This is a genomic window from Catellatospora bangladeshensis (assembly GCF_016862575.1).
GTDB lineage: Bacteria > Actinomycetota > Actinomycetes > Mycobacteriales > Micromonosporaceae > Catellatospora > Catellatospora bangladeshensis.
The window spans coordinates 113,180-284,405 of sequence record NZ_BONF01000016.1 but is presented as its reverse complement, the minus strand read 5'-3'; the positions used below and the strand labels follow the sequence as shown (position 1 = coordinate 284,405).

At 73.3% G+C, this 171,226-nt stretch carries 168 protein-coding genes (1 of these 168 only partly in view); 73 read left to right on the top strand and 95 right to left on the bottom strand.

Annotated elements, in window-relative coordinates; translation table 11 throughout:
• Positions 1-43 precede the first annotated feature (43 nt).
• Complete coding sequence (locus tag Cba03nite_RS16295) at positions 44-3,196, top strand: DEAD/DEAH box helicase (RefSeq protein ID WP_203746584.1); 3,153 nt, start codon at positions 44-46, stop codon at positions 3,194-3,196.
• Positions 3,197-3,206: 10 nt separating this feature from the next.
• Positions 3,207-4,226, top strand: coding sequence for an SWIM zinc finger family protein (locus Cba03nite_RS16290; protein WP_203746582.1), 1,020 nt, complete (start codon positions 3,207-3,209; stop codon positions 4,224-4,226).
• 240 nt (positions 4,227-4,466) lie between these two features.
• Here the strand turns inward: Cba03nite_RS16290 and Cba03nite_RS16285 are convergent, their stop codons facing one another.
• The 13 genes from Cba03nite_RS16285 to uraD are packed head-to-tail and all read right to left on the bottom strand — an operon-like array spanning position 4,467 to position 17,807.
• Positions 4,467-5,606, bottom strand: coding sequence for an XdhC family protein (locus tag Cba03nite_RS16285; RefSeq protein ID WP_203746580.1), 1,140 nt, complete (start codon positions 5,604-5,606; stop codon positions 4,467-4,469).
• Positions 5,599-6,150: a nucleotidyltransferase family protein gene (locus Cba03nite_RS16280; protein ID WP_203746578.1), complete on the bottom strand. Its 552-nt coding sequence runs from the start codon at positions 6,148-6,150 to the stop codon at positions 5,599-5,601. The genes Cba03nite_RS16285 and Cba03nite_RS16280 overlap by 8 nt, the downstream gene beginning before the upstream one ends.
• 3 nt (positions 6,151-6,153) lie before the next feature.
• Positions 6,154-7,140, bottom strand: a complete 987-nt coding sequence (gene alc / locus Cba03nite_RS16275) for an allantoicase (protein ID WP_239125778.1) — start codon at positions 7,138-7,140, stop codon at positions 6,154-6,156.
• A 25-nt stretch (positions 7,141-7,165) separates the two neighbouring features.
• Complete coding sequence (gene allB / locus Cba03nite_RS16270; RefSeq protein WP_203746574.1) at positions 7,166-8,464, bottom strand: allantoinase AllB; 1,299 nt, start codon at positions 8,462-8,464, stop codon at positions 7,166-7,168.
• The gene (locus tag Cba03nite_RS16265) at positions 8,461-9,690 is read right to left on the bottom strand and encodes a DUF6986 family protein (protein ID WP_239125777.1); all 1,230 of its coding nucleotides are present in this window, start codon (positions 9,688-9,690) and stop codon (positions 8,461-8,463) included. Before Cba03nite_RS16265 ends, allB begins: the two co-directional genes overlap by 4 nt.
• Positions 9,690-11,207: a malate synthase A gene (aceB, locus tag Cba03nite_RS16260; protein ID WP_203746573.1), complete on the bottom strand. Its 1,518-nt coding sequence runs from the start codon at positions 11,205-11,207 to the stop codon at positions 9,690-9,692. Before aceB ends, Cba03nite_RS16265 begins: the two co-directional genes overlap by 1 nt.
• Positions 11,208-13,463: a xanthine dehydrogenase subunit D gene (gene pucD / locus Cba03nite_RS16255; protein ID WP_203746571.1), complete on the bottom strand. Its 2,256-nt coding sequence runs from the start codon at positions 13,461-13,463 to the stop codon at positions 11,208-11,210.
• On the bottom strand, positions 13,460-14,812 hold the full coding sequence (locus Cba03nite_RS16250) for an 8-oxoguanine deaminase (RefSeq protein ID WP_203746569.1): 1,353 nt from the start codon (positions 14,810-14,812) through the stop codon (positions 13,460-13,462). The genes pucD and Cba03nite_RS16250 overlap by 4 nt, the downstream gene beginning before the upstream one ends.
• Complete coding sequence (locus Cba03nite_RS16245; protein ID WP_203746567.1) at positions 14,809-15,282, bottom strand: (2Fe-2S)-binding protein; 474 nt, start codon at positions 15,280-15,282, stop codon at positions 14,809-14,811. The genes Cba03nite_RS16250 and Cba03nite_RS16245 overlap by 4 nt, the downstream gene beginning before the upstream one ends.
• Positions 15,273-16,124, bottom strand: a complete 852-nt coding sequence (locus tag Cba03nite_RS16240; protein WP_203746565.1) for an FAD binding domain-containing protein — start codon at positions 16,122-16,124, stop codon at positions 15,273-15,275. Before Cba03nite_RS16240 ends, Cba03nite_RS16245 begins: the two co-directional genes overlap by 10 nt.
• Positions 16,124-16,987: a factor-independent urate hydroxylase gene (gene pucL / locus Cba03nite_RS16235; RefSeq protein WP_203746563.1), complete on the bottom strand. Its 864-nt coding sequence runs from the start codon at positions 16,985-16,987 to the stop codon at positions 16,124-16,126. Before pucL ends, Cba03nite_RS16240 begins: the two co-directional genes overlap by 1 nt.
• Entirely contained in the window at positions 16,987-17,313 is a 327-nt protein-coding gene (gene uraH / locus Cba03nite_RS16230) for a hydroxyisourate hydrolase (RefSeq protein ID WP_203746561.1), read from the bottom strand. The genes pucL and uraH overlap by 1 nt, the downstream gene beginning before the upstream one ends.
• Positions 17,310-17,807: a 2-oxo-4-hydroxy-4-carboxy-5-ureidoimidazoline decarboxylase gene (uraD, locus tag Cba03nite_RS16225; protein WP_203746560.1), complete on the bottom strand. Its 498-nt coding sequence runs from the start codon at positions 17,805-17,807 to the stop codon at positions 17,310-17,312. The genes uraH and uraD overlap by 4 nt, the downstream gene beginning before the upstream one ends.
• A gap of 105 nt (positions 17,808-17,912) precedes the next feature.
• On the opposite strand from uraD, the gene Cba03nite_RS16220 reads away from it, so the two are divergent.
• Complete coding sequence (locus Cba03nite_RS16220; protein ID WP_203746558.1) at positions 17,913-19,481, top strand: PucR family transcriptional regulator; 1,569 nt, start codon at positions 17,913-17,915, stop codon at positions 19,479-19,481.
• 107 nt (positions 19,482-19,588) lie between these two features.
• Here Cba03nite_RS16220 and Cba03nite_RS16215 read toward each other — a convergent pair whose 3' ends face one another.
• The 4 genes from Cba03nite_RS16215 to Cba03nite_RS16200 form a co-directional block, all read right to left on the bottom strand.
• Positions 19,589-20,281 (bottom strand): MSMEG_4193 family putative phosphomutase, encoded by a 693-nt coding sequence (locus Cba03nite_RS16215; RefSeq protein WP_203746640.1) that lies wholly within the window; start codon positions 20,279-20,281, stop codon positions 19,589-19,591.
• Position 20,282: 1 nt separating this feature from the next.
• Positions 20,283-21,113 (bottom strand): undecaprenyl-diphosphate phosphatase, encoded by an 831-nt coding sequence (locus tag Cba03nite_RS16210; protein WP_203746639.1) that lies wholly within the window; start codon positions 21,111-21,113, stop codon positions 20,283-20,285.
• Positions 21,114-21,119: 6 nt separating this feature from the next.
• Positions 21,120-22,172: an LLM class F420-dependent oxidoreductase gene (locus Cba03nite_RS16205; RefSeq protein ID WP_203746556.1), complete on the bottom strand. Its 1,053-nt coding sequence runs from the start codon at positions 22,170-22,172 to the stop codon at positions 21,120-21,122.
• Positions 22,173-22,382: 210 nt separating this feature from the next.
• Positions 22,383-23,459 carry an acyltransferase family protein gene (locus Cba03nite_RS16200; RefSeq protein WP_203746555.1) on the bottom strand — a complete coding sequence of 359 codons (1,077 nt, stop codon included), beginning with the start codon at positions 23,457-23,459 and terminating at the stop codon, positions 22,383-22,385.
• Between the two features lie 164 nt (positions 23,460-23,623).
• Between Cba03nite_RS16200 and Cba03nite_RS16195 the strand changes: the two genes are divergently transcribed.
• From Cba03nite_RS16195 to Cba03nite_RS16185, 3 genes are all read left to right on the top strand, one after another.
• Positions 23,624-24,592 carry an aldo/keto reductase gene (locus Cba03nite_RS16195; RefSeq protein WP_203746554.1) on the top strand — a complete coding sequence of 323 codons (969 nt, stop codon included), beginning with the start codon at positions 23,624-23,626 and terminating at the stop codon, positions 24,590-24,592.
• A gap of 118 nt (positions 24,593-24,710) precedes the next feature.
• Positions 24,711-24,902 (top strand): DUF5703 family protein, encoded by a 192-nt coding sequence (locus Cba03nite_RS16190; RefSeq protein WP_203746553.1) that lies wholly within the window; start codon positions 24,711-24,713, stop codon positions 24,900-24,902.
• A gap of 136 nt (positions 24,903-25,038) precedes the next feature.
• Positions 25,039-25,773 carry a hypothetical protein gene (locus tag Cba03nite_RS16185; RefSeq protein ID WP_203746552.1) on the top strand — a complete coding sequence of 245 codons (735 nt, stop codon included), beginning with the start codon at positions 25,039-25,041 and terminating at the stop codon, positions 25,771-25,773.
• Between the two features lie 63 nt (positions 25,774-25,836).
• On the opposite strand, the gene Cba03nite_RS16180 is transcribed toward Cba03nite_RS16185, so the two are convergent.
• Both Cba03nite_RS16180 and Cba03nite_RS16175 read right to left on the bottom strand, forming a co-directional pair.
• Entirely contained in the window at positions 25,837-26,487 is a 651-nt protein-coding gene (locus Cba03nite_RS16180) for a hypothetical protein (RefSeq protein ID WP_203746551.1), read from the bottom strand.
• 60 nt (positions 26,488-26,547) lie between these two features.
• A complete protein-coding gene (locus Cba03nite_RS16175; protein WP_203746550.1) occupies positions 26,548-27,855 on the bottom strand; it encodes a M20/M25/M40 family metallo-hydrolase in 1,308 nt (435 codons plus the stop codon).
• Positions 27,856-27,967: 112 nt separating this feature from the next.
• Here Cba03nite_RS16175 and Cba03nite_RS16170 point away from each other — a divergent pair, with 112 nt between their 5' ends.
• From Cba03nite_RS16170 to Cba03nite_RS16150, 5 genes are all read left to right on the top strand, one after another.
• Positions 27,968-28,633, top strand: a complete 666-nt coding sequence (locus Cba03nite_RS16170; protein ID WP_239125776.1) for a DUF3159 domain-containing protein — start codon at positions 27,968-27,970, stop codon at positions 28,631-28,633.
• 422 nt (positions 28,634-29,055) lie between these two features.
• Positions 29,056-29,214 (top strand): hypothetical protein, encoded by a 159-nt coding sequence (locus Cba03nite_RS16165; RefSeq protein ID WP_203746549.1) that lies wholly within the window; start codon positions 29,056-29,058, stop codon positions 29,212-29,214.
• 106 nt (positions 29,215-29,320) lie between these two features.
• Positions 29,321-29,944, top strand: a complete 624-nt coding sequence (locus tag Cba03nite_RS16160) for a hypothetical protein (RefSeq protein WP_203746548.1) — start codon at positions 29,321-29,323, stop codon at positions 29,942-29,944.
• A 64-nt stretch (positions 29,945-30,008) separates the two neighbouring features.
• Complete coding sequence (locus Cba03nite_RS16155; protein ID WP_203746546.1) at positions 30,009-30,245, top strand: hypothetical protein; 237 nt, start codon at positions 30,009-30,011, stop codon at positions 30,243-30,245.
• Positions 30,242-31,369 (top strand): MFS transporter, encoded by a 1,128-nt coding sequence (locus Cba03nite_RS16150; RefSeq protein ID WP_203746544.1) that lies wholly within the window; start codon positions 30,242-30,244, stop codon positions 31,367-31,369. Before Cba03nite_RS16155 ends, Cba03nite_RS16150 begins: the two co-directional genes overlap by 4 nt.
• A 539-nt stretch (positions 31,370-31,908) precedes the next feature.
• Here Cba03nite_RS16150 and Cba03nite_RS16145 read toward each other — a convergent pair.
• Positions 31,909-32,148: a hypothetical protein gene (locus Cba03nite_RS16145; RefSeq protein ID WP_203746542.1), complete on the bottom strand. Its 240-nt coding sequence runs from the start codon at positions 32,146-32,148 to the stop codon at positions 31,909-31,911.
• An 82-nt stretch (positions 32,149-32,230) separates the two neighbouring features.
• Between Cba03nite_RS16145 and Cba03nite_RS16140 the strand changes: the two genes are divergently transcribed.
• Positions 32,231-33,328 carry a DNA polymerase IV gene (locus Cba03nite_RS16140; RefSeq protein WP_203746541.1) on the top strand — a complete coding sequence of 366 codons (1,098 nt, stop codon included), beginning with the start codon at positions 32,231-32,233 and terminating at the stop codon, positions 33,326-33,328.
• Between the two features lie 12 nt (positions 33,329-33,340).
• Here Cba03nite_RS16140 and Cba03nite_RS16135 read toward each other — a convergent pair whose 3' ends face one another.
• The 3 genes from Cba03nite_RS16135 to Cba03nite_RS16125 are packed head-to-tail and all read right to left on the bottom strand — an operon-like array spanning position 33,341 to position 34,875.
• Complete coding sequence (locus tag Cba03nite_RS16135; RefSeq protein WP_203746643.1) at positions 33,341-33,526, bottom strand: hypothetical protein; 186 nt, start codon at positions 33,524-33,526, stop codon at positions 33,341-33,343.
• A 42-nt stretch (positions 33,527-33,568) separates the two neighbouring features.
• A complete protein-coding gene (locus Cba03nite_RS16130) occupies positions 33,569-34,498 on the bottom strand; it encodes a nucleoside hydrolase (protein ID WP_203746540.1) in 930 nt (309 codons plus the stop codon).
• Positions 34,499-34,536: 38 nt separating this feature from the next.
• Positions 34,537-34,875, bottom strand: a complete 339-nt coding sequence (locus Cba03nite_RS16125) for a cupin domain-containing protein (protein WP_203746539.1) — start codon at positions 34,873-34,875, stop codon at positions 34,537-34,539.
• A gap of 302 nt (positions 34,876-35,177) precedes the next feature.
• Between Cba03nite_RS16125 and Cba03nite_RS16120 the strand changes: the two genes are divergently transcribed.
• Positions 35,178-35,981 carry an SGNH/GDSL hydrolase family protein gene (locus Cba03nite_RS16120; RefSeq protein WP_203746538.1) on the top strand — a complete coding sequence of 268 codons (804 nt, stop codon included), beginning with the start codon at positions 35,178-35,180 and terminating at the stop codon, positions 35,979-35,981.
• 60 nt (positions 35,982-36,041) lie between these two features.
• Here the strand turns inward: Cba03nite_RS16120 and Cba03nite_RS16115 are convergent, their stop codons facing one another.
• Entirely contained in the window at positions 36,042-37,013 is a 972-nt protein-coding gene (locus tag Cba03nite_RS16115; RefSeq protein ID WP_203746636.1) for a LacI family DNA-binding transcriptional regulator, read from the bottom strand.
• Between the two features lie 146 nt (positions 37,014-37,159).
• On the opposite strand from Cba03nite_RS16115, the gene Cba03nite_RS16110 reads away from it, so the two are divergent.
• Positions 37,160-38,134, top strand: coding sequence for an ROK family protein (locus tag Cba03nite_RS16110; protein ID WP_203746537.1), 975 nt, complete (start codon positions 37,160-37,162; stop codon positions 38,132-38,134).
• 58 nt (positions 38,135-38,192) lie between these two features.
• Here the strand turns inward: Cba03nite_RS16110 and Cba03nite_RS16105 are convergent, their stop codons facing one another.
• From Cba03nite_RS16105 to Cba03nite_RS40330, 7 genes are all read right to left on the bottom strand, one after another.
• The gene (locus Cba03nite_RS16105; protein ID WP_203746536.1) at positions 38,193-39,320 is read right to left on the bottom strand and encodes an RNA polymerase sigma factor; all 1,128 of its coding nucleotides are present in this window, start codon (positions 39,318-39,320) and stop codon (positions 38,193-38,195) included.
• A 53-nt stretch (positions 39,321-39,373) separates the two neighbouring features.
• Positions 39,374-40,018 carry a transcriptional repressor LexA gene (lexA, locus tag Cba03nite_RS16100; protein ID WP_203746634.1) on the bottom strand — a complete coding sequence of 215 codons (645 nt, stop codon included), beginning with the start codon at positions 40,016-40,018 and terminating at the stop codon, positions 39,374-39,376.
• A 77-nt stretch (positions 40,019-40,095) separates the two neighbouring features.
• Positions 40,096-41,319 carry a bifunctional glycosyltransferase family 2/GtrA family protein gene (locus Cba03nite_RS16095; protein WP_203746535.1) on the bottom strand — a complete coding sequence of 408 codons (1,224 nt, stop codon included), beginning with the start codon at positions 41,317-41,319 and terminating at the stop codon, positions 40,096-40,098.
• Entirely contained in the window at positions 41,316-43,526 is a 2,211-nt protein-coding gene (locus tag Cba03nite_RS16090; protein ID WP_239125775.1) for a glycosyltransferase family 39 protein, read from the bottom strand. The genes Cba03nite_RS16095 and Cba03nite_RS16090 overlap by 4 nt, the downstream gene beginning before the upstream one ends.
• A gap of 164 nt (positions 43,527-43,690) precedes the next feature.
• The gene (locus tag Cba03nite_RS16085) at positions 43,691-44,302 is read right to left on the bottom strand and encodes a nucleoside/nucleotide kinase family protein (RefSeq protein WP_203746533.1); all 612 of its coding nucleotides are present in this window, start codon (positions 44,300-44,302) and stop codon (positions 43,691-43,693) included.
• A gap of 13 nt (positions 44,303-44,315) precedes the next feature.
• Positions 44,316-45,422: a threonine aldolase family protein gene (locus Cba03nite_RS16080; RefSeq protein ID WP_203746530.1), complete on the bottom strand. Its 1,107-nt coding sequence runs from the start codon at positions 45,420-45,422 to the stop codon at positions 44,316-44,318.
• 64 nt (positions 45,423-45,486) lie between these two features.
• Positions 45,487-45,609 (bottom strand): hypothetical protein, encoded by a 123-nt coding sequence (locus Cba03nite_RS40330; protein WP_275411591.1) that lies wholly within the window; start codon positions 45,607-45,609, stop codon positions 45,487-45,489.
• 172 nt (positions 45,610-45,781) lie between these two features.
• Between Cba03nite_RS40330 and Cba03nite_RS16075 the strand changes: the two genes are divergently transcribed.
• The 3 genes from Cba03nite_RS16075 to Cba03nite_RS16065 all read left to right on the top strand — a co-directional run bounded on the left by Cba03nite_RS16075 (position 45,782) and on the right by Cba03nite_RS16065 (position 47,673).
• The gene (locus Cba03nite_RS16075) at positions 45,782-46,033 is read left to right on the top strand and encodes a dsRBD fold-containing protein (protein ID WP_203746528.1); all 252 of its coding nucleotides are present in this window, start codon (positions 45,782-45,784) and stop codon (positions 46,031-46,033) included.
• Complete coding sequence (locus Cba03nite_RS16070; protein WP_203746526.1) at positions 46,030-46,686, top strand: flavodoxin domain-containing protein; 657 nt, start codon at positions 46,030-46,032, stop codon at positions 46,684-46,686. Before Cba03nite_RS16075 ends, Cba03nite_RS16070 begins: the two co-directional genes overlap by 4 nt.
• 96 nt (positions 46,687-46,782) lie before the next feature.
• A complete protein-coding gene (locus tag Cba03nite_RS16065) occupies positions 46,783-47,673 on the top strand; it encodes an aldo/keto reductase (protein WP_239125774.1) in 891 nt (296 codons plus the stop codon).
• Positions 47,674-47,691: 18 nt separating this feature from the next.
• Here Cba03nite_RS16065 and Cba03nite_RS16060 read toward each other — a convergent pair whose 3' ends face one another.
• The 4 genes from Cba03nite_RS16060 to Cba03nite_RS16045 all read right to left on the bottom strand — a co-directional run bounded on the left by Cba03nite_RS16060 (position 47,692) and on the right by Cba03nite_RS16045 (position 51,581).
• Complete coding sequence (locus Cba03nite_RS16060) at positions 47,692-48,324, bottom strand: hypothetical protein (protein WP_203746524.1); 633 nt, start codon at positions 48,322-48,324, stop codon at positions 47,692-47,694.
• Positions 48,324-50,147 carry a M91 family zinc metallopeptidase gene (locus Cba03nite_RS16055; RefSeq protein ID WP_203746522.1) on the bottom strand — a complete coding sequence of 608 codons (1,824 nt, stop codon included), beginning with the start codon at positions 50,145-50,147 and terminating at the stop codon, positions 48,324-48,326. Before Cba03nite_RS16055 ends, Cba03nite_RS16060 begins: the two co-directional genes overlap by 1 nt.
• On the bottom strand, positions 50,144-50,473 hold the full coding sequence (locus Cba03nite_RS16050) for a hypothetical protein (RefSeq protein ID WP_203746520.1): 330 nt from the start codon (positions 50,471-50,473) through the stop codon (positions 50,144-50,146). Before Cba03nite_RS16050 ends, Cba03nite_RS16055 begins: the two co-directional genes overlap by 4 nt.
• Positions 50,474-50,552: 79 nt before the next feature.
• A complete protein-coding gene (locus Cba03nite_RS16045) occupies positions 50,553-51,581 on the bottom strand; it encodes an MBL fold metallo-hydrolase (protein ID WP_203746518.1) in 1,029 nt (342 codons plus the stop codon).
• A gap of 118 nt (positions 51,582-51,699) precedes the next feature.
• Here Cba03nite_RS16045 and Cba03nite_RS16040 point away from each other — a divergent pair, with 118 nt between their 5' ends.
• Both Cba03nite_RS16040 and Cba03nite_RS16035 read left to right on the top strand, forming a co-directional pair.
• Positions 51,700-52,665: a LysR family transcriptional regulator gene (locus tag Cba03nite_RS16040; protein ID WP_203746516.1), complete on the top strand. Its 966-nt coding sequence runs from the start codon at positions 51,700-51,702 to the stop codon at positions 52,663-52,665.
• Complete coding sequence (locus Cba03nite_RS16035) at positions 52,658-53,551, top strand: serine hydrolase (RefSeq protein WP_203746514.1); 894 nt, start codon at positions 52,658-52,660, stop codon at positions 53,549-53,551. The genes Cba03nite_RS16040 and Cba03nite_RS16035 overlap by 8 nt, the downstream gene beginning before the upstream one ends.
• Positions 53,552-53,564: 13 nt before the next feature.
• Here the strand turns inward: Cba03nite_RS16035 and Cba03nite_RS16030 are convergent, their stop codons facing one another.
• Positions 53,565-54,815 (bottom strand): MFS transporter, encoded by a 1,251-nt coding sequence (locus tag Cba03nite_RS16030; RefSeq protein WP_203746513.1) that lies wholly within the window; start codon positions 54,813-54,815, stop codon positions 53,565-53,567.
• 214 nt (positions 54,816-55,029) lie between these two features.
• Here Cba03nite_RS16030 and Cba03nite_RS16025 point away from each other — a divergent pair, with 214 nt between their 5' ends.
• A complete protein-coding gene (locus Cba03nite_RS16025) occupies positions 55,030-55,488 on the top strand; it encodes a hypothetical protein (RefSeq protein ID WP_203746512.1) in 459 nt (152 codons plus the stop codon).
• An 89-nt stretch (positions 55,489-55,577) separates the two neighbouring features.
• On the opposite strand, the gene Cba03nite_RS16020 is transcribed toward Cba03nite_RS16025, so the two are convergent.
• The 5 genes from Cba03nite_RS16020 to Cba03nite_RS16000 all read right to left on the bottom strand — a co-directional run bounded on the left by Cba03nite_RS16020 (position 55,578) and on the right by Cba03nite_RS16000 (position 61,296).
• Entirely contained in the window at positions 55,578-56,588 is a 1,011-nt protein-coding gene (locus Cba03nite_RS16020; protein WP_203746511.1) for a LacI family DNA-binding transcriptional regulator, read from the bottom strand.
• Positions 56,589-56,641: 53 nt separating this feature from the next.
• The gene (locus tag Cba03nite_RS16015; protein ID WP_203746510.1) at positions 56,642-57,661 is read right to left on the bottom strand and encodes an ABC transporter permease; all 1,020 of its coding nucleotides are present in this window, start codon (positions 57,659-57,661) and stop codon (positions 56,642-56,644) included.
• On the bottom strand, positions 57,658-58,626 hold the full coding sequence (locus Cba03nite_RS16010) for an ABC transporter permease (RefSeq protein WP_203746509.1): 969 nt from the start codon (positions 58,624-58,626) through the stop codon (positions 57,658-57,660). The genes Cba03nite_RS16015 and Cba03nite_RS16010 overlap by 4 nt, the downstream gene beginning before the upstream one ends.
• Complete coding sequence (locus Cba03nite_RS16005; protein WP_203746508.1) at positions 58,619-60,139, bottom strand: sugar ABC transporter ATP-binding protein; 1,521 nt, start codon at positions 60,137-60,139, stop codon at positions 58,619-58,621. The genes Cba03nite_RS16010 and Cba03nite_RS16005 overlap by 8 nt, the downstream gene beginning before the upstream one ends.
• Before the next feature lie 86 nt (positions 60,140-60,225).
• Entirely contained in the window at positions 60,226-61,296 is a 1,071-nt protein-coding gene (locus tag Cba03nite_RS16000; RefSeq protein WP_203746507.1) for an ABC transporter substrate-binding protein, read from the bottom strand.
• Between the two features lie 253 nt (positions 61,297-61,549).
• Between Cba03nite_RS16000 and Cba03nite_RS39755 the strand changes: the two genes are divergently transcribed.
• Positions 61,550-64,324 carry an AbfB domain-containing protein gene (locus Cba03nite_RS39755; protein WP_239125773.1) on the top strand — a complete coding sequence of 925 codons (2,775 nt, stop codon included), beginning with the start codon at positions 61,550-61,552 and terminating at the stop codon, positions 64,322-64,324.
• An 89-nt stretch (positions 64,325-64,413) separates the two neighbouring features.
• Positions 64,414-64,701, top strand: coding sequence for a hypothetical protein (locus Cba03nite_RS15985; protein ID WP_203746505.1), 288 nt, complete (start codon positions 64,414-64,416; stop codon positions 64,699-64,701).
• 118 nt (positions 64,702-64,819) lie between these two features.
• Here Cba03nite_RS15985 and Cba03nite_RS15980 read toward each other — a convergent pair whose 3' ends face one another.
• The 12 genes from Cba03nite_RS15980 to Cba03nite_RS15925 form a co-directional block, all read right to left on the bottom strand.
• Positions 64,820-66,010, bottom strand: coding sequence for a hypothetical protein (locus Cba03nite_RS15980; protein ID WP_203746503.1), 1,191 nt, complete (start codon positions 66,008-66,010; stop codon positions 64,820-64,822).
• A 114-nt stretch (positions 66,011-66,124) separates the two neighbouring features.
• Entirely contained in the window at positions 66,125-66,874 is a 750-nt protein-coding gene (locus Cba03nite_RS15975) for an alpha/beta hydrolase (protein WP_203746501.1), read from the bottom strand.
• A 200-nt stretch (positions 66,875-67,074) separates the two neighbouring features.
• Positions 67,075-67,872 (bottom strand): DUF7662 domain-containing protein, encoded by a 798-nt coding sequence (locus tag Cba03nite_RS15970; protein ID WP_203746499.1) that lies wholly within the window; start codon positions 67,870-67,872, stop codon positions 67,075-67,077.
• Positions 67,873-68,250: 378 nt separating this feature from the next.
• Positions 68,251-70,095, bottom strand: a complete 1,845-nt coding sequence (locus Cba03nite_RS15965) for a cellulose binding domain-containing protein (RefSeq protein ID WP_203746497.1) — start codon at positions 70,093-70,095, stop codon at positions 68,251-68,253.
• 104 nt (positions 70,096-70,199) lie between these two features.
• The gene (locus tag Cba03nite_RS15960; protein WP_203746496.1) at positions 70,200-70,586 is read right to left on the bottom strand and encodes a hypothetical protein; all 387 of its coding nucleotides are present in this window, start codon (positions 70,584-70,586) and stop codon (positions 70,200-70,202) included.
• Between the two features lie 387 nt (positions 70,587-70,973).
• Entirely contained in the window at positions 70,974-72,263 is a 1,290-nt protein-coding gene (locus Cba03nite_RS15955) for an aldehyde dehydrogenase family protein (RefSeq protein ID WP_203746495.1), read from the bottom strand.
• A gap of 175 nt (positions 72,264-72,438) precedes the next feature.
• Positions 72,439-73,614 carry a hypothetical protein gene (locus Cba03nite_RS15950; protein WP_203746494.1) on the bottom strand — a complete coding sequence of 392 codons (1,176 nt, stop codon included), beginning with the start codon at positions 73,612-73,614 and terminating at the stop codon, positions 72,439-72,441.
• Entirely contained in the window at positions 73,608-74,906 is a 1,299-nt protein-coding gene (locus tag Cba03nite_RS15945; protein ID WP_203746493.1) for a glucarate dehydratase family protein, read from the bottom strand. The genes Cba03nite_RS15950 and Cba03nite_RS15945 overlap by 7 nt, the downstream gene beginning before the upstream one ends.
• Positions 74,907-74,970: 64 nt before the next feature.
• Complete coding sequence (locus tag Cba03nite_RS15940; RefSeq protein WP_203746492.1) at positions 74,971-75,894, bottom strand: 5-dehydro-4-deoxyglucarate dehydratase; 924 nt, start codon at positions 75,892-75,894, stop codon at positions 74,971-74,973.
• A gap of 42 nt (positions 75,895-75,936) precedes the next feature.
• Entirely contained in the window at positions 75,937-76,785 is an 849-nt protein-coding gene (locus Cba03nite_RS15935; RefSeq protein ID WP_203746491.1) for a carbohydrate ABC transporter permease, read from the bottom strand.
• Positions 76,785-77,765 (bottom strand): carbohydrate ABC transporter permease, encoded by a 981-nt coding sequence (locus Cba03nite_RS15930; RefSeq protein WP_203746489.1) that lies wholly within the window; start codon positions 77,763-77,765, stop codon positions 76,785-76,787. The genes Cba03nite_RS15935 and Cba03nite_RS15930 overlap by 1 nt, the downstream gene beginning before the upstream one ends.
• Before the next feature lie 28 nt (positions 77,766-77,793).
• The gene (locus Cba03nite_RS15925) at positions 77,794-79,122 is read right to left on the bottom strand and encodes a sugar ABC transporter substrate-binding protein (protein ID WP_203746487.1); all 1,329 of its coding nucleotides are present in this window, start codon (positions 79,120-79,122) and stop codon (positions 77,794-77,796) included.
• Positions 79,123-79,248: 126 nt separating this feature from the next.
• Between Cba03nite_RS15925 and Cba03nite_RS15920 the strand changes: the two genes are divergently transcribed.
• Positions 79,249-80,028, top strand: coding sequence for an IclR family transcriptional regulator (locus tag Cba03nite_RS15920; RefSeq protein WP_239125772.1), 780 nt, complete (start codon positions 79,249-79,251; stop codon positions 80,026-80,028).
• A 59-nt stretch (positions 80,029-80,087) separates the two neighbouring features.
• On the opposite strand, the gene Cba03nite_RS15915 is transcribed toward Cba03nite_RS15920, so the two are convergent.
• Positions 80,088-80,906 (bottom strand): NAD-dependent epimerase/dehydratase family protein, encoded by an 819-nt coding sequence (locus tag Cba03nite_RS15915; protein WP_203746483.1) that lies wholly within the window; start codon positions 80,904-80,906, stop codon positions 80,088-80,090.
• 97 nt (positions 80,907-81,003) lie between these two features.
• Between Cba03nite_RS15915 and Cba03nite_RS15910 the strand changes: the two genes are divergently transcribed.
• On the top strand, positions 81,004-81,654 hold the full coding sequence (locus Cba03nite_RS15910; RefSeq protein ID WP_203746481.1) for a ThuA domain-containing protein: 651 nt from the start codon (positions 81,004-81,006) through the stop codon (positions 81,652-81,654).
• Between the two features lie 213 nt (positions 81,655-81,867).
• On the opposite strand, the gene Cba03nite_RS15905 is transcribed toward Cba03nite_RS15910, so the two are convergent.
• From Cba03nite_RS15905 to Cba03nite_RS40320, 10 genes are read right to left on the bottom strand one after another with little or no spacing between them, the layout of a single operon-like run.
• Positions 81,868-82,656 (bottom strand): class I SAM-dependent methyltransferase, encoded by a 789-nt coding sequence (locus Cba03nite_RS15905; RefSeq protein WP_203746479.1) that lies wholly within the window; start codon positions 82,654-82,656, stop codon positions 81,868-81,870.
• On the bottom strand, positions 82,647-83,381 hold the full coding sequence (locus Cba03nite_RS15900) for an ABC transporter permease (protein WP_203746477.1): 735 nt from the start codon (positions 83,379-83,381) through the stop codon (positions 82,647-82,649). Before Cba03nite_RS15900 ends, Cba03nite_RS15905 begins: the two co-directional genes overlap by 10 nt.
• A complete protein-coding gene (locus tag Cba03nite_RS15895) occupies positions 83,371-84,327 on the bottom strand; it encodes an ABC transporter ATP-binding protein (RefSeq protein ID WP_203746475.1) in 957 nt (318 codons plus the stop codon). The genes Cba03nite_RS15900 and Cba03nite_RS15895 overlap by 11 nt, the downstream gene beginning before the upstream one ends.
• Positions 84,328-84,341: 14 nt before the next feature.
• Positions 84,342-85,127: a CPBP family intramembrane glutamic endopeptidase gene (locus tag Cba03nite_RS15890; protein WP_203746473.1), complete on the bottom strand. Its 786-nt coding sequence runs from the start codon at positions 85,125-85,127 to the stop codon at positions 84,342-84,344.
• Positions 85,124-85,801 (bottom strand): CPBP family intramembrane glutamic endopeptidase, encoded by a 678-nt coding sequence (locus Cba03nite_RS15885; RefSeq protein ID WP_203746471.1) that lies wholly within the window; start codon positions 85,799-85,801, stop codon positions 85,124-85,126. Before Cba03nite_RS15885 ends, Cba03nite_RS15890 begins: the two co-directional genes overlap by 4 nt.
• Positions 85,776-87,128 (bottom strand): YcaO-like family protein, encoded by a 1,353-nt coding sequence (locus tag Cba03nite_RS15880; RefSeq protein WP_203746469.1) that lies wholly within the window; start codon positions 87,126-87,128, stop codon positions 85,776-85,778. The genes Cba03nite_RS15885 and Cba03nite_RS15880 overlap by 26 nt, the downstream gene beginning before the upstream one ends.
• Positions 87,125-88,198 (bottom strand): TOMM precursor leader peptide-binding protein, encoded by a 1,074-nt coding sequence (locus tag Cba03nite_RS15875; RefSeq protein ID WP_203746467.1) that lies wholly within the window; start codon positions 88,196-88,198, stop codon positions 87,125-87,127. The genes Cba03nite_RS15880 and Cba03nite_RS15875 overlap by 4 nt, the downstream gene beginning before the upstream one ends.
• Positions 88,199-88,200: 2 nt before the next feature.
• Positions 88,201-89,145 carry a SagB family peptide dehydrogenase gene (locus tag Cba03nite_RS15870; RefSeq protein ID WP_203746465.1) on the bottom strand — a complete coding sequence of 315 codons (945 nt, stop codon included), beginning with the start codon at positions 89,143-89,145 and terminating at the stop codon, positions 88,201-88,203.
• A gap of 42 nt (positions 89,146-89,187) precedes the next feature.
• Positions 89,188-89,313: a hypothetical protein gene (locus Cba03nite_RS40325; protein ID WP_275411590.1), complete on the bottom strand. Its 126-nt coding sequence runs from the start codon at positions 89,311-89,313 to the stop codon at positions 89,188-89,190.
• 38 nt (positions 89,314-89,351) lie between these two features.
• Entirely contained in the window at positions 89,352-89,486 is a 135-nt protein-coding gene (locus Cba03nite_RS40320; RefSeq protein ID WP_275411589.1) for a hypothetical protein, read from the bottom strand.
• Between the two features lie 224 nt (positions 89,487-89,710).
• Between Cba03nite_RS40320 and Cba03nite_RS15865 the strand changes: the two genes are divergently transcribed.
• Positions 89,711-90,619 carry a C40 family peptidase gene (locus Cba03nite_RS15865; RefSeq protein WP_203746463.1) on the top strand — a complete coding sequence of 303 codons (909 nt, stop codon included), beginning with the start codon at positions 89,711-89,713 and terminating at the stop codon, positions 90,617-90,619.
• A 105-nt stretch (positions 90,620-90,724) separates the two neighbouring features.
• Here Cba03nite_RS15865 and Cba03nite_RS15860 read toward each other — a convergent pair whose 3' ends face one another.
• Positions 90,725-93,862, bottom strand: coding sequence for a GH92 family glycosyl hydrolase (locus Cba03nite_RS15860; protein ID WP_203746461.1), 3,138 nt, complete (start codon positions 93,860-93,862; stop codon positions 90,725-90,727).
• 134 nt (positions 93,863-93,996) lie between these two features.
• A complete protein-coding gene (locus Cba03nite_RS15855) occupies positions 93,997-94,875 on the bottom strand; it encodes a hemerythrin domain-containing protein (RefSeq protein ID WP_203746460.1) in 879 nt (292 codons plus the stop codon).
• 236 nt (positions 94,876-95,111) lie between these two features.
• Between Cba03nite_RS15855 and Cba03nite_RS15850 the strand changes: the two genes are divergently transcribed.
• Positions 95,112-95,639, top strand: a complete 528-nt coding sequence (locus tag Cba03nite_RS15850; RefSeq protein WP_203746459.1) for a DUF4142 domain-containing protein — start codon at positions 95,112-95,114, stop codon at positions 95,637-95,639.
• Between the two features lie 99 nt (positions 95,640-95,738).
• Entirely contained in the window at positions 95,739-95,885 is a 147-nt protein-coding gene (locus Cba03nite_RS15845; protein ID WP_203746458.1) for a hypothetical protein, read from the top strand.
• A gap of 38 nt (positions 95,886-95,923) precedes the next feature.
• Here the strand turns inward: Cba03nite_RS15845 and Cba03nite_RS15840 are convergent, their stop codons facing one another.
• Together Cba03nite_RS15840 and Cba03nite_RS15835 are read right to left on the bottom strand one after the other, a co-directional pair.
• Positions 95,924-96,523, bottom strand: a complete 600-nt coding sequence (locus tag Cba03nite_RS15840; protein WP_275411592.1) for a mycothiol-dependent nitroreductase Rv2466c family protein — start codon at positions 96,521-96,523, stop codon at positions 95,924-95,926.
• 28 nt (positions 96,524-96,551) lie between these two features.
• Positions 96,552-97,028 (bottom strand): cupin domain-containing protein, encoded by a 477-nt coding sequence (locus tag Cba03nite_RS15835; RefSeq protein WP_203746456.1) that lies wholly within the window; start codon positions 97,026-97,028, stop codon positions 96,552-96,554.
• 78 nt (positions 97,029-97,106) lie between these two features.
• Here Cba03nite_RS15835 and Cba03nite_RS15830 point away from each other — a divergent pair, with 78 nt between their 5' ends.
• On the top strand, positions 97,107-97,601 hold the full coding sequence (locus tag Cba03nite_RS15830; protein WP_203746455.1) for a MarR family winged helix-turn-helix transcriptional regulator: 495 nt from the start codon (positions 97,107-97,109) through the stop codon (positions 97,599-97,601).
• Between the two features lie 163 nt (positions 97,602-97,764).
• Here the strand turns inward: Cba03nite_RS15830 and Cba03nite_RS15825 are convergent, their stop codons facing one another.
• Positions 97,765-98,136, bottom strand: a complete 372-nt coding sequence (locus tag Cba03nite_RS15825; protein WP_203746453.1) for a VOC family protein — start codon at positions 98,134-98,136, stop codon at positions 97,765-97,767.
• A gap of 120 nt (positions 98,137-98,256) precedes the next feature.
• Between Cba03nite_RS15825 and Cba03nite_RS15820 the strand changes: the two genes are divergently transcribed.
• The 5 genes from Cba03nite_RS15820 (at position 98,257) to Cba03nite_RS15800 (ending at position 104,350) form a co-directional block, all read left to right on the top strand.
• Entirely contained in the window at positions 98,257-99,051 is a 795-nt protein-coding gene (locus Cba03nite_RS15820; RefSeq protein WP_203746451.1) for a maleylpyruvate isomerase family mycothiol-dependent enzyme, read from the top strand.
• Between the two features lie 216 nt (positions 99,052-99,267).
• Positions 99,268-100,374 carry a hypothetical protein gene (locus Cba03nite_RS15815; protein ID WP_239125771.1) on the top strand — a complete coding sequence of 369 codons (1,107 nt, stop codon included), beginning with the start codon at positions 99,268-99,270 and terminating at the stop codon, positions 100,372-100,374.
• Positions 100,374-101,903, top strand: coding sequence for an alkaline phosphatase D family protein (locus Cba03nite_RS15810; RefSeq protein ID WP_203746448.1), 1,530 nt, complete (start codon positions 100,374-100,376; stop codon positions 101,901-101,903). Before Cba03nite_RS15815 ends, Cba03nite_RS15810 begins: the two co-directional genes overlap by 1 nt.
• Positions 101,904-102,184: 281 nt before the next feature.
• Positions 102,185-103,396 (top strand): glycosyltransferase 87 family protein, encoded by a 1,212-nt coding sequence (locus Cba03nite_RS15805; RefSeq protein ID WP_203746447.1) that lies wholly within the window; start codon positions 102,185-102,187, stop codon positions 103,394-103,396.
• 51 nt (positions 103,397-103,447) lie between these two features.
• Positions 103,448-104,350: a DMT family transporter gene (locus tag Cba03nite_RS15800; protein WP_203746446.1), complete on the top strand. Its 903-nt coding sequence runs from the start codon at positions 103,448-103,450 to the stop codon at positions 104,348-104,350.
• A 104-nt stretch (positions 104,351-104,454) separates the two neighbouring features.
• On the opposite strand, the gene Cba03nite_RS15795 is transcribed toward Cba03nite_RS15800, so the two are convergent.
• Entirely contained in the window at positions 104,455-105,024 is a 570-nt protein-coding gene (locus Cba03nite_RS15795) for an HD domain-containing protein (RefSeq protein WP_239125770.1), read from the bottom strand.
• A gap of 221 nt (positions 105,025-105,245) precedes the next feature.
• On the opposite strand from Cba03nite_RS15795, the gene Cba03nite_RS15790 reads away from it, so the two are divergent.
• Positions 105,246-105,644, top strand: coding sequence for a hypothetical protein (locus tag Cba03nite_RS15790; protein WP_203746445.1), 399 nt, complete (start codon positions 105,246-105,248; stop codon positions 105,642-105,644).
• 131 nt (positions 105,645-105,775) lie between these two features.
• A complete protein-coding gene (locus Cba03nite_RS15785) occupies positions 105,776-106,753 on the top strand; it encodes an NAD(P)H-dependent glycerol-3-phosphate dehydrogenase (protein ID WP_203746624.1) in 978 nt (325 codons plus the stop codon).
• A gap of 61 nt (positions 106,754-106,814) precedes the next feature.
• Here the strand turns inward: Cba03nite_RS15785 and Cba03nite_RS15780 are convergent, their stop codons facing one another.
• Positions 106,815-107,642, bottom strand: coding sequence for an aldo/keto reductase (locus Cba03nite_RS15780; RefSeq protein WP_203746444.1), 828 nt, complete (start codon positions 107,640-107,642; stop codon positions 106,815-106,817).
• 41 nt (positions 107,643-107,683) lie between these two features.
• A complete protein-coding gene (locus Cba03nite_RS15775) occupies positions 107,684-108,211 on the bottom strand; it encodes a nuclear transport factor 2 family protein (protein ID WP_203746443.1) in 528 nt (175 codons plus the stop codon).
• Between the two features lie 151 nt (positions 108,212-108,362).
• Between Cba03nite_RS15775 and Cba03nite_RS15770 the strand changes: the two genes are divergently transcribed.
• Positions 108,363-108,707: a PadR family transcriptional regulator gene (locus tag Cba03nite_RS15770; protein WP_203746441.1), complete on the top strand. Its 345-nt coding sequence runs from the start codon at positions 108,363-108,365 to the stop codon at positions 108,705-108,707.
• Complete coding sequence (locus Cba03nite_RS15765; RefSeq protein WP_203746439.1) at positions 108,704-109,819, top strand: hypothetical protein; 1,116 nt, start codon at positions 108,704-108,706, stop codon at positions 109,817-109,819. Before Cba03nite_RS15770 ends, Cba03nite_RS15765 begins: the two co-directional genes overlap by 4 nt.
• A gap of 102 nt (positions 109,820-109,921) precedes the next feature.
• On the opposite strand, the gene Cba03nite_RS15760 is transcribed toward Cba03nite_RS15765, so the two are convergent.
• Entirely contained in the window at positions 109,922-111,040 is a 1,119-nt protein-coding gene (locus Cba03nite_RS15760) for a lytic polysaccharide monooxygenase auxiliary activity family 9 protein (RefSeq protein WP_203746437.1), read from the bottom strand.
• A 650-nt stretch (positions 111,041-111,690) separates the two neighbouring features.
• Between Cba03nite_RS15760 and Cba03nite_RS15755 the strand changes: the two genes are divergently transcribed.
• The gene (locus Cba03nite_RS15755; protein WP_203746435.1) at positions 111,691-112,731 is read left to right on the top strand and encodes an ArsR/SmtB family transcription factor; all 1,041 of its coding nucleotides are present in this window, start codon (positions 111,691-111,693) and stop codon (positions 112,729-112,731) included.
• Between the two features lie 7 nt (positions 112,732-112,738).
• Here Cba03nite_RS15755 and crtI read toward each other — a convergent pair whose 3' ends face one another.
• Positions 112,739-114,211: a phytoene desaturase family protein gene (gene crtI, locus Cba03nite_RS15750; protein ID WP_203746433.1), complete on the bottom strand. Its 1,473-nt coding sequence runs from the start codon at positions 114,209-114,211 to the stop codon at positions 112,739-112,741.
• Between the two features lie 20 nt (positions 114,212-114,231).
• Positions 114,232-115,362 (bottom strand): polyprenyl synthetase family protein, encoded by a 1,131-nt coding sequence (locus tag Cba03nite_RS15745; protein WP_203746431.1) that lies wholly within the window; start codon positions 115,360-115,362, stop codon positions 114,232-114,234.
• A 66-nt stretch (positions 115,363-115,428) separates the two neighbouring features.
• Here Cba03nite_RS15745 and Cba03nite_RS15740 point away from each other — a divergent pair, with 66 nt between their 5' ends.
• The 8 genes from Cba03nite_RS15740 (at position 115,429) to Cba03nite_RS15705 (ending at position 123,182) form a co-directional block, all read left to right on the top strand.
• Positions 115,429-116,355, top strand: coding sequence for a phytoene/squalene synthase family protein (locus Cba03nite_RS15740; RefSeq protein WP_203746429.1), 927 nt, complete (start codon positions 115,429-115,431; stop codon positions 116,353-116,355).
• Entirely contained in the window at positions 116,355-116,732 is a 378-nt protein-coding gene (locus Cba03nite_RS15735) for a lycopene cyclase domain-containing protein (RefSeq protein ID WP_203746427.1), read from the top strand. Before Cba03nite_RS15740 ends, Cba03nite_RS15735 begins: the two co-directional genes overlap by 1 nt.
• Entirely contained in the window at positions 116,725-117,039 is a 315-nt protein-coding gene (locus Cba03nite_RS15730) for a lycopene cyclase domain-containing protein (protein WP_203746425.1), read from the top strand. The genes Cba03nite_RS15735 and Cba03nite_RS15730 overlap by 8 nt, the downstream gene beginning before the upstream one ends.
• Positions 117,032-117,697: a lysophospholipid acyltransferase family protein gene (locus Cba03nite_RS15725; RefSeq protein WP_203746423.1), complete on the top strand. Its 666-nt coding sequence runs from the start codon at positions 117,032-117,034 to the stop codon at positions 117,695-117,697. Before Cba03nite_RS15730 ends, Cba03nite_RS15725 begins: the two co-directional genes overlap by 8 nt.
• Positions 117,685-118,860 (top strand): glycosyltransferase family 2 protein, encoded by a 1,176-nt coding sequence (locus Cba03nite_RS15720; RefSeq protein WP_203746421.1) that lies wholly within the window; start codon positions 117,685-117,687, stop codon positions 118,858-118,860. Before Cba03nite_RS15725 ends, Cba03nite_RS15720 begins: the two co-directional genes overlap by 13 nt.
• Entirely contained in the window at positions 118,857-119,993 is a 1,137-nt protein-coding gene (locus Cba03nite_RS15715) for a cytochrome P450 (RefSeq protein WP_203746419.1), read from the top strand. The genes Cba03nite_RS15720 and Cba03nite_RS15715 overlap by 4 nt, the downstream gene beginning before the upstream one ends.
• Positions 119,994-120,151: 158 nt before the next feature.
• Positions 120,152-121,435 carry an NAD(P)/FAD-dependent oxidoreductase gene (locus tag Cba03nite_RS15710; protein ID WP_203746416.1) on the top strand — a complete coding sequence of 428 codons (1,284 nt, stop codon included), beginning with the start codon at positions 120,152-120,154 and terminating at the stop codon, positions 121,433-121,435.
• 85 nt (positions 121,436-121,520) lie between these two features.
• Complete coding sequence (locus Cba03nite_RS15705; RefSeq protein WP_203746414.1) at positions 121,521-123,182, top strand: DHA2 family efflux MFS transporter permease subunit; 1,662 nt, start codon at positions 121,521-121,523, stop codon at positions 123,180-123,182.
• Between the two features lie 266 nt (positions 123,183-123,448).
• Here Cba03nite_RS15705 and Cba03nite_RS15700 read toward each other — a convergent pair whose 3' ends face one another.
• The 4 genes from Cba03nite_RS15700 to Cba03nite_RS15685 form a co-directional block, all read right to left on the bottom strand.
• Positions 123,449-123,673 (bottom strand): hypothetical protein, encoded by a 225-nt coding sequence (locus tag Cba03nite_RS15700; protein ID WP_203746412.1) that lies wholly within the window; start codon positions 123,671-123,673, stop codon positions 123,449-123,451.
• Positions 123,674-123,719: 46 nt separating this feature from the next.
• Positions 123,720-124,385, bottom strand: a complete 666-nt coding sequence (locus Cba03nite_RS15695) for an NADPH-dependent F420 reductase (protein WP_203746411.1) — start codon at positions 124,383-124,385, stop codon at positions 123,720-123,722.
• Between the two features lie 377 nt (positions 124,386-124,762).
• Positions 124,763-125,203, bottom strand: a complete 441-nt coding sequence (locus tag Cba03nite_RS15690; protein ID WP_203746410.1) for a hypothetical protein — start codon at positions 125,201-125,203, stop codon at positions 124,763-124,765.
• Positions 125,203-125,970: a helix-turn-helix transcriptional regulator gene (locus tag Cba03nite_RS15685; protein ID WP_203746409.1), complete on the bottom strand. Its 768-nt coding sequence runs from the start codon at positions 125,968-125,970 to the stop codon at positions 125,203-125,205. Before Cba03nite_RS15685 ends, Cba03nite_RS15690 begins: the two co-directional genes overlap by 1 nt.
• Before the next feature lie 44 nt (positions 125,971-126,014).
• On the opposite strand from Cba03nite_RS15685, the gene Cba03nite_RS15680 reads away from it, so the two are divergent.
• Positions 126,015-126,431 carry a group III truncated hemoglobin gene (locus tag Cba03nite_RS15680; RefSeq protein WP_203746408.1) on the top strand — a complete coding sequence of 139 codons (417 nt, stop codon included), beginning with the start codon at positions 126,015-126,017 and terminating at the stop codon, positions 126,429-126,431.
• A gap of 67 nt (positions 126,432-126,498) precedes the next feature.
• Here Cba03nite_RS15680 and Cba03nite_RS15675 read toward each other — a convergent pair whose 3' ends face one another.
• Complete coding sequence (locus Cba03nite_RS15675) at positions 126,499-128,730, bottom strand: M4 family metallopeptidase (protein ID WP_203746407.1); 2,232 nt, start codon at positions 128,728-128,730, stop codon at positions 126,499-126,501.
• A gap of 229 nt (positions 128,731-128,959) precedes the next feature.
• Here Cba03nite_RS15675 and Cba03nite_RS15670 point away from each other — a divergent pair, with 229 nt between their 5' ends.
• On the top strand, positions 128,960-129,880 hold the full coding sequence (locus tag Cba03nite_RS15670; RefSeq protein WP_203746406.1) for a GNAT family N-acetyltransferase: 921 nt from the start codon (positions 128,960-128,962) through the stop codon (positions 129,878-129,880).
• 119 nt (positions 129,881-129,999) lie between these two features.
• Positions 130,000-131,052: a hypothetical protein gene (locus tag Cba03nite_RS15665; RefSeq protein ID WP_203746404.1), complete on the top strand. Its 1,053-nt coding sequence runs from the start codon at positions 130,000-130,002 to the stop codon at positions 131,050-131,052.
• Positions 131,053-131,136: 84 nt separating this feature from the next.
• On the opposite strand, the gene Cba03nite_RS15660 is transcribed toward Cba03nite_RS15665, so the two are convergent.
• From Cba03nite_RS15660 to Cba03nite_RS15645, 4 genes are all read right to left on the bottom strand, one after another.
• Positions 131,137-131,640 (bottom strand): DUF1990 domain-containing protein, encoded by a 504-nt coding sequence (locus Cba03nite_RS15660; protein WP_203746403.1) that lies wholly within the window; start codon positions 131,638-131,640, stop codon positions 131,137-131,139.
• A 74-nt stretch (positions 131,641-131,714) separates the two neighbouring features.
• Positions 131,715-132,284 carry a Rieske (2Fe-2S) protein gene (locus Cba03nite_RS15655; protein WP_239125769.1) on the bottom strand — a complete coding sequence of 190 codons (570 nt, stop codon included), beginning with the start codon at positions 132,282-132,284 and terminating at the stop codon, positions 131,715-131,717.
• A complete protein-coding gene (locus Cba03nite_RS15650; RefSeq protein WP_203746402.1) occupies positions 132,284-132,838 on the bottom strand; it encodes a DUF6529 family protein in 555 nt (184 codons plus the stop codon). The genes Cba03nite_RS15655 and Cba03nite_RS15650 overlap by 1 nt, the downstream gene beginning before the upstream one ends.
• A gap of 11 nt (positions 132,839-132,849) precedes the next feature.
• Positions 132,850-133,542 (bottom strand): hypothetical protein, encoded by a 693-nt coding sequence (locus tag Cba03nite_RS15645; RefSeq protein ID WP_203746401.1) that lies wholly within the window; start codon positions 133,540-133,542, stop codon positions 132,850-132,852.
• A 135-nt stretch (positions 133,543-133,677) separates the two neighbouring features.
• On the opposite strand from Cba03nite_RS15645, the gene Cba03nite_RS15640 reads away from it, so the two are divergent.
• The 7 genes from Cba03nite_RS15640 to Cba03nite_RS15610 all read left to right on the top strand — a co-directional run bounded on the left by Cba03nite_RS15640 (position 133,678) and on the right by Cba03nite_RS15610 (position 144,929).
• The gene (locus Cba03nite_RS15640) at positions 133,678-135,351 is read left to right on the top strand and encodes an adenylate/guanylate cyclase domain-containing protein (protein ID WP_203746400.1); all 1,674 of its coding nucleotides are present in this window, start codon (positions 133,678-133,680) and stop codon (positions 135,349-135,351) included.
• On the top strand, positions 135,348-136,019 hold the full coding sequence (locus Cba03nite_RS15635; RefSeq protein ID WP_203746399.1) for a Crp/Fnr family transcriptional regulator: 672 nt from the start codon (positions 135,348-135,350) through the stop codon (positions 136,017-136,019). The genes Cba03nite_RS15640 and Cba03nite_RS15635 overlap by 4 nt, the downstream gene beginning before the upstream one ends.
• A gap of 10 nt (positions 136,020-136,029) precedes the next feature.
• A complete protein-coding gene (locus Cba03nite_RS15630) occupies positions 136,030-136,533 on the top strand; it encodes a protealysin inhibitor emfourin (protein WP_203746398.1) in 504 nt (167 codons plus the stop codon).
• A gap of 75 nt (positions 136,534-136,608) precedes the next feature.
• Entirely contained in the window at positions 136,609-138,246 is a 1,638-nt protein-coding gene (locus Cba03nite_RS15625) for a RecQ family ATP-dependent DNA helicase (RefSeq protein WP_203746397.1), read from the top strand.
• 210 nt (positions 138,247-138,456) lie between these two features.
• Positions 138,457-140,667 carry an MMPL family transporter gene (locus Cba03nite_RS15620; protein WP_203746395.1) on the top strand — a complete coding sequence of 737 codons (2,211 nt, stop codon included), beginning with the start codon at positions 138,457-138,459 and terminating at the stop codon, positions 140,665-140,667.
• 8 nt (positions 140,668-140,675) lie between these two features.
• Positions 140,676-141,359, top strand: coding sequence for an adenosylcobinamide amidohydrolase (locus Cba03nite_RS15615; RefSeq protein ID WP_239125768.1), 684 nt, complete (start codon positions 140,676-140,678; stop codon positions 141,357-141,359).
• A 192-nt stretch (positions 141,360-141,551) separates the two neighbouring features.
• On the top strand, positions 141,552-144,929 hold the full coding sequence (locus Cba03nite_RS15610) for a 3-keto-alpha-glucoside-1,2-lyase-like domain-containing protein (protein ID WP_203746393.1): 3,378 nt from the start codon (positions 141,552-141,554) through the stop codon (positions 144,927-144,929).
• A 79-nt stretch (positions 144,930-145,008) separates the two neighbouring features.
• On the opposite strand, the gene Cba03nite_RS15605 is transcribed toward Cba03nite_RS15610, so the two are convergent.
• Both Cba03nite_RS15605 and Cba03nite_RS15600 read right to left on the bottom strand, forming a co-directional pair.
• Positions 145,009-146,250 (bottom strand): RNA polymerase sigma factor, encoded by a 1,242-nt coding sequence (locus Cba03nite_RS15605; RefSeq protein ID WP_203746392.1) that lies wholly within the window; start codon positions 146,248-146,250, stop codon positions 145,009-145,011.
• A complete protein-coding gene (locus Cba03nite_RS15600) occupies positions 146,247-146,633 on the bottom strand; it encodes a YciI family protein (RefSeq protein ID WP_239125783.1) in 387 nt (128 codons plus the stop codon). Before Cba03nite_RS15600 ends, Cba03nite_RS15605 begins: the two co-directional genes overlap by 4 nt.
• Before the next feature lie 241 nt (positions 146,634-146,874).
• Between Cba03nite_RS15600 and Cba03nite_RS15595 the strand changes: the two genes are divergently transcribed.
• The 3 genes from Cba03nite_RS15595 (at position 146,875) to Cba03nite_RS15585 (ending at position 148,611) form a co-directional block, all read left to right on the top strand.
• On the top strand, positions 146,875-147,030 hold the full coding sequence (locus Cba03nite_RS15595; protein ID WP_203746390.1) for a hypothetical protein: 156 nt from the start codon (positions 146,875-146,877) through the stop codon (positions 147,028-147,030).
• Positions 147,030-148,157, top strand: a complete 1,128-nt coding sequence (locus tag Cba03nite_RS15590) for a YeiH family protein (RefSeq protein WP_203746389.1) — start codon at positions 147,030-147,032, stop codon at positions 148,155-148,157. Before Cba03nite_RS15595 ends, Cba03nite_RS15590 begins: the two co-directional genes overlap by 1 nt.
• A 115-nt stretch (positions 148,158-148,272) precedes the next feature.
• Positions 148,273-148,611: a nuclear transport factor 2 family protein gene (locus Cba03nite_RS15585; protein ID WP_203746388.1), complete on the top strand. Its 339-nt coding sequence runs from the start codon at positions 148,273-148,275 to the stop codon at positions 148,609-148,611.
• Positions 148,612-148,685: 74 nt separating this feature from the next.
• Here the strand turns inward: Cba03nite_RS15585 and Cba03nite_RS15580 are convergent, their stop codons facing one another.
• Together Cba03nite_RS15580 and Cba03nite_RS15575 are read right to left on the bottom strand one after the other, a co-directional pair.
• The gene (locus Cba03nite_RS15580) at positions 148,686-149,774 is read right to left on the bottom strand and encodes a hypothetical protein (RefSeq protein WP_203746387.1); all 1,089 of its coding nucleotides are present in this window, start codon (positions 149,772-149,774) and stop codon (positions 148,686-148,688) included.
• Positions 149,775-149,870: 96 nt separating this feature from the next.
• Complete coding sequence (locus Cba03nite_RS15575) at positions 149,871-150,317, bottom strand: HIT family protein (protein WP_203746385.1); 447 nt, start codon at positions 150,315-150,317, stop codon at positions 149,871-149,873.
• 56 nt (positions 150,318-150,373) lie between these two features.
• Here Cba03nite_RS15575 and Cba03nite_RS15570 point away from each other — a divergent pair, with 56 nt between their 5' ends.
• Positions 150,374-151,024 carry an HAD family hydrolase gene (locus tag Cba03nite_RS15570; protein WP_239125767.1) on the top strand — a complete coding sequence of 217 codons (651 nt, stop codon included), beginning with the start codon at positions 150,374-150,376 and terminating at the stop codon, positions 151,022-151,024.
• A 4-nt stretch (positions 151,025-151,028) separates the two neighbouring features.
• Here Cba03nite_RS15570 and Cba03nite_RS15565 read toward each other — a convergent pair whose 3' ends face one another.
• Entirely contained in the window at positions 151,029-151,922 is an 894-nt protein-coding gene (locus Cba03nite_RS15565; protein WP_203746382.1) for an LLM class F420-dependent oxidoreductase, read from the bottom strand.
• A 127-nt stretch (positions 151,923-152,049) separates the two neighbouring features.
• Here Cba03nite_RS15565 and Cba03nite_RS15560 point away from each other — a divergent pair, with 127 nt between their 5' ends.
• The 3 genes from Cba03nite_RS15560 to Cba03nite_RS15550 all read left to right on the top strand — a co-directional run bounded on the left by Cba03nite_RS15560 (position 152,050) and on the right by Cba03nite_RS15550 (position 154,412).
• Positions 152,050-152,787 (top strand): ATP-binding cassette domain-containing protein, encoded by a 738-nt coding sequence (locus tag Cba03nite_RS15560; protein WP_203746381.1) that lies wholly within the window; start codon positions 152,050-152,052, stop codon positions 152,785-152,787.
• Positions 152,784-153,473 carry a hypothetical protein gene (locus Cba03nite_RS15555; RefSeq protein WP_203746380.1) on the top strand — a complete coding sequence of 230 codons (690 nt, stop codon included), beginning with the start codon at positions 152,784-152,786 and terminating at the stop codon, positions 153,471-153,473. The genes Cba03nite_RS15560 and Cba03nite_RS15555 overlap by 4 nt, the downstream gene beginning before the upstream one ends.
• Before the next feature lie 189 nt (positions 153,474-153,662).
• Entirely contained in the window at positions 153,663-154,412 is a 750-nt protein-coding gene (locus tag Cba03nite_RS15550) for an alpha/beta fold hydrolase (protein WP_239125782.1), read from the top strand.
• On the opposite strand, the gene Cba03nite_RS15545 is transcribed toward Cba03nite_RS15550, so the two are convergent.
• On the bottom strand, positions 154,300-155,562 hold the full coding sequence (locus tag Cba03nite_RS15545) for a benzoate/H(+) symporter BenE family transporter (RefSeq protein ID WP_239125766.1): 1,263 nt from the start codon (positions 155,560-155,562) through the stop codon (positions 154,300-154,302). The two genes, Cba03nite_RS15550 and Cba03nite_RS15545, sit on opposite strands and share 113 nt — an antisense overlap.
• Before the next feature lie 71 nt (positions 155,563-155,633).
• Between Cba03nite_RS15545 and Cba03nite_RS15540 the strand changes: the two genes are divergently transcribed.
• The 7 genes from Cba03nite_RS15540 (at position 155,634) to Cba03nite_RS15510 (ending at position 161,503) form a co-directional block, all read left to right on the top strand.
• The gene (locus Cba03nite_RS15540; RefSeq protein WP_203746378.1) at positions 155,634-156,206 is read left to right on the top strand and encodes a helix-turn-helix domain-containing protein; all 573 of its coding nucleotides are present in this window, start codon (positions 155,634-155,636) and stop codon (positions 156,204-156,206) included.
• Positions 156,207-156,334: 128 nt separating this feature from the next.
• On the top strand, positions 156,335-156,640 hold the full coding sequence (locus Cba03nite_RS15535) for a hypothetical protein (RefSeq protein WP_203746377.1): 306 nt from the start codon (positions 156,335-156,337) through the stop codon (positions 156,638-156,640).
• Between the two features lie 34 nt (positions 156,641-156,674).
• Positions 156,675-157,265: a TetR-like C-terminal domain-containing protein gene (locus Cba03nite_RS15530; RefSeq protein WP_239125765.1), complete on the top strand. Its 591-nt coding sequence runs from the start codon at positions 156,675-156,677 to the stop codon at positions 157,263-157,265.
• Positions 157,262-158,329 carry a serine hydrolase domain-containing protein gene (locus Cba03nite_RS15525; protein WP_239125764.1) on the top strand — a complete coding sequence of 356 codons (1,068 nt, stop codon included), beginning with the start codon at positions 157,262-157,264 and terminating at the stop codon, positions 158,327-158,329. The genes Cba03nite_RS15530 and Cba03nite_RS15525 overlap by 4 nt, the downstream gene beginning before the upstream one ends.
• Before the next feature lie 245 nt (positions 158,330-158,574).
• Positions 158,575-159,708 (top strand): cytochrome P450, encoded by a 1,134-nt coding sequence (locus tag Cba03nite_RS15520; protein WP_308442755.1) that lies wholly within the window; start codon positions 158,575-158,577, stop codon positions 159,706-159,708.
• Complete coding sequence (locus Cba03nite_RS15515; protein WP_203746372.1) at positions 159,705-159,929, top strand: ferredoxin; 225 nt, start codon at positions 159,705-159,707, stop codon at positions 159,927-159,929. The genes Cba03nite_RS15520 and Cba03nite_RS15515 overlap by 4 nt, the downstream gene beginning before the upstream one ends.
• A gap of 122 nt (positions 159,930-160,051) precedes the next feature.
• Positions 160,052-161,503, top strand: a complete 1,452-nt coding sequence (locus Cba03nite_RS15510) for an SDR family NAD(P)-dependent oxidoreductase (protein WP_203746370.1) — start codon at positions 160,052-160,054, stop codon at positions 161,501-161,503.
• A gap of 4 nt (positions 161,504-161,507) precedes the next feature.
• Here Cba03nite_RS15510 and Cba03nite_RS15505 read toward each other — a convergent pair whose 3' ends face one another.
• From Cba03nite_RS15505 to Cba03nite_RS15490, 4 genes are all read right to left on the bottom strand, one after another.
• A complete protein-coding gene (locus Cba03nite_RS15505) occupies positions 161,508-162,227 on the bottom strand; it encodes a 4'-phosphopantetheinyl transferase family protein (RefSeq protein ID WP_203746367.1) in 720 nt (239 codons plus the stop codon).
• Positions 162,224-163,225 (bottom strand): alpha/beta hydrolase family protein, encoded by a 1,002-nt coding sequence (locus tag Cba03nite_RS15500; protein WP_239125763.1) that lies wholly within the window; start codon positions 163,223-163,225, stop codon positions 162,224-162,226. The genes Cba03nite_RS15505 and Cba03nite_RS15500 overlap by 4 nt, the downstream gene beginning before the upstream one ends.
• 241 nt (positions 163,226-163,466) lie before the next feature.
• Positions 163,467-164,528: an N-acetylmuramoyl-L-alanine amidase gene (locus tag Cba03nite_RS40315; RefSeq protein WP_203746365.1), complete on the bottom strand. Its 1,062-nt coding sequence runs from the start codon at positions 164,526-164,528 to the stop codon at positions 163,467-163,469.
• 180 nt (positions 164,529-164,708) lie between these two features.
• A complete protein-coding gene (locus Cba03nite_RS15490; RefSeq protein WP_203746363.1) occupies positions 164,709-166,784 on the bottom strand; it encodes a PQQ-dependent sugar dehydrogenase in 2,076 nt (691 codons plus the stop codon).
• 194 nt (positions 166,785-166,978) lie between these two features.
• Here Cba03nite_RS15490 and Cba03nite_RS15485 point away from each other — a divergent pair, with 194 nt between their 5' ends.
• The 3 genes from Cba03nite_RS15485 to Cba03nite_RS15475 all read left to right on the top strand — a co-directional run bounded on the left by Cba03nite_RS15485 (position 166,979) and on the right by Cba03nite_RS15475 (position 170,213).
• Complete coding sequence (locus Cba03nite_RS15485; RefSeq protein WP_203746361.1) at positions 166,979-168,340, top strand: type I glutamate--ammonia ligase; 1,362 nt, start codon at positions 166,979-166,981, stop codon at positions 168,338-168,340.
• A 79-nt stretch (positions 168,341-168,419) separates the two neighbouring features.
• Positions 168,420-169,529 carry an amidohydrolase family protein gene (locus tag Cba03nite_RS15480; RefSeq protein ID WP_239125762.1) on the top strand — a complete coding sequence of 370 codons (1,110 nt, stop codon included), beginning with the start codon at positions 168,420-168,422 and terminating at the stop codon, positions 169,527-169,529.
• Between the two features lie 117 nt (positions 169,530-169,646).
• Complete coding sequence (locus Cba03nite_RS15475) at positions 169,647-170,213, top strand: ATP-binding protein (RefSeq protein ID WP_203746359.1); 567 nt, start codon at positions 169,647-169,649, stop codon at positions 170,211-170,213.
• Here the strand turns inward: Cba03nite_RS15475 and Cba03nite_RS15470 are convergent.
• Positions 170,203-171,226, bottom strand: the 3' portion of a protein-coding gene (locus Cba03nite_RS15470) for an SAM-dependent methyltransferase (RefSeq protein ID WP_203746357.1). It continues 209 nt past the right edge of the window; only the last 1,024 of its 1,233 coding nucleotides appear in the window; the start codon falls outside the window, past its right edge — the gene reads right to left on this strand; the stop codon is at positions 170,203-170,205. The genes Cba03nite_RS15475 and Cba03nite_RS15470 overlap by 11 nt on opposite strands.

Sequence of the window (171,226 nt, the reverse complement as noted above, 5' to 3'; positions counted from 1 at the left end):
TCTACGCATAGCGTTAAGAAGGTGCCCTTCCTTTCGTGAGAGGATGCGGCGGTCGGTTGGCGGGGTCGGGGAGGTCGGGGCTGTGCTCGTCGCGCACTGTGTGTTCAGCGGCGAGGGCGGCTGGGAGTTCTGGGCCGAGGACGCGGGGCTGCTGAGCGCGCTGCCTGCGCAGCGGGGACGGCGGTCGCAGCGGCCGCGGCCGCATCCGTTCGCGGTGGGCGCGCCTGAGCTGGTCGAGCTGTTCGGGTTGGGTGGCGCCGGTGAGGAGACGGCGGGCTGGTCGGTGCTGGCGCTGCCGGCGTTCCGGGACCGGCCGTGTCCGTCGCGGGAGCTGCGGGAGGCCGCGCCGCAGGCGCCGGTGGCGGACCATCTGGGTGGCTGGGTGGTGCCGACGGTACGCCTCGACGCGGCCGTCGCCCTGCGGCTGCTGCCCCGGCTCGCCCCGATCGGCGGTGCCACGGTGCGCTATGCCGCCGCGCTGGCCGAGGCCGCCGAGCGGATGGTGCACAGCGGGCTGGTGGTCCCGGCGCTGGACTTCGACGAGGAGGACGGCTGCTTCTTCGCGTCCTGGCGGCAGGCGCCGTCGCTGCAGGCCGCGGCGCTGCGCATCCCGCTGCTCGCGGCGATGCCACCCGCGTTCCGGTGCTGGATGCCCGACGAGGTCGGGCTCGGCCCGGCCGAGTGGGTGCTCGACGCCGCCCTCGACTCGCTGGTCGACGTGCTGGCCGGGCAGGCGGTCAGCGAAGCCGGGCTGGATCTGCTGCCGCCGCGGCGCGGCCGTGCCCCGCGCCGCGCCCCGGCGGCCGAGCACTGGCTCACCGCGCTGACCTCGGAGGACAACCTGCTCGACCCCGATGAGACGGGGCAGCGCGAGGTCACGGCACTCGCGGAGCGGATCGAGACGTGGCAGCAGGGCGGGCGGCGCGGCGGCGGGCTGGTGCGTGCCTGCCTGCGCCTGGCCGCCCCGGCCGACGCCGCGTCGTTCGGCGGCCCGGAGGCCGGGTCCGAGAACGGCAGGCCGGAGGACGGCGACGGGTGGCGGCTGGAGCTGCTGCTGCAGTCGCAGGAGGATCCGTCGCTGGTCGCGGACGCCGGTGCGGTGTGGCGGCTGGACGGCAACGCGCTGCTGTTCGCCGAGGCGGGCATCGACCCCCAAGCCGAGCTGCTGGCCGGGCTGGGGCGGGCCGCGCAGGAGTATCCGGCGCTCGCGCGGGCGCTGCGCGACCCCGCGCCGGTCGCGGTGGCGCTCGACGCGGACGGGGCGCTGGCGTTCCTGCGTACGCATGCCGCGGCGGTCGCGACCGCCGGGGTCGGGGTGCTGCTCCCGGCCTGGTGGAGCGGGCCGCGCCCGCAGCTCGGGCTGCGGCTGACGGCGCAGACCCCGCCGCAGCCGGGCCGCGTCGCCAAGGACTCCGAGCTGGGCCTGGACACCATCGTCGAGTACGCCTGGCAGGTCGCCCTCGGCGACGACGTGCTGACCGAGGCCGAGCTGACCGCACTGGCCGCCGCGAAGACGCCCCTGGTGCGGGTACGCGGCCAGTGGGTCGAGGTCGACCAGCGCCGCCTCGCCGACGGCCTCAAGCGGCTGGCCCGCACCCGGCAGCGCGGCATGACCGCGCGCGACGTGCTCAAAGTGGGACTGCTCGGCGACGACGCCGACGCCGGGCTGCCCCTGGTCGGCGTCACCGCGACCGGCTGGCTGGGCGGCCTGCTGCACGGCGCCGACGGCGCGTACGCCGCGCTGCCCACGCCCGACGGCTTCGGCGCGGCGCTGCGGCCATACCAGGAAAGGGGTCTGGGCTGGCTGTCCTTCATGGATGATCTCGGCCTGGGCGCGGTGCTCGCCGACGACATGGGCCTGGGCAAGACCATCCAGGTGCTCGCCCTGCTGGAGCGCGAACGCCAGACCGGCGCCACCGGCCCCACGCTGCTGATCTGCCCGATGTCGCTGGTGGCCAACTGGCAGCGCGAGGCGGCGCGGTTCGCGCCGAAGCTGGCCGTGCACGTGCACCACGGCGCCGAGCGGCTCACCGGCGAGCAGTTCCGCGACGCCGTCGCCGGGGTGGACCTGGTCCTGACGACGTACTCGCTGGCCCTGCGTGACCAGGCGGAGCTGGCCGAGGTCGGCTGGCGGCGCATCGTGGTCGACGAGGCCCAGGCGATCAAGAACGCGGCGGCCAAGCAGTCCCGGGCCATCCGCGCCCTGCCCGCGCCCCGGCGCATCGCGCTGACCGGCACGCCCGTGGAGAACCGGCTCGCCGACCTGCACTCGATCCTGGAGTTCGCCAGCCCGGGGCTGCTGGGCAGCACGGAGACGTTCAAGCGGCGCTTCGCGGTGCCGATCGAGCGGGACGGCGACGAGGCGGCCGCCGCGCGGCTGCGCCAGGTCACCGGCGCGTTCCTGCTGCGGCGGGTCAAGACCGACCCGACGATCATCTCCGACCTGCCCGAGAAGATCGAGATGACGGTCGCCTGCAACCTCACCCGCGAGCAGGCCGCCCTCTACCAGAGCGTGCTCGACGACATGATGGCGCAGATCGAGGCCGCCGAGGGCATCGACCGGCGTGGGCTCATCCTGGCCACGCTGACCAAGCTCAAGCAGGTCTGCAACCATCCCGCGCAGCTGCTCAAGGACGGCTCGCGCGTCGCCGGGCGGTCCGGCAAGGTGGCCCGGGTTGAGGAGATCTGCGAGGAGGTCCTCGCCGCCGGTGAGAAGGTGCTGTTGTTCACGCAGTTCGCCGAGTTCGGCGGGATGCTGTCCGAGCACCTGGCGGCGCGGTTCGGGCAGGCGGTGCCGTTCCTGCACGGCGGGGTGGACAAGAAGACCCGCGACGGCATGGTCGTGTCGTTCCAGGAGCCCGGCGGGCCGAGCATGTTCGTGCTGTCGCTCAAGGCGGGCGGCGTCGGGCTCAACCTGACCGCCGCCAACCACGTCATCCATGTCGACCGCTGGTGGAACCCGGCCGTCGAGGACCAGGCCACCGACCGTGCGTTCCGTATCGGGCAGCGCCGGAACGTGCAGGTGCGCAAGCTGCTGTGCGCGGGCACGCTGGAGGAGCGCATCGACGCGGTGCTCGTGCAGAAGAAGGCGCTCGCCGAGGCCACCGTCGGCACCGGCGAGGCGTGGCTGACCGAGCTGTCCACCCAGGCCCTGCGCGAGCTGGTCACCCTGGCCCGCGACGCGGTCGTCGAGTAGGAGGCAACCGATGGCCCGCCGCCCCAGCACCGGCCCCCACGGCTCCGGCACCGATCCCGGGCGTGCCGTCCGCGGCTTCGACCCCGACGGCGACGTCGTGTCCGGAGACTTCGACCCGTTCGCCGACGGGCCGGACGCCACGGGACACCCCGACGACACCGAGGACCCTGAGGGCGGGTCGGAGCAGCGCGGGTGGGGCTGGTTCCCGGTGTCCAAGCCGCGGCTGCCCGCCGACGGCATCAAGGCCCGCAGCCAGCGGGGCGCCATCGCCACCACCTGGTGGTCGCGCCGCTTCCTGGCCGCGATCGAGACGCCCGAGACCGCGAGCCGGCTCACCCGCGGCAAGTCGTACGCGCGCACCGGCCAGGTCCTGTCGCTCACGATCGATGAGGCTGAGGTCCGGGCCGCTGTGCAAGGTTCCCGGCCGAAGCCCTACGCCGTCTACCTCACCGTGCCGATCTACCGGCCCGCCGAACAGGAGCGGATCGTCGCCGCGCTCGCCGGGCAGGCCGCTTTCAGCGCCGCCCTGCTGGCGGGGCAGATGCCCGAGGAGATCGAAGATGTGCTGCGGCCGCTGCGGCTGTCGCTGTTCCCTGCCATGCACGAGCTGGAGATCGACTGCTCCTGCCCGGACTGGGGCAACCCGTGCAAGCACGCCGCGGCGGTCTGCTTCCTGCTGGCGGAGCGGTTCGACGCGGACCCGTTCGACATCCTGCGCTGGCGCGGCCTGGCCCGCGAGGTGCTGCTGGACGGGCTGCGTGAGCACCGCGCACAGCGGATCGGCACGCTGCCGCCGGAGCTGCCCTCCGCTGACGACGGCACCGGCGCGGCGCTGGAAGGGTTCTGGGACGCCGGGGAGCTGCCGCCGCTGCCGCCCGTCCCGGACCTGCCCGCCGACCACGTGCTCCGCCGCCTCGGCCCGACCGGGATCGCCGTTCGCGGCACTGACCTCGCGACACTGCTGGCACCGGCCTACGCGGCGATGGCCGCCGCACGCCACCTCCCGCCCGACGACACCGCCCCCCGGTAACCGGCCACCGCCGCCGGACTGGGCCGACTAAAGGCTAGGTCAGAGCGCTCCCCCAAGCCGACCCGCTGCGCCGGGTCGCTGAAGATCGGTGTTTCGTGTCACAACCCGTGGTCTGACCATAGGTTTCGACACGAGACAGTGACCATGGCCGGAGGCGTCGCGGCGCGAGGCGCCAAGCGCGCCGCCACGCGGCACGGCCCGGCGCGGCACGGCGTGGCGCGGGACCGCCCGTCGCCAGGGTCAGAGGTCGGCGAGGACGCCCTGGTGGTGGATGGGGCCGGGGACGTCGGTGAGGGTGGCGCCGGTGCCGCCCCAGCGGACGGCGATGATCTCGGCGGCGATGCTGACGGCGGTCTCCTCCGGCGTGCGCGCGCCCAGGTCCAGGCCGATCGGCGCGCGCAGGCGGCCCAGCTCGGCCTCGGTCATGCCGTGCTCGCGCAGCCGGGCGGTCCGGTCGTCGTGGGTACGGCGGGACCCCATCGCGCCGACGTACGCCACGGGCAGCCGCAGCGCCACCTCCAGCAGCGGCACGTCGAACTTCGGGTCGTGGGTGAGCACGCACAGCACCGTCCGCTCGTCCACGCGCCCCGCGGCCGCCTCGTCGGCCAGGTAGCGGTGCGGCCACTGCACCACGACCTCATCGGCGGCCGGGAAGCGGCGGGTGGTCGCGAACACGGGCCGCGCGTCGCACACGGTGACGTGATAGCCGAGGAAGCGCCCGATCCGGGCCACCGCGGCGGCGAAGTCGATCGCCCCGAACACGATCATGCGGGCGGGCGGCGCGTACGCGTTCACGAACACCGCGATCGCGTCGCCGCGCCGCTCGCCGTCCATGCCGTAGTGCAGCATCCCGGTGCGCCCGGCGGCGAGCAGCCCCCGGGCGTCGTCGGCGACGGCGTCGTCGAGCCGGGGCGACCCGAACGAGCCCGCCGTGCCCCGCTCCCACACCACCAGGCGGCGGCCGTAGCGCGGCGAGTCGGCCGGCTCGACGCAGGTCGCCACGGCCACCGGCCGGCCCTCGCGGATCGCCGCCGCCACCTCGCCGAGCTGCGGGAACGTCTCCCGGGAGACCTGCTCGACGAACACCTCGATGGTGCCGCCGCAGGTCAGCGCGGCGGCGTAGGCGTCCTCGTCGCTGATGCCGTAGCGCTCCCGCGCGGGCGCGGCCGCCGGGTCGGCGGCGACCTGCTGGGCGACCTCGTACACGGCGGCTTCGACGCAGCCGCCGGACACGCTGCCGACGGCCTCCCCGTCCGGCCCGACGAGCATCGCGGCGCCGGGGCGGCGGGGTGCGGACTGCCAGGTCCGCACCACCGTCGCCAGGCCCGTGACCGCGCCCCGCTCCCACCAGCGGAGCAGGTCGTCGAGCACGTCACGCATGGGGCACGTCCACGTCCGCCCCGTCGGAGACGTCGTCGCAGGGCACCGTCTCGACCTCGTGCCGGGCCAGGTACGGCCGGGCGCCGACGTCGCCGACGGCCAGCTCCGCCGCCCCCGCCCAGTGGTCCCGGCCGAGCAGCACGGGATGCCCGCCGTCCCCGCCGTACGTGGCGACGCGCAGGGTGGCGGGTCCGGCCCCGGACCCGACCCGGCGCACCGCCTCGGCCGTGATCCCGGGCGTGTCCACCAGCAGCACCACTACAGCGTCCACCTGCGCGGGCAGGGCCGCCAACCCCGCCCGCAGCGACGAGCCCATCCCGCTGGGCCAGTCCTCGTTCACGACGACCAGCGCCCCGGGCAGCTGTGGCGCCCGTTCCGCGCCCGCGCCGAGCACCACCACCACCGGATCGCAGTCACCTTCGCGCAGCGTGCGCAGCCCGCGCTGCACCATCAGTTCCCCGTCGCCCGGCACCGACGCGTACGCCTTGGGCATCCCGTAGCGCCGGCCCGCCCCCGCGGCGAGCAGCAATCCCCCGACGGCCATGCTTCATCCTCCCCCTGCCTCCCGATCCGCCCACTGTGCGGCGAGCCTCTCCCGGGCGCCGGCCGTGAGGCTGCCGTACAGGCGCAGCCGGGCCATGCCGCCGTCGGGGTAGATGTCCAGGCGCACCTCGTCCACCGGCCCGTCGTGGGCGAGCCGGAACCGGTGACGGGTGTCGGGCTGCAGCCGGACCCGGGGCAGCAGCGGCTCGCCGTCCCCGCCGGTCAGCCGCGCCCAGCCCGGGGCGTTGCCCTTGAAGTGCGAGGTGTCCAGCTCGGCCAGGCGGAGCACGCCCGGCGCAGCCAGGCGTACCCGCACCCAGTCGTTGCCGTGGTCGCGGCGCCGCCGCGTCTCCCAGCCCTCGCCCATGCTCGCGGCCAGGCCGGGCAGCAGCAGGTTGCCGGGTGAGCCGTAGAAGCGGTCGCTGCAGTCGGTGACGCGCCCGCCGATCTCGGCCGCGGCCAGGTCGCACGTGTCGGGCAGCAGCTCGGGGTCGGGCACGGGCTCGCCGTACACCCGCAGCCGGGCGACCCCGCCGTCGGGGTGGATGGTGAGCCGGACGTGGGTGACCACGCGGCTCGCGCCGACGGTGAACCGGTTGCGCGTGTCGCCGTGCAGCGCCGCGCGCTCGACCAGCGGGAACCAGTCGGCCCCGGCCAGCTCGTCAGGGGACGGGTAGCCGGGCAGGCGGCAGCCGTCCACCGCCGCCTCGGGCGGGTAGTTGCCGGTGAAGAACGCGGTGTCCACGACGACGCCGTGCACGACGCCGGGCACGCCGAGCCGGAGCACGGCGTGGTCGTGGCCGGGCTCGCGCCGGCGGCGGGTCTCCCAGCCGTCGTACACCTGGCCCTTGGCGCCGAAGGTGCGCGGGGTGAAGGTGGGCGCCCACGGGTTGATCAGGTTGTCGCGCTCGGCGAAGAACTCGTCGTTGGCCGCGACGACGCTGCCCCCGACGTTGCGCGACGCCAGATCCAGCAGCTCCTCGAAGGTCACCCGATCGCCTCCCTCTGCTCGGCGGTCACGGACGCCCCCGTTCCAGCAGGCGGCCGATCGGCTCGGCGCCGGCGAGGCGGCCGCGCAACCAGGTGTCGCGGACCACGCCGCGCAGCTTCCGGCCGTGGTACGGCGACACATGGTGCCGGTGCAGCAGCGTGGCGGCGTCCACGGTGAACTCGGCGTCGGCGTCGAACGCGACCAGGTCGGCGTCGGCACCCTCGGCGATGCGCCCCTTGCGGCCCAGCCCGACCAGGCCGGCGGTGTTGGCGGCCATCCAGCGCACCACGTCCGCCAGGCTGTGCCCGCGCCGCCGCGCCGCCGTCCACACCAGCGGCAGGCCGAGCTGCACCGAGGCGATGCCGCCCCAGGCGCTGCCGAAGTCGCCCCGCTTCAGCTCCGGCGGGCACGGCGAGTGGTCCGACACCACGCAGTCGATCAGACCGTCGGCCAGCGCCTCCCACAGCGCGTCCTGATGGGACCGGTCCCGGATCGGCGGGCAGCACTTGTACTGCGTCGCCCCGTCGGGCACGTCGGCCGCGTCGAGCACGAGGTAGTGCGGGCAGGTCTCGGCGGTGACCCGGACGCCCTCGCGGCGCGCGGCGGCCAGCAGCGGCAGCGCGTCGGCGGCGGCCAGGTGCAGGATGTGCACCCGGGCCCCGGTGTGCCGGGCCGCCTCGATCGCCGCGGCGACGGCGCTCGCCTCGGCCCGCGCCGGGCGGGACGCGACGAAGTCGGCGAAGCGCGTGCCGTGCGCTTCGCCGACCAGTGCGGGATCCTCGGCATGCACCACGAACAGCGCGTCGACGGCGGCCAGCGCGTCGGCCAGCCCCGCGGGGTCCAGCGGCGGGAACTCGGGCACGCCGGAGTCGATGAGGAACGCCTTGAACCCGAACACGCCCTGCTCGTGCAGCGCGGGCAGGGACTTCAGGTTGCCGGGCACGGCGCCGCCCCAGAAGCCGACGTCCACATAACACTGCTCGGCCGCCGCGGCGCGCTTCACCCACAGTGCGTGCGGGTCCACGGTGGGCGGGATCGAGTTCAGCGGCATGTCGACGATCGTGGTGACGCCGCCCGCCGCGGCGGCCCGGGTGGCGGTGTCGAAGCCCTCCCACTCGGTGCGGCCGGGCTCGTTGACGTGCACGTGCGTGTCGACGAGGCCGGGCAGCAGCGCGCACTCGCCCAGGTCGATCACGTCGTGGCCGGTCAGCGCCTGGTGCCCGGCGACCGCGGCGATGACGCCGTCGCGGACGCCGACGTCGGCGGGCTGCTCGCCGCCGGGCAGCAGCGTCCGGCGCGAGCGGAGGATGAGGTCGTAGTTCACAGCCCGTCCAGCATAGATCGATCGACGCCGAATTCACCGGAATGCAGCGCGCCGCATTCCAGCGCGCGCCGCAGGAATCCGGCCAGTGCCCGCGCCGTCGCGGGTTCGTCGAGGTAGCCGGTGTCGCGGGCGCCGCTCTCCCGCTGCGCGGCGCTGTCGCGGCCGGCCAGCCACGCCCGCAGCCGCGTCGCCGCGGCCGGCGCCCCCTCCCGGAAGAAGGTGTACGCCGCCGCGTAGCGCGTCGGCAGCTGCGCCGGGTGCAGGTCCCAGCCCTGGTAGAAGCCGCGCTCCAGGCTCCGGCGCACGAGCCGCAGGTGCAGCGCCCACGCGGCGTGCACGGCGTCCGTGTCACCGACGGGCAGCACGTTGGTGGAGCCGTCGGCGACGCGTACGCCCGTGCCCGCCGCCGCGACCTGCATGACCGCCTTGGCGTGGTCGGCCGCGGGATGCTCCATCGACTGGTACGCCGCCGCGATGCCCAGCGCCGCCGAGTAGTCGTACGTGCCGTAGTGCAGCCCCGTGCAACGGCCCTGGGCGGCGTGGATCATCGCGGGCAGCGGGCACCGGCCGTCCGGCCCGAGCACCGCCTGTGGCATCTCCACCTGCAGCTCGAAGCGCAGCTGCCCGGCGGCGGGTTCGAGCAGGCGGCACAGATAGACCATGGCCTCGACCTGGCCCACCGAGCTGACCTTGGGCAGCGTGATCACGAAGCCGGGCGGGATCGTGCCCAGCGCGTCGAGGAAACGCTCCAGCGTGCGCACCGCCCGCGCCCTGGTGTCGGCCTCCAGGCTCTTGATCCGGATGCCGCAGAACGGCGCCGGGCGCCCCGCGATGAACGCGGCCATGGCACGCGCGTGCGCGTCCTCGGTGGCGTCCTCGCGGCGGCCGTAGCCGTCCTCGAAGTCGACCCGCAGGTCCTCGATCGGCTCGGTCGCGAGCTTCCGGCTGATCCGCTCGTGCAGCTCCACCGGGTAGGGCAGCCCGTGCTCGGACAGCGCCGCGAGCGCCTGCTCGCCCCAGCGCTGCGCCAGGCCGGTGCGCACCCGGTCGGCGGGCACGTACACGGTGTGCAGCGGCTGGCGGCCGGGCGGCTCGCCCGGCCACCGGTCGCGCAGCACGCCGTCGGCCACGGCCAGCCGCCGGTCCAGCTCGGGCAGCGGCACCCGGCTCGTCCCGTCGCGCGGCTCCCGGGGCACCCCCAGGAACTCTCCGGCCGGTGACGACATCAGTCGATCAGCTCGCCGGCCGGCACGGTCAGGAACTCGGTGAAGTCGTCGGCCAGGGCCACCTGCTCGAACAGCTTGCGCGCGGTCGCGAAGTCCGGGCCCAGCGCTGCCATCTCCGCCTCGATCATGCCTTCCAGCAGCTCACGACTGATCGGAGTGCCGTCGTCGAGGGTCGCCCCGTTGTGCATCCACTGCCACAGCTGGGAGCGGGAGATCTCGGCGGTCGCGGCGTCCTCCATCAGGTTGTTGATGGCCGCCGCGCCGTTGCCGCTGAGCCAGGACTGGATGTAGCGGATGCCGACGTCGATGTTGGTGCGCAGCCCCGCCCGCGTGATCGCGCCCGGCACCGTGCTCACGTCGAGCAGGTCGCGCGCGGCCACCTGGACGTCCGGCCGCTGCCGGTCGAGCTGGTTCGGCTGCCCGCCGAGCGCCTTGTCGAAGACCTCCAGGCAGACCGGCACCAGGTCCGGATGCGCCACCCAGGAGCCGTCGAAGCCGTCGGCGGCCTCACGCTCCTTGTCCTGGCGCACCTTGGCCAGCGCGGTCGCGGTCACCTCGGGGTCGCGCCGGTTGGGGATGAACGCCGCCATGCCGCCCATCGCGAACGCGCCCCGCCGGTGGCAGGTCTTCACGAGCAGCTGCGCGTACGCCCGCAGGAAGGGCGCGGCCATGGTCACGTCGGCCCGGTCGGGCAGCGTGTACGAGGCGTGCGCCCGGAACTTCTTGATCAGGCTGAACAGGTAGTCCCACCGGCCCGCGTTCAGGCCGCTGGCGTGCTCGCGCAGCTCCCAGAGGATCTCGTCCATCTCGAACGCGGCGGTGATCGTCTCGATCAGCACGGTGGCCCGGATGCTGCCGTGCGGGATGTCGAGCAGTTCCTGCGCGGCGCAGAACACGTCGTTCCACAGCCGCGCCTCCAGATGGCTCTCCATCTTGGGCAGGTAGTAGTACGGCCCGCTGCCGCGGGCCAGCAGCTCGGCGGCGTTGTGGAAGAAGTGCAGCCCGAAGTCGACCAGCGCGGCGACGCCCGGCGAGCCGTCCACCTCGAAGTGGCGCTCGTCCAGGTGCCAGCCGCGCGGGCGCACCACGATGGTGGGCAGCGGCCCGGGGTGCAGCGCGTAGAGCTTGTCGCCCTGCTGGAGGCTGATGGTCCGGCGCACCGCCTCGAAGAGGCTGCGCTGGCCGCCGACCACGTTGGCCCAGTGCGGCGTGTTGGCGTCCTCCAGGTCGGCCAGCCAGACCTTCGCGCCGGAGTTGAGCGCGTTGATCGTCATCTTGCGGTCGGTCGGGCCGGTGATCTCGACGCGGCGGTCCACCAGGTCCGGCGGCGCCTCGGCCACCGCCCACTCGGCCTCCCGGATGGAAGCGGTCTCCGGCAGGAAGTCCAGCGTGCCGGTCCGGTCCAGCTCCTCCTGGCGGCGCGCCCGCGCGGCCAGCAGCTCGTCGCGCCGGGGGCGGAAGCGGCGCTGCAGCTCGGTGACGAACTCGACCGCCGCGGGGCTCAGGATGTCGGTCACTCACACTCCCACGATGTGTTCGGGCCGTACGGGCACCCGGGTCAGCGCCGCGCCGGTTGCGGCGCGTATCGCCGCCACCACAGCCGGTGTGGACGAGATCGTAGGCGGTTCTCCGACGCCGCGCAGCCCGTACGGCGAGTGCGGGTCGGCGAGCTCCAGCACGTCCAGCGACATCGGCGGCATGTCCATGATCGTAGGGAGCAGATAGTCGGTGAAGGACGGATTGCGCACCTTCCCGTCCACGACCTGGATCTCCTCCATCAGCGCGAGCCCGAGCCCCTGCGCCGTGCCGCCCTGGATCTGCCCCGCCACGGCCCCCGGATTCACCGCCTTGCCGACGTCCTGCGCGGTCACGATCTCGACCACCTTCACCAGCCCCAGCTCCAGATCGACGTCCACGGTGGCCCGGTGCGCCGCGAACGCGTACTGCACATGCGCGTCCCCCTGCCCGGTCGCCGGGTCGAGCGGATGGGTGGGCCGGTGCCGCCACTCCACCGTCTCCTCGATCGCCCCCTCCCCCAGCAGCTCCGCGATCTCCTCGAGAGCAAGGAAGGGCACCTTCTTATCGTTATCCGTAGTAGAAGGTGCCCTTCCTAACCTCTCCAGCAGGCGGGTGCGGATGGCCTGGCAGGCTGCGCGGACGGCGCCGCCGGTCATGTAGGTCTGGCGTGACGCCGAGGACGAGCCCGCGCTGCCCACGGCCGTGTCGGCGGGGGCGATGGTGACCTGCTCGACGCCCAGCTCGGTGCGCACGATCTGCGCCTGTACGGTGACCAGGCCCTGCCCGACCTCGGCCGCGGCCGTGTGCACGAGCACCGCGGGCCGCCCGCCGACCAGCTCCAGCCGGACCCGGGCGGTGGCGAAGTCGTCGAAGCCCTCCGAGAAGCACACGTTCTTGATGCCGATGCCGAACCCGACGCCGCGCACCACGCCCTCGCCCCGGGTCGTGTTCGCGGTGCCGCCGGGCAGGAAGTCCCCCACGGCGGGGGCCGGGGGCCGCTCCCGGACCAGCCGGAGCAGCTCGGCGACCGGCGCCGGGCCCTCCACGACCTGCCCGGTCGGCATCAGGTCGCCGGTGGTCAGCGCGTTGCGCACCCGCACCTCCACCGGATCGAGGCCGAGCGCGGCCGCCAGCTTGTCCATCTGCGACTCGTACGCGAAGCACGCCTGCACCGCGCCGAAGCCGCGCATCGCCCCGCACGGCGGGTTGTTCGTGTAGAGCCCGTACGCGTCCATGACCACGTTCGGCACGTCGTACGGGCCGACGCCGAGCGTCGCCGCGTTGGCCACCACCGCGCCGGTGCTGGACGCGTACGCGCCCCCGTCGAGCAGGATGCGCGCCTTCACGTAGACGAGCCGGCCGTCGGCGTCGGCGCCGTGCTCGTAGCGCAGCCGGGCCGGGTGCCGGTGCACGTGGCCGAAGAACGACTCCTCGCGGCCGTACACCATCTTCACCGGGCGGCCCGTATGCAGCGCCAGCATGCAGGCGTGCACCTGCATGGACAGGTCCTCCCGCGCGCCGAACGCGCCGCCCACCCCGGACAGGGTCAGCCGCACCTTCTCGGGCGGCAGGCCCAGGCAGGCGGCGACCTGCCGCTGGTCCACGTGCAGCCACTGGGTGGCGATGTAGAGGTCGATGCCGCCGTCCTCGGCGGGCACGGCCAGGCCGGACTCCGGGCCGAGGAATGCCTGGTCCTGCATGCCGACCTCGTACTCCCCCGTCACCACCACCGCGGCCGTGGCGTGCGGGTCGCCGCGCCGGATCGGCACGTGGCGCAGCAGGTTCGGCCGGTCCGCGTGCACCTGCGGACCGGCCGGGTCGAGGGCCGCCGCAAGCTCCGTCACCGGGTCGAGCACGTCGTAGGCGACCTCGACCAGGCGGGCCGCGCGGCGCGCGGTCTCCGGGTGGTCGGCGGCCACGATCACGATCGGCTCGCCCTGGTAACGGATCTCCCGGGCGGCGAGCACCGGCTGATCGACGTGCTCCAGGCCGTAGAGCGGCGCGCCCGGCACGTCCTCGTGGGTCAGCACGGCGTACACGCCCGGCACCCGCAGCGCCGGGCCGATGTCCAGCGCGGTGATCCGCGCGCGCGGGTGCGGGCTGCGCAGCGTCGCACCCCACAGCATGTCGTCGGCCCACAGATCCGACGAGAACGCGAACTCGCCGGTCACCTTCAGCCGCCCGTCCGGCCGCTGCGGGCTCGCGCCCACCCCGCCGTCCACCGCCGCCGGCAACCCCACATGCACCGTGGTCATCGGCCGGCCTTCCGTAGCAGGGTGCGGCTGACGCGGGTGAGGTCGCGGGCCAGGGAGTCCTCGTCGGCGTGGATGAGACGGCCGGTACGCACCACGAGCTGCCCGCCGACGAGCACCGCCTCGACCGGGGCGGGCGGGCCGAAGACCAGCGCCGCGACCGGGTCCTCGATGCCGGCGTGGCCGAGGCCGTCCAGGCGCCACAGCACGATGTCGGCGAGCTTGCCCGGCTCCAGGCTGCCCAGCTCGCCGTCGCGGCCCAGGCAGCGGGCCCCGCCGGTGGTGCCCAGGGCCAGCGCCTCGCGGGCGGTGAGCGCGGCCGGGCCGCCCCGGAAGCGGGCCGCGAGCATCGCCTGCCGCAGCTCCGGCCCCAGCTCACCGGCCTCCTGCGAGGCGGCGCCGTCCACGCCGAGCCCGACCGGCGCGCCCGCGTCGAGCAGGTCGCGCACCCGGGCGATCCCGGCTCCGAGGCGGGCGTTGGAGCTGGGGCAGTGCGCCACGCCGGTGCCGGTGGCGCCGAGCCGGGCCACCGCGCCGTCGTCGAGGTGCACGCCGTGCGCGAGCCACACGTCGTCGCCGAGCCAGCCGAGCTTCTCGGCGTACTCGACGGGCGTGCAGCCGAAGCGCTCGCGGCAGAACGCGTCCTCCTCGACCGTCTCGGCCAGGTGCGTGTGCAGGCGTACGCCGTGCGCCCGCGCCAGCGACGCGCCCTCGCGCATCAGGTCGGAGGTGACCGAGAACGGCGAGCACGGCGCGACGGCGACGCGCATCCGCGACGACGGCGAGGGGTCGTGGTGCCGCTCGATCGCCTCGGCGGTCGCGGCCAGCGCCGCGTCCGTGGACTCGACGACGCTGTCCGGCGGCAGCCCGCCCTGCGACGTGCCGAGGTCCATCGAGCCCCGGCAGGCGTGCAGCCGTACGCCGATCGCCGCGGCCGCTTCCGCCTGGGTGCCGATGAGGTCGCCGGAGCCGCGCGGGAACACGTAGTGGTGGTCGGCGGCGGTGGTGCAGCCGGACAGGGCCAGCGCGCCGAGCCCGGCCGACGTGGTGACGTACACCAGCTCGTCGTCCAGCCCGGCCCACACCGGGTACAGCTCGACGAGCCAGTCGAACAGGTTGCTCTGCTGGGCGAGCCCCCGGGTGGCCCACTGGTAGAGGTGGTGGTGGGTGTTGACCAGGCCGGGCGTGGCCAGGCAGCCCCGGCCGTCGACGACCTGGTCGGCGGGCCCGTCGAAGTCGCCCGCGCCGACCGCCGTGATCCGGTCCCCGTCGAGCACCAGGTGCCCGTGCGGGTACTCGGTGCCGGCGGCGTCGACCGTCGCGATCGCGCACCCGTTGATGACGGTTCTCATGCCGCCCCCGCCCCGTCCGCGGCGGCCAGGCGTACCGCGTCCATGATCTTCTCGTAGCCGGTGCAGCGGCACAGGTTCCCGGCCAGCGCCTCGCGGATCTCCGGGTCGGTGGGCTGCGGGTTGTGGGCCAGCAGGTCGTGCACCGAGACGATGAGGCCCGGCGTACAGAAGCCGCACTGCACCGCGCCCGCCTGCAGGAACGCGCGCTGCACCGGGTCGAGCCCGCCCTCCGGGGCGAGCCCCTCGACGGTCCGGACGTCGCGCCCGGCGGCCTGGCCCGCGGCGACGAGGCAGGCGCACACCGCCGTGCCGTCCAGGTACACCGTGCACGAGCCGCACTCGCCCTGCTCGCAGGCGTTCTTGCTGCCGGGCAGGCCGAGCCGCTCGCGCAGCACGTAGAGCAGGCTCTCGCCCTCCCAGACGTCGTCGGCGGTCCGGTCCACTCCGTTGACCGTGCAGGTCACCCGCATAGGTCCCTCCAGGCCCAGGTCAGCGTGCGCCGTGCCATCACGGCGAGCGCGTGGCGGCGGTACGCGGCCGTGCCGCGCACGTCGTCGATCGGCGCGGCGGCCGCCGCGACCAGCTCCCCGAAGCGCCGTACGACGTCGGGGTCGAGCGCGCCGAGGGTGTCCCAGGGCAGCTGTCCGGCGGCGAACAGCTCCGCCTCGGCGGCCCGGCGCGGGGTCGGCGCGGCCGAGCCGATCCCGGTGCCGACCGCGCGCCGGTCCGGGTGCAGGGCCAGCGCGAACGAGCTGACCGCGATCACCATCGCGTTGCGGGTGCCGATCTTCGAGAACTGCTCGGGACCGGCGGCGGGGCGCACCAGCACCGCCGCGATCAGCTCGTCGGGCGCGAGCACGCTGCGCTTCGGCCCGGTGAAGAACTCGTCCACGGGGACCAGGCGGGTGCCGCGTACCGACGCCAGCTCGACCCGGGCCCCGGCGGCCAGCAGCGGCGGATGGGCGTCACCGGCCGGGGAGGCCGAGCCGAGGTTGCCGCCGACCGTGCCCCGGTTGCGGATCTGCGGCGAACCGACCGTGCGCGCGGCCATGGCCAGCCCCGGGAGCTGCTCGCCGAGTTCCGCCATGATGCGCGCGTAGCTGACTCCGGCGCCGAGGCGCAGCGTGTCGCCGTCGAGGTCCCAGGTGCTCAGCTCGCCGATCCGGGTCAGGTCGAGCAGCGCCGGGGGCCGCCGCCGGTGGAAGTTCAGCTCGACCATCACGTCGGTGCCGCCCGCGATCGGCACCGCGTCGGGCCGCTCCGCCTTCATCTTCAGCGCATCGGCCCAGGTCGCCGGGTTCAGGAAGTCCATCAGGCCGCTCCCAGGTCCCACGCTAGCCCCGGCTCCGGCGCGTCGTCGCGTTGCACCGTGCCCTCGATCAGCCCGTACGGCCGGTCTGCCGCGAAGTAGACCGTGTCCGGGTTGTCGAGCCCGAACGGCGACAGGTCCACCAGGAAGTGGTGCCGGTTCGGCAGCGCCAGCCGCACCTCGGCCACCTCCGGCACGTGCGCCAGCACCCGCTCGCCCATCGCGTACAGCGTCTGCTGCAAGGAGCGGCTGTAGGTCTCCACGAAAGCGGCGATGAGATGGCCGCGGATCTGCTCGAACGCGGCGTCCCAGTCCACCTCCAGCGAGGCGAAGCGCCAGCGCGCGTCCACCGCCGTGGCCAGGATGCGGTCGCTCGCCTCGGGCAGCGTCGTGTACCGGTCGCGGGGGAAGCCCCGGAACTCCGAGCCGGTCGTGTTCAGCAGGGTCAGCCCGTGCAGCCCGCCGACCGCCCAGGCCTGCCCGGCGGTCGCGGTCAGCGTCGCGGTACGCACCTCGTCGCCCGCGCGGGCGAACGAGTGCCCGCCCAGCCGCCGCCAGCCGTACGCCTCGACGTGCACCTGCGCCCGCTCGACCGCGTCCGTGCCCGCGACGAAGTGCCGGGCCAGGTCCAGCCCGAACTCCTCGATCGCGGCGACGCCCCGCCGGGCGAACGCGTACACCGTGTTCTTCTGCGTGTCGGTGGGCAGCACGTCGCTGTTGTCGCCGGTCAGGTGGGTCGCGTCGAGGCGGCCCGCCAGCCGGGTGCTCACGTTCAGGTCGGTGAGCGTGTGCTCGCCGTCCCGGGCCACCGCGACCAGGCGGCACTCCGCCTTGCCGTAGCGGTTGGGCCCCAGGTGGATCGCCATCAGGACCCCCGGTAGGTGGTGTAGCCGAACTTGCTCAGCAGCAGCGGCACGTGCAGGTGCCGCGCCGGGTCGGTCACGTCGAACACGACCGTCACCTCGGGGAAGAAACTGCCCAGCCCCTGGTACGCCGCGACGTCGAAGCGCAGGCCGTAGCGGCCCACCAGCCACTGCTCGGCCGGCACCCAGTCCGACAGCCGCCCGTCGGTGTTCGTGGCCCCCGTCGCCACCGTCACCCAGCCGTACTGCCCCAGCCGTTGCAGCGTCACCTGCACATCCGCGGCCGGTTCGCCGCGGCAGGTGTCCAGCACGTGCGTGGAGAGCGTCACGCCGTCACCAACCGTTCCAGGCGCAGCAGGGTGATCGCCGTCAGCTCGCGGCGTACCACCTCGCGCTCGGTCGCCTCGTCGTGGTCCAGCCGCTCCCGGGCCGCCGCCAGCATCTGCTCCGCCGACTTCCCGCTCGCGAAGATGAGGAAGACGTGGCCGAAGCGCTCCTCGTACGCCCGGTTCGCGTCGATCAGCGCGGCCGCGGCCTGCTCGCCGGCCGCCGTCGCGCCGGACTGCTCCTGCCGTGACCACGCCGCCTCGCGGCTCGCGCCCGCGGCGCGCTCGCCGATCCGGGGATGCGCGGCCAGCGCCTGCTCGATGTCCGGCCAGGACAGTGCGGCCACCGCCCCCGCCGCGACTTCGCGCAGCTCGGCATGGCCCGGGTACGGCCGCGCGGCGGCCACCGCGCGCGCCCACGCCCGCGCGGCGCAGCAGGCCCGCAGCTCCTCCTCGGCCTGCGCCTGCGGCAGGTCGTTGAACGCGGCCAGCGACATGGGATGAGTCAACTGCCCCGCCCCCTGGCGTAGAAGGGTGAGAAGGACCGAAACTGCAACAAAGCCTGGCTAGGCTCTTTGGAGGTTACGACAAAGGCGGTGCGCATGCGGCTACGTGACGTGCTGGAACACCCTGGTGTCCCGCTTCCCGTGCTCGCCGGGCACGGCGAACTCGACCGCCCGGTGGCGCGCAACGCGTACACGACCGACCTGCTCGACCCCGCCCGCTACCTCGCGGGCGGCGAGGTCGTGCTCACCGGCATGATGTGGCGGCGCGAGCCCGCCGACTCCGAGGTGTTCGTCGCCGCGCTCGCCGGGGCCGGGGTCGCCGCGCTCGGCGCGGGTGAGGCGCTGCTCGGGCCCGTGCCCGCCGACCTGGTCGACGCCTGCCGGCGGCACCGGCTGCCGCTGTTCGCGGTTCCTGCCGAGGTGTCGTTCCGCGATGTCACCGACCGGATCGACACGGTGCTCTGGGCCGAGCGGGAGGCGGGCGCGGTCGCCGCCCGCAACCGCCGCCGCGGCCTCGTCGCCCGCCTCGCCGCAGGCGCGGACCTGTCGGAGGTATGGCCCACAGACGGCGCCTGGGTGCTCAGCTGCACCGGCCGCATCATCGTCGGCGGCCCGCTGGAGACCGACCGCACGAGCACCACTCCGACCGAATCCGGCGTCGGCGCGAAGCTGGCCGCGGCGTTCCTGCGGGCGGACACGCTGCCCGCACGCTGCCGCATCGACGGCCGCGAGTTCCACCTCGACGCGCCCGCGCTCACCCCCGCGCTGGGCGCACGCTTCATCGCCTGCGCCGATGACGGGACGGCACTCGACGAGCTGGTCGAGCTGGCGGCGCTGGACGCAGCCCGCCATGAGCGCGCCCGCCAGGTCGAGGCGCGACTGGCGAACCGTCTCGTCGCGGCGCTCGCCGCCAATGCCGACCCGATCGAGACGAGCGCCGCCCTCAACGCCTGCGGCCTGCCCGTCACCGGGCCGCACACCGTCGTCGTCGTGTCCCTCGACACCCCCGGGCCTGCCAGTTTCGGGGAAAGTGCACGAATGCTCCGCCGAGACCGTGCGGTTTCCCCGAAACTGCACGGCGACGCCGCGGCGATCGTCGAGGAGATGGTGGCGCAGGCCGGGGTGGCAGTGGTGGCCGTTGATGGGGCGCTGGTGACGGCGGTGGTCGCCGGGACGGGCGTGCTCGCGCCGCTACGTGACAGAGCCCGCAGGATGACCTCCGCCGTCCGGGGCGCACGTGTCACCGCGGGCGTGAGCGAGCCCGCCTCGGATGTGAGCGGCCTGGCCGCGGCACTGGCCCAGGCGCGGCACGCACACGACTACGCGCTCGAACGCGACGGCCGGGTGCGTGTCGTCGGCTGCGACGAGCTGGCCTCCCACGACCTGCTGCTGGCCGGGGTGCCCCGGGCGGTGCGGCAGGCGTTCGCGGAGCGGCTGCTCGCGCCGCTGCGGGCGTACGACAGCTCGCACAACGCGGACCTGCTGCGCACCCTGCAGACGTTCCTGGCCTGCGACGGCTCGTGGACGAGGTGCGCGAGCGCGATGCACCTGCACGTGAACACGCTGCGCTACCGCATCCGCCGCATCGCCGACCTCACCGGCCGCGACCTCGACAGCTTCGCCGACCGCGTCGACCTCTTCCTCGCCCTCCGCGCCACCGCCTGAGAGCCCGGCCCTCCGCCAAGATCATCGAACTTGCCAGGCACATGGGCGTATGCGCGTGCAAGATACGCCCGACTGCCCGGCAAGTCGGATGATCAAGCGGCCCCGGGTCAGGCGCCGCCGCCGAGGACGGCGTCGCCCTCGGCGGTCTCCTCGGCGGGTGGGCGGTGCTTGTGGAGGAGGGCGGAGATCGGGGTGCCGGTGTCGTTGACGCGGAGCACGAACGGGCGCTGCGGGGTGTAGCGGATCGCGGTGATCGAGGACGGCTCGACCGAGATGCGCTGGAACAGGTCCAGGTGCATGCCGAGCGCGTCGGCAACGATCGCCTTGATCACGTCGCCGTGGCTGCACGCCAGCCACACCGCGTCGTGGCCGTGCGACTCGGTGATCCGGGCGTCCCAGGCGCGTACGGCGGTGACGGCCCGGTTGGCCATCGCCGCCATCGCCTCCCCGCCGGGGAAGACGACCGCTGCGGGATGGTGCTGCACGGTCGACCAGAGCGGGTTGTCGGCCAGCTCCTTGAGCGAGCGGCCCGACCACTCGCCGTACCCGCATTCGCGCAGGCCCTCGTCGGGCACGGGGGCGACGCCGGGCAGGGCGAGCTCCAGGGTCTGCTGGCACCGGCGCAGCGGGCTGCTCACCACCACGGCCAGCGGGAGCCCGGCCAGCCGCCCGCGGGCCTGCTCGGCCTGGGCGACGCCGAGGTCGTCCAGCTCGACGGGCAGGTCTCCGGCGAGGATGCCGTCGGCGTTGGCGGTGGTGCGTCCGTGTCGCAGCAGCAGAAGGGTGGCCACGCCCGCCAGCCTAGGTCGCGGAGATGGTGTTCGTGGCGAGCAGGGCGATGATCGCGCCGCCGAGGATCACCCGATACCACACGAAAGTCATCAGCGTGTGGTGTGCGACGAACTTGAGCAGCCAGGCGATGGACGCGTACGCGACGATGAAGCTGACCACCGTGCCGATGATCAGCACCAGGCCGCTGACGGTGGGGCTGCCCAGCGCCTCGGGCAGCTCGTAGATGCCGGCCGCGGTCAGCGCCGGGACGCCGAGGAAGAACGACAGCCGGGTGGCGGTGACGCGGTCGATGTCGCGCAGCAGGCCGGTGGTGATGGTGGCGCCGGAGCGGGACACGCCCGGGATCAGGGCCAGGCACTGCGCGAAGCCGATGACGAGGGTGTCGGACAGCCGCAGCTGCTTCTCGCCGCGGGTCTGGGTGGCGGCGTACTCCGCGAAGGCCATCACGGCGCTCCACACGATCAGCGAGCCGGCCACGAACCACATGCTGCGCAGCGGGCCGGTGATCAGGTCCCGGCCGAGGAAGCCGACGATGCCGATCGGGATCGAGCCGGCGATGACGTACCAGGCGAACTTGTAGTCGAACTCCTGCCGCGCCGGGGCGGACACGAGGCCCTTGCCCCAGGCGGTCGCCAGCCGGCCGATGTCCTTGGCGAAGTAGACCAGCACCGCCGCGATCGCTCCGATCTGGATCACGGCGGTGAAGGCGGTCACGGCGGGATCGTCGATCGGCAGGCCCATCAGCTTCTCGGTGATGGTCAGGTGTCCCGTCGACGAGATCGGGAGGAATTCGGTGATCCCCTCCACGATGCCCAGGACGATCGCCTGCCAGATCTCGATCTCCACTTATTCTCCCAATCCACTCTCCGCGTACGCCTCGGCCACCGTACGCAAGGTCTCCTTGCCGGAGTCGGCGTCTGCGACGAACAGCGCCAGCGACAGCGTAGTCACGCCCGCGTCGGCGAAGTCACGCAGGCGTCGGGCGATGCGGTCCTTGGGCCCGAGCAGGGCGGTACGGTCGATGAACTCCATCGGCACGGCCGCGGCGGCGTCCCGGTGCCGGCCCGCGAGGTACAGGTCCTGGATCTCGGCGGCCGCCTCGCCGTAGCCCATCCGGGTGGCGAGCTGGTTGTAGAAGTTCTGCTGGCGGCTGCCCATGCCGCCGACGTACAGCGCGGCGTAGGCGCGCACCAGCTCGGCGCACATCTCGACGTCGTCGCCGACGACGACGGGCACGCTGGGCACGATGTCGAAGCCGTCGAGGGTCTTGCCCGCCTTGGCCCGGCCCGCGCTGATCTGGGCGAGCTGCTCCTGGGCGAACTCCGGCGCGAAGAACACGGCCAGCCAGCCGTCGGCGATCTCGCCGGCCAGCTCCAGGTTCTTCGGGCCGACCGCGGCGAGGTAGATCGGAATCTCGGTGCGCAGCGGGTGGAAGTTGAGCCGCAGCGCCTTGCCCGGCCCGTCGGGCAGCGGCAGGGTGTGGAACTCGCCGTCGTAGCTGACCTGCTTGCGGGACAGGGCGAGCTTGACCACGTCGACGTACTCGCGGGTGCGGGCCAGCGGCTTCGCGAAACGGACGCCATGCCAGCCCTCGGAGACCTGCGGGCCGGACACGCCGAGGCCGAGCCGGAAGCGGCCGCCGGACAGCGTGTCGAGGGTGGCCGCGGTCATCGCGGTGGCGGCGGGCGTGCGGCCGGGGATCTGCATGACGGCGCTGCCGATGTCGATGCGCTCGGTCTGCGCGGCGATCCAGGACAGCAGCGTCGGCGAGTCGGAACCGTAGGCCTCGGCCGCCCAGACCACGGAGAACCCGAGCCGGTCGGCCTCCCGCGCCAGGTCCAGCAGGACCGCCGGGGTGGACCACGGCGTCAGGTAGCCGATGTTGAGACCGAGTCGCATGAGTGGACCTCCGTTGGCCGGGCCGCGTCGGCGGCGGTGCGCGCCACGTTACCCACTAGTAGCAATCGTGAAAAGCACAACCCACCCCTGTGGCCCGCACCACACCCTCCCGCGCCGATCTTGCGTGAGCTGTGGGTGCGACACGCCCTTTTCGGGCATATCCCTAACACTTCGTGCAAGATCGACGCGATCTTGGGCGGCGGGGGGCGGTCAGGCGGGGGTGGGGGCGGGGTGGGGTGGGGCGGTGCAGGGGGGCGGGGGCAGGAGGGTGGGGGTGCGGCGGCCGGCGAGGTCCTCGACCCAGCCGAAGCACAGCGTCGCGAGGGCGGTCAGCACGCCGGCCGTCGCTACGGTCAGCAGGGGTGGGCCGGCCAGGTCGCCGAGCAGCCAGAACGTCGCGGCGACCATGGGCAGCTGCCAGACGTACACGGTCACGGCGCGGGCGTTGAGCAGGGCGACGGCGCGGTGCAGCGGGCGTACCCGGCGTATCCAGTCCATGGCCGGGCGGGCGCGGAGGGCCAGCAGCACCACGGCGGTGCCCCACAGCACCTGTACCAGTGGATCCAGCGCGCCCTCCGGGTCACCGCCGGCGCGCAGCAGTGCCAGCCCGCCCAGTCCCGCCGCGGCGGCGCAGGCGGCGGGCCAGGAGAGCCGGTCCAGCAGGCCGGTGTGGCGGGCGTACCCGAGCAGCCAGGCGGTGCCGTAGGAGGCCGTCGTCCACACCACGTCGGTGACCGGGGAGCTGGGCAGCGCGATCACCGTCTGCAGCAGCACCGCCGCGCCCAGCGGGACGGTCAGCGTCAGCAGCGGCGCGCGGTCGAACAGCCACCACAGCAGTGGCGACAGCAGCACGAACCACAGGTAGGCGCGCAGGTACCACAACGCGACCACCAGCGGCGCGCCCCACTCGCTGGCGGGTGGGTTGACCAGCGGGAACACCCACGGGAGCAGGTGCTGCCAGGTGAAGCCGGGCCAGCCGCGCAGCAGCATCAGGGGCAGCGCGATCGCGGCCAGCGCCCACAGCGGGGGCAGCAGGCGGCGGGCCCGGGAACGCACGGTGCGCGCAGCGCCCCCGCGCGCCAGGGACGAGGCGGTGAGGTAGCCGGCCAGGCCGAACATGACCCACATGGACGGCAGCAGGGTGGTCAGCGCGCCGAGCGGCATCGTGTGCTGGAGGAAGACGCGCACGATCGCGGCCGCGCGCAGGGAGTCGATGTACGGGCTGCGAGGACGGGCAGGGACGGCCGGCACGGTCTCGGAAACCGTGCGCGTGCTGATCAACGTCATTGTTCGGTGCTCCCGGGGCTGGTCGACCGTGCACGTCAACCACAGCCGACTTCCCTCAAAGGAAGCTCGGCAAACCCACCCCGACGGCTGACCTACGTCTGGCACACCCCGTGACGGCACCCGCCGATCACCGGCGCGGCGGGTTGCCGAATACAGTTCATCCTATGCAGCAACGACCGCTCGGCCGCAGCGGGCTGGTGGTCTCCCGCCTCGCCCTGGGCACCATGAGCTGGGGCCTGGACACGGACCCGGACGACGCCGGGGCGCAGCTCAAAGCCTATGTGGACGCCGGTGGCACGCTGATCGACACCGCCGACGTGTACGCCGACGGCGAGGCCGAGGCGCTGCTGGGCACTCTGCTCGACGCCATGGTGTCCCGCGACGACGTGCTGCTCGTCGCCAAGGCCGGGCTGCGCGCACGGGCGGGCCGCCGCCACGACGGCTCGCGCGGGCACCTGCTGCGCACCCTCGACAACACCCTGCGCCGGCTCGGCGTCACGTACGTGGACCTGTGGCAGGTGCACGGGCACGACCCGGACACCCCGTGGGAGGAGACGCTGTCCGCGCTCGATTTCGCGGTCAGCTCCGGCCGGGCACGCTACGCCGGGGTGTCGAACTTCTCCGGCTGGCAGACCGCGCGCGCCGCGACCTGGCAGCAGGCCTGGCCCGGCCGCGCCCCGATCACCGCGACGCAGGTGGAGTACTCCCTGCTCCAGCGCGGCATCGAGCGGGAGGTGCTGCCCGCCTGCGAGGTCATGGGCATCGGCGTGCTGCCCTGGTCGCCGCTGGGGCGCGGGGTGCTGACCGGCAAGTACCGGCACGGCCGCCCGGCCGACTCGCGGGGCGCGTCGCCGCACTTCGAGCGCTTCGTCCTGCCGTACCTGCAGCCCCGCTGCTCGGCGATCGTGGAGGCGGTGGCCACCGCCGCCGACGGGCTGGGCGTCTCCCCCGCCGAGGTGGCGCTGGCCTGGGTGCGCGACCGGCCCGGGGTGACCGCGCCGATCCTCGGCGCGCGCAACGTCGGGCAGCTGATCGCGGCGCTGCAGGTGGAGGAGATCGAGCTGCCGCCCGAGATCTCCCGGGCGCTGGACGACGTGTCCGACATCCCGCTCGGCTACCCGGAGCTGGACTGAACTCCGCCATCCGGGAATGGGGCGACCCGGGCCGGCCAGCACCGGAATGGGCGTTTTCTCAGCAGACGGGAGGGGTGCTGCGCTTGCCGGACCCCGGCCCAGCGGGCACGATCGCTCTATGGACTACGAATACGCACCGCTGCGGTTACCTCCGGACATCGATCGGTTGACCGCAGCGGTGCGGCTGGCCATTCAGGCGGAGTACGGCGGGTGGGAGCTGGCCCGGGTGCGGCTGATGAAGGACGGCACCCGGCAGGTGCTGCTCCGCCGCCCCCTGCGGCTGGCGCCGCTGCCCGGCCCGTCGGCCTGAGCGCGAGCACTCCCCCGGCTCGACCGGCCCCGCCGGTGGAGCAGGTCGCCTGCGGCCCCAGGTGCGCCACCGTCTGAGCGGCGCCTGCATTACGTTGTCGGTGGCTCGATGACCATCCACTGACGACGGGACGACGATGCGCCGCAGCGTTCTCACGTACACCCTGGCTTCGGCGGTCGCCCTGTCCGGGTGCACCCGGGCGGAGGACCGCCCGGCGGCCGTCCCCCCGGTGCAGACCCACCTGGAGGTGGTCGCGGTGACCGGCGCGATCGGCACCGACCTGCCCGGCTGGGAGCTGGGGCCGGACGGGACCCGCAAGCCGCTGACCGGCCTGCGCGGCGCGGTCGCCGAGGTCACTGTCCGCAACCTCACCGGCGATCCAGCGCTGATCACCCGCGCGGTGGTCACGGTGCGCGAGTCGCGGGCGGTGCCCGCCTGCCACGCCACCGACGTGGACCTCAGCGTCGGAGCCAGGCACGACATCGAGATCCCCGACGGATCACCGCAGGTCCCGTTCACCGTCACCAGCGAGCCGCGGCAGGAGGTGCCGGGTGACGGCGAGGCCAAGGTCCGGCTGTCCGTCGGGCCCCGCACGCCGACCGCGCTGCCGTGGGCCGGCGTGATCGACATCGTGCTGGAGCACGACGACGGGCTGAGGGTGCAGGCCGGGCCGTTGGCACTGGTGGGAACGGGATCGAACCCGCTGTTCTACCCCGACGGCGGCAAGTGGGTGATCCAGCAGCCGCTCAGCGACCGGAGCTGCGTGGCGAAGATCCGCGCGATGGTCGCCGAGTTCGCGGCGATCCCGGGCGTGACCCTGGCCGGGGAGCTTCGGGAGCTGGACACGGCCGTGCTCGCGCTGGGCCGCTGACGCCGCGTACGCGAACGGCGCCCACCCGGTGCGGGTGCGCGCCGTTCCTCGTCGGTCAGGACGTCAGTCCTGGTCCTCCAGGATGTCGCCGTTCAGGTGCTCGTCCAGGCGGGCCACCAGCTTGTCGTTGCCGCCCAGCGTGAACGGGCCGTTGGCGTCGGTCTCCTCGAAGTCGTCCGGCTCCAGGGACTTGTCGACCTCGGCGACGGTGACGATGCCGTCCAGCGGCTCCAGCTCCGGGATGTCCAGCGCGGCCAGCGAGCCGTCCGAACTCTGCAGCAGCTCCAGCACGGCGTCGGCGACGGAGCCCACCGGCTCGGTGTCGCCGTCGCTCAGCCCGGCCTCGCGGCGGGCCAGCTCGGCCGCGTTGATGAGCGCGGACACGCTCGGGATCAGGTAGTCGCGGCGCTGGCGCACCGAGATCACCTTCGGGTGCGGGTCGGTCGGCGCCTGCTCGGCGGCGACCAGGTCCGCCATGAACCGGTCGGCCTTCTCCAGGTCGATCGGCTCCACCTCCCAGGGCAGCGGCTCGCCGTACGTCTCCGAGAGGGCGTCATCGTAGGTGACGGCAGCGTTGTTGAACGCCACGTAGGCGCGCCAGACCTCGTCGCTGTCGACCTCACCCTTGGCGTCGCGGACGGCGGCCAGGTGCGCCCGGGCAGCGGTGATCATCTCTTCCAGCGCGGCCTCGACGGCGGCGTGGTTGTCGCTCATTACTCGGTTACTCCTTCATACGACGATGCAGGCCGGTTCCCGGCCGCCCTCCGGCCGGGCCTAACTCTGCCGCAGGAACCTGTCCAGTACCCGCACGCCGAACTGTAGTCCCTCCACCGGCACCCGCTCGTCGATGCCATGGAACAACGCGGAGAAGTTCAGATCGGGCGGCAGGCGCAGCGGCGCGAAGCCGAAGCAGCGGATGCCCAGCCGCGAGAACGCCTTGGCGTCGGTGCCTCCGGAAAGCATGTAAGGCACGGCGTGCGCGCCCGGATCCTCGGCCCGCAGCGCCAGCGCCATGGCATCCACCAGCGGCCCGTCGAAGTCCGTCTCCAGGGCCGGCTGCCGGTGCACCGACTCCAGCTCCAGATCCGGCCCGAGCACCGCGGCCAGCTGCTCGCGGAACAGCTCGAACTGGCCCGGCAGGGTCCGGCAGTCGATGGTCGCGCTGGCCCGGCCCGGGATGACGTTGTCCTTGTACCCGGCGGACAGGCGGGTCGGGTTGGCGGTGTTGCGGATCGTCGCGCCGATCATCGTGGCGATCGGGCCGAGCTTCGCGATCGCCGCCTCCGGATCCTCCGGGTCGATCTCGATCTGCAGCGCCTCGCCCACCTCCTCCAGGAACGCCCGCACGGTCGGGGTGACCACCACCGGGAACCGGTGCCGGCCCACCCGGGCCACCGCTTCGCACAGCGCGGTGACGGCGTTGTCGTCGTGCACGAACGAGCCGTGACCGGGCCGGCCGGTGGCGTGCACGCGCAGCCAGTCGATGCCCTTCTCGGCCGTCTGGATCATGTAGAGGCGCAGGTCGTTGCTGACCGTGTAGGAGAAGCCGCCGACCTCGCCGACCGCCTCCGTGCACCCCTCCAGCAGCTCCGGATGCTCCTCCACGAGGAACTTGGCACCCCAGTCGCTGCCCGCCTCCTCGTCGGCGGTGTAGCAGAGCACGATGTCGCGGGGCGGGGTGTAGCCGGTGCGCTGCCATTCGCGTACCACCGCCAGCGACATCGCGTCGAAGTCCTTCATGTCGACGGCGCCGCGGCCCCAGATGAAGCCGTCCTTGATCTCGCCGGACAGGGGGTGCACCGACCACTCGGCCGGGTCGGCGGGCACCACGTCCAGGTGGCCGTGCACCAGCAGCGCGCCGCGGGACGGGTCCGCGCCTGGGATCCGCGTCACCACGTTGGCGCGGCCGGGCCGGCTCTCCACCAGGTGCGGCTCCAGGCCGGCCTCGCTCAGCTTCGTCGCGACGTACTCCGCGGCGCCCCGTTCCCCGGCGCTGGTGGCCAGGTCACCCGTGTTCGTGGTGTCGATACGGATCAGGTCGCGGCAGAGGTCGATAACCTCGTCGGTGGCGGGCGTACGCATAAGGATCTTCCTACCAGGTCGGGCCGGAATGTCCCAGCGCAGTACGTACCCGCTTCCCGCGTACTGCCAAACAGGCTAGGCTCACCTAACCTCGACCGCCCTGGAGCAACCCGTGACCACCACCCGGCCCGACCCCGCCGGTGAGAGCTTCGCCGACCTGCTCGGCGGGCGCCGTGCCGCCATCGACGCCACCCTCGGCCCGCTGGCCTTCGGCATCGGGTTCGCGGCGGCCGGGCAGTCGCTGGAGTGGGGCGTCGGCGCCGCGATCGCGGTCAGCACCGCGGTCGGCGGGTGGCGGCTGCTGCGCGGCGACAAGTTCGGCGCGGTGCTGCTGGGCCTGCTCGGCGTGGTCGTGGCGGCGCTGATCGCGCTCTACACCGGCCGGCCCGAGGACTTCTTCTTCATCCGCGTCGCCACCAACGCCGCCAGCGCCCTGTGCTGGGCCATCAGCATCGCGCTGCGCTGGCCGCTGCTCGGGGTGGTGGTCGGCGGCGTGCTCGGCCAGCGCGGCAGCTGGCGGCGCGACCCCGCGCTGCTGCGGGCGTACAGCCGCGCCAGCTGGATCTGGGTCCTGCAGTACGTGGTCCGCCTCGCCGTCTGGCTGCCGCTCTACTGGTCCGGCCAGGTCGAGGCCCTCTCCATCACCACCGCCGCGCTGACCTGGCCCCTGGTCGCCGCCTGCCTGGCCGTGAGCTGGTACGTCATGCGCCGCTCGCTGCCCGCCGGCCACCCCGGCCTGCGCCACCCCGCTCTCGCCGACGAGCCCGCAAACGTCTAGCCCTCACCGCCGTCGCCGCGACCCGGCTTGTCGATCATGAACCTATGGCACGGCTCGACGGTGTGTCGTCAGCGATCAGGAAGCTGTGGCCAGGACACGCCGCTGAACCGTGCCATAGGTTCATGATCAACGCGGCGGTGGGCGTCCGGCGGGCCGGGACGAGCCGTCCGAGGATCGGGCGGTGCGGAGTCCGACCCAGCCGGAGCTGAGCCGCCGGGACGTCGCGGCTCGGGTGCGCGAGGCGCTCGGCGCGGCCGTCGCGGTCGTGGAGTGCGCCGAGCTGTCCGGCGGCGGGTTCGCGGCGGTATGGAGGGCCCGCCTGTCCGACGGCGGGGACGTGGTGCTCATGGGCCCCGGCCCCGAGGTGCCCCTGCTCGGACCATCCTTTCGTACGCGGATACGCCGCCGCGACCGGCCGCCCGGTGGTCTTCGACGCCTCCGCCCGCCGTCGGCTCGCGCCGTACCGCATGTACCCCTACCTGCTGATGACGGTCGAGGTGCCCAGCCGTGGCATCACCGACCAGTGGCGGCGCACCGGCCTGGCCCGGCTGCTCGCCGAGGAGATCGCCCTCGCCACCTGAGGCGTTAGGAAGGGCACCTTCTTCTACGGAAAACGATAAGAAGGTGCCCTTCCTTGCTTGTCAACCTGATGTTGACATAGGTGGGCCAGGCGGTGAGCATGGCAGCGTGAACGCTGCCGCCGATGCGCATCGCCGCCATGTCGCCACCGCCGGGCTGGAGCTGCACCGGCGGGTCCTGGACGCGGCTGACGGCGGAGCCGATGAGGTGGTCGGCGCGCTGGAGCGCCTGCGGGAGCTGCGTACGGCGGTCGACCGGGCGGAGCTGGAGTTGCTCGTCGCGGCGCGGGGGCGGCAGCGGGTGAGCTGGGCGCGGGTGGCCGTGGCGCTGGGGCTGCGGTCGCGCCAGGCGGCCGAGCAGCGGGCGGCGCGGCTCACCGAGCAGCTGGGGAGCCTCAGCGCCGGCGGTTGTCAATTCTGTGTTGACACTCCGGCCGTGGCGGAGTTGCGGGCCGCCGCCCGCACGGCAGCCGGGGAGCTCGCCGCGGACCCCTCCTGGGACGGCGCGCACCCCCGGGCCGCCCTGGCGCGCAGCGGGCTCGCGACTGCGGCGGACGCGCCACCCGGACCCCTGTATGCGCTGGTGGAGCACGCCCTCGCCGATCTGTCCGGGGTGGACCTGGTCGCCCGGCCGGTGCTGCTGAGGGTCGCCGTCGGCCGGCTGCGGGAGGCGTTCGCCGCTGCCGCGCCGGCCGCCGCGGAGGCCCCGCCGCGCCCCCGCCGTCCACATTGACAGTGTCCGGCCTGCCACACATGATGTGAGCCTCTCAGACTCAAGTCATGGACGGGGGTTCGTCATGGACCGCGGCACGACCCTGCTCGGCGACCGCAACGCCCGGCTCTTCCTCGGGGTGAGCCTCAGCGCGGGCTTCGGCAACACGGCCATGTCCCTGGCCGCCCCGGTGTGGGTGCTCGCGCTGACCGGTTCGGCGAGCCTGGCCGCGCTGTGCGGGCTCTGCGTCTACCTGCCCACCCTCGCCGGTCCCGTGCTGGGCACCTTGGTGGACCGGCTCCCCGGCAGCGGCTGCTCGTGACGACCGCGCTCGTGACGGCCGCCCTGCTGCCGCTGCTGCTGCTCGTCGACGGCCCCGGGCGGGCCTGGCTGATCTTCGCGGTGATGTCCGCGTACGGGGTCAGCTTCGTGCTGCTCGACGCGGGCGAGGCGGCGCTGCTGCCGGCCGCCGTGCCCAGCGACCGGCTCGGCGGGCTGAACAGCCTGCGTATGAGCGTCCAGGAGGGCGTGAAACTCGTCGCCCCACCCGCCGGAGCGGCGCTGTTCGCCTGGTGGGGCGGCGCCCCGGTCGCACTGCTCGCCGCGAGCACGCTGGCGGTGGCGGCGGCCTGCTACGCCGCGCTCCGGCCGGGACCCGTGCCGCCTTCCGCCCGGGAGGCGGGTTCGCTGCTCGCCCGCACCCGGACCGGGCTGCGCTTCCTGTGGCAGGACGGGCCGCTGCGCGGCCTGGCCGTCGCCGGGGCGGCGGCCGTGGGCCTGTCGGGGCTGGGCAACGCGGCTTCGTACCTGGTGGTGGTCGCTGACCTGGGCCGTCCGCCGGAGTTCGCGGGCGTGCTGACGGGCGCGCAGGGCGCGGGCTCGCTGCTGGGCGGGCTGCTCTGCGCGCGGCTGCTCGACCGGCGCGGCGAGCCCGCGCTCGCCCGGTGGGGCGCCTGGCTGGCCGCCCTGGGCACGCTGCTGCTGTGCGTGCCGGTGCTGCCGGTGGTCACCGCGGGCCGGGTCCTGATCGGCGCCGGCCTGCCCTGGACCGTGATCGCCGTGATGACCGCCGTGCAGCGGCGCACCCCCGCCGCGCTGATCGGCCGGGTGTCGGCCGCCGCGACCACGGCCGTGTTCGGGCCCACCGCGGGCGCCATCGCGCTCGGCGCGGGCGCGATCGAACTCGTCGACCACCGCCTGGTGCTGGCCGCCGTGGCCGTGGGCACGGCCCTCGGCGCACTTCCCCTGGCCGGGGACCAGCTCCGCGGGGCTCAGGCGAGCCGGGGACGCCTGCGGGCGAGGAAGAGCAGCGAGCGGCCCAGCTTCTCCCGGTCCGCCGCGACGATCAGCCCGCGCGCCTCGTGCCCGAACGACTGCCAGAACCCGTCCTCGGCCGCGCCGCGCAGCAGCCCGTCGCGCGCCTCCTCGGGCACCGGCTCCAGCTGAGCCTCCTGCCGCTGGTGGTGGACCTGCACGCTGAGCACCGTGGCCCCGATCCCGCCGAGCGCCGCCGCGCCGTAGCCGCGTACCGGCGCCGTGACCGCGCGATAGGTCAGCGCGATGTCGAGCGGGCGCTGCACCGCCAGCGACTGGATGCGCAGCGGGGCCGCCCACACGATCTCGTTCGCGGAGCGCTCGTACCGCCGGCGGGCGACCTCCAGGCGCTGGGCCTGCCCCGTCCCGAGCGGTGAGCCCGCCGCCGCGTCGTCGGAGCGCACCCGCTCGCCGATCCGCTGCAGCGTCAGCGCGTCGTCACGGAAGCGCGAGCCGCCCGCGGCCGCACCGGCGAGCAGGCCGATCTCGTACAGGTGAGTGAGCGCCCGGACCGTGCCGATCAGCTCGTGCGCGGGCGGGGCCTCACCGAGATCGATGACCAGCCGCAGCAGGGAGACACCGGTCGCGGGAACCTTGGGTCGGGTGGGCATGTCACCCCTGCCATCGGAGATCATCAGCGATCCACGCAGTATCCAACATGGATCACGCGATCACCAGAGGATGTTTCCTCCGAGTTTCAGCACGGCGCCGGCCGCTCCCGGCGCGGTGTCCGGCACCGCGCCCGGCGGGCGCGGCGGGGGCCACGGCCGCTCCAGCGGCGCGGCGGCACCCGGGCGCGGCGGCGGCCACGGCCGCTCGGCCGGCGGCGGGGCGGCCGCGGCCGGGGCGCCGGCCAGCACTGCCTGCAGCAGCACCGCGGCCAGCCACCCCATCGCCCGCGACCGGGACATCCGGACCCCCTGCGTGTCGGTCTCCACCCATTATCTGCCGGTACGCCGCATCCGGCGCCCCGTCCCCGGTCACGATGGGACCGTGAGCGGCTGGGTGCTGCACGTGGACCTCGACCAGTTCGTCGCCGCCGTCGAGCTGCTGCGCCGCCCCGAGCTGCGCGGCCGCCCCGTGATCGTGGGCGGCGACGGCGACCCGACCCAGCGCGGCGTGGTGAGCACCGCCTCCTACGCCGCCCGCGCCTACGGGGTGCACTCCGGCCAGCCGCTGCGCGTCGCCGCCCGCAAGTGCCCGGACGCCGTCTTCCTCCCCGTCGACCGGGAGGCGTACGAGCAGGCCTCGGCGCTGGTCATGGCCGCGCTGCGGGACACCGGCCACCCCGTCGAGGTGCTCGGCTGGGACGAGGCGTTCCTCGCCGCCGACACGGACGATCCCGAAACCGCCGCGCGGGACATCCAGCGGCGCGTGCACGACGCCACCGGCCTGGCCTGCACCGTCGGCATCGGCGACAACCGGCTGCGCGCCAAGCTCGCCACCGAACGCGGCAAACCCGCCGGGCTATTCGTGCTCACCGCCGCGAACTGGTACGCCGTCATGGGCGGCCTGCCCACCAGCGCGCTGTGGGGAGTCGGCGCCAAGACCGCGCGCAGGCTCGCCGGCCTCGGCCTGGACACGGTCTCCGAGCTGGCCGCGGCCGACCCGCAGGCGCTCGCCGCGCAGCTCGGCCCCGCCACCGGCCCGTGGCTGGTCCGGCTCGCCCGTGGCGAGGACGACACCCCGGTCAGCGCCGCGCCCCACGTGGCCCGCTCGCTCGGCCGGGAGGTCACCTTCCAGACCGACCTCGACGACTGGGCCGACGTACGCCGGGAGCTGCTGGCGCTCGCCGCGCAGGTGGCGGACGAGGTGGCCGGCCAGGAGCGGCCCGCCGCCCGGGTGGTGGTGAAGGTGCGCTACGCCCCGTTCACCACCCGCACTCACGGCCAGACGCTGCCCACTGCCACCACCGACCCGGCCGCCGTCGAGCGCGCCGCCCTGGCCGCCCTGGACCGGTTCAGCCCCGGCCGGCCGGTACGCCTCCTCGGCGTACGCGCTGAATTCCCGCCCTCTGACGTCACCCACAGCCCGCCGGCCTGTCTCGTCGAATCCGGCGGATCCGGCGTGACAGGCCGTCGTTCCAGGTGAAGCGCGGGCGGGTTACTCTGCGGCCTCGTCGGAGGTACGGCGTTCCGCGTGCTCGTCCGGCCCGTGCTGGGCGCGGGCCGTCCTCGTGTCCGACTCGGCCAGGATGGCCTCGGCCTGCGCCTCGGGATCCGCGCTGCCCACGGCGAGTTCCTCGGGCAGCAGCCTCTCCGCGCGCGACTCGATTCGTCCCTCACTCATGCCGCTCCCCTACCACGCCCGCGAGGAGCGCAAACGTCCCCGTCAGGGCCGGTCGAGCCGGGTCACCCGGTCGAGCAGCGCCGCCACGACGGCACGGGAGTCGGCGTCCACCACCACGTCCACCGTCGGCGCCGTCGCCGGGTCTGCCCGCAGGTCGACCAGGGTGGCGCCGCGGCCTGGCCCGAGCCCCGTCTCGACGTCCACCGCCGCGGGCCGCACCGTCATCAGCTCGGGATGCAGCACGGACAGCACCGCGACCGCGTCGTGCACCGGGATCGCGGGCCCCGCGCCGTGCCGGTAGCCGCGCAGCGCCCGCGCCGCGTGGTCACCGATCGGCCCGGCGGCCGCGAGCCGGTCGAGATCGCCTTCGTCGAGGCCGGTCCGGCGGGTGACGTCCAGCGGCACGAGCGTGGTCGGCACGGCCACTTCGGGCTCGGCGAGCACCCGGTACGCCGCCTCGGGGTCGAACCACACGTTGAACTCGGCGGCCGGCGTGATGTTGCCGGGCCCGATCGAGCCGCCCATGACGACGAGCCGGTCCAGCGTCGCCGCGACGTCCGGGTACGCCGCGTAGAACAGCGCCACGTTGGTCAGCGGCCCGACCGCGAACAGGGTGACCGGCTCGGCCGAGGCGGCCACCGCGGCGGCGAGGAACTCGGCCGCGGGCCGCGGATCGGCCCGGCCGCCGGGCGCCGGCAGGTCGATGCCGCCGAGGCCGTCGTCGCCGTGCGCCGAGTCGTGCCGGGTGACCCCGCGTACCAGGGACCGCCGCGCGCCTGCCGCGACGGGGACGTCGCCGCGGCCGGCCAGGGCGAGCACCGCGCGGGCGTTGCGGGTGGTGCGCTCGATGCCGACGTTGCCGCCCACCGTGGTGACGCCGCGCAGCTCCAGCTCGGGGCTGGCACAGGCGGTGAGCAGCGCCATCATGTCGTCGATACCCGGATCGCAGTCGATCAGCACGGCTCGTGTCATGCGCCCATCCTCCCCCGGCGGCGCGGCGGACCGGGCGGTCAGGCGCCCGGGGTGCGGGAGCCGTACGCCGGCCCGAACACCACGAGCAGCGCCAGGTCCTCGGTCACCTCGTCGAACCGGTGCTCCTCCCCGGCGGGCACGAAGATGACCGACCCGGGGCCGACCTGCGCGGTGCCGTCCGGGGTGACGATCCGGGCCCGGCCCGAGGTCACCACGTAGATCTCGTCCTCGCCGTGCGGGCTCTGGTCGTCGAGCCCGCCCGCCGGGATGCAGTAGGTGCCCACCGAGAGGTCCGGCACCCGCAGGTGCTCCACCCAGTCGTTGGCCGTGCCGGGCACGGGCGCCGCCCACCGGCCCGCCCCTTCGATGATCCGCATGGCGGAAGCCTAACGGCGGCCGGGCGCGCCGGACAGTGCCGCAAGAACTTGCCGCATCCGGCACGCGGCGCTGGGTACCGGATCGAACCGCCACCTTAAGCCACCGGAAGCAGATAGTCCATCATCAAAGTTATAGGCATGATGAGCTGCTTGAACGTCGGAACTTGTCCAATATGGTCGCCGGTACCGTGCGTTACCGCAGGTCCGAAACATCTTGCAACACTTGCGAATTCACATCTTCACAATCGAACTAACAGCTGATATCCATATGCGATCGATCGATCCCCTACCCGGAGGACACCTTGACTCGATCGCGCCTGCTGACCGCCGCGGCCGGGCTCGCCACCGCCCTGTCCGTGCTGGTCGCCCTGGTCGCCACCCCCGCCCAGGCAGCTTCCACCGTCCACTACGTCGCGCTCGGCGACTCCTACTCGTCCGGCGTCGGCGCCGGCAGCTACACCTCCGAGAGCGGCTCCTGCCAGCGCAGCACCAAGGCGTACCCGGCACTGTGGGCCGCCGCGAACGCCCCCGCCTCGTACGTCTCCAAGGCGTGCTCCGGCGCGACCACCGCCACCGTCGTCAGCTCCCAGGTGTCGGCGCTGAGCAGCACCACCACCCTGGTCAGCATCTCGGTCGGCGGCAACGACATCGGCTTCGCCGACATCATGAAGACCTGCGCGCTGTACGGCACCACCGAGTGCGTCGCCGCGGTCCAGCGCGCCGAGGACAAGGCCCGCGCCAACCTGCCCGGCCTGCTGAACAACGTGTACAACGCGATCCGGTCGCGCGCCCCGAACGCCAAGGTCGTGGTCCTGGGCTACCCGGTGTTCTACCAGCTCAACACGACCTGCGTCGGCCTGAGCGCCACCTCCCGCGCGAAGATCAACGAGGGCATCAACCTCGTCGACGACCTCACCAAGACCACGGCGGCCCAGCACGGGTTCAAGTTCGGCGACGTCCGGTCCATCTTCGTCGGGCACCAGCTGTGCAGCGGCGACAAGTGGCTGCACGCGCTGAACTTCGCCGACCTCGGCATCTCGTACCACCCGATGGCCACCGGCCACTCCGGCGGCTACCTGCCGGTGTTCCGTACCAACGCCGCCTGACCTCGGCAGCGTTAAGAAGGGCACCTTCTACTACGGAATCCGTTAAGAAGGTGCCCTTCCTTACCTCAGGCCGCGGTCTACGAGGTCGGTGGGGAGGACGATGGTGCGGGGGCGGGAGCGGTCGCCGTCGATGCGGTCGAAGAGCAGCTGGGTCGCGCGGCGGGCGAGTTCGCGGGTGTCGTAGGCGATGACCGTCAGCGGGCGGGGCATCAGGTGGGACAGCTCGAAGTCGTCGAAGCCGACCAGGGCCGCGTCGCTGCCGCGCCGCCACAGCTCCTGGACGGCGCCGACGGTGATCCGGTTGTTCAGGGTCAGGAAAGCGGTCGGCGGGTGCGGCTCGGCGAGCATCTCGGCGACGGCCGTTGCGGCGGTGGCGGGATCGCGTACGCCGTCGCGCACCAGCGAGCCGTCGTAGCCGATGCCCGCGTCGGCCAGCGCCTCCTGCGCCCCGGCCAGGCGCTCGCGCATGGTGTGCACGTCGACCGAGTCGAGCAGCACGCCGATGCGCCGGTGCCCCTGCTCGACCAGCCTGCGTACGCCGCTGTGGGCGCCGCCGCGGTTGTCCAGCAGCACCGCGTCGGCGTCGATGTTGGTGCCGGGGCGGTCCAGGAAGACCACCGGGATGCCCAGCTCCATCTGGCCGTGCAGGAACGAGTGGTCGCAGCCGGCGGGCACCACCAGCAGGCCGTCGACGCGGCGGGAGCACAGGTCGCGCAGCAGCTGCTCCTCGCGGCCCGGGTCCTCCTCGGAGGAGGCGGACAGCAGCAGCGTGTCGCGCTCGCGGGCCATCTCCGCGGTGACGTGCGCGATGGTCGAGTAGAACGGGTTGGCCAGCTCCTCGATGATGAGGCCGATGGTGGCGCTGGGCCGGCCCGCCCGCAGGGCGCTGGCCATGTGGTTGCGCTGGAAGCCGAGCTCGGCGACCGCGGCCAGCACCCGGTCGGCCATGGCCCGCTGGACGTGGGGTTCGCCGTTGACCACGCGGGAGACGGTCTTGAGGCTGACCCCGGCCAGCCTGGCCACGTCGACCATGGTGGGGCGGCGTCCGGCCCGGCCGCCGCCGGCGCGTTGCTCGCTCGTCACGGCCAGTACGGTACCCGGTCACGGGGGACGGGGGCCCGCACCGGCTGGACAACGTTGTCATACTCTCTGGGAGTCCCGTCTCCCCAGGAGCCCCCATGCCGCAGCGCACCGCCGGACCGCTCGCCCTCGCCGTCGACATCGGCGGCACCAAGATGGCCGCCGGGCTCGTCACCGCCGACGGGACGGTGCTGGCCGCCGACCGGATCGCCACCCCCCGCCCGGCACCCGGACCGGACGCCGCGGCCGAGGTGTGGGCGGGCCTGCGCGCCATGCTCGAACGCCTGACCGCGGCGGCGGGCGGCCGTCCGATCACGGGCGTGGGCACCAGCACGGCGGGCCCGTTCGACCTGGCCGGGGCCACCGTCAGCCCGGTCAACATCACCGCCTGGCGGGGCTTCCCGCTGGTGGACCACCTGGCCGAGGTGGTGCCGGGGGTGCCGGTGCGGCTGGCCGGCGACGGGGTGTGCGCGGCCATCGGCGAGCACTGGCGCGGCGCCGGGCGCGGCCACGACGATCTGCTGGTGCTCGTCGTCTCCACCGGGGTGGGCGGCGGCCTGATCCACGGCGGGCGCCCGTTCACCGGAAGGTCCGGCAACGCCGGGCACGTCGGGCACATGGTCGTCGACCTCGCCGGCGAACCCTGCCCCTGCGGCGGGCGCGGCTGCGTGGAGGCCCTGGCCAGCGGGCCCAGCATGGTGCGGTACGCGCTGCGCGAAGGCTGGCGGCCCACCGGCGACGGCACCGCCCGCGACCTGGCCGACGCGGCGCGCGGCGGCCACCCGGTCGCCCTGGCCGCCTTCACCCGCTCCGCCGACGCCCTCGCGGCCGGCATCGTCTCAGCGGCCGCGATGTGCGACCTCAACCAGGTCGTCATCGGCGGCGGCGTAGCCCACGCCGCAGACCTGCTCTTCCCCCCGCTCAAGGAGGCCCTGGCCCGCTACGGCCGCCTCGGCTTCCTCTCCGGCATCACCCTCCGCCCCGCCCACCTCGGCACCGACGCCGGCCTCATCGGCGCCGCCGCCCTCATCCACGCCCCCGACCCCTACTGGCCCGCCACCCCGACACGTTGATCATGAACCTGTGGCACGGCTCGGCGGCGTGTCGTGGCCACAACCTCATGATCGATCGTCAGGGCGAGGGCGGTGGCGGGTCGAAGAGGGCGAGGCGGGGGTCGGCGGAGAACTGGGTGATGGACATGCCCAGGGACGGGTTGCGCTGGCTGGCGGACTGCGCGGCGAGCGGGTCGGGGGTGTTGGTGATGGTGACCATGACGAGGGTGTGGCCGGTGTAGATGGTGACCGTCCAGAGCTGCGCCTCCAGGCCGAGGGAGAAGCCGGCTCGGCGGTCCTCGGGCTGCTCGCGCACGCCGTACTGCTCCAGCACGCCGCCGCCGTCCAGCTCGGTGCTGAAGCCGCACCAGGTGAGCCGGTCGCAGTGCGCCAGGTCGGGCCGGTACGTGGTCGGCGCGACGGACACGGTGAGCGTGCCGTAGCCGTTGCCGTTGACCAGCTGGAGGCTGACCGTGAGCGCGCCGGGCGCGAGCTGCGGGTCGGGCAGCGGGGCCAGCGCGCGGGTGTCGCCGCCGTCGGACAGGCCGAGGTCGGCGCGGCGCAGGCCCAGCGGGTTGACCCGGGTCACCACCAGCTCGGCCATCAGGCAGGCGAACCGCTCCACCAGCTCCGCGTCGGCGCGCACCGGCTCGGCCTGCGGCAGCGGCAGGTCACCGGCGAGCACGGCGAACCGGTCCACCCCGAACCGGCCGCCGGCCTGCGGCGGGGGCGGCGGCACCGGGGAGCGGGTCAGCGACGGCAGCGGCGTCGGGCCGGGCACCGCCGCCATGCAGTCCACCTCCTCCGGCGGCAGGGTGCCGCCCCGGTCGGGCCGCAGCACCACGATGGCGAAGCCCACCCCGGCGGCCAGTGCCAGCGTCAGGAACGTGCTCAACACCAGGTCGCGGCGGCGCAACCGGCGCCCGGCGGTGATCAGCTCGGCGGCCGGCAGGTGCAGCGGCGGCTCGGGGCCGGACGCGTCCTCGCCCGGGCGGTGGCGGCGCAGCGAGCGCAGCAGGGTGCGCTGGGCGTACGCCTCGGGCGGCTCGTAGCCCAGCGCGGGCCAGTGCCGGTAGAGGCGCAGCAGGGTGCGGCGTACCAGCTCCTCGGCCACCGCCCAGTCGCCGCAGCGCTCACGCGCCTGCCGCCGCAGCGCGGGCGCCAGCGCGGTGGCGAACTCGGCGAACTCGTCCTCCCAGGCACGCATCCTGACAGTCAACACCATGGATGGACCAGGCCGGAGCGCGTCCCGGTGGGTGGCTAACGCACCCGGCGCACCACCGCCACGATCTTGCCCAGCACCACCGCGTCGTCGCCGGGGATCGGCTGGTACGCCTCGTTGCACGGCACCAGCTCCACGTGCCCCCGGGTCACCCGGTAGACCTTCACGGTGGCCTCGCCGTCGATCATCGCCGCGACGATCTCCCCGCTGTACGCGGTCGGCTGCTGGCGTACGACGACCACGTCGCCGTCGCAGATCGCCGCGTCCACCATCGAGTCGCCGCGCACCCGCAGCGAGAACAGGGTGCCGTGGCCGACCAGGTCGCGGGAGAGGGTGAGCACCTCCTCCAGCGACTCCTCGGCCAGGATCGGCCCGCCCGCGGCGATGGTGCCCAGCAGCGGCACCCGCACCGCGTTCGCGTCGCGCTGCTGCGGGATGCCGCCGTCCGCGCCGAACGGCACCGCCACCGACAGCGCCCGGGGGCGGCCCTTGTCGCGTACCAGCAGGCCCTTCTCCTCCAGCTCGCGCAGGTGGTAGGAGACGGTGGACGACGCGGCCAGGCCGACCTCCCGGCCGATCTCGCGCAGCGTCGGCGGGTAGCCGCGCCGCGTCACCCACTCGTGGATGACCTCCAGGATGCGGCGCTGCCGCTGGGTGAGTCCGCTGCCGTCACCGGCCGTCATCGTGCGCACCCTGGCAGGCTAGCGGACGCTCTCCACATAAGCCGCATACCGCACCCGCCTTCTTCATGATCGGGCTGTCAGCGTACGCGGAACACCCAAGCCCGCAGGAGGGTGAAGCGGACCAGGGTGGCGGCGAGGTTCGCGGCGACCAGGACCCCGAGCTCCACCCCGGACGCGGGCACCGCCGTCACGGTATGCAGCAGCGCCAGCGAACCGCTGGTCAGCAGCAGCCCGACGGCGAACACCGCCAGGCCCTGCACCTGGTGGCGCAGCGCGTCGGCCGACCCGCGCACCCCGAACGTGAGCCGCCGGTTCGCGGCCGTGTTCGCGACCGCGGTGAGCAGCAGCGCCAGCAGGTTCGGGCCCTGCGCCCCCAGCGAGGGCCGCAGCAGCGCGAAGAGCAGCAGGTACGCCAGCGTGCTGGCCACGCCGACCAGGCCGAACCGCACCACCTGGCGCAGCAGCCGCCCGCCCGCGTCCGGCGCCGGCGCCAGCGGGCCCCGGCCGAGCTGGTCGCGCAGGCGGGCCATCGGCAGCGAGCCGGTCAGCAGGGACCGGCTCAGCCGGGCCACCCCGCGCAGGTCGGCCACCACCGTCGACACGATGTCCACCCGGCTGTCCGGGTCGTCGACCCAGTCCACCGGCACCTCGTGGATGCGCATCCCCGCGTTCTGGGCCAGCACCAGCAGCTCGGTGTCGAAGAACCAGCCGGTGTCCTCGACCAGCGGCAGCAGCTCCCGGGCCACGTCGGCGCGGATCGCCTTGAACCCGCACTGCGCGTCCGAGAACGAGGCGGCCAGCGTCCCGCGCAGCAGCAGGTTGTAACAGCGGGAGATCAACTCCCGCTTGGCGCCGCGCACCACCCGGGACTGGCCCGCCAGCCGGGTGCCGATGGCCACGTCGGAATGCCCCGACACCAGCGGCGCGAGCAGCGGCGGCAGCGCGGCCAGGTCGGTGGACAGATCCACGTCGAGGTACGCCAGCACCGCCGCGTCCGACGTGGACCACACCTGCCGCAGCGCGCGCCCGCGCCCCTTCTCCTCCAGGCGTACCACCCTCACCTCGGGCAGCGCCGCCGCGAGCCGCGCCGCGACCTGCGGCGTCCCGTCCACGCTGGCGTTGTCCGCCACCGTGATGCGGAACCGGTACGGCACCTGCTCGGCCAGGTACGCGTGCAGCCGCCGTACGCACGGCTCCAGGTCGGCCTGCTCGTTGTAGACCGGCACCACCACGTCCAGCAGCGGCGCGCCGCCGTCCGAGCGGGTGATCGGAGCCCGGCGGGCCAGAGCCGGGGCCGTCATGACGCGGCCTTCGTGAGGTCGTACACGGTCTGCCCGCCGATGGTGGCGGCCTGGTAGTGCTCGGTGACCCAGGTCGCGATCTGCGACGACACCCGGCTGCCCGAGCCGGCCCCGAACCCGGACCCGCCGATGAACCAGTGGATCCGCCCCTCGGCGACGTACCGCTGGAACTGCTCCAGGGACGGCGCGTCGTCCGAGCCGTTGAACCCGCCGATCGCCATCACCGGCTCGCCGGTGCCCAGCTGGAGACCCGCGGCGTTGTTCGCGCCCACGGTCGCGGCCACCCAGTCGTAGCGGTCCGCATCGGCGAGCAGCGCCTGCTTCAGTTCCGCGTTCGGCTCCGAAGCGCCCAGCAGCCCGCCCATGCCGCCGCGCATCCCCTGCCCGAACCGCTGCCTGCCGCTCTGCCCGGCGGCCTGGCCCGTGCCGTCCTGACCCGCCCCGTTCTGGCCGGTCCCACCGGGAGCTGTGCCGTTCTGGCCGCCCGGCGTGATGCCGCCGGGGAAGCCCGTCGGCTGGCCGCCGCCCTGGCGCTGGCCGAATCCGCCCGGTCCGCGACCGCCGAAGCCACCGGGCATGCCGCCAGGACCGCGCATGCCGTTGCCCCCGGTCACCGCCGGTCCCGCGGTCGGGATCGCGCCGGTGTGTGCCGACGCCGCGGTCTGCAGTGCATAGGCCCCCGGTCCGGCCAGGCCTACGGCGAGCGCGAGGGTCACCACCGCGCGGCGCGACCAGGCCGAGCGCAGCACAGCCGGTGACAGCGCGGCGGCCAGCAGCGCGCAAGCGGCGGCGAGTGCTCCGATCAGGACGGTCCAGCGCAGCCACGGCACGAAGTCGGCGCTGTACCCGAGCAGCGTGTACGCCCACCAGCCGGTGGCCGCCACGACGACCGCCGCCGTCGCGCGGGCCCAGGCCAGCGCGCGCAGGCGCCACAGCAGCACCGCGCCCGCGCCGGTCACCGCGCCCAGCGCCGGGGCCAGGGCGACCGTGTAGTACGCGTGGAAGATGCCCGCCATGAAGCTGAACACGGCCGCGGTGACCAGCAGCCAGCCGCCCCACAGCACGAAACCGGCCCGGACCAGGTCGGTGCGCGGACGCCGCCAGGTGGCGTAGAGGCCCGCGCCGAGCAGCAGCAGCGCCGCCGGGAACAGCCAGGTCGACTGGCCGCCCATGTCCGCGCCGAACAACCGCAGCCAGCCCGTCTCGCCCCAGCCGCCACCGCCGCCGACGCTGCCGGTCTCCTCGCCGGTGAGCCGCCCGACGCCGTTGTAGCCCAGGGTCAGCTCCAGGATGCTGTTGTCCTGCGTGCCGCCGATGTAGGGGCGCGAGCCGTCCGGCCACAGCTCCACGGCGAGCACCCACCAGCCCGCCGCGACGATCATCGCGCCGCCCGCGGCGGCCAGCTGCCACAGCCGCTTCCCGAGCTTCGGCGGCCCGAACAGCAGATACACCAGGCCGAAGGCGGGCAGCACCAGCACCGCCTGCAGCATCTTCGCCAGGTACCCGAAGCCGACCGCGCCCCCGGCGAGCAGCAGCCAGCGGGTCTGGCCGCGCTCCAGCGCGCGGGTGAGCGCGTACGCCCCCGCCACCAGCATGAGCACCAGCAGCGCGTCGGGATTGTTGAAGCGGAACATCATCACGGCGACCGGGGTGGTCGCCATGACCGCGCCCGCCAGCAGCCCCGCCGCCTCCCCTGCCCAGCGGCGGACGGTCGCGTACAGCAGCCCGACCGCGCCGACGCCGCACAGCGCCTGCGGCAGCAGGATCGCGAACGAGTTCACCCCGAACACGCGCGCGGACAGGCCCATCAGCCACAGCGCCGCCGGGGTCTTGTCCACGGTGATGAAGTTCGACGCGTCCAGCGAGCCGAAGAAGAACGCCTTCCAGCTCGCGGACGCGGCCTGCGCGGCGGCCGAGTAGTACGGGTTGGCCCACCCCGACCGCGACAGCCCCACCAGGTACAGCGCCGCCGTCGCCGCCAGCAGCAGCGCGGGCGGCCCGAACCGCCGCCACCGCCCGTGCCCGGCAGGCTGCTCCGCCCGCTCGGCCGGACTCTCCGGCACGGCGGGCCCGCCGGGCACGGCGGCCGTCACGGTGAGCGCCGGGCCGGGCGATGCCGGGACGGTGGACGCGCTGGAGGTGCCGGGCGCCGGGTCCCCCGCAGGTGTCGCTTCCGCCTGCGGAAACTGCTGTTCCATGGTGGTCATGACGTCACGTTGACAGCGCCGCCTCGACCCTCCGTCAGCCCGGCCTGGATGTCCGCTGTGCGTTCCGATCCGCGAAGACCATCCGACTTGCCAGGCAGACGGGCGTATGCGCGGTCAAGATACGCCCGCCTGCCAGGCAAGTCGGATGATCTTGAAGAGGGGCGTCAGGGGCGGTGGAGGTGGAGGTCGGCGCGGGGGGCGGTGGCGACGACGAGGCGGGCGTTGGCCTCGTCGCTGCGGTACACCCAGTCGCGGGCCGCCTCGGCGTCGAGGCCCTTCTCCCGCTGGCGGGCGAGCAGGCCGTCGACCCGGGGGCCGTCGTCGGCGGACAGGTAGACGGCCAGGTCCAGCAGCGGGCGCACCCGGTCCCACGGCGGCGTGTCCAGCAGCAGGTAGTTGCCCTCGGTGACGATCACCTCGGTGTCGCCCGGCACCGGGATCGCCCCGGCGACCGGCTCGTTGAGGACGTGGTCGAACGTCGGCGCGTACACCGTCTCGCCGGTGGTCTCCCGCAGCCGCCGCAGCAGCGCGGCGTAACCGGCGGCGTCGAAGGTGTCCGGGGCGCCCTTGCGGTCGGCGCGGCCGAGCCGCCGAAGCTCGGCGTTGGCCAGGTGGAAGCCGTCCATCGGCACCATGACCGCGTGGTCCAGCTCGGCGGCCAGCGCCAGGGCCAGGGTCGACTTGCCCGCGCCGGGCGAGCCGGCGATGCCGACCACCAGCCGGCCGGGCCGGGCGGCGCGTAGCCGGTGCACCTGGGCGAGCAGCGTCGTCAGCATCACGGCAAGTGTGTCAGCCCGCCGCGGCCAGTTCCAGCAGAGCCGTGCCCGCCGCCGTGACGTCGTCGGCGGTCCAGTCCAGCGCCGGGCGGGCCGCGGTGATCTCGGCGCAGGCCAGGTCGGGCGCGCGGTCCGTGAACGGCCCGCAGAACCAGGTCCGCTGCTGCTCGGCCAGGCGCAGCGCCGCCTCGTTGAGCCGGTCGGCCGGGCCCGGCAGCCACAGCTGGAACTGGTGCGTGTGCGGGACCTGCGGGAAGATCCGCGCGCCGGGCAGCTTGGCCAGCGCCTGCGCGACCACCTTGGCGTGCGCGACGTACTCCGGCAGCCGGGGCAGCTCCCGGTCGAGCCCGGCCAGCGCCGCGACCGCCGCCGGCCACTGCTGGAACAGCGTCCCGCCGTAGCGGTGCCGCCAGGCGCGGGCCTGCGCGGCGAAGTCCTCGGCCCCGGCCAGCAGCGCGCCGGACAGCCCGCCCAGCGTCTTGTAGAGGGACACGTACACGCTGTCGGCCAGCCCCGCCACGGTGGGCAGGTCCCGCCCGAGGTGCGGCGTGGACTCCCACAGGCGGGCGCCGTCGAAGTGCACCTTCGCGCCGCGTACGCGCGCCGCGGCGACCAGCGCGTTCAGCTCGTCCCAGGTGGGCAGCAGGAAGCCGGCGTCGCGCAGCGGCAGCTCCACCAGCAGGGTGCCGAACGGCTCGTCCAGCTCCCGCACCTCCTGCGCGGTGGGCTGGCGCCGCTCGGCGGTCGGCCATACGCCGCGCAGGCGGCTCAGCGTCGTGAACGCCTTGCGCTCGTGCACCTCCAGGTGGCTGAGCGGGTGCAGGGCCACCACGTCGCTGCCGGTGCGCTCGGCCCAGCAGCGCAGCGCCACCTGCTGCGCCATGGTGCCGGTCGGGAAGAACACCGCGTCCGGCTTGCCCAGCAGCCCGGCCACCCGCTTCTCCAGCACGGTCACGGGGCCACCGCCGCCGTACACGTCGGCGCGGCCGTCCAGCTCCGGCAGGCTGCTCGCGGCCAGGTCGGCCAGCCGCTCGCGCAGCGAGGGCGCACGGTTGCCGGACAGCATCCGGTCGCAGCCGTTCATCAGGCGCCAGCGGCGCTCGGCGGGGTCCTCAGCCATCGGGCCATGATGCCACCAGCCCCGCCGGCCTGCGCGCCGCGGCCCACAGCCACCGGCGCGCGGCTCAGCGGGAGCGGCGGCGCGGGGCGCGGGTGCGGCGGCTCAGCAGCCGGCGGGCGACCGCGATGAGCACCGCGATGGTGAACACGGTGCCGAACAATCCGGCGTACACCGTCTCGCTGGTCACCGCCTCACGATAGGCCGCGGCGAGGCACAGAACCGGCATCACGCCCGGCGGGGCGGCGTACCGCCGAAAGCGGACACCTTTTGCCGGACAACCGGCCCGGACCGCCCGCCGCGCGGGGACAATGGCAGGGGCGGCACGCGACGTGCCCGCAAACCGGGGGAGGCCTGCGCCGATGAGCACCAAGCACTGGACGGTCGACATCGCCCTCGACGACGACGGCACCGGCCGCACCACCGCGCGGGCGGAACTGGCCGCGGACGACGGCACCCCGTCCCTGACCGGCGCGGGAGCCGCCGAGCGCAACCGGTACGACGAGGACGTGCCCGTGATCGGCGACGAGCTGGCCGCCGGGCGTGCACTGGTCGAGCTGGGCAACCGGCTGCTCGCGCAGGCCGACGCCGACCTGGAGCGGACCCCGGCATGACGACCGCACCCACCCCGGTCGCCGCGCCCGTCACCGGCCCGCCGCTGCTGGAGCCGCCCCTGCAGCGCCTGGTCATGGCGCAGCTGGAGGAGCTGCCCGAGGCGCTCACCGGACAGGGCCCGCCGCGCCGCGTGCTGGTCGCCGCCGCCTCGAAGTACGAGTCGACCACCGAGATCGCCCAGGCCATCGCCAAGGTGCTCGGCGAGCGCGGCTTCGACGCGAACGCCGCCGAGATCGACCCGAGCGTGCAGGTCGAGGGGTTCGACGCGTTCGTCATCGGCAGTGCCGTCTACTCCGGGCACTGGCTGCAGCCGGCCCGCTGGTTCGTGCAGAGCCACGCCGCGGTGCTGTCCACGCATCCGGTGTGGCTGTTCTCCAGCGGCCCGGTCGGCGAGCCGCCGATGACCGACGAGGACCCGGTCGACGTGACCGCGATCGCGGAGGCGACCCTGGCCCGCGAGCACAAGGTGTTCCCCGGCCGCCTCGAACACAGCCGCCTCAGCATCGCCGAGCAGGCGCTGGTCGTGGCGCTGCGGGCGCCGGAGGGGGACTTCCGGGACTGGGACGCGATCCGCTCGTGGGCGGAGGGCATCGCTGACGCGCTGAACGCCGCAGGCCCGGCCACCACCACCGGCACCATCAGCCTGGAATGACTATCCCGATGTTAAGAAGTTAGCAGGGATCACCGCCGCGCGGTATCGGGCGGCGAGCCCAGTGCGCAGGTCAGCAGCGGTGGCTAGGGTCGCCCGGTGCATATCGGAGAGATCACCGCGGCCGCCGCGGGCGAATGGACCCTCGGCGACCTCACCGTCCGCCGCATGGGCTACGGCTCCATGCGGATCACCGCCAACCCCGACCGCGACCTGGCCGTCCGGGTGCTGCGCCGCGCGGTCGAGCTTGGCGTCAACCACATCGACACCGCCGCCTTCTACTTCTCCCCAGGCGGCACCCTCCAGGTCGGCTCGGGAGCCGTCCGGTACGCCACCGAGCTGATCCGCGACGCGCTCGCGCCGTACCCGGACGGCCTGGTCATCACCACGAAGGTCGGCCCCGGCTACGACCCGGACTTCTACCAGGCGAAGACCCCGGCGCAGCTGCGGGCGCAGGTCGAGGAGAACCTGCGCCGCCTCGGCCGCGACCACCTGGACGTGGTCAACCTGCGCATCCTCAAGCGCCCCGGCCAGGACTCCCTCGCCGAGCGCTTCGCCGCCCTGGCGCGGCTGCGCGACGAGGGGCTGATCCGGCACCTGGGCATCTCGAACGCGCGCGTCGACCACCTGGACGAGGCGCAGACCATCGCGCCGGTCGTGTGCGTGCAGAACAGCTACTCGCTGGACAACGGCCGCGAGGACGACGGCCTGCTCCGGGTCTGCGGGGAGCGCGGCATCGCGTTCACGCCGTACTTCGCGCTGGCCGGAGCGCGGCGGGAGTCCGGGGCGGGTGAGGACCACACCGATGCGGTACGCGCCGTCGCCGACGCCCACGGCGTGTCCCCGCACCAGGTGCGCCTCGCCTGGACCCTGCACCAGGGCGCGCACGTGCTCGCCATCCCCGGCACCGGCGACCCGTCCCACCTGGAGCAGAACATCGCGGCGGGAGCGCTGCGGCTGTCCCCGGCGGACCTGGCCCGGCTGGGCTGACGCCTGCCCGGCCGGGTGCTACTGCGCGACCGGGGCGGGCGCCGAGCAGAACAGGTGCTGGTTGCTGGTCGTCGAGGACAGGTGCGGGAACAGCGGCAGCGCCGGGGTGCTCTCCGGCGGCTGCCACGCCTCGCGCACCACGCCGACGCAGAACACCACGGTGTCGGTCGGGTCGGGCAGCTCGATGACGCCCTCGCCGACGTCGTCGCCGTACGGGTGGCGCCGGTGCAGCGGCAGCGCGACCGTGACCTCCTCCGAGAACGCCTCACCGGGCGCCACCAGGTGGCCCGCGACGCGATACGGCGCCTCCCAGGCCTTGCTGTCCGTGTCGGGCATGTCGAAGGCGCGCTTGGCGATCTCGGCGATGTGCCCGCCCCGGCCCGTCACGTAGACGGCGTCGGCGGCGGGCCGCACGGACAGCGTCTGCTCCTGCAGCGGCACGCCGTTGAGCACGTACACACCGCCGCTGCCCTTGTTGACCAGCCGGTAGCGGATGTGCAGCACCTCGTCCTCCTGCGTCACCGACGCGGAGAACTCGGCGTCCGGCGGCGCGCCGGTGGGCGCGGCGCTCACCGGCTCCCGCGCCGAGCCGGCGCACCCCGCCGTGGCCGCCGCGAGCAGGAGCGCGGCGGCGAGGACCAGCCGCCGCATCAGTAGACCGTCCTGTCCGGCCAACCCATCTCCTCGCGCAGCGCGTTCTCGGTGACGCCTTCGGGGTGCTCGGCGTAGGGGCCGTCGGGAGTGCCGTCCTCGTCCAGGTCGACCGGCAGGCCGACGGCCTCCCGCTCGTCGTTGGGCACGCCCGGGTTGTCCGAGCCGCGGTAGGTGCCGGGCGCGGACGTGTCGTTGCCGTAGTCGTAGACGTGCGCGAACTCGTGGAACAGCCCGGAGATCGGCGGGCGCTCGTCGCGCGCCTCCAGCTTGTCCGGGTTGTACTCGACGGTGTACTTCTCCCGGTCGCCGGTCCACAGGAAGCCGCCGCGCCACGACTCCGACGCGGCCGTGTTGCCGCCGCTGGTCTCCTTGATGGTCAGGGAGTTGTCGTCGCCGCCGTCGCTGCCCGCGTGGATCTCGTCCATCGCCGACAGCATCTCCTGGCCGCGCGGCGAGGAGCGGAGCATGTCGAGGTCGGCCTGCACCCGCTCCTTGAACTCGTCGGAGCCCTCGATGCGGATGTCCTGGCCCAGGTCCTTGATCTCGACGGTGACGACCTGCTCGGCCCCGCTGCGGCGGTCACCGCTCTCGGCGTACACGGTGTCGGTGCCGGTCCCGGCCCCGATCACGTCGTTGCCGTGCCCGGCGTAGAGCTTGTCCGCGCCGCCGCCGCCGCGCAGCACGTCGTCGTCGCGGCCGCCGGAGACGATGTCGTCGTCGGCGCCGCCGTCCACGACGTCGCGGCCGGTCGCGCCCTCCAGGTAGTCGCGGCCCGCGCCGCCGCTGAGCTTGTCGTCGCCGGACAGGCCGTACATCACGTCGTCGCCCTCGCCGCCGGTCAGCGTGTCGTCGCCGCGGTAGCCGTCGAGGTAGTCGCGGCCGGCGCCGCCGGAGGCGCGGTCGTTGCCCGCACCCGCGTGGATGCGGTCGGCGCCGGTGTGGCCGAGGATCGTCTCGTCGCCGTCGCCGCCGTTGATGGTGTCGTCGCCGGTGCCGCCGAGCAGCGTCAGCTTCAGCTTCGTGCCCGGTGCGACGGCCACCTCGTCATTGCCCTCACCGGTGCGCACCACCACGTCCGCGCCGGGCGGGAACCGGTACGGAATGCCGTTGACCTCGATGATCTGCTCGCCCGTCTTCGGGTCGACACTGATCTTGACCTTGTCGTCGCCGGTGCCCGTGTTCACGATCGCGGTGTTGCCGTCGTAGAGCACGTACGGGCCGGTGGCCTCCGGCGGCATGGTGAACGGGTCGACGCCGTTGGCGGTGCCCGCCCAGGCGGTGGCGATCGCCTCCCACTCGGGGCGCAGCTTGTTCAGCGCCGTCTCGTACGGCAGCAGCTCGTCGTCGATGTCCTTGCGCAGCTTGCTCGCGTGCGCCGCGCCGTCGTGCACGAGCTGGGCCTGGGCGTCGTCCTTCGGGTGGAAGGTGACCGTGGACCGGTCGCCCGACAGCTGCGCGCTGACCTTGCCGGACAGCTGCGCGAGCGCGTCGTCGAGGGTGTGCTGGCCCGCGCGCAGCGCCGCGGCGGCCTTGTCGAGCTGGTCGGCCTGCCGCCGGGCGATGTCGGCGGTCTCCCGCAGGTCGGCCGAGAAGGTGCGCCGGTGCTGCTCGAACTCGTCGGCGGTGGGTCCGGCCCACTTGCCGTCGTACACGGCCTTGGCCGGACCGTCGACGTCGTCGGCGGTGCCCTCGGCCTCGGTCGCGTACGTGCGCCAGGCGCGCGCGGCACCCTCCAGCCCGGCCGGGTTCGCCGCGATGGTCCACACGTTGACGTAGTTGATCGGCGCCGGGGCCGGTGCGGGCGGGTCCTGAGGAATCACGGGCGGGGACCTCCTCGGCGCCGCTCGATGTCGTCCATCGCGTGCAGATCGGCCTGCTCGTACGCGAACGCGATCCGGTAGAGCCGGTCCACGTCGCCCTCCAGCACCTCGACCAGGCGGCCCACGGCCAGCCCGGCGGGCTCGACCGCGCCGTCCTCGGCCTTGTGCAGGGGCGCGGCGCCGGAGGTGTCGCCGTAGTCGGTCACCGGCGGGGTGACCGACGCCTGCGCGGCCCGCAGCGCGTCGCCCAGCCGCTGCGACGCCTTCAGGAACGTCGCGGCGAGCCGGGTCAGCTCGGTCGGATCGGCGCGTACCTCGGTGGCCATGTGGACACATTAGAGCGTCCAGGCGACAACAGTGAAACGGAGCGTGACGGGGGACGCCACAGCGGCGTCCCCCGGCCGGTCAGAACAGCAGCGGGCGCAGGTGTTCCGCCTCGATCACCTCGGTCCGCAGCCCCAGCGCGCGCACCGCGTCCTTCACCCGCCGCACCGCGCCCGCGTCGACGGTGTCGCGCAGGTTCGGGTCGTCGAAGCCGGTGACCATGTCGTCATGGTGCACCGGGATCACGTAGCGGGGGCCGCCCAGCACGGTGAGCAGCCGCTCCAGGTAGCGGTGCAGCGAACTGCTGTCCGTCATGGACACCGCGACCACGTCCGGCCGCATCCCCGCCAGCTCCCGCTCGACGAAGTTGGTCCCGCCGAACATCAGGATCTTCAGCCGGTCGCGCACGGTCACCTGGTACGCCAGCGTGCCGCCCTCGACGAGGTCGTTGATGCTCGCCGGGGCGGGCGGCGGGGCGACCCGGGTGCCGGGGGCGAAGAAGCCGTACCCGAGCGACTGGCTGTGCAGGCTGCGGATCACCTGCACCCGGTACGCCCCGCCGCCGAACTCGAGGTCCTCGCCGCCGGTGGCGACGATGTTGTTCTTGCGCTGCGCGTCGGTCATCCCCATGGCGTGCATGAGGTGCCGGTGCGTCTCGGTGCTGATGGTGCGGATCGTCGCTCCCGCCCAGTCCGGCCGGGACAGCAGCGACGGCACGTCGGCCATGTGGTCCCAGTGCCCGTGGCTGATCATGATCAGCTCCGGCGGCCCGGCAAGCCGCCCCGTGGCCAGCAGGCGATCGGCCACCGCCGGGTCGACCGCGAGCGGCCCGCCGGGCAGGCGGTAGTCGAAGCGGCTGAGGTACGGATCGAAGTAGAGCACCCGGCCGTCGAACGCGATCTCCCAGCCGGAGACGCCCAGCCAGCGCATCGACACCCCGGCGGCCCGCCCGGAGCCGATCTTCTCGGGCGCGGGGGCCGGTGCGGCCGCCCCCGCGGCGGCCGGGGACAGGCCCACGGCGGCGACCCCGGCGGCCGCGCCGCCGAGCACGGCACGGCGCAGCAGGTCTCGGCGCGGGACAGCGGATGCGGTGGCACAGTTCTGGCACATGGGACGGTGGTTTCCTTCCGGTCGGGATCACCTGAAAGCAGCCAACCCCGCCGGTCACCGCCCGGTCCAACATCAATACCGCGCAGGCCCGATATCGGATCAGGTATCGTCGCAGCCCGTGGACCTCATACAGCACCTGCGATACTTCGTCGCGGTGGCCGAGGAGCTCCACTTCGGCCGCGCCGCGCGCCGCCTGCACATGTCCCAGCCGCCGCTGTCGCAGCGCATCCAGCGCCTGGAACGCGAACTCGGGGTGCGCCTGTTCGACCGCTCGCCGCGCGAGACCACCCTCACCCAGGCGGGCCGCCTGCTGCTGCCCCAGGCCCGGGAGCTGCTGCTGCGCGCGGACGCCGTGCTCACCCTGGCCGAGCAGGTCGACACCGCGACCGCCGCGGTGCTGCGCGCCGCGCTGCCGCCTGAGCTGGAGGGCGCCACGGTCGCGGCGGTGCTCGGCGGGTTCCGGCAGCGCCGCCCGCGCACCGTGCTCGAACTCCGGGAGATCCCGACCGCCGCGCAGCAGCAGGCCCTGGCCCGGCGGCAGCTCGACGTCGGCGTCCTGCAGCTGCCCTGCGACCTGGCGCAGCTCGCCCTCGGCCCGGTCGTGCACCGCCCGCTGGGTGTGCTCGTCGCCGCCGCCGGGCCGCTCGCCGGCCGCCCCGAGCTGCTGCTGTCCGACCTCGGCCGCTACGACCTGGTCACCTTCCCCCGGGCCGGGGCGCCCGCCCGGTTCGACGACGTCCTCGACACCTGCGACCGGCACGGCTACCGCCCGCCCGCCGTGCACCAGGCCGACGGCCGCAGCTTCGCCATCGGCCTGGTCCTGGCCGGCACCGCCGTCGCGTTCGACACCGGCGCGGGCCCGCACCACCCCGACGTGGCCTGGCGGCCGCTGGCCGGGCAGCCGCTGGCCGAACGGGTCGCGGTCGCCTGGCCGCGCGACCGACGCCACCCCGACGCGGCCGCGTTCGCGCAGACCGTCGCCGCGGTGCTCGGCCCCGGCCCGGCGCCCGCCGCCCGGCCCGTGCCGCACACCCGCCCCGCCTCCGAGTTCCCCGCCCCGCCGTACGGAGCCCGCGATGAGTGACGACGTCCGCGACCGGATCAGCGCGCTGTTCGCCGACGCGGGCGTCACCGGGCGGCTGCACGCGATCGACCTCGGGTCCGGCCGCGAGGTCGGCGTCGGCGCCGACACGCTCGTGCTCATGGCCAGCGTGTTCAAGGTGCCGCTGGTGCTGGCCCTCCACCGGGCCGCCGACGCCGGGCTCGCCGATCCCGCGCAGCGCGTCACGGTCGAGCCGGGGGCGCGCACGGGCGGCCCGACCGGCATCGGCGCGATGGCCGACCCGGTCGTCATGTCCCTGCGCGACCTCGCCCACCTCGCGATCAGCGTGTCCGACAACGCCGCCGCCGACGCGCTCGCCGACCACCTCGGCCTGCCCGCCGTCGCCGAGGCGGTCGCCGCCGCCGGGATGACCCGGACCGCCGTGATCGAGGTGTGCCGCGACGTCGCGGCGCGCACCGCCGCCTCGCTCGGCACCGCCGACCCGGCACGACTCGGCGCGCTGCTGACCGACCCGGCGGCGCTGTCCCGGCTGGCCACCCTCGACGTGACCGTGTCGAACCGGACCACGGCCCGCGACTGCACGACGCTGCTGGCGGGGCTGTGGCGCGACGAGGTGGCCACGCCGCGCTCCTGCGCCGCGGTGCGCAGGCTGCTCGCGCTGCAGGTGTGGCCGCACCGGCTGGCGTCAGGCTTCCCGTTCGACGACGTACGCGTCTGCGGCAAGACCGGCACCCTGCCCACGGTGCGCAACGAGATCGGGGTGGTGGAGTACCCGGACGGCGGGCGCTACGCCGTCGCCGTGTTCACCCGCAGCGCGTCGACCGCGCTCACCCTCCCCCGCGCCGACGCCGTGATCGGCACGGCCGCCCGAGCCGCCGTGGAGCACCTGCGCACCGGCCGCCGCTGACCGCCGGGGACGGTCACGCGGCGGAGGGCTGCGGCTGCTCGTCGGCGTGGGCGATGTGGGTCATCTCGCGCCACAGCAGGACGACGAACACGACCGAGCCGCCGAACGCGAACCAGAACGGCGCGGTCACCCCGTACCCGGCGGCGAGCGCGCCGCCGATCGGGGCGCCCACCACGAGGCCGCCGTACACGCAGATGGTGTTGAGGCTGCCGACGCGGCCCTGCAGGTGGTGCGGGACGGCCCGCTGCCGGACGGTCATCGAGGTGGTGCCCCAGATGAACGCGTGCGCGCCGAACAGGAAGAAGATGACCGAGGCGACCCAGCCGGACCGGGTGACCGCGAGGCCGAGGTGGGTGACCGTCTCCAGGAGCAGGCCGGCCCGCATCAGGTTGCCGAGGCTGACCCGCCGGGTGAGCCAGCCGTACATGCTGGTGCCGAGCAGGCCGCCGATCGCGGAGATCGTGGTGAGCAGGCCGAAGCCGACGGAGCCGAGCCCGAGCCGGTCCTGGGCGTAGAGGACGAGCACGGACCAGGCCGCTCCGAACGTCACGTTGAAGATCAGAATGATCAGCATGAGGGTACGCACCGCGGGGTGCCGCACCGTCCACCGGTAACCCTCGACGACGTCCTGCCACACCCCGCGCACCGGCGCACCCGCCGCGCGGCCGTGCGCGGGCAGCACGATCCGGGACACCAGCAGCAGCCCCGCCACGTCCAGGACGATCTCGGTGAGGAACGGCCAGGTGCTGCCGGCCGCGAACAGGGCGGCGCCGATGGGCGGCCCGGCGAGCTGGTTGAACGTGATGAAGCCGGTCTGCAGCCGCGAGTTGGCCAGGGCGAGGTCGGCGCGCGGCACCAGCATCGGGGTGAGCGTGGCGGTGGTGTTGTCGGCGAACACCTCGGTGGTGGCGAGCAGGCCGAGGGCGAGCAGCGCCCCGGGGGCCGACAGGGTGCCGGTGGCGACGGTGGTGATCAGCACGGCGAGCACGGCGATACGTACGGCGTTGGCGGCGAGCACGATGCGGCGCCGGTCGTGGCGGTCGGAGAGCACGCCCGCGTACAGGCCGAACAGCAGCGCCGGGGCCCAGCCGAACAGCGCGGCCAGGGAGATGAGGAACGCGTCGTCGGTCAGCGAGGCGACCAGCAGCGGCCCGGCGGCCAGCGCGATGCCGTCGCCCAGGTTGGTGGTCCAGGACGAAGCCAGCAACCAGCGGAAGCTTCTGCCGAACCGTGCCGGGACGATCCTGTCGATGACCTTGCTCACGAGGAGGGGACCCTACGTGGGCACAGGTGGCTGCCGCAACGCCGTTACCCGAGGCGGGATCAAGACGACACCAGCATAAGCGAATTCCGCGTCTTGATCACTCGGCTGTTCGACCGTCGCGACCTGCGGCTGATGCCCCCTAATGTTCCCCTTCGTGTCGGCGCCCGCCCGTTGTCCGGTGGGCGCCGCGCTCTGTCCACCGAGCCACGGAGGCATGTTGCACGAGATCGAGCTCATCGCGCGTTCCGTTCTCCTCTCGTCCGCCCGCCCGGACGCCAAGACCGAGGTCTGGGCCTACCAGACACTGGCCGCCCGCAACCCCGGCTACCGGGGCCACCTGGCCCAGGCGCTCATCCGCCGGGAGCGGACCGGGCTCGACCTGCCGGTCCGGCTCCGGCTGTCGGAGGAGGCCGTCGCGACCGCACGCTTGATCGATCCCGTCCTGGACCATCACGCCACCGACATCCTGATCTGGGCGCTCGACGCCCTGCAGCACAACCTGTTCGAGGCCGGGCGCACCGCCGACGCCTGGGCCGCCCGCCGCGAGATTCTCGACCTGCACCACCCCGGCCTGCACCGCCGCTGCTACGTCACCGACTGCTACGCGGGCAAGCTGCCGATCCCGGTCGAGGACTGGGCCGCCGCGGCCCCGAACCCGCCCGCGGCGATGTGACGCCTGCGCGGCACAACTCCTGTGTTGTGGGTACAACCCAGAAGTTGTGGACCGCACGGCCATCTACCCGCCGAGGCGGACCCGGCGGGTCAGGCGGCGGGGGCGGATTCGCGGATGACCAGGCGGAACGGGGGCTGGAGTTCGGTGGGCGGGTTGGTGGGGCGGCCCTCGACCCGGTCGAGCAGCTTCTCCACCGCCAGCCGGCCGATCATCTCCTTGTCCGGCGAGATCGTGGTGAGGGTCGGGATGCTGAACCGGCCCTCCTCCACGTCGTCGATGCCGATCACCGCGACGTCCTCGGGGACCCGCAGCCCGTGCTCGTACAGGGCGCGGATCGCGCCGAGCGCGATGAGGTCGTTGAACGCGAACACCGCGTCGGGCGGCTGCGGCAGGCGCAGCAGCTCCCGCATGCCCGCCGCGCCGTCACCCCGGCGGAAGCCGCTGGTGGTGACGGTCAGCTCGGGGTCGAACGGCAGCCCGGCCGCCGACAGCGCCTCGGTGTAACCGCGCAGGCGCAGCAGCGACGGCGCGCGGTTGGCCTCGATGTGCGCGCCGATGAACGCGATCCGGCGGCGGCCCAGCGCCACCAGGTGCCGGACCGCCGCGTGGCTGGCCGCGAGGTTGTCGATGACGATGTGGTCGTACGGCGCGCCGTAGATCGCCTCGCCGACCAGCACCATCGGGGTCTCGCTGGTGCGGGTCATGATGTCCGCGCGGTCCAGGTGCACCGCCGACAGGATCAGGCCGTCGATGATCTGCGACCGGAACCCGTCGGCGACCAGCAGCTCCTTGTCCCGGTCGCCGTCGGTGTAGTCGAGCAGCAGCGTGTAGCCGCGCCGGGTGGCCGTGCGGATCGCCGCGTCGGCCAGCTCGGCGAAGTACGGGTTGTTCAGCTCCGGGATGGCCAGCGCGATGATGCCGGTGCGGCCCCGGCGCAGGTGCCGAGCGCTGAGGTTGGGGGTGTACCCGAGCTCGTCGATGGCCTGCTGGACCTTGGCCCGGGTGGCCTCGCCGACGGGACGATAGCCGTTGACGACGTTGGACACCGTCGCCTGCGACACGCCCGCCCGCCTGGCGATGTCCTTGAGACTGACCGCCATGGGCGGGGTTCCTCCACTCACTGCTCATTGTCACCACTGCCGGGGCCGCCACGTCAACGCGGCCTTCGCCGCCTCCTGCCCAGGAAGGTCTGCACGACCACGACGAGGATCAGGAACAGGCCGCTGACCACGGACTGGTATGACGAGTTCAGCGTGCCGATCTGGTTGATCACGTTCTGGATCACGCCGAGCAGCAGCACCCCGCACAGCGTGCCGCTGATCGAGCCCGCGCCGCCGACCAGCAGCGTGCCGCCGATGACCACCGCGGCGATGGCGTCCAGCTCCATGCCGACGCCGAGGATGGTCACCCCCGAGGACAGCCGCGACGCGTTGAGCACCCCGGCGAACCCGGCCAGCAACCCGCTGAGCAGGTACGTCAGCACCCTGATCCGGGCCACCGGCAGGCCCATCAGCGCCGCCGCGTCCGGGCTGCCGCCGACCGCGAACACGGCCTGACCGTAGCGGGTCCGCTGGAGCAGCACCGCACCGAGCACGAACAGCAGCACCGCCAGGTACACCGGATACCCGATGCCGAGGAACGTGCCCTGCCCGAATTCCAGGAACGCCGAGTCCTTGGGCACCAGGTACGTCGTCGAGCCCTCGTCGGTGACCGCGAGCAGCAGGCCGCGCGCGCCGAGCAGCCCGGCGAGCGTGACGATGAACGGCGCCATGCCGGTCTTCGCGATCAGCAAGCCCTGGAGCAGGCCGATCGCGCCGCACACGGCCAGCGGCAGCAGCAGCGCGGGCACCGGCCCCCACTGCGACGCATACGCGGCGAGCACGCCGCCGAGGGCGAACACCGACCCGACGGACAGGTCGATGCCGCCCGTGATGATCACGAACGTCATGCCCAGCGCCACGATCGCCAGGAACGACGACTGGATCGCGATGCCGTTGGCGTTCTCCGCCGTCGGGAACGCCGGGAACAGCACCGACGCGACCAGCACCGCCAGGACCAGCACGGCCGGCGCGCCGTGCCGCTGGGCGAGCCCGGCCAGGCGCTCGCGGCGCAGCTCGCGCTCGACCGGCGCCGGATGCGCCGGCGCCGCGGGAGTGGTGAGGATCTGGCTCATCGGGTACGCCGTTCCCGTGCGATGTAGACCGCGGCCAGGATGATGGCCGCCTGGATCATCTGCGCCGACGAGTCGGGCAGGTCGTGGTTGATCAGCATGGCCCGCACCAGCTGCATCAGCAGCGCCCCGGCGACCGTGCCGAGCACCCGGATGCTGCCGCCGGACAGCGGGGTCCCGCCGACCACCACGGCGGTGATCGCCGACAGCTCCATCAGGTTGCCGATCGCGGACGGGTCGCTGGCGCCGAGCCGGGCCGTGGCCAGCACCCCGGCCAGCGCGGCGAGCACCGCGCACAGCGCGTACGTGCCGATCAGCACCCGCTTGACGGGCAGCCCGGCCAGCGCGCTCGCCGCCCGGTTGCCGCCGACCGCGACGAGCTGCCGCCCGTACACGGTGCCCCGCACGACGAACCCGATGACGAGCGCGAGCACCCCGGCGATGAGCACCGTGTACGGCACGCCCAGCAGCTCGCCGGTGCCCAGCTCCAGCAGGGTCGGGTTGGTGATGCCCTTGAGCTGCCCGTCGGCGAAGACCAGGGCCAGGCCCCGGCCGCCGACCAGCAGCGCCAGCGTGGCCACGATCGGCTGCAGCCCGACCACGGCGACCAGGGTGCCGTTGACCACCCCGACCAGCGCCCCGACCAGCAGCGCGACGAGCACCGCGGGCCAGAACCCGTATCCGATGTAGAGCGGCAGCACCGCCGCGGCCAGCGCCATCACCGAGCCGACGGACAGGTCGACGCCCTCGCTGCCGATGACCATCGCCATGCCCAGCGCCGCGATGACCACGGGGGCCACCTGCACGAGCTGCGTGCGCAGCGTCGCGGTCTGCAGGAAGTTGTCGGTGAACGCGATGTTGAACAGCACCAGCGCGGCGACGGCCGCGTACACCCCGTAGTCCTGGGCCCAGCGGGCCAGCCGGGCGCGGTCGACGGAGGCGGCCGGGACCGCTGTCGTGTCAGTCATGGGCTGCCTCCTGTGCCAGCGCGGCCATGATGTTGTCCTCGGTGACGTCGTCGCCGGACAGCTCGCCGACGACGGCGCCGGCGCGCAGCACCACGATGCGGTCCGCCCCCTCGACCAGCTCCTCCAGGTCGGAGGAGATCAGCACGACGGCCAGGCCCTCGGCGGCCAGCTCGTCGATGAGCGCCTGCACCTCGGCCTTGGCCCCCACGTCGATGCCGCGGGTGGGCTCGTCGAGCAGCAGCAGCCGCGGGTTGAGGCACAGCCAGCGGGCCAGCAGCACCTTCTGCTGGTTGCCGCCGGACAGCTCGGACACCTTCTGCTCAGGGCTGGCGGCCTTGATGCGCAGCCGCTTCATGAACGTCTCCACGACCCGGTCCTGCCGTGCCCGGGAGACCACGCCGAAGCGCGACAGCCGGGGCAGCGCGGCGAGCACGATGTTCTCGCGCACGCTCAGGCCGGGGATGATGCCCTCGGCCTTGCGGTCCTCGGGCAGCATCGCCATCCCGGCCCGGATCGCGCCCGCCGGGGTGCGGCGCTTGAGCCGCCGCCCGGCCATGTCGACCGTGCCGCCGTCCGCGCCCAGCGCACCGACCACCGCCTTCGCGGTCTCGGACCGGCCCGAGCCGAGCAGCCCGCCCAGTCCCGTGACCTCGCCGGGGCGCACGTCGAACGAGACGCCGTGCAGCTGGTGCCGCACGGTCAGGTCGCGCACCCGCAGGATCGGCTCGACATCGCCCGCGTCGTGCGCGGAGAAGCCGGTCAGCCCGTGGCGGCGGACGTCGGCCACGTCGCGGCCGAGCATCAGCGAGATCAGGCTCAGCCGGTCCAGCTGCGCCAGCTCGCCGGTGTGGACGCGGCGGCCGTCGCGCAGCACGGTGACCCGGTCGCAGAGCTGGTAGAGCTCGTCGAGCCGGTGGCTGACGTAGATGATCGCGATGCCCCGCCCGCTCAGCTCGCGTACCACCCGGAAGAGGGTCTCCACCTCGCGGGGCTCCAGCGACGAGGTCGGCTCGTCCATGATGACGACCTTGGCGTCGACCGCGACCGCGCGGGCCAGCGCGACCATCTGCTGCGCCCCGAGGCCCAGCGAGTGCAGCGGCAGCCGCGGGTCGACCGTGATGCCGAAGCGGGCCAGCACCTCGCCGGCCTCGCGGTTCATCCGCGCCGTGTCGATTAGCCCGAACCGGCCGCGCGGCTCGCGGCCGAGGAACAGGTTGCGGGCGACGCTCATCAGCGGGACGAGGTTGACCTCCTGGTAGATGGTGGAGATCCCGGCCGCCTGCGCGTCCAGCGGGCGCCCGAACCCGACGGGCTGCCCGAGGTAGTGCACCTGCCCGGCGTCGGGCCGGTACACCCCGGTGAGGATCTTGATGAGGGTGGACTTGCCGGCGCCGTTCTCGCCGACGAGGGCGTGCACCTCGCCGGGGGCGACGGTCAGCGACACGTCGTCCAGCGCGAGCACGCCCGGGAATCTCTTGCTGACCCCGCGTACGTCCAGCACGGGTTCGGTCATCGGGTGCTCTCTCCTTTCGCGTCCCGATCGTGGGAAGTGCGCCTGCCGCGGCGTTCGGCAGGCGCACTTCCGGCACTGGCGCAGCGTCAGTAGGCGCTGCTCAGGGACGCCGCCGCGTTCGCGGAGTCGTACTCGCGGTCGGAGATGATGACGTTGGCGGGGATGGACTCGCCGCCCAGGAACTTCTGCGCGGTGGCGAACGCCAGCGGGCCGAAGCGCGGGTTGGACTCGATCACGGCGTTGATCTCACCGGCGACGATGGCCTTCACCGCGTTGGCGGTGCCGTCGATCGACACGATCTTGATGTCGGTGCCGGGCTTCTTGCCCGCGCCCTTGATCGCGGTGACCGCGCCCAGCGCCATCTCGTCGTTCTCGGCGTAGATCGCCGTGATGCCCGGGTTGCTCAGCAGCAGCTGCTCGGTCACCTGCTGGCCCTTGTCCCGGGCGAACTCGCCGGTCTGCTGGGCCACGATCTCGATGCCGGGCGCCGTCGCCTTGATCTGGTCGACGAAGCCGTTGGTGCGGTCGGTGGTCACGTTGTTGCCCGACGAGCCGAGCAGGATGGCCACCTTGCCCTTGCCGCCGGTCGCCTTGACCATCGCGTCGGCGGCACGCTTGCCCTGCTCGACGAAGTTCGAGCCGAGGAACGCGACGTAGTCCTTGCACGCGGTCGCGTTGACCTTGCGGTCGATGGTGAGCACCGGGACCTTCTTGTCCGCGGCCGCCTTGAGCGCGGGCTCCAGGCCGTCGGAGTTGAGCGGCGCGACGATCAGGAACTGCGCGCCCTGGGCGAGCATGTCCTGGATGTCACTGACCTGCTTGGACAGCTGCGACTGCGCGTTGGTGACGAGCAGCTTCTTGACGCCGAGCTTCGCGGCCTCGTCCTTGATGGACTGGGTCTCGGCGATGCGGAACGGGTTCGCCTCCTTCTCCGACTGGGAGAAGCCGACGATCGCGTCCTTGAGGTCGAACTTGGTGCCGCCGTACGACTGCAGCGTGCAGCCTTCGCCGCCGGGGCTGGCCGAGGCCACCACCTGCGCACCGGCGCTGCCGCCGTCCGTCGGGGTGCCGGTCTCCTCGCCCTTGGTGCAGGCGCTGAGGAACGCGCCGCCGAGGACGAGGGTCGCGGCGATGGTCAGTGATCGGGTGCGGAACATGAGGGGACTCTCCTTCTGCGGTGTTATTGACGTACGTCAATAAAGGAGGGCATTCTTACTGCACTAACGGGAGCCGCCGAAAATGTTGCGGCGCAATCGTTCCGGCGATTGCGATCAACGACCCTCGCTCTATAACGTTATACAGACCGAGTCCGGTGACGACAAGATGTCGTGTCTGCACCGTTACGAAACCTTTCTGACATCGGACATGCCGTCCCCCGGTCCGCCCGCCACCCCGTAGGGAGCGCGACGCATGCGACTGTCCACATTCCCCGGCCGTCCCCTGGCCGTCCTCGTCTCGGCACTCCTGGCGCTCGCCCCGGCGCTGGCCGTGGCGCAGCCCGCGCACGCCGGGCCGTACGTTCCGAAGACCCCGCCGCTGACCACGCCCTGGACGAGCCAGGTCTCGCTGACCAACCCGCTGCCGGAGTATCCGCGCCCGCAGCTCACCCGCCCCGACTGGCAGAGCCTCAACGGCCAGTGGCAGTTCGCCGGCGCGTCGTCGCTGGCCAGCCCGCCGTTCGGGCAGACGCTCGCGGAGACCGCGCTGGTCCCGTACCCGATCGAATCGGCCCTTTCCGGCATCATGCGGCACCAGAACTACATGTGGTACAAGCGTTCCTTCACCGTGCCCGCGGGCTGGACCGGCCGCCGCATCCTGCTCAACTTCGGCGCGGTCACCTACACCGCCCAGGTCTGGGTCAACGGCGTCAGCGTCGGCAGCCACAGCGGCGGCTTCGACGCGTTCACCTTCGACATCACCGGCGCCCTCAACGGCGGCACCAACGAGATCATCGTCGGGGTGCACTCCCCCGTCGACGCGGCCGGCATCCCGGTGGGCAAGCAGCGCCTGAACCCGAGCGGCATCTTCTACACCGCGGCCAGCGGCATCTGGCAGACGGTGTGGCTGGAGCCCGCGAACGCCGCCCGCATCACCCGCCTGGACACCGTCCCCGACCTGCCCGCGGGCGTGCTCGACCTGGTCGTGCAGACCACCGGCGGCGCCAGCGGGGTGCAGGCCCAGGTCCTGTCCGGCGGCACGGTGGTCAGCACCGTCACCGGCACACCCGGCGCCCACCTGCGCATCCCGATCCCGAGCGCGCGGCTGTGGACCCCCGACGACCCGTTCCTGTACGACCTGCGCGTCACGCTCACCGGCACCAACGGCGGCGACGCGGTCGGCGGCTACTTCGGCATGCGCTCCATCGGCAAGGCCATGGTCGACGGCGTGCTGCGGCCCGTGCTCAACGGGAAGTTCGTGTTCCAGCTGGGCACCCTCGACCAGGGCTACTGGCCCGACGGCATCTACACCGCACCCACCGACGCCGCGCTGCGCTTCGACCTGGAGCAGCAGAAGGCGCTCGGCTTCAACATGGTGCGCAAGCACATCAAGGTCGAACCGGCCCGCTGGTTCTACCACGCCGACCGCCTCGGGCTCATGGTCTGGCAGGACATGCCCGCCATGAAGACCGGCTTCACCCCCTCGGCGGCCGACCGCACCGTGTTCGAGTCCGAGCTGCGCCGGATGATCGACCAGCTCAAGGGCATCACCTCGATCGTGCTCTGGGTGCCGTTCAACGAGGGCTGGGGCGAGTACGACCCGGCCCGCATCGCCGACCTGGTCAAGAGCTGGGACCCGTCCCGCCTGGTCACCAACAACTCCGGCTCCAACTGCTGCGGCTTCGACGGCGGCAACGGCGACGTCATCGACGACCACATCTACGTCGGGCCCGGCACCACCGCCCTGCCCACCGCGACCCGCATCGCCGTGCTCGGCGAGTACGGCGGCATCGGGCTGCGCGTGACCGGCCACGAGTGGTCGCCCGGCAACGGGTTCGCGTACGAGATGACCCCGGACTCGGCGACCCTCACCCGGCGCTACGTCGAGGCCACCGGGCAGCTGCGCAACCTCATCGACGGCCGCGGCCTGTCCGCCAGCGTCTACACCGAACCCACCGACGTCGAGAACGAGGTCAACGGGTTCTTCACGTACGACCGGCAGATCCAGAAGATGGACTTCGCGCAGGCCCGCGCGGTGAACCTGTCCGTGCTCGCCGCCGCGCAGGGCAGCTATCTGCCCGTCGGGCAGCTCGCCTCGCTCCGGGTCACCACATCCGGGCACACCACGAAGTACCTGAGCCACAGCGGCTCGCCGAGCGTCACCCAGGTCGTCTCCGGCACGAGCACCGACGCGGTGAAGAAGGCGTCCACGTTCTGGGTGCGGCAGGGGCTGGCCTCGGCGTCCTGCCTGTCGTTCGAGTCCCGGGACGTGCCGGGGCAGTTCCTGCGCCACTCCGGCTACCGGGTGCAGCTCGCCCCGAACGACGGCACGTCGCTGTACGCCGCCGACGCCACGTTCTGCCAGCGGGCCGGGCTCGCCGCCGGTGGGGTTTCGCTGGAGTCGTACAACTTCCCCGGCCGCTACCTGCGGCACATCAACTCCGAGGTGTGGATCTCCAACAGCAGCGGGGCCAACGCGTGGGACAACCCGGCGTCGTTCGCGGCCGACGCGACCTGGCGGGGCAGCTCGCCGTGGTGGCGCAGCGGCGTCGACCTACCGCTCGACCAGGCGCGGTCGCTCCAGGTCGTCACGCCGGGGTACACCGACCGGTTCCTCGCGCACAGCGCCGGCCTCGGGGTGACCTCGGTGGTGAACGCGTCCAGCTCGGCCACGCTCAAGGCGGACGCCACGTTCGTGGTCCGGCGCGGGCTGGCCGATCCGACGTGCTACTCGTTCGAGTCGCGCAACTTCGCGGGGCACTACCTGCGGCACGCGAACTTCCGGGTGCGCAAGGACGCGCGCGACGGGTCGGCGCTCTTCGACGCCGACGCGACGTTCTGCCCGCAGGCCGGGCGGTACGGCACCGGGAACGTGAGCCTGGTCAGCTCGAACCTGCCCAGCCTCAGCGTGCGGCACTACGCCGCCGAGGTTTGGGTGGCCGGCAACGGCGGGCCGCACCCGTACGACAGCCCGGCCGGCTACGCCGCCGACACCACCTGGGCGCTGGTGAGCCCCTGGGCGCCGTAGCGCTGGGACGCGGCCGACCCCGCTGATCGAGGCTCCATCCGTGCTGCTAGAACGGCGTGGATGGAGCTTCGATCAGGTCGGGGGATGCCGTGACGATCAACCTGTGCGTGCTGCTGTGGGCACATCCCGGGGCCGAGGCGGCGCTGGCGGCGTACGAGGACAAGGTCCTGGCCCTTTTCGATGACCACGGCTGCACGCTGCTGCAGCGGGCCCGCACCGACGGCGCCGACGGCGCGCCGACCGAGATCCAGCTCATCTCGGTCCCCTCACAGGCCGCGCTGGACGCGTACATGACCGACCCCCGCCGCACCACCCTGGCCGCCGAACGCGACGCGGCGGTCGCCCGCACCGACATCCACCGCGTCACCCTCGTCTGACCACGCCACGGAACCGCTCCGCCGGGTCCGGCTGCAGTTTCGGGGAAACTGTGGCTTTCGCCGCTCGTATTCGCGCAGTTTCCCCGAAAGTGCGGGCCTTCAGGGCGGCGGGGGTGGGTTAGAAGGCACCCGCTTTGACGGAGATGGCGACGCGGCGGCCGGCGTACTCGGTGACGGTCCAGAGTTCGTCGACGCTCGGGCGGTAGGTGAGGTCCTCGCAGCCGATCGGCAGCGTGTCGTAGTGCATGACCACGCTGCCGCCCGGCGTCCACGTGGCCAGGTCGCCGTCGTTGGCGTCGCCGTCGCTGGTGGACAGGAAATACTTGCCGTTCAGGCTGAGCGCGCCCTGCATCGACGTCACGTCCACCCGGTACGCCCAGCTCGCGGTGGCGTCGGTGGTCGAGCCGGAGTCGTGGACCAGCTCGCGGTCGGTGTAGTCGACGCCCCAGCGGGCCAGCCGGGTGCCCGTGCCGGGGTTGCCGTACTCCCCGATCAGGAGGCTGTCCGGGCTGGTGCTGCGGTCCAGCGAGATGAACGAGAACACGAGCCCACCGGTGCCGACCTGGTCGTAGGCCAGCGACTGCGGCAGCACGTACTTGTACCCGAACGCCTGGTAGCTGCCGTCAGACTGGCGGCCGCACGTGGTGGAGCTGGTGGTGGACGTCTGCCACAGGTGGTTCAGGTCGAAGATCCGCAGGCCGCGGTTGGTGTCCACGACGTAGAGGTGGTGGCCGTACCAGGCGATGCCGCCCGCGTGCACGTTGATCGGGCGGAAGCTGTGCACCCCGCCCGAGGTGTACGGCTCGACTAGCAGCACGTGCCGGTAGCGCGGGGCGGCCGGGTCGGTGCGGTTGACGAAGCTGACCCGTACGCCCTTCTCCCCGTCGACGGCCGTGGAGTACCAGGAGACGAGCACCGCCTTGCGGTCCTCGTACACCCCGGAGTCGAGCGCGTCGGAGCTGGTGGTGATGCCCTGCGGCATCCATTCGGCGGTGCCGACGTCGCCGCTCTCGAAGCGGAACCCGGCGGCGAAGTTGGTGACCAGCGCGGCGCCCTCGCTCGCGGTCAGCCGGGTGGCGACGCGGTTGCCGTCGTCGAGGACCTGCTGCACGGTCACGTTGGGCAGGGCGGCGTCGAGCCCGGCGATCGCGGCGGCGTAGGAGCCGGCGCGGCGGCGCAGCTTGAACGCGGTGCGGTCGATCGCGGCGGGCGCGGCGCCGGCGGGTGCGCCGCCGAGCAGGGCCCCGGCGGCACCGGCGGCGGGCACGGCGATCAGTCCGGTCAGGAGTGATCTGCGAGGAATCAGCATCGCGCCACCGTAATGGCCCGAAATACACAACCCCTACAGTGAGGCAACAATAAAGGATCTTTTAAGCTTCGATTGAGCCGGGCCGCGTCCGGCCCCGGAGACGGCCCGGCCTGATCAGCCCAGCAGCTTCTCGACCTGCGCGACCATCCGCTGCACCGCCTCCCGGGACTCGTCGGTGTGGTCCAGCACGTCGAACGAGTGCTGGCCGTGCGGCACGTCGACGATCTCCACCGGCCAACCCGCGCCCTCAGCCGCCGCGAGGAATCCGGCCACCGTCTCGGCGATCTCCGGCTTCTCCAGCCCGACCCGGGTGAGCACGATCGGGACCTGCCGCGGCACCGCCTCGGCGACCGCCTCGACAGGCCGGAACCGCGGGTCCACCGGCCAGCCGGGCAGCGGCGCCAGCGCGGGATACGTCAGCGCCACCCCGCGCAGCCAGGCCTGCGGCTCGCGCAGCCAGTCCGCGCTGAGCAGGCCCCCACCGGAGAAGAACCAGACCACGATCCGGTCGGCGTCCACCCGCGGATCGGCCCGCACCGCATCGACGGCAGCGGTGACGTCTTCCGCCGCGGTGGGATAGTCCAGCACGACGCCGTCTGCGTTCTGCAACACGTAGAGGCGGTGGTCGACGACCGACGCGACGAGCCCCCGCGAGGCGAGCAGGGCACCGTATCCGCGATACACCGGCCAGTCGCGGGGCGTGGGGCGCAGGTCCGGCGGCAGCGGACCGCCGTGCAGGATCACCACCCCGGGGAAGGGCCCGTCGCCGTCCGGCACGTACAAGTCGATGGAACCCGTGCGCTCGGGTTCCAGCTCGGCCGGCGAGAGCACGAAAGGTCGCAGATGGCCCGGAATCTCGGTCATGACTGACCATTCTGACCTATCCGACACCCCTCCGCCGCCCCGCAAGGAAGGGCACCTTCTTAACGCTATGCGTATAGGAAGGTGCCCTTCTTAACGTCCTGAGCGAAGGGCGGCCGCACGACATGCCGTCGGGAGGTGCCGGTGTTGAAGACAGAACTCGGCTGCCCCAACGGAACCGGAGCGTGCGGCTCTGCCACCGGTCAGGCGACGGACACCGTACCGTCGGGCGCGACGAACAACACACCGACCTGCAATAGCGACAAACTGGCAGCGGTCCGCCGGTGCAGCGATCGATAGGTCGGCATGTCCGGCAGGGCGATGGCGATCTCGTACGCAGGATGCTCGTCCCGGGTCAGCACGGCTTTGAGCAGAGCACCGGAGTACCAGTGGCGTGCCTGGGTCGCCTGGCTCGTCGGCTTTGTCTCCCCCGCCCGGCGCGGATCGGTATAAGAACGGCTCGGGTACCCCTTGGCCTCGACCACGAGCGTGCGGCCCGCCTTCTCCGCGAGCACGTCGAACCCCTGCTCGCGGCTTTCCGTGTCCGTGACGCGCCGGATCAGCCAGCCGTCCCGCGCGAGATGGGTCACGACATGGGCCTGAACCGCCGCCTCGGTGTGGTCATGCCCATCGTGGTCCACCGGCGCCGACGGCCCATGCGGTGTAGTGCGGACGGATCGTTCCTCATGCCGCGAAACGTCGCCGACCTGGGCTTCGACCGGCCGAACCGTGACAGGGGAGCCGGTGTCGCGCCGCCGCACACGGCTGCGGACGAAGACCACGTTCTCCGCGGTCAGGTTGACCGAGTCGATGGACCATCCGGCAGCCAGCCAGGACTGCGCCTGCACGAGTGCGCTGTTGGCCCACCACGGCCGATACTCCCTCGCCGAGCGGGGCAATGAGCCGACCAGACCCTCGATCTCCGCGAAGCTCATGCGCACCTCGCGAGTGTCTTCCGGGCGTCCGGCGAGAAACCAGCGCAGCGGTTCGTACTTGCTCATCGGCAGTCCTCCTGGCGCGGACCGGCTGCGGTTCGCGGTGTCGCGTAGGAAGTCGCAGCGGAGTACCCCGTGACTGTAACGGCCCCTTCCCGGTCCCGCAGGATCGTGACGGCCCGCGTACGTGCAGCGTCGCATGCCCGATCGAGGAAGTCTCCGCACCGATCGTCTTCGACAGCACAACGGTCCACATTGTCAGAAGTCAGCAGATGACCGCATCGCGGATCTTCTGCGCCAAAGGTCAATGGGGCGACTTCGACCACAGGGAATCGGTGCTGCCCATCCTTGAGCTGTTGGAGCGGCTGGGCGCGAGGCTGGACGCATGAGGAGTTAAGAAGGGCACCTTCTTCTACACATAGCGTTAAGAAGGTGCCCTTCCTTCTATCGGGGGGTGATGTTGTAGGGGTTGGCGGTGCCGGCGGCGTTGAAGCCGAAGCTCTCCTCCTGGCCGGGGGCGATGTCGCCGTTGTAGGCGACGTTGACGAAGGTGTGGTGCTGGGCGGAGCTGGTGCGGGTGGAGCTCCAGGAGCTGCTGACGGTGGTGCTGGCGGGCAGGTCGAACTCGACGCGCCAGGCGGTCGTCGCGGTGGCGCAGTTGTTCTTGATGAAGACGTCCATGCCGTAACCGGTGCTCCAGCTCGACGTCTTGACCGTGCGGGCGGTCAGGCAGCTCGACGGAGCGCTGGGTGACGCGGACGGCGCGGCCGAGGGGGATGCCGACGGTGACGGAGACGCGCTGGGCGACGCCGGGGCGGAGGGCGAGGCGGGCGCGGACGGGCTGGGGGTGCCGGTCAGGGACTTGAGGAAGAGGGACTGGGCGGGGTCGGTGCGGGTGGCGTCGACGCCGTGGCCGCCGGTGTAGTCGAGCTGCTCCCGCGAGGCCCAGTCCGGGATCGGCGTGCCGCCGGAGTCGAGGTGCTTCCAGCCGGTGCCGTTCCAGCCGAACTGGTAGATGCGCTGGCGGTCGGCGTAGTACGGGGTGTAGGCGGCGCCCGCGGTGAGCTGCTTGGTCATGGTGTTGTTGAAGAAGACGTTGCGGGGGCCGGACGAGCCGGACCACTTGACCGCCTTCTTGCCCGCGCCCCACCAGATCGGGAACCAGGTCGAGGCGTCCGGGCCGCCGCCGCCCTCCTCGCCGCAGTTGGCGGTGCAGCTGCCCGAGCGGTGCTCGTACGGCACCGTCACCGTGTTCAGCTCGATGAGGTTGTTGCGCTCCCAGCCGCCGTGCAGGTTGACATCGGAGTCGAAGTCGTTGCCGATGACGACGTTGCCCGAGGCCGACCACTGGAACGTGAAGTGGCGCAGGTTACGGGAGACGTTGCCGGCGTATAGCGAATCCCAGACGCGCGAGCCGCGGAAGTAGCCGTTGCCGCCCTTGCCCTTGTTCCAGGAGCCGTCGAAGCTGTTGCCGACGATCTGCAGCCGGTACGCCTCCTCGGAGACGATCGGGTGGGAGCCGGTCATGGTGGCGCTGATGCCGCGCACCCAGGAGTTCGCGGCCCACTTGAACACGATGCCGTGCATCTCGTCGGCCGGGGACATGTTGCCGTAATTGTGCACCGCGTCGGCGGCGTTCAGGCCGGGCATGTCCTGGGTCATCGCGAAGTTCTCGAAGCCGACGCCGAGCACCGGGTCGACCAGCGGCGCGGCCTTGGAGTCGTACACGGCGCCGTTGATGGCGGCCGAGCCGTCCGAGGTCGAGGTGACCGGGACGTCGTACTCCAGCGGCTTGTCCACGGTGATGGTGCGGTTGGTGCTGTCCACGGCGGTGATCGTGAAGATCTGCTGGCGCATGTGGATGTTCTGCAGGGTGCCGTCGGCGGGCGTGACGTTCTGCTGGGCGTAGAAGTTGAGCGAGTTCGCGGCGCGGATGTTGACCAGGCCGCCGACCGTGAACGCGCTCAGCGAGCCGCTGGTGGCCAGGTGCACCACCGTGTCGCCCTGGCGGGCCGCGAAGCCGGTGTCGCCGGTCTTGCCGCGCAGCTTCAGCCCGGCCTTCCAGTGCACATTGACGGTGCCCTCGAACAGGTCCTTCCGGTTGGCCGGCGCGGCGGCGTACTCGCTCGCGTAGCTGGTGTACACGCCCCTGGACTGCACGCGGAACAGGCCCCGGCCGGGCCAGATCCAGCCGCCCGCGGCGGAGCCGTAGCCCGAGCCGTCCTCGTCCCAGTCCGACCCGTCGGCGGTGAGCGCGTCGTAGCGGGTGTTCGCGTCGGGACGGAACACGATCTTCGTGCCGCCGGTGCCGCTGCCCGCGCCTCGGATGATCAGGTAGTCGGCGTCGACGCCGAGCTGCCGGGAGACGTTGATCGTGCCCGCGGGCAGCGTGATCAGGGAGAGCTTCGTGTAGCTCGCGCTCGTGAGCAGCCGGTTCGGATCGCGTCGATCGCGGCCTGCAGCCCGGCCGAGTCGTCGGCGCCGTCGTTCGGGGTCACCGCGTACTGGCTCGCCAGCTCGGCGGCGGTGATCTGGCAGGCGGCGTCGGGGTTGGTCTCGGCCGCGCCGGGCAGGTTCGCGCCGCCGCGGTAGCCGGCCTTGGACCAGTCGTACAGGCCGGAGATCGGGGCACGCCGGTTGGCGGCGGACAGGTCGAGGGTGGTCAGCGCGGCGGCCGGGACCAGCGCGGGGCCGTGCGGGGCGACGGCCAGGACGGCTGCGGCCAGGCCCGCCACGGTGAGCACGGCCAGCAGGGGCACGGAAACGGATCGTCGGGACATCTCAGCTCCGATGGGGACGGTTGTCAGCTGTTGATCGGTCAGTTTGCTGACATCTATCCATCAGGTCAATAGCCTGCCACAAACTGGCATGCCGTCCAGATACATGGACGGCACCGATCTTCCCCGGAGCGGCGATCTTGCGCGAACCGTGAGGGCGACACGCCCAAATAGGACTAACTCACCGCGCCAACTGCAAGATCAACCCGATCTTGAGGGCAGCGCGCCGCGATGATCGCGGTCTCGTGTCGAAAGGTGCGGTAGGACCGCAGATCATGACACGAGACCGCGATCATCACGCGCGCCCACACCACGGCGCCGACACGGAGCCGACGGGGTCGGCGAGGTCGGCGGGTCGGCGGGTCGGCAGGTCGGCGGGTCGGCGGTGGTTCAGGGGAGGAGGTCGGCGGGTAGGCCCTGGAGTGCTACGGGACGGCGGAACCGCTCTATCGCCTCCGTGCCGACCGACGTGGACCACGACGCCGACGTGGCCGGCCAGGGGCCGCCGTGGTGCATGGCGTCGCAGACCGCGACGCCGGTGGGCACCCCGTTCCAGATGATCCGCCCGGCACTCGCCAGCAGCGTGGGCAGCAGTGCCCGTGCCGCGTCCCGGTCGCCGTCCCCGGCGTACACCGACGCGGTCAGCGAACCCTCCAGCCGTCCCAGCACCTCGCCGGGCTCGCCGACCGCGATCACCAGCGACGGCCCGAAGTGCTCCGCAAGCAGCTCACCGACCAGGTCGGCCGCGTCGACGACGACCGCGAACGGTGCGGGTTCCCCCGCCCCGGCCACCACGCGATGCGCCGCCGAGGCGGTGGCCTGCCAGCGCTGATGCGCCTCGGCCATGCCGGGTGTCAGCATCCGGTGCACCGGCAGCGCCGCCACGGCCGCGGCCAGCTCGTCCGCGAACCCGGCCGACGCCGTCAGCACCAGGCCCGGCTTGGTGCACAGCTGTCCCGCCGACCCGGTCACGGCCGCCGCGAGCGCGGACACCGTTGCCTGCCCGGCCGCGCCGGGCAGCACCAGCACGGGATTGAGCGAGCCCATCTCCGCGTACACCGGGATGGGGTCGGGACGGCTCGCCGCCGCGTCCATCAGCGCCCGGCCGCCCTGGAGCGACCCGGTGAATCCGACCGCCCGGATCCCCGGCGCGCGGACCAGCTCCAGCGACACCGCAGGCCCGCCCGCGACCAGCGAGAACGCTCCGTCGGGCAGGGCCCGGGACAGCAGCTCGCCCAGCAATTCCGCGGTACGCGGCTGCGCCGGGTGTGCCTTGACGACCACGGGGCAGCCGGCGGCCAGCGCCGAGGCGGTGTCCGTGCCGGTCACGCCGAAGGCCAGCGGGAAGTTCGACGCCGCGAACACGGCGACCGGCCCGACCGGCACCGGCACGGTCACCACGTCGGCTCCGCCCATGGCGGCACCGGCCGACACGCGCCGCCACGGCTTGGCGGCATGGTCGCCGTACTGCCGGAACTGGTCGGCGGTGCGGGCCAGCTCGCCGCGCAGCCGCGCCTCGGCCAGCCCGGTCTCGGCCATGGCCGTGGCCACGATCTCGTCCCCGGCCGGCACGAGCGCGTCGGCGCACGCGTGCAGCATCGTCCGGCGCAGCTCGCCGCTCGCCGCCGCCAGCTGCGGAGCCGCCTGCCCGGCCCGTTCGACGGCATTCGATACATTCATGCCCGCTCCTCATGGTGTTCGGTGGCGGACCTACAACTTCTGGGATGTGGGTACAACACAGAAGTTGTGGACCGCGGGAGTACTACTGGCGCCCGGCAACCCGTGTGTTGCGCCGGCATCACACGAGTTGCCCCTTCCCGAGGCAGCACACCGCCGCCGGAGGTCACCCGCCCGGTCAACCGCGGAACTCCTTGACCAGGGTGGCCAGCAGCGGCTGCCGGTCCGACCCGGCCAGGCCGAGGTGGTACAGGCTGAGCCGGGCGGCACCCGCCTCGCGCAGCCGGGCGACGTGCGCGGACAGATCGTCCGGACGCGCGGGCGGCAGCACGGTGACGTAGGCGTCCACGGTCGCCCGGCCCGCGAGCGCGGACACCAGATCGGCGGTGCCGGGGTCGGTCGGCCAGCACGGCACCAGCACCTTGTCCACCTCGGACGGCAGCCGCGGCGGGAGCCCCGGCGACGGCCCCGCCGCCCACGGGTCGGGATGGCCGTGCAGGGTGATCGAGGCCTGGGGAGCGTGCTCGCGCACCGCCGCCAGCACGTCGCGCTGCAACGCGGCGGCCGCCGCCTGGCGCACCGAGAGCAGCTCGGACGCCAGCTCCCCGGGAAGCCATGGGCCGCCACGCCCGGGTATGCCGACCCCGCCTGCAAGGTCATCGCCGCCAGGAGGCTCGGCCCCGGCGCGCACCGCGTCCCGCAGCGCGGTGAGGGCCTCGCCGGGGTCGAGCCCGGCCGCCGTCCAGGACGCGGTGCAGGCCTCGCAGCAGCAGATGCTCAGCAGCCGCTGCACCGGCGGCGAGAAGGCGCCGTCGGTCTTCTCGTGGCAGCCGAGGTGCGCCACGCCCATCTGCCCGGCCGATTCCAGCGACACCCCGCTCACCGGCAGGCCCCGCAGCGCCTCGGCGGCCAGGAGCGCGCAGTGCTCGCGCACCTCCGGCTGCGACGGGCACAGCGCGTAGGGATACCGCTCGCCGAAGCAGTTGCGCACGCTCAGGTCCGGGTGGGCCAGGCCCAGCCGGGTGTTGTGGGCCAGCACGACCCAGGCGTTCACCGGGATCCCCGCCGCGCGCAGCAGCTCGGCGGCCTCCCCCGCCGCGTCCTCGGCCGTCCAATCCGGACCCTGCGGCACCAGCCGCCGCCCGGCCCAGGCCGCCTCGCGTACGGGCCGGTAGAGCGCGGCGTACCGGGCGTCGACCAGGCGGCGCGCCGGGTGCAGCGGGGTCGCCGCCCGCGTGCTGTGGTACGACACCGCCAGGGTCACCGCGTCCGCGCCGGTGCGCTCGAACCGCTCCACGAAGCCCGGCCCGTCGCCGAGCACGTCCCACGGGAACGCGTGCACGCTGATCACCATCGCGGCCTCCGCCTCGTGTAGCCGGGCTCGAAGATCCGGCGGTACGACGTGTCGTCGCGTTCGCGGATCGCGCAGCGCAGGTAGTTCTCGTGCAGCCGGGCGAGCGCGTCGCGGTCCAGGGCCACGCCGAGGCCGGGCGCGTCGGGCACGGTCACCGCGCCGCCGGTGATCGGCAGCGGCCTGTCCAGCACGTCCACCCCGCACTGCCACGGCGTGTGGGTGTCGGCGGCGTAGGTCAGCTCGGGCAGCGCCGCGCCGAGCTGCGTCATCGCGGCGAGGCTGATGCCCAGGTGGCTGTTGGAGTGCATGGACACCCCGACGCCCCAGGTGCGGCACATCGCGGCCAGCTCGGCGCTGCGCCGCAGGCCGCCCCAGTAGTGGTGGTCGGACAGCACGACGCCGACCGCCTCCTGGGTGAAGCCGGGCGGGATGTCGGCCGGGCTGACCACGCACATGTTGGTGGCCAGCGGCATCGGCGCCGCCTCGGCGACCTCGGCCATGCCGGCGATGCCCGGTGTGGGGTCCTCCAGGTACTCCAGCAGCCCTTCGGTCTCCTCCGCGACGCGGATGGACGTCGCGACGCTCCAGGCGGCGTTCGGGTCCAGGCGCAGCGGCAGCTCGGGGAACGCCTCGCGCAGCGCGCGGATCGCGGCGATCTCCTCGCCGGGCGGGAACACGCCGCCCTTGAGCTTGATCGAGCCGAAGCCGTACTGCGCGATCATCAGCCGGGCCTGCTCGACGATCCCGGCCGGGTCCAGCGCCTCGGGATACGGGTCGCCGGCCGGTGGCAGGCCGCCGACCAGCGACGCGGGGCCGTCCGCGGGCGGGTGCGCGGCCCACTTGTAGAACAGGTACGCCGAGAACGGCACCCGGTCGCGCACCCTGCCGCCGAGCAGGTCCGCCACCGGCCGCCCGATCAGGTGTCCCTGCAGGTCGAGGCAGGCCACCTCGAACGGGCTGAACACCCGCAGCGCCGTCTTCTGCGGGCTCGACCCGCCTGTCAGCCCGTGCCGGTCCGGCGCGTCCACGCCGCCCAGCGCCCGGCCCACCCGCCGCCACAACCCGTTGGTGTCGAACGGGTCCAGCCCGACCAGCGTCGGCCCCACGCCGCGCAGCAGCTCCAGGTGCGGCGCGTCGCCGTAGGTCTCCCCCAGCCCGATCAGCCCGTCCCCGCACCGCAGCTCGACGATCGCGCGCAGCGCCCACGGCTGGTGTACCCCCGCCGAGTTCAGCAGCGGCGGATCCGGAAACGCCACCGGCGTGACGACCACCTCTCGGATGCGCGCGGTCATGGCCGGACCGGCCGTCCGCCTGCGGCACGACACCGTGAGCTCGTGCCGCGCCGAAGGCGCCCGCTCATCGCGTCACCTCCGCCAGGGCGGCCCGGCCGCGCGCGATGATCGCCTTCAGCTCGGCGAGGTGCTCGGGCGAGACGTCGACCAGCGGCGGGCGTACGTGGCCGACCTCCAGCCCGTCCAGCCGCGCCCCGGCCTTGACCAGCGCGACGGCGTACCCCGGCACCCTGTCCCGGAGCGCGACCAGCGGCAGGTAGAACTCGCTCAGCAGGCGGGCCACCACGTCCTTCTGGCCGGTCCGGACCGCCTTGTAGAACGTGGTCGCGATGTCGGGCGCGAAGCAGAGCACCGCCGAGGAGTAGCTGTCCACGCCGATGGCCTCGTACGCCTGCACGGACAGCTCCGCGGTGGGCAGCCCGTTGAGGAAGCCGAACTCGGCCGCGCGCGGGTGCCCCGACTGGCGCACGGCGGTGACCAGGCGCAGCATGCCGTCCACGTCCCCGCGCCCGTCCTTGATCCCGACGACGGCGGGGATGTCCAGCAGCGCCACCGCCGCGGCCGGGTCGAGCACCGCGTTGGCCCGCTGGTAGACGGTGATCGGCAGCGGCGAGGCCGCGGCGACGTAGCGCACGTGCTCGACCAGCCCGGCCGGGGTCGAGGAGACCAGGTACGGCGGGAGCAGCAGCAGCCCGTTCGCGCCGCACTCGGCCGCGATCTGCGCGAACTCCCGGGCCTGCTGCGGGCCGCCGCCGCACCCGGCGAAGATCGGCAGCCGGCCGTCGGACACCCGCACCGCGGTGGCGACGACGTCGCGGTACTCGTCGGCCGACAGCGCGGTGAACTCGCCGGTGCCGCAGGCGACGAACAGCGCGCTGGGCGCGGCCGCGATCTGGCGCTCGACGTGCTCGGCGAAGACCGCGAGGTCTACCTTGTCGTCGCTGGTGAACGGGGTGAGCGGGAACGAGAGCAGCCCCTGCAGGCGCATGGTGGTTCTCCTTAGTGGCGGTGCGGAGGTACGGGTGGCGTGTCAGCCCTTGACGGCGCCGGAGGTCAGGCCGCGCATGAACTGGCGCTGCATGGCGATGAAGGCGAGCACGCTGGGCAGCAGGGCGAGCAGCGCGGCGGCCAGCAGCACGCCGACCCCGACCTCCTCGTCCGAGCGCAGCGTGCGCAGCGCCAGCGGCAGGGTGAACTGCTGCGCGTCGGTGGCGACGAGCAGCGGCAGCAGGTACTGGTCCCAGATCATCGTGAAGCCGAAGATGCCGATCACGCCGAGCGCCGGGCGGCACAGCGGCAGCACCACGGACCAGAAGACGCGCAGGTCACCGGCGCCGTCGAGGCGGGCGGCCTCCTCCAGCTCGACCGGGATCTCCTTCATGAACTCGGTCATCACCAGGATGGAGAACGCCCAGGCGCCCACCGGGATGATCATGCCGAGCAGGGTGCCGGTGAGGTCCACCTCGGACAGCACCAGCGACAGCGGGATGGCGAGCACCTCCTCGGGCAGCATCATCGTGCTGAGCACCAGCAGGAAGACCAGCTTCATCAGCGGGAAGCGCTTGCGCGCCAGCGAGTACGCCGCCGAGATGCTGACCGCGATCTGCAGCAGCAGCCCGCCGCCGACCACGAGGAACGAGTTCGCCAGGTAGCCGAGCACGCCCCGGTCGACAGCCCGGGTGAAGTTCTCCAGGGTGAACCCGCCCGCCGAGAACAGCGAGGTCGGGTCGGGCACCTTGGTGAACGCGCCGACCATCAGCGCCAGCAGCGGCCCGGCGAAGACCACGATCAGCAGGCCGTACACGACGAGCTTGACCAGCACGGCCAGCGGACCGCGGCGGGCGGTGAGGCCGAGCGCGCTGTCGAAGCCGTTGCCCATCACGCCACCTTCCTCTCGGCGCGGGCGCGCGCCAGGCGTACCAGCAGGGTGAGCAGCACGGTCGCGCCGAGCAGCAGTATCGAGCCGGCGGCGGCGATGCCCAGCTCGCCGCGTTCCAGGCCGAGCTTGTAGATCAGCGTCATCATCACCTCGGTCGAGCCGTTGGGCCCGCCGTTGGTGAGCAGGAAGATCTCGGTGAACACGCGCAGGCCGCGGATCGCGGCGAGGGTGAACAGGATGGCGAACACCGGCCGCAGCGCCGGGACGGTGACGTGCCAGAGGCGCCGCCACACGCTCGCGCCGTCGACGGCGGCCGCCTCGTAGAGGTTGCGGTCCACCCCGGCCAGGCCCGCCAGGAAGATCATCATGTCGTACGGCGCACCGCGCCAGATCCCGACCGCCATCACCGACCACAGCGACGTGTCCTCGCTGTTCAGGAACTGCGACGGCCCGAAGCCGAGCCAGCCCAGCACGGAGTTCACCGCGCCGTCGGGCGCCGGGTAGTACATGATCCGCCACACCTCGGCCACCACCGCCATCGCGACGACGGTCGGCAGGAACACCGCCGTGCGTACCACCCAGAGGTGTTTCGCCGAGCCTTCGAGCAGCAGGGCGAGCGCCATGCCGAGCAGGATCGAGCCGCCGGTCTGGCCCACGGCCAGCACCACCGTGTGCCCGATCGCGGCGAGGAAGTCCTCGTCGACGAACACCTGCGCGTAGTTGTCCAGCCCCACCCACCGGTCACCCAGGTAGGGGCGTACCTCGTGCAGGCTCATCTGCACGGCCTGCGCCATCGGCCAGAACTTGAACAGCGCGAAGATGGCCAGCGCGGGGGCGAGGAACAGCCACGGGCTCAGCGCGCCCGAGAGGTCGAAGCGCCTGCGGCGGCGCGGTGCGGGGGCCGGCGGGAGGGCGGGCTGCCCAGCCCGCCGGCCGGGGCGCACGGCGGTGGCCGTCGCCCCGGAACCGGTGGCCTGCATCAGTGACTCCTGACCTCGGCCGGGCGCGTCACGCGCCCTGCTTCTGCAGCTCGGCGGTGAACTTCTCGGCCAGCTTGGCCAGCTCCGCCTTCGGGTCGGACGAGCAGTTCGCGACGATCGCGTTCAGCGACTCGGCCGACGCGGTGCGGAACGGGGTCCACTCCGGCACGACCGGCGCGTAACGCCCGGCCTCCTTGTAGACCTTGTCGAAGACGAGCCAGCGGGCGTCGGTGCGCACCTTGGCCAGGTCGACGTTCTTGTTGACGGGCAGGCGGACCACGTTGCCGTCGGTGTCGCCCGCCATGCCGACGGTCTGGCCGTCGACCGAGATCAGGAACTCGGCGAAGCGCTCCTGCCCGGCCGGATTCGCCGAACCCGCCATCAGGTACACGTTCTCGCCCTCGGCCAGCGACGCCGACTTCCCGCCGGGACCCGCCGGCAGCGCGACGACCTCGTACTTGTCCTTGCCGAGGTTCTTGTCGAAGCGCGCCATGTTGTACGGGCCGGTGAAGTAGATGCCGCCCTTGCCGCTCTCGAACAGCGGGTGCGCCTGGGTGGTCTCCGAGGTGACCGCGCCCGGCACCACGCTCTTGGCGGTGCAGAACTGGTCCTTGAGCCACTGCGCGGCGGCCACCGCCTGGTCGGAGCCGATCGCCGGGCTGAGGCTGCCCGCGCCGCCGGAGAAGTAGTCGGCGCCGGACGCCCACAGGAAGCTGGAGAAGTACCAGTCCAGGTAGCCGCGCTTGGTGGAGCCGGGGATGACGTAGCCGTAGGTGTCGGCCTTGCCGTTGCCGTCGGGGTCCTTGGTGGTGAACGCGGTCGCCAGCGCGTCCAGCTCGGCCCAGCTGGCCGGCTGCCCGAGCCCGACCTTCTCGCGCCAGTCCTTGCGGATGAACAGCGCGAACGACTGTGCCGAGAACGGCACCGCGTAGACCTTGCCGTCGGCGCCCTTGGCCGCGTCCCACGACGCCGGGGTGAGCTGGTCGCCGCCGTCGATGTCGCCCTGCTTCACATCGCGGACCAGGCCCTGCTTGACCAGGGTGCCGAGCTGGGCGGTGTCGTTGACGACGATGTCGGGCAGCTTCTTCTGCGCCGCGGCCTGCTGCAGCTTCGTCTCGAAGTCCTCGAACAGGGCCGTGACCTTGGCCGGGATGCCGGTGGCCGCGGTGAACTTCGCGGCCAGGGCCTGGTGGGTCTTCTCCGTCGGAGAGCCCGGGGGTTTGCGGACCCAGATCTCCAGCGGCGCCTTGCTGTCGGCGGCCGGCTGGGGGTCCTCACCACAGCCGGCCACGGTCGCCAGAGCGAGGGTGGCCGCCAGCGCCGCCACGAGCCTGGTCGTCTTGGTACGACTGAGCATCGGACGCTGCCTCCTGTCTACATATGTGGACGGGTTCCTGTCATGTGCAAGTGGTGCACCGACAAGTTAGCGTCCGGTACTATGACCGTCAACACTCCCGAAACAATTCGCGTGGACGGTGGATCCATGACCTCAAGCCAGTCCGAAAGCTCGCTGGTCAAGTCGGCCGAGCGCACCGTGCGCATCCTGGAGACGCTGGCCGCCTCCCCGAAGCGGCTGAGCATCTCCGAGCTGCAGGAGATCATGGGGTATCCCCGCAGCAGCCTGCACGCCCTGGTCAGGACCCTGCGTGAGCTGAAGTGGGTGGAGGCCGACGACAGCGGCGCCACCTTCGGCGTCGGCCCGCACGCCCTGCTGTCGGGCACGGCGTACCTCGACCGCGACCCGGCGCTGCCGTACGTCTACGAGGCCCTCGAAGACCTGCGCGCCGAGATCGGCTACACCGTGCACTACGCGCGCCGCGACGACGGCCACGTCCTCTACCTGGGCAGCCGCGAGTCGCGCGACGCCGTACGGGTCGTCTCCCGGGTCGGCCGCCGGCTGCCCGCGCACATCACCGCGCTGGGCCAGGCGCTGCTCGCCGAGCTGACCACGGTCGAGGTGGACAAGGTGCTGCCCGACGAGCTGGCCGCGCTCACCGAGCACTCCATCACCGACCGCGCCGCGCTGCACGAGGAGCTGACCCGGGTCCGCGACCGCGGCTGGGCCTTCGAGCACGAGCAGGGCACCAAGGGCGTGGCCTGCGTCGCCGCCGCGGTCCACTACCGCATCCCCGCCACCGACGCGATCAGCTGCTCCATGCCCGCCGACCTGGCCACCGACGCCGAGGTCGCCCGTGTCGCCGCCGCCGTCGTCCGCGCCGCGGCCACCCTCGCCGCCACCCTCCGCCGCCACGGCATCAGATAAGGAAGGGCACCTTCTTAACGCTATGCGTAGAAGAAGGTGCCCTTCTTAACGTCTCCCGGTCAGTAGGCGACGCCGAGCGGGATGTCGCACCACTGGCCGCCGACGCGGGTGAGCAGCGGGTCCTTGTCCCAGTCGGGCTCGCCGTGCTGGGCGATCAGCTCGTCGGCGAACACCTCCGCGTCGTCGGCGGGGTGGTAGCCGAGCGCCTCCCCCTCGGCCAGCGACCACCAGCGCCGCGTGTTCCGGCTGATCCCCCACACGATCCGGAAGCCGGGCGCGGGCGCGGTCAGGCACGCCTCCACCAGGCGTACGCCGTCGTCCGGCGAGAGCCACATCGCGAGTCCGCGCAGGCCCGGCGGCTTCGGGAACCACAGCCCGATCCGCAGGCAGATCACGTCCATGCCGAACCGGTCCGCGTAGAGCTGCCCGCAGGACTCCATCGCGACCTTGCTCCACCCGTAGAGGGTGTCCGGCCGCCCGGGCAGGCCGGGCGGGAGCAGCTCGTCGCCACGGCGGGTCTGGAACCCGGCGGCGTGGTTGGAGGAGGCCAGCACCAGCCGGTTCACCCCGGCCGCGCGGGCGGCTTCGAACAGCTGGTACGTGCCGAACATGTTCGACTCCAGGACGTCGCGCACGTCGGACTCTCGGCTCTGGCCGCCCAAGTGCACGATCGCGTCGACGTCGCGCAGCGCCTCGGCCAGCACGGCGGGATCGGTCAGCGATCCGATCACGACCTCCTCGGCGGCGCCGTCGCCACCGGGCAGGGGTGCGGGCTCACGGATGTCCAGCAGGCGCAGCACCCGGTCCGGCCGCCGCATCCCGGTGCGCAGCAGCGTCGCGACCTTGCCGGCGCCACCGGTGATCAAGATTCGTCCCATGGCCAGCAGCATAGCCAGCCTGCCACCCGCTCGCCAAGATGAGACTTGCTGTCCAGATATGTAGACACGTGCCGTGAGAGTGGTTAGCGTGTGGGCCATGCGTAGCGCGCTGATCGTCCGCGGTGGAGCGGAGTTCCACGATCCCGTCGGGACCACGGACAGCTTCCTGCCATACCTCAAGGACCAGGGATTCTCGGTCGAGATCGCCGAGGACCTCGCGGTGTACGACGACCGCGAGCTGCTCGCCCGCACCGACCTGGTGGTCAGCTGCTGGACCCGGGGGCAGCTGTCGGCCGAGCGGGCGGCCAACCTGGACGATGCGGTACGCGCGGGCACCGGCCTGGCGGGCTGGCACGGCGGCATCGTGGCGGCGTTCGCCGAGCGGCGCTACCAGTGGCTGACCGGCGGCTGGTTCACCTGCCACCCCGGGAACTTCGTGCCGCACACGATGACCGTCCGCCCGGAGCGCGCCGACCATCCGATCGTGACCGGGATCAGCACCGTCGACCTGTGCACCGAGCGCTACTGGATGCTGGCCGACCCGCTCAACGACGTGCTGGCGACCATCACCTTCCCCGTCGAGCCGGACGGGCCCTGGCAGGAGCCGGTCACGCATCCCGCCGTCTGGACCCGCCAGTGGGGCGCGGGCCGGATCTTCGTCTCCACCGTCGGCCACCACCTCCCGGACCTCGACATCCCCGAGATCCGGCAGCTCACGGAACGCGGCCTGACCTGGGCCGCACGCTGACCTGCCACGACGCCACGGACCAACAGCCCACGGCGGACGGCCTTCGCCGAGCCGCTGGTGCATGGGCGCGGGCCCGCCCCGCCCCGCCGGGCGAAGTGTAGATCTTGTGCGTTTGATGTCGTCTGGACAGCACAAAGTGCACAAGATTCACCCCGACGAGGCTCGCGATCGCCTGATCGGAGCCCGGCGATCTGCAGACTCGCGATTGCCGGATCAGGGCTCGGCTTTCTCCAGGCTGAGGACACCGTCGACCACCGTCCGGCTCGCGGCAGCCGGGCCAGGGCCGTAGCGCGGCCGGGCGACCGGCAGGGCGCGATACGCGGCGACCCGCCAACCGGGCCGCTCCAGCGGGTCGAGCGAGTCGAGGCCGTGCAGGGCCAGCCCGCCGGGGACCCGCTGTGCGACAGCCGCCATCTGCCGGGCCGAGTCCGCGCCGACGATGTCGGCCAGCCAGCCGACCACGCCGGAAACACCCGCGAGCACTCCCGCCAGCGTGCGGACCTGTTCGGAGGCGAGGTAGACGAGCAGCCCTTCGGTCACGACCACGACCGCACCGCCATCGCCGGCCGAGGCGAGCAGCGCCGTCAGCGCGGTCGGGTCGCGCACGTCCAGCCCGACCCGGCGCACCGGGCAGCGTGGGGTCTGCCCGCGCAGAACCTGCTCCTTCAGTGCGAGCAGCGCCGGATCGTCGGCTTCGACCACCTCACGGCAGGGCAGCTCCAGCCGGTACGGGCGGGTGCAGTAGCCGGCACCGAGGTTGACCACTGCCGCGCCGGGACGCCGGGCCAGCGTCTCCACCAGCATCGTGTCGATGAGGACGGTGCGCCCGACGACCTCCTCCCGCCCCGCGTCGGCGAGGGAGGCGACCGGTGCGGCAACACCGTCGGGGGTGAACAGGGCGGCGAGCGGATCGACCAGGCGGGGCCGGGCCGACCGGGTCTCGGCCGCCCGGCAGGCCGCCGCGGCATAGGCGGTGGCCTGCACGGAGAGGCTCACTCCCACCGGAACAGCCAGGCCGCTCCCGCCGCGCAGACCGCGACGGTCCCGCCCAGCACGGCCAGCGCGACCCCGATCGAGTCGCCCGTGTCCAGCCACGCCCACTGCAGCGCGTCGATGGCGTACGTCAGCGGCAGCGCCTCGCTGATCCGCCGCATGCCGTCCGGCATCAGCTCCAGCGGCACCGTCGCCCCGGTCAGGAAGATCATCGGGAAGTACACCAGGTTCGCGATGGCCAGCGCGGCCTGCTCGGTGCGCGCGACCGACGCGATGAGCAGCCCCAGCCCGAACATGGCCGCCCCGGACAGCAGCGCGATCCCGGCGAACGCCCACGGGTGCTTCGGCGCGTGCAGCCCGAACGCGACGAACCCGGTGGCCAGCAGCAGCCCGACGCCCAGCACCACGATCACGATGTTGACCACGAGCTGCGCGCTGAGGAACGCGGCGGGCCGGGCCGGGGTGGCCCGCAGCCGGCGCAGGAAGCCGCGCGCCCGGTGCTCGACCATGCCCAGCGGGAAGCTCATCAGCCCCGCGACGGCCAGCACCAGCCCGATGTAGGCGGGCACCGACACGTCCACCGTGCCCAGCCCGCCCCACAGGTCGTCGGGCTCGTTGCCGTAGATGCCGCCGAAGATGACCAGCACCAGCACCGGGAACGCGAGCCCGAAGAACATCGGCGGGAAGTTGCGCAGCATGCGCTTGGACTCGAAGGCCAGCACGCTAGGAAACATGCGCGTTCTCCGCTTCGTCGGCGGCCGGGGCGGCAGCCTGGCCGGTGAGGTTGAGGTAGACGTCCTCCAGCGACGGCGGCAGCTCCCGGGGGGTGCAGTCCGCGGCCGACAGCGCCTTGTCGACGTCACCCCGGCGATCCGGGCGTACGTCGACCAGCAGCCGCCCCCCGGCCGGGCGGACCTCGACCCCGTCACCGAGCCCGGTCAGCGCGGCGCGCAGCTCGCGGTCGCCGCCCCGGCCGTCCAGCACCAGCCGCGCGGTCTGCCCGGCGTGGTCGCGGATCAGCTCCGCGGGCGTGCCGGAGGCGGCGATGCGCCCGGCGACGAGCACGTTCACCCGGTCGCAGAGGTACTCGACCTCCTCCATGTGGTGGGAGGTGAGCACCACGGTCAGGCCGTCGTCGTTGCGGCGGCGCAGCTCGTCCCAGACCAGCCGCCGGGCCGCCGGGTCGAGCCCGTTGGTCAGCTCGTCGAGGAACACCACCTGCGGGTCGTTCAGCAGGGCCAGCACCAGGGACAGCCGCTGCTGCTGCCCGCCGGACAGCTTCACGGCCTGCTTGCGGCGCTCGCCCGCCAGGCCGAACCGTTCCAGCAGCACGCCGTGGTCGGCCGGGTCGGGGTAGAACGACGCGAAGACCCGGCACATCTCCTCGACGGTGGCGCGCGGCGGGTAGGACAGCTGCTGCAGCTGTACGCCCGCGATGCGGGTCATCCGGGTGCGGTCGGCGGCGGGGTCGAAGCCGCCGACGCGGATGACGCCCGCGGCCGGGGTCCGGATGCCCTCGATGCACTCCAGCAGCGAGGTCTTGCCCGCGCCGTTCGGGCCGATGAGCCCGACGACCTGGCCGCGGGCGGCGCACAGGCCGGCGCCGTCGACCGCGGTCAGGTCACCGTAGCGGACGGTGACGCCGCGGGCGTCGACGAACGGTTGCTCCTCCTGGGACACGGTGGTCGGCCTCCTCACCGGGGTACGGCGGCCGGGGCGGGAGCGGCCCGGCGCGCACTGGTCTGGGTGTAGTAACCGGCGAACGAGGCGTGGACCAGGATCGCCGGAAGGACGCTGCCCTCGATCGCCGTCAGCAGCCCGCACACCACGGCGAGCACCACGCTGGACAGCGCGAGCACGGCCGCCTGCAGCGCGGACTCGGTGAGCAGCACCTGCCCGGCGGCGAACACGGCGCCGCTGACCACGACGGCCGCCCACACGGGCGCACCGGCCGCGAGCAGCCCGCCGAGGAACACGCCCCGGAAGAAGAACTCCTCCACCGCGGCGCTGATCGCGGGCACGGCGTAGCGCCAGCCCCGGGGCAGGGCGAGGATCTCCTGCACCCAGCGCACGCCGGTGACCGCGCCGGGCACGTCGACGGTGGGGCGGACGGCGTACAGGACGGACATGGCGAACGCGGTGAGCGCGCTCGCCCCGACGGCGGACAGCACGAGCAGCCCGACCCCCTCGGCGGTGATCGGCCAGGCGAGCAGGTCGAGCAGGTCGAGACCGCCGAAGGCCATGACCGCCGCCGCGGCGGCGATCCCGAGGGCCAGGTAGATCACGGTGCCGAGGATCGGGAAGACGTACCGGCCGGGCAGCCCGGTGCGGCTCGCCACCGCAAGGCGCACCCGCTGCCGCGTCCGCGCCTTCCGGAACGGCAGCCGGTACAGGGCCAGCCACAGCGCGGTCGCCCCGATGGCGACGGCGGCGAAGAGGTAGGCGTCCCAGTTCATCCCGGAGTCCCGTACCAAGCTCACGCGCTCACCCGCCGGGGCAGCGCGGTCAGCACCACTACGTTCTGCACGGCGTGCGCGAGCAGCGGCACCAGGACGTTGCCGCCGCCGAGCAGGAACAGCGCGCCGAAGCCGAGGCCGGTCAGCGTCTTCTGGCCGACCGTGACCGCGCCGAAGTAGAGGTGGTTGAGCCCGTAAACGAGCGCGGTCAGCGCGACGGCGGCCCAGGCGGGCCAGCCAAGCACGCCGTCGAGCAGGTGCAGCCCGACGCCCCGGAACACGACCTCCTCGGCCACGGCGACGCCGAGCGCGGCGAGCACCACCAGGGTGGAGCCGGGCCCGGCGAGCCGGTGCACGGCCAGGCCGGGCAGCCGGCGGTGACGGACCAGCAGCACGACCGCCCCGGCGGCCCACTCCAGGAACGGGGCCAGCACCCCGAAGCCGGCCGCGACGGCGTACCAGCGCCACCCGTCAGGCGACGCGAAGGTCCAGCTCACCGGGGCCAGCGCGGCGGCGAGCCCGGCCATCGCGAGCAGCGCGGCGGCGAACAGCAGCTGCCCGGCGACCGCGGGGTCGAGGCGGCGTACCCGCACGGTCGCGCCGCCGAGCAGCCCGGCCAGGCTGAGCCGGAACGCCTGCGCCGGGAACGCGGTGCACAGCAGCACCAGCACGCTAAGGAAGTGGGTGCGGGTGTTCATCGGTGACTCCGCCGTGCGCGAGCATCCGGGGGTGGGCCTTGGGCGGCAGTCCGGGCAGGCACATGCTCAGCAGCTCGGGGATGAGCACGCGCACCACCTTCCAGTCGGTGCCGGCCAGCTCCGGCGGCGTGATGTCGAGGTAGGTGGCCCACTCGCTGACCCCGGCCACCATCGCGATCAGCGACTCCAGCGTGTCTCCGGCCAGCGCCGGGATCTCGGACATCTTGACCGAGCCGCTGAACCGCCGGTCGACGATGGCGCGCTTGCGCTGCGCGTCCTGCGGCGAGGCGTAGAACAGCACGTTGGAGTCGAGGTCGAGGTAGGGCGAGGTGTTGGTGGCCGCGTGCACGGCGGCGGTGTCGAAGATGGCGCTGTACATGCCCAGCCCGAGGATCGCGGCGCTCTCCATGGCGCCGCGCAGCAGGGCCGCGCGCGGGTCGGCGTCGCCCTGCACCCCGAAGGTGAGCATCGGCAGCACGTCGGCCTTGCGGTCCATGTAGACGCCGATGGTGGGCAGCGGCAGGTCCGGCCGGGTCAGGTAGATCGGCCGCACCCGGTAGTCGGAGTCGGGGCCGAGCCGCATCTGGTCCAGCACCCGCAGCGCGTCCTCGTCGTCGACGACGACCTGCGGCGCGGGGTGCGGGGTGTACCAGTTGAGGATGAACGAGTCGATCTGCACCGCCTCGATCAGCGCGTTGCGCAGCGCGTTCGCCAGGCTGACGTGGGCGGCGGTGCCGGTGGAGAACGACGGGGTGAACAGCCGGTCGCCGTGCTCGGCGGAGGTGGTGAAGCCGAGGAAGAACAGCTGCGCGGGCACCCACAGGTCCTCGCCGGGCCGGGTCAGCGACGGGCACTTCACCCAGGCGATGACGTCGTCCTCGGTGGGCGGCCGGTCGGTGTAGCGGTGCAGCTTGGAGGCGAGCAGCGTCTGCTGGGCCGGGTCGAGGATGCCGAGGTATTCCAGCGGCAGGCACGGCCCCTCCTGGGCCAGCTCGCGCCGCGCGGCGTACCGGAAGTCCTGGTCGAACAGCCGGATGGCGACCATCGCGCCGTACCGCTCGACGCTCTCCCCCATCATCTTGATCATGGCCTCTTCCTGGTAGAGGCCGTATCCACTGAGGTGGTACTGCACCTGCAGGTGCGGGTCGTCCATGATCAGGCGGTGGTAGTGCGGCATGGTCGCGGTCATCGCCCGCATGCGCGGCTCGCCCGGGATGTCGGCCACCGAGACGAAGAAGCCCGGCATCACCCCGGACTGGTTCGCGCCCAGGTGGCGGTAGCGGCGCAGCAGCCGCGGCATCGGCGGGTAGTGCGTCAGCGCGCTCACCGCAGCACCCCGGCGACGATGCGGTCCACGGCCGCCCGGCTGTTGAAGTTGATCTCCTTGACCCGCTGCCGGGACACCTTGCCGCAGGCCGGGCAGGCGGGCATGCGCAGCAGGTCCTGCGCCTGGATCTCGAAGGTGGGCAGGTGCACGCTGAGCACCCGGCCCGACATCCGGGACACCCCGACGGCGGCGTGCAGGTAGCCCTCGGTCACCGCGAGCGTGGTGAGCAGGCTCATCAGCGGCGCGTCGGCCGCGGTCGCGGCGACCTCGCCCAGCGGCGAGCGGGCGAAGTCGTGGTAGGACACGTGGTCTTCGAGGCGGGCCAGCGCCCGCTGCTCGAAGCACTCGAAGCAGCCGGTGTGCGGCGACTTGAGCCCGGCCACGGTGACGAACGGCCCGTCCAGGAACGCGCACACCCAGGGCAGGTCGCGGTTCTCGACGACCCGGTTCAGGTTGCGCAGCAGCGGCAGCGACGGCCGGCGCAGCACCGTCACCAGCGCGGCGTACCCGCTCAGGGCCGGGGTGAGGTCGGCCAGCGCCTGCTCGGTCACCAGGCCGTCGATGCGCGAGGTCAGATCGACGGTCCCGAGCTTGGCGACGAGATCGCCGGCGAGCGGCACCAGCTTCAGGCGCATCCCCTCGGCCAGGTGCGCCGCCTGCGCAGACGCGCCGGGCGAGTCGGTCAGGAAGGCCACCTCCCCGGCGGGCGGGCCCTCGGCGCCCGGGTACGGCGAGGACGTGCGGCCCAGCAGCGCGGCGGTCACCGCGTCCTGGGCGTCGCGGTCGCGCGGCGAGACGAACAGCCCCGCCTGGGCGAGCTGACCGAACAGCTGCTCGATGTTGGCCGACTCGATCGGCAGCAGGCCGGGGTCGAGGTGCTCGGCCAGGCGCACCGGCCCGGCGGCCGCGGCCCGCAGCGCCGCGCGCACGGTGGCGGCCACCGCGGGCGACTCGCCGCTGACGTCGATCACCGCCTCCTCGAAGTTCCACACCCCGGTGCGGATGCGGAACCGCCCGGCGGCGTCCTCGATCAGGCGCGCCGTGGCCGCCAGCAGGTAACCGTCGCTCACCGCTACTCCCCCTGCCCGACCATGGTCACGTGGACGACATGGCTGGTCAGCCCGTCCAGGTCGAGCATCTTCTCGATGGTCTGCTTGTCGTAGCCGCCCTGGTCGGTGCCGGCCAGGCCCAGGGCGGTGCGGGCCAGGTGCAGGTTCTGCAGGATCGCGCCCACCTCGATCAGCCCGAACACGACGCCGCTGTCGCCGTACTTGCGGGAGTTGTGCAGCAGCCGGTAGACGAAGGTCAGCACGAAGCCGGTTCGCGTGACGTCCAGGTCCGGCGAGCGCAGCACGGCCGCCGGGTCCAGGTCCGGGTGCGGCGGCACCGGCGCCAGCGCGTGCGCGTGCGGCAGGAACTCGTACGCCCCCGGCGCGAGCCCGGCCACGTTGAACGCGTGCACGTACAGCGAGATGGGGTAGAGCCCGCCGCCGGACGGCGCGTTGCGCAGCCGGATGACGCCGTGCGGGTCGGCCGGGTTGCCGTAGGGCAGGCTGCCGGAGGTGCCCTGGCCGTGGAACAGCAGCGCGGACAGGTCCGCCATGCTCACCGGCTCGCCGGTGAAGACGCGGGTGCTGCGCCGCTCGGTCACCGCGGCGGTCAGCCCGGTGCGGATCGGCTTCGGGTCGGGCAGCGCGATGGTGCCGCGGTGGTCCTCCTCCAGGTCCGCATGGCACGACGAGAGGACCGCGTCGGGCTCGAAGAACCGGCCGATGCCGAGCTGGAAGCCCATCCGGGTGCTGTCCGTGCGGTAGTTGAGCAGCAGCTCCTCACCCGCGAACGCGTCATCCCCGGCCGCCCAGCGGCCCCGCACCACCGAGTCCGGAGTCCGGACGACCGTGGACGACGAATAGATCGAGACGATCGTGTGCTGCATCGCGAAGCCGCCGACCGCCCGCAGGTAGTCGTGGTCCTTGAGCGCTTCCTCGACTTCTTCCCTGCTGCGGCGATACGGCATGGCTCTCCGATGCGTCAGGCGGGGTGACCGGCGGTTACCGGGTCACCAGGAACAGCAGCTGGAGCAGCAGCAGTTGCCGCCGCCGCAGGTGGTGGAGGCGCCCGGGGCGACGGTGACCATCAGGCCGCCCGTCGCGGTGGTGCCGATCTGGCCGGAGAAGCTGAGCATCTCGGTCCTCCCTACTGGGGTCGGGATGGGTGTGCCGCCTACCACGAGCAGCAGCTGGTGCAGCAGCAGTTGCCGCCGCCGCAGGTGGTGGAGGCGCCGGGCGCGACGGTGACGGTCAGGCCGCCGGTCGCCGTGGTGCCGATCTGGCCGGAGAAGCTGAGCATGCGGGTCACCTCCCCTCTTTGTTTCAGAAATGTTACGAGCCAATCGAATCGATCGATCGGCTGAGGGCACGTTAACATTCACGATTATCACGGTCCAGAGTGGACAGCTCACGGATCGTGTGAATCCACGTGAACTCTGCGCGTGAATGCCGCGCATGCTCCCGGAGGGTGCAGCGGAGAAAACTTTTTGTAGGCTCTGCGCCAAGCGATTCTTTTCTACGAGGGAAGCTGCAATGCGCGAGCAGACGCAACACCTGTCCGTCGCCGTGTCCGTCGCCGGGCTGTGGACGTCCCCGGAGGCCGTGCGCCCGCTCGACGCGCCCCTGCTGGCGGCGCCCTCGCGGCTGCGCGAGTGGGCCGCCGCGCAGGGCCCCGACGAGCGCCGCCAGCTGTGGGGCCGGCTGGAGACCCAGCTGCTGCTCGGCGAGCCGGTGACGGTGCACGAGACCCGCGACGGCTGGGCGCGGGTCACCGCGCCGTGGCAGCCCTCGCGCAAGGACCCGCGCGGCTACCCCGGCTGGGTCCCGCTGGCCCAGCTCGCCGCGCCGGCCCCGGCCACGGCCGACCGGGTGGTCGTCACCGAGCAGGTGGCCGAGCTGCGCGACGCCCCCGGCGGGACGGTGCTGGCCGACGACGTCAGCTTCGCCACGGTGCTGCCCGCGCTCGGGCGCCGCGACGGCCACGTCGAGGTGGGCCTGCCCGGCGGCGGCACCGGGTGGCTGGCCGACAAGCAGGTCACCGCGTACGCGACGGGCGGGTCGCTGCCCACCGCCGAGCAGCTCATCACCGCGGGCCGGCTGTTCCTCGGGCTGATGTACCTGGCCGGCGGCTCGCACGGGCTGACCCTGGACTGCTCCGGGCTGACCCACCTGATCTACCGGCGCTTCGGCCACCCGCTGCCGCGCGACGCCGACGACCAGGCGCTGGTCGGCGAGCACGTCGAGGTGGCCGACCTGGCCCCCGGCGACCTGCCGGTCTTCCAGAACGACGCGACCGGCGACGTCTATCACGTCGGCATCTGCACCGGCACGCCGCAGCAGGCGCTGCACGTCTCCCAGCCGGACTGGGCCTGCCTGGACGGCACGCTGACCGAGACCCGTCAGCGCCACCTGGTCGCCGGCCGCCGCCTCCGGTCGCTCTAGCCTGGCGCCTTTGCTCTGCACACAAATACGCGACACGTCGGCGGTGCGTATTCGTGTGCAGAGCAAAGCGGGGCCGGCTGTCTTGGCCGGCCCCGCGTCAGCTGCTCAGGAGTACACCTCCACCTCGTAGATACGCGCCGCGGCGTCCGTGGTCGAGGTCGGGGCGCTGATGTTGAGGCGCACGTAGCGCGCGCTCGCGGAGATCGGGTGCGTGGTGGTGCTCGCCGTGTTGCCGGTGATGGTGGCGACCGTGGTCCAGCTCGTGCCGTTGGCGGACACCTGGAGCGTGAAGTCGCGGGTGTTCCAGGCGGTGTTCTCGCCGCCCGCCCCGGCGTGGCGCACCGTGACCGAGCTGATCGGCAAGCTCGTGCCCAGGTCGACCTGCCACCACTTGCTCGCGCCCAGCGAGCACCACTTGTCGGTGGTGCCGCCGGTCCAGCTGCCGTTGACCGCCTTCGCCGGGCTCTCGTTCGCGTTGCAGGACGAGTCGGCGGTGGCCGCCTTGCCGACCGCGGCGTTGACCGGGCCGGCGGTGCCGCCGTACGCCTCGAACTCGTAGATCCGGGCGGCGGTGTTGCCGTCGTTGGCCGGGGTGGTGATGTTCAGCCGCAGGTAGCGGGCCGTCGCCGCGGCGATCGGGTGGTAGGTGCGGCTGGTGCGGTTGCCCGAGACCGACGCGCGCGTGATCCAGGTGCTGCCGTCGGTGCTGGTCTGGATGTTGAACGCGCCGGTGTTCCAGCCGCTGGACTCCCCGCCCAGCGCCGCGTGCTTGACCACGAACGAGGTGACGTTCTGGTTGCCGCCGAGGTCGACCTGGAGGAACTTGGTCGCCGCGCTGGTGCAGAACTTGCTGTTGTTGGACAGCGAGCCGTCGACGGCCTTGTCCGCCGACTCGGCCGTGCCGCAGGCGGCCGACCCGGTCGCCGCCTTGCCCGCGGCCAGGTTGGTGCCGAGGTTCGGCGCGGCGGCGGGCGCGGTCCAGCCGTCGTTGTACGACGGTGGCACGTCCGCCGCGCCGGTGCCCCACGAGCTGGGGCTCGACCCCATCGTGTAGCTCAGCGTCGCCCCGGCCGCGAGGTCCGGGTAGCGCAGCCAGTTGCGGCTGGTCGCGGTGCCGTTGCGGGCGAACGACTGCACGTACTGGGCGGACGGGCCCGCGCCGGTGGCGTTGATCTGGATGTTGCCCGCCGCGCGCTGGATCAGGATCGACGGGAACAGCGGCCCGTGCAGCGCCAGCACGTCCGCGCCCGGGGTGGGCGGGTACATGCCCAGCGCCGCCCAGACGTACCAGGCGCTGGTGGCGCCCAGGTCGTCGTTGCCGGGCAGGCCGCCCGAGCCGCTGGTGAACGACTCGTTCATCACCCGGCGCACCGCCGCGCTGGTGCCCGCGGGCTTCTGCGCGTAGTGGTAGGCCCACGGCACGCCGTGCTCGGGCTCGTTGCCGATGTAGAAGTAGGGCTGGGTCAGGCCGCCGTTGAGCTGCGTGAAGTGGTGGTCCAGCCGCTGCGCCGCCGTCTGCGGGCCGCCCATCAGCGCGATCAGGCTCGCGAAGTTGTAGGTGACCATCCAGGTGTACTGCGAGGCGTTGCCCTCGATGTAGCCGGAGCTGCTCGCCGGGACCAGCGGCCAGGTCCAGCTGTTGTCGGCGTTGCGCCGGTGGATGTACTGCGACTCGGGGCTGAACACGTTCGCCCACCACTGCGCCCGCTGCATGTAGGTGCTGTACTTCGCCGAGTCCCCCAGCGCCTGCGCGAACTGCGCCACGGCGAAGTCGGACGCCGAGTACTCCAGCGAGTCGGACGGGTCCTCGTCGATGAAGTGCTGGCTGACGTACTCGCCCTGGCGGCCGCGGATGGCGCTGCCCTGAGCGGTGCCGCCGTTCGAGCTGGCGTGCATCAGGGCCAGCGCGGCGGCGGTGTCGAACGAGCGCGCGCCGAACGCGTACAGGCTGGCGACCACGATCGGGCCCGGGTCGCCGGACATGATGAAGTCCTCCTGGTTCTGCTGCGACCACTTGGGCAGCAGGCCGCCCTGCTGGCCGTCGAGCACCATGGACTTCGCGATGTCGCTCGCCTCGGCGGGCGCGATCAGCGCGACCAGCGAGGCCCACGAGCGGTAGATGTCCCAGCCGGAGTAGTTCTGGTACACCGGGTGCGGCGCGGTGTGCACCGCGTTGTCGAAGCCGCGGTACTGCCCGTTGACGTCGCTGGCGATGTTCGGGTTCTGCAGCACGTGGTAGAGCGCCGTGTAGAACTTCTGCAGGTCGGTGGCGCTGCCGCCGGTGGCCTGCACCCGGTTCAGGATGCTGTTCCAGGCGCTGTTCGCCGCGTTGCGTACGCCGGTGAAGTCCCAGCCGGGATTCTCCGCGGTCAGATTGGCCTGCGCGTTTGCCACGCTCACGAACGAGATCGCCGTCTTGACCTGCACCACCGCGTTGGAGCTGGTGTCGAAGGTCAGGTAGCCGCCGGTGTTGACCCCGCTGGTGCCGGTCGACCCGGCCGAGATCGTGCCGCCGTTCCAGGTGCCGACCCCGGTCGGGCTGCGATCGAAGAGCATCGCGAAGTAGATCTGGTAGGTCTTCGACGAGCCGCAGAAGCCGCCCGCGGTGACCTGGCCGGTGACGTTGGCGCCGCTGATGGAGATCGAGCCGCTGCGGCTGCCGGTCGCGCTGCGGCTCGTGTTGATGAGCACCCGGGCGCTGGTGGTGGCCGGGTAGGTCAACCGCAGCTGCCCGGTGCGGGTGGTCGCGGTCAGCTCCGCGACGGTGTTGCCGTACGTCGACAGCACCGCCTTGTAGTAGCCCGCCTGCGCCACCTCACTGCCCTTGACCTGCGTGGCCTGGTAGTTGGTCCAGGCCGTGCCGGGTGAGCTGCCCAGCGCGCCGGTGATCGGCAGGATGCCGAGGTCCTCGTTGTTCGAGCAGCCCGCCCCGTTGAAGTGGGTGAGGCTGAACTCCTGGATCTGCGTGTCGGCGTAGCGGTAGCCCGACGGCGAGGCGGTCGGCGTGTCCGGGCTGAACTGCACCATGCCGAACGGCAGCACCGGGCCGGGGACCGTGCTGCCGCCGGCGCCGCCGGGCACCGGGTTGGGCGAGTTGCTGTCGTCGGTGCCGATGAACGGGTTGACGTGCGGGGTGAGGTTGAGGTCGGCCGCGTGCGCGGGAGCGGCGAGGCCCACGGCGACCGCCGCGGTGACGAGGCCGACGGCGGTGAGCAGCGCGAGCGAGCGTCGGGGACGGGACATGCCTGTTCTCCTCGGGGGACGGAGACAACGTTGTCAGAAACAGACAAGCCTCTTTACTTAAGAATGTCAATGACTTGGCGTGGGCACGAAGAGGGGCCGCGCCCGCCGGGCACGGCCCCTCTGTGCTGCGCCGGTCAGGACGCGCCGCCGCCGGCGCTGCGCAGCGCGTCACGCACCCGGTCGGCGATACGCAGCGGCTCGGCCGAGCGCATGTCACCGGGCGGCACGATCCGGTCCGCCGCGCGTGCCGCCGCCGCCAGGCCCATCAGCTGGTCCGGCGGCACGTTCTCGCGCAGCCAGCCGAACTCCTCGGCCTCCTCCAGCTCGGCGTGCTCGGTGACGTCGTCGCGCAGCACCGCGAACCGCTCCGCGAAGCGCGGGTCGTCGACGCCCATGTCCCACAGCTCGGCGAGCTCCTGGGTGGCCCGCTGCTCCTCGTCGAGCCGGGCCGCGATCACCTCGTCGCCGTCGGGCAGCCGCCGCTGCGCCAGCGGGTGCACGAGCTGCTGCTCGATGCTCTCGTGGATGACCAGGAGGCGGCACAGCTGCGCCCAGATCTCCTGCCGGTGCTCGCCGCGCAGCCGGCCCATCTCGCCGAACATCATCTTGATCTGGTCGTGGTGGGACAGCAGCAGGTCGATGACGTCCTCGCCGGTCTCCGGGATCGATTCCGCGCGCGGCTGCGCCGTACCGCTGACGCTCTTGGCCGGGCGCGCGGCCGTACCGGACCCGGCGGCGGTCGTGCCGCTGATGGTGCTCTTCTTCGCGGTGGCGCCGGGCTCGGCGGCGATCTTGCGCGACGCGGTCCCCGTGGCGCCGCTCTGCTCCGAGCGCAGCGTCTTCACGGCCGTCTTGACCAGCTCCTCCTTGCGCATGCCCGAGACGCCGGTGACGCCGTGCTCGGTCAGCCAGCCGCGTAGCTGGACGGCGCTCATCGCGGCGATGTCCTGCTCGGTCGCGACGGCGATGCCGCCCGTCGCACCCGTCCGGCGGCCCTTGTTCTGCTCGGTCATCGTTCCCCCTTTGCTGTGACCTCCCGGTCCAGGTTTCCCCACCCGGCGCGGCCGGGCACCCGAAACCGGCAGTTACCGCGAAGTAGGTGAAATTTCGTGGTCGCCGCGCGACACGCGAATGCCGCGGGGCGATCGGGGGTAACACACCTGCCGCAGGCGGCGCGTGCCGGCCGGTTTCGCGGCGCGGCCGCCACCTGGGCCCGAGGAGGCGCATGATGGCGGACAAGCACCGGAACATGAGCGCACTGCGCGCACTGGCGGGGGCGCTGGCGGCGCTGCTCGCGCTCGCCTGGGCCGCGCCCGCCGCGGCGGCCCCGTCCCCGCGCGACGTGTCGTACCTGATCGCCACCCATCAGGGCAATCTCTACGCGATCGCCGCGGGCAAGCTGGCCGCCCAGCGCGGCACCAACGAGGACGTACGCCGCCTCGGCCAGACCTTCGTGGACGACCACACCCGCCTCGACGCCGAGCTGAGAACGCTGGCGCAGCAGCTCAAGGTGCCCCTGACCGACCAGCTCGACGGCCCGGAGCAGGACCAGCTGAAGGTGCTGGCGGCCGCGCCGGCCGGGGACGCGTTCGACCAGCTGTGGATCACCAAGCAGATCGAGCAGCAGGGACAGCTCTACAACGGCATCGACCTGGAGCTGAACTACGGCTACGACGAGCGGGTCAAGAACCTGGCGCGCGACGCCGACGACGTGATCCTGGCCCACATCGGCGAGCTGAACACCGTCGACCGCGAGGTCTCCGCCCCGGCCGGCTGACAGCTGCCCGCCGGTGTGTCATCCCGCCCCGGCGGCCGTACAGGTCTCTAATCGAATCGTCATCACTGTTCACTGACCGTGAAAGTGCAGGGCCGTACCGTGAGCGAACCGCAGCACGCCGGAACCGGCGACCCGTCGTTCCTCGACGACGAGGAGCTGGAGGACTTCGTCGCCTCCGCCGACGACACCATCGACCTCAGCCGCACCCCCGACTACGAGCCCTTCGACGACGACGAGGACTACTGACAGGAACGGGCGCCCTCTGGCGAGGGCGCCCGTCGCTGTCAGTCGGTCTGGGGGCGGGGGCGGTTGCCGCGCTTGAGTTCGTAGAAGCCGGGGGTGCCGGAGACGAGCAGGACGCCGTCCCAGAGGCGGCCGGCCGCCTCGCCTCGGGGCACGGGGGTGACGACGGGGCCGAAGAAGGCGTTGACGGTGCCGTCCGGGCCGGGGATGTGGATGGCCGGGGTGCCGAGGTCCTCGCCGACGGGGCGCAGGCCCGCCTCGTGGCTCTCGCGCAGCGCCTCGTCGTGGTCGGCGACGTCGGCGGCGCCCGCCAGGTCCGTGGGCAGGCCGAGGGCGGCCAGGGCGGCGGTGTACAGGCCGGGGCCGATCGGGGTCTTCTCGCCGTGGATGCGGTCGCCGAGCGCGGTGTAGAGGTCGCGCACCACCTCGTCGCCGAACTTCTGCCGCACGGCGGTGACCACCCGGACCGGGCCGAGGGTGTCGGCCAGCCAGCCGCGATACCAGGCGTCGACCTCGCGGTCGCGGTTGAGCAGCCACAGGCTCATCACGTGGAAGCGGACCCGCACGTCGCGCACCCGCTCCACCTCCAGCAACCAGCGGGAGGTGTTCCAGGCCCAGGGGCACTTCGGGTCGAACCACATGTCGGCGTACGTCGTCACAGGGGCTCCTTCAGGCACGGTACTGATCATGGCGGGCGAACAGGTCGGTCCACTCCTCCTCGGACAGCTGCCGTCCGGTGGCGGAGATCTCGGCCAGCTCGCGGAAGTAGGTCTCGCGCGGGATGCCGGGTGCGAACAGGATGAGCATCGACGCCTCGGCGTCGCTCTCGTTGCCGAAGCCGTGCACGCCGCCCTCGGGCACGTGCAGGAAGTCCCCGGGCCGCCCGTCGATCCAGCGCGCGCCGTCGTAGAGGCGCACGGTGCCGGACACGACGTAGAACGACTCGGAGAAGGTGCGGTGGAAGTGCGCCGACGCCCCGCCCGCGCGGGCCGGCATGCGCCACTCGTAGAGCCCGAACCGGCCCCGGGTGGCGCTGCCCGGGGCGAGGAAGCGGCCGACCGAGCCGGAGCTCATCACCGCCTGCTCCACCTCGCCGGACCGGTGCAGCTCCCCGCTGACCTCGCCGAACTCGGCTGTGTACGTCATGGCCCCGCTCCCCTCACCGACAACTAGCTTACTGATAACTTACCACTACGCTAGTTTTCGTCAAGGTATCATGCCGCCATGGCCAACGACGGCGTGGACGCGATCATCGAACAGTGGCGCGAGCAGCGCCCCGACCTCGACGACCTGCTGCCGATGGAGGTGTTCGGCCGCGTCTACCGCGTCGCCGCCGCCATCGGCGACCGCATGGAGGCCGCCTACCAGCGGCTCGGAATCGGACGCGGCGAGTTCGACGTGCTGGCCACGCTGCGGCGCTCCGGGGAGCCGTACAACCTCTCGCCCAAGCAGCTGTCGGACACGCTGATGCTGACCACGGGCGGCATGACCGGGCGGCTGGACAAGCTGGAGCGGGCCGGGCTGATCGCGCGCACCCCCGATCCGGCCGACCGCCGCTCGCTGCGCGCCCAGCTCACCCCCGCCGGGCGGGAGCTGATCGACCGGGCCGTCGCCGTCGGCCTCCAGGTCCAGCGCGAGGCGCTCAGCCGCCTCTCCCCCGCCGACGCCCGCCACCTCGCCGACCTCCTCCGCACCCTCGCCGCAGCGGTCACCCGCTGACCCCGCTCACCGCTTGCGGCCCGACCCGTGGCCTGCGTCCCGTGGCCCCTTGATCATCCGACTTGCCTGGCAGATGGGCGAAAGCCGCGTCAAGATACGCCCGCCTGCCAGGCAAGTCGGATGATCAAGGCACCGCACGGCACGGCACCGCACGACAGGGCGGTCAGTGGCGGACGAGGCAGAAGGGGTGGCCGGCGGGGTCGGCGTAGACGCGCCAGCCGTGGGAGCCCGCGTCGAGGAGGGTGGCCCCGGCCGCGAGCACCTCCGTTTCCGCGGCGTCCAGATCGGGTACGCCGAAGTCGAGGTGGAACTGCTGCGGGTGCGCCGGGTCCGGCCAGCGCGGCGCGCGGTGGTCCGCGACCCGCTGGAACGCGAGCACCAGGCCGGACGGCGTGTGCAGCGTCGACCAGTCCGCGTCCAGCGACCAGCGCCGGTCCGGCCGGTCCACCTCGCCGCCCAGCAGCCGCCGGTAGAACTCGGCGAGTCCCTTCGGCTCGGGGCAGTCCAGCACGACACACTGCAGTTCGGCTCGCATGCGGCGATCGTAGGCCGCCGGGCGGACACGGTGGACCGAGACCGGCGCGGCACCCGGAATGCCCGCCCGGTGAGCCGGGTTGACCTCCGGCGACGACCGAGTACACGAGGAGAACCGTTCATGAGCAACTCCGCTGACGCCGTCATCGCCGCGCTGCGGTCCGGTCACGACGAACTGGCCGCCGCGGTACGCGGCTACGGCGAGAAGGAGCTGACCGGCCCGTCGGGCGCGGCGGACTGGGACGTGTCGCAGGTGCTGAGCCACCTGGGCAGCGGCGCCGAGATCCATCTGGCCGCGCTGGACCTGTCGCTGGAGGGCAAGCCCAACGCCGGTTCCGACTTCAACCAGGGGGTATGGGCGCGCTGGAACGCCATGGCCCCGGCCGACCGCGCCGAGGGCTTCGAGGCCGCCAACGACAAGCTGCTGGAGCGGTACGAGTCGTTCGACGCGCAGACGCGGCGGGAGCTGCGCATCGACATGGGCTTCCTCCCGGCGCCCGTCGACGTGGCCACGGCGGCCGGGTTCCGGCTGAGCGAGTACGCCTTCCACTCCTGGGACGTGCGCGTCGGCGCCGACCCGGCGGCGGCCCTGGCGCCCGAGGCGGTGCCGCTGCTGAACACCATCACCCCCGGCATGCTCGGCTGGATGGCCAAGACCGACCGGCTCGGCGACCGCTCGGCTGTGCTGCGCGTCGAGACCACCGGCCCGGACGCGGTCTACGGGCTGCGCCTGTCGCCGGAGAAGGTCGAGCTGACCGACCCGCCCGCCAAGCCCGACGGCGTGCTGCGGCTGCCCGCCGAGGCGTGGCTGCGCCTGCTGGTCGGCCGGCTGTCGCCGGAGCACACCCCGTCCTCCGTCGAGACGTCGGGCGCGGCCGACCTGGACCTGCTGCGCGACGTGTTCCGAGGCTTCTGAACAGCTCCGAATTAGTCGAGGCTCCGTCCATATCGGATGGAGCCTCGACTGATGTATATCGATGGGCGTACGCTGCCGACGGCGCACCCCCGCGTAGCCGACCCGATGCGCGGGCCGCCGAGCAGTGGCCGTCCCGGCTTCACGCGCCCGCCATCCGCGCGTCGCCGCCGCGACAGGGGGCGCCCGCACGCTGCTCTGCGATCCGCAGGAGGCGTGATGCAGACAGCGAACCTGATCGTCAACCCGGGCGGCGACGCCACCGGCGGCGGCACGGGGCAGCCCACCCCCGTCATCCCCGGCTGGACGGCGATCGAGGGCACGGCGGCCGTCGTCGCGTACGGCGCGAGCGGTTATCCGACCTCGGCCAGCCCCGGACCGGCCGATCGGGGGGCGAACTTCCTCGGCGGCGGCGAGTCGCCGCGCACCCGGCTGACACAGCAGATCACGCTGCCGCTGACGGCGCAGATCGACGCGGGCACGGCCCGGTTCGACGTGGGCGGCTGGCTGGGCGGGTACGCGGGCCAGGACGACGGCGCGCGGTTGTCGGTCGAGTTCCTCGACGCGGCGGCCCGGCCGCTGGGCGTGGTGGTGCTCGGCCCGGTGACCGCGACCGAGCGCGGGAGCACCACCGGCCTGCTGCGGCGTGCCCAGACCGGCACCGTGCCGCCGGGCAGCCGGACCGCGCGGGTGCTGCTGCTGTTCACCCGCGACGGCGGCACCTCCAACGACGGCTACGCGGACAGCCTGTGGCTGACCCTGTCCACGGCCGGCGTGAACCTGCTGGCCAACCCGGGCGGCGACGCCGGGCCGGGTGGCACGGGCGGACCGACGGCGAGCATCCCCGGCTGGACCCAGCTGGAGGGCGGCGCGGCCGTCATCGCGTACGGGACCAGCGGTTATCCGAACTCCGCCAGCCCCGGACCGGCCGACCGGGGAGCGAACCTCCTCGGCGGCGGCACGGCGGCGCGCAGCAGGATCGGGCAGAGCGTGACGCTGCCGGACCCGGCCGCGATCGACACCGGCACGGCCCGCTACGACGTGGCGGCCTGGCTGGGTGGATACGCCGACCAGAACGACACCGCCCAGCTGTCCGTGGCGTTCCGCAACGCGGCCGGGCAGACGCTGGCCACGGTGGTGCTCGGCCCGGTGACCGCGGCGCAGCGCGGCAACACCACGGGCTTGCTGTCGCGCAGCGCGAGCGGCACCGTGCCCGTGGGCAGCCGCACCGCCCAGGCCGAGCTGCTGTTCACGCGGTCCGGCGGCACCTCCAACGACGGCTACGCCGACTCCCTGTCCCTCACCGTCACTCCCGGAGGTGCCTGATGGCCGTACGCCGCCGTGCCCTGCTCCAGGCCGCCGCCGGTGCCGGCGCGCTCGCCGCGGCCTGGCCGCTCACCCACGGACTCGGCCCGGACGCCGCCTACGCCGCGGCGGCGGCGCTCGGCGCGAGCTGGGACCCGGCGCCGTTCACCCTGGGCGTCGGCTCGGGCGATCCGCTGCCGACCAGCGTGGTGCTGTGGACCCGGCTCGCGCCCGACCCGCTCGCGGCCGCGCAGCCGCTGCCGGACATCGTGCAGGTGGACTGGAGCGTGGCCACCGACGCTGCGATGACCCAGGTGGTCGCGTCGGGTTCGGTGGCCGCGTCGGTGCTGCTGGGGCACAGCGTGCGCGTGGTCGTCGACGGGCTGACGCCCGGTCGGCGCTACCACTACCGGTTCCGGGCGCTGGGCCAGCACAGCCGCGTGGGCCGGACCAAGACCGCGCCGACCGGGCCGGTGAGCCTGGTCCGCTTCGCGTCGCTGAACTGCCAGCACTACCAGTCCGGCGAGTATCCGGGCATGCGCGACCTGGCCGCCGACGCCAACCTCGACTTCGTGGTGCATCTCGGCGACTACGTGTACGAGGGCTCCGAGCTGGGCACGGCGTACACGCTGAGCGACTACCGGCGGCTGCACGCGCTCTACAAGGGCGATCCGCTGCTGCGCGACCTGCATGCCGCGCACCCGTTCTACCTGACCTGGGACGACCACGAGGTCGTCAACGACTACTCCGGCTCGCGCGGCGCGGCGACCTTCGTGGCCCGCCGCTCGGCGGCGTATCAGGGCTGGTACGAGCACCTGCCGCTGCGGCTGGAGGGCTCCGACACGGCCCTGCCCGACCCGCGCATCCACCGGCACCGGCGCTGGGGCGACCTGCTGGAGCTGGTCATCCTGGACCTGCGCCAGCACCGCTCGGAGCAGAACGTCACCGGCGGCACCATCCTCGGCGCGGCGCAGAATCAGTGGGTCAAGGACCGGATCAGCCAGCGCTCGGGCGGCTGGCACTGCTGGGTGAACTCGATCTTCCTGAGCCAGCAGCGCAATCCCGACGGCGGGTATATGTTCACCGACCAGTGGGACGGCTTCCGGGCCGAGCGCACCGAGCTGCTCACCTACGCGCAGCAGCAGGGCATCACGGACTTCGTCACCATCACCGGCGACTGGCACAGCGCGTTCGTGCAGGACGTGCGGCCCGACTTCGACAACCTGGCCGCGCCCGTCATCGGCACCGAGTTCGTGGCGCACTCGACCACGTCGTCGGGCTACTCGGCGAGCTGGAACGCGGCCAACGGGCCGCGGCTCGGGCAGGCCAACCCGCACCTGCAGTACTTCGAGGGCAACCGGTACGGCTACGACCTCTACGAGGTCACCCCGCAGCGGTGGACCACCCGGCTGCGCGTCGTCGCCGACCGGTCCAACCCGAACGCGGCGGTCAGCACCCTCACCAGCTGGCACGTCGATCGCGGCCGGGCCGGGGCGTACGAGGACCCGGCGACGAAGGGCTCGGCCGCGCAGTACCGGCGCAATCCGTGAACAGTTAGAGATTTCTTCGCCTGGCCGCCTCCGGCGCTTGGTCGGCCTCTGGCTGTGGCACACCCGCTCCCGTCCCAGCTCCACCGCGCATGATCGCCGTTTCGTGTCACAACCTGCGCTCACACCTGAGGTTTAGACACGAACCACCGATCTTGGCCGCGCGACGGACGGGCAGCTCGCGGCGGCGGTCAGCGGGGTGCTGCTCGCGTGCCCATACTGTTCACGCTCACCGCCGGACTGCCCGCCGTGGCCCGGCCCGAACCGGAAACGGAGCCTGCCGCATGGTGACCACCCCCCGGGCCCGGCTGCTGCTCGTCCTCGCCCTGGCCACCGCCGTGGGCCTGTTCATCGCGCTGATCCCCGGGCACCGCGGGTGGTTCGACGTCGGCGTCTACCACGGCACCGTCAACGACTGGGTGCACGCGGGCGGCGACATCTACGGCTACACCCGGCTGGACACCCACTACGGCTTCACGTATCCGCCGTTCGCGGCGGTGGTGATGCTGCCGATGAGCCTGCTCGGCTGGCACCCCGCGATCGTCGTGCACCTGGCCCTGACCGCGCTGGCCGGTGCCGCGATCCTGTACTGGCTGGTCGACCCGATCGCCCAGGAGCACACCTGGCCGCGCCTGTTCACCGTCGGCGTCGCCGCCTGCCTGCTCGGCGCGCTGCAGCCGGTCCGCGACACGGTCAGCTTCGGCCAGGTCAACCTGCTGCTGCTCGCGCTGGTGCTGCTCGACGGGTGGCTGCTGACCACCGGCCGGGACCGGTGGGCCGGGATCGGCATCGGGCTCGCCGCGGCGATCAAGCTGACCCCGGCGATCTTCATCGTGTACCTGCTGCTGTCCGGACGTCGGCGCGCCGCCGCGCTCGCCACCGGCACCGCGATCGCGGCGACGCTGCTCGCCGTGCTGATCGCGCCCGGTCCGTCGTGGACGTTCTGGACCGAGGTGCTGGGCGACACCCATCGCATCGGCGACCTGGCGTACGTGTCGAACCAGTCGCTGCGCGGCGTCATCGCGCGCCTGCCGGAGGCCGTGCCCCGGACCGGGCCGTGGCTGGTGCTGGTCGCGGCCACGCTGGCGCTGTGGGCGGTGCGGGTGCGCCGGGCCGCGCGGGCGGGCGACGTGTGGGGCGGCTTCGCCCTCACCGGGCTGGCCGCCTGCCTGATCAGCCCGGTCACCTGGGTGCACCATCTGGTGTGGGCGCTCCCGGCGCTCATCCTGCTCTACGCGGCGGGCCTGCGGGAGCACGTGCCGGACCGGCGCCGCCGGCTGCTGCTGGCGGCGGCCGGCGCCCACATCGTGCTGTGCAGCAGCGTGGTGTGGCTGTGGAGCCGCCACCACACCGGCCCGGACGGGCTGCTCGGCGGCAGCATGTACGTCTGGATCACCCTGGCGCTGCTCGCCTTCCTGCCGCTGCGCACCCCGACGCCGGACGTTCACCGCCCGGCGGCCCCGGAGTCGATCACCGTACGCGCCGCCCGGTCATGATGCCCGCGCGCCGCCGGAGCAGCCGCGGCGCGGCGACGGGCGGAGCCGGACATGACCATCACCAGCACCCTCCTGGGGCTGCTGGCCGCCGCCCTGTTCGCGGTGGCGGCGGCGCTGCAGCACCGGGTGACCCGGGCGGTGGCGCACGCGCGCGGTGACGCCCCGGGCCGCCTGCTGCCCGTGCTCGGCATCGTGCGGCGGCTGCTGGGCAGCCCCGTATGGCTGGCCGGGTTCTGCTGCAACGTGCTCGGCTTCACGGCGCACGCGGCCGCGCTGCACACCGGCGCCATCGGCATCGTGCAGGCGCTGCTCGCGGTGCAGCTGATGTTCGCGCTGCCGATGGCGTACGCGCGCACCGGCCGCCCGCCGTCGGCCCGCGACTGGGCGGGCACCGCCGCGGTCTGCGTGGGCCTGGCCGTGCTGGTGCTCGCCCGGGGTGGCGTCGCGCAGACCGTGCGCCGCGGGCCGCTGCCCGCGGTGCTGGTGGCGGCGGTGGTCCTGATCGCCGTCCTGCTGCTGCTGGCGCGCAGCCGCTCCGGCCAGGGCGTGCGCACGGCGCTGGCCGGGGGCGCGGCGGGCGCCGGGTTCAGCACCACCGCCGTGCTCACCGTCGTGGTCGCCGATCAGCTCGCCGCGCGCGGCCCGGTGTCGGTCGCGCTGGACTGGCCGGTGTACGCGCTGGCGCTGTCCGGGCTGGTCGCGGCGGTGCTGGCACAGGAGGCGTACGCGAGCGGCGGCCTGCCCACCGCGCTGACCGCGATGACCGTCACCGACCCGGTGCTCAGCTGGCTGTGGGGCGCGCTGCTGTTCGACCAGGCCCCGCCGACCGGCCTGTTCGCACTGTCGGCCCTCGCCGCGGCGGGTACCTCGATCGGCGCCGGGGTGGCGCTGCTGGCCCACTCGCCGACACTACGCACCGTATCGGCGCCGCTCGCCCCCACCGCCAGGCGGTGACCGCACGCCGTGCCGCCGAGCGGCGCAGATTCGGGGAAACTGCACGATCCGGCCGTCTCTTATGTGCGGTTTCCCTGAAAGTGGGGAGAAGCCGCGGGCCCGGCTCAGCGCGCGGGTGCGGGGGTCAGCCGCAGGTGCACCCGGTGGGCGGCGGCGCGCAGGTACGGCGCGCGGCGGCTGTGGGCGAGGGCGTACACCGACAGCGCGCCGTGCCGGCCCAGCGCCTCGGCCAGGCGTTCCTCCAGGGACGCGGGCTCGCCGCATACCCCCGTGGTCTGGTCGGCGACGGCCAGGGCGTCGGTGACCGCGGACTGCTCGTCGGGGAACTCGGCCAGGCCGGTCACGCCCTGGGCCTCCGCCTGGAAGCAGGCCCCGGAGTGGTGTGCGACCAGCGCGCACAGCCGCGCCGGCCAGCCGAGCCGCCACAGCAGGCGCGCCCCGTCCAGGGGATGGAAGCCGGTGTCGCGGGCGGCCGCGGCGTACCCGATGTCGTGCAGCCACGCGGCGCACAGCAGCAGGTCACGGTCGGCGGGGGCGACGGCGCCGGACAGCTCGGCGGCGCGGCGGGCCACCCCCGCGGAGTGCGACCAGCGCCGCGGCAGCTCCGCGAGCAGCGATTCGGCCAGGCTCATGGCGCGGGCGGGCACTAGGTGATCGACGGCGACCGGCGGCACGCTGCCGACGTTAAGCCTGGCCGCCCCCGGTATCAACGGATGTCGGCTGCTCGACGTCCGCTGTTCGCCCGCTGTTCACCAAGGTCGCCGGACGCGCGCCCGGACATCGAGGGGGTCTAGTTTGTTCGCCCCGCAACGACTGGCCGATCGGCTGGCCCGCCCGCCGACTGAATCGGTTTATGGTCCACATCGCACGGTAGGCGAGCGCGGGGGGCGGACCGATGAGACCACGACCGTACGTGCGCTGTCCTGGCTGCGACCTGGTCGGTCCTGCCGAGCGGCTGGAGTACGAGCTCAGCGAGACCGGCGACGTCGACTGGGCGTCACCGGTGGCCTGGCAGTGCGCCGAGTGCGGTTACCTGGACCGGATAACCGCCGAGCAGGTGCTCGCCGACGACGCCGCGCACACCTGCGTCGCCTGCCGCACCGTCACCCCCTGCCCCGCCGCCGCCGCCCGGGTCGAGTGCCCGGTGTGCGGCCTGATCGGGCTGGGCCCGGCCACCGCCGACCCGGAGATCGCCGGGCAGCTGCGCGCCATCGAGGCGCTGCACGACATGGAGCTGCGGGTGCGGCACGCGTTGCGCGAGGGCCGCATCCCGCCCGATCCACACCCGACCTGAGCGCCGCTGGGAGCGGGCGCGCGCCGCGGTGCGTGGCATGATTCCGGGGCGTGCCGGGAGCGCCCCGGCCGGTGGACCGGGCCCGGCGGCAGCCGCGGCCGGAAGGGCGGCCTGGCGTGCGGACCGCGGTGATGGGTGCGGGCTCCTGGGGCAGCGTCTTCGCGAAGATCCTGGCCGAGGCGGGTGGCGAGGTCACCATGTGGGCGCGGCGGGCGGAGATCGCCGACGCCATCCGCACCACCGGGCGCAACCCGGACTACTTCCCCGAGGTCGCCCTGCCGCGCAACGTCACCGCCACCGCCGACCCGGCGCAGGCGCTGGCCGGAGCGGAGCTGGTGGTGCTCGCGGTGACCTCGCAGACGCTGCGCGAGAACCTCACCGCCTGGGCCGGCGCGATCCCGCCCGACGCCACGCTGGTGTCCCTGATGAAGGGCATCGAGCTGGGCACCACGAAGCGGATGAGCGAGGTCATCGCGGAGTCCGCGGGCGTCGACCCGGGCCGCGTCGCCGTGGTCACCGGCCCCAACATCGCCCCCGAGCTGGCTCACCGCCAGCCCGCCGCGGCGGTGGTGGCGTGCACCGATCCGGCCCGTGCCGCGGCGGTGCAGCAGGCGGTCACCACCCCCTACTTCCGGCCGTACACCAATGACGACGTGATCGGCTGCGAGCTGGGCGGGGCGGTCAAGAACGTGATCGCGCTGGCGTACGGCATCGCCACCTCGATGGACCTCGGCGAGAACATCAAGGCCACCCTGATCACGCGCGGGCTGGCCGAGACCACCCGGCTGGGCGTGGCGCTCGGCGCCGACCCGCTCACCTTCGCGGGCCTGTCCGGCCTGGGCGACCTCGTCGCCACCTGCTGCTCGCCGCTGACCCGCAACCGCACCTTCGGCGAGCACCTGGGCCGGGGCCTGACCCTGGAGCAGGCCCAGGCCGCCACCCGCTACACGGCCGAGGGCGTCAAGAGCTGCCTCGCCATCCGCGACCTGGCCCACGCCCACGGCGTCGAGATGCCGATCACCGAGCAGGTCGAGCGCATCTGCCACGAGGGCGTCGACCCGAAGACAGCCCTAGTCACCCTCATGAGCCGCCAGACCAAACCCGAGTGACGAAAGGAAGGGCACCTTCTTAACGCTATGCGTAGTAGAAGGTGCCCTTCTTAACCTCCGGTCAGTGGCCGACCAGGTCGGAGTCGACGGCGGCGCGTTCGCCCTGGTCTAGGGCGGTCAGGCGGGCCATGTCGGCGTCGCTGAGGGCGAAGTCGAAGACGGCGAGGTTGTCGCGCACGCGCTGCGGGTCGGCCGACTTCGGCACGGCGGACAGGCCGAGCTGCAGGTGCCAGCGCAGCACCACCTGCGCCGGGGTACGCCCGTGCGCGGCGGCCAGCTCGGTCACGGCGGGTTCGGCCAGCAGCTCGCGGCCCTGGCCCAGCGGGCTCCAGGACTGGGTGACGATGCCGTGCTCGGCGTCGTACGCCCGCACCAGCTTGCGCGTGATGCGCGGGCTGAGCTGGACCTGGTTGACGTCGGGCACGACGCCGGTCTCGGCGCGCAGCCGCTCCAGGTGGGCGGGCTTGAAGTTGGACACGCCGATCGCGCGCAGCCGCCCCTCCTCGCGCAGCGCGATCATGCCCTGCCAGGCGTCGACGTAGCGGTCGTGCTCCGGGTTGGGCCAGTGGATCAGCAGCAGGTCGAGGTACTCGACGCCGAGGCGCTCGGCGGAGGCGTCGCAGGCCCGGCGCACCAGGTCGCGGCCGTGCCAGCGCACGTTGAACTTGGTGGTGACGAAGAGCTGCTCGCGGGGCAGGCCGGAGTCGCGCATGCCCTGCCCGACCCCGCGCTCGTTGCCGTAGTTCTCGGCCGTGTCGAACAGCCGGTAGCCGGCCTCGACCGCGTCCGCCACGCAGCGCGCGGCCGTGGCGTCGTCCATGGGCCAGGTGCCCAGCCCGAGCCGCGGCATCACCGCGCCGTGGCCGAGCTTCACCGTCGTGTCCTCCATACCGACATCCTCGCGCGTGCGGGTCGGCTCGTCACGCGCGGTCAGTGCAGCGCGTTCTTCGCCGCGTCGCAGGCGGCGGCGGTGATGGGGCGTTTGCCCCGGATGCGGGAGACCAGCGCGACGTTGTCCTCGTACAGGTGCATCGAGGTGATCCGGCCCGCCCGGACGCTGAGGTGGATCGCCACGGGCGAGGACAGCCGGCGGCCGGACGGCTTGATCACGTGGGTGAAGTGGCCCAGCACGACCGCGTCGGCGCCGTCGACCAGGATCCGGTCCGCCTCCACGGTGCTCTCGCCCAGCTCGAAGCGCGGCATCGTCAGGCGCAGGAAGTCGGCGGCCAGACCGCGGCTGGCCAGCCACGGAGCCGCCTCGGCGGCCGCGACGTAACACTCCACGTCGTCGGCGAACAGCTCGGTGATGTGCTCCGCGTCGCCCTTGGTGAGCCGCAGGAGGTACTCCTCCACCACGGTCCGGGTCTCCCCCGCGACGTCCGGGCGGCGGGGTGCGATGCCGACCTGGTTGGTCGTGACCTCCCACGGCACGGGCGCGATGGCCGTCTGCTCCAGCATGGCGCGAACGCTACCCCTGAGCTGCGGCGATGGCGCGGTCTCGGCGCTGTCGGCTCTCTCACCAGCGGTACGCGGAATGAGCGGGCCGCGGCAGCGGTTCACCCACACCTTCCGAGCTTGAATATGTTTGCAACACGTATATGCTGACCGCATGGCAGAATCATCGATGGGAGAGCCCGCTTTCCTGATCCTCACCGCGCTGGCGGCCGAGCCGAAACACGGCTACGCGGTGATCGAGGACGTACGCGAGATCTCCGGCGGCCAGGTGAGGCTGCACACCGGCACGCTCTACTCGGTGCTCGACCGGCTGCGCGAGAGCGGCCTGATCGAGGTGGAGCGCGAGGAGATCGTGCAGTCGCGGCTGCGGCGCTACTACCGGCTCACCGGCGCCGGGCGCGAGCGCCTGGCCGTGGAGACCGCACGCCTGCGCCGTAACGCCGACGCGGCCGCCGCCCGGCTGGCCGTGCGCCTGATGCCCGGGACGGGAGCCGCGTGAACGAGCAGCACGAGCCGGACGGCCGGCTGGAGTGGTGGTACACCCGGCTGCTGGCGCTGTTCCCGCCCGGCCACCGCGCCGAGTACGGCGACGAGATGCTGGGTGTGCTGCTGGCCGGGACGCGCCCGGGGCAGCGCCTGCCCCGCCTCGGCGAGGCGGCGGACCTGATGGGCAGCGCGGTCTGGATGCGGCTGGGCGGGCGCGGCGCGGGCGCGGTCGACTCGCGCTGGGCCGATACCGCCGCCGTGTACGGGCTGGTCGCGTCCCTGCTGCTGGTGCTCGCCCCGGCGCGCTACGTCGCCGCCGACATGCTGTACGCCGCGCGGCTCGACGGCATGCTGCTGCGCCCCTCCACCGGGGTGCTGGTGAGCATGCTGCTCTGGGGCCTGGCCGCCGCGGCCGCGTGCACCCGCTGGAGCGTGGTGTCCGCCGGGCTCGCCTGGGCGGGCGCCGCGCACCAGGTGTGGCTGCTGGCCGCCGCCTACCCGGAGCAGCCCGAGCTGCTGGTGCGGCGCTGGTGGATGGTGGTGCTCATGCTCAGCGCGGCGTTCGCGCTGAGCGTGCGCGGCCGGGTGCGCGGCGGCTCCGTGCTGGGCGGCGTACGCACGGGGGTGCTCGCGGTGGCGCTGACCGTGCTGACGGTGCTGCCCGCCGTGGAGGTGCTGCTCGCCGAGACCAGCCGGCACGCGGACGGCGGCTACGAGATCGCCTCGTGGGGCGGCTACCAGGTGAAGAGCTTCCTCGGCGAGCAGCCGGTGCATGGCGCGCTGTCCGCGGCGCTGGAAGCGGCATGTGTGCTGGCCCTGCTCGGCTGCCTGATCGGCCTCGCGCCGGCGGTGCGCCGCAGGCTGCCGGTGCTGGGCATGCCCGCGCTGCTGGTCCTGGTGACGGTGCCCTCGGTGTTCGAGGGCTTTCTGATGTCCACCGTGCGCTTCGACCCGCCCGTGCTGCTGGCGGCCGGCGAGTGGGCGTACCTGGTGCTCCTGCCGCTGCTCACCCTGCTGGTCGGCGTCGTGCTGCTGGAGCGGGCCGAGCGGCACGCGCACCTGGTCGGCCTCGGCCTGGCCGCCGAGCGCGAGGCGCTGCTGCGGCGGACCGGCGCCGCCTCCTGACGGCCGGTGGCGGGAGCGGCACGGGGGCGCTCCCGCCACGATCAGCGAGGGGTTAAGAAGGGCACCTTCCTATACGCATAGCGTTAAGAAGGTGCCCTTCCTTCAGGAGGGGGTGCAGGTCAGGCCGGGGGCGCCGTTGCTGCTGTTGGGGGCGTTGCCGAGGAAGCCGAAGGTGGTGCTGCCTCCGGCGGCCAGGCTGCCGTTGTACGAGACGTTCTTGGCGGTCGCCGTCGAGCCGCTCGTGGTCACGGTCGCGCCCCAGGATTGTGTGATCGTCTGGCCGTTGGCCCAGGTCAGGGTCACCGTCCAGCCGGTGATCGCGGAGGAGCCCGCGGTCACCTTGACGTCACCCTGGAAGCCGCCGGGCCACGAGCCGGTCAGCGCGTACGTCGCCGAGCAGCCGCCGGGCGGCGGGGGCGACGACGGGCTGGGCGACGGCGGGCGGCTCGGCGACGGGGACACCGACGGCGAGGTGGACGGCCGCGGCGACGCGCTCGGCGAGGCCGAGGACGACGGGCTGGGCTGCACGCCGCCGAAGTTCACGTCGCTGCAGAAGTAGTACGACTGGTCCAGGTGGCTGGCCTGCCAGATGGTGTACACGATGTGCCGGCCGGAGCGGCCCGCGGCGGTGCCGTTGACCTTGATGGAGACGCCACCGGTCTCCGCGGTCCACTGCGACGCGGGGGTGTTGCCGATCTGGCCGACGAGTTCCAGGTTGCCCCAGCCCAGCGGCTGGGTGACCGGGTTGAAGCCCTGCTTGGTCACGTACACGCGGATGTAGTCCGCGCCGTGGCTGGCCTGGTCGAACAGCTTCACGCTGAAGTTCGTGGAGATGTTCTGGGCCTTCCAGTCGCCGACCGTGTCCATCGCGTTGTAGCGGCCGTTCTGGGTGCGCCCGGCGCTGCACAGCTGCCCGTCCGGGATGGCGCCCTGGTGGTTGCCCGCGACGCCCTCACGGAACAGGCCGTTCCAGTTCCACATGGCTTGGGGGTCGGCCTGCCAGGCCTGCCAGCACATCGGGTCCTGGGTGGCCATGGCCGGGTTCTGGAAGTCGCCGCCCCAGCGCTGCCAGCAGCCGTAGTTGCGGGAGGCCGGGTCGACGATGTTGCCGTGCGCGTCGGCGACCCTGGCCAGCGCGGTGGTGAGCAGCAGGACCGAGGCGACCGCCACGATCAGTGCGGAGAGTGCGGCCCGCCGGCGTGCGGCGAGTGTGGTGGACATGTGGACTCCTTCTCCAGGGGAGAGTCCATGCGCGCACGCGCGGCGGCCGGGAGCCCGGGTCGTCGGCCGTACGCGAGCACACGCGCATGGTCGGACTTCGGTGCACGCGGGAGGCTGCCCCTGCTCCCGCTCTGCTACGTGGCTCCCGTAGCGGTCCGAGTCAGACCTTACGCATTAGCTTGAATATGTCAATTTATCACGCTCAGTGAGCTGCGGGCCGCCGTGCGGTGAGCGCCGGCCGATACCGTGACGGAGCCGGCCGCACCCGGCCGGCCCCGTCACCCCCCGTGGACAAATGAACCGGCCTGCGTCGCGACCCGTCGTGGGTGCGGAGGCCGGGGAAGTTCTCATCCGTCACGGGGGACTGTGACAGCGCCGGGCCCCGTCCGTAAACCTCTTTAACTCCTGAGGAAAACAGGTCCCTACCTGCTACGGGATGATCCCGGTGAAAGCGCCGAAACGGACGTGGGAGAGCGTGATCCGCGCTGGTGAACACCGTCATTTCCGCCTGCGTCAACAAGCTTGTGAGCTGGAACGGGCCTCGGCAGACTGTCGCCAGTGCCCACGGGGGGCTCGCGCGTGCATCGACGTACGCCTGGCCTGCGAAGATGTTCGCCACCCGGACGGCACCAGCGGGAGGAGACGGGGACATGCTGCGCATCAGATTCACCGCGCGTGATCTGGCGATGACCCGGCTCGCGCCGAGCGCGGACCCCATGTGGGAGCTGTCGCTGAGCATGCACCAGCTCCGGCTGCCCGGGTCGAACCCGTTCCTGGAGGGCTGGAAGCAGCGCACCGCGCGCCGCCTGCAGCCGTACACGCCGCTGCGCAACGAGGTGGCCCTCGGGCTGACGCTGAGCCCGCCGCGCGGCTACTTCCCCGACTTCCTCACCCCGTACAACGGGGTGGAGGGCTTCGAGGCCGGCATGGAGGGCATCACCAGCACCGACGCGAGGCGGATCAAGGACGAGATCGACCAGCTGACCGTCACCGACCGGTCCATGGTGCCCATCGTGGAGGAGCTGCGCCGCGGCAGCGCGGCGGGGATGCAGGCGCTGGAGTCGTCGCTGCGCGCCTACCACGAGACGGCCATCGCCCCGGTGTGGAACCGGATCACCGGGGCCGTGGAGGCCGACCGGACCCGACGGATGAAGGACCTCGCCGACGGCGGCTGGGCGAAGCTGCTGGACAACCTGCACCCGGAGGCCCGCTTCCGGGACGACACCTTCGAGATCGACAAGTGGGGCATGGACGTGGACGCCGAGCTGGACCTCGACGGCCGGGGCCTGCTGATCATCCCGTCGTACTTCAAGGAGGAGCGGCAGCTGATGGTGCTCGCGGACACCGCGCTGCCGCCGGTGCTGCTCTACCCGATCGACTCCTCCGCGCGGCTGTACGCCAACACCGACCACGACCACCTGCCCGCCCTCATCGGGCAGACCCGGGCCCGGGTGCTGGAGTGCGCCGTCACCGGCGGCTCCACCTCCGTCATCGCCACCCGGGTGGGCATCTCGCTGCCTGCCGCGAGCAAGCACCTCGACGTGCTGCACCGGGCCGGGCTGGTGCACCGCAACCGCAACCAGAACACGGTGCACCACCTCGTCACCAGCCTGGGCCTGGGCCTGCTCAACGGCGCGCCGGCGCTGGGCGGCGGCTCCGAGGCGCCGATCAGCGCCCCGCCCGCCGCCTGAGCACCGCTCAGCCCGTGATGCGGGCGGCGGCGAGCTTGCCGGAGATCAGCACCATCGGCACGCCGACGCCCGGGGTGGTGCCCGATCCGGTGAACACGACGTTGCCCAGCGACGGGTGCAGGTTGCGCGGCCGGAACGGGCCGGTCTGCGCCAGCGTGTGCGCCGCCGCGAACGGCGTCCCGGCTGCCATGCCCGCGTCGGCCCAGTCCGCCGGGGTGACCACGGTGCGGCTGCGCACCGCCGCCCCGAAACCGACGTAGCCGCGCTCCTCCAGCACCCCGGTCAGCTCGTCGGCGTACGCCTCGGCCAGCCCGCCGCGCCAGTCCTGGTCGCCGGTGACCAGGTTCGGCACCGGGGCGAGCACGTAGTAGGTGTGCTGCCCGGCCGGGGCCACGGACGGGTCGGTCCGGCTCGGGTTCGTCACCAGCAGCGACGGGTCGCTCATCAGCCGCCCCTCGGTGATGATCTCCTCGAAGGTGCGCCGCCAGGGCCTGCCGAAGTGGATGTTGTGGTGCCCGGCCTTGGCGTACCCCGCGTCGGAGCCGATGTGCAGCACCACGCACGACGGCGAGTAGCGCAGCCGGCGGCGCGGGCCGGGGCCGGGCAGCAGCGCGTGGGCGGCGGCGGTGTCCGGGTTGAGCACGACCGCGTCGGCGGGGATCCGCTCGCCCTCGGCGGTCACCACGGCCACCGCCCGCCCGGCGCGGGTCTCCACCTGCCGCACCGCGGTGCCGTAGCGCATGGTGACGCCGTGCTTCTCGGCGGCGGCGGCCATCGCCCGGGGCACCGCGTGCATACCGCCGTGCGGGAAGTACACCCCCGCCACCGCGTCGAGGTAAGCGATCACGGCGTACACGGCCAGCGCCTTCTGCGGAGCGAGCCCGGCGTACATCGACTGGAACGAGAAGATCCGCCGGGTGCGCTCGTCGGAGAGGAAGCGGTCGATGCGCGGCTGCAGCCGCCCGAACGCGCCCGCCGCGACCAGCCGCAGCAGGTTGGCGGTGACCAGGTCGCGCGGGCCGTCGAAGTTCTTCTCGATGAAGTCGGCCCGCTCCAGCTCCCACAGCCGCCGGGCGTACGCGGCGAAGCGCAGGTAGCCGTCGGCCTCCCGGGGGCCGCACACGGCCGCGATCTCCTCGGCCATGCGCGCCGGGTCGGCGATCACGTCCAGCTTCGAGCCGTCCGGGAACCAGGCCCGGTAGGCCGGGTCCAGCGGGGTCAGCGTGAGCCAGTCGGACATCTCCTCGCCGACCGCGGCGAACGCCTCGGCGATCAGGTCCGGCATGGTCAGCACGGTCGGGCCGGTGTCGAACTCGAACCCGTCGCGGACCAGCCGCCCGGCCCGCCCGCCCGGCTCGGCCTCCCGTTCCAGCAGGGTGACCCGCCGCCCGGCCCCCGCCAGGTGCAGCGCACAGGCCAGGCCGCCCAGCCCGGCGCCGACCACCACCACGTGCTCGGTGGGTCCGGAAACCGTACGCATGCGCTCTCCTCCGCGTGCCGTCATGCCGCGCGCCAGGCCACGGCGGCGGCCAGCTCGCCCAGCGCCGTGCGGGTGTCGTCGTCGACGGGCGCGGCGGCCAGCGCCGCGTGCGCGTCGGCCACCCGCTCGCCGATCATCTCACTGAGCTGCTCGGGCGCTCCGGTGTCCCGGACCACCGCGGCCAGCCGCGCCACGTCGGGCCGCGGCGCGGCCAGCACCGCGGCCAGCTCGGCACGCTGCGCCGCGCTCGCCCGCGCCTGCGCGAGCAGCAGCAGCATGGTCGGCTTGCCGAGGTCGTCGCCGACCGGCTTGCCGGTGACCGAGGGCTCGCCGAACAGGCCCAGCAGGTCGTCGCGCAGCTGGAACGCCTCGCCGACGGCCAGCCCGTAGCGGGTGAACGCCCGCCCCAGCGGCCCCCGGGCGAACCCGCCGCCGCCCGCGTCGGCCAGCGCCGCGCCGTAGTGCAGCGGCCAGGTCGCGGTGTAGCCGGCGGTCTTGAGCCGCGCGGTGCGCAGCGCGCGCTCCGGCGACCAGGTGCGCGCGCAGTCACCGAGCACGTCGAGGAACTGGCCCGCGATCGCCTCGACGCGCATGCGGTCGTACGCGGCGCGCGCCTCGCGCAGGGTGCGGTCGGGCACCCCGGCGCGGGCCATCAGCCGGTCGGCCCAGACCAGCAGCAGGTCGCCGGCCAGGACCGCGGCGGCGTCACCGAAGTGGGCCGCGTCGCCGCGCAGCCCCGCGGCGCGGTGGCCGTCGGCGAGCGCCCGGTGCGCGGTGGGGCGGCCCCGCCGGGTGTCCGACCTGTCCATCACGTCGTCGTGGACCAGTGCGAACGCGTGCAGCAGCTCCAGAGCCGCGAGCGCGGGCAGCACCATGCCGACCGGCGCGTGCGGCCCGGCCACGCTGCGCCACCCCCAGTACGCGAACTGCGGGCGCACCCGCTTGCCCCCACCCAGCACCGCGTCGCGGGCGGCCGACAGCAGCGGCTCCAGCGCCTGATCAACCTCAGCCAATGCCTGCGTTTCGGCGCGAACGAATTCGCTGAGGGTGTATTCGACAAGTAGCGGCAGGTCGGCGGCGTGGTGCGTCGGCGCTGCGGGCACGGCAGGGCAGGGGTGGGCGGCTAGGGCGGAGAAGGTGTCGTTGGCCACGCGCTCAGACTAGCGTAGAGTCGAAGTTGCGTCGATTGCTGAGTCGATTTTTGATGGGAGCACCCCGTGGAGCCTGACCTCGCCGCCGCGTACGAGCGCTGCCGCGCCCTGCACCGCCGGCACGGCCGCACGTACTACCTGGCAACGCGCCTGCTCCCGGCCTGGAAGCGGCCACACGTGCACGCGCTCTACGGCTTCACCCGGCACGCCGACGAGATCGTCGACCGCACCGACGCACTGCCGCCCGCGGACCGCGCCCGCGCCCTGCGCGACTGGTCGGACCGCTTCGTGGCCGGGCTGCACGGCGCGCCCGTGGACGATCCGCTGCTGCCCGCCGTGCTGCACACCATCCGCGCCTTCGACCTGGACCCCGCCGACTTCGCGGCGTTCCTGCACTCCATGGCCATGGACCTGGAGATCGCCGAGTACGACGACTACGCCGACCTGCTGGAGTACATGGAAGGCTCGGCGGCCGTGATCGGCACGATGATGCTGCCGATCCTCGACCCGGCCGACCCGGTGCTCGCCCGCGAGCCCGCCCGCCAGCTCGGGCTGGCCTTCCAGCTCACCAACTTCATCCGCGACATCGGCGAGGACCTCGACCGGGGCCGGGTCTACCTGCCCCAGCGGGACCTGCGGGCGTTCGGGCTGACCACCGCCGACCTGCGGCTGGCCGCCCAGCGGGGCACCGCGAGCACGGCCATCCGGGAGCTGGTGCGCTTCGAGATCGCGCGGGCCCGCGAGCACTACGCCGCCGCCGCCCCCGGCGTCACCATGCTCGCCCCCACCTCACAGGCCTGCATCCGGGCCGCGTACCACCTCTACGGCGGGATCCTCGACGAGGTGGAGCGGGCCGACCACGACGTCTTCGCGCGCCGGGCCACGGTGCCCAACCGGCGGCGGCTGCTCGTCGCGGCGCGCTGCCTGCTCACCCCCGCCGGGAGGCCGGTCGCGGCGCCGAGCGCGCCGCCCGTGCCGCAGGCGGCCGGCTGATGGACCGGCTGCGCTACCTGCTCGTACTGGCCGCGTGCCTGGCCGTGACGCTGCCCCTGGAGGCGGGGCTGGGCGCGCGGGTGTACCGCCGCCCCCGCCGCCTGCTGACCACCCTCGCCCCGGTCGTCGCGCTCTTCGTGCTGTGGGACCTCGCCGCCACCGCCCGCGGCCACTGGTGGTTCTCCCCCCGCTTCACCACCGGCGCGACCCTGCTCGGCCTCCCCGTCGAGGAGTGGCTCTTCTTCCTCGTCGTCCCCCTCTGCGCCCTGCTCACCTTCGAAGTCCTCGGCCGCGGCCCGGCCGCCCTGGGCCCGGCCGCCACCCCCGCCCCCATCCGCGCCGCGCAGCCTGACAAGACCGGCGGGCGCCGTGGGTGAGTACACGGTGGCCGCCGTCGCGGCCTGTCTCGCGGTGGTGGGGCTGGAGCTGGGGGTATGGCGGACCGGGCTGCTGCGCAGCGGGCGGTACTGGGGGACGCTGGCGATCTCGCTGCTGTTCATGGTGCCGGTGGACGGCTGGCTGACCCGGGCCGACGCGACCGTCGTGCACTACGCGCCGGACGCGATCACGGGGCTGCGGGTGCCGTGGGACATCCCGGTCGAGGACTACGCGTTCGGGTACGCCCTGATCACGCTGACCCTGCTGCTGTGGGTGCGGGCCGGGCGCGGTGCGGCTGATGCCTGACCCGGTCGCCGCCGCGATGCGGTACGGCTTCACCCACCTCGTGCGGCGCGAGCTGCGGGGCGTCTGGCTGCGCGGCGGGCTGCCGCGCGGCCCGTTCGTCTGGGCGGCCAACCACCACACCTGGTGGGACCCGTTCGTCGCGGCCTCGGCGCTGTGGCGCACCGGCCACCCCGCCTGCCTGCTGATGCAGCAGGACAACCTGGCCCGCTACGGCTTCCTGCGGCGGCTGGGCGTGTTCGGCACGCACGAGCCGCGCACCGGGCTGCGCCTGCTGCGCGACGGGCGCACGCTGGTCGTGTACCCCGAGGGCGAGCTGCGCCCGGCCGGCCCGCCCGGCCCGCTGTCCCGCGGCGCCGCCTGGTACGCCCGGCAGGCCCGGGTGCCGCTGTTCGCGATCGCGGTGCGGGTGGTACTGCGCGGGCACAACCGGCCCGAGGCGTACGTCTCCTGCACCGAGGTGCCGGGCGGCCGGAATGACGCGCAGGTCACCGCCCGGCTCGCCGAGCTGCTGGCGCTCGACCTGTCCCACCTGGACGGACAGCTCGGCGCGGCCGACCCCCGGCGGCCGCTGGCGAGCTTCCGCCGGGTGCTCGCCGGGCGGCGCAGCTGGGACGAGCGCATCGACGCGGCGAAAGGAGCCCTGCCGTGGCGCTCCTAGCCACCGCCGTGGCCGCATACCACCTGGTCAAGACCGCCGGGCTGGCGGCCAACGCCCGCTCGTTCCCGGTCCTGGCGGCACCGCCCCCGGTCCCGCCCCGCACCCGGGCGGCGGGCAACCGGTCGCCGGGCACTTGGCCACGTAGCGCCCGGTCGGCGGGCAGGCTGCCGCACCTCCCCCGTGAGGTGGGTGCGGCCGGGCGGCTGCCGCGCACATCGCTGCTCGTGCCCGCTCGCGACGAGGCCGCGCGGCTGCCGCACACCCTGCCCGGCCTGCTCTCGCAGCCCGCCGACGAGATCCTGGTGCTCGACGACGGATCCACCGACGGCACCGCCGACGTGGTCCGCCGCTTCGCCGATCCCCGCCTGCGGCTGCTCACCGGCGCGCCCCGGCCGGACGGCTGGATCGGCAAGAACTGGGCCTGCCACCAGCTCGCCGCGGCGGCCACCGGCGACCTGCTGGTGTACCTGGACGCCGACGTCACGCTGCGCCCCGGCGCGCTGGAAGCCGTGTGGACACAGGTGCGCCGCCAGCGCGCCGACGTCTTCTCCGTGTTCCCCCGCCAGCAGACCGGCACGCTCGGCGAGCGCCTGCTGGTGCCGCTGATCGACGAGAACCTGCTCGGCTTCCTGCCACACCAGCTGCTCGACCTGCCGATCCCGGCCGCCGCGGTGGCCAACGGGCAGCTGCTGGCGTTCCGGCGGGCCGCGTACGACCGGCTCGGCGGGCACGCGGCGGTGGCCGGGGAGATCGTCGAAGACCTCGCGCTGGGGAGGCTGACCCGCAGGAAGGGGCTCAAGCTCGGGCTCGCGCTGGGCGGCGACCTGGTCAGCACCCGCATGTACGACGGCTACCGCAGCACCGTGCGCGGCACGGGCAAGAGCATGCGGGCCGCGCACGGCGGCAGCGACGCGCTGCTCGCGGCGAGCGCGGCCTGGCACCTCGCTGCCTACACGCTGCCGTGGCTGCGCTGGAACCACGGCCCGGCCTGGCGGCTGGCGGCCGTGCTCGGGCTGGCCGAACGGGTCCTCAGCAACGCCAAGACCGGGCGCGGCGCGTACGCCGAGGCCGCGCTCGTCCCGTTCACCGCCCCCGCCGCGCTGCCCGTGTACGCGCTGGCGCTGCGGCGTACCGCCGTCTGGAAGGGACGCCGCTACCGGTGACCACGCTGCCCGCCCCCGCCGCGACGCCGCTGGTGGGCCACCTGTGGCGGTGGTCCACCGACCCGGTGCGCCTGCTCGCCGACGGCGCCCGCACCGGCGACGTGTTCCGGCTGCGCCTGTGGCGCCCGGCCGTCGTCGGCTACACCCCGGACTGGAACCGCGCCGTGCTCGGCGACCTGGACACGTTCCGCAGCATCGGCAGCCTCAGCGGCCTCACCCCGTACCTGTCGGCGGGCGTGGTGTACCGCGACCAGCCGGAACACGACCCGCGCCGCCGCGAGCTGAACCCGCATTTCCACAGCCGCGGCCTGGCCCACCTGACCGACCGGCTCGACCAGATCGCGCACGCCGCGCTGCCCCCGGCCGACCCGCCCGCCGGTCCTGTCGAAGCCCTGGCCTGGGCGAGCGGCACGGTGCGGCGCATGCTCAACGCGGCGTTCTTCGGCGGTGCGCTGCCCGACCGGCTGCTCGCGGCGTTCCTGCATCCGCTCCAGCAGCCGGTGCCGGGGCCGATGCTGCCCCGCCCGATGCTGTTCCGCCGCCTCGACGCGGCGATCGCCCGGGTCCTGGCCGACCCGCCGCCGGGCACGCTGGCACACGCACTGGCCGGGCTGGACGGTGCGGTCGCCGAGATCCGGGTCGGGCTGGCCGCCGGGTACGACACCACGGCGCACACCCTGGCCTGGGCGCTGTGGCACCTGGCCGGCGCACCCGAGTGGTGCCGCCCGGAGGCGCTGCCGCAGGTCATGGACGAGGTGCTGCGCCTCTATCCGGCGGGCTGGCTGGGCAGCCGGATCACCGCCCGCGCGGTCACCGTGACCGGCGTGCCGATCCCGGCGGGCACGCTGGTGCTGTACTCCCCCTTCCTCACCCACCGCGACCCGCGGCTGTGGCCCGACCCGCTGGCCTTCAAGCCCGACCGGTTCGACGAGGGCCGCCCGGCCTGGGGTTTCCTGCCGTTCAGCGCCGGCCGGCGCACCTGCCTGGGCGCACACCTGGCCCGCGCCATGCTGCACGCCGCGCTCACCCCCTGGTTCACCGGCAAGATCACCCAGGTCGACGGCGACCCCCGCCCCGCCGCCGCCATCGCCCTCCGCCCCTCCGGCCCCCTCTGGATCGAACGCCACCCCTGACCGCGCCTTCTCGATCATCCGACTTGCCTGGCACCTGGGCGTATCTTGAGCCCGCTTTCGCCCATGTGCCTGGCAAGTCCGATGACCTTGGCCACGCCGGGCGGGTGGGCTCGGGCAAGGACCGGATGCGGGTGACGAGACGGGCCTAGCCTGGGCATATGGCGCAGCATGTGGACGTCGCGATCGTCGGGGCAGGGCTCTCGGGGCTCGTCGCCGCGCGCTGGCTGGGTGACGCGGGGCTGCGGGTCGCGGTGTACGAGGCGGGCGACGACGTCGGCGGCCGGGTCCGCACCGACGAGGTCGACGGCTTCCTGCTGGACCGGGGCTTCCAGGTGGTCTGCCCGGCGTATCCGGCGCTGGCCGCCGAGTTCGACGTCGACGCCCTGCACCTGCGCCCCTTCGCCAGGGGCCTGGCCGTGCGCCACCGCGGCCGCATGCACCGGCTGCGCGCCGACATCACCGCCCCGGCCGCGGTCACCGGCGGGCTGCTGCCGCTCGGCGACGCGTTCGCGCTGGCCGCCCTCGGCGTACGCGGCGCCCTCGGCCCCGCCCGGCCGCTCAAGCGCGAGCCGGACCGCACCACGCTGGAGGTGCTCAAGGAGGCGGGCTTCTCCCCCGCCGGGGTCGACCGGGTGCTGCGGCCGTTCCTGGCCGGGGTGCTGCTGGAGGACCGGCTGACCACCTCGGGCCGCTTCTTCCAGCTGGTCTGGCGCTCGTTCCTGCACGGCGGCGGCGCGGTGCCCGCCCAGGGCATGCGGGCGCTGCCCCGCCAGCTCGCCGGTCACCTGCCGGACGGCACCGTCCACCTCGGCGCCCGGGTCGACCGGCTCACGCCCGCCGGGCTGGCCGTCGCGGGCGGCGACGAGATCCGCGCCGACGTGGTCGTCGTGGCCGCCGACGCGAGCGCCGCCGCCCTGCTGCTGCCCGGCCTGGCCGAACCCGGCTGGCACGGGGTCACCACCTTCTACCACGCCGCGGACACCCCGCCCCGGCGCGATGCGCTGCCCATCGTCGACGCCGAGCAGCCCGGCCTGGTCCGCAACACGGTGGTGCTGTCCGCCGCCGCGGCCGGCTACGCCCCGTCCGGCCAGGCGCTGATCGCGACGTCCGTGCTGGACACCGTCACCCCGCTGGACGAGCTGGAGCGCCGGGTACGCGGCCGCCTGTCGGTGCTGTACGGCACCGACACCGCGGGCTGGCGGCTGCTGCGGGCATACCGCGTCCCGCACGCGCTGCCCGCGATGCCCGCGCCGCACCCGCTGCGCCGGACCGTGCGCTACGGCGAGCGCCGGTATGTCTGCGGCGACCACCGGGACACCAGCTCCATCCAGGGCGCGCTGGTGTCGGGGCGGCGCGTCGCCCGCGCCGTGCTGGAGGACCTGCACGGTCCCGTGGGCCGGGTGCTCGTCGGCAGCGGATCGGGCCGGTCCGCGCCGCGCTGAGCCCTCCGCGCGGGTGCCCGGTGCATCGATGTGACGGGACTATGCTCCAGTTCGTTCGCGTCCCCGACGAGCTAGGAGACCCGCCGTGACCATCCCGCAGGACAGCGGCGTTTCGCAGGCGGGCCGCCGGGCCAACCCGTGGCTCGTCCTCTTCGTACTCTGCCTCGGCTTCTTCATGATCCTGCTCGACACGACGATCGTGAACATCGCCATCCCGGACCTCATCGACGACCTCGGCGCGTCGCTCGACGACATCCTGTGGATCCTCAACGCCTACATCCTGGTGTACGCGGTGCTGCTCATCACCGCCGGACGGCTCGGCGACATCCACGGCCCCAAGCGGCTGTTCATGCTCGGCCTGGTGCTGTTCACGGTGGCGTCCATCGCCTGCGGCCTCGCCCAGAGCCCGGAGCAGCTCGTCGCGTTCCGCATCGCGCAGGGCGTGGGCGGGGCACTGCTCACCCCGCAGACGCTCGCCGTGATCACCACGATCTTCCCGGCCGAGCGGCGCGGCGCGGCGTTCGGCGTTTGGGGCGCCGTCGCCGGCCTGGCCACCGTCACCGGCCCGGCACTGGGCGGCTGGCTGGTGTCCGAGTGGGGCTGGCGGTGGATCTTCTACGTCAACGTGCCGGTGGGCGTGCTCGCGCTGGCCCTGGCCGCGGTGTTCATGCCCGACCTGCGCTTCCACCGCCGCCACCGGCTCGACCTGTCCGGCACCGGCCTGGTCACCCTCGGCCTGTTCCTGCTCTGCTTCGGCCTGATCGAGGGCCAGTCGCACGACTGGGGCGCGGTGTGGGGCCCGGTCACCATCCCGATGGTCATCGGCGCCGGCGTGCTCGTGCTCGCCGTGTTCGTCTGGCAGCTGCACGCCCGCCGCGACGACGAGCCGCTGATCCCGCTGCGCCTGTTCGCCGACCGCAACTTCTCCGTCATGAACGGCGTCGTCGCCGCCGTCTCGTTCGGCATGCTCGGCCTGTTCCTGCCGCTCACCATCTACCTGCAGTCCGTGCTCGGCCTCAGCGCGCTGCAGGCCGGACTCACCACCGCGCCGATGTCGGCGATGTCGATGGTGTTCGCCCCGTTCGCGGGGCGGCTGGCCGACGGCCGCCACGGGCGGTGGGCGCTGCTCGGCGGCATGACCCTGTGGACCGTGGGCCTGACCGCCGTCATCCTCACCGCGCAGCCCGGCTCCGACCGCGGCGACCTGATGCCCGGCCTGCTCGTCGCAGGTCTCGGCCTCGGCTTCGTGTTCGCCCCGCTGCAGACCATCGCCATGCGCGGCGTCGAGCCGCGCCAGGCCGGGGCCGCGTCCGGGGTCATCAACACCACCCGGCAGCTCGGCGCGGTCATCGGCGCCGCCGCGGTCGGCGCGCTGCTCCAGGCGCAGCTGGCCACCTCGCTGGCCGAGCAGGCCCGGACCAACGCCGCCGGGCTTCCCGAGGGGGTACGGGAGCGGTTCACCGAGGCGTTCGCCCACATGGGATCCGGCGGTATGGAGGTCGGCGCCGGTCAGAGCGGCGCCCACCTTCCCCCCGGCACTCCCGGCCCGATCACCGAGCTGGCGCACACCACCTTCCAGCAGGGCTTCACCACGGCCATGAAGGTGACCACGGCGCTGCCCCTGGCCGTGCTCGCCCTCGCCGCGCTGTCGGTCCTCCTGGTCCGCTCCCGCCCCGCCCCCGTCACCATCCCCGACCAGCCCACCCCCGCCCCCACCACGACCGACCCGGTGACCGCCGACCACTGACCCGCCCTCCACCGGCCGCGCCAGCGCCCAAGATCGCTGTCTCGTGTCGAAACCTGTGCTCAGACCAGAGGTTTCGACACGAGACGCCGATCTTCACCCGCACCGCCGCGCCGGAACCCGCCACCAACCGGCGAAGATCGCTGTCTCGGGTCGAGAAGTGCGGTCAGACCGCAGGTTTGGACACGGGACAGTGATCTTCGGCGCGGCCGCCCGCGGGTGAGCTGGGCGCGGAGACTCGGCGGCGCGAGCGAGATCCGGCGGCGGGATCAGCGGGAGGAGTTGCGGGGGTGGTTGCGGGCGGTGCGCTCGTTGCCGCGGCGGTAGTTGCCCGTCCAGCGGGCCATGACCTCCTGCGGGTCGCCCGCCTCGGCCTCGGCCAGGAAGCGGGCCGCGCGCTCGCCGCGCAGCAGCGTCACCACGGCACGGCGGTGCGACACGGCGACGGTCCCGTCGCCGCGCACGGCGTACTCGAATCCGTGGGGTGCCGGCATGCGGCCGATCCTTTCACGGCGACCGGACCGGCCGCGACCGGCTTTCTCAGCCCTCGTCGAGCGCCGCCCGCACCGTCGCCGCGTCGGCGGGCGTACCGTGCTCGTCGCTGAACGGCCCGTACGGCGTCCCGTACGCTGGCGTCCCCGGCTGGTGGCGGCGCCCACCCGCGCCCAGCGGCCCGGCGTCCACACCGTCGTACCCGATCGCGTCGAGGAACGCGAGCACGGCCGCCTTCGCCTCGGGGTCGTCGGAGGACACCACCAGCGCGCTGCGGTCGGCGGCGTCCGCCGGGCGGGCCAGCGAGCCCAGGTGCTTGAAGTAGATGTTGTTGAACACCTTCACCACCCGCGCCCCGGCGAGGTGGCGCTGGAGCAGCTCGCTGCTGGTGGTGCTGCCGTCGTCGAGCACGTCGATGTTCCCGTCGCGCTCCGGGTAGTAGTTGTTGGTGTCCATCACGACCTTGCCGGCCAGCGGCGCGGCCGGGATGTCGGCGTACGCCCGCAGCGGCACGCTGACCAGCACCAGGTCACCGGCGGTGGCCGCCTCCTCGACGGTGCCGGCGCGGGCGCGCGGGCCCAGCTCGGCGACGAGGCCGGTGAGCGTCTGCGGCCCCCGCGAGTTGCTCAGTACCACGTCGTAGCCGGCCGCGACGGCCAGCCGGGCGATGGTCCCGCCGATGTTGCCGCTGCCGATGAATCCGATTGTCGTCATGCCGTCCCCCGTCACCTGGGACCGGCGGCCGCCCGGGGCCGGAACGCGTACCCGTCCCGGCCCCGGCGGCCCCGGCCGCGCTGTCCGCCCGGCAGCCGCCTGCCCGCGCGCTCCCGGATCCACGGTGCCCGTCAGCAGGCACCGCCTTGGACAACGCGGCCGAGCCACCGGCGGTCACTACCTCGGCGGCACGCCGCAGCCGCCGTCCCAGGCGACGCGCCGCATCTCCGGCGTGACCGCCGCGCAGGCGTGCCGCGGCGCGCCGTGATCGGCGGCGCGCGCGACGACACGGTCCCGGGCCCCGGCCTGGAACGGGACCGGCCCATCACCGGCCGTCGATGATCGGGGCTCCGAGGAGTTTCGAAAACCGTGCCGGTTCAGCCGCGCGCGATGCGCAGCAGCAGGCTGACGCCCAGCACGGGCAGCACGATGAGCTTCGCACCCTCCAGCACGATGTAGAGCAGGTGCAGCGACGACCCCGGCGGCACCCCGCCGTCGATGATCACCTGGGCGCGCTCGTCGAGCAGCGGGCGCAGCACCAGCGCCTGCACCGCGAGCAGCGCCCACAGCCCGCCGGTGAGCCACCAGCGCAACCGTCCCACGGCGGCCCCGGCCAGCGCCAGCGTCAGCAGCACCAGCAGCACGAACTCGGCGGCGTTGAGCACGCCGAAGACCAGCCGCCCGATGCCCAGCCCGAGCGCCGTGGTGATGCCCGGCGCCTGGAACTTCAGCGGCGCCTCCAGCAGCGAGATCGCGGCGACCATGCCGAACCACACGAACGGCACCGCCACCTGCCCGACCAGCCGCACCCTGCCCATCACGCCCCCTCGCGCTCCACCTCGACCTGCCTGATCTCCGCGACACAGACCCCCGGCCGGGCGAACGGCACCAGCTCGGCCACGAACCTCCGCGCCGCGCTGGGCGCGCCCACCAGACCACCGCTCCGGCCGTCCGCGACCGTCCCGCCGCCACCAGGGCCGTCCCCTTCCGGGGCAGCTCCGGCCGGGCCGCCTTCGACCAGGCCGCGCAGCAGGCCGAGGTGTACTCCGCAGACCACGCCCGGATGCCGCCGCGCCACGTCGAGGAACGGGCAGGCGCGCAGCTCGATCCGGGCCGCGTCTGGCTCCGGGCCGCGCACCGGGTCGAAGCCCAGCTCGGCGAACAGCGCCGTGGCCCGCGCCGCAGCCTCGTCGAGCGTGCCGGGCGCGTCCGGCGCGACTCCGGCGGGCCGCGCGGCGTGTTGCCAGCGTTCGCCCGCGGCACGGGCCAGCTCGGCCCCGGCCGCGTCGTCCAGGGTGCTCGCCAGCAGCTCGGCGAGCAGGGCGTAGCCGCCGTCACGGGTGGCGGGGGCCGCGCAGGCGTACACGGCCTGCGGGCGGCCCCGGCCGCCGCTCGCCTGCCGGGACTCGACGACGTATCCCGCCTCGATGAGGACTTTGAGGTGGAATCGCACGGTATTGGGGTGCAGCCCGGTGGCCTGCGCGAGCGCGACCGCGTCCTGCGGCGCCCCGGCCGCGCGCAGCGTGTCGAGCACCCGCCGCCGGCTGGCCGGCGCGAGTGCGCCGAAGGTCATATCCCCGCCCACCGGCCGAATATATACGATGGCGGTAGTAAAAAATGGAGGGCACCGTGCGAACCGACATCGCCGACCGCGCCGACATCACCGCGCTGGTCACCGACTTCTACACCCGCGTGTACGCCGACGACCTGATCGGGCCGATCTTCACCGAGGTGGCCCGGCTGGACCTCGCCGCGCACCTGCCGATCATGTGCGACTTCTGGGAGTCCGTGCTGCTCAACCCCGGCACCTACCGGCGCAACGCGCTGGCCCCGCACGTCGCCCTCAGCCGCCGCGCCGCCCTGGAGCGCCGCCACTTCGACCGCTGGCTGCGCCTCTGGCACGAGACGCTCGACGACCGCCACGAGGGTCCCCGCGCCGACCAGGCCAAGCGCCAGGCGATCCGCATCGCCGCCTCCCTGCGCCGCCGCCTCGCCGGGGGCACCGGCACCGAGTTCGTCACCATCGCCACCAGCCCGGCCGCCTGACCCACGGCAAGGGGGCGAGGGCGCCACCCGGGTTGCGGATGGCGCCCTCGTTCTGGGGAGGATCAGGTCAGAGAGTCAGCGACCAGGTGTCGATCCGTCCCGTGTCGGCCGTGGCGGCGTCGCGGACCCGCAGGGTCCAGGTGCCGTTGGCGGCCTCCGTGGAGAGGTTCCGGCTGAACGTCTGGATGATGTTGTCGGTGCTGCTGCCGGTGCGGTTGTGCAGGTTGTAGACGCTGCCGTCCGGCGCGACCAGGTCGACGACGAGGTCACCCTTGTACGTGTGGTAGATCGTCACCGCGACGGAGCTGGTGGCCGACGCGTTGCGGTTGCAGCCCGAGATGGTGATGGTGCTGGTCACCGTGGTGTTGTCCGGGATGGCGACGTCGGTCGGGTTGGTGCCCGTGCAGCCCGGCGCCCCGTTGACCGTGAGCGAGTACGTCGCGGTCCGGGTCGAGCTCGCTCCGGTGCCGGTGACGGTCACCGCGTACGTGCCCGCCGGGGTGGACGCGCTGGTGGCGATGGTCAGCGTCGAGGTGCCGCCCGCCGAGGTGATCGACGTGGGGCTGAACGACGCGGTGGCGCCCGACGGCAGGCCGGAGGCGGACAGGCTGACCGTCTGCGCGCTGCCGTTGGTGAGGGTGGCGGTGATGGTGCTGGTCACCGAGCTGCCCGGGTTGACCGAACCCGACGCGGGCGAGGCCGCGAGGGAGAAGTCGTTGCCGGTCGGGCAGGCGGTGTCGCTGCCGGCCACGTTGACCGCGGTCCAGGCGGCCTGGACGGTCTTGTACTCCAGGGAGCACTGGCCGTACAGGTCGGTCGCCGCGCGCAGGGTGTACGCGCGGGCGGTGTTGGCCGGGTTGCTGGTCAGCACGTAGCGGGTGCTGGAGGTGAAGTACACGTCCAGCGCGCGGTACCAGATCTTCTCGGCCTTGGCGCGGCCGATGCCGGTGACGGCCGGAGCCGAACCGCAGACCGGGCTGGTGCCGTACGCGGTCGCGCCGGTGCCCTCGGCCAGGTTGAAGAAGAAGTGGTTGCCCGGGCCCGACGAGTAGTGCACGTCCACGCTGTTGGTGCTGGTCGACCAGCAGCCGTGCGACGAGCCGTCGAGGGTCGGGTTGTACATGTAGCGCAGCGGCGTGCCGTTGCCGTTGATGTTGATCTTCTCGCCGACCTGGTAGTCGCCCGGGTCGCTCGGCGCGGCGGCGTAGAACTCCACCATGTTGCCGAAGATGTCCGAGGTGGCCTCGTTGAGACCGCCGGACTCACCCGAGTAGACCAGGCCCGCCAGCGCCTCGGTCACACCGTGGCTCATCTCGTGGCCGGCCACGTCCAGCGACACCAGCGGGCGGCTGTTCGACGAGCCGTCGCCGTAGGTCATCTGCGCGCCGTCCCAGAACGCGTTCACGTAGTTGTTGCCGTAGTGAACCCGCGACGGGACGCCCGTGCCGTTGCCGAAGATGCCGTTGCGGCCGTGCACGTTCTTGAAGTAGTCGAACGTCTTCGCCGCGCCGAAGTGCGCGTCGACGCCGGCCGACTGGCGGTTGGAGTTCGCGCCGGTGCCCCAGGCGTTGTCCGCGTCGGTGAACGTGGTGCAGGTCGACGTGCCGTTGTTCATGTCGCACGTACGGCCGTTGCCGCGCACCGGGTCGATCATCTGGTACGTCGAGCCCGACAGCGTCGTGTCGATGCTGACCGCACCCGAGTAGATGCCGGTGCCGGTGCCGGTCACCGTCTCGATCTCGTCGAACGAGCCGATGTACGCGCCGGTCACCGCGTCGCTGATGACGTGCAGGCGGGACGGGGTCTGGCCGTCGGGCAGCCAGCCGTGCACGACGGTCTCCCACGCCAGGCGGCCGCTGCCGTTGCTGGCGTCGACGAACAGCTCCGACGAGCCGACCGAGGTCACCGTGCCGGAGAAGCCGGCCCGGGCGGCCTCCTGCGCCTTCGCCGCGGTCACCTTCGGGGTGGTGGCGAGCGACAGCGGGGCGTTCAGGCCGTTGGAGGCACCGGCGTAGGCGCCGCCGGCCTTGGTGTGCACGACGAAGTCGCCGCCGTAGACGCGCAGCCCGTTGTAGGTGCGGTCGTACTTGGTGTGGGTCGCGCCGTTGGCGTCGCGCACGACGCGCTGCACGGAGTAGCCGTCAGCGGCCGAGGCGCGGATGTCGGCGGCGTTCGCCCCGACGGACTGCGCCCGGGAAGCGGCGGCCCCGTCCGGGGCTGCGCTGCTGCCGGACGCCGCTACTGCCACGAACGCGACCGTGGTGACGGCCGCGCCGGCAATGGCGATGATCTTTCTCACGAGAGTCCTCCCCGACTCCAAAATGGTCCTGCGGCGGTAGCCACAAGCACTCTCTGAATATCCGAACGCTCGTTAGATAGAAAGTCTTATGTATTTCGTTGGATACATGTAGGATCATCGTTTCCATCGAATGATGCCGATCAGGTAGATCGATGCACGCGCGGTAGCCATCCCCTCACCCAGCGAAAAGCCGCAGCACCCCGCTGTCCCGCAGCGGTAGATTCGGCGCGTGTTCGAGGTGCGCGAGGCGACGGAGCCCGAGACTCAGGCGTGGCGGGACGGGTGGGCGGCCCGGCTGCGCGAGCGGTACGCGGCCCGCTACCGCGACCCGGGCGCCGTGGCACAGGAGGTCGAACGCAATCTGACCGCCCTGGCCGGTGCAGGCGGCGCGGTGTACACGGTCGAGATCGGCGGCGCGCTCGCGGGGCACCTGGCGCTCGGCGGCACCGTCGCACGGCGGCCGGGTGACCGGCGGCTGCACGACCTGTGGCTCGCTCCGCAGCAGCGCGGCCGCGGCCTGGCCCGGCCACTGGCGGCCTGGGCGCGGCGGCGCGCCACGGAGGCCGGCGGCCGGAGCATGTCCGTCGCGCTCGCTCCCGGCGAGGTGGCCGGCGAGGCGCTCTTCGGGGCGTACCCCCTGCGTGCGCAGCAGATGGTGAAGGACGTGACCGTCGGCGTGACGCCACCGGCCGGGATCGTCGGCCGCCCGATGACCGAGGCGGAGTTCGCGGCGTGGCGGGACGGCCAGATCGCCGAGCACGCCGCGGAGCTGGCCGATTCGGGCAGCGTCTCCGCCGCCGACGCGCACGAGCGGGCGGTCGCCTCGATCGCCGAGCTGCTGCCCGGCGGCGTGCCCGCCGACAGCGACAGCTTCCGGTGCGTGGTGCACGACGGGCAGGTGGTCGGCACCATCTGGCTGCGGCACGGCTTCCTGCCCGGGACCGGCTACGTGTTCGGCGTGGACGTGCGGCCCGCGTACCGTGGCCGGGGTTTCGGGCGGGCGGCGATGCTCGTCGGCGAGCGGCTGACCGCCGACGCGGGCGAGGCGCAGCTCGCGCTGAACGTGTACGGGCACAACACGGTCGCGCAACGCCTCTACGACTCGCTCGGCTACCAGGTGGTGGAGCGCTACCACGCGGCCGAGCTCTAACCGGGGCGCGAGGGGCGCCGATCGTTGCTCGCACAGGTTTCCGACACATCCATTGAGATCGTTAAATCGGCATGTTTCCATGTCCGGGCAGTTACCGTCCCGTCACGGAAAGGATCGACATGCCCAGACCGACTCGCGCGATCTCCGCTCTCACTGGGATCGTCGCCCTGCTCGGCATGCTCCTCGGCATCGCGTCGCCCGCCCAGGCGGCCGTGCCCGACCGGTTCGGCTTCGCGCTCTGGAACGGCGCGGCAGTGGTGCCCGCCGGCACCTTCCCGGCGGCGTCCACGGTCATCCCGGTGGGCGTCGGCATCTACCAGGTGAAGTTCGCCGGCCAGGCGTTCCCGGGCGGCGTCGTGCACGTCACCGCGATCAGCAACGGGCCGCGCTGGTGCCAGGCCGACAACTGGGGCCCGTCCGGCGCCGACGAGATCGCGATCATCCGCTGCTTCCGGGCCGGCGGGGTGCCCGACAACAGCGGGTTCAGCGCGTTCTTCACCACCGCCTCGGGCGCCGGCGCGGGCGGCCCGTACGGCTACGTGCACACCCAGCCCACCGGCGCCATCATCAGCCAGTACAACGCCGTGGGCGCGCCGAACTCGGTCACCCCGCTCGGCGTCGGGCAGTGGAGCGTCAAGTTCCCGGGCATCGGCAGCGGCGGCCCCGTCGACGGCAGCGTGCAGGTCACCGCGGCCGCGTCGGTGCCGACCCGGTGCAAGGCCCGCAACTGGGTCTCGACCGGGGCGCAGCAGGAGGTGATCGTCTTCTGCTTCAACTCGGCCGGGGCGCTGGTCAACAGCCGCTTCACCGTGACGTACCAGCAGAAGACCTCGCTGTACGGCCCGGCCATCCCGCCGAAGTACTTCGGCTACCTCTGGCACGTGCCCGGTGCCGGACCCGCCACCACCAACTTCAACTCGGTGCTCGGCTTCGGCGCCAACACGCTCATCGCCGCCGGACCCGGCCTGTCCCTGGTGACCTTCCCGCAGATCGGCTTCCTGCCGCTCAACGTCCAGGTCACCGCGGTCGGCTCGAACTCCAACTTCTGCGGCATGAACTTCCCGTGGACCGTCTCCGCCCCGCACCTCTACGTCCGCGACGTCAACTGCTTCACCAACGCGGGCGCCGCCGTCTCCACCGGCTTCACCGTCACCGCGAACTCGCGCCTCTAGCCCCTCCGGACGCGCTTCGGTTTCGGGGAAACTGCAGGAATTCCAGGCCGTCAGGCCACAGTTTCCCCGAAACTGCACCTCCGACTACCGTCGGGCGACGAGCTTTCGGAGGGTATGGGCGAGCAGGCGCGCGTATGCCTGCTGGAAGGCGGGGACGAGCGGCCCGGCGGCGGTGGTGAACCAGCGGTCCGGGCGGCTGAACGCGCGCATCGAGAACCACACCGCGCCCCCGGCCACCTCGACGACGAACGACTCCTCGCCCCGGACGGGGTGACCGGGCAGCGTGCCATACCCGAACCCGGCCCTCGTGGGCGTGTCCTCGGCCCACACCACCCGGCACGGCGCGGGGATGCGCAGCGGCCCGGCCCCCAGCCGCGAGGTCACCACCAGCCCCTCCACCGCCCGCGGCCCCGCTGCCTCGATCAGCACTCCTGCCGCCCGCTGCGGCGCGAACGTCAGCACCGCCTCGGCGGCGGCCCGGAAAACCGCCGCGTCCCCGATCCGGCTTCGGTAGCGCAGGTGGCGGTAGCCCGGCGGCAGGCTGTCCTGCCTGGTCGCCCCGACCTCGGCGTAGCTGTACGGACCCACGCTGTCCTCCGCTGTGGTTTGGAAGGGCACCTTCTTATACACAGAACGTTAAGAAGGTGCCCTTCCTTTCCTCGTCAGGCGCGGACGATGTTGGGGCCGTCGGGTTTGACGCGGGTTTCGCGGAGGGGGCGGGTGGCCGGGCCGCCGGCGACCGAGCCGTCGGTGGCGCGGAAGCGGCTGCCGTGACAGCCGCACTCGATGATGCCGTCGCGGACCTCGGTGACGACGCAGCCCTGGTGGGTGCAGATCGCCGAGAACGCCTTGTAGACGCCCTGCTGGGGCTGGGTGACGACGAGGCGCTCGCCCTCCAGGATCACGCCGCCGCCGACCGGGACGCGGGACGCCTCGACCAGGGCCTTGGCCGCCGGGGCGGCCGGTTTCGTGGCGCCGGGGCCGGTCGGCTCCGCGCCGGGCGTGGCACCGGAGGTGGCGCCGGGGGTGGCCGCGCCCTCGGTGGCCGGGTCGTCGGTGGGCAGGTCGGCGGCCGCGGCCTCCGGATCGGCGTTCTGGCCGTAGGTCTGGCAGCCAGCCAGCAGCGCGGCGGCCCCGGCGACGCCCGCCAGCACCGCCCGCCGCGACGCGCAGCCCGCACCGCAGGTGCCCGCCGGGCCGGCGTGGTCGGTCCGTCCCATCAGGTCAGCCATCAGAATCGCACTCCGAACGTGGTGAAGAACCACAGCGACGAGGTGAGCCACAGGCCGATCAGCGCGGTGAACACCGCGCCGCCGAGCAGTGGCAGGGTCCAGCCGGGCAGCCCGCGCTTGGGCAGGCTCAGCATCTTCACGGTGAACGCGCCGAAGAAGAAGCAGCCCAGCAGCGAGTGCGCCAGGGTGCGCAGGTTGTAATCGGCGAAGCCCAGCGCGTACAGGCAGTGCACGGCGACGGGCACGGCGAGCAGGAACGCGCCCCGGCCCGACCAGCGGTGCAGCGGCCCGAGCCAGCTCGGCATGCCCGGCCCCAACTTGCCCCACATCGCCAGCGCGGTGACCAGCTGCACGAGCGCGAGCAGCGCCGCCCCGCTGGCCAGCCAGACCTTCACCTCCATCGGGCCGGAGAACCCGGCGACGTTCACCGAGACGCCGGTGGGGGTGTGCACGTTGCCGTACACGCCGAGCGTCACGGCGACCACGGCGCCGAGCAGCAGCGGCACGTACAGGCCGGCCGCGGAGGTGATCCGGCGGGTGCCTTCGGTGTCCATGGCGTCCTCTCTCAGTTTCCGGTGAGCGCGCCGGTCACCGGCGTCGCGGTGAGGGCTGCGCCGTCGACGGTCACCGCGCCGGTGGCCGGGTCGATCGCGGGCGCGGGGCCCGGCTGCCCGTCCACGGACACGACGCCGACCTGGCTGCCGTTCGGCAGCACGATCCAGCCGCCGACGACCTTCGCGCCGCGTACGGTCGCGGTGGCGCGGTAGAGGCCGGACGGCTTCTTCACGGCGGGCGCGGTGAACTTCCAGGTGCGCCCGGCCGCCGCGAGGGTGCCCGCGGCCTTGCCGCCGCCGAACGTGCCGGTCAGCGTGGCGCCCTTGGCGCCGGTCAGCTCCAGCTTCCCGGCCGCGGCGGTGCCCTGCAGCCACACCTCGGCCTTCTTGCCGTCGCAGAGGTACGCCACGGCCACGCCGTCGGTCACGGCGATCGCGATCGTCGCGCCGCCGCCGTCGACCGGCCCGGCCCAGAGGGCGTTGACCTTCGCGGCCGGCTCGCTGGGCGGCGGGTCGGCGGGCGGGCTGGTCGCCGGTGCCTCGGTCGCGGGTGCGGCGGCGGTCGCGGTCGGTGCCGCCGCGCCGAACCCGGCGGGGTCGGGATCGGCGCCGCCGGGCGCGTTGACGGTCAGGTTCACGGTGATCAGCACGGCCGCCAGCGCGAGCCCGGCCAGCAGCGTGATCAGGGGCCCGTTGCGCTTCATGAGTCAGCTCCTTCGGTGGTCACCGGTGGTGACGTACTCGATGGAACTCCGATTCGGCCGGGCGGTCTGCGCATAAGTCCACACAGCGCATTCGCGACAGTGCCAGGTGATGTCGGTGCGGCGTAGGGTGTCGGCGTGCCGCGCCCCTACCTCCCCGCCACCGTCCAGCCGGTCCGCGCCGCGGTCTGGCTGGTGCACCTCGCGCTGCCGCTGGCGGGCCTGTGGCTGCTGCTGGCGGTGCCGAGCACCGACGTCTCCTGGCACGACTCGCACAGCCACTTCTGGCTGGTGCTGGCCGTCGCGGCGGTGAACGTGGTGCTGGGCGTGCGGATGGGCGCGGTGGCCCGGACCCGCGCCGACGCGCGGCTGCTGCTGGTGTCGCTGGCGTTCCTGGCCAGCGCCGGTTTCCTGCTGCTGCACGCGCTGGCCACGCCCGGGGTGCTGGTGCACCACCCCTCGGTCGGCTTCGACCTGTCGCAGCCGGTGGGCCTGGCCGTGGCGGCCGTGTTCGCGCTGGTCTCGTCGCTGGACCTGGAGGGCGCGCGGGGCGATGCGGTGCTGCGCTCGCGGCGGCCGCTCCAGATCGGACTCTGGCTGCTGATCCTCGGCTGGGGCGCGGTGGAGCTGCTCGACCTGCCGCCGCTGAACGCCCGTCCCGGCCCGCGCGACGTGCAGGGTCCGATGGTCTGGGTGACCGTGGCGACGGTGGGCCTCTACCTGATCGCGGCGCTGCGCTACTTCGCGATGCACCGGCGCAAGCCGGCCGCCATGCTGATCAGCATCGTCACCGCGTTCACGCTGCTGGCCGAGGCGACCGTGGCGGTGCTGCTGGCCAAGAAGTGGGCGCTGTCCTGGTGGGAGTGGCACCTGCTGCTGGCCTTCGCCTTCGGCTTCGTCGCCTACAGCGCGTACGTGCAATACGGCCGCGAGGGCGGCAGCGCGGGCATCTTCGACGCGATCACGCTGGACCAGACGGCCCGCGCCATCCGCGCCGAGTACGGCGCGGCGCTGGAGGAACTCACCACGGCCCTGCAGGAGCGCGAGCGCACCGGCACCGCCACCGGCCCGGTCGCCGCCCGGCTGGCCGAGCGCTTCGGGCTCACCGAGGGCCAGACGGCGGTGCTGGACCGGGCCGCGGCAGCGCTGTCGGCCGAGCGGGAGCTGTCGCGGACGCTGGGCACCCTGTTCCGGCACTACCTCTCCCCCGACGTGGCCGCCGCGCTGCTGGCCGACCCCGACCAGGCCGCGCTCGGCGGCGAGGTGGTCGAGGTGACCGCGCTCTTCGCCGACCTGCGCGGCTTCACCACGTTCTCCGAGGGCGTGGAGCCGGCCGAGATCGTGCGGATGCTCAACCGCTACCACGGCGTCGCGGTGCCGTGCATCCTCGACAACGGCGGCACCGTCGTGCAGTTCGTCGGCGACGCGCTGCTGGCCCTGTTCAACGCCCCCGCCCGGCAGCCCGACCACGCGCTGCGCGCGGTGCGGGCCGCGCTGGCGATGCAGCGCGGCGTCGACGCGATCGCGGCCGGTCACCCGGAGTGGCCCCGGTTCCGGGTCGGCGCGAACACCGGCCCGGCGCTGGTCGGCAACATCGGCAGCGAGCAGCTGCGCGGCTTCAACGCGATGGGCGACGCGGTCAACGTCGCCGCCCGCCTGCAGACGCTGGCCGAGCCGGGCCAGGTCGTCATCGGCGAGGCCACCCGGCTGGCCGCCGGAGCCGCGATCGTGGCACAGCCCATGGGCGACCTGACCGTCAAGGGGCGGGTCACCACCGTGCGGGCGTACGCCGTGACCGGGCTCGCCGGATGAGCGGCGACTTCTGGGCCCTGCTCACACCGGCCGAGCAGGAGGCGTTCACCCGGCACAGCATGCAGCGCCGGTGGACGCGCGGCGAGGTGCTGTGCCGCGAGGGCGACAGCTCGGACTGGGTCGCCATGCTGCGCGCGGGCCGGGTCAAGGCGTCCTCGCACACCGCCTCCGGCGCCGAGGTCGTGCTCGCCGTACGCGGCCCCGGTGCGCTGCTCGGCGAGCTGTCCGCAGTGGACCGGGCACCGCGTTCGGCCACGCTGGCCGCGCTGGAGCCGGTCACCGCACTGGTCATGCTGCTGCCCGAGTTCGAGGCGTACCTGCAGGCCCACGGCCGGGTGGCGATCCTGCTGATGCGGCTGCTCAGCGAGCGGCTGCGCGACGCCGACCGCAAGCGCGTCGAGTTCGGCGCGCAGGACAGCACCGGCCGGGTCGCGGCGCGCCTGGTCGAGCTGGCCGAACGGTTCGGCCGCGCGGAGGGCGGCGCGATCGCCATCGCGCTGCCGCTGTCCCAGGACGAGCTGGCGGGCTGGGTGGGCGCCTCGCGGGAGGCGGTGAGCAAGGCGCTGGGTGTGCTGCGTACCAACGGCTGGGTCCGCACCAGCCGCATGCAGGTCACCGTCCTGGACCTGGCCGCCCTCCGCACCCGTGCCGGCCTGCCCCGCGCATAGACTGGCGTTCATGGCTAATGCAGTACCGAACTCATCCGCCGTCCGGACCGTGTTGCGCACGGCCGTGGTCGCGGCGCTGTTCCTGGTCGTCGCGGCGTGCACGGCGACGGGCGATCCCGGCGGCACGCCGTCCGTGGCGACGTCGGGCAGCGCGGTGATGCCGTCGGTGACGGTGGTCCGCACCGGCGGCATCGCGGGAGTCAACGACACCTTCATCGTCAACCCGGACGGGAGCTGGACGGTCACCGACAAGGCCGGGACCACGAAGTCCGGCAAGCTGAACGCCCAGCAGGCGCACGAGCTGCAGCGCCTGGCGACCGAGCCCGCGTTCGCCGCCGAGAGCAGGCAGCAGCGCGGCCAGACGAAGTGCGCGGACGCGTTCGCGTACAAGGTCACGGTGACCGGGGACGCCGGGCCGGTGCTGGTCTCGTTCAGCGACTGCCCCAGTGACGAAAATCTGCCACAGACCGCGATGGCCATCTCCGTGCTGGTCACCGGGGCTGCCAGCAACTGATCTTCATCCAGACGCGTCGAAGGACAGGGCGCGGAGGACGTTTGCGTGTCGCCCGAACTGGTTAGAGTCGCGGCGATGATGCTGCTATTCCGCTCCCTGCGCCTGCGCCGCGCCGCCCGTGACCACTTCGGCTGGAACCGGCTGCGTCCCGCGCAGCTGGACGCCATGCGCGCCCTGCTGCGCGGCCGCGACGCGCTGGTGGTGCTGCCCACCGGTGGCGGAAAGTCGGCCGTCTACCAGGTCACCGCGTCCCTCCTGAAGGGACCGACCGTGGTGATCTCCCCGCTGCTGGCCCTCCAGCACGACCAGATCGCCAACCTCAACGATCGCGGCAACCCGAAGCTGCGCGCGGTCCGGATCAGCTCCGCGGAGACCCCGGCCAAGCAGGCCGCCGCGCTGCAGGAGCTGCGCGACGGCACCGCCCGGTTCCTGTTCATCACCCCGGAGCAGCTCAGCTCGCCGGAGCGGCTGGCCGAGGTGAAGGCGCTGCGCCCGGCGCTGGTCGCGGTCGACGAGGCGCACTGCATCTCCTCGTGGGGCCACGACTTCCGCCCGGACTACCTGTCCATCGGGCACCTGATCCGCGGCCTGGGCCGCCCGCCGGTGGTGGCGCTGACCGCCACCGCGTCGCCGCCCATGCGCGACGACATCACCGCCCGGCTCGGCCTGCGCAAGCCGAAGATCGTGCTGACCGGCCTGGACCGGCCCAACCTGTTCCTGGAGGCCACGCACTGCCCCAGCGAGGACTACCGCTGGCGGCGGCTGCTGAAGCTGCTGGAGGAGGCCACCCCGCCCGGCATCGTGTACGTGCCGACCCGCCGCGCTGCCGAGGAGCTGGCCCAGCGGCTCACCGACGCCGGCTACGAGGCGATGGCGTACCACGGCGGCATGGCGGCGGGCGTGCGCGCCAAGGCGCACGAGGCGTTCCTGTCCGACCGGGTGCCGATCATGGTGGCGACGTCGGCCTTCGGCATGGGCATCGACAAGCCGAACATCCGGTTCGTGGTGCACATGGCGCTGCCCGACTCCCCCGACAGCTACCTGCAGGAGATCGGCCGCGCGGGCCGCGACGGCGAGCCCGCGCACGCGCTGCTGCTGCACCGCGCCGAGGACGTGGCGCTGCAGCGCTTCTTCAACGGCGGCGCGCCCGACCTGGCCGAGCTGCGCACCGTCGCGGCGGCCCTGCACAGCGGCCCGATCGGCAAGACCGCGCTGGCCAAGAACACCGGCTACGGCGCCCGCAAGCTCGCGGCATACGTCAGCCTGCTCGAACAGGTCGGCGCGGTGGCCACCGGCGCCAAGGGCGAGCTGAGCGTGCCGCGCTACGCGCCGCTGCCCGACCAGGCCGCCCGCGAGGCGCTGGCCGAGCACGGGCGCTACCAGGCGGGCCAGCGCTCGCGCACGGACATGATGCGCCGCTTCGCCGAGATGCGCGGCTGCCGCGTGCAGGCGCTGCTGGGCTACTTCGGCGAGCAGCTGAACAACCCCTGCAACCACTGCGACAGCTGTCACGAGGGCACCTCCGAGGTGGTCCCCGACGACGTGCCGTTCCCCCTGCACAGCACGGTCCGCCACGCGGGCTGGGGCATGGGCATGGTGCTCGGCTACGAGAAGGACCGGATGACGGTGCTGTTCGACGACGTGGGTTACAAGACCCTGTCGGTCGCGGTGGTCACCGCGCAGAACCTGCTCATCCCGGAGCAGCGTTCCTGAGCGGTCACTTCTTGCCGAACATCCACCGGATCGCGGCGACGATCAGGAGGATCCCGATCACGATGCCGAAGAGTCTGGTGAACACGTCCTCACTCGTCACCGGCCCAGCCTAGCGGCCGGGACCCGGGCGGCGGGCATTGCGTATCCGCGAGCGTCAGTGTTTCATGACCACGGCGCGCGGAGATCGCTCCGTCCGCCGGGGAGGGCGCGATGCTGGCACGGCTGGGCAGGGCGGCGGCACGCGGGCGATACGTCGTCTGCGCGATCTGGACGGTGCTCGCCCTGGCCGGGGCGGTGCTCGGCGGCTCGGTGTACGACCGCACCGAGTCACCCGACCAGCTGCGCCCCGACGCGCCCTCGACGCTGGCCCAGGCCCGCCTCGACGCGCTCGACCCCGAGGGCGAGACGGTCGTCGCGGTGATCGGCGGGCGCGACTTCCACGCCACCGCCCTGGTCGACAGCGCCACCCGGATCATGTTCGAGATCCGCGCCATCCCCGGCGTGGCGAAGGTGACCGACGCGTACACCGCGGGCTCCGGCATGATCGGCCCCGAGCGGCAGAACTCCCTCGCGGTGATCGAGCTGCAGCCGCAGCTGAGCGAAGACGAGGCGCAGGCCGTGGCCGAGCGGGTCGCCGCCGCGCTGCACCGCATCGACTCCCCCGAGATCGTCGTCGGCGGGAAGCTGCTGGCCGAGCGGGACTTCAACGACCAGGCCGTCGCCGACGCCGCGTTCGGCGAGTCGGTCGCGCTGGCCGTCCTGTGCGCGGCGCTGATCGTGATGCTGGGCGGGCTGGCCGCCGGGCTGCTGCCGCTGGGCGCCGCGCTGGCCGTGGTCGCGGGCACGCTGCTGGCGCTGACCGGGCTGGCCGGCACGATGCCGGTCAGCGAGTACACCGTCAACGTGGTGACGCTGCTGGGCCTCGGCCTCGCCGTGGACTACAGCCTGCTGATCGTGGCCCGGTTCCGCGAGGAGCGGGCCGCCGATCCCGGCGCGCCCGTGGACGAGCTGGTCGCCCGCACGGTCGCCACCGCGGGGCGCGCGGTGCTGGTGTCCGGGCTGGCCGTGGGCATCGCGCTGTCCGGGCTGTTCGTGTTCGCCGAGCCGCTGCTGGCCGCGATGGCGCTGGGCGGCGCGCTGGTGGTGGCCCTGGCCACCGCTGCGGGGCTGACGCTGGTGCCCGCGCTCGTCGCGATCGCGCACCGGCGCATCCCCGCGCCGGGCACGCGCACCTGGGTGTGGCGTCGCGCGGCGCGGCGCGAACCCGGGTTTCTGGCCCGATCCGCCCGGTACGCCCAGCGCCGTCCCGCCGTGGTCGCGCTCGCGGTCAGCGCCGGGCTGCTGGTCCTGGCCCTGCCCCTGCCGCACGCGAACCTGGCCGACTCCGACGCCCGCTCCCTGCCCGCGAGCAGCGAGGCTCGGCAGGCGTACGAGGTGGCCCAGCGCGACTTCGGCGGCAAGTACCCGCAGCCGGTGCCGGTGCTGATCGAGGCGCCCGCGACCGACCCTTCGACCGTCGCGCTGCTCGAACGGATGCGCGCCGTGCCGGGCGTGACCGATGTGGACGTGCGGGAGGGCGTACCCCCGCAGGCCACCGTCGCCGAGGTGGAGCTGCCCGGCGGAGCGTCGGGCCCGCAGGCTCAGCAGCTCGTCCGCGACCTGCGCGCGCTCGACCCGTCGCTCCTGGTCACCGGCCCCGCCGCGGAACTCGTCGACGCGAAGGACGCCACCGCCGCGCGGCTGCCGGTCGCGCTCGCCGTGGTCGTGCTCGCCACCGGGCTGCTGCTGTTCCTGCTCACCGGCTCGCTCGTGGTGCCGGTGAAGGCGCTGCTGATGAACCTGCTGACGCTGGCCGCGACGCTCGGTGTGCTGGTCGCGGTGTTCCAGTGGGGCTGGGGGGCGGACCTGCTCGGCTTCACCCCCTGGGGCGCGCTCGACCTGACCACACCGCTGCTGCTGTTCGTCTTCATCTTCGGCCTGTCCATGGACTACGAGGTCTTCCTGCTGGCCCGCATCCGCGAGGAGTGGCGGCGCGACGGCGACAACGACCGCGCGGTCCTCGCCGGGATCACCGCGACCGGCCCCGTCGTCACCGCCGCCGCCGTCTCCATCGGCATCGTCTTCCTGGGCTTCGCGCTCGGCGACCTGATCGCGGTCAAGGAGATCGGCGTCGGCATGGCGGTCGCGGTCCTGCTCGACGTCACGGTCGTCCGCGGCCTCCTCCTCCCCGCCCTCATGTCCCTCCTCGGCCGCGCCAACTGGTGGCCCACCCGGCCCCCGGCCGCGCCCCCGGCCGCAGCCGCGCCCGCGCCCGCGCCCGCGCCCGCGCCAAGATCGTCCGACTTGCCTGGCAAACGGGCGAAAGCGCGCTCAAGATTCGCCCAAGTGCCAGGCAAGTCGAACGATCAACGGGTGGGTTAGGGTCCCGTGTGACCTCGCTGCCTCGACTCGACGCGAACCTGCTGCGCCCCGACCTGGTCCGGCACGGGGACGGGGCGGCGGCGTCGCCCGCGCTGCTGTGGCGGGCCGGGGCGGGGTGGCGCATGATCTCCAGCGCGGTGCTCGGCGGCGGGCTGGGCGAGCGGGAGTGGGTGCTCAACGCGCAGGTCGGGCACGGATACACCCGGATGGATCCGGATCGGCACCTGGCGGAGATCGCGCGGGAGCACGGGCTGAGCGGGCCGGGGGTGGGCCTGATGACGGCCGCCCGGGTCGCGGAGGGCGCCCACGCGGACGACGGCGGGGCGGAGGCCGTGGTGACGGCCGGGATCGGGGTGTGCGGGTGGGCCGCCGACCCCGTCGCCGTGCCGCAGCAGGTCCTGGTGCCGGGGACGATCAACGTCATCGTGGCGGTGCCGGTGGCGCTGTCGGACGCGGCGCTGGTCAACGCCGTCGCCACGGCGACCGAGGCGAAAGTGCAGGCGCTGCGGGATGCGGGCTTCGACGCCTCGGGCACGCCCACCGACGCGGTGTGCGTCGCGGCGTGGCGGGCGGGTGAGCTGACAACGTTCGCCGGGCCGCGCTCCGAGTGGGGATCACGCCTGGCCAGGGCCGTGCATGCGGCGACCTACGAGGCCGCGGCGCGCTACCGCGACCGGCGACTTTCGCAGTAGCCTCAAGAACTTTTGCCGATCTGTTCAGAAGATATGGACAGCGCGATCGAAAGCATCTAATGTTCCGATCCACCGATGTTTCGGGTGCGTTAATCGTCGGCGTCGATTAGCACCCGCGCACGGACCGACGGTCACCGCGCGGGCAACGACCGCCGCGACCCGTCGGACACCCCCTCACCCCCGGGAGGAACGATGGGCAGACGACTGCTACGCCGGCTCCGCGGTCCCGTCCTTGCCACGCTGACCCTGGCCCTGGCCGGCGGCGTCTGGGCGGTCCCCGCCACGGCCGCGATACCCGCGCAGGAGCCCGGCGTCACGCTGCGCGTCTACGACCTGCAGGTGTCGCTGACCGAGCTGTGCACGCTCAAGGCCGCGCAGACCCCGAACGTCGACAAGCTCATGCCGACGGTCAACTGGACCACCGCCGCCGACTTCGGCTTCGAGGACCGCTTCCTCGCCCAGGTCATCGGCAACCTCAACATCACCACCGCCGGTTCGTACGCGTTCCGGCTCACCAGCGACGACGGCTCCGAGCTGAAGATCGACGGCGCGATGGTGATCGACCACGACGGGCTGCACGGCGCCACCGCCAAGGAGGGCGCGGTCACCCTGACCACCGGCTACCACGCCCTGAACGTCAACTTCTTCGAGGCGACCGGCGGCCAGCAGCTCACCCTGGAGTGGCGCCCGCCCGGCGCGAGCGCGTACACGCTGGTGCCGAACTCGGCGCTGAGCACCGACGCGGGTGTGGTGCGGGTGACCGCCCCCGGCCGCAAGGAGTGCGAGGGCGCGACCGACTCCCCCGGCGACGGGCTGCCGCTGACCGGCGTGCACCCCGGCTACACGCTGACCAACCTGCGGCCGGGCACGTTCCAGCCCAAGGTCACCGGTATGGACTGGCTGCCCGACGGCCGCCTGGTGATCTGCACCTGGGGCGGCAACGACCAGTCCGGCACGTCGCAGGCCGGTGAGGTGTACATCCTCGGCGGCACGGGCGGCACCGGCGGTCCGTCCGGCGTCACCACCAAGAAGATCGCCGGCAACCTCAAGGAGCCGATGGGCCTCAAGGTGGTCGACGGCGTCGTCTACGTGTCCGAGAAGCAGCGGCTCACCCAGCTGCTGGACACCAACGGCGACGAGGTGGCCGACCAGTACAACACCATCGCCACGTGGCCGTGGGGCCAGAACTTCCACGAGTTCGCGTTCGGCCTGCTCTACGCCGACGGGTTCTTCTACCTGAACCTGTCGGTGTCGATCAACTACGGCGGCGCGACCACCGTCCCGCAGCCCGCGGCCAACCGGGGCACCCACATCAAGGTGAACAGGGCGACCGGTGCGGTGTCCTACGTGGCCGGTGGCCTGCGTACGCCGCACGGCATCGGCTGGGGGCCGGAGAACGGCATCTTCGTCACCGACAACCAGGGCGGCTGGCTGCCCGCGTCCAAGCTGCTGCACATCAAGCAGGGCCGGTTCTTCAACCACTACACCACCCCGGCCGGGCAGTTCGACGCCAACCCGGTGACGCCGCCGGTGCTGTGGATGCCGCAGAACGAGATCGCCAACTCGCCGAGCACGCCGGTGCTGCTGCCCAGCGGCCCGTACGCGGGGCAGTTCGTGATCGGCGACGTGACGTACGGCGGCCTGCAGCGGGCGTACGTGGAGAAGGTCAACGGGGAGTACCAGGGCGCGCTGTTCCGGATGACGCAGGGCCTGGAGGCCGGTGTCTCCGAGGTGGCGCTCGGCCCCGACGGCGCGATCTACGTCGGCGGCCTGGGCGCGGGCGGCAACTGGGGCCAGTCCGGCAAGCTCACCTACGGCCTGCAGAAGCTCACCCCGAACGGCACCGCCGTGTTCGACATCCTCGCCATGCGGGCCACGGGGACCGGCTTCGAGCTGGAGTACACCCAGCCGCTGTCGAGCGCGACCGCGGCGAGCCTGCTGTCGAGCTACAAGGTCAAGCAGTGGCGCTACCAGCCCACCGCCGACTACGGCGGGCCGAAGATCGACGAGCAGACGCTGACGCCCAGCGCGGCGACCCTGTCCGCCGACGGCAAGAAGGTCACGCTCACCGTGCCGGGCCTGCTCGCGGGCCGGGTGGTGCACGTGCGCTCGCCGCGCCCGTTCACCTCGACCAGCGGGCAGTCGCTGTGGAGCACCGAGGCGTGGTACACGCTCAACGCCATCCCGGGGCAGACCCCGCCCCCGGCCGACGGCGTCTACCAGGCCGAGAACGCGGTCCGGGCGGGCACCGCCAGTGTCGCCACCGACCACCTCGGCTACACCGGCAGCGGCTTCGTGGCCGGCTACGGCAGCGTGGGCGCGAGCACCACGTTCACCGTGACCACCGGCACGGCCGGGGTGTACCAGGCGGCCCTGCGCTACTCCAACGGGCCGAACCCGTCCGCCATGGGCAAGACGGTCAGCCTGTACGTCAACGGCACCAAGCTGCGGCAGATCACCCTCGGCGCGACCCCGAACTGGGACACCTGGTCGGTGCACACCGAGAGCGTGGCGCTCAGCGCCGGGGCCAACACCATCGCGTACAAGGTGGACACCGGTGACGTCGGGCACGTCAACCTGGACGCGCTGAGCATCACCGGCGGCGCCGGAGCGATCGTCGGCACCGGCGGCAAGTGCCTCGACATCGACAACGCAGGGACGGCCGACGGCACCAAGATCCAGCTCTGGACCTGCAACGGCAGCAACGCCCAGCGCTGGGCGCGGGTCGGCAGCACGTTCCAGGCGCTGGGCAAGTGCCTCGACGTCGACAACGCGGGCACCGCCAACGGCACCAAGGTGCAGCTGTGGACCTGCAACGGCACCGGCTCGCAGGTCTGGCAGCCGCAGGCCGACGGCACCATCCTCAACCCGCAGTCGGGCAAGGTGCTCGACGCGCTGTCCGGCAGCTCCGCCGACGGCACCCAGATCCACATCTGGCAGGCCGCCGGGGTGCTCAGCCAGCGCTGGGCGGTCAGCGGCAGCGGGCAGCGCATCCAGCTGTTCGACGGCGACGACGTGGCCCTGTGGCAGACCACCGGCGGCGCGAACGCGACCTGGCCGTTCTCCGGCGGGTCGATGGAGTCGCTCGGCGGGGACATCCGTACCCGCCAGTCGTTCGGCGACTTCAAGCTGCACGTGGAGTGGCTTGAGCCGACCTACCCGAGCAACGTCACCGGGCAGGCGCGCGGCAACAGCGGCATCTACCTGGGCGACCGCTACGAGCTGCAGGTGCTCGACTCGTACGGCGACACCACGCTCGCCAACGACGAGGCGGGCTCGATCTACAGCCGCCGCGCGCCTGACCGCAACGCGGCCACCGCGCCGGAGACCTGGCAGTCCTACGACATCGTGTACCGGGCCGCCCGCTTCGACGGCTCCGGCAACAGGACCGCCGAGGCACGGGTCACCATCGTGTGGAACGGCTTCGTGGTCCACAACGACGTGACCATCGCCGGATCCACTGGCGGCGGTGCGGCCGAGAGCGCCGCTCCCGGCCCGATCCGCCTCCAGGACCACGGCGACGCGGGCGCCAACCCCCGCTTCCGCAACATCTGGCTCGAACCCCTCTGACCCACCGATCGCGGCGCCCGGCCCACCCGCCGGGCGCCGCCCCCTCCGCGCGGCGTTACGGCACGCGGCGCGCGGATGGTCAAAGGGCCGCCGCGCGGGCGTTGACGGAGGCGAGGTGGGTGGCGAGGTAGCGCAGTTCGGCGGGGCTGGGGCTGGCGTGCAGGGCCACGGTGAAGGCCGCGGCGGCGGCGGGGAGGTCGCCGGAGAGTTCGAGGAGGTGGCCGCGGACGGCGGCGACGCGGTGGTGGCCGGGCAGGCGCTCGGCGACGGTGTCGAGCAGCGCCAGGCCGGCGGCGGGGCCGTGGACCATGGCCAGGGCGACGGCGCGGTTGAGGGTCACCATCGGGTTGTCCTGCAGGCGGTCCAGGACGCCGTAGAGGGCGAGGATCTGCGGCCAGTCGGTGTCCTCGGGGCGGGCGGCCTCGTCGTGCAGCGCGGCCACGGCGGCCTGTAGCTGGTACGGCCCGACGGCGTGCCGCCGCAGGGTGGCGCCGAGCAGGGCGGCGCCCTCGGCGATCAGCTCGCCGTCCCAGCGGGAGCGGTCCTGTTCGGGCAGTGGGATCAGCTCGCCGTGCGGGCCGGTGCGGGCGTCCCGGCGAGCGTCGGTGAGCAGCATCAGCGCGAGCAGCCCGGCGGTCTCGGCGTCGTCGGGCAGCAGCCGGTGCAGCATCCGGGTGAGCCGGATCGCCTCCCGGGACAGGTCGGGCCGCACGAGGTCGTCGGCGGTGCTGCTCGCGTACCCCTCGTTGAAGATCAGATAGAGGACGTGCCGCACGCCCTCGACGCGGGCCCGCCACTGCTCCGGCTCGGGCATGGCGAAGGCCGCGCCGGAGGCGTGGACGCGCTGCTTGGCGCGGCTGATGCGCTGCGCCATGGTCGCCTCCGGCACCAGGAACGCGTGCGCGATCTCGGCCGTGGACAGGCCGCCGACGGCGCGCAGCGTCAGCGCGATCGCCGACGGCGCGGTGAGGGCGGGGTGCCCGCACAGGAACAGCAGCCGCAGCGAGTCGTCGGCGCCGGTGTCCGGCTCGTCGGCGGCACCGGCCACGTCGCGCGGGTCCAGCGACATCGCCGTCTCCTCCCGGCGGCGGCGGGCGTCGTCGGCCCGCCAGATGTTGATCAGGCGGCGCGCGGCGACCTGGATCAGCCAGGCCCGGGGGTGTTCCGGCACGCCCTCGCCCGGCCACTGCTGCGCGGCCGCCAGCAGCGCCTCCTGCACCGCGTCCTCGGCGCTGTCGAAGTCGCGGTAGCGCCGCACGACCGCGCCGAGGACCTGCGGCGCGAGTTCCCGCAGCAGGTCCCCGAGCGCGGCGGGCGTCACGCGTCGGCCGAGGGGGCGCCGACGATCGGGCGGACCTCGATCGGGATGTTCAGCGGCGCGCCACCCGCGCCCGGTGCGGCCGACGCGTGCGCGGCGATCGCGTACGCCCGCTCGGCCGAGTCCACGTCGACGATCCAGAAGCCGATCAGGAACTCCTTGGCCTCGGGGAACGGCCCGTCGGTGACCACCGGCGCGCCCGCCTGCCCGGCCCGCACGATCCGGGCCTGGTCGGGGAAGGTGAGGCCCTCGTTGAACACCATCTCGCCCGCGGCGCGCAGCTCGGCGTCGAAGGCGTGCTGGAACTCGATGTGCGCCTTGACGTCCTCGGGCGACCAGCTCTCGATCCCGGCGGAGGTGTCGGCGGGCGTGTGCATCATCAGCATGTACTTCACGGTCGGGCTCCTCGTCTCCGGCGGCGCCGTCGTGCGCCGCTCTCGTCAGGTGGTCACATCCGCCGGGCCGTTCTCGACATGTCTCACGGAAAAATATCGCGGAATCTCGTCGCGACCGCCCCACGACCTCGTTGACCAGCATTGAGCTGGGGAAATTCCATTCTCGACTAATCCTACCGGCGTTGTATAGAATGAACGGCGTCGCCGCCCCCTCGCCCGAAAGGCGTACGCCATGAGTGACCTGACCCCGCAGCGCACCCCGTCCGGCCCCAGCGTCCCCCGCGCCCTGCGCGCCGCCCTCAGCGAGGACTGGCTCGCCACCGCCGTCGGCCTGCTGCTGCTCGCCCTCGTCCTGACCGGGGTCATCCCGACGGGCCTGGTGCCCTGATGGTCGCCACCACCCCCGACGTCACCTCCGCGCCGCCCGCCGAGCGGCCCGCCCGCACCTGGCCGTGGCTGCTGCTCGGCGTGTTCATCGTGCTGCTGCTGGGCTCCGCGGCCCGCTGGCTGGAGGACGTGATCCCCGCCGCGGCCAAGGGCACCAGCCTGGAGAAGGTCGCCGCCGCGGTCGAGTACCCGATCTACGCCATCGCGCTCGGCCTGATCGGCAACGTGATCGTGTACTACACCGGCCTGCGCGAGCGTATCGCCGACGCCGTACGCACCGAGTTCTTCATCAAGACCGGCCTGGTGCTGCTCGGCGCGTCGATCAACCTGAGCCTCATCGTCAAGGCGGCCGGGCCCGCGATCCTGCAGGCCCTGCTGCTGATCAGCAGCGTCTTCCTGATCGCGTGGTGGCTCGGCGGGCTGCTCGGCCTCGACGAGAAGCTGCGCGCGCTGCTGTCGGCGGCCGTGTCGATCTGCGGGGTCAGCGCCGCCATCGCCGCGGCGGGGGCCGTGCGGGCACGGCGCGAGCAGCTCGCGTACGCCGCCAGCCTGGTCATCATCTTCGCGCTGCCGTCGATCTTCCTGCTGCCGTGGCTGGCCGACCTGCTCGGGCTCAGCCCCGCCGTCGCCGGCGCCTGGATCGGCGGCAACATCGACACCACCGCCGCGGTGACCGCCGCGGGCGCGCTGGCCGGCGAGCAGACGCTGCAGATCGCCACCATCGTCAAGGCCACCCAGAACGCGCTCATCGGCATCGTCGCCGTCGCCCTCACCGCGTACTTCGCGTTCAAGGTCGAGAAGACCGAGGACGCCGAGCGGCCGGGCCTGCGGCAGCTGTGGGACCGGTTCCCGAAGTTCGTGCTCGGCTTCATCGCCGCGTCGGCCATCGGCACCTGGTTCGTCGGCACGGTCAGCGCGGCCGAGGCGAAGGCGACCATCGGCGTCGTCAACGACCTGCGCACCTGGTTCCTGATCCTGGCGTTCGTCAGCATCGGCCTGCAGCTGCGGGTCAGCGCGCTGCGCGAGGCGGGCTGGCGGCCGGTCGCCGTGTTCGGCGGAGCCGCCGTCGCCAACCTGGCCATCGGCCTCGGCCTGGCCGCCCTCCTCTTCACCGGCTTCACCGTCTGATCCCTTTCGTGATCGTCCGACTTGCCTGGCACCTGGGCGTATCTTGAGCGTGGATTCGCCCATGTGCCAGGCAGGTCGGACGGTCTTGCGGGGTCGCGGGGCTTATCGTCGGCCGATGGACGTGCGAGCGCTGATCAGCGCCTTCAACGACGCCTGGAACGGGCACGATCTCGAGCACGCGCTCGATCTGTGTACCGCGGATGTGGTCTTCGAGAGCACGAACCCCGCGCCGGACGGGCGGCGGTTCGAGGGCCGCGACGAGGTCCGGGAGGCATGGCGGCCGGTGTTCGAGCAGCTGGAAGGGCGGTTCGACGTCGAGGAGCTGACCGTGGCCGGGGACCTGGTGGTGCAGCGGTGGCGTTATGACTGGGGCAGCGGGCACGTGCGCGGCGTCGACGTCATCCGGGCCCGGGACGGGCGGGTCGCCGAGAAGCTCTCCTACGTCAAGGGTTGACGCGCTTGCACTTTCGGGGAAACTGCAGCTCCGGTGGCTCGGTGGCGTGCAGTTTCCCCGAAAGTGCGTCCCGGTCAGCCCAGCGGGGCGTCGACCTGGGCGGGGTCCAGGGTCGGGGGTGGTGACGCGGGGGCCGGGTCGACGGCCCGCAGGAGTTTCGTCGGCGGCGGCACGGGCTCGTGTACGGGCGGCGGCGGCAGCGCCGTCGGCGGCTCCAGCCCAGGGTTCGCCGGTGGTGCGGCCGACGCCGAGGCGCTCGGCGACGGGCCCGCCGATCCCGACGGCCACGGAGACGGCGAGCCTGACGGCCACGGCTCACCCGTGGGCGCGACCGCCGCCGAAGGGCCTGCCACCGGTGCGGGACCTGCCACGTCGGACTTCGGCGACGGTGCGGCCGAACCGGACGGTGTGGCTGACGGGCCGGCTTCGCTCGCCGATGCCGACGGACCCGCTGACGGCAGCGAGCCGGGCGAGGCCGACGGCACGGTCGAGGCGACCGGGGCCACCGGGGCGGCTGCCACCGGCGGGCTGGTGGACGGGCTCGCGCTCTGGCTTGGCGAGCTGCTCGGCGAGGCCGACGGGGTCGGGGAGGCCGAGGGCTTGGGTGCGGCGGAGGGCTTCGCCGAAGGCGACGGGGCGAGGTCGTTGTCGTCATCGTCGCCGCTGGAGCAGCCGCCGCAGCTGTAGTACAGGATGTCCCAGTGGTTGCCCTCGTCGGTGTAGATGTTCCCGGAGGGCGCCTTGTACTGGTAACCCCAGCCGCGGATGTAGCCGACGTACTTGAAGTAGCGCTTGATGTACTTCCCGATGCAGGTGTACTTGCTGATGTCGATCTTCCAGCCGTTCCAGTGCGTGTACGTGCCGGAGCCGTGGCCGGTCTCGGTTCCGCCCGTGATCCGCAGGTCGCACTTGCTGGCCTTGCGCAGCGTGAGGATGCCGTCGACGGTGCTGCGGCGGATGCGCTCGAACGAGGTGCAGCTCGGCTTGTTGCGGTTGGAGCAGTTGCCGCTGGACCAGATGGAGATGCCGGCGTCGCGGAAGACGTCGACGGCCGAGCGGTGGCTGAGGTACGCGGCGGCCTGGGCGCCGGGGCCGGGCCAGCCGAGGATCAGGACGGTGGCGGTGGTCAGCAGTAACAGACCACGTCGCACGGTGCGGCGCATGGCGACTCCGCTGGTAGGGGACGTGAACGGGTTGCCATGACGGTATCCGGATTCCCCACAAACCGGACAAGGTTTCGCAGAATCTCCGAAATCTCCTCAGCCGAGCAGCCGGGCGACAGCCGCCGCGGCGGCCTCGTGCGCGTCCGCTGACACGAGTGCGGCGCCGGGCCGCAGCAGCCCCGGACCGCCCGCCAGCGCGCCGCCGGGGTGGTGCGGGGCGAGGTTGAAGTGCAGGTGGGGCACCCGGTCGCCGAAGACGTACACGTAGACCTTGTCCGCGCCGGTCGCCTCGCGCAGCGCGGCCGTGGCCCGCGCCAGGACCGGACCGAGCGTCGCCGCCTCCGGCCCGTCCAGCTCGGTGACGTACGGGATGTGCCGCCGCGGCTCCAGGTGCGCGAACCCGGCCACCGGCCCCTGCAGCAGCACCGACAACCGCCAGTGCGCGTCGGCCCACACCCGCCGCCGCTGGAAGTACGCGTCCGCCTCAGCCACCCGGCACAGCAGACACTCCCCGTCCACCACCGAATCCCCCGTCACCACCATCCGGCCATTCTGCGCCCGCCCCCCATGGCGTGCCGCTCGCATGGCAGCCTGTACGGGTGATCAAAGCGGTGGTGTTCGACTGCGACGGCGTGCTGGTGGACTCCGAACGGATCAACAACACGCTCTTCGCGGAGCTGGTCACCCGGGCCGGGCTGCCGACCACGCTGGAGCAGAGCATCGCCCGCTACATGGGCCGGTCCACCGTCGAGTCCCTCGCCGACGTCGAGCGTGAGCTGGGCCGCCCCGTCGGCTTCGATCTGCCCGCCGAGTACGAGCGGCTCGCGCTGGCCCGCCAGCGCGAAGAGCTGGCCGCGGTCGACGGCGTACGCGAGCTGCTCGGCCTGCTGCGCGACGCGGCCGTGCCGGTGTGCGTGGCGTCCAGCGGCACCCCGCACGAGATCGCGTTCCGGCTCGACCGCACCGGCCTGGCCGGATACTTCGGCCCGCACGTGTACAGCGCGTACATGGTGGCGCGGGGCAAGCCGGAGCCGGACCTGTTCCTGCTGGCGGCGGAGCGGATCGGCGTCCACCCGGCGGACTGCGTGCTGGTGGAGGACAGCCCGTACGGCGTGCGCGGCGGGAAGGCCGCCGGGATGACCGTGATCGGCCACGCCGCCCTGGCCTCCGCCGACACCCTGCGCGCCGCGGGCGCCGACCACATCGTCACCGCGATGACGCAGGTCCCGCCCCTGCTCGGCCTGGGCTGACCGGTCAGAGGGCGTGGACCGGGGCGGTGACGTGCTCGCCGACGCCGCGCAGGAAGGCCACCGGCTCGGCCAGGCCGGGCATCAGGTGCACGGCGGTCACGCCCAGCGCCGCATACGCGGCGAGCCGCTCGGCCAGCTCCGCGCCGCCCGCCGCGTCGGGGGTGATGGCGTCGCTCCAGGTCACCGTCTTGCGGATGCGGCCGTAGTCGGTGCCCTCGCGCTCGCAGTGCGCGGCGAGGATGTCCAGCTTCGCCTTGACCTGCTCCGGCGCGGAGTGCGGCCCGGCGAACAGGTTGCACGCGTCGGCGTACTTCGCCACCAGGCGCAGCGTCTTCTTCTCGCCCCCGCCGCCGATCATGATCGGCGGGTGCGGGCGGGTCAGCGGCTGCGGTGAGTTGACCGTCTCGGCGAGGCGGTAGTGCCGCCCCTCGAACGGCCCGTCGTCGTCGCTCCACATCTGGCGCACGATGCGCAGCGTCTCCTCCAGCCGCTCGAAGCGCTCCGCCACCGGCGGGAACGGGACGCCGTACGCGGCGTGCTCGCGCTCGTACCAGGCGGCGCCGAGGCCGAGCACGGCGCGCCCGCCGGACAGCACGTCCACCGTGGACACGATCTTCGCGAGCAGGCCGGGGTGCCGGTAGGTGGCCCCGGTGACCAGCAGCTGCAGCCGCACGCTGGTGGTGTGCGCGGCGAGGAAGCCCAGCGTGGTGTACCCCTCCAGCATCGGCGCGTCCGGCTCGCCCAGCCCGGCGCCCTCCATCTGGAGGTAGTGGTCCATCACCGACAGGTTGTCGATCCCGGCCTCCTCGGCGGCCCGCCCCGCCGCGGCCAGCGTCGGCGCGATCGCCGCGACGCCACCCGGATAGGTGAAGTTGACCAGGTGCACACCGATTTCCATACCCTGCTCCGGGATCGCCGACCGACTTGCGCGGACGGTCGATTTTATGCCGCCGTGAGGGTTCCCGTCGGCCGTAGCCGGGATCAGCCCGCAGACGCCGGGCCGACTCCGGTGGCACAATCGCCCGGTGCATCTCGACGACGTGTGGCTGCGCTACCGCCGCGGCGGTAGCTGGGTGCTGCGGCAGGTGACGGCCGAGCTGTCCGCCGGGGAGATCGCGGTCGTGCTCGGCCGCAACGGCGCCGGCAAGTCCACGCTGCTCCAGCTCATCGCGGGGGTGCTGCGCCCGTCGCGGGGCCGGGTGGCCGGGCGTCCCGCCGCCGTCGGCTGGGTGCCCGAACGGTTCCCCGCCGACCAGCCGCACACCGTCTCGGCGTACCTGCACGCCATGGCCGCGGTCCGCGGCCTGCGCGCAGCCGCCGCCGGACGGGCCGTGGACGGCTGGATCGAGCGCCTCGGCCTCGGCGGGTTCCGCGACGTGAAGCTACCGGAGCTGTCCAAGGGCACCGCGCAGAAGGTCGGCCTGGCCCAGGCCCTGCTCGTGTCGCCGGGGCTGCTGATCCTCGACGAGCCGTGGGAGGGCCTGGACGCCGCCACCCGCGAGCTGGTGCCCGCGATCGTGCTGGAGGTCGCCGCGGCCGGTGGGCGCGTCCTGGTCAGCGACCACCGCGGCGAGACGGTGCGGCTGCCCGGCGCGGCCCGGTGGACCGTCGCGGACGGCGGGCTGGCCGTCGCGCCCGCCGAGGCGGACCAGCACTGCGTGGTGGAGGTCGCGGTCAGCGCCGCCGACCTCCCCGGCGCGGTGGCGCGCCTGCGCGAGCAGGGCCACCGGGTGCTTCGGGTACGCGAGGAGGTCGGCTCGTGATCGCACTGACCGGGATGCGCCTGCGCGCCTTCGTTCGCACCGGCCGGTCCGTGGCACCCCTGATCGCCGCCCTGGCCGTGCTGTCCGTCCTGTACGGCGGGGGCCGGGCCGAGGCCGGTGAGGCGTACGGCGCCTCCGCTCTGATCCTGTTCCCGGTGCTCGCCTGGCAGACGAAGATCCTGCTGGACGTGGAGCCGGACGTGCAGCGCCGCCTGGCCCGCGTCGCCGCCGGCTCGGCGGGCCGCGAGATCACGGCCGGGCTGCTCGCCGCCGCCGTCGCCGGGCTGGGCACCATCGCGATCGCGCTGGCCCTGCCGTGGCTGGTGCAGGGCGTCAAGCCCGACCCGGGCGGTCTCGGGGGCGACGTGGCCGCGGTCGCCCTCGGGTTCGGCGTGCACCTGCTGGCCCTGCTCCCGGCGGTGGCGCTGGGCGGGCTGGCCTGCCGCGCGGTCACCCGCAGCGCGGGCAACGGTGTCGCGGTGCTGGTCACCGGCGCGGTGCTGGCGATCGTGCTCGGGCTGCAGGGCTCGCCCGTCCCGTGGCTCGTGCCGCCGCTGATGGCCACCGCCCGCTTCACCGCCTCCGGCAGCGGCGCGGCCACCGCCCTCTGGCTGACCGTCCACGCCTTCCTGTGGTCGGGGGCGGCGCTCGCCGTCTACTCCCGCCTGCGCCGCACCCGCGCCTGACCACTGCGCACGGTCGGGCCTGCCCGCACGGCCCCGGCAGCGCGGCGGAGGTTCGGTCACGCGCCGGGTCCGGCTGGCAGAATGACCCGGGTGGCGCGCTTTCGATCATGGGACGGGACCGAGCTGGCCTACCGGGTGACCGGGGACGGACCGCCGCTGGTGTGCGTGCCGGGCGGGCCCGGCCAGGCCGTGGCGTACCTCGGCGACCTGGGCGGCCTGTCCGCCACCCGCACGCTGGTCCTGCTGGACAACCGGGGCACCGGAGACTCGGCGATCCCCGCCGACCCGGCGACGTACCGGGTCGACCGGATCGCCGACGACGTCGAGGCGCTGCGTGCCCACCTCGGCCTGGACACCATGGACCTGCTCGGCCACTCCGCCAGTGGCGGGACGTGCATGCTGTACGCCGCCGCCCACCCCGCCCGCCTGCGCCGCCTGGTCCTGGTCGCCCCGTCGCTGCGGGTGCTCGGCCTGCAGTCCGACGTGGACCTGGCGCACGTGCTCGCCGAACGTTCGCACGAGCCGTGGATCGACGAGGCCGCCGCCGCGCTCACCGCCGAGGCCGCCGACGAGCAGGACCTCGAACGGCTGCGCATGCTCGCGGCCCCGCTGCTGTACGGCACGTGGAACGACGCCGCCCGCGCCCAGGCCGCCGCCGAGCCCGCGCAGTTCGCCCGCGCCGCCACCGACGGCTTCTACGCGGACTTCACCCCGGACCCGGCGCTGCCCGAGCGGCTGGCCGCGCTCGCCGTGCCGACCCTGCTGGTGGCCGGCGAGCACGACGTCTGGCCCACCCGGCACGCGATGCGGCAGCTCGCCGCGCTGCTCACCGCGTCGCGGCTGACGGTGCAACCGGGCGCGGGTCACTTTCCGTGGGTGGACGATCCTCGGGCGTTCGCGGCGTCGGTGGAGGCGTTCCTCGCCGCAGCGCCAGCATGAGGCCGCCCGCGAGCAGACCCCAGAACGCGGCGCCCACGCCCAGCAGCACCACCCCGGACGCCGTCACCGCGAAGGTGACCACAGCGGCCTCCCGCCCGCGCTCCTCGGCCACGGCCGAGGCCAGCGCCGAACCCAGCGCACCGAGCAGCGCCAGGCCCGCCACCGCCTCGACCAGCACCGGCGGCGAGCCGAGCACGAACGCGGTCGCGGCGCCCGCGCCCAGCCCCAGCGCGATCATGCCGATGCCCGCGGTCACCGACGCGATCCAGCGGCGGCGCGGGTCGGGATGCGCGTCCGGCCCGGCGGCCAGCGCGGCGGTGATCGCGGCGAGGTTCACCGCGTGCGAGCCGAACGGCGCGGCGACGGTGGTGGCCACGCCGGTGCCGAGCAGGATGCCGCGCAGCGGCGGGGTGTAGCCGTACCCCTGCAGCACCGCCATGCCGGGCACGTTCTGCGAGGCCATGGTGACCAGGAACAGCGGCAGCGCCAGGCTGACCAGCGCCTGCCAGGTGAACACGGGCGCGGTCAGGGTCAGTTCAGGCGCGGCGGCCGCTCCGCGCAGCGCCTCCGGTGCGTCCAGCACGATCACCACCACGGCCGTGACCAGCGCGGCGGGCACGGCCCAGGAGCGGGCGAAGCGGCTCAGCACCGCCCACACCAGCACCACCGGGATCGCCAGCAGCGGCACGTCCACCAGCGCCCGGACCGGGGCCAGGCACAGGTTCAGCAGTACGCCCGCCAGCATCGCCGCCGCGATCGGGCGCGGGATGGCCGCGATCGCCCGGCCCAGCGCCGGGAACAGCCCCGCCGCGATGATCAGCGCCCCGGTGACCAGGAACGCGCCGACCGCCGCGGCGAACCCGCCGTCGACGGCGCCCGTCGCGGCCAGCAGTGCCGCGCCGGGGGTCGACCAGGCGATGCTGATCGGGATGCGGTGCCGCAGCCCGAGCACGAGCGTGGTGGCGCCGGACGCGACGCATACCGCGAGCAGGCCGGAGGCGGCCTGGCGCTCGTCGGCGCCCACCGCCCGCAGCCCGGCCAGCACGACGGCGAACGTGCTCGCGAACCCGACCACGGCCGTCACCACGCCGGCCAGCACCGGCTGCACCACCCTGCCCACGGCCCGGTCCTCCTCCAGCTCTGCGTCCACGGCCGGACGGCCCGCTGCGCCTCGCCATCGTTCCGCAAACGGAACGGTCGCCCGTGGTGCACGATAGCCGGGTGAGTTCACGTGCGGCAAGCGCTCGCCCGGCCCTGGAGCCCGGCGCGGAAGGGGTCGGCGTACGGCTGCGCAGGCTGCGTGAGCAGGCCGGCATCTCGCTGTCCGAGCTGGCGCGGCGGGCGAACGTGGGCAAGGCCACGCTGTCCGGCCTGGAGAACGGCACCCGCAACCCGACCCTGGAGACGCTGTGGTCGGTCACCGCGGCGCTCGGCGTGCCGATCACGGCGCTGCTCGCCGGCGGGCAGACGGGGGTGGTGCGCGGCACCGCGGTCGAGGCGACGCTGCTGCAGGTGTTCGACGACGGGCCGGTGACGTACGAGCTGTACCGCATGGTCGTGCCGCCCGGCCCGGCGCAGGCCTCCCCCGCCCACCACACCGGCGTGACCGAGCACGTGACCGTCTTCAGCGGCGTGCTCCAGGCAGGCCCGGCCGACGCTCCGCTGCTGGCCGGTCCCGGCGAGCACATCTCCTGGACCTCGGACGTGCCGCACCGCTACGCCGCCGTCGGTGACGAGCCGGTCCATGCGAGCCTGCTCATCCGCTACCCGCGGGCGGCGAGTCCGCAGCCCTGACCAGGTACGCGAGGCGGTCCGCATTGGAGTGCGGCCGCCCGCCGATCCGTGGCCGGGCAAAGGTTTCCGACAGTTCGGCACCTTTCCCGGGCGTACGCCGTTAAGCGGGGTGACGGCAGGAGAACGCTATGTCACGGCCGCAACCACGACCCCGATCCGGCACCGACGTACGGCACCTATCCCGCGGCACCACCTATGTCGGGCGCACGGCGATCCAGAGCCGCGCCCTGGCCATGGTGACCGAGGGCAGAACCCGCTGGAGCGAGCACCACATGCAGGTCCACGGCGTGTGCGACCGCTGTGGGCACACCTATCCGTGCGAGGACGCGCTGCAGGCGGCCTGGCAGATCGTGTACTGGGAGCCCTACCTGCCCGAGCCGGGGCTGGTGCGGCCGTACGTCGTCGCGGAGTGGGACCCGGGCGACCTTCCCTAGGAATCCTAGGCAGAAACCTAGTAGTATTAGGTTCATGATGGCCAGGGCGGGACTGAACGCGGAGCGGGTGACGCTGGCGGCTGCGGACCTGGCGGACGCCGTGGGGCTGGAGCAGGTCACCGTCTCGGCGGTGGCGCGCGGGTTCGGCGTGAAGGACGCCAGCCTCTACTCCCACGTGCGCAGCCTGCAGGACCTGCGCACCCGGATCGCGCTGCTGGCCGCGGGCGAGCTGACCGACCGCATCGCCGCGGCGGTCGCCGGGCGGTCCGGCCGGGACGCCCTGGCCGCCTTCGCGGGGGCCTACCGGGCGTACGCGCTGGCCCACCCCGGCCGCTACGCGGCCACCCAGCAGCGGCTGGACCCGGCCGCGGTGGCGGACGCGCCCGCCTTCCTGCGCAACATCCAGCTCTGTTATGCCCTGCTGCACGGCTACGGGCTGGCCGAGCCGGACGCGACCGACGCGGTTCGCCTGCTCCGCAGCACCTTCCACGGCTGGGCGGCGCTGCAGGCCGCGGGCGGCTTCGCGCACTCGCGCGACGTGGACGAATCATGGCGGTGCGCGATCGACGCCCTGCACCTGACCCTGACCCACTGGCCGCGCACGGCCGGAGCGGACACCCCGTGAGCGACCTGCAGGACCGGATCCAGAAGGAGCTCGACGACCTGGTCGCCTCCGGGCGCGAGACCGCCGCCCAGTTCGCGGCGTACCTGCACGGCGAGCCGATCGTGGACGCGTACGCGGGGCCGGTCACCTCGGGCACCCCGTTCTTCAGCTTCTCCACCGGCAAGGGGCTGACCTCGACCGCCGTGCACGTGCTGGCCGAGCAGGGCGTGCTGTCCCACGACCTGCGGCTGGCCGAGGTGTGGCCGGAGTTCGCCCGGCACGGCAAGGACGGCATCACGCTGCGGCACGTGCTGACCCACTCCGCCGGGCTGCCCGCGCTGCCGCCCGAGCTGACCCGGGCCGAGCTGTGCGATCCGGGCCGGATGGCCGGGATCCTGGCCGACAGCGCGCCGGTGTGGGAGCCGGGCACGCGGCACGGTTACCACGTCTGGACGTACGGCTGGCTGGTCGGCGAGACGGTGCGGCGGGTCACCGGGCGGACCCTGTCGCAGGTGGTGGCCGACGAGGTGGCCGGGCCGCTCGGGGTGCCGGGCGAGCTGCTGCTGGCCGTACCAGAGGATGCTCTTGGAGGTCTGGCGCCGGTGCGGGACGGCAACTGGTCGGCGGCGCTGGACGGTCTCGCCGCGATGCTGCCGAACTTCGCGCGGGCCGTGCCCGCCGGGGCCCGGCCGGATGCGGACCTGGCCGCCGACCCGGCGTTCCTGCGGGCGGAGGTGCCCGCGGTGGGCACGGTCAGCGCGCGGGCCGCCGCCCGGATGTACGCGGCGCTGCTCGGCGAGGTGGACGGGGTGCGCCTGATCTCGCCGGAGCGGCTGGCCGAGGTGTCCGCGGTCGCCTCGACCGGTCCGGACTGGACGTTCCTGATGGACGTCACCCGCACCCTGGGCTACGGCGTGGAGGCCGACGGGCGGATGTTCGGCGCGGGCGGCATCGGTGGCAGCCTCGCCGGCGCCGCCCCGGCCCTCGGCCTCGCCCTCGCCGCCACCAAGAGCACCCTCGCCGTCGACGACGGCGACCCCATGGAACGCCTGCGCTCGCTGGTCCTGGACGAACTCACCCGTTGATCATGAAGTTAGGGCAGTGACACGCCGTCGAACACGCCCATAAGTTCATGATCGACGAGGTTCGGAGCGTGCCGGATATGCGGACATTTCCTAGAATGGGCATCGACTTGGGGACGGGTTCACACTAGCATCCATGTAGTTGAATTCGTGCGCATTCGAGGGGGCGAATGATGGTGGCCGGTCAGGACGTGGTGCAGGCGCGGGCCTATCCGTTCGGGGATCCGGATCGGCTGAATCTGGATCCGATGTATGCGGAGCTGCGGCGGGACGAGCCGCTGACCAGGGTGCGGCTGCCGTTCGGCGAGGAGGCTTGGCTGGCCACGCGGTATGACGATGTGCGGATGGTGCTGGGGGACGCGCGGTTCAGCCGGGCCGCGAGCGTCGGGCGTGACGAGCCGCGCACGCACCCGCACCAGAACGACTCCGGGATGCTCGCCATGGATCCGCCCGAGCACACCCGGCTGCGCAAGCTGATCGCGAAGGCGTTCACGGCCCGCCGGGTCGAGCTGCTGCGCCCGCGCACCCAGGAGATCGCCAACGGCCTGCTCGACGACATGGAGCGGCACGGCTCCCCCGCCGACCTGGTCGAGCACTTCGCCGACGTGCTGCCCGTCGCGGTCATCTGCGAGCTGCTCGGCGTGCCGTTCGCCGACCGGGCGAAGTTCCAGACCTGGTCCGAGGCGATCATCTCGACCACGTCGCTGACGCCGCAGCAGATCATGGAGTACCTCGGGAATCTGCACGGCTACATCGCGGGCCTGATCGCCCAGCGCCGCGTCCAGGAGACCGACGACCTGCTCAGCGCCATGGTCAAGGCCCGGGACGAGGACGAGGACCGGCTCACCGAGCAGGAGCTGGTGCAGCTGTCCGCGGGTCTGCTCGCGGCCGGGCACGAGACCACCGTCACCCAGCTGCCCAACTTCATGTACGTGCTGCTCACCAACCCCGACCGGCTCGCCGAGCTGCGTGACGACCCGGCGCTCATCCCCGCCGCCGTCGACGAGCTGATGCGCTACATCCCGCTCGGCACCGCCGCCGCGTTCGCCCGCTACGCCACCGAGGACATCGAGGTGGGCGGGGTGCTGGTGCGGGCCGGGGAGCCGGTGCTCGGCGCGCTCGCCTCCGCCAACCGCGACGAGCGCGTCTTCAGCGACCCGGACGAGCTGGACTTCCACCGCGAGAGCAACCCGCACCTGGGCTTCGGCCACGGCCCGCACCACTGCGTCGGCGCCCAGCTCGCCCGGATGGAGCTGCAGGTCGCGCTGCACGCGCTGATCACCCGCTTCCCGAAGCTGCACCTGGCGGTCGCCGAGCAGGAGCTGCCGTGGAAGCGCGGCATGCTGGTACGCGGTCTCAAGAAGCTGCCGGTGGCCTGGTGAGCGGCCAGTGGCGGGTCGCCGTCGACCGGGATCGCTGCATCGGGTCCGGCCTGTGCGCCGGCACCGCGCCCGAGCACTTCCAGCTCGTCGACAAGAAGTCCACCCCGCTGCGTGAGCTGGTCGAGCCCGACGAGGCGGTCAGCGACGCCGCCGACTGCTGCCCCGTCGAGGCCATCCTCGTCACCGACGCCGCCACCGGCGACACCGTCGCGCCGGTCTGAGCCCGGTGGGTGAGATGGGCGACAGTCGGCGGGGTGCGGACGCGGCTGATTCGGTCATCGTGCTTCCGGCTGCGTACAGTTTCCGGGCGAGGTTGGCAGGCGAGCACGGAACGGGCACCGGGATGACGATCAGCGAGCACGAGGGCACGGGCATCGACCCCGCGCGCCTGGAGGACTGCCTGAACGTGCTGGCGGAGATCGACAAGCTGCCCACGGAGCACCCGGACGCGATAGCGGTGCGCCGGGCCGTCGGGCGCATGTTCAAGCACGTCAAGCAGCAGCGCCGCCGCGACAAGCGGGCCGAGGTGCTGGCCGCCGACGACGCGGTGACCGCGGCGACGGCGACGGCCGCGCCGGGCCGCATCGACGACGAGACGGCGGGCGCGTTCGGGCTGACCTCGCCCACCAAGGGCGACATCGCGGGGCACCTGCGCCAGGCGCGCGCCTGCTACATCTGCAAGGTCCGCTACACCCAGGTCGACGCGTTCTACCACCAGCTGTGCCCCGAGTGCGCGGAGCTGAACCACGCCCGCCGCGACGCCCGCGCCGACCTGACCGGCCGCCGGGCGCTGCTCACCGGCGGCCGCGCCAAGATCGGCATGTACATCGCGCTGCGCCTGCTGCGCGACGGCGCGCACACCACGATCACCACCCGCTTCCCCAGCGACGCGGTACGCCGGTTCAAGGCGCAGCCGGACAGCCACGAATGGCTGGACCGGCTGACGGTCGTCGGCATCGACCTGCGCGACCCGGCGCAGGTGGTGGCGCTGGCCGACTCCGTCGCCGGGCAGGGCCCGCTGGACATCCTGATCAACAACGCGGCGCAGACGGTGCGCCGGTCGCCGCAGGCGTACGCGCAGCTCGTGGCGGCCGAATCGGCGCCGCTGCCGGACGGGCCGCTGCCCGAGCTGGTCAGCTTCGGCCACTACAGCGGGTCGAGCCCGGCCGCCGCGGCGATCCAGGCCATGCCGCACCAGCAGCTCAGCCCGGAGCTGGTCACCTCGCTCGCGCTGAGCACCGGCGGGGCGAGCCTGGCCCGCATCGCCGACGGCACCGCGATCGACGCGGGCGGCCTGGTGCCCGACCTCGACGCCTCCAACAGCTGGGTGCAGGTGGTGCAGGAGGTCGACCCGATCGAGCTGCTGGAAGTGCAGCTGTGCAACGTCACCGCCCCGTTCGTGCTGGTCAGCCGCCTGCGGGCGGCCATGGCCAAGTCACCGGCGCGGCGCAAGTACGTGGTGAACGTGTCGGCGATGGAGGGGCAGTTCAGCCGCCGGTACAAGGGGCCGGGCCACCCGCACACGAACATGGCCAAGGCCGCGCTGAACATGCTGACCCGCACCAGTGCCGGGGAGATGCTCACCGACGGCATCCTGATGACGGCCGTGGACACCGGCTGGATCACCGACGAGCGCCCGCACCCCACCAAGATCCGCCTGGCGGACGCGGGCTTCCACGCCCCGCTCGACCTGGTCGACGGCGCCGCGCGGGTGTACGACCCGATCGTGCGCGGTGAGCTGGGCGAGGACCTCTACGGCTGCTTCCTCAAGGATTACAAGCCGTCGCCCTGGTGAGCCGTCAGGCGGCGTGGGTGTCGTCGGCGAGCAGCGCGGCCGCGTCGTGCTCGGTGACCTCCAGCGCGGGCCCGAGCACGGTCAGCGCGCCCTGGTAGCCGTCGCCCGGCGCGAGCGTGAACATGCGCGCCGAGGCGACCACCTCCGGGCGGCCGTCGTAGCGGTGCAGCCGGGGCGGCTCGGCCGGGAGCGACACCTCGATCTTGGTCATGGCCGTGCGCAGGCCGTCGCCGGTCGACTTGAGCACCGACTCCTTGCGCGTCCAGTACGTGTAGAAGCCGTGCTGGTCCAGCGGCGCCGAGGCGGCGATCTCGGCCTCGCACAGCGCCAGCCGGGCCACCCCGAGGATGTCGCGCTGGTCCTGGCAGTGCTCCACGTCCACGCCGAGCGGCCCGGCCAGGCCCACCGCGACCGCGATCCGGTCCGCCGAGTGCGACACCGACACCTCCAGCCCGGCGGGCAGGGTGGGCCGCCCGTGCGGGACGGCGCACGTCGTGCAGGAGCGGTCGATGCGCACCGCGGCCGGCTTCTCGCCCAGGTGGCGGCCCGCCACCGTACGCAGCAGCGCGGCCGCGACGGTCTGCCGGGCCTTGTCCTCGTCGCGGCGCAGCGACTCGCGGCGCTCCCGCTCCCCGGCGCTGAGCAGCCGCTGGTGCCAGGGCCGCTCGTCGGAGGGGCGGGCCCAGTAGACCCGGCACTCGCCGGGACGCAGGTCGTCGCTCACAGCTTGGCCTCGAATCTCGACACGCCCGAACGGGTGCCGTCCTTGGCGAGACGGCCCTTGGCCGCCGCGTCCGCGTACAGCGTCCAGCGCAGGAAATCGGTCATGGTCTTCATCATCGGGTCGAAGCCCTTCGCGCCCGGCGCGAGGAACTCGCTGTGGCCGCCGCCGAGCACGGTCAGGAACGCCCGCGGCCAGGACGTCGCGTCGTACGCGTCGCGCCCCGTCTCGTACTTGACCACCGCGTCCCGGTCGCCGTGCACGAACAGCACCGGCGTGCGCGAGCCGCGGAAGCCGCCCAGCGCGCCGCCCGCGATCACCACCGCCGCCCGCACCCGGTCGTCACGCTTGTTCGCCAGCATGCCCGCCGAGGTGAACCCGCCCGCGGAGTGCCCGGCGACCGCGATCCGGCCCCCGTCCAGCCGCCCGGCGAACCGGTCCCCCGCCGTCGTGTTCAGCTTCAGCAGCGCGGTGAGCACCGCCGACCCGTCCGCGGGCTGATTGATCACGTCCGCGCCCTGGAACGGCGACGCGTCGCGGTTGGTGAACGGGTAGGCCGGTGCGGCCACCACGAAGCCCGCCGCCGCCAGCCGGGTGGTGACCTGCTGGTAGTACGCGGGCAGGCCGCGCAGGCCGTGGCTGAACAGCACGATCGGGAACCGTCCGGCGGCGGCCGCGGCGTCCTTGCGCGGCGAGCCGCCCGCCTTCCCGGCGGCCGGATACCAGACGGTGGTCGGCAGCGCACGGTCCGCGCCCCGGCTGAGCTTCAGCGTGCGTACGCCCACCGCCAGCGCCGCCTTGGGCGCCCCCACCACCACGGGCGACGCGGCCGCACTCGGCGCCGCCGAAGCGGACGCGCCCGCCGACGGCACAACAACGGCGCTGCTCGATCCGCTGGGAGCGGGTGGTGTGGCACCGGGCGCCACGGGCGCCGAGCACGCGGTCACGCCCAGCAGCAGCGACACCGCCAGCAGACGCAGGCGCACCCGGGGCTCCGACACGCCGCCGACTCTACCGGGAACACCCACCCCCGGCTCTCCTCACGCCCCACCCCACCGGCCGCCCCGTCCCGCGCGGCGCGGCGTCCCGCCCCGTCCAAGATCGACCGACTTGCCTGGCAACCGGGCGTATCTTGGGCGCGCATTCGCCCATGTGCCAGGCAAGTCGGCGGATCTTGGGGCGGTCGCCCGGGGCGCCGCGGGGGGTGGGTCGCGCGGGGGGTGGGTCGCGGGGGTGGGTGGGTCAGACGCGGGTGATGCGGACGGCGTCGGCGATGACGAGGCCGGCGGCGCTGGTCCAGCGGCTGACGCCGACCAGGTTGCGGTCGCCGGCGGCCAGGTTGAAGGTGCCGAGCGAGCGCCAGGCGCCGCCGCCGGTGCGCTGGTCGATGTTGACGGTCTGGTTGCCGCCGGAGGTGACCACGATGTGCGGCGCGGAGGCGCTGTAGCCGGGGTCGGCGGCGTGCCACACGTCGACGCGGTAGTTGGCCGTCGCCGGGATGTTCACCTTGAACCAGGCGGAGTCGCTGGCCAGCACGGGGCTTGCGTACCGGTAGTCGGTGCCGTAGCGCTGGCCGGAGTAGGTGGAGGTGCCCCAGTTCGCGCTGGCGGTGAAGCGGCCGGCGGTGAGGTTGTCCACGATGGTGCTGAACGAGGGCGGCGGCGCGGACAGGCCGAGGTGGTTCGCGATGCCGTTGGCGTGGCCCTGCGCGGTCGCGGTGAGGAAGGCGGCGCTCTTGAGCAGGTTCGCGTCGGCGACGGTGTCGATGAAGAGGTTCTCGGTCAGCACGGCGGGCATCGCGCTCTCGCGCAGCACGTGGAAGTTGGCGGTCTTCTGGCCGCGGTCGGTCACCGAGCCCGCGGTGCGCATGCCGGACAGGACCCGCGGGTGCAGCGCGTTGTGCAGGGCGAGGGTGGCGGCGTCGGTGGTCGGGTAGCGGTAGCTCTCGAACCCGGTGCCGCCGCCGGAGTTGATGTGCACGCTGACGAAGATGTCCGCGCCCCAGGCGTTGGCGTCGTCGGTGCGCTGGGCGAGGCTGACGGTGGCGTCGGTGGTGCGCGACATGCGGATGTCGACCGCGTAGTTCGCCTGGAGGATGTTGCGGATCTGCAGCGCGATGTTGAGGGTCAGCGCCTTCTCCTGCAGGCCGTTGGCGACCGCGCCGGGGTCGGTGCCGCCGTGTCCGGGGTCGAGGTAGACGCGGGGGTTGGCGGCGAACGCCGGGCGGGCGAGGAAGGGGGCGGCCGCGAGGCCTGCCGCGCCGGCCAGCAGGGTGCGCCTGCGCACGGAGGGGTTGCCGAGCATGAGCACCTCTCAGGGGTGGGGGGTCGGGCTCGGCGCGACTATAACGATGCTCGATAGATAAATGAAAGATGTCTACAAGAGAATTAAGGTCTACCGAAGGATTCCTTCTATTCGCGCGCACGAACGCCGGCCTGTCCCATCGGAGTCGACGGGACAGGCCGGCGGCGGGAGGCGGTGCGGCTACTGGAGCTTGATGGAGACCTTGGCGCTGCGGTCGGTGCCGACGCGGGCGAAGAGCTGGTACGAGCCGGGTTCGGGCACCGGCCCGGTGGACACCCTCACCTGCGACTTGTCACAGGAGGAGCTGGACTTGCCGTTCCACGTCACGCTGAACACCATCTCCCGGCCCGCCTGCAGTGAGGTGACCTGCTTGCCCTTGGGCGCGCCGCAGTGGTCGGAGGACCACACCTTCTCGGTGCCGTGCATGAGGAACAGCTCCTGCGCGTCGGCGCCGATGTCACGGCTGCAGGTGTGCTTGGCCAGGTTCTTGACGACCAGCGTGAACGTCAGCGGCGTGCCGCGCTTCACCTCGGTCTTCGACGAGCGGGCGGTGACCTGCAGGTCGCCGTCGGAGCACTGCTCCTTCGCGGTGACCGGCTTGGTCTTGCCGGGCGGCGCGGGCGCGTAACGCACGCGGTAGATCTTGGCGCCCGCGGCGGTGGCGTTGTAGCCCTGGTCGGGATACAGGCCGGAGAAGTAGAGGCCGTCAGGACCGGCCGCGATGCCGGCGACGGTCGTCTTGCCGTACCCGTTGTACTCGACCAGGGTCTTGGGCTTGGAGACCGAGCCGTCCTTGTTGAACGTGAACTCGACGATGCGCTTGCCGCGCACCTGCGGCCCGGTGCCGTAGGTGGGGCCGCTCTCGGAGACGAACGCGTTGCCGTACTTGCTCTCCGGGAACCCGGCGGTCTGGTTGCCCTCCTTCTGCACGAAGGTGATGCCGACCGGCGCGTGCGTCGGGGCCCAGCTGTACAGGGCGCGCTTCTTCATGCTGGAGGTGTGCGAGTTCCAGCCGTAGTCGGCCCCCTTGACCACCCGGGCGAACCGGTCGTTGTTGACCGTGCCGTTCTCCACCGAGTAGTGCTGGCCGTCGGCCGCCCGCCAGGCCCCGCCGAACGGGTTGCGGAAGCCTGACGCCCAGACCAGGTCCTTGGTCTCGCTCTTGTCGGCCGGGTCGAAGTACGGGTTGTCGGCGGGCGCGGTGCCGTCCAGGTTGACCCGCAGCACCTTGCCCCGGCTGTCCGTGAGGTCGCGTGCCGACTCCGGGATGAACCCGTCGCCCATGTGCACGTAGAGCATGCCGTCGGGCCCGATGGTCAGGTTCGAGATCTGGTGCGAGGCCACCTGCGGGTCGTTCTTGAGGTCGAGGACCGTGGTGACGGTCTTGCCCGTCATGCCGCCGTCCTCGCTGTGGATGCGCACGACCTTGGGGAAGAACTCGGTGCCCTTCTGGTACAGCATGCTGGCGAACACGTCGCCGGTCTGCGGCTCGACCACGATCCCGGTCAGCCCGATCTCGCCGGTGCCGGGGAACTTCGCGTAGGGGTCCCAGTTCAGCAGGTTCTTGGCGTACACGCTGACCTTGAGGTCGCCGCGCACCACCTTGATCGTCCCGTACAGCTCGGTGACGTAGAACATCGGCTTGTCCGGGGCGATCGCGTGCGAGGGCACCATGGCGAGGTTGACCGGCAGCTCGAAGCCGGACGCGACCTCCTCGACGCGGTAGCCGGGCTGCGCGACCACCCACTGCGGCGCGCCGGGCAGCGGCTTGCGCTCCTTGTCGGTCTTGAACGGCCGCGCCGTGTACGGGCTCCACTCGGTGGCCGGGTTGCCGCTGCTGTCCTTGTGCCGCACCCGCAGCTCGAACTGCTTGTCGCCGGGCAGGTCGCGGCGCTGGGCGAAGCTGTTCTCGAACACGCCGTCGCCGAGGTGGGTGTGCGCCTTCAGCACACCCCCGGCGCAGCCCTCGAACCAGACCCGCTCGCGCGGCTGCACGGTCCAGATCTCCCAGTCGGTGCACACGTGCTCGGAGCCGGCGTCCACGTCCTGCATGGGGCCGGTCTCCATGTGCACGTCGGCGCCGCTGAGCAGCTGGCCGTCCACTTCGGGCTCGGTGATGACCGGGCCGAGCGGCGCGGACGAGGCGGGCAGCACGGGACCGCCGACGTGCTGGCAGGCCGAGACGATGCCGAAGAGGCTGAGCACTATCGCGACCAGGATCGTTTCGCCGGCGAGCGCCACCTTGCGAGCGGTCATGCTGGCTTCCCCCGGGATCGTCGTGCCTCATCGAACTCGGGCGAGGGTACCGACATGGTAGGGGGATTTCATGCATTACACGCTTATACGCGTGTTTCAGTAGCGTTTGCCCGATTCATATTGTATCAGTGCTGTCTCGGCATGTTTCGGCGGTTCAGTCGCGTACGTCCGGTCGGACCGGCAGAATTCCGGGCATGTGGGAGCCCGTGCTCGATCGGGACGCGCGGGCCGCCGCCGCGCGCGCCGCCGCCGCCGAACTCGCCGCCGCCGGAGTCCATGGCGTGGCGCTGACCTGGGTCGACAACACCGGCGTGACCCGGGTGAAGGCGGTGCCGACCGGGCGCCTGGAGCACGCCGCCGCCTGGGGCGTGGGCATGTCCAAGGTGCACGACGTGTTCTGCGTCGACGACTCCATCACCACCGGCGACCTGATCGGCGGGCCGGTCGGCGACCTGCGCCTGCACCCGGACCTCGGCGCGCTGACCGTGCTCGCCGCCGCGCCGGGCTGGGCCTGGGCGCCGGTGGACCGGTGGACCCAGGACGGCGAGCCGTACCCGCCGGACCAGCGGCTGTTCGCGCAGCGGCTGGTGGAGCGGGCGCGGGCGGCCGGGCTCACCTTCCGCATGGCGTTCGAGATCGAGTGGTATCTGGGCAGGCCGGACGGCTCCCCCGCCGCCGACGGGCCCGCGTACGGCATGGCCCGGCTGGGCCAGCTCGCGGACTTCGGCCGGGACCTGCTCGCCGCGCTGGCCGCGCAGGCGGTGCCGGTGGAGCAGTTCCATCCGGAGTACGGCCACAGCCAGTTCGAGCTGTCCACGGCCGCCGCCGACCCCGTGGGCGCCGCCGACCGGGTGGTGCTGGTCCGGGAGACGGTCCGGGCGCTCGCGCTGTCGCACGGCCTGCGCGCCTCGTTCGCACCGGTGTCCGTCGCCGAGCACGTCGGCAACGGCATGCACCTGCACTTCTCGCCCTGGGCCGGGGGCGCCAACCTGCTGGCCGGCGGCGACGGGCCGTACGGCATGACCCGGCGCGGCGAGTCGGTGCTGGCCGGGGTGCTGGACCGGCTGCCCGCGCTGGCCGGGCTGGGCGCGCCGAGCTGGGGCAGCGCGCTGCGCCAGGCCCCGCAGCGCTGGGCGGGGACATACCAGTGCTGGGGGCACGAGAACCGGGAGGCCGGGCTGCGCTTCGTCACCGGCGCGGCGGGCGCCCGCGAGCAGTCCGCCAACGCCGAGGTCAAGTGCGTGGACGGCTCGGCCAACCCGTACCTGGTGGTCGGGGCGGTGTGCGCGCTGGCCGCCGACGCGGCCGACGCCGGGCTGCGCCTGCCCTCCGAGGTGACGGCGGACCCGTTCACGCTGGCCGAGGGCCGCCGCCCGCCCCGCCTGCCGGACACCCCGGCGCTCGCCGCCGCGGCCCTGCGCGCCGACGGCGGTCTGTGCGCCGCCCTGGGCGAGGGCCTGCTCGATGCCTTCACCGCCGTCCACCGCGCCGAGGCCGAAACCCTGGGCCGACTCGACCCCGAACACCTGGTGGAGACCGTCCGATGGCGCTACTGACCGTGCCACCCCGCCCGCCGCGACCGTCGCTGCGTGCTCGCCGCTCCGCCCATCCCGCCGGGACGGCATGGTGGGCGCGGTGAGCCCGCTGGACCTGTCGGCGCTGCCGCTGGTGGACGCGCACTGCCATGCGATCACCACGGCGCCGCTGGACGACGCGGCGTTCGCGCTGTGGTGCACCGAGGCGGACGATCCCGCGCCGGAAGGCGTGTCGTACCTGGACGGGCAGCTCGGGTGGGCGCTGCGGCGGTGGTGCGCGCCGGTGCTGGACCTGCCGTCGCACGCCCCGGTCGCGGAGTACCTGCGCCGCAGGCGGCGGCTGGGCGCGGACGAGGCCGCGGCGCGGCTGCTGCGCGCGGCGAACCTGTCCGCGCTGCTGGTGGACACCGGGCCGGTGCTGGGCGGGCTGGCCGACCACGCCGTGCTCGGCACGCTGGCGGGGGCGCCGACGCGCTGGGTGATCCGCCTGGAGCTGCTCGCCGAGCAGATCGCGCCGGGCTGTGACGCGGCCGGGTTCGCCCCGGCGTTCGCCACGGCGCTGCGGGAGGCGCTGCCCGGCGCGGTCGCGGTGAAGTCGATCGCCGCGTACCGGCACGGGCTGCACCTGGACCCGGCCCGCCCGCAGCCGCACGAGGTGACCGCGGCGGCGGCCCGCTGGCAACGCGACGGCGGGCGGCTGGCCGACCCGGTGCTGCTGCGCCACCTGCTGTGGACCGCCGTGGACGCGGGCCTGCCCATCCAGCTGCACACCGGCTGGGGCGACCGGGACCAGCCGCTGGCCCGCGCCGACCCCGCGCTCTTGCAGCCGTTCTGCGAGGCGACGCTGGGCGCGGGCGTGCCGCTGGTGCTGCTGCACTGCTACCCGTTCCACCGCCAGGCGGGCTGGCTGGCGCAGGTGTATCCGCACGTGTACGCCGACGTCGGGCTGACCGTGACCCACCTGGGCGGCCGCGCCGCGGCGGTGCTCGGCGAGTTCCTGGAGCTGGCGCCGTTCGGCAAGCTGCTCTACTCCTCCGACGCGATCGGCCTGCCGGAGCTGTACCTGGTCGGCGCCGCGCAGTTCCGGCACGGCCTGGGCCGGGTGCTGGGCGCGCTGGTCGCCGACGGCGCGGTGACGGCGGCCGACGCCGTCCAGGCCGCGGAGCGCATCGGCGCGGGCAACGCGGCCCGGCTGTACCACCTGAGCTGATCTCTGCCCCTGGTCGCGGCGGGCCGTCGCGGCTACGGTCGTCGAGAGGCGATCAAAAGGGCGGTGCGCGGGTATGGGAGTGGTGTCAGCGGTACCCCACCCCGATCGAGGTCGCTCATGAACCCCGCCGCCAGGATCCGCCTCGGCACCGCCGGGCCGACCCGGCGTGCCCGGCGCAGCGTGTTCCCGCCGGGCACCCCGGGCACCGTGTCCCCGCTGCGCCGGCCCGAGCCCGGAGAAGCCGACGCCAGCGGGCACGAGCTGCCCGCCGTGACGCCCTATCAGCAGCTGCTCGTGGAAGGCCCGTTCAGCTCGGCGGACCTGCGCGGCATCCGGCAGCGCCTGGACGAGCTGGCCGAGCACTGGAGGATGCCCGAACCGGTGGCCTCCGCGCTGGAGCTGGTCGCCACCGAGCTGGTGGTCAACGTGGTCATGCATGCCCAGGGCGACGGCCGGATGCGCGTCGCGAAGTACCCCGGCTGGCTGTTCTGCCAGGTCAGCGACCACGGCGAGGGGGTGGCCCGGCCATACACCGCGGGCTGGCAGCCGCCGACCGCCGAGCAGCAGTCCGGGCGCGGGCTGTGGATCGCCCGCTGCTTCTCCGAGCGGCTGACGATCGACTCCAGCCCGCTCGGCACCACCGTCACCGCCAAGCTGCGCCTGGACGGGCTGCCTACCAGGTAGGCCGCAGCGGCATGCCGCTGTGACCCCGGGCGTCCAGGCGTACGCCGAGCACCTGGTGCAGCTGCACCACGTTGCGGTCGAAGCCGAGCCGGGACGCGGCCAGGTAGAGCCGCCACACGCGGGCCCGGCCCAGGCCCACCTCGGCCACCGACTCGGCCCAGTGCTCCTCCAGGTTCGCCGACCAGGCGGCCAGGGTGCGGGCGTAGTGCTCGCGCAGGTTCTCCTCGTGCCGCACCTCGAAGCCGTGGTCGTGCATGGCCGAGACGAGGTGCCCGACGCCGTGCAGCTCGCCGTCGGGGAACACGTACCGGTTGATGAACATGCGCCGGTGCGCGGCGGGCTCCAGGTTGCTGGGCCGGGTGATGCAGTGGTTGAGCAGCCGCCCGCCGGGACGCAGCCGCACCAGCAGCGAGCGGAAGTAGCCGGGCAGCTGGTCGCGGCCGATGTGCTCGGTCAGGCCGATCGAGCTGATCGCGTCGAAGTGCTGCACGGGCACGTCGCGGTAGTCCATGAAGCGCACCTCGGCCAGGTCGGACAGCCCGGCCTCGGCGATCGCCTTCGCGGCCCACTCCGCCTGCCGCCGCGACAGGGTGACGCCGAGCGCGCGGACGCCGTACTCCCGCGCGGCGTGCATCACCATGCCGCCCCAGCCGCAGCCCACGTCGAGCAGCCGCATGCCCGGCTCCAGGCCGAGCTTGCGGGCGACCAGGTCGTGCTTGGCGAACTGGGCCTGCTCCAGGGTCGCCGCCGCGTCGGGGTAGACCGCGCAGGTGTACGCCATGGACGGGCCGAGCAGCCACTCGTAGAAGCGGTTGGACACGTCGTAGTGATGCGCGATCGCGGCCCGGTCGCGGGCCTTGGAGTGCAGCCGCCCGTGCAGGCGCACCTCCATCGGCGGCCGGGGCGGCGGGTTGAGCAGCTTGATCCCGCCGAGATCGCGCAGCGTGCGCAGCCGCTTGGACCAGGACTTGTCCAGCTCCAGCCGGTCCAGCCCGGCGAGCGCGGTGTACAGG

Excerpts from the sequence above, each read along its gene's own strand:
- Cba03nite_RS15910 (WP_203746481.1), top strand. The coding sequence starts at position 81,004 with ATGCGTAGCGCGCTGATCGTCCGCGGTGGAGCGGAGTTCCACGATCCC.
- Cba03nite_RS15475 (WP_203746359.1), top strand. The coding sequence starts at position 169,647 with ATGAACCCCGCCGCCAGGATCCGCCTCGGCACCGCCGGGCCGACCCGG.
- Cba03nite_RS16180 (WP_203746551.1), bottom strand. The coding sequence starts at position 26,487 with ATGAGCGACAACCACGCCGCCGTCGAGGCCGCGCTGGAAGAGATGATC.
- Cba03nite_RS15710 (WP_203746416.1), top strand. The coding sequence starts at position 120,152 with ATGGCGCAGCATGTGGACGTCGCGATCGTCGGGGCAGGGCTCTCGGGG.
- Cba03nite_RS16080 (WP_203746530.1), bottom strand. The coding sequence starts at position 45,422 with ATGGCTGAGGACCCCGCCGAGCGCCGCTGGCGCCTGATGAACGGCTGC.
- Cba03nite_RS15775 (WP_203746443.1), bottom strand. The coding sequence starts at position 108,211 with ATGCTGGAGCAGACGGCCATCGCGCCCGTGCCGTGGGAGGTCACGACC.
- Cba03nite_RS16280 (WP_203746578.1), bottom strand. The coding sequence starts at position 6,150 with ATGGCCGTCGGGGGATTGCTGCTCGCCGCGGGGGCGGGCCGGCGCTAC.
- Cba03nite_RS15610 (WP_203746393.1), top strand. The coding sequence starts at position 141,552 with ATGGGCAGACGACTGCTACGCCGGCTCCGCGGTCCCGTCCTTGCCACG.
- Cba03nite_RS16285 (WP_203746580.1), bottom strand. The coding sequence starts at position 5,606 with ATGCGTGACGTGCTCGACGACCTGCTCCGCTGGTGGGAGCGGGGCGCG.
- Cba03nite_RS15630 (WP_203746398.1), top strand. The coding sequence starts at position 136,030 with ATGGCTAATGCAGTACCGAACTCATCCGCCGTCCGGACCGTGTTGCGC.
- Cba03nite_RS16175 (WP_203746550.1), bottom strand. The coding sequence starts at position 27,855 with ATGCGTACGCCCGCCACCGACGAGGTTATCGACCTCTGCCGCGACCTG.
- Cba03nite_RS16200 (WP_203746555.1), bottom strand. The coding sequence starts at position 23,459 with ATGACGTTGATCAGCACGCGCACGGTTTCCGAGACCGTGCCGGCCGTC.
- Cba03nite_RS15520 (WP_308442755.1), top strand. The coding sequence starts at position 158,575 with ATGTATGCGGAGCTGCGGCGGGACGAGCCGCTGACCAGGGTGCGGCTG.
- Cba03nite_RS16095 (WP_203746535.1), bottom strand. The coding sequence starts at position 41,319 with ATGACGGCCCCGGCTCTGGCCCGCCGGGCTCCGATCACCCGCTCGGAC.
- lexA (WP_203746634.1), bottom strand. The coding sequence starts at position 40,018 with ATGACGGCCGGTGACGGCAGCGGACTCACCCAGCGGCAGCGCCGCATC.
- Cba03nite_RS15735 (WP_203746427.1), top strand. The coding sequence starts at position 116,355 with ATGGACCGGCTGCGCTACCTGCTCGTACTGGCCGCGTGCCTGGCCGTG.
- Cba03nite_RS16155 (WP_203746546.1), top strand. The coding sequence starts at position 30,009 with ATGGACCGCGGCACGACCCTGCTCGGCGACCGCAACGCCCGGCTCTTC.
- Cba03nite_RS16060 (WP_203746524.1), bottom strand. The coding sequence starts at position 48,324 with ATGCGGCGGCTGGTCCTCGCCGCCGCGCTCCTGCTCGCGGCGGCCACG.
- Cba03nite_RS15535 (WP_203746377.1), top strand. The coding sequence starts at position 156,335 with ATGTCACGGCCGCAACCACGACCCCGATCCGGCACCGACGTACGGCAC.
- Cba03nite_RS16005 (WP_203746508.1), bottom strand. The coding sequence starts at position 60,139 with ATGACCGAACCCGTGCTGGACGTACGCGGGGTCAGCAAGAGATTCCCG.
- Cba03nite_RS15585 (WP_203746388.1), top strand. The coding sequence starts at position 148,273 with ATGGACGTGCGAGCGCTGATCAGCGCCTTCAACGACGCCTGGAACGGG.
- Cba03nite_RS15945 (WP_203746493.1), bottom strand. The coding sequence starts at position 74,906 with ATGACCGCGCGCATCCGAGAGGTGGTCGTCACGCCGGTGGCGTTTCCG.
- Cba03nite_RS15565 (WP_203746382.1), bottom strand. The coding sequence starts at position 151,922 with ATGGAAATCGGTGTGCACCTGGTCAACTTCACCTATCCGGGTGGCGTC.
- pucD (WP_203746571.1), bottom strand. The coding sequence starts at position 13,463 with ATGACCACGGTGCATGTGGGGTTGCCGGCGGCGGTGGACGGCGGGGTG.
- Cba03nite_RS15860 (WP_203746461.1), bottom strand. The coding sequence starts at position 93,862 with ATGTCCCGTCCCCGACGCTCGCTCGCGCTGCTCACCGCCGTCGGCCTC.
- Cba03nite_RS16250 (WP_203746569.1), bottom strand. The coding sequence starts at position 14,812 with ATGAGAACCGTCATCAACGGGTGCGCGATCGCGACGGTCGACGCCGCC.
- Cba03nite_RS15490 (WP_203746363.1), bottom strand. The coding sequence starts at position 166,784 with ATGACCGCTCGCAAGGTGGCGCTCGCCGGCGAAACGATCCTGGTCGCG.
- Cba03nite_RS15855 (WP_203746460.1), bottom strand. The coding sequence starts at position 94,875 with ATGACCGAGCAGAACAAGGGCCGCCGGACGGGTGCGACGGGCGGCATC.
- Cba03nite_RS15935 (WP_203746491.1), bottom strand. The coding sequence starts at position 76,785 with ATGGGCAACGGCTTCGACAGCGCGCTCGGCCTCACCGCCCGCCGCGGT.
- Cba03nite_RS16085 (WP_203746533.1), bottom strand. The coding sequence starts at position 44,302 with ATGCTGACGACGCTGCTCGCCCAGGTGCACCGGCTACGCGCCGCCCGG.
- pucL (WP_203746563.1), bottom strand. The coding sequence starts at position 16,987 with ATGGCGATCCACCTGGGGCCCAACCGCTACGGCAAGGCGGAGTGCCGC.
- Cba03nite_RS15510 (WP_203746370.1), top strand. The coding sequence starts at position 160,052 with ATGACGATCAGCGAGCACGAGGGCACGGGCATCGACCCCGCGCGCCTG.
- Cba03nite_RS16135 (WP_203746643.1), bottom strand. The coding sequence starts at position 33,526 with ATGAGTGAGGGACGAATCGAGTCGCGCGCGGAGAGGCTGCTGCCCGAG.
- Cba03nite_RS15790 (WP_203746445.1), top strand. The coding sequence starts at position 105,246 with ATGAGACCACGACCGTACGTGCGCTGTCCTGGCTGCGACCTGGTCGGT.
- Cba03nite_RS16185 (WP_203746552.1), top strand. The coding sequence starts at position 25,039 with ATGCGCCGCAGCGTTCTCACGTACACCCTGGCTTCGGCGGTCGCCCTG.
- uraD (WP_203746560.1), bottom strand. The coding sequence starts at position 17,807 with ATGTCGCTGGCCGCGTTCAACGACCTGCCGCAGGCGCAGGCCGAGGAG.
- Cba03nite_RS15690 (WP_203746410.1), bottom strand. The coding sequence starts at position 125,203 with ATGGGCAGGGTGCGGCTGGTCGGGCAGGTGGCGGTGCCGTTCGTGTGG.
- Cba03nite_RS16130 (WP_203746540.1), bottom strand. The coding sequence starts at position 34,498 with ATGACACGAGCCGTGCTGATCGACTGCGATCCGGGTATCGACGACATG.
- Cba03nite_RS15530 (WP_239125765.1), top strand. The coding sequence starts at position 156,675 with ATGATGGCCAGGGCGGGACTGAACGCGGAGCGGGTGACGCTGGCGGCT.
- Cba03nite_RS15915 (WP_203746483.1), bottom strand. The coding sequence starts at position 80,906 with ATGGGACGAATCTTGATCACCGGTGGCGCCGGCAAGGTCGCGACGCTG.
- Cba03nite_RS15930 (WP_203746489.1), bottom strand. The coding sequence starts at position 77,765 with ATGCAGGCCACCGGTTCCGGGGCGACGGCCACCGCCGTGCGCCCCGGC.
- Cba03nite_RS39755 (WP_239125773.1), top strand. The coding sequence starts at position 61,550 with ATGCGACTGTCCACATTCCCCGGCCGTCCCCTGGCCGTCCTCGTCTCG.
- Cba03nite_RS15955 (WP_203746495.1), bottom strand. The coding sequence starts at position 72,263 with ATGAATGTATCGAATGCCGTCGAACGGGCCGGGCAGGCGGCTCCGCAG.
- Cba03nite_RS15835 (WP_203746456.1), bottom strand. The coding sequence starts at position 97,028 with ATGACGTACACAGCCGAGTTCGGCGAGGTCAGCGGGGAGCTGCACCGG.
- Cba03nite_RS15770 (WP_203746441.1), top strand. The coding sequence starts at position 108,363 with ATGGCAGAATCATCGATGGGAGAGCCCGCTTTCCTGATCCTCACCGCG.
- Cba03nite_RS15800 (WP_203746446.1), top strand. The coding sequence starts at position 103,448 with ATGACCATCACCAGCACCCTCCTGGGGCTGCTGGCCGCCGCCCTGTTC.
- Cba03nite_RS15635 (WP_203746399.1), top strand. The coding sequence starts at position 135,348 with ATGAGCGGCGACTTCTGGGCCCTGCTCACACCGGCCGAGCAGGAGGCG.
- Cba03nite_RS15900 (WP_203746477.1), bottom strand. The coding sequence starts at position 83,381 with ATGTTTCCTAGCGTGCTGGCCTTCGAGTCCAAGCGCATGCTGCGCAAC.
- Cba03nite_RS15695 (WP_203746411.1), bottom strand. The coding sequence starts at position 124,385 with ATGACGACAATCGGATTCATCGGCAGCGGCAACATCGGCGGGACCATC.
- Cba03nite_RS15620 (WP_203746395.1), top strand. The coding sequence starts at position 138,457 with ATGCTGGCACGGCTGGGCAGGGCGGCGGCACGCGGGCGATACGTCGTC.
- Cba03nite_RS15960 (WP_203746496.1), bottom strand. The coding sequence starts at position 70,586 with ATGTCCCGACGATCCGTTTCCGTGCCCCTGCTGGCCGTGCTCACCGTG.
- Cba03nite_RS15700 (WP_203746412.1), bottom strand. The coding sequence starts at position 123,673 with ATGCCGGCACCCCACGGATTCGAGTACGCCGTGCGCGGCGACGGGACC.
- Cba03nite_RS16015 (WP_203746510.1), bottom strand. The coding sequence starts at position 57,661 with ATGAGCCAGATCCTCACCACTCCCGCGGCGCCGGCGCATCCGGCGCCG.
- Cba03nite_RS16105 (WP_203746536.1), bottom strand. The coding sequence starts at position 39,320 with ATGCGTGCCTGGGAGGACGAGTTCGCCGAGTTCGCCACCGCGCTGGCG.
- Cba03nite_RS16265 (WP_239125777.1), bottom strand. The coding sequence starts at position 9,690 with ATGTCGTCACCGGCCGGAGAGTTCCTGGGGGTGCCCCGGGAGCCGCGC.
- Cba03nite_RS15940 (WP_203746492.1), bottom strand. The coding sequence starts at position 75,894 with ATGCGCCTGCAGGGGCTGCTCTCGTTCCCGCTCACCCCGTTCACCAGC.
- Cba03nite_RS16205 (WP_203746556.1), bottom strand. The coding sequence starts at position 22,172 with ATGCGACTCGGTCTCAACATCGGCTACCTGACGCCGTGGTCCACCCCG.
- Cba03nite_RS15485 (WP_203746361.1), top strand. The coding sequence starts at position 166,979 with ATGTGGGAGCCCGTGCTCGATCGGGACGCGCGGGCCGCCGCCGCGCGC.
- Cba03nite_RS15810 (WP_203746448.1), top strand. The coding sequence starts at position 100,374 with ATGGCCGTACGCCGCCGTGCCCTGCTCCAGGCCGCCGCCGGTGCCGGC.
- Cba03nite_RS16115 (WP_203746636.1), bottom strand. The coding sequence starts at position 37,013 with ATGGTCGACGTGGCCAGGCTGGCCGGGGTCAGCCTCAAGACCGTCTCC.
- Cba03nite_RS16025 (WP_203746512.1), top strand. The coding sequence starts at position 55,030 with ATGTTGCACGAGATCGAGCTCATCGCGCGTTCCGTTCTCCTCTCGTCC.
- Cba03nite_RS15805 (WP_203746447.1), top strand. The coding sequence starts at position 102,185 with ATGGTGACCACCCCCCGGGCCCGGCTGCTGCTCGTCCTCGCCCTGGCC.
- Cba03nite_RS15655 (WP_239125769.1), bottom strand. The coding sequence starts at position 132,284 with ATGGCTGACCTGATGGGACGGACCGACCACGCCGGCCCGGCGGGCACC.
- Cba03nite_RS15815 (WP_239125771.1), top strand. The coding sequence starts at position 99,268 with ATGCAGACAGCGAACCTGATCGTCAACCCGGGCGGCGACGCCACCGGC.
- Cba03nite_RS15600 (WP_239125783.1), bottom strand. The coding sequence starts at position 146,633 with ATGCTGATGATGCACACGCCCGCCGACACCTCCGCCGGGATCGAGAGC.
- Cba03nite_RS15885 (WP_203746471.1), bottom strand. The coding sequence starts at position 85,801 with ATGAACACCCGCACCCACTTCCTTAGCGTGCTGGTGCTGCTGTGCACC.
- Cba03nite_RS15840 (WP_275411592.1), bottom strand. The coding sequence starts at position 96,523 with ATGTGGTTCGACCCGAAGTGCCCCTGGGCCTGGAACACCTCCCGCTGG.
- Cba03nite_RS15825 (WP_203746453.1), bottom strand. The coding sequence starts at position 98,136 with ATGCGAGCCGAACTGCAGTGTGTCGTGCTGGACTGCCCCGAGCCGAAG.
- Cba03nite_RS15760 (WP_203746437.1), bottom strand. The coding sequence starts at position 111,040 with ATGTCCACCACACTCGCCGCACGCCGGCGGGCCGCACTCTCCGCACTG.
- Cba03nite_RS15785 (WP_203746624.1), top strand. The coding sequence starts at position 105,776 with ATGGGTGCGGGCTCCTGGGGCAGCGTCTTCGCGAAGATCCTGGCCGAG.
- Cba03nite_RS16195 (WP_203746554.1), top strand. The coding sequence starts at position 23,624 with ATGCAGCAACGACCGCTCGGCCGCAGCGGGCTGGTGGTCTCCCGCCTC.
- Cba03nite_RS40325 (WP_275411590.1), bottom strand. The coding sequence starts at position 89,313 with ATGCTCAGCTTCTCCGGCCAGATCGGCACCACCGCGACGGGCGGCCTG.
- Cba03nite_RS15590 (WP_203746389.1), top strand. The coding sequence starts at position 147,030 with ATGGTCGCCACCACCCCCGACGTCACCTCCGCGCCGCCCGCCGAGCGG.
- Cba03nite_RS40315 (WP_203746365.1), bottom strand. The coding sequence starts at position 164,528 with ATGCTCGGCAACCCCTCCGTGCGCAGGCGCACCCTGCTGGCCGGCGCG.
- Cba03nite_RS16035 (WP_203746514.1), top strand. The coding sequence starts at position 52,658 with ATGAGTGACGACGTCCGCGACCGGATCAGCGCGCTGTTCGCCGACGCG.
- Cba03nite_RS16190 (WP_203746553.1), top strand. The coding sequence starts at position 24,711 with ATGGACTACGAATACGCACCGCTGCGGTTACCTCCGGACATCGATCGG.
- Cba03nite_RS16075 (WP_203746528.1), top strand. The coding sequence starts at position 45,782 with ATGAGCACCAAGCACTGGACGGTCGACATCGCCCTCGACGACGACGGC.
- Cba03nite_RS16090 (WP_239125775.1), bottom strand. The coding sequence starts at position 43,526 with ATGACCACCATGGAACAGCAGTTTCCGCAGGCGGAAGCGACACCTGCG.
- Cba03nite_RS16000 (WP_203746507.1), bottom strand. The coding sequence starts at position 61,296 with ATGTTCCGCACCCGATCACTGACCATCGCCGCGACCCTCGTCCTCGGC.
- Cba03nite_RS15950 (WP_203746494.1), bottom strand. The coding sequence starts at position 73,614 with ATGGTGATCAGCGTGCACGCGTTCCCGTGGGACGTGCTCGGCGACGGG.
- Cba03nite_RS15980 (WP_203746503.1), bottom strand. The coding sequence starts at position 66,010 with ATGCTGATTCCTCGCAGATCACTCCTGACCGGACTGATCGCCGTGCCC.
- Cba03nite_RS16145 (WP_203746542.1), bottom strand. The coding sequence starts at position 32,148 with ATGTCCCGGTCGCGGGCGATGGGGTGGCTGGCCGCGGTGCTGCTGCAG.
- Cba03nite_RS15575 (WP_203746385.1), bottom strand. The coding sequence starts at position 150,317 with ATGGTGGTGACGGGGGATTCGGTGGTGGACGGGGAGTGTCTGCTGTGC.
- Cba03nite_RS15725 (WP_203746423.1), top strand. The coding sequence starts at position 117,032 with ATGCCTGACCCGGTCGCCGCCGCGATGCGGTACGGCTTCACCCACCTC.
- Cba03nite_RS16290 (WP_203746582.1), top strand. The coding sequence starts at position 3,207 with ATGGCCCGCCGCCCCAGCACCGGCCCCCACGGCTCCGGCACCGATCCC.
- Cba03nite_RS16240 (WP_203746565.1), bottom strand. The coding sequence starts at position 16,124 with ATGGACTTCCTGAACCCGGCGACCTGGGCCGATGCGCTGAAGATGAAG.
- Cba03nite_RS16125 (WP_203746539.1), bottom strand. The coding sequence starts at position 34,875 with ATGCGGATCATCGAAGGGGCGGGCCGGTGGGCGGCGCCCGTGCCCGGC.
- Cba03nite_RS15920 (WP_239125772.1), top strand. The coding sequence starts at position 79,249 with ATGACCTCAAGCCAGTCCGAAAGCTCGCTGGTCAAGTCGGCCGAGCGC.
- crtI (WP_203746433.1), bottom strand. The coding sequence starts at position 114,211 with ATGCGTACGGTTTCCGGACCCACCGAGCACGTGGTGGTGGTCGGCGCC.
- Cba03nite_RS16020 (WP_203746511.1), bottom strand. The coding sequence starts at position 56,588 with ATGGCGGTCAGTCTCAAGGACATCGCCAGGCGGGCGGGCGTGTCGCAG.
- Cba03nite_RS16110 (WP_203746537.1), top strand. The coding sequence starts at position 37,160 with ATGCCGCAGCGCACCGCCGGACCGCTCGCCCTCGCCGTCGACATCGGC.
- Cba03nite_RS15780 (WP_203746444.1), bottom strand. The coding sequence starts at position 107,642 with ATGGAGGACACGACGGTGAAGCTCGGCCACGGCGCGGTGATGCCGCGG.
- Cba03nite_RS15625 (WP_203746397.1), top strand. The coding sequence starts at position 136,609 with ATGATGCTGCTATTCCGCTCCCTGCGCCTGCGCCGCGCCGCCCGTGAC.
- Cba03nite_RS16220 (WP_203746558.1), top strand. The coding sequence starts at position 17,913 with ATGCGGCTACGTGACGTGCTGGAACACCCTGGTGTCCCGCTTCCCGTG.
- Cba03nite_RS15865 (WP_203746463.1), top strand. The coding sequence starts at position 89,711 with ATGCGCGAGCAGACGCAACACCTGTCCGTCGCCGTGTCCGTCGCCGGG.
- Cba03nite_RS15975 (WP_203746501.1), bottom strand. The coding sequence starts at position 66,874 with ATGACCGAGATTCCGGGCCATCTGCGACCTTTCGTGCTCTCGCCGGCC.
- Cba03nite_RS15870 (WP_203746465.1), bottom strand. The coding sequence starts at position 89,145 with ATGCCGTATCGCCGCAGCAGGGAAGAAGTCGAGGAAGCGCTCAAGGAC.
- Cba03nite_RS16295 (WP_203746584.1), top strand. The coding sequence starts at position 44 with ATGCGGCGGTCGGTTGGCGGGGTCGGGGAGGTCGGGGCTGTGCTCGTC.
- Cba03nite_RS15645 (WP_203746401.1), bottom strand. The coding sequence starts at position 133,542 with ATGAAGCGCAACGGGCCCCTGATCACGCTGCTGGCCGGGCTCGCGCTG.
- Cba03nite_RS15925 (WP_203746487.1), bottom strand. The coding sequence starts at position 79,122 with ATGCTCAGTCGTACCAAGACGACCAGGCTCGTGGCGGCGCTGGCGGCC.
- Cba03nite_RS16245 (WP_203746567.1), bottom strand. The coding sequence starts at position 15,282 with ATGCGGGTGACCTGCACGGTCAACGGAGTGGACCGGACCGCCGACGAC.
- Cba03nite_RS15580 (WP_203746387.1), bottom strand. The coding sequence starts at position 149,774 with ATGCGCCGCACCGTGCGACGTGGTCTGTTACTGCTGACCACCGCCACC.
- Cba03nite_RS15595 (WP_203746390.1), top strand. The coding sequence starts at position 146,875 with ATGAGTGACCTGACCCCGCAGCGCACCCCGTCCGGCCCCAGCGTCCCC.
- Cba03nite_RS15850 (WP_203746459.1), top strand. The coding sequence starts at position 95,112 with ATGAGCGCACTGCGCGCACTGGCGGGGGCGCTGGCGGCGCTGCTCGCG.
- Cba03nite_RS15830 (WP_203746455.1), top strand. The coding sequence starts at position 97,107 with ATGGCCAACGACGGCGTGGACGCGATCATCGAACAGTGGCGCGAGCAG.
- Cba03nite_RS16045 (WP_203746518.1), bottom strand. The coding sequence starts at position 51,581 with ATGTGCCAGAACTGTGCCACCGCATCCGCTGTCCCGCGCCGAGACCTG.
- Cba03nite_RS15820 (WP_203746451.1), top strand. The coding sequence starts at position 98,257 with ATGAGCAACTCCGCTGACGCCGTCATCGCCGCGCTGCGGTCCGGTCAC.
- Cba03nite_RS16010 (WP_203746509.1), bottom strand. The coding sequence starts at position 58,626 with ATGACTGACACGACAGCGGTCCCGGCCGCCTCCGTCGACCGCGCCCGG.
- Cba03nite_RS15650 (WP_203746402.1), bottom strand. The coding sequence starts at position 132,838 with ATGGACACCGAAGGCACCCGCCGGATCACCTCCGCGGCCGGCCTGTAC.
- Cba03nite_RS15970 (WP_203746499.1), bottom strand. The coding sequence starts at position 67,872 with ATGAGCAAGTACGAACCGCTGCGCTGGTTTCTCGCCGGACGCCCGGAA.
- Cba03nite_RS15665 (WP_203746404.1), top strand. The coding sequence starts at position 130,000 with ATGCCCAGACCGACTCGCGCGATCTCCGCTCTCACTGGGATCGTCGCC.
- Cba03nite_RS16070 (WP_203746526.1), top strand. The coding sequence starts at position 46,030 with ATGACGACCGCACCCACCCCGGTCGCCGCGCCCGTCACCGGCCCGCCG.
- Cba03nite_RS15755 (WP_203746435.1), top strand. The coding sequence starts at position 111,691 with ATGCTGCGCATCAGATTCACCGCGCGTGATCTGGCGATGACCCGGCTC.
- Cba03nite_RS16050 (WP_203746520.1), bottom strand. The coding sequence starts at position 50,473 with ATGGCCACCGAGGTACGCGCCGATCCGACCGAGCTGACCCGGCTCGCC.